Raw genomic sequence first — 227,767 nt, 5'->3', positions numbered from 1 at the left:
GGTCGAGAACCTGCGGCGACGCCTGAGCACTGCCGGGGTCGGCCTCGGCGACCGAGTCGGAGTGCGCGTCCCCTCCGGGACCAATGATCTGTACGTAGCCATCCTCGCCGTACTGGCCGCCGGTGCCGCCTACGTTCCCGTGGACGCCGAAGACCCGGACGAGCGGGCCGAGTTGGTGTTCGGCGAGGCCGGAGTGCGGGCGGTCGTCGGGGCGGGGCACGAGCTGACCGTCGGCGAGAAGAGCGAGATTCCCGCCGCGCGGCCCGGTATCGAGCACGACGCCTGGATCATCTTCACCTCCGGCTCGACCGGCAAGCCCAAGGGCGTCGCCGTCAGTCACCGCAGCGCCGCCGCCTTCGTGGACGCCGAGGCCCGGCTGTTCCTCACCGAGGAGCCGATCGGGCCCGGCGACCGGGTCATGGCCGGGCTGTCCGTCGCCTTCGACGCCTCCTGCGAGGAGATGTGGCTGGCCTGGCGGTACGGGGCCTGTCTGGTGCCCGTGCCGCGTTCCCAGGTGCGCAGCGGCGCCGATCTCGGGCCCTGGCTCGTGGAGCAGGAGATCACCGTGGTGTCCACGGTGCCGACGCTGGCCGCCCTGTGGGAGCCGGAGGCCCTCAACGACGTACGGCTGCTGATCTTCGGCGGCGAGGCCTGTCCGCCCGAGCTGGTCCAGCGGCTGGTGACCGAGGGACGCGAGGTCTGGAACACGTACGGGCCGACCGAGGCCACCGTGGTCGCATGCGCCTCGCTGATGACTGGCGAGGAGCCGATCCGGATCGGGCTGCCGCTGAACGGCTGGGAGCTGGCCGTCGTCGACGAGGCCGGGGAGCCGGTGCCGATGGGCGCCAGCGGACAGCTGGTCATCGGCGGAGTGGGCCTGGCCCGCTACCTCGACCCGGAGAAGGACGCGGAGAAGTACGCCCCGCTGGAGTCGTTGGGCTGGAAGCGTGCGTACCGCAGTGGTGACCTGGTCAAGGCCGAGCCGGAAGGGCTGGTCTTCCTCGGACGGGCCGACGAGCAGATCAAGCTCGGCGGACGGCGGATCGAGCTGGGCGAGGTGGACGCCGCGCTCCAGGCGCTTCCCGGCGTCCAGGGTGCGGCCGCCGCCGTGCGCAGCGCGCGCAGCGGCAACCAGTTGCTCGTCGGCTATGTGGTGACGCAGGACGGCTGGGACCACGCGGCGGCCGTCGAGAAGCTGCGTGCCGAACTGCCCGCCGCCCTGGTCCCGTTGATCGCGCCCGTCGACGAGCTGCCGACGCGTACGTCCGGCAAGGTCGACCGGAACGCGCTGCCGTGGCCGCTCGAAGGCCTCGAGACCGGTGGCCCCACCGAGCAGCTGTACGGCACCGAAGCCTGGCTCGCCGAGCAGTGGAGCGAGGTGCTCGGCATCCCGGTGGGCAGCGCGCGGGACGACTTCTTCGCGATCGGCGGCAGCAGCCTGGCCGCCGCCCAGCTCACCACCAAGCTGCGCACCCGCTACCCCAGCGCCGCCGTGGTCGACCTCTATCAGCACCCCGTGCTGCGCAAGCTGGCCCGGCATCTGGAGAAGTCCGCGCAGGACGACGGGGCCTCCCGCTCCGTACAACCAGTGCCGCTGCGGGCCAAGGTCGTTCAACTGCTCCTGCTCATCCCCCTGTTCACGCTGCTCGGGCTGCGCTGGACCGTGGCGCTGGCCGCGCTCGGCAACGTCCTGCACTGGTTCGGCCCGTATCCCTGGGCTCCTCAGACTTCATGGTGGGCCGTCGCTGCCGGGGCGGCGCTGCTCTTCAGTCCGCCGGGGCGGCTCGCGATCGCCGCGGGCGGTGCCCGGCTGCTGCTGCGCGGAGTGAAGCCCGGCCGGTACCCGCGCGGCGGGAGCGTGCATCTGCGGCTGTGGACGGCGGAGCGGCTCGCCGAGTTCAGCGGTGCGACCTCGCTGACGGGGTCCTGGCTGGAGCGGTACGCGCGGGCGCTCGGCGCCAAGATCGGCCCCGATGTGGATCTGCACTCGCTGCCGCCGGTGACCGGCATGCTCAAGCTCGGCCGCGGTGCCGCCGTCGAGTCCGAGGTGGACCTGTCCGGGCACTGGCTGGACGGCGACCGCCTGGAGATCGGCACCGTCAAGGTGGGCGCCGGTGCGGTGGTGGGCACCCGCGGCATGCTCTTCCCCGGCGCCCGCGTCGGCAAGCGGGCCGAGGTGGCCCCCGGTTCCGCGGTGTCTGGGCACATCCCCACCGGTCAGCGCTGGGCGGGCGCTCCCGCCGTCAAGCTCGGCAAGGCGAAGCGGGACTGGCCCAAGGAGCGCCCGCAGAAGGGGACGTACTGGCGTGTCGTGTACGGCGCGACCGGGTTCGCCCTGAACGCCCTGCCGTTGGTCGCGGGCCTTGCCGCCCTGCTCGTTGCGGGCCTCTTCGTCTCGCCGGACGCCGGGCTCGGCGGCGCCCTGCGGGGCGCCGCACTCGCGCTGGTGCCGGCGACGCTGACCTTCGGTTTCACGTACGCGCTGCTCCTGCTGATCTCCGTACGACTGCTCAGTCTCGGCCTGCGTCCCGGCACGCACCCCACGCACAGCCGCATCGGCTGGAAGGCCTGGACGGTCACACAGCTCATGGACCGCTCCCGCGAGACGCTGTTCCCGCTGTACGCCGGGCTGGTCACGCCGGTGTGGCTGCGGCTGCTCGGGATGAAGATCGGGCGGGGCGCCGAGGTGTCCACCGTCCTCGCGCTGCCCAGCCTCACGACGGTCGGCGAGGGCGCGTTCCTCGCGGACGACACACTGACCGCTCCGTACGAACTCGGGGGCGGCTGGATGCGGATCGGGCGGGCGGAGATCGGCCGCCGTGCCTTCCTCGGCAACTCCGGGATGACCGCGCCGGGCCGCTCCGTGCCGGACGGCGGCCTGGTCGGGGTGCTGTCCGCGACGCCGAAGAAGGCGAAGAAGGGCAGCTCGTATCTGGGGCTGCCGCCGGTGAAGCTGCCGCGGGCGACGAGCGACGGTGATCAGAGCCGTACGTACGACCCGCCCGCGCGACTGCTGTGGGCGCGCGCGCTCGTGGAACTGTGCCGGATCATCCCGGTGTTCTGCTCGGCCGCGCTGGCCGTGCTGACGGTGGCCGCGCTGAGCGTGCTGGGGGTGTGGGCGTGGCTGCTCGGCGGATTGGTGCTGCTCGGCGCGGGCGCGGTCGCCGGCCTGCTGTCCATCGTCGCGAAGTGGCTGCTCGTGGGCCGGCACCGGGCCGGTGAGCACCCGCTGTGGAGCGGCTTCGTGTGGCGCAACGAGCTGGCGGACACCTTCGTCGAGGTGGTGGCCGTGCCGTGGCTGGCCGGTTCCGTGGCCGGTACGCCGCTGATGTCGCTGTGGCTGCGCGGGCTCGGCGCCCGGATCGGCAAGGGCGTCTGGGTGGAGAGCTACTGGCTGCCCGAGACGGACCTGGTCACCCTCGGGGACGGCGCCACCGTGAACCGCGGCTGCGTCCTGCAGACCCACCTCTTCCACGACCGGATCTTGCGGACGGATACTGTGGTCCTCCGTGAGGGCGCCACCCTGGGCCCGGGCGGAATCGTTCTGCCCGGCAGCACCGTCGGGGCGCGCAGCACACTGGGACCCGCATCCCTCGTCATGGCGGCGGAATCCGTTCCCGACGACACCCGTTGGCTGGGCAACCCGATCGAAGCATGGCGTTCCTAGGCGCAGCCCGTACGGCGCCCGGGGCGGGGGCACCGGCACGTCGTACGAGCACAGGGCAGGGAGCGGACACAGCAGTGGTTCAGCGGACAGTGGGAGCGGACCCGTACTTCCCGGCGAACGGGGATGCCCGCTACCGGGTGCACCGGTACGAACTCGCCCTGGACTACCGTCCCGGCCCCAACCGGCTGTCCGGCACCGCCCGGCTCAACGCCATAGCGGGCCGGGGGCCGCTCGCCGAGTTCCTGCTGAACCTCGCCGACTTCAAGGTGGGCCGGGTACGGGTCGACGGCCGGGCGCCGCACTACACACACCGGGGCGGCCGGCTCCGCATCCGCCCGGCGAAGCCGATCCGGGCCGGGGCCGCCTTCACGGTGGAGGTGCACTGGTCGGGCAATCCCAAGCCGGTACGCAGCCCCTGGGGCGGGCTCGGCTGGGAGGAGCTGGAGGACGGGGCGCTGGTGGCCAGCCAGCCGGTCGGGGCGCCGTCCTGGTACCCGTGCAACGACCGGCCCGCCGACAAGGCCTCGTACCAGCTGTCGATCACCACGCCGTCCGCGTACTCGGTCGTGGCGGGCGGCCGGCTGCTGACCCGGACGACGAAGGCCTCGACGACCACCTGGGTCTACGAGCAGTCGGCGCCCACCTCCAGCTACCTGGTCGGGCTGTCCATCGGCAAGTACCAGACGGTGTTGCTCGGCGACCCCGGCCTCGGCGGTGTGCCCCAGGCCGGGCACATCCCCGCGCACCTGCTCACCCCGTTCTCCCGGGACTTCGCACGGCAGCCCGCGATGATGGAGCTGTTCGAGGAGGTCTTCGGCCCCTACCCGTTCGGCGAGTACGCGGTCGTCGTCACCGAGGAGGAGCTGGACGTCCCCGTGGAGGCACAGGGCTTGTCCCTGTTCGGCGCCAACCACGTGGACGGAGCGCGGGGTTCGGAACGCCTCATCGCTCATGAGCTGGCACACCAGTGGTTCGGCAACAGTGTGAGCATCGCCGACTGGCGGCACATCTGGCTGAACGAAGGGTTCGCGAAGTACGCGGAGTGGCTGTGGTCGGAGCGGTCGGGGGGGCGCAGTGCGCAGGCGCTGGCCGCTTTGGCGCACCGGAAGCTGGCGGGGTTGCCGCAGGATCTCCAACTCGCGGACCCGGGGCGCAAGTTGATGTTCGACGATCGGCTCTACGAGCGGGGCGGGCTCGTGCTGCACGCTGTGCGCTGCGCGCTGGGCGACGAGTCCTTCTTCCGGATGCTGCGCGCATGGGCTGCGCTGCATCGGGGTGGCGCGGTGACGACGGAGTCGTTCACGCGGCACGCCGCGCGGTACGCGTCCGATTCGCTAGACGACATGTTCACGGCGTGGCTGCACGAGACGGCACTGCCGCCGCTGCCGTCCGCGTCCGGGGCGGCGATTCCGGCTCGGCCGCCGTACCCGCCGGGTGCCTCCGGCGGTTGAGCGGTTGGGTTCGTTGTCTTGTGCGGGTGCGTTGTGGTTGCTCGCGCAGCCGTGCGGGGTGCCTCCGGCGGTTGGGCGGGTGCGGGTTGAGTGTGGCTGGTCGCGCAGCCCCGCGGGGTGCCTCCGGCGGTTGGGCGACTGCGGCACCGTCGTGGCTGGTCGCGCAGTTCCCCGCGCCCCTTGGGTGGTTGGTGGGTGCGGGGCCGCGGTCCGGTGCGTCAGCCCGTCGCCAACGGGGCATACGACCCCTTGCTGATGCAGGGTGCTGGTGTGCCCAGACCGAAGCTAAGCGACGGGCATAGGACGCACCGGCCCACGTCCCCTCCCGCCGGAGGGAAGCTGCGGGTAGTCGGGTGTCCGGGCTTTCCGCGCGGGCGGGTTCCGAGGCGCGGGCCCCTTCCGGGCCGCGGGCTGGTACCGGGCGTGGGCCCATTCGGGCCGCGGGCTGGTTCGGGGCGCGGGCCCCTTCCGGGTCGCGGGCTGGTACCGGGCGCGGGCCCTTCCGGGCCGCGGGCTGGTTCGGGGCGCGGGCGCCTTCTGGGGCGGGGGGCTTTCGGTTCGCTTGCTCTTCCGGGTGCGGGCAGGTTTTTAGGGGCGCGGGGAACTGCGCGACCAGCCACAACGCACCCGCAGCCGCGACACGACTGTCACCCACCACCCCGGTAGGCACCCACCCGCGCGTGAGCACCCCACCCACCCCGCAAACCCACCCACCCGCCGAAGGCGACGCCCACCCACCCGCCGGAGGCAGGGGGCCTGGGGGCGGAGCCCCCAGTTTCGGGAAGGGGCGGGGCTGGGGAGAAAGGAACCCCTCGCTCAGGGGGCGGTCGCGGCACAATGGGGCCATGTCTCGACGTGGTTCTCGGCAGCGGGCGCGTGGTCGTGCGGCGGATGCCGGTGCGTGCCCCTGCGGCCTCGGCGCGCCGTACGCGGAGTGTTGTGGACGCCTGCACTCCAGCGCGCAGGCGGCCGCGACCGCCGAAGCGCTGATGCGGTCGCGATACTGCGCGTTCGTGCGACACGACGAGGCATACCTGCTACGGACGTGGCATCCGCGAACCCGACCGCCCCGCGTGGAGCTCGAGCCGGGGACCCGCTGGACCGGGCTGGAAATCCTCGGCACCGCCGAGGGGACGGCGTTCCACAGCAAAGGAACCGTCACCTTCCGCGCCTCATACGCCGGAGGCGCACTGCACGAGCGCAGCCGATTCGAGCGCGTCGACGGAGCATGGGTGTACGTCGACGGGGAGTTCATCGAGTAACCGGCAGCGGACATCGAGCTGCGGGCGTATGCGGCTCAGGGCGCCAGTATGTCCAGTTCCTGAAGCGCGCCCACCGCGATTTCCCGGGTCAGTTCCTCCGCACGGGCCCCGTCGCGCTCCCGTACCGCCTCCGCAACCTTGACGTGCAGGGTGACCGCGGCCGGGTCGGGGTCCCAGAACATGACCTGGTGGCGGGTGCGGCCCGCCAGGACCTCCGCGACGACGTCGCCGAGGCGCGCGAACATCTCGTTGCGGGACGCGTTGAGGATGACCCGGTGGAAAGCGACGTCATGGAAGAGGTACTTCTCGAGCTGATGGCCGCGTGAGCTGGCGACCATCCCCAGGGCGCACTCGGTGAGTTCGGCACACTCTTCGGCCGTGGCGTGCTGGGCGGCAAGACCCGCGGCAACCGGTTCGACGGCGGAACGCAGCACCGTGAGCGAGCGCAGCTGGCGCGGCCGGTCGGCGCCCGCGAGACGCCACCGGATGACCTGCGGATCGTAGACGTTCCACTCGGAGGTTGGGAGCACGGTCACGCCCACCCGGCGGCGTGACTCGACCAGGTGCATCGATTCCAGGACCCGTACGGCCTCCCGCATCACCGACCGCGACACATCGAAGCGCTGCGCCAGTTCGTCGGTGCGCAGGACGCTGCCCGGCGGGTACTCACCCGCGGTGATGGCGGGACCGAGGCTCTCCAGTACATGGCCGTGCAGCCCCCGGCCCGGTGTGGTCATGAGGTTCAGCCTACGAGGCGGTTCGTGCGGAGAAAAAGTCAGACCTTTATGGCACCGACTCTTGAATTCGTATGACTAATGAGTTTCAGTGTCGTGCACGGATGCGGCACCCGTCGATGTCGACTGCTCGATGTCGGCCCATCCGGTGACGAAGAAGAAGACAGCGAGAACACGATGAATCAACCGCGGTTCCCCCATGTCGTCGTGGTCATGGGTGTCGCAGGCACCGGCAAGACCACCGTCGGGCCCCGTGTCGCCGACCGGCTCGGCGTGCCGTACGCCGAGGGCGACGAGTTCCACCCCGAGGCCAACATCGCCAAGATGTCGGCCGGTACGCCGCTCACCGACGAGGACCGCCGGCCCTGGCTGGACGCCATCGGCCGGTGGGCGCACGAGCGGGCGGGGCTCGGCGGGGTGGTCAGCTGCTCGGCGCTGAAACGGAGTTACCGCAACCGCTTGCGGGCCTCCGCGCCCGGCGTCGTCTTCGTTCATCTCACGGGTGACCGCAGGCTCATCGAGGACCGGATGGCGCACCGTCAGGGGCACTTCATGCCGACGGCGCTGCTGGACTCCCAGTTCGCCACCCTCCAGCCGCTCGAGGCGGACGAGGCGGGTGTCGCCGTGGACGTCTCCGGCAGCCCGGAGGAGATCGCCGAGCGGGCCGTGACCGCACTGCGCGGCCTCGACCGGTAACTCCTCGCCCAGCAACGCCCCGAGTACCCCCTGAGCAGTAACTCCCCCTCCCCCCAAGCCACTCAAGGAACAACACCGTGACCAGTCTCAGTGTCGAGATGCTGGCAGCGGAGCCCGTCGAGCCGATTACCTCGGCGGGTCACGCACAGCTGGGCATAGCCGTCCTGGCGGGCATCGCCGTCATCGTCCTGCTCATCACGAAGTTCAAGCTGCACGCCTTTCTCGCACTGACCATCGGCACACTGGCGCTGGGCGCCATCGCCGGGGCGCCGCTCGACAAGGCCATCGAGAGCTTCAGTGCCGGCCTCGGCTCGACGGTCGCCGGTGTGGGTGTCCTGATCGCGCTCGGTGCCATCTTGGGCAAGCTGCTCGCGGACTCCGGCGGCGCGGACCAGATCGTCGACACGATCCTCGCGAAGGCCGGTGGGCGGTCGATGCCATGGGCGATGGTGCTGATCGCCTCGGTGATCGGACTGCCGCTGTTCTTCGAGGTCGGCATCGTGCTGCTGATTCCGGTCGTTCTGATGGTGGCGAAGCGCGGCAACTACTCGCTGATGCGGATCGGTATCCCGGCGCTCGCGGGTCTGTCCGTGATGCACGGTCTGATTCCGCCGCACCCCGGCCCGTTGGTCGCGATCGACACCGTGAAGGCGGACCTCGGCGTCACCCTCGCCCTCGGTCTGCTCGTCGCGATACCGACCGTGATCATCGCGGGGCCGATGTTCTCGAAGTACGCGGCCCGCTGGGTGGACGTGCCCGCCCCCGAGAAGATGATCCCGCAGCGCACCTCCGACGAGTTGGAGAAGCGTCCCGGGTTCGGCGTCACCATCGCCACCGTGCTGCTGCCGGTCGTGTTGATGCTCGCCAAGGCGCTGGTGGACATCGTTATCGACGATCCCGAGAACACGGTGCAGCGTGTCTTCGACGTGGTCGGGTCGCCGCTGATCGCGTTGCTCGCGGCGGTGATCGTCGGCATCTTCACGCTTGGGCGGGCGGCTGGGTTCGCCAAGGACCGGATCTCTACGACGGTCGAGAAGTCTCTCGGGCCGATCGCGGGCATTCTGCTCATCGTCGGGGCGGGTGGCGGTTTCAAGCAGACGCTGATCGACTCCGGGGTGGGTCAGATGATTCTGGACATCTCCGAGGACTGGTCGATACCCGCGCTGCTTCTCGCGTGGTTGATCGCGGTGGCGATTCGGCTTGCGACGGGGTCCGCGACCGTTGCCACGATCTCGGCGGCCGGGCTTGTGGCGCCGCTTGCGGCCGATATGTCTACGGCGCATGCGTCTTTGCTGGTGCTGGCTATTGGGGCGGGGTCGTTGTTCTTCAGCCATGTGAACGATGCCGGGTTCTGGCTGGTGAAGGAGTACTTCGGCCTTGATGTCGGCCAGACGATCAAGACGTGGTCAGTGATGGAGACCATCATCTCGGTGGTCGCCGGGGGCGTGGTGCTGCTGCTGTCGCTGGTCCTTTAGCGGCGTCGACTCCTCGGGGGGGCACAGGTTTCTTTCCCCAGCCCCGCCCCTTCCCGAAACTGGGGGCTCCGCCCCCAGGCCCCCTGCCTCCGGCGGGGTGGGTGGGCGCCTTCGGCGGGTGGGTGGGTTCTCGGGGTGGGTGGGGCGCCTCCGGCGGGGGTGCTTGGAGTGTGTGGGGCGCCTATCGGGGTGGGGGGTGACAGCGTGTCGCGGGTGCGGGTGCGTTGTGGCTGGTCGCGCAGTTCCCCGCGCCCCTAAAAACCTGCCCGCACCCGGAAGAGCAAGCGAACCGAAAAGCGCCCGCCCCGGAAGGCGCCCGCGCCCCGAGCAAGCCCGCGGCCCGGAAGGGCCCGCGCCCGGTACCAGCCCGCGCCCCGGAAGGGGCCCGCGCCCCGAACCAGCCCGCGGCCCGAATGGGCCCGCGCCCGGTACCAGCCCGCGGCCCGGAAGGGGCCCGCGCCTCGGAACCCGCCCGCGAGGAAAAGCCCGGACCCCCGACTACCCGCCGCTTCCCGCCGGCGGGAGGGGACGTGGGCCGGTGCGTCCTATGCCCGTCGCTTAGCTTCGGTCTGGGCACAGCTGCGCCCTGTGGAAGCAAGGGGTCGTATGCCCTGTTGGCGACGGGCTGACGCACCGGACCGCGGCCCCGCACCCACCAACCACCCAAGGGGCGCGGGGAACTGCGCGACCAGCCACAACGGCGCCGCAGCCGAAAACGAACCCAACCGCCCAACCGCCGGAGGCACCCCGCACGGCTGCGCGACCAGCCCCAACAGCGCCGCAGCCAAAAACGAACCCCCTACAGACGCCAATGCGAATGCTCCCGCTTAGCCCACTCCCTGCTCACCCACCCCGTCCGCATCCCCCTCCGCGCCTCCGGATCCGCCAGCGCCATGCCGATGTGCCCGGCCAGGACGATGCCGATCGTCAGGGCCAGCCAGTCGTGGACGAACGTCGCACTGGTCCGCCACACCAGTGGCGTGAGATGCGTGAACCACATCATCAGCCCGGTGCCGAGCATCACCAGCGTCGCCCCGGCAATCCACGCCGCATACGTCTTCTGACCGGCGTTGAACTTCCCGGCCGGACGCGACTCGGGCCGGGCGTCGCGGCGCAAAGCCGACCGCAGCCACACCCGGTCATGCGGCCCGAACCGGTTCAGCAGCCGCAGATCCGCGCGGAACGCCCGCGAGACGAGCCCCACCAACACCGGAACCGGCAGCAACAACCCCGACCACTCATGCACCACAACCACCAGCGCACGCCGCCCGACCAGTTCCGCCAGCTGAGGCACGTACAGGCAGGCGGCGGTCACCACACACACCCCCATCAACACAGCCGTCACCCGGTGCACCCACCGCTCACCCCGGCTGAACCGCCGCACCCGCCCAGAGGCGGCAGAGCCCGAGGCGGCGGAGGAGGCGGAACCGACGGCCTCGTCGGACCCCGCCGAACCACCCGCCCGCGCCGGACCAGGCGATGGCGCCGAACCACCCGCCCCCGCCGGACCAGGCGCCCGCCCCGAACCCCCCGCCACCGACGGAGTCTCACGTGGCCTCATCATCACGTCCGTTCGAGCGCCCCACCCACGCGTCCACGTCGTAGCCGCGCTTCTCCCAGTAGCCGGGACGGACGTCCGACGTGAGGGTGATGCCGGAGAGCCACTTCGCGGACTTGTAGAAGTACATGGGAGCTACGTAGAGGCGGACGGGGCCGCCGTGGGAGTGGGACAGGTTCTTGTCCTGCATACGGAGGGCGACGAGAACGTCGTCGCGGCGGGCCTGGGACAGCGTCAGGCTTTCCGAGTACGCACCGTCGAAGCACATGAAGCGCACGGCCCCTGCCGAGGACCGCACTCCTGCCGCGTCCAGCAACTGCGAGAGTCGTACGCCTTCGAAAGGCGTGTCCGGCACCCGCCAGCCCGTGACGCACTGGACGTCGCGGACCATCCGGGTCTGCGGCAGGGCGCGCAGCTCGGCGAGCGTGTACGTGGTGGGGCGGTCGACCAGGCCGTCGATGGTGAGGCGGTAGTCGTCCTCGCCCTTCTTCGGGACGGACGAGGTGACCGAGTAGTAGCGGAAGCCGCCTCCGTTGGGGAGGAGGCCGGTCAGTCCGGTGGGGTCCTTGTCGGCGGCGCCGCCGAGGAAGGACTCGAGGCCTCGCTGGAGCACGGGCGCGGCGGCGACGCCGAGCGCCCCGAGTCCGAGCGTGCCGAGCAGAAGCCGCCGCCCAATGGGGGCGCCGCCGGGCTCCGGTTCCGATGCTGTCGGTTGTTCCGACGGTTGTTCCGAGTTCACGAAACGATTCGAGCACTCCCGGCCCCAGGAAAGCCAGGGGCCAGGAGTGCCCGTCAGTAATCCGTAACCACTAGTTCGTAACCACGAGCGCATGACCCGTAGCCCGTAGCCCGTAGCACCTAATTCGTGCTGGACTCCGCCGCCTTGTCCAGCTGGAACGCCTCGTTGCCGAGCCCGATGCGGGCGTGCGCCTCGGGGTTGCGGGAGCGCAGCAGCAGGCCCTGGAGGAGGCCGAGGACGGCGGCCAGCAGGATGATGCCCGGCAGCACCCAGGTCGCCAGGGAACCGGGGCCCGCGCCCACGAGTACGTCGAAGTCCGTGACGGTGTAGAAGGCGATGACCAGGAGCGAGACGCCCGCGATCGCGGAGGCGGCCAGCCGCCAGGCCTGCGCGCCGGCGGCGCCGCGGCGGACGAAGAACACGATGACCGAGAGCGAGGCCGCCGCCATGAGCAGGATGACGCCGAGCGCTCCGATGTTGCCGAGCCAGGTGAACAGCTGCAGCACGGGAGCGGTCGGGTCACCGGTCGGCTTGTCGTCGGCCACCGCGAAGCCGGCCACGACCAGCACGGCGACGACGGTCTGCAGGAGCGAGCCCGTGCCGGGGGCACCGCTCGTGCCCGACGTGCGGCCGAACGCGGCGGGCAGCAGCCCCTCGCGGCCCATGGCGAAGGCGTACCGCGCGACGACGTTGTGGAAGCTGAGCATCGCCGCGAACATGCCGGTCACGAACAGGACATGGAGTACGTCCGTAAAGGTCCCGCCGAGCCGCGACTCGGTGAGGAAGAACAGCAGCCCGGCACTCTGCTCCTGCGCCGTGCCCACGATCGCCTTGGGTCCGGCGGCGACGGTCAGCGCCCAGGAGCTGATCGCGAAGAAGACGGCGACGAAGCCGACCGCGAGGAACATCACGCGCGGGACCAGGATGTGCGGACGGCTGGTCTCCTCGGCGTACACGGGGGCCTGTTCGAAGCCGAGGAAGGCGGCGACGCAGAAGCACAGCGCGGTGCCGAGGCCCGCCCCGGTGAGCGTGTCCGGGTTGAAGGCGTGCAACGACAGGCCCTCCCCGGCGGGGTCGGCGACGGCCGCGAAGTCGAAGATGACGACGAGCGCCACCTCGATGATCAGCAGGATGCCGAGCACGCGCGCGTTCACGTCGATCTTCAGCCAGCCGAGCAGGCCGACGACGATCGCGGCGATCAACGACGGTATCCACCAGGCGATTTCGAGGTCGAGGTACGTGGCGAACAGTCCGGACACCTCGAAGCCGAAGATGCCGTAGATGCCCACCTGAAGGGCGTTGTACGCGACGAGCGCGACCGCCGCCGCACCCGAACCGGCGGTGCCGCCGAGGCCGCGGGCGACGTACGCGTAGAAGGCTCCGGCGTTGTGGACATGGCGGCTCATCTCCGCGTATCCGACGCTGAAGAGGACGAGCACCACGCCGAGGATGACGAAGAGCAGCGGCTGGCCGACGATGCCCATCACCGCGAATGCCGTGGGCATGACACCCGCTACCACCATGAGCGGGGCGGTGGCCGCGAGCACGGACAGCAGCAGGCCCGCCGTGCCGAGCCGGTCGGCGCGCAGTGCGCGCTCCTGCCCCTTGAAGGTGCTGATGCCGCTGCCTTCGGCTGCCGGTCTGCTCGCGCTCGTAGTGCTCGAGGGATTCGAACTGCCCGTGGTCATCGCGGGGTTGTCCTTTCGAATATCAAGTTCGGACATCACTGTTCTTCATGCCGTGCCGAGCACGCTGTCGCGCGCGGCACGGAAAGCGGTGTACGGATCTCGGCCGGGGTACGACCACGGGGCCGGGGTCGCGTGCGGTCCGATCCGGTGGAACAGGGCGGCGGCCTCGGCGCCCCGGCCCTCGCAGAACTTGGCGTGGGCAAGGAAGTTGAGGTCGACATGGCTGCGCGGATGGTCGTCGCGCTCCCATTCCAGCCACCAGTCGAAGGCGGCCTTCATCACCTGGCGGGCCCGGCGGCCGACCCAGTGCCCCGAGGCCGCGGGGTCGGCGGGTTCCCAGCCGGCGGCGGCCAGCACGCGATAGCGCTCGGCGTGCGCGACGACCGGCAGGATGGCCAACGGCGAGTCGGCGGGCGCCTGTTCGGCGGACCAGCCGGCGAAGTCGTACACCTCGTGCAGCGGGTCCTGGCCCGCTCCCGGCCGGCGCTCGGCGAGCCGGGCGGTCATCAGATGGTGGGCGTGGTGGTGGTCGGGGTGGCGATGGCGTACCTCGTCGAAGATCCGGACCACGTCCTCGTCGCTGCCCAGGGAGCGCTCCAGCATCAGCAGTCCGAGCCAGGGCGTGGGGTCGGCGGGCGCGAGCGCGACCGCGCTGTGGCAGGCCTTGCGCGCCTTGTCCGGCTTCTCCTTGCGGTTCAGGGCGCGTTGCACGGAGGCGACGGCGAGCAGCACGGCGGCGTCGGCGGACTCGGGTTCGGCGAGCAGCCAGTCCCGGGCCCAGGCCTGCGTACTGGACTCCTGCGCCAGCACGGTGACGCGATGCCCGCGGCGGTCCCAGTCGTCGCCGGTCGCCACCAGCAGCGCGCGTACGGCGGTCCAGCGGCCCTGCGCCAACGCGGCGCGGGCTGTGATGAGTTCGGTGTCTCCGAGAGCACTGTCGAAGGCATGGGCCGCGCGCTTGCGGCCGCGGCCGAGGGGTGGGGGTGGGGACACCGCTGGACTTCCTCACACGGCGGTCACATCAGCGACTGATCACGCACAGCCAACCTCCACCCAAGGCTCACGTCAAGCCTTACAAATGGCTTATTTGTGTCTGTACACCACCGGAAGTGGGCAACGAGGGCGGGGAGTTGACCCCCAGCCCTCACCTTTTCCCCTCAACTCACCCCTCAGCTGACCGCCTTCGCCGCCGCGCGGCCCGCCGTCCGGCCCGAGAACAGACAGCCGCCGAGGAACGTGCCCTCCAGGGACCGGTATCCGTGCACTCCCCCGCCGCCGAATCCGGCCGCCTCCCCCGCCGCGTACACGCCGGGCAGCGGATCCCCGCCCTCCGTCAGCACGCGCGAGGAGAGGTCCGTCTCCAGACCGCCGAGGGTCTTGCGGGTGAGGATGTTGAGGCGTACGGCGATCAGCGGGCCGGCCTTGGGATCGAGGATGCGGTGCGGTGAGGCCGTACGGATCAGCTTGTCCCCGAGGAACTTGCGTGCCCCGCGCATCGCCGTGACCTGGAGGTCCTTGGTGAACGGGTTCGCGATCTCCCGGTCGCGCGCGGTGATCTCGCGGCGCAGAACGGCCTCATCGAGGAGCGGCTCCTTCGTCAGCGCGTTCATGCCGCGGACGAGTGCGCTGAGGTCCTTCTCCACGACGAAGTCGACTCCGTTGTCCATGAAGGCCTTCACCGGGCCGGGCACGTCGGCCCGCGCCCGTACGAAGACGTCCTTGACGGACTTCCCGGTCAGATCGGGGTTCTGCTCCGAACCCGAGAGCGCGAACTCCTTGCCGATGATCCGCTGGTTGAGCACGAACCACGTGTAGTCGTAACCGGTCTTCATGATGTGCTCCAGCGTGCCGAGCGTGTCGAAGCCGGGGAACAGCGGCACGGGCAGCCGCTTGCCGCGCGCATTCAGCCACAGCGACGACGGGCCGGGCAGGATGCGGATGCCGTGGTTGTCCCAGATGGGGTTCCAGTTCTGGATGCCCTCGGTGTAGTGCCACATGCGGTCGCGGTTGATGAGGCGCGCGCCCGCGTCCTCCGCGATGGCGAGCATCTTGCCGTCAACGTGCGCGGGCACGCCGGAGATCATCCGCTCCGGCGGACCGCCAAGGCGCTGGGGCCAGTTGGCCCGTACGAGATCGTGGTTGCCGCCGATGCCGCCGGAGGTGACGATCACCGCCTGCGCGCGCAGCTCGAAGGCGCCGGTGACGGTGCGGCTGCTTTCCTGCCCCCGCTCGATGTCCGAGGTTTCCAGGATCTCCCCGGTGACCGTGTCCACCGTGCCCGCGCTGCGGGAGAGGCCGGTGACGCGGTGCCGGAACTTGAGCTGTACGAGCCCGCGCGCGACGCCGGCCCTCACTCTGCGCTCGAAGGGCTCGACGAGCCCCGGCCCGGTTCCCCACGTGATGTGGAAACGCGGTACGGAGTTGCCGTGCCCGTTGGCGTCATAGCCGCCGCGTTCGGCCCAGCCGACCACCGGGAAGAACCGCACGCCCTGGGCGTGCAGCCAGGGCCGTTTCTCGCCGGCCGCAAAGTCGACGTACGCCTCGGCCCACTTTCGTGGCCAGTGGTCCTCTTCGCGGTCGAACGCCGCGGTGCCCATCCAGTCCTGGAGGGCCAGCGCATGGCTGTCCTTGATCCGCATACGGCGCTGCTCGGGCGAGTTCACGAAGAACAGTCCGCCGAACGACCAGTGCGCCTGGCCGCCGATCGACTGCTCCGGTTCCTGGTCGAGAAGGATCACCTTGCGACCGGCGTCGACGAGCTCCGCGGTCGCCGCCAACCCGGCGAGGCCCGCCCCGATCACGATCACATCTGCGTCGTACGCCATGAGCAGGCCCTCCTCGGCTTGTTACTGGTCGGTCAGATCCTTGGCCACGCGACGTGATTGCGTCAACCTGTTGCCTCCGGCGGTTGGGCGGTTCTTTTCCCCAGCCCCGCCCCTTCCCGAAACGGGGGCTGCGCCCCAGGCCCCCCGCCAGGGGGTGGTGGGTGACACTGCGTGTCGCGGCTGCGGGTCGAGCGTGGTTGCTCGCGCAGTTCCCCGCGCCCCTTAGGCGCGTGGTGGGTGCGGGGCCGCGGTCCGGTGCGTCAGCCCGTCGCCAACAGGGCATACGGCCCCGTGCTGACACAGGGCGCAGGTATGCCCAGACCGAAGCTAAGCGACGGGCATAGGACGCACCGGCCCACGTCCCCTCCCGCCGGCGGAACGGTGCCGATTTCGTCGGGGTACGGGCTTTTCGGCTCGCTTGCTCTTCAGGGGTGCGGGCAGTCGCAGGCTTTTTAGGGGCGCGGGGAACTGCGCGACCAGCCACAACGCACCCGCAGCCGCGACACGACTGTCACCCACCACCCCAGTAGGCACCCCACCCACCCCGCCGGAGGCAGCGGGGCCTGGGGGCGCAGCCCCCAGTTTCGGGAAGGGGCGGGGCTGGGGAAAGGAACCGCCACGACGGACCCGCCGTCGCCCATGCACCGAACCCACCCACCCAGTAGCCACCCCCCGCCCATATAGGGTCCTGATGTGATCGAATTTGCGCGGAACGTCCGCCTGTGGTTCGCCCCGGCGCGAATCCGGGAGGACGGCGGCACGCCGGACTACCGGTTCTCTCTCGCGAACGAGCGCACGTTCCTGGCCTGGCTCCGCACAGCCCTCGCCCTCATCGGCGGCGGCTTCGCGGTGGATCAGTTCCTGCCGGACCTCCGCTGGGGCTGGCGCGTAGGCCTGGCCCTCGGCCTCCTCGCCGCAGGCGTCCTGTGCTCGCTCCGCGCAGTGAACCACTGGGTACGCTGCGAGCGAGCGATGCGCAGGGGCGAGGACCTGCCCGTGTCCCGCTTCCCCGCCCTGCTGAGCATCGTGATCGCGATCGTCGCCATCGCGATGGTCGTGATCGTGCTCTTCGGCTGGGAAGGCTGACAGCGACATGACCACACCCGACCAGGGCCCCCAGGCCACCCGAGACCCCGGCCTGCAACCGGAACGTACGCGGCTGGCATGGCGCCGTACGACCCTCGCCGGCACCGTCGTCGCCGTACTGGCCGCCAGAAGCGCCCTGCACAGCGGCCCGACGACCGCAGGGGTCCTCACCTGCGCCCTGTGCGCAGCACTCTGGCTGGGCTTCCTCGCCGTCGCCCACCACCGCATCAGCACCCTGACGACGACCGAGCGGACCGGCCCCGCGGCGCTCAGCCCGAGGCACGCGAGTGCCGCCGCCCTGTGCACCGTGGCCCTGGCCGGGTGCGCGGCGGTGCTGGTCCTGTGACGACCGAGGGCGCGGACCCGCTCGCGTACATTCGTGCAGGCCTAGTAGCGAAGAGCAGACCCCGCGCGATCGAAACCCACGAAATATCGATCACGTTTCGCCGCCGTACTGGACGACATACCGACCGGTCGGCATCATGAGAGAACCCCATACACCGGCGTACGGAGGAACACGATGAGCCAAGACCACCCGCCAGGTCTCGATCTCGACCGACTGCGCGGCCTGCTCGACGCCGAGCGGCCCGGTCTGGTGCACGGCCCGCTGACGGGCCGGCTGATCGAGGGCGGACGGTCGAACCTCACGTACGCCGTGACGGACGGCAGCGCGAAGTGGGTCGTCCGGCGGCCTCCGCTGGGCCATGTGCTGGCCACCGCGCATGACATGAAGCGCGAGCACCGGGTGATCAGCGCGCTGCACCCGACGGCCGTGCCGGTGCCGCGTCCGGTGCTGCTGTGCGAGGACACGGAGGTGCTGGGCGCGCCGTTCTACGTCATGGACTTCGTGGAGGGCACGCCGTACCGGACGGCCGAGCAGCTCGCCTCGCTCGGCCCGGAGCGCACCCGCGACGCGGTGCTGAGCCTCGTCGACACACTCGTCGAACTGCATGCGGTGGAACCCGCCGAGGTGGGGCTGGAGGACTTCGGCCGTCCTGAGGGCTTCCTGGACCGGCAACTGCGGCGCTGGGGAAAGCAGTTGGACGCCTCCCGCAATCGGGAGCTGGCCGGGATAGATGAGCTGCATGCCGCGCTCGGGCGCGAGCTCCCGGATTCGCCTACGGCCACGGTCGTGCACGGCGACTACCGCCTGGACAACGTACTGATCGGGGAAGGCGACCGGATCAACGCCATCCTCGACTGGGAGATGTCGACGCTCGGTGATCCGCTCACGGACCTCGGGCTGCTGGTGATGTACAGCCAACCGCTCGACGCGCCCGACTCTCCGGTGTCCACGACCGCCGAGGCCGCCGGGCATCCGGAGCCGGCCGAACTGATCGAGCGGTACGCCGCGCGCTCGGGGCGCGACGTGTCCGCCGTCTCGTGGTACACGGCGTTTGCCTGGTTCAAGCTCGCCGTGATCCTCGAAGGCATCCACTACCGCTACACGCTCGGCCAGACGGTCGGCGCGGGTTTCGACCGCATCGGCGAGCTGGTGCCCGTGTTCATCGAGCACGGTCTGACCACCCTTCAGGAAGGCTGATCAGCCATGGACTTCGCTTTCGACGCGCGCACCGAGGAGCTGCGGGCCAAGCTCCTCGCCTTCATGGACGAGTACGTCTATCCGGCCGAGACGGTCGCTCATGAGCAGCGGACCAAGCTGGCCTCGCCGTGGGACACCCCCGCTGTCGTAGAGGAGTTGAAGGCCGAGGCGCAGCGGCAGGGGCTGTGGAATCTGTTCCTGCCGGACACCGAGTACGGGGCCGGGCTGACGAATCTCCAGTACGCGCCGCTCGCTGAAATCACCGGCCGTTCCCCGCAGTTGGCGCCGACGGCGACGAACTGCGCGGCGCCCGACACGGGCAACATGGAGGTGCTCGCGCAGTTCGGCGACGAGCAGCAGAAGAAGCAGTGGCTTCAGCCGCTGCTGGCCGGTGAGATCCGTTCGGCGTTCGCCATGACCGAGCCGGACGTGGCCTCCTCCGACGCCACGAACATCACCACGCACATCGAGCGCGACGGCGACGAGTACGTCATCAGCGGCCGCAAGTGGTACATCTCCGGGGCGATGAACCCGGACTGCAAGATCTTCATCGTGATGGGCAAGACGGACCCGGACGGGGACGACATCCGACGTCAGCAGTCCATGGTGCTTGTGCCCCGCGACACCCCGGGCGTCGAAGTCAGCCGGGCGATGCAGGTGTACGGCTACGAGGACCACTCCCACGGCGGGCACGCGGAGGTCGTCTTCGACCGGGTGCGGGTTCCCGTGAGTAATCTGATCGGCGAGGAGGGCGGCGGTTTCGCCATCGCGCAGGCGCGGCTGGGTCCGGGTCGTATCCACCACTGCATGCGGCTGATCGGCATGGCGGAACGGGCCATCGAGCTGATGTGCCGCCGGGCCGTCTCACGCACCGCCTTCGGCAAGCCGCTCGCTCAGCAGGGCGTCGTACAGAACTGGATCGCGGACGCGCGCGTCGCCGTCGAGCAGCTGCGGCTGCTGGTCCTGAAGACGGCCTGGATGATGGACACCGTCGGGAATCGCGGTGCGCACACCGAGATCCAGGCGATCAAGATCGCGACTCCGCGGACGGTCGTCGACATCCTCGACAAGGCCGTGCAGCTGCACGGCGCGGGCGGCGTCAGCCAGGACTTCCCGCTCGCCGAACTCTGGGCGAGCGCCCGCACACTGCAGCTCGCGGACGGTCCGGACGAGGTGCACCAGCGCTCGCTGGCACGCCGCGAGATCAAGCAGTACCTCTAGGGGCGCAGGGCCCGTAGCAGCAGGTCGGCGAGATGGTCGGCGACCTGCTGCGGGCTCAGCGGGCCGTCGGGGCGGTACCACGTCGGCAGGTGGTGCACGGAGCCGAAGTGGTAGTCCACGACCAGGTCGGCGGGCGTCGCCTTGGAGAAGACACCCGATTCCTGGCCCTCTTCGATCAGGGCGCGGAAACGTTCGTGGTAGCTGCGGCGCTCGGCGCGTACCTGCTTGTTCTTCTCGGGGCTGAGGTGGTGCATGGAGCGCCAGAAGATCGCCGCGTCGTCGAGGTTCTCGATCGTGGTGACGACCACGTCGGCAGCGGCCCCCCGCAGCCGCTCCTCGACGGGTGCGTCGGCGCCCGCGAAGGCGTCCAGTCGCTCCTGCTGCAGGCGCAGCACGCGCGCGTACACCTCGTGCAGCAGATCGTCCTTGGAGCCGAAGTAGTGGTACAGCGCGCCTTTGGTGACGCCCGCCGCCTCGACGATCTCCTGCACCGAGGTGCGGTCGTACCCCTGCTCGGCGAAGAGTCTGGTGGCGGCCGCCAGCAGCCGCCTCGGAACGGGCGTACCGTCCCCTTCCATCGTCTTGGGCACCGCCGCCACCTGCCTTTCGAGGGTCACAACCGTTTTCCGTGCTGCCCGCACTGACGTTGTGCGTGAGCAGCTCCCGCCGGAGGATCTTCTCACTGCCCGGTTTCGGCAAGCAGGGCAGGTTCACGACCTGGTACGGGTCTTGTACGTGGACAGTCTCTCTCCTCGCAACGGAGCCGGTGCGCCGGGGTCCGACTTGACCGCGTACAGGTGAGTCGTCACCCCCCGTCGGCCTCCCATTTCTGCTGAATATGGTTCATACTCGTCAGCCACCGGTCCGGGTCCGCGGCCCGCGCCTGGTAGTACCCGGCAACCTCGGGGTGCGGCAGGATCAGGAAACGGTCCTCCTCGATGCCCGCGAAGAGCGCGTCCGCAACCGCTTCCGGCTCGATGGCGGTCGGCTGGAGCACAAGATCGCCCGCGCTGCCCGTGGCGGCCAGCATGTCGGTCCGTACGCCCTGGGGGCAGATCGCGTGCACCTTGAGGCCACGATGCCGGTACGTGAGCGACAGCCACTCGGCGAAGGCGTACGCACCGTGCTTGGTGACGCTGTAGGGCGCGGCGCCGACCATCGTGAGCAGCCCGGCAGCCGAAACCGTCGAGACGAACCGGCCGCTGCCCTGCTCCAGCCACCCGGGGATCAGCTCATGCGCCGCACGCACGTGCGCCATCACGTTCACATCCCAGGCGGCCGCCCAGACCTTCTCATCGGCGGCTTCCGTACCCGCGGACGCGAGCCCGGCGTTGGCGCAGTAGACGTCCACCGTGCCACCGAGCGCATCCCGAGCCTCGGCCACGATCGCGGAGGCGTCACCCGGCACCGCAATGCCGCCGATCTCCTCGGCAACGGCCCGGGCCTTCACGCCGTCCAGGTCATTGACGACAACTCGAGCCCCTTCAGCGGCGAACCGCCGAGCCAACGCGGCCCCGATCCCACCGCCCGCCCCGGTGACGATCACTCCGGCATCCTGAAAGGCTTCCACCCTCGGTCTCCCTCACCATGACGCGACGAGAATCGGCTCCACTGAAGGAAGCCAGACTAACCGGTCGGTATGTACTGGGGAAGGGAACACACGCCCTGTACTGAGCCGTCAGCCGCAACGCACAGGCCCGCGGCCCCGCCTCCAACGAACCCAGGGGCCCGAGGCTGCGACATCAGCGGTCCGTTGCAGGGCGCGACAAGCCCAGACAACCCGCAGCTTCCCCCACAACCTGCGGGAGCAATACCGTCGCCTCATGCGCCTATCCAGACGAGCCCTACTCGCAGCGACAACGGCAGCAGCATCACTCACCCCGGCCTCCCAGGCCCAGGCCGCCCAGCACCAGGCCTCCCATGCCAAGCGCCCCAGGCACTTACGGACAGGTTTCGAGACCCTCGTCGCCAACTCCTACGCCCAGCTCAGCGGCCAGCGAACCGGTATCGTCACGAACCCCACCGGCATCACCCGAGACGCTCGCCACATCGTCGACGTCATGCACGCCGACGAGCGGGTGAACCTGACCGCCGTCTTCGGCCCCGAGCACGGCTTTCGCGGCACCGCGCAGGCAGGTGGCTCGGAAGGCCGGTACGACGACCCGGCGACCGGACTGCCCGTCTACGACACGTACTTGAAGAGCGGCCAGCCGCTGGCCGACATCTTTACGGCCTCCGGTGTCGACACGATCCTCTTCGACATCCAGGACGTGGGCGCCCGCTTCTACACGTACATCTGGACGCTGTACGACTGCATGGAGGCGGCGGCACGCGCGGGCAAGCGCGTTGTCGTGCTCGACCGCCCGAACCCGGTGACGGGCAGGGCGGCCCAAGGGCCCGTGCTGCACAAGGAGTTCGCGACTTTCGTCGGTCGAGAGCCGATCGCGCAGGCGCACGGCATGACGGTCGCGGAGCTGGCGCGGCTGTTCAATGGCGAGTTCCTGACCGAACCGGTGCCGCTCGAGACGGTCCTGATGAGCGGATGGAAGCGCTCGGAGTTCTACGACAGCTCCGGGCTGCCCTGGGTGCCGCCGAGCCCGAACATGCCGACACCCGACACCGCCCTGGTGTACTCCGGGACCTGCCTCTTCGAGGGCACGAACCTCTCGGAGGGACGCGGCACCACCCGCCCCTTCGAACTGCTCGGCGCGGAGGGCATCGACCGGCGATGGGCCCTGGAAGCCAATCAACTCGACCTGCCCGGTGTGCACTTCAGAGAGGCGTACTTTGCTCCCACGTTCTCCAAGTTCCAGGGCAAGACGATCGGCGGCGTACAGATCCACATCCACGACCGGGACGCCTACGACCCCGTACGCACCGGAATCGCACTCCTCGTCACCGCCAAGAAGGTCTGGGACGGCTTCAGTTGGCGGCCCGACAACTGGATCGACAAGCTCACCGGCTCCACGCTCGTGCGCACGATGATCGACGCGGGAGCGGGCGCCGACGAGATCGTGGCGGCCTGGCAGGACGAACTGACGGCGTTCCGGCGCTTGCGCCGGAAGTACTTGCTGTACCGCTGAGCCCCCCAGGGCACCAACGGGCGGCGGCGGGAGCGAGGAAACCCCGCCCCCGCCGCCGGCGAGAACCGCTACGCCCCCGCAGGGACCCGTTCCCGACGCCTACCGATGCGCCGGGAACTCCACGACCTGCTGATACGTGGGCCGGTTCTGCCACTGGATCGGCCGGTGCTTGATGCCACCGACCGCTCGCTGGACGATCGCGTCCGAGCACCACTGGTCACCGGCCGCGCAGCTGTCGTCGCCCGGGTAGACCTCCTTGGCGGGCTTGGCCGCGGCCTGGCCAAGGCTCGTCAGCAGAGTGGTCCGGCACTTGTCGAGGTCGCCATCGCCGCAGTACGTGCGGCCAAGCTTGCCCTGCACCGGCTCACCCAGGACCGTACGGAGGTCCTTGTCGACGTAGCCCCACCAGCCGTACTGGAAGGCCGAGCCCGCGTGCGAGCCGGTCGGGCCGTGGCCGGCGGACGGTGACTCGTCGACCGTGAGCTCCGTGGTCAGCGCGTCATACAGCCCCTGCCCGAGCCCCGGCATGAACTGGGCCTCGACGAGCTGCGACCACCAGGCGTCCATGACCCGGATCGCGTCCGAGTGCGCGTACTTCTTGGAGTTCGCGGACGTCTGGTTGCGCTGAGCACCCGCCTTCAGCCAGGCCTCCAACTGGTCGACCGCCTGGGCCTGAGCCGGATCACTGATCGGCTTGCTGCGCAGAACCTTGAGGAGCTCCGGCAGCACCTGCTCGCCGCGCAGATCGACCACCGCGGCCTCGGCCATCGCCTTGGTCAGGGACGCCCTGGTGACACCCCCCTTGTCGACGAGCTTCTTCACCCGGTCGTCGAGGAGATCACCACGATGGACCGCGCCCATGCTCATGTTGGCGGCGCTGAAGTCCTTGACCTGCTTGTTGTTCCAGGAGATGTAGTAGTCCTGGTTGAGCGACTGCGGATGCTCGGACGGCGGCGCGAGCGCGGCGGTGTTGTGCTCCGGGTTGAAGTCCCGCCACTCGTACGCCTTCTCGGCCTTCACCGGGAAGGACCCGTCGACGTCCTTCGCGCGCACCGGGTGGCTGCCGCTCATGTAGTAGGCGGTGTCACGGGAGTCCGCGTAGAACCAGTTGAAGGCGTACGAGATGTTCTGTGCCGCCTTCTGGAAGGACTTCGCGTCCTTCACGTACGAGGGGTCGTTCATCATCTGGAAACCGATGATGGAGTCGGCCTCGTGACGGTAGGTGGAGCGCAGCGTGGTGTACGCGTAGGGCTTGCCGTCGATCGTCGCGCGGTGCGTGACGATGCCGTAGTTCGTTCTGAAGACCTGCATCCGGTAGGAGCCGGCTGCCGTGGAGTCGGCGACCGACGGCTTCCAGGCGTTGGTCTTCTCCATCTTCTCCATGGGCGTGCAGACGCCGCGGTAGAGGTAGGAGGTCGACTGCTTGGTGGGGGTGCCGCCGCCCGGCTCGCACAGTTCAAGCGCGTACGAGTCGGTGATGTCCTGGTGGGACGAGGTGGCCGACCAGGAGTAGTCCTGGCCGCGACCGAGCTGTACGTACATGCCGACGCCCGCGAAGGAGACGCCGCGTGCGCTGATGCCGGGGCCCTGGAGCTCCTGCATCATCAGCAACTGCGGTGCGAAATAGCCGGTCTGCGGGCCGAAGACGGCGATCGGGTTTCCGCTGGCCGTGTGCTTCCCGGAGACCATCAGGGCGTTGGACATGCCCTTCTTGGTCGCGCCGCCGCTGAAGAGGTCCTCAGGGAGCACTCCGTCGTTGAAGGCTCCCTTCAGGGGCTTCAGTTTGTTCGGCGTCTTCACCGAAGAGGTGGTCGCCTTGGCGTCCGACCGGGCGGCGCCCGTGCGGTCGTAGATCAGCTGCTCCTTCTCGACGGAACCCCGATCGGGCAGGGCGACGCCCTTCGGGTCCTCGGGCTTCTTCCCGTACGGGAAGCTGCTGCCGTCGTGGAGGGTCAGTACGGTCTCGGGGTCGTTGCGTCCTCGGAACGACTCCCAGACCTTGCTGCCTTCCTCGACGCCGTACTTCTGCTGGGCCTCGAGGAGGGAGATCGCGGACTCGACCTCTCCGCCGCCGCCGGTGCCGAAGAGGGCGCCCACGACGGAGGCGAGCGCGATCATGTCGGTCACCTTGAAGGGCTCGATCTCGCCCACGTTGGTGATCGAGTCGATCTTGCCGGTGAGGACGTACTCGCCGGGGAAGTAGCGGCCGTTCTTCGCTGCCACCCGGTAGGCGTTGAGGCCGTCGACATAGGCCTTCGCGTCCTCCATGGCCTGCTTGCCGCGCTCACCGGAGTTGTTGAGCAGCCAGTCGACCTGCTTCTGGAAGTCGGCCTCCGTGTAGGGGGCCTCCGGCCAGAACTGCTGCTCCAGACCCTGGTTGGACTCCGCGCCACCCGCGAACGGCGTCAACTCGCCCCGCCCGATGTGCCGGAAGAGGTCGATGAGCCACATACGGTCCTGCCCGGCCGCGTATCCCGCGCCGAACTCGGTGCCGTAACGCGTGCTGCCCTTGATGTGGGGGATGCCGTACTTCTTGTCGCGCGTGATCGTCACATCGTCACGGGGCTTGGTGACGGAGGCGACCTGGTCGGAGGGAACTCCGAAGGAAGCGTCGGCGTAAAAATTCTTGAGGGTGTCGTTGGTCAGTGACGGGTACCCGGACGACAGCGCGTCGTACGGGCCGAGTTGATCGTCCGCGTGCGGCGGCGCCGTACCGAACAACTGATTGCCGAGGACCTCGGCGAGCGTGGCACTGCCGTTGGCACCCGGCGGCAGGATGTCCGCGCACTGCCCCTTGCAGTAGTCGGTCGCCTCCACCTTCGGCTCCGGGTCGGCGGCTGCCGACTGTTGAAGCGGTGCCAACAGGCCGGCAGTGAGAACGAACACTGATGCGGCCTTCAGGAACCCCGCGATTCTGCGGGGAGTTCTCAGGCCGTGGGGGGTGGTGCGTGGGGTGCGCCGTCGCATTAGTGCTCCTCCCGACGTTGATGAGCTGTTGGAGGTTACCGCCGGTAGCCCAGAAGTTGAAGATGAGCAGGAGTCACCTTTTTGCATCGCAGCGGGGGCGACTGACGCGACATTGGCTGAAAGGAGCGCGGTATGCGGCTGAAATGCCGTTCCTCGCAGGGTTGATGGCGGTCATCGGAAATCGGATGGAGCCGAATCGGCTGCCGATACGTCTATTCGGCAACGTTCGTACGACGACGCCGAAGTGACCGAAGTTCAGGTGCAGGTGTGACGGAGGTGCAGGGCGATGGCCGGTTTCCGGAGTCTGGCGAGACAGGTGCGCGATCCGAGGTGCGATCTGGCACTGCGGCGCTATTCACTGCGCAAGTGCCTTGAAAGGTTTGCCCCTTACGGACATCGGGCCACCTGGGACCATTTGTGCTCCCGGGCCGGGTTCGGTCCCGAGGACCGCTCCCCCGATCCGGCCCGGCTGGTGGCCGCGCTCGACGAACTCGAGGAGGCGCGCTCGGTGTGGCTCGCCTACGAGGACGCGTTCGCCGAGCGCCGCAGGAAGGAGAAGCACGACGGGCTGCGCAGGCCGGGCAGTGTCGACGACTGGCACCGGCTGACATGGGGCGGTTGCGGCGTCGCATGGTGCGACGACCCCCGGGTCCACCCCCATGAACCTCTGGCTGAAGTACTCCGCCGGCTCATCGCGGCCCTGGAGCGCGAGCCCGGCTCGGTCTGCCCGGTGTGCTCGGGCGACCGCCTCATCTGGAAGTACGACCTGGCCCATGAGCCGTCCTCGGGCCCGGTCTGCACGGACTGCGGGATCGTAGTCCCGCGTCCCGTTCTGACGCCTGAGGCTCTGGCGGAGTCCAGGCGGGGGCGGTTGTTGGTTTCGGTGTGAGCACGACGGGGGTGCGCCACCGGGGAACCGCACCCCCGTGCACGTGAGGCCCGTGCAACTCAAGCCGAGATAAGTGGTGCCTACGGCTGCACGACGTCCGTGTGAATGGCGAGCTTGAACTGGGCGTGGAATATCGGCACGGCGATCTTCGTGTCACCGGTTCCGCGCGCCGAGATCTTCAGGCCGAGCGGCGTCCCCGGCTGGACGAACATCTGCCAGACGTAGGTGCGGTACTGGCCGCCGCGGGTCGCCTGGATGTCGGTGGTGGCCGTGGAGTTGTAACCCGTGGTGGCGTTCAGCGGGTCGCGGACGAAGCGCGCCCGGTACTCGTGCGCGCGGGCGTCCGGCTGCCAGAACACCATCGCGGACAGCACGCCCCAGCCGTCGTGGCTGGGCCAGATCAGCGCGGAGCGCGCGTCGGGGAACTTCGATGCGGTGTCTCCGCCGTGCGCCGGGTCGTGCATGTTCCAGGGGTCGTACTGCTCCTCGCCGGTCACGTACGGGAAGCGCACTAAGTGGTAGCCGTCCGGGTCGTATGTGATCCTCTGGGGCCCCGAGTGGGCGGCTTGCCACATCAGGGAACAGATGGCGACGCTCATGGGCGCTCTCCTCTTCGTTCAGTGGGCTTGGAGCCTCGGCCCTACCATGTCCGCCATGGCCCGCCCCCGTAAGCCCCTGCTCAGTACCGACCGCATCGTCGCGGCCGCACGGGCGCTCGTGGACGCCGAGGGGCTGGCCGCCGTCTCCACGCGTCGGCTCGCCGCCGAACTGGGCGTGAGTGGGCCCTCGCTCTACAACCACTTCCGTACGAAGGGCCAGATTCTCGAGGCGGTCGCCGACTCGGTGAGCGCGCAAGTCGATCTGTCGATGTTCGAGGACGGCCGGGACTGGCGGACCGCACTGCACGACTGGGCCGTCTCCTACCGGGAGGCCCTCCGCGACCACCCCAACATCGTGCCCGTCCTCGCGCGCGGCCCCGGCCGCCGCCCGGCCGCGCTCCGCCTGGCGGACGCGGTGTTCGGCGCGATGGTCGAGGCGGGGTGGCCACCCGCGCAGGCCACGTCCATCGGCGCGCTCATGCGGTACTTCATCATGGGCTCCGCCCTCGGCTCCTTCGCCGGCGGCTTCGTGGACGACGAGAGCGCGTACGACCCCGCCGACTATCCCCACCTCGGGCAGGCCCACCTCCTCGCCGAGCAACAGGAGAAGATCGACGAGCGGGCCTTCGAAACGGGGCTCACGGCATTGCTGGACGGGCTGACGCGACAGTACGAGCAGGTACGGCGGACCGCGTAGCGACACTTCGGTGGGCGCCGAAGCGTTCGTGCCCGATGCTGAGAGGCATGACCACGAGGGAACCGCAGGCGCCGGCGCTGGCACGGCTCGCCGGACTGATCGCCGACGAGACACGCGCCGCGTGTCTGCTCGCCCTGCTCGACGGGCGCGCGTGGACCGCGGGAGAGCTGGCGCGGCACGCCGGTGTCGCCCCCTCCACGCTGAGCGAACACCTCGGCAAGCTGGTCGCGGGCGGACTGCTCGCCGAGGAACGGCAGGGCCGGCACCGTTACGTACGACTGGCCGACGCGCGGGTCGCCCAACTCGTGGAGGAACTCACCACGCACCTCGCGCCGGGCACCGAGCGGCCACGCACTCTGCGGGAGTCCGGTGCCGGTTCCGCGATGGCGCGCGGGCGCACCTGTTACGACCACCTCGCCGGGCGTCTCGGCATCGCCGTCACCGACGCCCTGACCGGGCTCCAACTGCTGCGCCAGGATGCGGGGTTCGCGCTCACGGACGCGGGGCTGACTTGGTTCGACGAGCAGGGCATCCCCCTCGTACGCACCCGTCGTCGGCCCCTCGCCCGGGCCTGCCTCGACTGGACCGAACGCCGCCCACACCTCGCCGGCCTCGCGGGCGCCGCCCTGTGCCGGCACGCACTGGACGCGGGCTGGTGCGTACGCATCGGCTCGGCGCGGGCCGTGAAGGTCACGGACAAAGGCGAGCGCGCCTTCGCGGAACTGCTGGGCATCGAGCCCGCGACGCTCCGCTGATCTCCCCTGATTCGCCCCGCGCCCCGGCGTCGAGTTCGAAACTCGTGAGCCCTTTCTCTCTTCCCCACCTAGCCTCTGGAGCGTGATGAAGCCTCCCCTGTCCGCCCGTCGTATGGACCTGCTGGCCGCCGGTGCTGCCGCGGTGACCGTTGTTTTGTGGGCGTCCGCGTTCGTGTCGATCCGTAGTGCGGGAACCGCGTACTCGCCGGGGGCGTTGGCGCTCGGGCGGCTGGTGGCCGGGGCGCTGGTGCTCGGGGTCATCTGTCTCGTGCGCGGGGAGGGGTTGCCGGCGCGGGGCGCGTGGCCGGGGATCGTGGTGTCCGGGCTGCTGTGGTTCGGGCTGTACATGGTGGTGCTCAACTGGGGTGAGCAGAAGGTCGATGCGGGGACCGCCGCCCTGGTGGTGAACGTCGGGCCGCTGGTCATGGCTCTGCTCGCGGGATGGCTGCTCAAGGAAGGGCTGCCGCCTCGGCTGCTGGCGGGGATGGCGGTGTCGTTCGTGGGCGCTGCGGTGGTCGGGCTTTCGATGTCCGGCGAGGGCAGCGCGTCCGTACTCGGTGTGCTGCTCTGTCTGCTCGCGGCCGTGGCGTACGCGGGCGGGGTCGTCGCGCAGAAGCCGGCTCTACGGCATGGTTCGGCGCTCCAGGTGACGACGTACGGCTGTGTGATCGGGGCGGTGGCCTGTCTGCCGTTCGCCGGTCAGTTGGTGTCCGAGGCCGGTGACGCCCCGCTGTCCGCGACGCTCAACATGCTGTATCTGGGCGTCTTCCCGACCGCGCTCGCGTTCACGACCTGGGCGTTCGCGCTGGCCCGTACGACGGCCGGGAAGATGGGCGCGACGACGTACGCGGTGCCCGCCCTGGTGGTGCTGATGTCGTGGCTGGCGCTCGACGAGGTGCCGGGCTGGATCACTCTCGTCGGCGGGCTGGTGTGTCTCGCGGGCGTCGCCGTGTCGCGGTCCCGGCCACGGGCCGCTCGGGTCGCGGCTCCGGGAGCGGTTCCGGAGCCGCGAGCCGAGCGGGCCCCGGACTCAGCCCTCTGAGCTCTCTGACTGGGCCGGGGTCGGGGTCGGGGCCGAAGCCGAACGCGCCCTGTCCGCAAGGACCTTGATGGACACGAGCGCGATCACGGAGAGCCCGATGATGTACGCGGACACCGACATCGAGGTGTCCGTGGCCTCTAGCAGGAGCACCATCACGAAGGGCGCGAGCCCGCCGCCGAACACGGCCGCGATCTGGTAGCCGAGCGAGGCACCCGTGTAACGCATCTCGGGCGTGAACAGTTCGGCGAACAGGGCGGCTTGAGGGCCGTACATGATGCTGAGGAAGCAGCTGGCGACGAAGGTGCCGACGGCCAGCCACAGCAGCGAACCCGTGTCGATCAGCAGGAACATCGGCACGGCCCACAGGGCGATCCCGGCCGCGCCGAACCCGTAGATCCGGATGCGTCCGACGCGGTCGGAGAGCGCGGCCGAGGCGGGGATCAGGACGAGCTGGCTGAGGCTGACGCAGAGCGAGACGGTGAGGACGGCGCCGCGTTCCATGTCGAGTTCGCGGGTGGTGTAATCGAGGACGCCGGTGATGAGGATGTAGAAGGTGGCTGTATTGACCGCGAACGAGCCGCCTGCGAGGAACACCGTGCCGAGGTGGCCGCGCAGGATCGTGCGGAGCGGGGAACTCTTCTCGCCCTTCTCCTTCTCGGACAGGGCCTGTTCGGCCTGGCGGAACTCCGGGGTCTCCTCGACGCGGGTGTGGATGTACCAGGCGAGCCCGAGGACGAGCAGCCCGATCAGGAACGGCACCCGCCAGCCCCAGGACGCGAACGCGCTCTCGCTGGTGAAGGCGCCGGCGAGCAGGAAGACGGAGTTGGCGGTCACCACGCCGATGGGGACGCCGAGTTGGACGACGCTGCCGTAGACGCCGCGCTTGCCCTCGGGGGCGTACTCCGTGGCGAGGAGCATCGCGCCGCCCCACTGGGCGCCGACCGCGATGCCCTGCATGATGCGCAGGACGACGAGGAGGATGGGGGCGGCGATGCCGATCGTCGCGTACGTGGGGAGGAGGCCGATGCCGGTGGTGGCCACGCCCATCAGGGTCAGGGCCAGGACCAGCATGGGCTTGCGGCCTCGTTTGTCGCCGAGGTGGCCCGCGATGACTCCGCCGAGCGGACGGGCGAGGAAGCCCACGGCGAAGGTGGCGAACGAGGCGAGGACTCCTGCGGAGGGGCTGCCCGCGGGGAAGTACAGGTCTCCGAGGACGAGGGCCGCGGCGATACCGAAGACGAAGTAGTCGTACCACTCGACGGCGGAGGCGAGGGCGGCGGCGGTCGCCACCTTGCGGCGGTGTCTGGTGTCGGGGCTGGTGGTCGCGCCGGGGAGCGCGGAAGGTGCGGTGTCCATTTTGTGCACACTCCGGTGGGTGCGGGGACGTTCGGGGGAACGTACTGACCGGACGGTATGTAGGTCAACGGTCGTGCACGTATGGTTTTCACGCAGCTCACGCACGGGTCTCAGGCAGGGGTCTCGGGCACGGGCCTCAGGCAGGGCCGTCTGAGTATCCGGCTGGGATCGGCTGAGTATCCGGGCGGATGTGGCCACGGCCACATCCGCCGATTCTTGTCCGCATGAGTGAGACACCTGTCAAGCAGCAGAACACCGCGGCCTTCTACGGCCAAGCGGTCGCTTCGTTCGCCGTCGCCATGGCCGCGACGGCCGTCGGCATTCTCCGCCTCGACGCCGACGCATGGGTGCGCGGCTTCCTGGCGATCGCCGTTCTCTACCTCGTCACCTCGGCCTTCACGCTGGCCAAGGTGATCCGGGACCGGCAGGAGGCCGGGCAGATCGTCAGCCGGGTCGACCAGGCCCGCCTGGAGAAGCTGCTCGCGGAGCACGACCCCTTCGAGAAGCTGTGACATCCGCCGGTCGCCCGGTCCGTGCGCTGCGCGGGCAGCACGCGGGCTAAGCGCTCGCTCAGGTGGCGAGGTATCGTGGTTCGTCCTGCCAGTGGAGAGTCCGGTCAGTGGAGAACTGACAGCCGAGAAGGGGCGAACAGCGATGAGTACGGCGGAGGAGACGGCCGGCGGCGAGATGCTGCCCTGGGCCGAGGTCACCCCGGACGCGGCACGGCGGCTGCTCGTCGCCGCGGTGGAGGCCTTCGCCGAGCGCGGGTACCACGCGACGACGACCCGGGACATCGCGGGCCGGGCCGGTATGAGCCCGGCCGCGCTCTACATCCACTTCAAGACCAAGGAAGAGCTGCTCCACCGGATCAGCAGGATCGGCCACGAGATGGCCCTCGACGTTCTGCAGACGGCTGCCCGGGGTGAGGGCAGTGCGACGGAGCGGCTCGCGGACGCGGTGAACTCGTTCGTGCGCTGGCACGCCGGGAGGCGCACCACCGCGCGGGTCGTGCAGTACGAACTGGACTCGCTCGGTCCGGCCGCCCGCGCCGAGATCATCGCGTTGCGCCGCCAGGTCGACGCCGAGGTGCGCGGGATCATCGAGGACGGTGTGGCGAGCGGCGAGTTCGATGTGCCCAACGTGCGCGGCACCACGCTCGCCGTGCTCTCGCTGTGCGTCGATGTCGCCCGCTGGTTCAACGTGGACGGCTCCCGGACGCCGGACGAGGTCGGCGCGCTATACGCCGACCTCGTGCTGCGGATGGTGGGGGCGAGCAAGTAGCTCCCACTGCCGGGAGTCTCCGGCCGTCGGCAGCTTCGTACGCCCTGAAGTGTCTGGAGCGCACGCGCTGACGTGTCTAGAAGTAGTAGCGCGACACCGACTCCGCCACGCATACCGGCTTGTCGCCGCCCTCGCGTTCCACGGTCACCGCGGCTGTGACCTGGACTCCGCCGCCGGCCTCCGCGACCTCCTTGAGCACCGCCGTGGCGCGCAGGCGCGAGCCCACCGGTACGGGGGACGGGAAGCGCACCTTGTTGGTGCCGTAGTTGACGCCCATCTTCGCGCCCTCGACGCGCAGGATCTGCGGTACGAGTGAGGGCAGCAGCGACAGCGTGAGATAGCCGTGCGCGATGGTCGTACCGAACGGCCCGGCGGCGGCCTTCTCCGGGTCCACGTGGATCCACTGGTGATCGCCGGTCGCGTCCGCGAACAGGTCGATCCGCTTCTGGTCGATCTCCAGCCAGTCGCTGTGCCCCAACTGCTCGCCCACCGCCGCCTTCAGCTCGTCGGCGGACGTGAAGATCTTCGGCTCTGCCATGTGTCCTGGCCTCCCGCGTGCTCGGTCCTGCATGCCTAAGCGACTGCTTAGCATCGTCGGGTACGGAGCCTCTGTCAACGGACCCGGAGCGCGGGAAACCGGGCCCTGACAACTGGGTAGGCTTCGAGTGATGCCCAAGATTCCAGAGAAGATCCACGAACTCACGGTGGGACAGCTGTCGGCCCGCAGCGGCGCCGCCGTGTCCGCCCTGCACTTCTACGAGTCCAAGGGCCTCATCAGCAGCCGCCGCACCGCGGGCAACCAGCGCCGCTACTCCCGTGACACGCTGCGCCGCGTCGCCTTCGTACGGGCCGCGCAGCGCGTCGGCATCCCGCTGGCCACTATCCGCGACGCCCTCGCCGAGCTCCCCGAGGGGCGCACGCCGACGCGGGAGGACTGGGCTCATCTCTCGGAGGCCTGGCGCTCCGAACTCGACGAGCGCATCAAGCAGTTGAGCCGGCTGCGCGACCATCTCACGGACTGCATCGGCTGCGGCTGCCTGTCCCTGGAGAACTGCGTGCTCTCCAACCCGGACGATGTGTTCGGCGAGAAGCAGAGCGGTTCTCGGCTCATGGTGGAGCGGCGCCCCGCCGGGACCAAGCAGCGCAAGACCGTCGGGCAGCGAGAGCGGGCGTGCGAGCCCGAGGGCAGCTGCTGACACAGCCTCCGAGCAGAGTTCCGCCCCGTCGAGCAGTCGGGCTCAGCGGCTCTCGCGTTGTGGTGGCGGCGAGGACGTACGCTCTGCCCGCTCCCCCGGTTCGTCCTCGTCTTCGTCTGCGTCTGCGTCCTTGTCGGCGATACGGCCCTGTCGCAGCCCCAGTCCCGACGCGATCACCAGCAGTGCGCCGAGCATCACGAAGGGGGCCGCCACGCCCGCGACGCCCGCCACCAGACCCGCCGCGGCCGGTGCCGCGACCTGGCCCAGGCGGTTGCCGGTCAGGCGCAGGGCGAGGGCGGTGGAGCGGGCGTCGGGTGGGGCGGCCTGGACGACCGTGGTCATGGAGAGGGGCTGGCCGACGCCCAGGCAGAAGCCGAGCGCCGCGAGGATCACGGCCAGCGCCCAGACCGGGACCGGCACCGCGATACCCGCGCACAGGCCGGCTGCCAGCAGGCAGGTCGAGGTGAGCAGGGCGCCCCGGCCGAGCAGGCGCAGCATCGGGGTCATCACGAGGCGGCAGGCGATCGTTGCCGCCGCGCGCAGGCTGAGCAGCAGGCCGATGACGGACGGCGGGATGCCGCGGTGCTCGCCGACCACCGGCAGGTACGCGGTGAGGATGTCTGTGGCCGACAGGACGGCGAGGCTGATGAAGATGCCCGCCGGTACGCCCCGGCGGCGCAGGATGCGGTGTACGGGGACCCGTTTCCCTTGGGGCGTACGGGACTTGGCGGGCGTACGGTGCTCGATGCGCCACAGCGAGGTGAACGCGACCGCCGCTCCCGCGCCGGCGACGAGCAGGGCCAGCGCGCTGGTGCCCGCCATGTCGGGGCCGCCGATCAGGGCGCCCGCGGCGATCGGTCCGACCAGTTGGCCGAGGGAGGCCCCGATGGTGAAGTGGCCGAAGTTGCGGTCCTGTTCGTGCGGGGCGGACTGGCGGGCCACGATCGACTGCGCGCCGATCACGAAGCAGAGGTGACCGAGGCCCATCACTCCGCTCCACGCCGCCATCGCCACCAGGGAGTTCGCGACACCGCTGAGGGCGCAGCCGCCCGCGATCAGTACGACGCCGATGGGCAGCAGGGGCGCGCACCGGCCCTGGTCGGTCCTGCGGCCCAGCGGTACGGCGACGAACAGCGGCAGCAGCGCGTACACGCCCGCGATCACACCGACGGCGGCCTCGTCCGCGCCCAGCGCGAGGGCCCGGTAGGAGACGGCGGGCCGCGCCATCGACACCGCCCCCTGCGCGAAGCTGAAGGCGATGACGAGGCGTAGCAGCCAGCCGCGGTTCCCACCGGGCCTCACGGGGTCCTCCAAGGGGTCAGAAGAAGGGGATCAGATGATTCCGAACAGGATCCCCGCACCGAGTACCACGAGGGAAGTCAGCGCAGCCCACTTGACCACGAACTTGGTGTGATCGCCGAACTCCACCTTCGCCATCCCCACGAGGACGTATACGGCGGGCACGAGCGGGCTGGACATGTGCAGCGGCTGGCCGACGAGCGAGGCGCGGGCGATCTCCAGCGGCGACACCCCGTGTGCGGCGCCGGCTTCGGCGAGCACCGGCAGGACGCCGAAGTAGAAGCCGTCGTTCGACATGAAGTACGTGAGCGGCAGGCTCAGGAAGCCGGTGACGATCGCCATGTGCGGGCCCATGCCCTCGGGGATGCCGTCGACGAGCCACTTCGCCATGGAGTCGACCATGCCGGTGCCCTGGAGGACGCCGGTGAAGACGGCGGCGGCAAAGACCATCCCGGAGACGTTGAGGACGTTCTCGGCGTGGGCGCCGAGGCGGGCCTTCTGGTCGGGCATGTGCGGGAAGTTCACGGTCAGCGCGAGCGCGGCACCCAGGATGAACAGGACCGGGATCGGCAGCCACTCCATGATCATCGCGGTGAGGAGGGCGATCGTGAGCAGCGCGTTGAACCAGTACAGCTTGGGGCGCAGCGTCGGCCGGTTGGGGTCCAGACCCTGGAGTCGTACGTCGTCCTCGTCGTCGTCCGCTGCGTCGGAGGCGTCGGTGCCGGAGCCCGCGCCGCCGGTGGTCTTGCCCGTACGGCCCTTGCCGTCACCGGAGCCACCGGCACCGGCACCCACCAGCACCGTCTCGGTCTCCGGCTGCTTCTCGTCCTCCTTCTCCAGGACGACCTTGTCCGACTCCAGGACCTCTTCGAGGCTCAGCACCCCGAGCCGCTTGCGCTCGCGGAGGCCGAGTACGTACGAGAGGAAGATGACGAAGAGCAGGCCGACGGCGAGAGCCGGGATCATCGGGACGAAGATGTCGCCGGCGTCGAGCTTGAGCGCGGTGGCTGCGCGGGCGGTCGGGCCGCCCCAGGGGAGGGTGTTCATGACGCCGTTGGCGGTGGCGGCGACGCCGGTCATGACGACGAGGCTCATCTTGAGGCGCTTGTAGAGCGGGTACATCGCCGAGACCGTGATCATGAAGGTGGTCGAGCCGTCGCCGTCGAGCGAGACGATCGCGGCGAGCAGGGCCGTACCGACGACGATGCGCAGGGGGTCGGCCTTGCAGAACTTCAGGATGCCCCGAACGATCGGGTCGAAGAGCCCGACGTCGATCATGACGCCGAAGTAGACGATGGCGAACATCAGCATCGCGGCGGTGGGCGCGAGTTGGCCCACTCCTTCGATGACGTAGTCGCCGAGATGGGCACCCTTTCCGACGAACACACAGAAGAGTGCCGGGATCAGTACGAGCGCCGCGATCGGCGACATCTTCTTCATCATGATCAGGACCAGGAAGGTCGCGATCATGGCGAAGCCAAGGAAGGTGAGCATGTGGATACCTAACGTTCGCCCTTGAACAGCCACCAGGGCCGGCGGTTGGGGCGACGTTAGGGCGGTGACACAAGCGTTAACAAGACGTTGACGTGCGAGCAATAAGCGCAAAAAGCCTGGTCAGGGCGTTGTCCCTGTTGGCGAGACCTCTACGGATATGCCATTGAGGACCGCGTTGCCCGACAGCGGGTCGAGCAGCGAGCCGTCGAGAAGCTGGTTGACGTTGACTCCGGGGTCGGTGGCGGCGTGGCTCATACGGGTGCCCGGACGGTCGTGACCCCAGCCGTGCGGCAGGCTCACGACCCCGCGCCGGATGCCGTCGGTGACCTCGGCCTCAGCCGTCACCTCTCCCCCGGCGCCCTTGATCCGTACGGCGCCCCCGTCCGCGATCCCGAGGCGTGCCGCGTCGTCGGGGTGGAGGTGCAGGGTGCAGCGGTTGGTGCCGCCGGTCAGGGCGGGGATGTTGTGCATCCAGCTGTTGTTGGAGCGCAGATGACGGCGGCCGACGAGGACGAGGCCCTCGGGGCGTTGACGCAGGGCGTCCCTGAGGCGCGGCAGGTCGTCGGCGATCGGCTGCGGCAGCAGTTCGACGCGTCCGCTGCGGGTCTTGAGGGGTTGCGGAAGGCGCGGCTGGAGCGGTCCGAGGTCGATGCCGTGCGGCGCGTCCAGCAGCTTGTCCAGGGTCAGCCCTTCCCGCCGTACGCCGAATCCGTCGCCGTACGGGCCGAGGCGCAGCATCATGTCGAGGCGTCGCTCGGGGCCGTTGTCGCCGGTGAGCAGGGCGGCGAGTTCGCGGGGGTCGCGGCCGTGCACCGGGGAGTGCGGGTCCTTGACGGCCTTGCCGAGGGTCTGGTCGATGACCATGGCGTCCACGGCGGAGGGGTCGGTGCCGTGCATGCCGGTCGCGGCGAGGATGAGCCGGGCGAGGATCTCGGTCTCGGCCATGCGGCCGGGTTCGAGGGGGACGGCGGCGCGGGTGTAGCGGACCTGGTTGCGTATGGCGAAGTGGTTGAAGGCGAAGTCGTGGTGCGGGCTCTGCGAGGGCGGGGGCGGCGGCAGTACGACATGGGCGTGGCGCGAGGTCTCGTTCAGGTACGGGTCGACGCTGACCATGAAGTCGAGCGAGTCGAGGGCCTTGTCGAGACGGTCGCCGTCGGGTGTGGACAGGACCGGGTTGGCGGCGATGGCGATGACGGCGCGGACGGGCTGGCCCTCGGCGGTCGCGGTGTCGATCTCCTCGGCGAGCGCCGCGATGGGCAGTTCGCCCTTGGCTTCCGGGTGGCGACTGACCCTGCTGTGCCAGCGTCCGAGGGCGAATCCGCGGCCGGGTCCGGCGGGGCGGGGCGTCTTGGCGGTGGCCTCGTGCGGGAAGAGGGCGCCGCCGGGCCGGTCCAGGTTGCCGGTGAGGATGTTCAGCACGTCGACGAGCCAGCTGGCCAAGGTGCCGTGCGGGACGGTGCAGCTGCCGATGCGGCCGTACACGGCGGCGGTGGGCGCGGCGGCCAGCTCGCGGGCGAGCGCCCGGATCGTACCGGCGTCCACGTCGCACGCCTCGGCGACGGCTTCGGGCGTGAAGTCCCGTACGGCATCGCGGAGTTCGTCGAGTCCCTGCACCAGCTCGGTGAGTTCGCCGAGGTCGGTGAGCTTCTCCTCGTAGAGGACGTACGTCATGGCCGCGAGCAGCAGGGCGTCGGTGCCGGGGCGGATGGCGACGTGCCGGTCGGCGAGTTTGGCGGTACGGGTGCGGCGCGGGTCGATCACGGTGAGGGTGCCACCGCGCGCCTTGATCGCCTTGAGCTTGCCGGGGAAGTCGGGTGCCGTGCACAGACTTCCGTTGGATTCCAGGGGGTTGGCGCCGATCAGCAGCAGGTGGTCGGTGCGGTCGAGGTCGGGTACGGGGATCGCGGTCGCGTCACCGAAGAGCAGCCCGCTGGAGACGTGCTTGGGCATCTGGTCGATCGTGGAGGCCGTGAAGAGGCTGCGGGTGCCGAGGGCGCCGAGCAGTACGGGCGGATAGAGGGCGCCGGCCATGGTGTGGACGTTCGGGTTGCCGAGGACGACGCCGACGGCATGCGGTCCGTACGTCTCGACGACCGGCCGCAACCCCGCCGCCACCGCGTCGAACGCCTCCTCCCAGGTGGCCTCGCGCAGCTCACCGTCCTTGCGCACCAGTGGCGTACGCAGCCTGTCGGGGTCCGAGTCCACAGCTCCGAAGGAGGCTCCCTTCGGGCAGATGAACCCCTGGCTGAACACATCGGCGCGGTCGCCGCGGGCGCCGGTCACCCGGGTGCCCTCGATGGTGAGCGTCAGCCCGCAGGTGGCCTCGCACAGGGGGCAGATACGCAGGGCGGTGCGGGAGTCGGTGGTGGTGGACACGGGCCCTCCGGTGGGGTGGCGACGTCGGCACGCGGACTGCCACCGAGCATACCGAGCGGTATGCCCGGTGGGGAGGCCTTCCGAGGGTCGCGCTTGATGGTCACGCTTAGTCGAGCACTCGCGCCAGGTACGACCGCAACAGCTCCCGCGTCTCCTCGATGATCCGCTCGTCGCCCGACGCACTGAGGCGGAAGGCGAGTTGGACGAGGGTGTCGGCGGCCTCGACGGCGACCAGGAAGGTACGGCGGAGGTCGTCGTCGGGGTCGCGGCCGAGATAGGCGGAGAGCATGTCGGTCAGGCGGTCGGCGACGCGGGTGTTGGGTTCGGTGTCCCGGGTACCTACGGGGATCTGGTTGCCGAAGTCGACCAGGGCGAAGCCGGGCGCGGTGCGCTTCATAGCGAGGTACTCGTCGAGCACGGCGTCCATGGCCGTCCGCCAGCCGCCCTCCCCCTCCGCCGCTTCGAGGCGCTGGGTGACACGTTCGGCGTAGCGGTCGAGGTTGCGCTGGGCCAGCGCGTCGGCCATGGCGCGCTTATTGCCGAAGAAGCGGTACACGGAGCCGATGGGGACACCGGCGCGCACGGCGACGGCCCGGGTGCTCAGGGCGTCGTAGCCGACCTCGTCGAGGAGATCGGCGCAGGCGTCGAGGATCCTGGTCAGTCGTTCCGCGCTCCGGCGCTGGACGGGCGCACGGCGCAGCGAGGTCGCTTGAGGCACGGGCAACATCATGCCTTTCCGGCGTGGTTCGGGGAACCGCGCCCCCCTGTACGCCGGTCGCGCTCCCGCTCGCTCACCTGCGGAGTCGGCGCAGGAGAAGTCGCGGTGGTCGGTGGCTCGGGGGTCGTCGTGGGAGACGGCTCGGGATCGGAGACGGTGATGTCCGCGGTTCTCTCGATTGGTTCACCATCGACGGCCCACACGGTGTCGTCGTCGGCATGGAGGCGCACGGTGATCTTGTGCGTGCCGCGGGTGACGGAGCTGCCGGGCAGATGGTGGGCGGGGTCGCGGAGCTCGGCTACGGGGCGCCCGTCCACTCGCAGGAGGGCATAGCCGCGCCCTTGAACGGCCGTCTCCTTCCCGCCGGCCGGTGAGAAGCGGAAGTCCTCGAGGGTCAGGCGGACATTCCAGCCGTCGCGGGCGTCGGGCAGCACTTCTATCCGGACCTCGGGTGCGCGCTTCTTGTCCACCTCACGGTAGTTCCGCCCCTCTTCGTCCGTGTCTTCCAGCACCTTGCCCACCGGTGACGGCCTTGCCCCGTTGCCCTCGCCCGCGCCGCCGCCCGAATCGCAGCCCGTGATTCCGGCGAGCAGGGCACCGAGGAGGGCACAGACGGCGAACGCGGCGAGGAATCCGCGCGTCCACGACATGTCGGTGACACTAAGGCACCGGTCTGACAGGCGAATCCCTCTCAAGTCTGGTTCTTGGGTACTACAGCGGTCTTGGCGCGATCACGCCGATCGCTTCCCGGCCACACCTCTGCAGACCTCGCCGCATGTCTTGCGGACGGAAATCCTGAATCCTACGGTGTTGCATAGGAATAGGAGCGAGGGCGCAAGGGAGCGACCATGAACGGGGATGCGCGGAAGACCGCCGAGGCATTGACGTACCTCTCGGGCTTCGGCAATGAGCACAGTTCGGAGGCGGTGCCGGGCGCGCTGCCGATCGGCCGCAACTCGCCGCAGCGCGCACCGCTCGGGCTGTATGCGGAGCAGCTGAGCGGTTCGGCGTTCACGGAGCCGAGGGCGCAGAACCGCCGCTCGTGGCTGTACCGGATCCGCCCGTCCGCCGCCCACCCGGCCTTCGCCCGCACCGACAACGGCACCCTCCGCACGGCGCCCTTCACCGAGACAGCGCCGGACCCCAACCGGCTGCGCTGGAACCCCCTGCCGGAGCCCGAGCCGGGCACGGATTTCGTACGGGGCCTGTGGACCCTCGGCGGCAACGGCGACGCCACCCAGCGCACCGGTATGGCCGTGCACCTGTACCACGCCAACTCCTCGATGGAGCGGGTGTTCAGCGACGCCGACGGCGAGCTGCTGATCGTGCCGGAGCACGGCGGGCTGCTGCTGCGCACCGAGTTCGGGCTGCTGCACGCGGAGCCCGGGCATGTGGCGCTGATTCCTCGCGGGGTGCGCTTCCGCGTGGAGCTGCTCGACGACGCTGTACGCGGCTACGTCTGCGAGAACTACGGGGCGCCCTTCCAGCTCCCCGAACTCGGGCCGATCGGCGCCAACGGGCTTGCCGCCGCGCGCGACTTCCAGGCTCCGGTCGCCGCGTACGAGGACGTCGAGGGCCCGGTGGAGGTGGTGAACAAGTTCTGCGGGAACCTGTGGACCGCGACGTACGACCACTCTCCGCTGGACGTCGTCGCCTGGCACGGCAGCCATGTGCCGTACGTCTACGACCTGCGCCGTTTCAATGTGCTCGGCACGATCTCGTACGACCACCCGGACCCGTCGATCTTCACGGTGCTGACCTCGCCGACGGACACCCCGGGGCTCGCGGGCGTCGACTTCGTCGTCTTCGCGCCGCGTTGGCTGGTCGGCGAGGACACATTCCGGCCGCCGTACTTCCACCGGAATGTGATGAGCGAGTACATGGGGCTCATCGAGGGCGCGTACGACGCGAAGGCGGAAGGCTTTGTTCCGGGCGGGGGTTCGCTGCACAACATGATGTCGGCGCACGGGCCCGACCGGGAGACCTTCGACCGGGCGAGCGCCGCGGAGCTGCGTCCGCAGAAGGTCGACGATGGGCTGGCCTTCATGTTCGAGACGCGCTGGCCGGTGACGCTCACGGCGCAGGCGGCACGGGCGGAACACCTGCAACGGGCGTACGACGATGTGTGGCGGGGCCTCGAGCGTCACTTCGGCCCGTTGCACTGAACGCCAGTTGACCGGTACGGATACCTTCGTGACCTCATTCGCCCCGGACTCGATCGTCCTGAACCGCAAGCTGCCGCTCTGGTATCAGGTGTCGCAGTCCCTGCGCGCCTCGATACTCGGCCGGTCACCGGAGGACCCACTGCGCCTGCCCACCGAGGAACAGCTGGCAGGGCACTACGGGGTGAGCGTCCTGACCATGCGCCAGGCGCTCAAGGAGCTGGAGGACGAGGGCCTGATCACCCGCCATCGCCGACGCGGCACGTTCATCGAGCCGAGCGCGCAACGGGGGGCGCCTGTGCGGCTGTTGGGCTCGGTGGACGCGATCGTGGCGCAGCAGTCGGGCATGACGACGGAGCTGCTCGATCACGGCGTGGCGCCGGTGTCGGCCGAACTCGCGGAGTACTTCCCGGAGTTGGCCTCGGTGGCGACGTACCACCGGCTGCGGAGTGACGAGAAGACGGGCGAGCCGACGAATCATGCGCGGAACTACGTGCGGCCGGAACTGGCTGAGCGTATCGACGTGGACGATCTCGTCCGCTGGCCGATGACGAAGGTACTGCGGGACGTGGTCGGCATGCGGATCAGCCGCATCACCGACACGGTGGAGGCTCGGCTGGCCGATCCCGAGACGTCACGGCTGCTTGAGGTGCCGTTGCTCAGCCCGATCCTGCGGTACACGGGGGTTGCGTGTGGTGACGACGGTCGGGTGCTGGATGTGGCGGTGATCCATTACCGGGGGGATCGGTTTTCGTTCACGGTGACGCTTGAGGCGTAGGCGCTCCGCTGGTTGGGCGGTTGGGTTCGTTTTCGACTGACGGTTCGTTGTGGCTGGTCGCGCCCCGCGGCGGAGCCGCTAATGTCACAGCCCCGCGCCCCTTGGGTGGTTGGTGGGTGCGGGGCCGCGGTCCGGTGCATCAGCCCGTCGCCAACAGGGCATACGACCCCTTGCTGACACAGGGCGCAACTGTGCCCAGACCGAAGCTAAGCGACGGACATACGACGCACCGGCCCACGCCCCCTCCCACCGGCGGGAGAGTGCCGGTTTCGTCGAGGTGCGGGCTTGTCGGTTCGCTTGCTCGTCAGGGTGCGGGCAGTCGCAGGCTTCTTAGGGGCGCGGGGAACTGCGCGACCAGCCACAACGCACCCGCACCCGCGACACAACATGCCACCCCACCCCAATAGGCCCCACCCACCCGCCGTAGGCGCCCCACCCCCGACGGGGGCCTGGGGGCGCAGCCCCCAGTTTCGGGAAGGGGCGGGGCTGGGGAAGAGAACCGCCACGACGGACCCGCCGTCGCCCATGCACCGAACCCGCCCCCAGCCAGGCGCCCCCGACAAGCAACGGAGTGTCGTCGTACCATGCCCAGCGTGACGCACGACGCCCCGCTGCTCGCGGACCTCATGCCGTGGTCCGTCGCACCGCCGCGGCTGGGCCGGGCGTGGCCGACGGCCCCCGACGCGGCGTCCCTGAAAGCCCGCTGGGACACGTTCGTAAAGGCCGAAGGCCCCCACAGAGAGGCCCTGTTCGGCATCACCCGCGCACGGAACCTGCACTCGGCAGTGGCCCAACTGCCAGGCCAGTCCAGCGGAACGGGCCGGCTGGCCCGCGCATCGGGCCCCTGCGCGGAGCCCGTACGCGTACTGCTGGGCCCCTTCGACGAGCAGTGGCTGATCCCGGACCACAGGTTGATCGACGCGGCCCGCCCAGAGCTATGGCGGGTGGCGGACGACCAGCAGGTGTTCGCCGTCGAGCAGGCGCCCGCGCCGGACGGCCCCCCGCTGCTCGTCGCGCCGGTGCTCCCCGTACTCCCGCCGCAGCCGCGCCAGCCGAAGAACGCCCCCGCAGCCCGCCCCGGCCGCATCCACCCCCTGTACCGCCGCCCCGGCGGCCTCGAACCGAACCTCGCCCCCGGCCTCGTAGACCACCTCGCCAAACGCCTGGGCCACTCCCCCGCCCCGCTCGACGTCCTCGCCTGGACGGTGGCGGTGGCGCGCCCGGGCCCGGACGGTTGCACCGTCCCGCTCACCGCCGCCCCCGAACTCTGGGCGTACGGCACCGAGTTGGGCCACCGCATGCTCTGGCTGATGCGCCGCGACGGCGACCGCCCGAAACTCCCCGGCGGCCGCCGCCCGTACGTCCGCGCCCCGCTCCCCGCCCGCCCCCTCGAACTGCACTACGACCGCGACGAGGAGACCCTCCACCTCGACGAGGGCCGCATCTCCCCCGTACCGCCCGCCGCCTGGGACTTCGAGGTGGGCGGAGTACGAGTCCTGGACCAGTGGTTCACGGCCCGGACCACTCCCCCGGAGCCCGGCACATTGGAGGCGATCCGCCCCACCACGTGGCCCCAGACTTGGACGTCCGAACTGCTGGAACTGATCACGGTGTTGGCGCTGCTGGCGGAACTGCGGCCTCAGCAGGCCGAGTTGGCCATGGACGCACCCGTCACGGCGAGCGAGCTGCGCAAGGCGGGCGTACTCCCAGTGCCGGACGCGGCGCGCAAGCCCGCCTCGGTACTGGACCACCACGAGGAAGGCCCGGAGGGCCAGTTCGCGCTGATCTAAGGGCTCGGTCGGCGATTGCTGATCGGCGCCGGGCCGTGACATGAGTGCGGCCGGCCCAGGGCCGTCGGCCTCGAAGTCAGCCCGTCGGGAGCACGTTCTATCGTCGTCGCATGGTGTTAAAGATCGATGTGCCGATGGACCTCGTCCGCGGCGCCGTTGATGAGGGTTACGGTGCCGTCGCGGACGCGTTCCGGCGAAACTTCGCCGACGGCAAAGAGGTCGGTGCCGCGTGTGCCGTCTACCGGGACGGGGTCAAGGTCGTAGATCTCTGGGGTGGCTACCGCAACGGCCTGACACGAGAGCCGTGGCAGGAGCACACGCTGGTGCCGGTGTTCTCCACCACCAAGGGGATCGCGTCACTGGCGGTCGCAGTCGCCCACGCCCGCGGACTGCTGAGCTACGACGAACGGGTGGCCGCCTACTGGCCCGAGTTCGCCGAGGCCGGCAAAAGTGACGTCATAGTGCGCCAACTGCTGTCGCACCAAGCCGGGTTGCCGGTCATCGACCGGCCGCTGACGCTGGCGGACCTGGCGGATCCGCACGTGTTGTCCGCTGCACTGGCCGAGCAGCGCCCGGCGTGGACACCGGGGACGCGGCACGGCTACCACGGCCAGTCACTGGGCTACTACGAGAGCGAACTGATCCGCCGGGTGGACCCCCGAGGACGCAGCCTGGGCCGTTACTTCGCCGAGGAGATCGCCGCCCCGCTCGACGCGGAGTTCCACATCGGCCTGCCTTCGACGGTGGATCCGGAGCGGATCGCGCACATCCACGGCTTCGCCGGTTACGAGATGCTCCTGCACGTCGGCGAGATGCCGTTGCCGTTCGTGCTGGCGTTCAGCAACCCGCGCAGCCTCTCCGCCCGGGCGTTCAGCAATCCCCGGGAGTTGAGCAAGGTTGAGGCCTTCAACCGCCCGGACGTGCGCGCCCTGGAGATACCCGCCGTCAACGGCATCGGCGAGGTGCGTGCGATCGCCAAGCTGTACGGCGATGCCGCGACCGGAGGCAAGGCCCTCGGCCTGGACCCGGCCACTGTGGAGGCCCTCACCCATGCCGCCCGGCCTCCTGCCGAAGGGCCGCGGGACCAGGTGCTGCGCGTCGACACCCAGTACTCCCTCGGTTACATGAAGCCCTTTCCCCGATTCCGCTTCGGCTCCTCCGCGGGCACGGCGTTCGGCACGATGGGGCTGGGCGGATCGTTCGCCTTCGCCGACCCGGACACCGGTGTCGGATTCGCCTACGCCATGAACCGGTGCGGCTTCCACTTGTGGGACGACCCGCGTGAAGTGGCGCTCCGCGACGCGCTGTTCTCCACCGTCCTGGGCGAGGCACCGCAGCGTCCGGACACACGCCGACGGTAGTCGTGCTAGCGCGCAAACCCGTCCAGCACCCGCCCCAACGCCCGCTCGAACACCGCCTCCATGTCAATGGGCCCGGAGTCCTCCGCAAACGCCGCCGCCAGCCGCGGATACGCCCCGCTCGCCACCTGTCCCCCGAGGTAGCGGCCACGCACCGCGTTCTCCTGGGCCTCCGACCAGGGCAGTGAGCGCGCCCGCTCGGCGGTGGCGAGCTCGTTCGTCACGTACGTCGTCACCACACCGTTGATCATCGCGATCAGCTCGAACTTCGTGCCGTACGTCCCCTCGAAGGGGTCCAGGCAGGCCAGGCAGTGCTCGAGATAGCGCAGGGCGTTCGGGCTGAATCCGTACACCGGGGACATCAGCGCGGGCAGCCAGGTGTGGCGGAGCATGAGCGCGCGGGCCTGCCGGGCGACCCGGAGCATGTCGGCGCGCCAGTCGCCAGACGGCTCCCACAGCTCTTGCTCGGCGGCGACGGCGTCGACCATCAGCTCGTACAGGTCCTCCTTGCGCGGCACGTAGTTGTAGAGCGACATCGTGCCGCAGCCCAGTTCGGCCGCCACATGGCGCATCGAGACGGCGTCCAGCCCCCGCTCGTCCGCGATCCGCACCGCGGCGGCCGCGATGTCGGCGCGGCTGTACGCAGGGCGCGGGCCGCGTCCCGTGCGCTCGGTTCGGGCCCAGATCACCTCGGGTTCGGACCCGCGTGCTGCCATCTGTCGATCACCTCGTGACCATCCTAGTTACGTACAGCGTACGTAGTGCGCTATGGTCGAGCCATGACTTCTACGTACGCTGTACTTAGTGAAGGGCTCGAGAAGCGCTTCGGGGAGGTCCACGCCCTCCGGGGGCTGGACCTCGCGGTCGCCAAGGGCACGGTCTGCGGGTTGCTCGGGCCGAACGGCGCGGGCAAGACCACGGCCGTACGGGTCCTGACCACGCTGCTGCGGCCCGACACGGGGTCCGCGCGGATCGCGGGGCACGACCTCGCACGGGAGCCGGACGCGGTCCGCCGCGCCATCGGCGTGACGGGCCAGTACGCCTCGGTCGACGGCGACCTCACCGGGCGGGAGAACCTGCGGCTCTTCGCGAAGCTGCGCCGCGTCCCGAAGGCGCATGCCCGCGCCGACGACCTCCTCGACCGCTTCGAGCTCACCGAAGCCGCGGACCGGCCCACGTCCACGTACTCCGGCGGTATGCGGCGCCGCCTCGACCTGGCCGCGAGCCTCATCACGCGGCCCGAGGTGCTGTTTCTGGACGAGCCGACGACCGGGCTCGACCCGGCCAGCCGCAACCAGATCTGGCAGGCGGTGCGTGACCTCGCCGCGGACGGTACGACGGTGCTGCTGACCACGCAGTATCTGGAGGAGGCCGATCAACTGGCCGACGACATCGCGCTGGTGGACGAAGGCAGGGTCGCCCACACCGGCTCGCCCGCCGCGCTCAAGGCGCTCATCGGCTCGTACGCGGAAGTCGTCGTGGCGCATGCGGACGCGATGGCCGCGGCGGCGGTCGTACTCGATCAACTCACCGGCGCCGAACCGCACTTCGATCGTGAGCGGCACGCCGTCGGCGCCGTCACCACCGATCCGACGCTCACGCTTCCCCGTTTGGTGCGCGAACTCGACGCCGCATCCGTGCCGCTGCTCGACGCGAGTCTGCGCCCGCCGAGCCTCGACGACGTGTTCCTGCGCCTGACTGACCGCCCGACCGACCGTAAGGACTTGGTGGCATGAGTGCCCTCGCGTACGACACCACGGCCATGCTCGGCCGGCAGCTTCAGCGGGTCCGGCACAATCCCGGGCTGCTGATCCTCACTCAGACGATGCCGATCACGATGCTGTTGTTCTTCGGCTATGTCTTCGGCAGCGCGCTCGCCATGCCGGGCGCCGAGTACCGCTCGTTCCTGGTGCCGGGGCTGCTGGTGGCGACCGCGGCGAACGGGATCATGACGGGGATGTTCGACGCGGCCCGGGACTCGCACCGGGGCGTGATGGACCGCTTCCGTACGCTGCCGATGAGCCGGGCCGCGGTGCCGCTCGGCCAGGCGGCGTCCGATCTGGTGCTGACCGCCGCGGGGATGGTGCCGTTGCTGCTGGTCGGGCTCGCGGTGGGCTGGCGTGTTGAGGGGTCGGTGCTGGAGGCCGTGGCGGCCGTCGCCCTGCTGCTGCTGTTCCGCTTCGCCATGACCTGGATCGGGATCCTGCTCGGGCTCTTGTCCCAGAGCGAGGAGGCGGCGGGGCAGTTGGGTGGGGCGACCTTCATCCTGCCGCTGCTGTCGAATGCGTACATTCCGACGGACAATCTGCCGGGCTGGCTGCGCACGATGGCCGAGTGGAATCCCATCAGCGCGGTGACGACGGCGGTGCGCGACCTGTTCGGCAATGCGCCGGTGCCGGAGGGTGCCGCCTGGCCCGTGGCGCATCCGGTGGCTGGATCGCTGGCCTGGTGCGCGGTACTGATCGCGGTGTTCCTGCCGCTCGCCGTCCGCCGGTACGCGACCGGCGGACGCTGAGCGTCAACTCCTGTGAACGTGTGAAACCTTCGCACCGCGGGTGGGAAGCGGGTGCGAAGGTGTCCGGGTTCGGCTGCCGGTCAGCGACCGGGGGCGCTGGTCAGCGGCCGCCGAACAGGGAACGGCGCAGTCGGCGCAGGGGGGCGAAGAGCGAGACCCGCCGCACTCGTGCGCGCCTGCTGTTGCGCTCCTGCGTGTGGTCACGTGCGGTCAGCTCACGCATCAGCGAGGTCGCCTCGGTCGTCTCTCCCTGTGGGATGGCGGGGCCACCCAGCACCGAGAGATGACGGTCGAGGCGCGAACTCGTCGCGCTGCTCCCGCAGGTGATCGCAGGGACTCGCGCCCTGCCACGCATTGTTATCTGTTCCATGTCACTCCCCACCCATACGAGGGCACCCGGCCCGGGCAGGTTAACCCTATCGCTCCCTCATGACACTCGTGTATCCCGGGCGCAGGATTCACCTTCCCCATAAGGCCGTTGACGATTACTCCGACGATTACTCTCCGAATCCGACTGAATTCAGGGCGAGTTGGACAACTGGTGCAGATGTGGGCTGTGGAGAGCCGCCCTGTGGCTCGACGGTGACAGCGAGTGAGGTCGCGTCGGGATTCAAATCCGTGGCGAGCAAGGGCGTGTCGCCCTCGAACAGGCCCAGGGAGCGCGGTTGGACCTCTGGTCGCATGAGCCACAGTTGGTGAACCCTTCCGTTCGTCGGGTTGCCGAGGCCCGCTGGGGTGACCACGGCGGCGCGCTCCGAGGCGGACGCGACGACATTGATGCTCTGTCCACCTGAGACGCGTCCAGCACTCGCGGCGGCATCAGGAGCCGCGAGAATGTTGGCGATCTCACGTGCCTGGGTCCGCTGCTGGTCGAGCTGGTCCTGCGTGCGGGACGCCTGGACGCCGAACAGCGCGGCCACGACGAGCGCCGCAGCGGCCGTGGTGGCGGCGAGCGGGGACAGCAGACCGTGCAGCCGCGAGGGGCGCGGCCGTACGGCACGCATCCCGGGCAGCGGCTGCTGTCTGGCCCGCTGATGCGGCTGCGGACCCTGGGCGGTCTGCCCCGGAGCGGCCTCCTGGGGTGTCGTCCGTACGGCCATGAGAACCCGGTCGCGCATCGCGGCCGGAGGTGGGGCGGCCGTGTTCCACGCGAGGCGGACCGCGTCCTCGCGCAGCAGGCGCACCTCGGAGGCGCAACTGTCGCAGCGCTTCAAGTGCTTCTCGAAACGCTGCTGTTCGCGAGGATCCAGGGCGTCGAGGGCGTACGGAGCGGCCAGCGAATGTAGTTCGCCGCGCCTGAAGAGGACGGTCATACGGCACCTCCCAGGCATTCGCGCAACCGCGTGAGTCCGTCGCGCATGCGCGTCTTGACCGTGCCGAGCGGTAATGAGAGTCGCTCGGCCACTTCACGGTACGTGTAGCCGTCGTAGTAGGCGAGGGTGACGGACTGGCGTTGCAGGGTGGTGAGCCGGTCCAGGCAGTGGCGTACCCATTCGCGTTCGAGGCCTGCCTCGACCTCCTCGGCGACCTGGTCGAAGGCGGGCCCGTTGGCGCTGCGCTGGGCCTCGCGCATCTCGCGTTCGCCGGCCGCTTGGGCGCTGCGCACCCGGTCGACGGCGCGGCGGTGCGCGAGGGTGAGGACCCAGGACAGCGCACTGCCTCGGCCGGGGTCGTAGCGGGCGGCGGAGCGCCAGAGTTCGAGCAGCACTTCTTGGGCGACCTCCTCCGACTGGGCCGGGTCCCGCACCACGCGGCGCACCAGACCGAAGACCGGTCCGGACACCAGTCCGTACAGATCCTCGAAAGCCTTCTGGTCGCCTTTGGCCACGAGCACCAGAAGTTCGTCCGCCTGCACCCGTAACCCCCTCTCCCGGCCGCGTGTCGGCCTGTGCCGACAGTCAAGCATTCGGCGCCGACGCCCGTTCGGATGGGTCCGCAGATCAACTCGTCGAAAAACTCGAGTGAAACTCAAACCAATCCGCCCGGCCGACGGCGCCGAATGGCGTGTGTCAGGCAAGAAAACACGCGGCAAGAGCGCAAGGCCGAACGGACAGGGCCCGTCCGTCGTCCCTCGCCATCACCGCCGGAACGCAGCTTGTAAGAGGACGGACGGCATGACACCTAACACCCGCAGGATCGTGGGACGCAGGGGCCTCGCGACCCTCGTCTGTGGTGCGCTGGCTACCGGATCGCTAGCAGCCGCAGGCGTGACCGCGCTCGCGCCTCAGGAGGCGAGCGCCTCCAGCCACCGGGAGGCCCCGCTGATCTCGGGGACGCCGCAGTTCGACAACACGGACCTGTACGCGTTCGTGAGCCCGGACGCCCCGGACACGACGACGATCGTCGCGAACGTGATCCCCTTCGAGGAGCCGGCGGGCGGACCGAACTTCTACACGTTCGCCGAGGACGCCCAGTACGACATCCACATCGACAAGGACGGCGACGCGCAGGGCGACCTGCTCTTCCGCTACACGTTCGACACGCACGTCAAGAACGACAAGAGCTTCCTGTACAACACGGGGCCGGTCGAGAGCCTGGACGACCCCGACCTGAACATCACGCAGACCTACGACCTCCAGCTGCTGCAGCTGAAGGACCAGAAGGCCGTGAAGCGGACGTACGTCGCGGACGATGTGCCGGTCGCGCCGTCGAACGTCGGCAAGGCGTCCATGCCGGACTACGCCAAGCTGCGCGACCAGGCGGTCAAGGAGCTCGGGTCGTACGACGCCAAGACCTTCGCGGGTCAGGCGGACGACCCGTTCTTCGCGGACCTGCGGGTCTTCGACCTGCTGTACGGCGGGAACCTGTCGGAGGTCGGCAACGACACTCTCAAGGAATACAACGTCAACTCCATCGCCCTGCAGCTGCCGAACTCGTTCATCCAGGAGTCGGCAAAGCAGCCGGTCGTCGGAATCTGGGCGACGACGAACCGCAAGGGCGCGGACGGGCACTTCAGGCAGGTCTCGCGGCTCGGTAACCCGCTGGTGAACGAGGTCGTCAACCCGATCAAGGACAAGGACACGTTCAACGCGTCCGCGCCGTGGGACGACGGCCAGTTCCTGAAGAACGTAACGGAGCCGGAGCTGCCGAAGCTCATCGAGGCGATCTACAAGATCCCCGCGCCGGACGAGCCCAGGAACGACCTCGTGGACGTCTTCCTGAAGGGCGTACCCGACCTCAACCAGCCGCCGCACGTACGGGCTTCGGAGATGCTGCGGCTCAACACCTCGATCAAGCCGGCGGCCAAGCCGAAGCGGCTCGGTGTGCTGGACGGCGACAACGCGGGCTTCCCGAACGGGCGCCGGCTCACGGACGACGTGATCGACGCCTCGCTTCAGGTCGTCGAGGGTGAACTGCTCGGCGCGAAGAACGACTTGGGCGACGCGGTCAACAAGAACGACAAGGAATTCGAGAAGTCCTTCCCGTTCGTCGCACTGCCGACCGAGGGTTCGCGCGGTCCGCTGGCCAAGGGCACGGACGCCACCAAGGGCGATGTGCGCAACCAGCTCGGTGACGCGCTGACGCCCACGGGTACGAGTGGCAGCAACATCGGTGGCATGGACGACACCACGTTGATCGCCGTGTCGGCGGTTTCTGGTGCGGCCGGGTTCTTGCTGATCGGCACCGGCCTGATGTGGTGGCGCAGCCGGCGCCGGATCCGCGGCTACTACTAAGCATCCGCTGGTTGTGCGGTTTGGAACTGCGGGTCCGTTGTGGCTGGTCGCGCAGTTCCCCGCGCCCCTAAAGGGGCGCTGGTCGCGCCCCCAATCGGGGCGGAGCCGCATATCGACGCAGCCCCGCGCTCCTGAAGGGCGCGGTGCCGCACCCGGACTTCGCAAGTCCCCCCACAAACCGGCGCGGCCCGTAACCACCGTTCCCCCACGGCGCGGGCCGCGCCTTCAACTCCGTACCACCGCACCTTCGGGAGATCGAGGAGAGGGCATGTCCCCGCGCGAGAACGAGGACGGCGCCGTCGAGGCCGAGCAGCAGACGGCTCGTACGGACGCCGCCGCGCCCACCGAGGGCGAGGACACGCCCGAATCCACAGAGCCCACACCGGACGCCGCCGAAGACACGACGGCACCGGGCCGCCCCGAAGCGGCGCCCGAGTCGCGGCGGGCTCGGATGGTGCGGCTGGCCGCTTGCACTGTGGCCCTCGCCGTTGCGATGACCGCGGGGGCCGTGGTGATGGGGTCCCGGGATGACGGTGGGGTGAGGGCCGTGGCCTCCGTGCCCGGGACCGCGCCCGAGCTGCTGGCCGGAGGGAATCTCAACGAAAGCATCTCCGCGCTTCAGGGGCATCTGAAGGGGCAGCCCAAGGACTTCAGCGGGTGGGCCACCCTCGGTGTCGCGTACGTCGAGCAGGCGCGCACCAACGGCGACCCGTCGCGTTATCCGCAGGCACAGCGCGCGCTGGACCGTGCGCTGAAGCTCAAGCCCGACAACGACCCGGCGCTCGCGGGCCGGGCGGCGCTGGCCGCCGCGCGGCACGACTTCCCCGGGGCGCTGCGGTACGCGGAGGACGCGCTGAAGGAGAACCCGTACAACGAGCGGGCGCTGTCCTCGCGGATCGACGCCCTGGTCGAACTCGGCCGCTACGACGAGGCGTCGAAGGCCTCCGACGAGGCCGACGCCCGGCGCCCCGGCATCCCCGTCTTCACCCGGTACGCCTACGTCCGCGAGCTGCGCGGCGACGTACCCACCGCGCGGCGCGTCCTGGAGCAGGCGCTCACCAGTGCCACCGCCCCCGGAGACGTGGCGTACGTGGCGACCTCGCTCGGCCAACTCGCCTGGCGCGAGGGCGAGTACGAGACCGCGCTGACGCACTACACGCGGGCGCTGCGAGCGGACCGCACCTACCTCCCCGCCCTGGAGGGCCGCGCCCGCGCGCAGGCCGCGAACGGCGACCAGGCGGCGGCGATCCGCGGCATGGAGGAGGTCGTGGCCGGCTTTCCGCTGCCCGGTCCGTTGGTCGCGCTGGGCGAGTTGTACGAGGCCCGCGGCGCCGAGGGCGACAAGGCGAAGGCCCGCGACCAGTACGCCCTGGTCGACGCGTGGACCGCGCTGGCTCGCGCGAACGGCGTCAACGCCGACCTCGACACGGCCCTCGCGGCAGCCGACCACGGCGACCGCGAGTCCGCCCTGCGCGCCGCGAAGGCGGAGTGGGACCGCCGAGAGACCGTGCACACCGCGGACGCCCTCGCGTGGGCCCTGCACGTCAACGGCCGCGACGAGGAAGCCCTCCCCTACGCCCGCCGCGCCACGGCCACCGGCTACCGCGACGCCACCTTCCTCTACCACCGCGGCATGATCGAACACGCCAACGGCAACGAGAAGGAAGCCCGCGACAACTTGTCGGCGGCACTCGAACTCAACCCGGGCTTCTCCCCGGTGGGCGCCAAAGCGGCCCGTACGGCCCTGAACGAACTGGGCGGTGCCAAGTGAGCACAGCGTCCACAGGCCTGAAGAGCCCGAAGAACTCCCCGACCCGTCGCCGGTTCGCCGCCTGCGTGGCCGTTCTCATGGGCACCCTCGCTCTGCTGCTCGTCCCCGCGGGGACCGCGGCCGCGCACCCGCTCGGGAACTTCACCGTCAACCGGTACGACGGACTCGTCATCGGTCCCGAGAAGCTGCGGATCGACCATGTGGAGGACCTCGCGGAGATCCCGGCGACCCAGGCCAAGCCTCAGATCAAGGAGGCTGGCAAGGCGAGTTGGGCCCGGGATCGGTGCGCGACGGCGGCCGGGAAGAGCCGGGTGACCGTGGACGGGCGCGAGGTCGCGCTGAAGGCCGGCGAGAGCCGCCTACAGGTGCGGCCAGGGCAGGCCGGGCTCGAGACGCTCCGGGTGGAGTGCCGGTGGACGGCGCCGCTGCCGAAGGGTGAGTTCTCCCTCGGCTTCCGCGCCTCCGTCGACAACGGGCCCGGCTGGCGCGAGGTCACCGCGCGAGGCGACCGGATGACCCTCGCCTCCTCGGACGTCCCCACGAAGTCCGTGTCCCGCGAACTGACCAGCTACCCCGAGGAGTTGCTGCAGTCCCCGGAGGACACGGCGACCGCGTCGTTGACGGTCCGCCCCGGCGGTCCCGCCCTCGCCGAGGAGAACGCCGACGCCCCCGCCTCCTCCATACTTCCGCGCGGCGCCGACCGGTTCACCCGCGCCCTGGACGATCTCGTCGCCCGCCACGACCTGAGTACGGGCTTCGCGGCGCTGGCCCTCGTCATCGCGGTGGTCCTGGGCGCCATGCACGCGCTCGCGCCCGGTCACGGCAAGACGCTGATGGCCGCGACGGCCGCGGCCCGCGGCGGCCGGGCCAGCATGCGCGACGTCCTCCCCCTGGCCGCATCTGTGACGGTCACCCACACCCTGGGCGTGGTCGCGCTGGGCCTGCTGGTCACGGCCGGCTCGGCTGCGGCTCCCTCGGTGGTGACGTGGCTGGGCATCGCGAGCGGCGCCCTGGTGATGACGGCCGGCCTGACGCTCGTACGCAAGGCCTGGCGCGCCCGGGCCCACCGGCACGAGCACGCTCCCGGCCATGACCACAGCCATGGTCACGAAGACGGCCACACCCACGATCACGGGCATGGGCACGGCCACACTCACGACCACGAAGACCACGAACACCCGCACGGCGACACCCATCACCACGGGGACACCCACGAACACGCCGAGCAGCACGAGCGCCCTCTCGTACTCGCCCACACCCACGCGGCGGACGGCGGAACCCGCACCTCCGCGCCCGGCCAAGCCTCGGCGCTCCTGGAAGCCCCCGCCCGCACCGAACCCCACCCGCCCGGCCACCACCACGCACACACCGACCACCACGATCACGCACAGGCGCACGGCCACGGGCACAAGCACGGCCGCGACCACGACCACGACCACAAGCACACCCACGCCGGCCACACCCACACGCACACCCACGGCGGCTTCACCCACACCCACGAGATCGCGCCCACCGTGCGCGGCACGATCCTGCTCGGCTTCGCGGGCGGGCTGGTGCCGAGCCCGTCCGCCGTCGTCGTCCTGGTGGGCGCCGCCGCGCTCGGCAAGGCCTGGTTCGGGTTCCTGCTCGTTCTCGCGTACGGCGTCGGCCTCGCCCTGACGCTGACGGCGGCGGGGGTCGCCGTGGTCAAGCTGGGGAGCGGGGTCAGCCGTCTGCTGGAGAACGGCCCCCGCTGGACCGGCGGTCCGGTGGCCGCACTCGTACGCAGGAACGTCGCCCTCGGATCCGCGTTCGTCGTCGTGGCCCTTGGGGCTGGATTGGTACTCCAGGGGGCGGCAACCGCGCTCGGTTGAGCTACTTTTGTTCAGAATGGTGCGGTTGCGAATGGGGGACGTCCGTGTCGGAAGAGGCACGCAGTGAACGGGTGATCGCGGGGCGTTACCGTCTGTTGTCCCCGCTGGGCGAGGGCGGCATGGGGACCGTCTGGCGCGCCCGTGACGAGGTGCTGCACCGCGAGGTCGCCGTCAAGGAGGTACGCGCCCCGGCCGGGCTGCCCACCCCCGAGGTCGAGCGGATGTACGCGCGCCTGGAGCGCGAGGCCTGGGCCGCGGCCCGCGTCGCGCACCGGAACGTGGTCACGGTGTACGACGTGGCCATGGAGGAGGGCCGCCCCTGGATCGTGATGGAGCTGGTCCGCGGCATCTCTCTCTACGATCTGCTGGACGCCGAGGGCCCGCTGTCGCCGCAGCGCACCGCGCACATCGGCGCCGAGGTGCTGGCCGCGCTGCGTGCCGCGCACGAGGCCGGGGTGCTGCATCGCGACGTGAAGCCCGGCAACGTACTGATGTCGAACGACGACCGCATCATCCTCACCGACTTCGGCATCGCGATGGTCGAGGGCAGCTCCGCGCTCACGATGACCGGCGAGGTGATCGGCTCGCCGGAGTTCCTGGCTCCGGAGCGGGCGCTGGGGCGCACGCCGGGTCCCGAGTCCGACCTGTGGTCGCTGGGCGTGATGCTGTACGCGGCGGTCGAGGGCAACTCGCCGTTCCGCCAGGACACCCCGCTCAGCACCCTGCGCGCCGTCGTCGACGAGGAGCTGCCGCCGCCGCGCCGTGCGGGCCCGCTGACCCCGGTCATCGAGGGCCTGTTGCGCAAGGATCCGGCCGAACGGCTCTCGAGCGAGACCGCCGAGGAAGACCTGCGCCTGATCGCGGCGGGCGGCACGCCTACGGCAGCCGCCGCCTTCGCCCCGACCGTCGCGGCCCTCCCCCAGCCGAACCAGCCCGCACCGCACCCCCAGCCGGCCGCTCACACCGCGCCCCCACCCCCGGCCGCCACGACCACCACCGCGCAGCCCGCCGAGCCCCGCCACCCCCGGCGCGCCACGGTCGTCCTGATCGCGGGCCTGGTCGCCCTCGCGCTCGCCTTCGCGGGACTGACGTACGCCCTGCTCAATGACAACGGCGGAGGCGACGAGAGCAGCAGCACCGGTGGCACCACGGGTGGCACCGGCAACGGCGGCTCCACGACCGGCGGCGAGGACAACGGCGGTACGAGCGGAGGCGGCGACGACGGTACGACCACCAGCGAGACTTCGGGCACGGACGGTGGCACGAACGGCGGCTCGACGGACGGCGGCCAGACGAGCTCCCCGCCTCCCCAGTCCGTCGAGGTGTCGCTGTCGGGCTCCAACACGCAGTACAGCGGGGCCTGTCCGCCGCCGGGGGCCGAGGCGCCCACGTTCACGGCGACGATCACGGTGGGCCGCGCCCCGGCGGAGGTCGACTACCGCTGGGTGACGCAGCACGGGGAGCCCTCGGATCCGGGCTGGAAGACGCTGTCGTTCTCCGGCGGTGACACATCCCAGCAGGTCAACCATGTGGAGACGAATTACAACGACGGCAGCACCTACGAGAACGAGATGAGCGTCGAGGTCCGTAGCCCCGTACAGGCGACGTCCGACTCGGTGGCGTTCTCGGTGACGTGTGAGACGGAGACCCCGACAACGGGCGGGGCCTCCCCTACGCCGTAGGCGTGCCTCACAACCGGTCGGTCAGGCCGCGCTCCTGAGCACGGGCAGATAACCGCCGGACTGGCCGGCCGCGTTCGGGTGGTACGACTCCCCGATGTTCAGCCAGTTGACGCTGTGCAGCCAGGAGCTGCCGGAGCAGATCTCGTGCCCGGTGAAGGTGGGCACGACGTCGCCGAAGGTGAAGCCGTGGTCGGCGGCACGCTTGGCGATGGCGCTGTTCAGATAGTCGGCGGCGTTGTTGATGGCGGACCGTTCGCCTTCGGTCATGCCGGCCACGCAGCTGCCGCTGAGTTTGTAGAAGCGGGGGTAGCCCAGGACGACCACATGGGCCGCCGGAGCCTTCGCGCTGATCGCCGAGTAGACGGAGTCGAGTCTGCCGGGCAGCGTCGAGTCGACGTACGCCTTCGCCGTGTTGATGCGGGCGACGCAGGCGCTCTCGGACTGCAGCACACAGGTCGTCATGACATCGGCGAAACCGGCGTCGTTGCCGCCGATGGTGATGGAGACGAGTCCGGTGCCGGAGCCGAGCGGGCCCAGCTGGTTGGCCACCACATCACCCGTACGAGCGCCCGAGCAGGCCGTGAAGTGGAACGACGAGGGTGAGTTGGCGGCGGCCCACAGGTGCGGGTACGCCTTCGTGCTGCGCTTGCAGTCGCCGCTGGAGCCGATGTAGCTGCCCGCGCCGACTCCGGAGGAGTAGGAGTCGCCGAGGGCCACATAGCCGGTCGCCGCGGACTGTTCCGAAGCCTGCGCCACCGTGGCCCCGGTGAGGGCGAATGCGGCGGCGAGGAGTAATGAGGTCGCGTATGCCGTAAGTCGGGAACGTCGCATGGAACCTCCCTTTAGCAGGATCTCTGCCATAACTTGCGTACCACCGCACACAGTTGACGGGAAGTGTCCATGCCAATGCTTTCCCGGACTTACTGGGAGTCACACCGCACATCACCTGCGTTTCATTTCCTGCACGTGACGTAAACGTGACAAAGCCTCAACTCCCTTGAGCTGCACGGAAGTTCGGATCACGCTGGTGTCTCAACCGGGTAGCGGAACGCAACGCTCCTGGTTGTGCGCGCGATCACGCGCGCACCCCCCACAGACGTGCGCCCCCACCCCGGCGCGCGCCGCCTAGAGGAGGACTCCCTCGTAATGGCACAACTGCGCAGCAAGAAGATCCGGATCGCCGCGACCACGACCGTCGCCACCGCCGCCCTGCTGGCGGCGGTCACCGCGCTGCCCGCCCAGGCCGCCCCGGCCCAGGGTCGGGTGCTCGCGGCGGACTCCCCCACCGCGATCAAGGGGAGCTACATCGTCACGCTGAAGAAGAGCGCGGACTTCAAGGCCGCTTCCGCCCAGGGCAAGGAACTGATCAACGAGTACGGCGGCGCGGTGAAGAAGACCTTCGACACCGCGCTCAACGGCTACACGGCGACCCTCACGGCGACCGAGGCCAAGAGACTCGCGGCCGATCCGTCCGTGGCCTCGGTCGAGCAGAACCAGCGGGTGCAACTCGCCGACACCACGCAGTCCAACGCCCCTTGGGGCTTGGACCGCATCGACCAGTCCGCGCTGCCGCTGTCGACCACGTACACCTACCCGGACTCGGCGGGCAGCGGCGTGACCGTGTACGTCATCGACACCGGCGTACGGATCACACACGGCGAGCTCAGCGGGCGGGCCGCGGACGGTTACGACGCCGTGGACGGCGACACCACCGCACAGGACGGCAATGGTCACGGCACACATGTGGCCACGACCATTGCGGGCTCCACCTACGGCGTCGCCAAGAAGGCGGACATCGTGGGGGTGCGCGTGCTCAACAACTCCGGTTCCGGCACCACCGCGGGTGTCGTCGCCGGCATCGAGTGGGTCACCGAGAACGCCAGCGGCCCGTCGGTCGCCAACATGTCGCTCGGCGGCGGCGCCTCCACCGCGCTGGACACGGCCGTCGCGAACTCCATCGCGAGCGGTGTGACCTACGCGGTCGCGGCCGGCAACTCCAGTGCCAACGCCTCCTCGTACTCCCCCGCACGCGTCGCCTCGGCGATCACCGTCGGCGCCACCGGCAACACGGACGCCAGGGCCAGCTTCTCCAACTTCGGCTCCGTGCTGGACATCTTCGCGCCGGGCGTCTCGATCACCGCGGGCTGGCACACCAGCGACACCGCCACCAACACCATCTCCGGTACGTCCATGGCGACCCCGCACGTCGCGGGCGCCGCGGCGGTCTACCTGGCGAACCACACCTCGGCCTCGCCCTCGTCGGTGGCCTCGGCCCTGGTGGCCGGCGCGACCTCGAACGCGGTCACCAGCCCCGGCAGCGGCTCCCCCAACAAGCTGCTGAAGCTCGTCCCGTAGCCCCAACTCACCCCAGGTCATCGCCAGTTCCCCGGAGGATCCCTTCCTCCGGGGAACTCGTACTTGGCGCTTCCGCATCTTGACGTCCGACTGCCCGCTGAGCGACATTGAAGCCCGGCATCCGGCGCTTCGGGGGGCAAAGACGCCAATGCAGACCATGCGCATCAAGTCATCTTCATCAGGTTCATCTTCATCAGAAGCAGCTGCCGCAGGCAGAGACGGGTCGTCGCGACAGGGTCCGGGGAGGGACCTGTTGCCACTGCTCGCGGGGGCCGCCGCGGCGATCGCGGGGGTCGGTGCGGCGCTGGCGCTCACTGACGCGGACTCACCGCTGCGTGCGCCGTTCACGCTGTTCTTCCTGCTCGCCGCGCCGGGGACCGCAGTTGCGGCCAGTTTGCGCGGACTGGAACCGTTCGGCCGCATCGTGGCGTCTTTGTCCGCAGCGGTAGCGGTCAACATCCTGGTCGCCCAGGCCATGCTGGCGGTGCACCGGTGGTCGGTCGAGGGTGGAATCGCGGTCGTTACCGCGCTCAGCTCCCTCATGCTCCTGCTGGTCCTGGTACGGCGCCTGCGCGGCCGTACGGTGAAGAGACAGGCTTCCTGACGTGGACATCAGCGTGTACCGCCCCGGCGAACTGACGGCCGCCGACCGGGTCGCGTGGTCGGCTTTCCAGTCGAAGGCCCATCTCAACGGCACGCCCGAGCTGGCGAACCCGTTCCTGTCACCGGAGTTCGCGCTCGCGGTGGGGCGTTGCCGGCGCGGCGTGCGAATAGCGGTCGTACGGGAGGGCGGGGAGCCCGCGGCCTTCTTTCCGTTCCAGCGCGGCGCGAGCGGCGTCGGCCGGGCGATCGGTCTCGGTGTCTCGGACTGTCAGGGCGTGGTGCACCGGCCCGGATTCAGCTGGGACGTGCGGGACCTGCTGCGGGCGTGCGGGCTCGTGGTGTGGGAGTTCGATCATCTGGCGGCGGGCCAGACGCCGTTCGAGACGGCGGCCACCGGCAGCTTCCCGTCCCCGGTCATGGACGTCGACCAGGGGTACGAGGCGTATCTGAGCCAACTGCGCGCCCAGTCACCGAAGTTCACCAAGTCGACGCTCGCCAAGGAGCGCAAGCTCGGCCGGGATCACGGCGAGGTGCGCTATGTGCACGACGAGCGCGATCCCAAGGCGCTGCGCACGCTGATGGCGTGGAAGTCGGCGCAGTACCGCAGGACCGGACGCAGCGACCGCTTCGCGCACGAGTGGATCACCCGGCTGGTGTGGCAGCTGTTCCACAGCCGCTCCGAGTCGTTCACCGGGATCCTGTCGGTGCTCTACGTGGACGACAAGCCGATCGCCGCGCACTTCGGGCTGCGTTCCGAGCGCGTACTGGCGTGCTGGTTCCCCGCGTACGATCCGGCATTCTCCAAATACTCCCCCGGACTTGTCCTGCATCTGCGGATGGCCGAGGCGGCAGCCGCCGACGGTATCGCCTATCTGGATCTGGGCCGGGGGCAGAAGGAATACAAAGACTCCCTGAAGACACGCGAAATCTTCGTGTCCGAGGGGTTGGTGACGCGCCGCCATCCGGTGGCGCTCGGGCACCGGGCGCGACGCGCTCCGGTCCGGGCGCTGCGGAATGCGGTGCTGGCGCGGCCGGAGTTGTTCGAGCCGGCCGACAAACTCCTCAAGCGGATGGGAGAGATCCGTTCGAGGAGTCGGGTAACGACCAAACCTAAGAAAATGTGAGGTCTCGTTCCAGGTCTTGCCATAGCGTCACAATCGTCAACAACGTCATATGTCTTCATCCCGCATCGGTCCATCATCAAGCGGCTCTAGGGGAGGGCTCAAGGACCGCGATGGTTTCCGCTGCGGGGCGCGGTAGGGGGGTGCCGTGCCCGGTGGCCGCAGGTGGTTCTTCCACCAAGTGGCTCCGGGGCGCGTGCCGCGCGACCGGCTTATCCAGCCGGCCAGCTTTGCCAGCTCACCCGGCGTGCACGGAGATACATTCCGGCATGCCGTAAGTGAGAACCCCCCTTTCGAACCGGACACATAGCCGGACCGCCCACAGGGGCGGGCGGTCCACCGGACGAGAGGGATCAGACTCATGAGTTCATTTCTGCACCCGGCAGTTTCGGGACAGGAACCGTCCACGGCCGGTCAGTACCGGCCCATATCTTCTCACCTGGCGATCACGCCTCCGGTGAGTGTGGTGATTCCCGCCATGAACGAGGCGGAAAATCTCCCCTACGTTTTCAAGACACTGCCGGCGTGGATCCACGAAGTGGTTCTCGTCGACGGCAATTCCACCGACAACACCGTAGAAGTGGCCCGCGAACTGTGGCCGGACGTCAGGGTGGTGAAGCAGACCGGAAAGGGCAAGGGAGATGCCCTGATCACCGGCTTCGCGGCCTGCACCGGCGACATCATCGTGATGGTCGACGCGGACGGCTCGGCGGACGGCAACGAGATCGTGTCGTATGTGTCCGCGCTGGTCTCGGGGGCGGACTTCGCGAAGGGCTCGCGGTTCGCCAACGGCGGCGGCACGGACGACATGACGCCCATCCGCAAGCTGGGCAACTGGGCGCTGTGCACGGCCGTCAACCGCAAGTTCGGCGCCCGCTACACCGACCTCTGCTACGGCTACAACGCGTTCTGGCGGCACTGCCTCGACAAGATCGACCTCGACTGCACCGGCTTCGAGGTGGAGACCCTGATGAACATCCGGGTGGTCAAGGCCGGGCTGAAGGTGCAGGAGATACCGAGCCACGAGTATCTGCGGATCCACGGCGCGAGCAATCTGCGCGCCGTCCGGGACGGGCTGCGGGTGCTCAAGGTGATCCTGAAGGAGCGCTCCAACCGTCGTTCGCTGCGCCGCCGTTCACATCACGCGGTGGCGCTGGGCAGCACGCGAGGAGAGGTGTCTTGAGCACGATCGACATCTCGGTGGTGATCTGCGTCTACACCGAGGACCGCTGGGAGGACATCCTCGCGGCGGTCTCCTCGGTGCGGGCGCAGTCCCGGCCCGCCCTGGAGACGCTGCTGGTCGTGGACCACAACCAGGCGCTCCTGGACCGGCTTTCGAAGGAGTACAAGGAGACGCCCCGGGTGCGGGTGCTCGCCAACGCGGGCCCTCGCGGCCTGTCCGCGGGCCGCAACACCGGCATCGCGGCCTCCCGCGGTGAGGTCATCGCGTTCCTCGACGACGACGCGGTCGCCGAGCGCGACTGGCTGCATCACTTCGCCGAGGCGTACACGGATCCGCGGGTGATGGCCGTCGGCGGGCGGACGTTTCCGATCTGGGCGTCGGGCCGGCGCCCGGCCTGGTTCCCGGAGGAGTTCGACTGGGTCGTCGGCTGTACGTACAAGGGGCTACCGCCGGGGCGCGTACAGGTGCGGAACGTGCTGGGCGGCAACGCCTCGTTCCGCCGCACCGCCTTCGACGTGGCGGGCGGCTTCGCGACCGGTATCGGCCGCGACGGCGACAAGCGTCCGCTGGGCTGCGAGGAGACGGAGCTCTGCATCCGCCTCACCCGCGCCCAGCCGGACGCGATCCTGCTGATCGACGACCGCGCGGTGATCCACCACCGGGTGCCCGAAGTCCGCGAGCACTTCGCCTACTTCCGCACCCGTACGTACGCGGAAGGCCTCTCGAAAGCCCTGGTCGCCCGGAGCGTCGGCGCCGACAAGGGCCTGGAGTCCGAGCGCCGCTACACCACGCGTGTGCTGCCCGCCGGAGTGGCCCGCGGACTGCGCGACGCCCTCCTCGCCCGCCCCGGCGGCGCGGGCCGGGCAGCTGCCATCGTCACCGGAGTGGTGACGGCGGCGGGCGGGTACGTTCTCGGGAGCGTTCGGGCACGCAGGGGTGGCGCCACTTTCTCGGTGGTCGAGATAGAGGAAGGTCCCGGGCGCGAGGGGGCAGCAGCATGAGCAGTGCACGCTTGGCGATGACGGCGCGGGGCGCGAAGCCGCCCTGCGCCGGGCGCGACCGCGCGGCCGGAGGTGGTTCCGTATGACCACCCCCGTGCCCATCCTCATGTACCACGCCGTCTCCACCTTGCCCAACGAGGCGACTCGCGCCCTGTCCGTCGCACCGGAGGCATTCGCCGAGCAGATGGCGCTGCTGGACGATCGCGGGTTCACGCCGGTCAACACCGCCCAGCTGGCGGACAGTTGGCGCTCCGGGAGCCCGCTGCCGAAGCGTCCGGTCCTCGTCACCTTCGACGACGGTTACGAGGGCGTGCACCGGCATGCGCTGCCCGTGCTCGCCAAGCACGGCTTCGCGGCCACGCTGTTCGTCTCCACGGGCTGGCTGCGCGGCTCGTACGACTCCGGGGGCGCCCTGGACACGATGCTCGACTGGGACCAGGTGCGCGAACTCGCGGACGCGGACGTCGAGATCGGCGGCCACAGCCATACGCATCCCCAGCTTGACCAGCTCACGGACGAGGCGCTGTGGTTCGAGCTGCTGCGCTGCAAGGAGATCATCGCCGACGAACTCGGCACCCGCCCCGCCTCGTTCGCGTACCCCTACGGCTACTCCAGCCGCCGGGTGCGCCGTACAGTGCGCGAGGCGGGCTTCGCCCAGTCCCTCGCCGTCGGCAACCGCCTGGCGAACCGTCGCCAGGGCCCGTACGCCCTGCAACGCGTCACCGTGCGCCGCACGACCCGCATCGAGGAGTTCGAGCGGCTGGTCGAAGGCCAGGCCATCACCCGTACCTTCGCCAAGGACCATGCCCTCACCAAGGGGTACGCCATGGTCCGCAGAGCACGCCAGATCCGCCGGAAGGCCATCAGTTCCCGTGTCTGACACGACCACAGCCCAGCCCGGCACACCCACGACCGAGGCGCCCGAGAAGCAGCCCGGCCGCCGGCTGCGGCTGCCCGGACTGAGCAGGGGTTCCAAGGGATCCGGAGGCAGCCCGCTGTTCCGGAACGCCTATGCCCTGATGCTCAACACCGGGATCTCCGCCGTCCTCGGCCTCGGTTACTGGCTGGCAGCCGCCCGCTATTACACCGAGGACGCGGTCGGCCAGGGCTCCGCCGCGATCGCCGCGATGAAGCTCCTCGCGGGGTTGACGGCGGTGACGCTGACGGGCGCCCTTGCTCGGTTCATTCCGGTGGCGGGGCGTACGAGCGGCCGCCTGATCTTCCGTACGTACGCGGGCAGTTCACTGGTCGTGGCGCTGGCGGCGGGCGTGTTCCTGCTGACGCTGGGCCTGTGGGGGCCGTCGTATCGCTTCCTGCACGACCCCATGCACGCGCTGGTGTTCGTGCTGGCGGTGGTCGCCTGGTCCGTGCTCACCCTCCAGGACGGGGTGCTGACGGGGCTCCGCAGCGCGATATGGGTGCCGGTGGGCAACACGGTGTTCTCGGCGGTCAAGCTGGTGCTGCTGGTGCTGTTCGCCGCCGCGATCCCCACCATGGGCGTGTTCGTGTCCTGGGTCGCGGCCATCGCGGTGTCCGTGCTGCCCCTGGGCTGGCTGGTGTTCCGGCGGCTGGTGCCACGGCATATGAAGGCGACCGAGGAGCACGCCGAGCCGCCGACGATGAAGGAGATCGGCCGCTTCCTCGCGGGCGACTACACCGGCTCGCTGTTCTCGCTGGCCGTGGTCTACCTCGTCCCGGTGATCGTCGCCGCGCAGGTCAGCTCCGCCGACAACGCGTACTTCTACATCGCGATCACCATCGGCGGCACCGTCAACCTGCTGGCCATCAACATGGGCGCCTCGCTCACCGTCGAGGGCTCGCACGACCCGGCGCGACTCGCCGCGCACACCAGGGCCGCGCTGCTCCGGATGGCGCGGATCATGCTGCCGGTGGGCGCGATCCTGTTCTTCGGGGCGCCGTACGTCCTGGGCGTGTTCGGCCAGGGGTACGCGGACGCGGCGACCCCCTTGCTGCGGTGGTTCGCGGTCGGCGGGGTGCTGCGGGTCGTAATGGAGACCTACTTCGCGGTGCTGCGCGCCCAGAGCCGTACCGCAGGACTCGCGTGGCTGCAGGGCCTGTTGTGCGTGCTGGTGCTCGGCCTCACGGTGATCTTGCTTCCGACCATGAGCCTCACCGGCGCGGGCGTCGCGGAGGTCGCCGCCCTCGCGGTGATCGTGGCGATCGCCTCTCCCAGGCTGTACCGGGTCATCAGGACCGCGCCGGCCGAGGTGCCCGAGGATGCGGCGCCCGACGGCGACCTGGCGGACTTGGGCGCCCGCGAGGTCCCCGCGCCGGCCGTGGGCGAGCCGAAGAAGGGCCGCGGCCCGGCCTGGGCGCAACGGCTCGACCAGGACACCCTGGCGCTCGGCGTACACCTCGACTTCGACCACCAGGAGCGCCGGCCGGACGTACGACCGGGGCCGGGGACGCCGCCCACCGGGACGGCCGTGAAGTGGCCCGTCCCACCGGACCAGCGGCCGGAGCACGGGCCCGACGATGAACCGGAGGACCACCGGCCGACCTGGGCGCTCCGGGCGCCGCTGCAACTGCCCGCGCCGCGCTCGGAGTTGGGGCTGCCGGTCGAGGAACGGGAGCCGGGCAGCGAGACCTCCGTGGGACCGGCCGAGACGAAACCGGAAGCCGAGGCAGAGGCCAAGTCCGAAGGTACGTCCGGAGCAGAACCCGAGTCCAAGTCGGAAGCCACGTCTGAAGCAGGGCCCGACTCCAAGTCCGAAGCCGCCTCCGAAGCAAAGCCCGAGGCCGAGTCGGGGGCAGAGCCCAAGGTCGAGCCGGCGGCCACGTCGGGGGCAGGATCGGAGTCCAAGGCGCCGTCCTCCCCCTCCTCCGCGCTCGTACTCCGGGAACGCGGGACCGGTGCGCCGCCCGAACCGCCACCGGACCCCTCCCCCACCCCCGACCCGTCCTTCCCGTCCCCGTGGGAACGCCTGCGCCCCACCCGCGTAGGCGTCGTCCTCGGCTGTCTGCTGATCGCCGCGCTCATCCTGTACTGGGTGCCGGTGTTCGGCCTCGGCGAGCGCGACCTCGACCGGATGGGCGGGCTCGGCCTGATCTCCATCCTGCCCGTGCCCACCCTGGCGGGGGCCGCCCTGCTGGTCACGGTGTTCGCCTCGCTGCTCTGGCGCAACCAGGAGCACCGAGGGCTGCTCCTGGTCACCCTGCTGGCCACCGTGGTGTCGCTGCACGCGCTGCCCGCGGTGATCGAGACGGAGCCGCGGTTCGCGACGGCCTACCAGCACCTCGGGTTCCTGGAGTACATCGACCGGACCGGCTCGGCCGTGCCCGACCTGGACGCGCGCTGGAGCTGGCCGGGCTTCTTCGCGGCGGCCGCGTTCGTCGCGAAGGCCTGCGGGGTCGACGACCTCACCGAGGTCATCCGCTGGTGGCCGACGGCCATGCAACTCCTCTACCTGGCCCCGATGTTCCTGCTCGTACGCCATATGCGGGCGAGCTGGCGCGCCAAGTGGACCGGTGTGTGGATCTTCGTGCTCAGCGGCTGGGTGGGCCAGGACTACTTCTCACCGCAGGGCTTCACATACCTCCTCTACATCGTCTTCGTGGCGATTCTGCTCGTCTGGTTCCGGGCGCCGCGTGTGCTGTGGACCAAGCGGCGGCCGGGCGAGCTGGAGGTCGAGCCGACCGACCGGCGACAACGGGCCGTACTGCTCATGGTGTTGATCGCCCTGTTCGCGGCGACGGTCCCGTCCCACCAGCTCACCCCGTTCGTGATGCTGGGCGTCCTCGCGGTCCTCGTCGTGGTCGGCCGCTCCGAACTGCGCGGACTGCCCGTCCTGTTCGCCGTGATGGTCGCCGTCTGGGTGGGCTTCCTCGCCGAGCCGTACTGGCGGGGACACTTCGACGAGCTGTTCGGCGGGATCGGCGGCGTCGGCGGCAATGTCTCCTCGTCGGTCTCCGGCCGTATCGAGGGCGGCAGTTCGACCCACCAACTCGTGCTGTACGCGCGCGTGGCGCTCGCCGGCTCGGTGATGGCCCTGGCCTGCTGGGGCTGGTGGCGGCGACGCGACCACAAGTACCGCGAACGCTCGCTGCTCGTCCTCACCTTCGTGCCTTTCCTGGGCTTCGGCATGCAGTCGTACGGCGGCGAAATGGCGCTGCGCGTCTTCATGTTCGCCCTGCCCGGCGCGGCCCTGCTCGCCGCACTCGCCCTCTTCCCGCGCACCGGAGTCACCGCGAAGGAACGCGAGCGCGACCAGTTCAGCCTCGCCCCGCTCGCCGCGCTGATGGCGGGCCTCGTCCTGGTCGGCGGCTTCCTGGTGGCCCGCTGGGGCAACGAGCCCTTCGAGCGGGTCCGTCCGGGCGAGATCGCGGCCATGGAGTACGTATACGAGCACGACAAGCCGACCGCGCGGCTTCTGTGGCTGAGCGACGACCCGGTCAACACCGTGACGCCCGCGATGCCCTGGGGCTCGAAGGACATGGAGCGGGTGGAGTACGTACCGACGCTCGCACCGCCCGATCCGGTACTGGTGTCCGGCCTGGTCAAATCACTCAAGGACGCGGGCCCGAACTCGTACCTCATGATCAACCGCAGCCAGGTGATCTCGCTCCAGATGGACGTGGGCTACTCGGCGAGCTGGGACACCCGGCTCATCCGCAACCTCGACGAACGCAAGGAACTGCGGAAGGTCTACGTCAACAAGGACGCGACCATCTACGCGATGCGTGAGCAGGGGGACGGCAGCGTTCCGAAGGCCGATCCCGGCCCGATCGGTCCCCAAGTGACCTGGACACCGTGGTCGGTCGTGGGCGGACTCGCGGCGATCGCCCTGCTCCTGCTGCTGACGACGCGCGAGGTGGTCCGGGTGGCGGTCCGGCCGAGCGTGCGCCAACTGGAGTGGCTGCAGAGCACCTTCTGGTTCTCACTGCCGCTGCTGGCAGTGCTGCTGGCTTCGCTGGTGCAGCGGTTCCTGACGATGGCGTAGACGGTAGCGGGCGGGCGTGAAGTGGCTCAGCGGGTCAGCCACTTCACCTCGTACGCCCCCAGGTCGAGCCGCTCGCCGTCGACCTCGGTACTGATCTTCCGGTCCAGGGTGTTCACGACGAGGACCGCCTTGTCGTCGGCGAGAACCCGTACGTCCGACGCGCTGCCAGCCGCGACAGACACCTGCTCGTACTTCGTGCCCGGCGGGAACTCCTTGTTGAACCGTGAGACGAGGTCGAGCATCGGCAGGGGCTTACCGCCGTCGGCGCTGTCGGTGGGCGTCCACAGGCAGCCTGCGCAGCCGGAGCCCTTCTCCTTCTCGGGGTTCCAGTAGAAGGCGGAGGTGGTGCCGCCGCGGGCCATCGCGATCATTCCGGAGGCCTGGACGGCGCCGCGGCGCGCCTCGGACCAGTCGTCCCGCTCGTCGTCGGCGTCGGACGGCTCGACGTAGTACTCGGCCCACCACAGCGGCAGATCGCCGGTCCGCTCACGCACCCAGCGGCTGACGGCCGTGAACTTCTCGGTGGCGGCAAACTCGTCGGGCAGCAACTCGTCGTCCTTGGTGTAGCTGGAACCGTCCACGACGACGAAGTCCGCGCCCACCTTGTTCTTGTTCCAGTAGTCGAAGGCGTCGAGCACCCGCTGGTCCATGGCGCCCCACGGACCCTTCAGCGTGCGCGAGGCGTCCTCCGTCTGACGCGGGTCGAGGCTGTCCATCACCAGGTACGGCCCGCCGACCTGGATCTCCTCGTTGACAGCCTTGAGCGCCTTGTAGACCTGGTTGTAGAGCTCGGTGTAGCCCTCGTAGTCCCAGCGGGCCTCGGCGTCGTTCCAGAAGCCCTTGAACTCGTTCCAGACGATGAAGTGGCGTACGTCCGGATAGCGCTTGGCGACGGTCGCGGCGAGCGCGGCGTAGTCGTCGAAGTGCTCGGGCCGCGGGGCGGTCTCCAGGGCCTCCTGGCTCCAATTGGTGTTGTCCGTACCGGACTTGCCGCCCTTCATCCAGTCCGGAGCGCAGCACAGGGTGACCACCGGGGTGCCGCCCGACTCCCGGACGAAGTCGATCCGCCGGTCCATGTCCTCGAAGTCGTAACGCCCCTTGACCGGCTCGGGATTGTCCGCACCCCAGCCCATGATGTGCTGGATCTGCGGCAACGGCTGCTCACCCAGGCGCTCCGCCACCCGCCGCGTGGCGGCGCCGCTGCCCTCGTCGGCGCTGAACTGGGTGTGGGTGAAGCCCCATCCGACGTCCGGCCGCGTCTCCCCGGGAGGAGTGGCGGGCGTGCCGTGCACCTTGTCGCCGTCACGGGTCGTGCCGGCGGCGCTCCCGCCGTCCCCGGGCAACGTGTTGATCAAGGTCAGTACCAGGGCCAGAGCCGCCGCGCCCACACCGAGCAGTGCGGTGAGCCGCCACCGCCGTGCCCCCGAATTCCACCCATGACGTCCCATCAAGGACAACAGTAACGGCGGGGGTAGGCGGTTGGGATGGGTTCGAGTGCACAGGCTGGTAACAGGACGGAGGGGATACACGGAGGTCGACGCACACCGGACACTCGGGGTCCTCCACGGAAACCGGGTGCATAGGACGAGCGCGTGACGGATCATGGCGGCATGTCTGCGAACCCACACGACGCATTGCCGATCAGGCTCAACGTCGACGACAGCGACTCCCCGTCGGATGTCGTCGACGCGCTGTTCCTCGGCCGCTTCGCGACGGGCGAGCAGCCGCACGCGCACGCGGCGAACATCGACCGCGTACGGTCCGGGGCGACGCTGATGCCGCCGGGCGCCAAGGTGTTGCGGTCCGCCCGAGACGACGACCGCAGCGCCACGCTCGCCGAGGGCGACGGCTGGACGGTGCTCATCTCGCGCTGGAACCGCGGCGCGGATGTCACGGTCACCGCGACCAGCGAGGAACTGGCCGCCAAGGTGCTCGGCCAGGCCACGGACGGCGCGGAGGACGAACCCGAGCCGCAGCCGGAGAACGTGACGATGGGCTTCTGGTACGTCTCACCGAGGCGCGGCCCGCACCGTACGACCCGGCAGATCTCGGCGGGTACGTGGGAGGAGATCCGCCCGAACTACACGGCACCGGTCGCCGACGCCATGGACCACCTGATGAAGACGACACCGGAGGACATCGCGGGCCGTCTGCTCCTGCTGCACGGCCCGCCCGGTACGGGCAAGACGTCGGCGTTGCGTACCCTGGCCCGCTCCTGGCGCGACTGGTGCCAGGTCGACTGCGTACTCGACCCGGAACGCCTCTTCTCCGACGTCGGCTATCTGATGGACATCGCGATCGGCGAGGACGACGGCACCGCCAAGGGCCGCTGGCGGCTTCTGCTGCTGGAGGACTGCGACGAACTGATCCGCGGCGAGGCCAAGCACACCGCCGGTCAGGCGCTGTCACGCCTGCTCAACCTCACCGACGGCCTGCTCGGCCAGGGCCGCAACGTCCTGGTCGGCGTGACGACGAACGAGGACCTGGAACGCCTCCACCCCGCCGTCGTCCGCCCCGGCCGCTGCCTGGCCCGCATCGAGGTCGGCCCGCTGACCCACCGCGAGTCGGTGAACTGGCTGGGCACAGAGGAGGGCATCGGCCGCGAGGGGGCGACGCTGGCCGAGCTGTACGCCCTGCGCCGGGGCACGTCGCCGACGTCGGTGCCGGGGGCGCGGGAGGGTGCGGACGCGGGGCTGTATCTGTAGGCCGCGAGGCCGTCGCGCCTGGTGCTTTGATGGGGTTATGACCCTGTTCGTAGGTACGTCCGGCTGGCAGTACAAGGACTGGCGGGGAGTCCTGTACCCGGCCGGGCTGCCTACGCGGCTCTGGCTGGAGGAGTACGCGGGACGGTTCGCCACGGTCGAGATCAACAACGCCTTCTACCGGCTGCCGTCGCGGGAGACCTTCGAGTCCTGGCGGGACCGCACGCCGCCGGACTTCGTCATCGCCGTCAAGGCGAGCCGCTTTCTGACCCACATCAAGCGCCTGCGCGACCCCGAGGAACCGGTACAGCGCCTGATGACCCACGCCGCCGGTCTCGGCGACCGCCTGGGCCCGGTCCTCCTCCAGCTCCCACCCACACTGCGCGCCGACGCCGCGCTCCTCGACACGTGCCTGTCGTGCTTCCCGGCCGACACTCGAGTCGCGGTGGAGCCCCGCCACGACTCCTGGTGGACGCCGGAGGTACGCGCCGTCCTGGAGTCCCGGCACGCCGCCCTCGTCTGGGCGGACGTGCTCTCCCGCCCCGTAACCCCGCTGTGGCGCACAGCGGACTGGGGCTACCTGCGCTTCCATGTGGGCCGCGGCCACCACTGGCCCCACTACGGCCGCCAGTCCCTGGCCACGTGGACCCGCCGCATCGCGGCCACGTGGCGCGACGACCAGCCCGTCTACGTCTACTTCAACAACGACCCCCATGCGGCAGCGGTCCAGGACGCGCTGCTCTTCGCCAGAGTGGCGCGGGCGGCGGGCCTGACGGTAACGCGCACACCGCGCCAGCTGAGCGCCCCGTAGGGGCGCCCGCCAAGGGGTGGGGTGACATGTCGTGTCGCGACTGCGGGTGCGTCGCGGTTGAGCGGTTCTTTCCCCAGCCCCGCCCCTTCCCGAAACTGGGGGCTCCGCCCCCAGGCCCCTCTGCCTCCGGCGGGGTGGGTGAGCGCCTTCGGCGGGTGGTGGGTTTGTTGGGTGGGTGGGGTGCCTACCGGGGTGGTGGGTGACACTGCGTGTCGCGGCTGCGGGTGCGTTGGGGCTGGTCGCGCAGTTCCCCGCGCCCCTGAAAAGCCTGCGACTGCCCGCCCCCTCGACGAGCACGCGAACCGAAACCCCCGCCCGGAAGGCGCCTGCGCCCCGTACCCGCCCGCGGCCCGGAAAGCCCGCCCGGGGGGAGCCCGCACCCCCATGGCCCCGCGGCCGCCCGCGGCGGCAAGGGGACGGGGCGGGGGTGTGCGCCCGCAGCGGCCGGCGCGCCACCCCGAGCACCCTCTACCAGCCAACAGCAACGCGCGCCGGTCCGAGGACGGACACCCCCGACGCGGCCCCGCACCCACCACAAACCCAAGGGGCGCGAGGCTGTCACATATGCGGCTCCGCCGCGTGGGCGCGAGCAACCACACTCAGCCCGCAGCCGCCCCACCGCCGGAGGCACCCCGCCGGGGCTGCGCAACCAGCCACAACGCACCCGCAGGCAGCGACTACCCCTGGTCCCCATAAACCGCCCGCACCGCATCCCGCACAGCCTCAATTGCAGCCCCCTCATCCAGCCCCAGCCGCCGGACGCGCTCGGCGTAAGCTCGAGCAGCGGACGCCGCCCCCCGCTCAGCCGCCGAACCCGCGGACGCGACAAACGTTCCGTTACGGCCCCGCGTTTCAATCACCCCGTCCGACTCGAGCGCCCGATAAGCCTTGGCCACCGTGTTCGCCGCGAGCCCCAGCGATTCGGCCAACCCTCGCACGGTCGGCAACCGATACCCCACCGGCAGCACCCCAGCCCGAGCCTGCTCGGAAATCTGAGAGCGGACCTGTTCAAACGGGGGAACCCCCGCACCGTCATCGATGTCGATCTTCAACGTCACAAGCCGATTGTCCCCCAGCCCGCTCTCCCTCCACCCCACAAAAATCAGAGGCAGCCGAACCCCACCCCCACGTAGCGTCAGCAACATGACAGTGATCGTCCGCGACTTCCGGCCGGGGGACCCGGCAGACGCCGAGGGCTTCGCCCGGATCCGGCAGCTGGCCCTCCCCTTCATGCTCTGCACGGCCGAGTCCATCGCCTACGACGTCGCGCACGCCCACCCGGACGCCCACTTCCGGCCCCTCGTCGCCGAGGAGAACGGCGAACTCATCGGCACAGCCCAGGTGGGCATCGCGTACGACAGCCCCCAGCCCGGCCAGGGCTACCTGAACGTGTACGTGCACCCGAACCACGAGCGCCGAGGCGCAGGCTCCCTGCTCGTGCGCACGGCAGAGGAGCACCTGGCCGCCCTCGACGCGACGAAGCTCTTCTCCTTCGTCACGGACACCCCCGCGAACCGCGCTTTCGCGGAGAAGCACGGCTACCGCGCAAGCCGCTCGGCGCACTTCCTGCGCCTCGACCTGGCGCACGCCACACTGCCGCCCCGCCAACCGCTCCCCCCGGACGTCGAACTCCGCACGGGCGCGGACTTCGCCGACGACCCACGCCCCCTCTTCGCCCTGGACGCCGAAACACTGGCGGACGAGCCGAGCGACATCGGCCACGAGTTCACAGACTACGAGGCCTGGCTCCGCGAAACCTGGCATCACCCCCTGCTCAGCCACGAGCTGACCTCGGTCGCCGTCGTCGACGGCCGCCCCGCCGCCTTCAGCGCGGCCCGCACCGACGGCGGCACCCGGTACGGCACCGTGATGACCGGCACCGCCCGCGCCCACAGAGGCCGCGGCCTCGCCAAGCTCGCCAAGAACGACTCCCTGCACCGCGCCCGAGCCGCCGGCTTCACAGAGGCGTTCACGGGCAACGACACCGGCAACGGCCCGATGCTCGCGATCAACAAGTGGTTCGGCTACGAAATCTGCGCCACGGAGGTGCATCATGTCCGCGAACTCGGCTGATTCCACCGGCCAGTTGGACATCGTCCTGGTCAAGGGCGGCCGCACAAAGATCCGGTACCCCGCCGAACTGCTCGCCGACGACGGCACAAGGATCACCGTCCGCGCCTCCTGGGCCGGCGACGTCGCCCGCGACTTCGGCTTCGTGCGGTTCGAGTCCGGCGACATCTTCACCGAGTACTACTGGCGCGACCGCTGGTACGCGGTGAAGGAGGTCCGCGACTCCACAGGCACCCTCAAGGGCTGGTACACCGACATCACCCGCCCGGCCGTCCTCTCCGGCACCGAACTAGTCGTAGAGGACCTCGACCTGGACCTCTGGCGCTCCGCGGACGGCAGAACCGTACTCCGCCTGGACGAGGACGAATTCGCGGCGAGCGGTCTACCCCAGACCGACCCCGACGCCGCGTCCGCCGCCATGTCCGCCCTTGACGAGCTGGAACTCCTCGCCCGCGAGGGCGACTTCGAGGCACTCCTGTCTTGACCGGCGCCAGCGACAACGCAGATCAACGCAGATCTCAGACCTCCCCCACCACCGCATACCGCTCGTCCTCCACCTCCCGCCCCCACAACAACGCCTCCTCCGACAGCCGCTCCACCCGCACATCCCGCATCAGCGGCGTCAGCAGCGCGGTGAGCCGGTCGGCGGATATCCCTACCGGACCCACCGGGCCCACCGTTCTCCACAACCCCTCTATCAACACGAGCCGCCCGCCAGGGCGCAGCAACCCGCGCCAGTTCCGCAAAGCACGCTCGGGATCGGGCAACGCCCACAGCACATGCCGTACGAGCACGACGTCGAACCGCTGCTCGCCGACCGGCGGAGCCGCCGCGTCGCCGACGAGGAAGACCGCGTCGCGGCCGGCCAGCTTGGCGCGGGCGAGGTCGACCATGCGGGGCGAGAGGTCGACGCCGGTGACCCGGTGGCGCTGTTCGGAGGCGAGGAGGGACAGGCTGCCGGTGCCGCAGCCGAGATCCAGTACGTCGGACGGGCCGCGGGGCAGCCAGCCTCGGAGCCGGGCCGCCCAGGCCTCGCGCACGGCGGGGTCGCGTAGCCCGTGGTCGGGCTCGTCGTCGAAGGTGGTGGACTCGGCGTCCCAGTCGACGTCGGTCCATGTCTCGCGCTCACTGTTGGTCGCCATGTGCCCAGAGTGACACCCGGCACTGACAACGCCGGGGCCGAGCGTGACGACCGCCACTGAAACCGCAGGCCAGGGCGTGACCGCCGCCACAGACAGGCGGCCCCCGATGAGTCACGCTCCCGGGAACGGTCTACCCATACAACCGCGATACCCGGTAGACCCAAGGAGGCAGTCATGCGTCGTGTGACCCTGCAGAAGCCCCTCAGGAAGTCGGACTCCCGCCGTGTCCGGGACGAGGCCGACGAGCGCCCCGCCGAGCGCCCAGAAGTCCGTAAAGACATCCAACGCACCTGGTGGCCGGACGGCTGACCCACCCGGCCACCAGGTATCCAAGGCTGAAGCAGCCCTGAGAACCGGCTGAGAACTCTCAGGGCGCCAGCCGCTTGCGGTAGTGGAGCCGGTCGTGCGGCCCTTCCACGCGACCTTCCATGAGCTCGTAGCCGTATCTCGGGTACAGCTTCTGGTTCTCCCACATCATCGCGTTCGTATAGAGCCTGACTTCGTCAAGCCCCAGCGCACGCGCGCGTGCGTCCACGAACGCGAGCAGCCGCCGCCCGATGCCCTGCCCGTGGGCATCGGGGTGGACGGCGATGGTGTCGAGGTACAGATGGTCCTCGTGGGCCTCCAGAACCAGGAGGCCCACGACCGGATCCCCGGTGACGTACACCCGCCCCGCCGCGATGTTCGCCGCGTGGTCCGCCTCCATCGGCACGGGCACCAGCCCGATGCGCTCGATGTAGGGCCGGAACGCCGCGTCGATCACGGCCTTCACGGCGGGCTCGTCACCGGCTTCGGCGAGGCGGATGTCGTCAGTCGTGCCTGCGGTCATAGCTACGTCATACCTGCGGTCGCCGGCCGGTCACACCCCGGACGGAGTCTCGGTCTTGTCGTCAGAGGTCAGTGCTTTCCCCTCGGACGCCTCGGACGCCTCGAGCGACCTGTTGCGGCGGACGGACGAGAGGAAGGATGCCGCGATCAGGAAGACACCCACCAGACCGGTGATGATCTCGCTGATCTGGTGCTGGATGGTGATGAGCAGGATCGTGGCGAGGGCGCCGATGGCGTAGTGGGCGCCGTGCTCCAGGTAAACGTAGTCGTCCAGGGTGCCTTGGCGGACCAGGTAGACCGTCAGTGAGCGGACGTACATGGCGCCGATGCCGAGGCCGAGCGCCATCCAGAAGATGTGGTTGGTGATGGCGAAGGCGCCGATCACGCCGTCGAAGGAGAAGGACGCGTCCAGGACCTCGAGGTACAGGAAGAGGAAGAACGCGGCCTTGCCTGCGAGACCGACCGCCGAAACCGGCTTGCCCTCGGCTCTCGCCTTCTCCTCTTCCTCGTGTTCGTGCTCCTCTTCTTCTTCGAGCTTGTCCTCGAAGTATCCGGACAGGCCGCCCACGACCAGATAGGTGATCAGCCCGGCGACGCCGGAGAGCAGTACCGTGGCCGCCTTGTCCGCATGGCCCGTGCTGACATGCGCGTGGGTGGCGAAGGTCATCGCGGTCACCAGCAGAACGATGAGTGCGACGCAGGCCGACAGCATGTCGATCTTGCCGAGCTTGGCGAGCGGGCGTTCCAGCCAGGCGAGCCACTTGATGTCACGGTCCTCGAAGACGAAGTCGAGGAAGATCATCAGCAGGAACATGCCGCCGAAGGCCGCGATGGCCGGGTGAGCGTCGGTGACCAGGTCCTCGTATCGGCCTGGATCCTCGATGGCGAGCTGCACCGCCTCGATGGGGCCGACCTTGGCGCTGATGGCGACGATCACGACCGGGAAGACCAGCCGCATACCGAACACCGCGACCAGGATGCCGATGGTGAGGAAGATCCGCTGCCAGAAGGCATTCATCTTCTTCAGGATTCCGGCGTTGACGACCGCGTTGTCGAAGGACAGTGAGATCTCGAGGATCGACAGGATCAGTACGATCCCGAAGGCCTCCCAGCCCCACTGCCACGCGGCGAAGGCAAGGCCGCCCGCCGTGACGGCGAACGACCAGCCGAACGTCCTCAGGATCATCTACTGCGCCGCCTTCACCGCGAGGACCGGACACTCGGCGCCCAGCAGGATCTGCTGCGCCTGGGAGCCCATGATCAGCTTGCCGACCGCGCTGCGCCGCCGGAGACCGATCACCACGAGGGACACATCGGCCTGCTCCGCCAGTTCGATGATCTCGTCGGCGGCGTCGCCTGCGCCGAGCAGCTGGCGGATGTCGAACTCGATCCCCAGCGCGGCCAGGTCCTCGCGGACATGGGCCAGATCCGGCGCCTGCGCGAAGCGCGGGTCCACCAGGGCGTCACCCCGCGAGGTGTTCACCACCAACAGCTTCTCGCCGCGCAGGCGGGCCTCGTCGATCCCCGCGCGCAGCGCGGCCTCACCCTCAGGTGAGGGTACGTATCCGACCAGTACGGTCATGTCTGCTCTTCCTCCCGGGCACTCTCAGGGCTCTCAGGGCTCTCAGGCATTTCGCTCACGCAAGGGACGTACGACGAACCTCCGGATCAGCGGCCAGGCGAGCACCAGCAGGATCGCCGCGTAGACCACGTAGGACACCGGTCCGCCCACCAGCCCGGACAGTTCGCCGCCCGACAGTTGCAGGGAGCGCCGTCCCTGCAGCTCGGCTCGCGGGCCGAGGATGACGCCGACGATCACCGGCAGCACCGGCAGGCCGAACCGCCGCATCGCGAACCCGAGGAGCCCCAGCGCCAGCAGCACGAACAAGTCCAGGGGCTGAGCGTTGACGGCGTACGCACCCATCGACGCGAAGAACAGGATTCCCGCGTACAGATAGGGGCGCGGAATCTGCAGCAGCTTCGCCCAGGCGGGCGCGAGCGGCAGGTTCAGCAGGAGCAGGAGCAGATTGCCGATGAACAGGCTGGCGATCAGCACCCAGACGAGGCTCGCCTCACGGTCGAACAGCAGCGGCCCGGGCTGGATGCCGTACCCCTGGAACGCCGCGAGCATGACCGCGGCGGTCGCGTTCGTCGGCAGCCCGAGGGCCAGCATCGGGACCAGGGTGCCCGCCGCGGAGGCGTTGTTCGCCGCCTCCGGACCGGCCACGCCCTCGATCGCGCCCTTGCCGAACTCCTCGGGGTGCTTGGTCAGCCGCTTCTCCGTCGCGTACGACAGGAAGGTCGGGATCTCCGCACCGCCGGCCGGAAGCGCACCGAACGGGAAACCGTACGCCGTGCCCCGCAGCCAGGGCTTCCACGACCGCTTCCAGTCCTTCTTGCCCATCCACGGCCTGCCGACCGGGATGATCTCGGCGGGCCTGCGCCGCAGATGCGCGGCCACCCACAGCGCCTCGCCGACGGCGAAGATACCGACGGCCACGACGACCACGTCGATCCCGTCCGCGAGTTGGGGGATGCCCAGGGTGAGCCGTTGCTGCCCGGACACCGCGTCGATGCCGACCATGCCGATGGTCAGGCCCAGCAGCAGCGAGATCAGGCCCCGGACGCGGGACGAGCCCAGCACCGACGTGACCGCGATGAACGAGAGCAGCATCAGGGCGAAGTAGTCCGGCGCGCCCAGACTGACCGCGAAGTCCACCACGATCGGTGTGACCAGGACCAGCAGCAGGGTGCCGATCGTGCCCGCCACGAAGGAACCGATCGCGGCGGTGGCGAGCGCCTGCGCAGCCCGGCCGGCCTTGGCCATCTTGTTGCCCTCGATGGCCGTCACCACCGAGGACGACTCGCCGGGGGTGTTCAGCAGGATGGAGGTGGTCGAGCCGCCGTACATGCCGCCGTAGAAGATGCCCGCGAACATGATGAACGCCTGCACCGGCTCCATGCCGTAGGTGATCGGCAGCAGCAGGGCCACCGTCATCGCCGGGCCGATGCCCGGCAGTACGCCCACAGCGGTGCCGACGAGGACGCCGATCAGCGCCAGCAGCAGGTTCATCGGATCCATGACGTCCGCGAAGCCCTGCATGAGGTTGTTCAGGTTGTCCATCACAGGATCCCTTGCAGCACACCGGCCGGGAGGTTGACGCCGAGCCCGATCGCGAAGGCGTAGAACGTGGTGAGCGACAGCGTCACCGCGATCAGCAGATTGCGGACGTAGTGCCGGTTCCCGAGGGCGAAGGCGGTGCCCCAGAAGAGCAGCGTGCCGCTGATCACCCAGCCGAGCGGTTCGATCAGCACCGCGTTCACCACAAAAGCGGCGATCAGCATCAGTACGGTGCGCCAGTCGCTGCCCGTGGTCAGGTCGACGTCCTCGCCGGCCTCCGGCTCACCGTGGCCGCCCCGGGCCACGTCGACCGCGTACACCACCGCGACCACCAGGAGCAGCACACCCAGGAGCACCGGCACCGTGCGCGGTCCGACCGGGTCGGTGCTGCTGGTGACGTGCGCTATCCCGAGCCCGTCCACGATGACGGCCGTGCCCAGCAGGGCGAGGAACGCGCACACTCCGTACTGTGCGCGGTCCCCACCCCGGGGCGGACGGGTGTCCTCCGCCGTCCGTTCGTTCAGCTCGGAACTCATGCCAGGCCGAGCTCTGCCAGCAGGTCGGCGACGGCCTTGTCCTGCTCCTTCAGGTAGGTGCCGAACTCGTCGCCGGTGGCGAAGGCGTCCGTCCAGCCGCGCTTGGTCAGCTCGTCCTGCCACTGCTTGGAGTCGTGCATCTTGGTCAGGGCGTCGGTCCAGGTCTTCTTCTGCTCGTCGGTGATCCCCGGAGGGGCGACGATGCCGCGCCAGTTGGTGAAGACCAGGTCGATCCCGGAGTCCTTGAGGGTGGGCGCGTCCTTCACCGCGTCGATCGGCTTCTCGCTGGTCACCGCCAGCACCCGCACCTGTCCGGCCTCGATCTGGTCGAGGAACTCGCCGAATCCGCTGGCGCCGAAGGCGACCTTGTTGCCGAGGATGGCGGGCAGCAGCTCACCGCCGCCGTCGTACCCGACGTAGTTGACCTTCTTCGGCTCGATGCCGACGGTCTTCGCCAGCTGCATCGGCAGCAGATGGTCAGGGCCGCCGGGCGAGGAGCCGCCACCCACGGGCACCTTCTTGGGGTCCTTCTTCCACGCGGTGACCAGGTCGTCGATCGTCTTGTACGGGGAGTCCTTCGACACGACGATCGCGCCGGCCTCCTCGATCAGCCTGGCGAGCGGCGTGGTGTCGGTCAGCCCCGCCTCCGACTTCGAGGTGTACGCGGCACCGACGACCCCCAGCCCCATCTGCATGGCCAGCTTGCCGTTGCCCTTCTCGTTCACCAGGCGCTGCAGGCCCACGGTGCCGCCGGCGCCGGGCAGGTTGTACACCTGGGTACTGGACGCCGCTTTGGAGTCCTGCATCACCTGGGAGACGGTCCGGGCGGTGACGTCGTAGCCACTGCCCGGGGTGTTCGGCACCATGAGGCGCAGGCCGGTTGCGGGCTTGTCGGCGGCGCCCGCACTCCCCGATTCCTCCTTGTCCGCGGTGGCACCGCAGGCACTGGCAGCGAGCATCGACACGGTGGCAAGAGCGCCGAGAAGTGCGGCTCTGCGAGTTCTCATGGCTCATCTCTTTCGCTTGGGCGGGTCCGGCGCCATGATTGTGCGGTTCCTCGGACACCCCGTCTCCCTTGTGTGAGCATTGAAGGTTGAGTTCATAGTGGTCGTGACGTCCCGCCGCCATACGCTCGCCGGTGAGCTGCTGGTATTGCAGCTCGTCGGCGTCGTGGTCGTGCTCGTCGCGGTCGCCGCCGTCTCGCTGGCGCAGTCGAAGGCGACGTTCGACCGGGTCGAGGGCCGCCGGGTGACCGCCCTCGCCGAGGAGTTGGCCGGAAACCCACTCATGCGCAGCCAGCTCGTCCGTCCCGCACCCGCCGAGACCCTCGCACCGCTGCTCCAGACCAAGCTCACCCCGGCGAACGTCACTTCCGTCACGGTCGCCGACGCCCACGGCCGGATCGTCGCGGCCACCAATCCCACGCTGGTGGGGACGCGGCTGCCGGTCGACGGGCCGAGCGTGGCGCAGGCGCGCGGCTGGTCGGGGGAACTGCCGGTGGACGGGGTCCGCGAGCTGGTGGCCCAGGTCCCGGTGCTCGGCGAGAGAAAGCCCGACGTCGGCGTGCATCTCGGCACGGTCATGGTCGGACGGGCGTCACCGACGGTATGGCAGCGGCTCGGCGGCGCCTCGTCGTATCTGCTGACCTACCTCGGCATCGCGAGCGTGCTCGGGGTGGCCGGGTCCTGGCTGCTGGCCCGGCGGATCAAGCGCCAGACCCTCGGCCTCGAACCCCGCGAGATCGCCGGTCTCGCCGAGCACCGCGAGGCGATGCTGTTCGGTATCGCCGAGGGCGTGGTCGCGCTCGACCCGCAGCTACGGATCACCCTGGTCAACGAGGTCGGCCGCAGACTGCTCGAACTTCCCGAGGACTGCGTCGGAATGAGCCTGGGCGATCTCGGGATCGCGGGCAGGCTGTACGACGTACTGGCCGGGACCGGCGGTGAGCACGGAGCCGACCACAGTCAAGCCGGTGAGCACGGCGCCGAACACGCCACCGAGCGGCGCGACGAGGTGGTCGTACGCCGCGGCCGGGTGCTGGTGATGAACCGGATGGACGTCACCAAGGACGGCCGCCGGCTGGGCTCGGTGACTACCCTTCGGGACCGTACGGAGCTGGCCCAGCTCGAACGCGAACTGGGCTCGTTCCGCAGCAGCACCGAACTGCTGCGTGCGCAGGCCCACGAGTTCTCCAACCAGCTGCACACCATCTCCGGACTCATCCAGATCGGCGAGCACGACGAGGTCGTACGTTATGTCCGTGCCCTGCGGAAGCACCGTGAGTCGCTCGATCTGACCCTCACCAGCCGGGTCCGCGACCGGGCCGTCGCCGCACTGCTCATGGCCAAGTCCGCGCTCGCGGCGGAGCGCAAGGTCAGGCTGCGGATCTCGGAGCGCACGGCGCTGGAGAGGCTGGAGCCGATGGACGCCGCGGATGTGGCGACGGTGCTCGGCAATCTCGTCGACAACGCCCTCGACGCGGCCGCGGCCGCGGCCTCGGGCCACGAGGACGACGCCTGGGTGGAGGTCGAGCTGCGCCAGGACGCCTCGAGCGTGGAGATCGTGGTACGCGACTCGGGCCCCGGCGTGGCTCCCGAGCTCGCGCAGGAGGTGTTCTCCCACGGCTTCACCACGAAGGCCGCACAGGGCGGCGACCGGGGTATCGGTCTGGCGCTCACCCGGCTGGTCTGCACGCGCAGAGGTGGCGAGGTGTCGGTGGCCAATACAGAGCCGGGCGCCATGTTCACGGCCCGGATGTCCGTGGGGCAGTTGACCGATCGCGAGACGGAGGGAGTCCGGTGATCGACGTACTGGTTGTCGAGGACGATTTCATGGTGGCGCGGATCCACCGCGGATTCGTCGACGGTGTCGAGGGCTTCCGTGTGGTCGGAACGGTGAACTGCGGGGAGCAGGCGCTCACCGCCGTCGCCGAGTTGCAGCCCGACCTGGTTCTGCTCGATCTCTATCTGCCCGACATGTTCGGTCTGGATGTCATTCCCCGGCTGCGGACGGCGGGCCATGACTGCGATGTGCTGGTGATCAGCGCCGCCCGCGAGGCAGAGGCCGTCCGGGGCGCCGTACGCCAGGGCGTGGTCGACTACCTGCTGAAACCGTTCGACGCCGCCGACCTCAAGGAACGACTGGAACGTTACAGCGCCCGGCGCGGCAATCTGCACGCCGCCGTGGTCACCGGGCAGGCGGACGTGGACCGGGCACTGGGCCGGGTGGCGGCGCCGGCCAAGACGCCCACGCTGCCGAAGGGGATGAGCGTGGAGACCGCGGAACTGGTCGAACGCGCACTACGCACAGCCGAAGGAACCCTGTCCGCGGCCGAGTGCGCGACCCGGGTCGGCATCTCCCGTGTCAGCGCGCGCCGCTACCTCGAGTACCTCACCGTCACAGACCGGGCCGAGGTGTCGCTGCGCTACGGACATACGGGCCGGCCCGAGCGCCGCTACCAATGGCAGGCGTAGGGCCCGTGTCGAAGGTGGCGCCCGCCGGGCGACGCCACCTTCAGCACAAGCCCTAGTTCCAGACGGAAGCGCAGGTGGTCGGCTTGGCGCGCGCCGGATCGAGGGCGTTGGTCACCTCGTGGTGAGCGACGCGGCTGAAGAGGCCGAGGGCCACATGCTCGGAGAGGTCGGCCGCGCACAGGTCCTGCAGCACGACATTGCGTACGTTCGGGCCGTCGAGGAACTGCGAACGGTACGGCGTGACCACCTCGTCGTACTTGGTGGCGATGACCGTGTAGTCGACACCAGGCACCGTGTCGCCGCCCGCGTTGAGCTTGGCCAGGAAGGCGGAGCCGGCCGTCTGCTCGGCGAGGGACGGCGTGGACTTGGACAGCAGGTCGCCCGCGCCGGGGAAGTACGGCAGCAGGTTGGTGAGGCCGTTCAGGGTGGTGCCGTGGTTGCTGGGCCCGAGGCCGACGAGGGCCTTCACCTTGGCGGCTCCGCCGAGGAACTTCAGGTAGTAGCGGGGCATCAGGCCGCCCTGCGAGTGGCCCACGAGGTCGGTCTCGGCGGCACCGGTCGCGGTGAGCACCTTGTCGACGTAGGCCTGGAGTTGTCCTGCCGACTTGTCGATCGGGCCGAGGCCGTGAAAGAGGGGGACGCCGGGGAGTTGGCCGTAGTCGAGCGAGAAAACGCAGTAGCCGCGCTTCTTCAGATACGGCGCGAGGGCCAGCCAGTTGTCGACGGAGTTCCCGAAGGTGCCGTGGACGAGGATGACCGGGCGGGGGTGGGCGGCGGAGGGCTTGCAGGAGTAGTTGTTCCAGCCCGAACTGGGGGCGGCCTTTGCCTGTGCGGTGACGGCGGGGGTGACGAGGACGGCGGCGGTCAGCAGCAGCGCGGCCAGATATCTGGCCACTCGCTTCCAGGGCAGCATCGAGTGATCTCCTTGCGGCTCAAGGGAGTTGCGACGACGTACGCCCTGTGATCCGGATCACGAGGATGCTGTTCACTTGTCAAGTTACGGACGAGTAGTGCAAGTGTGAAGTACGCGTCAGCAAAAACTTCCAGTGATAGCCAACGACGCGACCAGCCCTTAGTAACGACCCGTCACCAAATGGGCTTAATGGGCCCGGAGGAAGCGATACGCCCCAACCACTCCCGCAACCCCCGCACTTCACGCTCCCCCAGCACCTCGACCCACGGCCGCACAGCCTCAGCCGCCGCCTCCTCCGCGGCCCGAGTGCAGGCCCACCCCTGCTCGGTCAGCACAACCAGCCGGGCCCGCGCGTCATCGGGATGGGGCCGCCGCTCGGCGTATCCCTTACGCACGATCTCGTCCACGAGCTGACTCGCGGCCTGCTTGGTCACGCCCAGATGGGCGGCGAGTTCGGTGACCGTCGCGCCATCCGGAGCGAGCCGAGCAAAGGCGAACCCGTGCGCGGGCCGCAGCCCTTCGAAACCGCGGGCCTCGACCCCGTCATGGATGCGCTGCGTGAGTTCGCCGGCGACGGCGAGCAGGGCGGCGGACAGGGCCATGGCCTCGGAGTTCTGCACGCATGCATTGAAACACCCTTGACGGATTGGTCAAGCTGCTTGACCATAAGCCTCACGCAGTAGTCAAGCAGCTTGACCATTTATCGAACCGGAGGCCGCCATGCCCATAGTCCGCTCGTCCGAAGCCGTGACCCACGAGATCCACGGCGTCCGCTTCATCTCGTACGCCACTCCGCGCACCGGAAGCAAAGAACTGTGCGCCTGGCGCGGCGAGATACCCGCCGGGACCCAAGCCCCCGCGCACACCGTCAACCGCGAGGAGATCTTCCACCTGCTCGAAGGCGAACTCCTCATCACCCTCGACGACCGCACCGAACGCATCGCCCCGGGCGACACCGTGATCATCAACCCGGGCACCACCCTCCGCGTCGAGAACCCCACCGACCGAACCGCGGTCTCCTGGGTCACCACCTCGATCGGCCTGGAGGCTGAGCTGGCCGACGGCAGCAGGATCACCCCACCCTGGGCCAACTGACCGCTCTCCAAAGGCACTTACGCTAAAGCCAGCGACCCCGGCATCACCGCCCGTGGCCCGAACTTCGCCCGTGCCTGGTCCGCGACCTCCTCTATGCGGCGGGCCTTTTCGTCCAGGGCGTCGAAGGTGAGCTGGTGGGAGGCCTGGTCGGCGGGGGTCAGGCCTTCGGCGCGTAGGGCGAGGGCGCGGACTCGGGCGCGTTGGAGGCCGAGGGTCTCGTACATGCGGTACGCGACGTCGGTGAGTGCCGGGGAGTGGGCGGTCGGCTCGGGGAGCGTACGGGTGCGGGTGGTCATGGAGCGGTCGGCGTAGCGGACGGTGAGGGTGAGCGTGCGGCACACCTTTTCCAGGGCGCGCAGCCGGGCGCCCAGTTCCTCGGTGGCGGAGAGCAGGGCGCGCCGGTGACGGGAGGGGTCCAACTCGTCGCGAGGGAAGGGCCGTTCGGCGGCCAAAGACCGAGAGGCGGCATTCGGTACGACGCGGCTGCGGTCGATGCCCTGCGCCTTCTCGCGCAGTTCGCGGCCGGTACGGGCACTGGTGAGCCGTTGCAGGGTCGACGGCGGCGCGGCGGCGACCTTGCCGACGGTGTCGAGGCCGTATTCGCACAGGGTGCGGGCTGTGGCGGCGCCGACTCCGGGCAGCGCCGCGACCGGCTGTTCGTCCAGGAACTGCTCGCGGGCGCCGGGCTCTTCGGGCACCACGCGGGTCTCCCCCGGCCTGGTGCCGCGCAGCGCCATGCGGGCGAACATCGGCCCGGGCCCGGCCCCGATCGCGCACTCGACCCCGTACCAGGCGAGCGCCCGCACCCGTATCAGCGAGGCCAGTCCCACCACGTCCCGCCCGAAGTACCGCTCGGCACCCCGCAGGTCCAGCAGCGCTCCGTCGGGCGGCAGCGCCTCGATGACGGGGGTGAACTCCTCGAGCATGCCGAGGAGTTGGGGCAGGGCAGCCTCGTACTCCGGACTCAGCTGAAAACGTACGCAGAGGATGGTCATCCCGCACTCCCCGGACTCTGGTGCCACAACTTCCTTCCGCTCGCGGGCCCTTCGCCCGCCGGGCGCAGATCCGCCCACGGATGCATTTCGTATCCCGTGGGCATATGGATTCGCCGGTCGCCCGCCGAATCTCCCTCGCCCCGGGAGCCATCGGAATCCCCTGCTTCCCCTGCTCCCCCGCCGTCCCCACTGGGCTCGGCCAGTCGCAATGCCACCCCGTCCAGCCCTTCCTGGTACCGCAGTTCCACCAGATCGGCGAGGTTCCAGGCCGCCGAGCCGACCACGCTGAGGCTGCGCGGTCCACGGCGCTGGACCACACCGCGGACGAGCAGGAGCCAGGAGTGGAAGACGGTGTGGGCGCAGGCGTCGTGGGAGTCGTCGAAGAAGGCGAGGTCGACGAGTCCGGTGCCGTCGTCCAGCGTGCTGAAGATGACCCGCTTGCCGGAGCGGATCGGCGGCGTCTGGGTGGCCGCCTTGGCGCCCGCGACCAGGACCGTCTCGCCGTGCCGCGCCTCCCGCAGCCGGCGCGCCGTGACCACGCCCAGCTCCGCCAGGAACTCCCGGTGATCGTCCATCAGATTGCGCGAGGCGTCCATGGAGAGCACCCCCAACTCGGCGCTGAGCTTCTCCGCGTCGTCAAGGTCGGGCAGCCCGGCGGAGGCGGTGTTCCGCCCGCCGGACAAGGGGAGTTGATCCCCGCGCCCGCCGCGCGCGCCCCGGTGCAGCTCGGCCAGGTGCAGTTGCAGATCACGGCGGTTGGCGCCGAACGCGTCCAACGCGCCGACCTGCGCGAGCCGTTGGGAGATCGGCTTGCTCGGCCGGGCCCGCTCCCAGAAGTCGAGCAGCGAGGCGTACGGCTGCCCGTCCGCGATCCGCGCCGCCTCGGCCTCACTGATGCCGTGCACATCGGAGAGAGCCAGTCGTACGCCCCAACGGTCCGGCAAACCCTCCTTACCGCACACCAGTTCGATACGGTGGGCGACCGCCGACCGGTTCACGTCCAACGGCAGGATCGGCACCCCACGCCGCCGCGCGTCCGCGAGCAGCAGCCGCTTCGGATACATCCCGGGATCGTGCGTGAGCAACCCCGCGTAGAACGCCGCCGGGTGATGGGCCTTCAGCCACGCCGACTGGTACGTCGGTACGGCGAAGGCGACCGCGTGCGCCTTGCAGAAGCCGTACGAGCCGAAGGCCTCGAGGATCTCCCAGGCACGGGCGATCGTCTCCGCGTCGTATCCCCGCGCGGCCGCATGCTGCGCGAACCAGGAACGGATCCGCCCCTGCGACTCGGGGTCGGAAAGCCCGCGCCGGATCTGGTCGGCCTCGTCGCGCCCGCAGCCGGTCATGATGTGCACGATGTCGATGATCTGCTCGTGGAAGACCACGACTCCGTACGTCTCCCGCAGCGGTTTCTCCAGGTCCGGGTGCGGATAGCGGGCCGGCGCCCGGCCGTGCCGCGCCGCGATGAACGGCCGCACCATGTCGGCGGCGACCGGCCCGGGGCGGAACAGCGAGATGTCGACCACGAGATCGTGGAAGTTCGCCGGCTGCAGCCTGCCGACCAGATCCCGCTGGCCCGGCGACTCGATCTGGAAGCAGCCCAGCGTCTCGGTGGACCGGATGAGTTCATACGTCGCCGGGTCGCCCTCGGGCACCGCGTCCAGGTCCACGGGCACATCCGTCGCCCGCTTCACCTCCGCCACCGCATGCGCCATCGCGGACTGCATCCGCACGCCCAGCACATCGAGCTTGAGCAGCCCGAGATCCTCGACGTCGTCCTTGTCGAACTGCGCCATCGGGAACCCTTCGCCGCTGGTCGGCATGACCGGCGTACGGGACAGGAGTGAGGCATCGGAGAGCAGGACCCCGCACGGGTGCATGGCGACTCCGCGCGGGAGTGCGTCGAGTGCTTCGACCAGCTCCCACAGCCTGCCGTACTTGTCCTTCTCGCCCGCGAGTTCACGGAGTTCGGGCAGTTCGTCCAGGGCCGCGCGGGCGTCGCGGGCGCGGATGTGCGGGAAGGACTTGGCGATCCGGTCGATGTCGGCGGGGTCCATGGAGAGGGCCGCGCCGACATCGCGGATGGCGTGCCGTACGCGATAGGTCTCGGGCATGGCGACGGTGGCGACGCGCTCGGTGCCGAACCGGTCGATGATCGCGCGGTAGACCTCAAGGCGGCGCGCGGACTCGACGTCGATGTCGATGTCGGGCAGGACCGCCCGGCGCTTGGACAGGAACCGCTCCATCAGCAGCCCGTGTTCGACGGGATCCGCGTGCGCGATACCGAGGAGGTGGTTGACGAGCGATCCGGCACCGGAGCCGCGCGCGGCCACCCGGATGCCCATCTCCCGTACATCGTCGACTACTTGAGCGACCGTCAGGAAGTAGGTGGCGAAGTGATGGTGGGCGATGATGTCCAGCTCCTGGTGCATCCGCTCCCAGTACGCGCGCCGCGAGTCATAGCCGCGCAGCACCATGCCGGCCGCCGCGCGCGAGGCCAGCACGCGCTGTGCGGTGCGGCGGTCGGCGCCGACGAGATGCGGCTCGGGGAAGTGGACGGCGCCGATGCCGAGGTCGTCCTCGGGATCGACGAGGCATTCCTCGGCCGTGGCCCGGGTCTGTTCCAGCAGGTGGTACGCGGCGTCGCGGCGGTAGCCCGCGGCCTCCACGATCCGTTCGGCGAGGCCGTGCATGGCGCCCGCGTCCTTGAGCCAGGCCTCGCCGCTGTCCAGCTTGCGGGGGTCGACGGGTACGAGGCGGCGGGCGGCGTCCAGTACGTCGGCGACGGGGCCCATGCCCGGGTCGGCGTACCGGACGGCGTTGCTGAGCACCGGGCGCACCCGCTGCTCGGCGGCGAAGCCGACGGTGCGGGCGGCCAGGCGCAGCGAGCCGGGGCCGGTGCCCTCGCGTCCGTGGCATACGGCTTCGAGGCGCAGGGCGTCGCCGTAGATCTCCCGCCAGGGCGCGAGGAGCTTCGCGGCCCGGTCGGGGCGGCCGGCGGCGAGCGCGCGGCCCACGTCGGAGGCGGGGCCGAGCAGTACGGTCAGGCCCTCGGCGTGGTTGTCCGCCCAGGGCAGCAGGGGCAGCTCTTCGCCGCCCGCATGCGAGGCCGTGACGATTCTGCACAGCTCGGCCCAGCCGAGGGCGCCTTCCCGGGCGAGGAAGGTCACGCGAGGTGTCGATTCATCGATGAAGGCACCGCCGCGTACGGGAGTCCGTCGCCGCGCCCGCCTCGTACCCCGCTCCGGCGGGGCCACCGCGAGCTCCGTCCCGAACAGCGGACGTACACCGGCGGCGGCGCAGGCCTTGGCGAACCGGACCGTCCCCGCGAGGGTGTCCCGGTCGGTGAGCGCAAGGGCGTCCATACCGCGTTCGGAGGCACGCTCGGCCAGCCGCTCCGGATGGGAGGCCCCGTAACGCAGCGAGAACCCGGAGACGGTGTGCAGATGCGTGAAGTCCGGCACGCGCACCTCCACTCTCCAGGGGCTCCCACGCCAGCCCTCGAACGTTCGTTCCTACTCCCTCGCCCCCACCATAGACCAATTCTCGAACATGTGTGCGACATCGGTCCGGGATCCACTCAGGAGTCGCCTCCGAACGTTCCACTCACCCAGTCACCCGGCCCCACCTGCGTAAACGCAGAAAACGGCACAAGACACACGAAGGCCCCGCCCCCGCGGAAACTGCGCGGAGACGGGACCCTTCGAGCGATGGAGCGAGGTGGAGCGAGCTGGCGGAGCTGTCAGCCGATCTCGGTACCGGTGGCCTCGAGGGCCTCGGTGACCGGCTGGAAGAAGGTCTCGCCGCCGGAGGTGCAGTCACCGCTGCCGCCGGAGGTGAGGCCGATCGCATTGGTGCCCGAGAAGAGCGCACCGCCGCTGTCACCGGGCTCGGCGCAGACGTCGGTCTGGATGAGCCCCTCGACGACGTCGCCGCCGCCGTAGTTCACGGTGGCGTCCAGACCGGTGACCGAGCCGTCGGACACCTGGGTCGTGGAACCGCTGCGAACGACCTCCATGCCGACGGTGGCCTCGGCCGCGGCCGTGATCTCCTGGGCGGTGCCGTCGTAGAGGTTCACCTCGCTCGGGTGCTCCACGTCCGCGGTGTACTTCACCAGACCGTAGTCGTCACCCGGGAAGCTGGAGTCGGCGTTCTCACCGATCACGTTGCCGTCCGCGTCCGACCAGCTGGTGATCGACTCGGTGCAGTGCCCGGCGGTCAGGAAGTGCGGCTCGCCGCCCTTGACCACGTTGAAGCCGAGCGAACAGCGGCTGCCGCCACCGGTGATGGCGTCACCACCGGCGATGAACTTCTTGAACTCACCCTTGGTGGTCTTGAGTTCGGCCTTGGCGCCGAGCTTGTCGACGACCTTGGTCAGCTGGGCCATCTTCTCGCCCTTGACCGTGCGGTCCGCGGTGACGACGATCTTGTTCGTCGTCGGGTCGGTCGCCCACGAGGTGCCGGCGATCGTCGCGTCCTGCTTCAGCGTCGTACGGGCACTCTTGAGCTCGGCGAGGGAGTTCTCGACGATTCTGGCCTTGCCTCCCGCCGACTCGACGGCGTCGGCCGCGGCCTTGTCGAGCACGTTCACGACGAGGTTCTTGGCCTTCGCGTCGTAGTACGTTCCCGCCGCGTCGGCACCGAGGTCCTTGCCGAGCGTGGAGGCGAGCTTTCCGGCCGCCTTGATCGAGAGAGTGTCCGGCTTGGGTGCGGCCGTGGTCTCACTCGCGTTCGCGGACTGGAAGGTGACTCCCGCGGCCACGAGTGCGGCGATTCCCGCACCAGCCACGGCGGCACGCCGCTTGGGTATGCGTCGGTGCTTCAACTTACGTCCTCCTGTGGGGGGTCGGCCGCGACGACTGTGGGGGCCGTCAACGACCGGAAGGCTTGCGGGCATGGACACGACAAACAGCAAAAGCCACGTCCACGCCAAGGACGACGCCCACTATTCCGATCCTTATGGGGAGCACACAAGGTCTAGTTCAGGACGCGCACTCGGTAACGAGCGCGCGCGCCCCGCAGGTTGACGCGCGTTGAGTGCCCGTAATAAACACCACGTCAATTCCCGTAGCAAACACTACGGGCGAGTAACTATGGGCTCTCAGTGAGGTCTACACCTGTCCGGATTTCGACCCTCCGGAGTCCAGATCGAACGGCTCGGGAACTGGCGGGAGTTGGTCCCGCAGTGATTGCTCCTCCACCGACGGCACCGACCGCTCCGGCTCGGACGACGACTTCGAGGACGACTCGGGCGAAGACCCGGCCGATGGCTCCTTGCCCTCGGTCAACTGCTGCTGAGGCTGCGCCAACAGCTTCTGAAGCTGGGCGAACAACTCCGGGGAGGGCATCGAAGGCTGCTCCTGGGAGGGCGGCGCCGGCTGCTGCGCACGCTCCAGGAAGCGCAGCAGCTCCACCGGGAAGGGCAGCACGAGCGTGGAGTTCTTCTCGGCCGCGACCGCCACCACGGTCTGCAGCAGCCGCAGTTGGAGGGCGGAGGGGGTATCGGCCATCTCCTTGGCCGCCTCGGCCAGCTTCTTGGAGGCCTGCAACTCGGCGTCCGCGTTGATGACCCGGGCCCGCCGCTCCCGGTCGGCCTCCGCCTGCCGCGCCATGGACCGCTTCATCGTCTCCGGCAGCGATACGTCCTTGATCTCGACCCGGTCGATGGAGACACCCCACTCCACGGCCGGGCTGTCGATCATCAACTCCAGGCCCTGGTTGAGCTTCTCGCGGTTGGACAGCAGATCGTCCAGCTCGCTCTTGCCGATGATCGAGCGCAGCGACGTCTGCGCCATCTGCGCCACCGCGAACCGGTAGTCCTCGACCCGGATGACCGCGTCGGCGGCGTCCACCACCTTGAAGTAGACGACGGCGTCCACGCGCACCGTGACGTTGTCCCGGGTGATCCCCTCCTGCCCGGGCACCGGCATCGTCACGATCTGCATGTTGACCTTCTGGAGCTTGTCCACGATGGGCACGATCATGGTGAATCCGGGCCCGCGCACTTCGGATCGCAGCTTGCCGAGCCGGAGGACCACGCCCCGCTCGTACTGTTTGACGACTCGGGCCGCCGCCGCCACGTACACCGCTCCGACGGATCCGAGAGTCAGCCCGGCCGTCACCAGCTCCTCGATCATTGCGACCCCCAGGGTCCGTATCGGGCGCGTCAGGTGTGTACTTCATGTACTTCGACGGTAATTCCGGGCCGCACGCGAAGGGGAGATGGAGGACAAAGGTGCCGAACGGCGTGAGGATGCGGGACGGACGCTGGCTGGCGGTCGAGGAGTGGGGCGACCCGGACGGCACGCCGGTGGTGGTGCTGCACGGCACACCGGGCTGCCGGTCCGGGGCAGTGCCTCAGGATCTGGTGGACGCGCGCCCCGGGGTGCGGTTCATCGCGTACGACCGCCCGGCGTACGGGGATTCGGACCGTGGCCCGGGCCGCCGGGTGGCGCACGCGGCGCGGGACGTGGCGGCGCTGGCCGACGCGCTGAAGCTCGGCCGGTTCGCGGTGCTCGGCCGCTCGGGCGGTGCCCCGCACGCGCTGGCCTGCGCGGCGCTGCTGCCGAACCGGGTGCGGCGCACGGCGGCGATGATGAGCCTCGCACCGCCGGACGCCAAGGGACTGCGCTGGTTCGACGGGATGGCCGAGTCCAACGTCGAGGAGTTCACCCAGGCGCTGACCGACCCGCTGGACTTCGCCGAGCGCATCTCCGCGCGGGCCGCCGCGATCCGCAAGGACCCGGCGCAGCTTTTGGTGTCGATCCGCGACGGCCTCACCGACTCCGACCGGCGGATCCTCGCCCAGCCCGCCGTCAGCGAGATGCTTCTGCGCACCTTCCGCGAGGCGCTGCGCGACTCGGCGTACGGCTGGATCGACGACGATCTCGCCCTGCTGAGCAACTGGGGCTTCGACCCCGCGTCGATCACCCGGCCCGTACTGCTGTGGCACGGCGCCCAGGACACCTTCTCCCCCGTGAGCCACTTCGAGTGGCTGGCCGAACGCATCCCGCGCGCCCGCCCCGTACTGGACCCGGAGGCCGGTCACTTCGCGGCCCTGGAGGCCCTTCCGGACGTACTCGACTGGCTGGTGCCGCGAGCGTCCGCCTGAGGGACCCTTGCACGAGGAGTCCTTGTACGAGGAGTACGAGGAGGACGAGCCCCCGCAGCACACATACGTACGTGCATACATGCGGAGGCTCGTCCACTGCTGGCTGCGTACCTGTGTTCTTCGTGCTTTGCTACGTGCCGTGCGCGCCGATCAGTAGACGCTGACCCCGTAGGCGCTCAGGGCCTCGGTGACCGGCTGGTAGAACGTGGTGCCGCCGACGGAGCAGTTGCCGCTGCCGCCCGAGGTCAGGCCGTACGCGGTGCCGTTGCTGCCGTAGAGCGAGCCGCCGGAGTCGCCGGGCTCGGCGCAGACGTTGGTCTGGATCAGACCGGAGACGACGTCGCCGCCGCCGTAGTTGACGGTCGCGTTCAGGGCGGTGACCCGGCCGCTGTGCGTGCCGGTGGTGGAGCCGTCACGGATGACGGTGGTGCCCACGGCGGGCGTGGCCGCGCGGGTGATGTCCACGCCGTTCGCGGTGCCGGGCCTGCTGACGGACCCGGAGTACCGCACGATGCCGTAGTCGTTGCCCGGGAAGCTGGAGCCGGCGGTCGAGCCGATGACCGTGGTGCGCCCGGAGTTGGAGTACCAGGTGCCGGCGCCGTCGGTGCAGTGACCGGCGGTCAGGAAGGACTGCGTACCGCTGCTGTTCCGGACGTTGAAGCCGAGGGAGCAGCGCCAGCTACTCGCATAGATGGCGTCGCCGCCCTGGATGAGCTTGTTGAACTTGCCCGGGGTGTGCTTGATCTGAAGGGCGTCGGCGTTGCTGCCCGCCGCTTCCTTGATCTTCGCGATCTCCGCGTCGGAGACGGTGCTGTCGACGGTGACCATGACCTTGTTGGTCTTGGAGTCCACCGCCCAGGCGGTGCCCGGCACATCGGCCTGGAGTACCGAGGCGCCGGCCTTCTTGAGCTGGGCCGTGCTGAAGGTCTGTGCGTCGCTCGCGTTCGCGTTGGGGACGGTGAATGCGGCCGCGGCCACGAGTCCGGCACCGATGGCGATCAGCCGGGTGCGTCTCGCTATGCCGCTGCGGGGGGTGGTGCGCTTGGTCCTCACTTTTTCGTTCCTCCACATGGGAAGTCGGGGGCCCGCGTGGGGTCGGGGCCCGTGAGGCGACAGCCAGAAGCCACATGTCCGGATTCCGAACACGTTGTGCGCCTGGCAGGCGCTGGACGGAATATTCGACCGCCCGGCCGACCTGCGCAAGGGCGCCTTTCGGCCGTGCAGCGTTCAACTTGCGTATGCCCCGCGGAGGTTGCTGAGGTCAGAGGGTGCGGATTGCGCTCCCCCGCGGCAATCGACATACCCAAGGTATTCCCCGAATCCCACGTCAGACAGTCCCTCGACGGGCCTTGAGTCACCGTCAGACGGCCAGTTACGGCGCCGGATCGACCACCTCGTTCACCCGTACGCTCCGACCGTCACCCATACGCCGTGAAGAATCATATTTCACTCTTAGTCAGCAGCCGTATACGGCAAGGGCCTTGGGAAACGCGGGCTCTCGACTAATTCGTTGTGCACCAGTACCGTCACGAAACCCCCGCGCGGCGTCTATCCCCTTGGCGCGACATCCGCATCATGGACGACCATGGGGAGGCGGAAAGAGACAAGACCGCTGTGAGAGGAGGCGTCCATGGGATCGGTGCGCAAGGCAAGTGCCTGGCTTGGCCTCGTCGACGACAACAACGATGACGAGCGTTACTACGACGACGACAACTACGCCGAAGGTTCCGAGCCCCGGGATGCCTGGGTCACGGACCCGCGAGTGAAGGTGGCGTCGGAGGCGGCCGAGGAGAAGGGCCGCCGGATCGGCACGGTCACCCCGGACAGCTTCCGGGACGCCCGTGGTATCGGCGAGCTCTTCCGGGACGGCGTCCCCGTCATCATGAACCTGACGGCCATGGAGCCGGCCGACGCCAAGCGCGTCGTCGACTTCGCGGCCGGCCTGATCTTCGGCCTGCGCGGCTCGATCGAGCGCGTGTCGAACCGCGTCTTCCTGCTGACCCCCGCCGACACCGAGATCGTCAGCGGGGAGCCGGTGGGCCGCAGGACCGACGGTTTCTTCAACCAGAGCTAGGCAAGGCCGCTCACCGGCCCGCCTTCCGGAGCCCGAGGGCTACCGGAAGGCGTCGAGTCCGGTGAGCGCCTTGCCCAGTACCAGTTGGTGCATCTCCACGGTGCCTTCGTAGGTCAGCACCGACTCCAGGTTCGTGGCGTGCCGCATCACGGGGTATTCGAGCGAGATGCCGTTGGCGCCCAGGATCGTGCGCGCGGTACGGCAGATGTCGATCGCTTCTCGTACGTTGTTGAGCTTGCCGAAACTGACCTGCTCGGGACGCAGCCGTCCCGTGTCCATCCGCCGCCCCAGATGGTGGGCGAGCAGAATCCCCTTGTGCAGTTCGACCGCCATGTCGGCGAGTTTGGCCTGGGTGAGCTGGAAACCGCCGATGGGCCGCCCGAACTGCTCACGCGTCTTGGCGTATTCGACCGCCGCCTCGAAACTCGACCGCGCGGCGCCCATCGCACCCCACACGATCCCATAGCGGGCGTGCGAGAGACAGCTGAGCGGCCCCTTCAGCCCGGTGACCTCGGGCAGCACGGCCTCGGCGGGCAGCCGCACGTCGTCGAGTACGAGCTCACTGGTGACCGAGGCCCGCAGGGACCACTTGTGCTTGATCTCGGGCGCGGAGAAGCCGGGGCTGTCGGTGGGCACGACGAAGCCGCGGATCCCGTCGTCGGTCTGCGCCCAGACCACCGCGACGCCGGCGACCGAACCATTCGTGATCCACATCTTCCGCCCGTTCAGGACCCAGTCGGTCCCGTCACGCTTGGCGTACGTACGCATCGCCCCGGGGTCGGACCCGTGATCGGGCTCGGTCAGCCCGAAGCACCCGATGACCTCACCGGAGGCCATCGACGGCAGCCACCGCTGCTTCTGCTCCTCGGACCCGAACCGGTGGATCGCATACATGGCGAGCGACCCCTGCACGGACACCAGCGACCGAATCCCGGTATCGGCGGCCTCCAACTCCAAACAGGCCAGCCCGTACTGCACAGCACTGGCCCCCGCACACCCGTACCCGCTGAGCGACATACCGAGCGCCCCAATGGCCCCCAACTCCCGCGCCAGCTCCCTGATTTGGGGCAACTCCCCCGTCTCGTACCACTCGGCGATATACGGCATCACCCGATCCGCGGTCCAGTCCCGCACGGTGTCCCGGATCGCCAGATCCTCCGGCTCGAGAAGCTCATCAAGCCCGAGGAGATCGGCGGGGTCGAAGGGGGGCAGCTTCGAGGATGCGGACATGGGGGCCTCCGGCGACGAAAACTAGCACTGTTAACCACAACGCACGGCTGACGTTACGACGCAGTGTCACGCAAGTCGAGGGGGGACTGCTTCCTCCCACGAACCGCGGCCTGTGGACCGCGGTCCACGAACCCGCAGCCGCCAACGGCGCCGCACCCCCACAGGAAACCCGCACAGGTCAGCGGAGTTGAAACGGGCGGTGCGTGGGTGGGAGAAGCCTTGACCGCAACCACGACGCACGAGTCAGACAGACGACTCCGCCCGCAAGTGGGCCGAGGCCTCCCGAGGCCCAGGCACCTCAGCGAAGCCCGCCGCAGGCGAACCGCACTCCATGGCCCGCGGCAACCGCAAAGCCATAGCGGCCCCCAGCAAAAGCAACACTGCACTGACGAGCAACGTCACATGCAACCCATGCACAAACGAGTCCCGCGCAGCATCCCGCAACGCCTCCCCCGGCCCCCCACCCAGCCGCGCAGCGACCTCGTACGCCTCCCCCAACGAATGACTGGCCGCAGCAGAATCCGCCGCAGGCACCCCCCGTACAGAGTGCAACCCCGGCGCGTACGCCGCATTCATCACGCTCCCGAGCAGCGCGACGCCAATACCGGCCCCCAGCTGATACGACGTCTCCCCGATCGCCGCGGCCCCACCCGCCTGCGACGGCGGAGCCTCACTGAGCATCGACTCGTACGCCCCGAACAACGTCACCTCGAGCCCGAACCCGAGCAGCACGAACCCCGTCAGCAGCAGCGGAGCGTTGTCGTGCCGCCCCATCCCCGTGAGCATGATGACGGCGGCGGCGGTGAGACAGAAGCCGAGGCTGACCATGGTCCGCGGCCCGAAGCGGTGCAGCAGCTTCGCCCCGACAAGACCGGCGGCCATCGCGGCGAAGGTGAGCGGCACCAGCCGCAGCCCGGTCTCCAGCGGTGAGAGCTTCAGTACGAGCTGGAGGTACTGCGCGGCGATCAGCTCCAGACCGACCAGCGCGAGCAGGGCGAGCACGATGCACCCGACGGACACACTGAAGGCGGGCCTGGCGAACAGCCGCAGATCGACGAGCGGATGCTTGCGCCGCCGCTGCCGCCGTACGAAGGCGACGAGCAGCCCGGCTCCCACGACCAGCGGCGCGATGGTGTAGGCGCTGAGCGGCATCTCCCCGGCGCCCAGCCGCTTCACGCCGAGCACGACACCGAAGAGCCCGGCCGCGGCCAGCAGCGCGCCGACGACGTCCCAGGGCCCCTTGCCGTCCCCGGTCGACTCGGGCAGCAGCCAGCGCCCGACGGGCAGGCTGACCAGCATCAGCGGGATGTTGATGAGGAAGACCGCACCCCACCAGAAGTGCTCGAGGAGGAACCCGCCGAGAAGCGGGCCTACGGCCGCACCGACAGCGGCGACCGCGCTCCAGACGCCGATCGCGAGGGCCCGTTCCCGCCGGTCGGGAAAGACCTGCCGCAGGATCGAGAGCGTCGCGGGCATGATCATCGCGCCGCCGACGCCGAGCAGGGCGCGCGCCGCGATCAGGACGTGCGCTGTGTCGGCGCAGGCCGCCAGCGCGGAGGCGACGCCGAAGAGGGCGTACCCGAGCAGGAGAATCCGTCTGCGGCCGACCCGGTCGCCCAGCGTGCCGAAGAGGATCAGCAGCGAGGCGCAGACCAGCGGATAGATGTCGACGATCCAGAGCAGCTCGATAGCGCCGGGCTTGAGATCCTCGGTGACGGCGGGCACCGCGACATGCAGCACGGTGGCGTCGACGGCGACCAGCAGCAGGCTGACGCAGAGGACGACGAGGACAACCCATCGGTTTGCACCGGCCCCGGCCTCCCGACGGCAACGCGAAGCCGCCGTGGTCGTCCCGGACATGTACGTACCTCCCAGAAGTTCCCTCGCGTTCGGCGGATCCGCGGGGTGGGGAGTCCCTGCGGTTTGCGGCCGGGAGGAGCGGTATCCCGGTCTCACGCAACAAAGGCGAGTGAGTACGTCAGAGTACGCGAGATCCCGCCAGTGGCCAGTGGCGGGTCTCTCACGTCCCTCACAGATCCTGTGTGGCGTATGCCACGCTCCCCCATGTCCGACCACGCCCCGTGGGGTCATACGGTTCCGGGCGCGGCCCATAATCGAGCCCGTGACCGATCTTGAAACGCCTGTCGCGCCGGCCCGTGCGGGACCTTGGCCACGCCGCGCCGCCCCCGCTCTGCTGGGGTACGCGGCGGTGCGCGCGCTGGGCCTGACGGCGCTCGCGCTGTGGAGCGCCGCTCGCGACAAGAGCGCGCACCAGCTGCTCACGGCGCGCTGGGATTCGCTCTGGTACACGCGGGTCGCGGAATTCGGTTACGGCTACGAGGTGCGCCTCCCGAACGGCGATGTGCACTCCAACCTGGCCTTCTTCCCACTGCTGCCGTGGCTGGAGCGCGCCGTGTCAGCGGTGACCCCGCTGTCGTACGCGGATGCAGGTCTGCTGATCAGCACGCTCGCCTCACTAGCGGCGGCCTGGGGGATCTTCGCGGTCGCGGACCATGTGTACGGGCGCCGGGCGGGCGTCTGTGCCGTACTGCTGTGGGCGGTGCTGCCCGTCGGGATCGTGCAGTCGATGGCGTACAGCGAGTCGCTGTTCACGGCGCTCGCGGCCTGGTCGCTGTACGCGATCCTGACCGGCCGCTGGCTGACGGCAGGCCTGCTCGCCTCCTTCGCCGGGCTTACCCGTCCGGTGGGCGTCGCGGTGGTCGCGGCGGTGTGGGCGGCGGCGATCGCCTCGTACGTACGGGACTCGTCCGTCGTACGAGACGTCTCCGCACGGGATTCGTCCGTACGGGAACGGGGTGTTCCGGCGCCGGACAGCGCGCCGCTCTGGCGGCGCGCCCTGGGCATGCTTTTCGCACCGCTGGGCGCCGCCGGTTACGTCCTGTGGGTCGGGCAGCACACGGGCCAGGGGCCGCTGGGCTATCTCGACGTCCAGGCGGGGTGGGGCAACGGCTTCGACGGCGGCTACGCCTTCGCCCGGTTCGTCGCCGACAAGTTCACGTCGTTTCCCTCCGCCCTCGCCGGGCTCGGGCTGATCGTCGGGGTCGCCCTGGTGATCTGGCTGTATGTGATCTGCGTACGACAGGGTCAGCCGCTGCCGCTGCTGGTGTACGCGGGGATCGTCACCGCGCTGGCCCTGTGCGCGTCGAGCTACTTCGGCTCGAAACCGCGCCTGCTGCTGCCCGCCTTCCCCCTGCTGCTGCCGCCGGCGCTGGCTCTGTCCCGGCTGCGAACGTCCAGGTCGGCGTGGGTGCTGGGGAGCGTGGCGGTGGTGTCGGCGGTGTACGGCGCGTTCTGGCTGAACGGCTCCGGTCCACCCTGACCCCTCCCCGACCCTCGGTGAGCACCGAGGGAATTGCGCGCAAGCTTTCGGTGAACAAATTCAGACGCACCCAAAAACAACTCACTGGGCGACGCAATGGAATTGAACCAGAGACTGGCCGAGGGACGCACAGCGGGGAATCCATAACCCGGTGATAAACCCCCTCCTGAGAGGAATCCCACATCACATCGTCATCACAAAGAGGGAGCCCAGCGGTTGAACAGAGCTCACTCGCTGTAACGTCGAATACGTGCGTACCGAACGAAAGCTGACTCGTCTGGACCGGGTCTTCGCCCGCCTGGACCGTGAGCCGGAACGACCGGCCCATATCGACGTGCCCAGGATGAGCCGGCACAGGGTGGTCCTCTTCGCGGCCACACTCGCCTTCTACGCGGCCATCGTGTGGGCCGTGGTCATCACTTCCTGGCTCGTGACGCTGGACTGGCAGGTCATGTTCTTCCGGCCCTACCAGCAGTGGCCGGAGATCCACGCGTTCCTCGACTACTACGTGGTGCTGGGCCAGCGCGGCCCCACCGCCGTGATGGTCACGGCCTGGCTGGGCTGGCGTTCCTGGCGGATGCACACGCTGCGCCCGCTGCTCGCGCTCGGCGTCTCCCTGCTGCTGCTGAACGTCACGGTCGGCGCCGCCAAGATCGGCATGGGCCGTCTGGGCCCGCACTACGCGACCACGATCGGCTCGAACGAGATGTGGCTCGGCGGCGATATATTCCCTTCGGGCCACACCGCCAACGCCGTCGTGACCTGGGGCATCCTCGCCTATCTGGCCTCGACTCCGCGCGCCCGCCGCTGGCTGTCGGCCGTCTCCGCCGTGACCTCCCTGGGCGTCGGCCTGACCACCGTCTACATCGGTACGCACTGGCTGAGCGATGTGGTTCTGGGCTGGGCCGCGGGTCTGCTGATCCTGCTGGCGCTGCCCTGGTTCGAGCCGCTGATCGCCCGCGCCGAGGCCCGTATCTTCGCGATGCGGGACGACTGGCGCAGCCGCCGCGCCGGTACGGCACCGGTGCCGGCCACCGTCCCGGTGGGCGCCCCCGCGATGCTCTCGCCGGACGAAGCGCCCGTCGAGAGCCCCGTGCCAGCCGCCGCCTCTCCCGCCTCCGCCGACGAGGAGCCCGCGCACGCGCCCCGCGAGCCGGTCAGCGTGCCGCGTACGTCACGGACGTCCCCCGCGGCGCCCGTCTACCTGGCGCCCGGCCCGCACACGAGCCGCGCGGAGCGAACGCCGGTGACGCCCGCCGGCAGCCGCAGACCCCCGCACTCGGAGCGAGTGACACGTGGCAATCCGCACACCAACCAGCCCCGCCCCGTGACGGGCGGCTGAGCAGCAGACAGCACAGACAGAGCAGGCAGCGGGGACGGTACGCACACACCACTCCCCCGCATGGCGAAGGCCCTCGGCTCCCGGAGCCGAGGGCCTTCGTAGTGGGCAAAGGGAAGGTTCAGCCCTTCCAGCAGCGCTTCACGATGCCGTCGCTGACCTCGAAGTTAAGGCGGCCGCTCAGGTATTCCATGGTGATCATCGCGCCCGGCGGCAGCGACCTCACGGTGGACCAGCCGCGCTCACGCGCGCGCTGCTCGGCGCCACTCGCCTCCAGACCGACGTACGTGTCCGGATTGTCCTGGGGCTCTGCGGGAGGTGTGGGAATCGGTGCCATGCCGCCACGTTAGGCGCCGGAATGCGGACGGGGAAGCCCGATAGGCGCCACGATCCGTCACCGGTCCCTCTCCGGTCACACTTCTGTCACAGGACCACGACACTCGATTCGGCCCAACCAAGTCACACGAACGGGCGGTTCCTGACGCGTTTCGTGCACTGCCGAACGTAATTCCTGACTAGCTTGACGGCGATCCGAATAAGCCCGAGGGAACCGGCGAAATGCGGGGTGCCTACCCGGCGCGTACGCCTTTCCGTTCCGAATCCGTGGTGCGTCCCGAAAGGGGACACACCACAGGAAATACATGGTTCAAGCACAGAACCGACGTACGCCCCCTGTCGGAGCGCCGCGCGACGCGAGCATCATGGCGTGAGCTTCGGGAGGCCCAGGGCGCGATGAGCGAGGGGGCAGCGATGGGCACTGAGACCGTGCAGGCACCGGTCCGGGCCGTACCAGTGAAGCCCGGGCGGTTGATCGTCGACTGGCTCACCACCACCGATCACAAGAAGATCGGCCATCTCTACCTGATCACGTCGTTCGCGTTCTTCCTGGTCGGCGGGGTGATGGCGCTGCTGATGCGGGCCGAGCTGGCCCGTCCGGGCACGCAACTGATCGACAACAACGAGTTCAACCAGATGTTCACCCTGCACGGCACGATCATGCTGCTGCTCTTCGCGACGCCCACCTTCGCCGGTTTCGCCAACGAGATCATGCCGCTGCAGATCGGCGCCCCCGACGTGGCCTTCCCGCGGCTGAACATGCTCTCGTACTGGCTGTTCCTCTTCGGCGGGCTGATCGTGCTGGGCTCGCTGCTGGTGCCGGAGGGCCCCGCCAACTTCGGCTGGTTCGCCTATGCCCCGCTCAACAGCCTGGAGCGGTCGCCCGGCATCGGGGCCGACATGTGGATCATGGGGCTGGCGCTGGCCGGTTTCGGCACGATCCTCGGCGCGGTGAACTTCATTACGACCATCATCGGGATGCGCGCCCCCGGCATGACGATGTTCCGGATGCCGATCTTCGTCTGGAACACGCTGTTCACGTCGATCCTCATCCTGATGGCGTTCCCGGTGCTCGCCGCGGCGCTGCTGGTCCTGGAGGCGGACCGGAGGTTCGGCTCGCAGGTCTTCGCCTCGGCCAACGGCGGGGCGCTGCTGTGGCAGCACCTCTTCTGGTTCTTCGGGCACCCGGAGGTCTACATCATCGCGCTGCCGTTCTTCGGCATCGTCACCGAGATCCTGCCGGTGTTCAGCCGGAAGCCGATCTTCGGCTATCTGACGCTGATCGGCGCGACGATGGCGATCACGGGTCTGTCGGTGGTCGTGTGGGCGCACCACATGTTCGCGACGGGGGCGGTGCTGCTGCCGTTCTTCTCCTTCATGTCGTTCCTGATCGCGGTGCCCACGGGCGTGAAGTTCTTCAACTGGACCGGCACCATGCTCAAGGGATCCCTGTCCTTCGAGACGCCGATGCTGTGGTCCACGGGCTTCCTGGTGACCTTCCTGTTCGGCGGGCTGAGCGGGGTCATCCTGGCGTCACCACCGCTGGACTTCCATGTCACGGACACCTACTTCGTGGTGGCGCACTTCCACTACGTGGTGTTCGGCACCGTCGTCTTCGCGACCTTCGCCGGCTTCTACTTCTGGTGGCCGAAGTTCACCGGGAAGCTCCTCGACGAACGGCTCGGCAAGATCCACTTCTGGACGCTCTTCGTCGGCTTCCACGTGACGTTCCTGGTGCAGCACTGGCTCGGCGCGGAGGGCATGCCGCGCCGGTACGCGGACTATCTGGCCGCCGACGGCTTCACGGCGCTCAACACCGTTTCGACGATCGGCTCGTTCCTGCTCGGCCTCTCCACGCTGCCGTTCCTCTACAACGTCTGGAAGACCGCCAAGTACGGCAGGAAGGTGGAGGTCGACGACCCCTGGGGCTTCGGCCGCTCTATGGAGTGGGCGACCTCCTGCCCGCCGCCCCGGCACAACTTCCTCACGCTGCCCAAGGTCCGCTCCGAATCCCCGGCCTTCGACCTCCACCATCCGCAGTTCGCGGCGATCACCCCGCCCCAGACCCGGTCCGGTCAGGAGCGCTTCAACTCACCGAAGTGACGGTCACCGACAGATCGTTGTCCGCCGTGTAGTACGGCCCCGCCATCGCGTCGCCCTGCTCCGTCTTCAGAGTGACCTTCGGGTAGGTGAAGATCGGCTTCTTGTCGGCGACGTCGTCGAGCAGCCGGGCGATCCGTACCCGCGGCCCGTTCTCCCCCGCCGGGCGCAGCCACAAGTCCCAGACGCCCTCCGTCAGGGCGCCATAGTCGACCGTGAAGCGGAACTCGGTCCGGTCGGCCGTGATGTCGGCTCGTAGGGTGGTCTCGGGTGCGTGACGGGCGCGCACTTCGGCGTACGCGTCCGGCGTGAGCGTCGCGCCGTACAGTCGGCCTCGTACGCTCAACTCCCCCTCCTTCACGTACAGTTCGCCCGCCTCGGCGTGCGGGGCGCGCAGCCAGCTGCGGACCGTGAGGTTGCCGTGCTTGGTGGCGTACGGGATGCGGACGGCGATGCGGCCGCCCGTCTCGTCGTCGGGGACGCGGTCGACGAGCGCACGCAGGTCGTTGATGCCGGGCACCAGGCGCTGGGGCTCGCCGTCGGTCAGTCGGGCGTATGCGTCCCAGCGGCCCTCGGGCAGTTCGATGCTGCTGGGCAGGACGGCGCGCAGCCGGCCGTCGCCGGTCGGCGTGAGCGGCAGGCTGACCTCTTCGTCGCCGCTGCGGCTGCGCAGCAGCAGGTACGCGGCGCCGGTCCGGGCGGAGGCGGTGAGGTCGAAGGTCAGCCCGCCCGCGGAGTCGGCGATGCAGTCGGCGCGCGGAGGCATGGCGGCGTCCTCAGCGGTGTGCTGGGGCGCGGGCTGCGGAGCCAGCGTCATCATGCGGTGTGCCCCTTCTTGAGTACCGTGCGTCCGGCATCCCGAACGGCATACGCACCACCGAGCAGCGCCGCGCGGGTGCTGTGCAGTGAGCCGCGCATCCGGCCGCCCGCCGAGCCGCCGCCGCGGGCGACCAGGCCGGAGAACAGCGACTCGTAGCGTTCGGCGATCCGGCTCGGGTCGAAGCGCTCGGAGTCCTTGAGGGCCGCGCTCGCCATCTGGTGACGAAGCGCGTCGTCGTTGATCAGCTCGAGGAGGCCGTCGGCGATGGCCTTGACGCTGCCGACCTTGACGAGGCGTCCGTCGACACCGTTGTCGATGATCTCCCCCGGGCCGTGCGGGCAGTCCGTGGAGACGACGGGCAGACCGCAGCGCATCGCCTCGACGATCGTCATGCCGAAGGACTCCAGGCTGGAGGTGACGGCGGCGATGGAGCCCTTGGTCCACTCGGGTTCGATGGGGTGGGCGGGGCCCATCAGATAGACGTGGTTGTAGAGCCCCAGGTCGTCGATGAGGGCGCGCAACTTGTCCTTCTGCTTGCCGCCGCCGTAGATGCGCAGGCGCCAATCGGGCCGCTCTCCGCGTACCCGGTCGAAGGCCTTGATCAGCAGGTCGTACCGCTTGACCGGAGCGAGCCGCCCGGCCGCCACGACCCACTTGCCGGAGCCGTCCGCGGGCTCGATGCCGGGCGCGGGCACGGAGTTGGGCACGGCCTCGACGCGTACGCCGGGCAGCCGCATCTTCTTGCGGTACGCGCCGGCGTCCGCCTCGGTGGTCGTCGTGAGCGCGTCGAGCCTGGGATAGACGCCGCGCAGCTCCTCGCGCAGGGCGGCCGCGTGGCTGTCGAGCGTGAGGTGTTCCTGGCCGACGCGGATCGGGCCGCGCCGCGTCTCCCGGGCCAGATGCACGTTCAGGCCGGGCCTGGTGCCGACCACGACATCGGCGTCGACCTGGGCGAGGTGCTCGGCGATACGGCGGTCCGTGAGGGCACTGTACTGGTCGTAGCGGCCCTCCGCACGCGGGAAGACCCTGGCAGGACGCTTGATGTCGGGGTCCTCGCCCTCGTATCCCGGGCTCTCCTTGCGAAGGTCGACGAGGTGGCGCAGGCGAACGCGCGGGTCGGGCGCGAAGACCGGCTCGTCGCGGTGGCGGAACACCGAGACGATCTCGACGTCATGCTGCTCGGCGAGCGTGCCGGCGAGGTTGTACGTCGTCCGGATCGTCCCCCCGATCCCGTACGCGTTGTGTATCAGGAAAGAAATGTGCATGCGTCCCCGAATCCCCTGTCTCGTCCGCTACCGGATAGTGAGACCTGAGCCCGTGAGGATTGGTTGGGCCCGATCATCATCTTGTTCCCTAAAAGTTTCCCTTTTGGTAACAGATGTACGGAACCTTGCGTCATCTTCACGCATCCGGGCCAGTGGGAGGCCTGGCAGGGATCGTGCCTCTCAGGGTTCGTAAGACAACTGCGGTACGTCGAAACAGTTGCTGTTCATGTCGCCCTGGCTCACCCACCCCTCCGAGTCCCCCCAACGAGCCACGGACACACAGGTCCTGCGGGTCTCCGGTGGCTCGGGCAGACGCTCGTAGGAGACCGGCAGCAGCAGGCCGTCGGCCGTATACGGCTTCCCCTCGGCCACGAAGCGGTCGACGCACGCGCGCGTGATGCCCGTTTCCGCGCACGACTCGGCCGCGTCGGTGAACCACATCGCCGCCACCCAGCCCTCCAGCTGCCACTGGGAATGGGTCTTGAGGTCCTTCGTGGCATCGCGGAACTCCCGTACGGCCTCATGGTCCGTGTCCTCGAAGTTGCGGCTGGAGCCCGTCGCCCACAGGGCGTTGCGACAGCGCGGCGAGTCCTTGTAGTCCTCGCGGACCGTGGACGACCAGTTCTGCACATTGGTGACCTTGGCGAGCACCTCGGCGCCGACGTCGTCCATGGCCTTGCACAGCTGGGCATTGCCGTACGAGTCGATCGCGTCGAAGACCAGATCGGCGCCCTGCTCCTTCAGATCGGCCGCCACGGCACGGAAGTTGGGCAGCGAGAAGTCGACCTGCTCGGTGACCACCTTGTAGCCCTCGGCCTTCAGGCCCCGGGTGATGAGCCGTGCGTACGCGGCCGACGCTGGCTGGTTGTAGGAGACGACCGCCGCCGTACGGGCGCCCTGCTCGCGCTTGAAGTAGCGGTAGACCTCGGTGCCGCCGTACAGCTTGCCGTCCCAGCCGGGCTTTCCGTTCCTTGGCGCGAGGCTGCCGTAGATGCTGTAAAGGTGCGGATACGTGTCGTACGCCGGGCCGATGGGCTGTCCGCCGATGTCGGGCACGCGCGCGCGTGAGACACGGGAGGCGCCCGCGTAGTCGAGGGACGAGCCGGCGACGAGGGCGACGACCTTGTCCTCGTCGACGAGCTTGTGCACGCACTCGTTGTTGCCGACGCCGCTGCCGCCGTCGTCACACGTACGGACCTCGACGCGGCGGCCGTCGATGCCGCCGCGCGCGTTCAGCCGCTCGAAGTAGGCCTTCGCGCCGTCGCGCGGGCCGGTGAACGCGTCGCCGCCGACCGGACTGGTGGCGCTGGTGATGACGCCGACGCGGACCGGCTCGCCGCCCGCCCGGGTGGGGGCGTTGTCGTCGGGCCGGTTCTCGAAGTCGCTCTCCGGGAGGCGGCTGCCGCAGGCCGTGCCCAGCAGGAGCAGCAGGCCCGCGACGGCGCACTCAGCAGCCCGGAAGCGGCGACGCATTGCCGCTCAGCCCGACCAGGCCGCACAGCGTCTTGACGGAGACCTTCCACACGTCGTCCTGCTCGACTGCCGTCCCCTTGGCGTTGGGCATGACCGTGGCGCCCTTCAGGGTGAGGGTGTACGTCACGTCCGCCTCGGTCGCCGAGGTGAACTCGACCTTGGTGACCTCCGCCTGCACCTGCCCGCCGCGCTCGTCACCGCTGAAGGCCTGCAGGACCGGGGCCATCTGGTCGCCGTTCTCCAGGTAGTCCTGCTTGTCCTTGAGGGGGGTGGCGGGGTCGAAGAACTTCACCCAGTTCTCCTTGATCTCCCGCTCCGCCGCCGCGGCGTCCTCCGGCGCCGTGGGGCTCTCTTCGGCGGGGGTGGGTGCCTGCTCCACCGTGGGCGTCGCCGGCGTCGTGTCGCCGCCGCCGCTGTCGTCCCCGCAGGCCGTGAGGACCGGTCCCGCCGCCAGGACCGCGGCCGCCAGCCACGCCGCCGTACGCCGTCCGGGACCACGCATCCGCTTGCCGCGCCCACTGAGGTCGCTGCCGAGAACCATCTGGCTCACCACCGGGTGTCGGTCCGGGCCGTCAGCGCCCGGTTCTTTCAGGGTCAGCTTCCACAGGGCATAGTGCAAGCCATTGGCTGGCATGGACAGACACGTGACAGACACATGACGTGGGAGCTCCGATGCGGACTGCTCGACTGCGGACTGTGCACCCCGTCCTCTGGGCCGGGTGGGCGGCGCTCGCCGCCGGAGCGGTGCTGTGCGTCATCGGCTGGTACGGGATCTCGGGCGAGCGGTTCGCCGAGCGGCAGCTGCCCTATCTCGCGTCCTGCACGGTGCCCGGCGCCGCGCTGATCATCGCGGGTGCGGTGCTGCTCACCCACGGCAGGAACGCCCTCGCGGCGGCGCGCGTGGAGGAGCTGTACGGGCTCCTGGTGGCCGCCGAGCCCGCCGACGCCGACGAGTCCGGGCAGGCCGCGGCGGCGCCCGTCGCCGTCAGCGGCGAGCTGCTGATGGTGCCGGGCGGCACGCTGTGGCACCGGGCCGACTGCCCCCTGGTCGCCGGGAAGGCGGACGCCCTGCCGGTCGACTCGCGGGTCCTCGCGCGCGGGGAACTGGATCCCTGCCCGATCTGCGAGCCCGCCGCCTCGGACGACCGGTCGTCCGAGGCGGGCGACTGATGGCGTCACTGACGTACGACCTCACGCTCGCCGGGCTCTCCGTCGGCGCCGCCGCCGCGCTCACCGGGATCGGGCTGATCGTCACCCACCGGGCGACCGGCGTGCTCAACTTCGCACACGGCGCGATCGCGATGGTGTGCGCCTATCTGCTGCGCCAGCTCACGATCGAGTGGGACTGGCCGCTTCCGCTCGCCGCCGCGCTCACCCTGCTCGTGGTGGCGCCGGGCATCGGCCTGGTCCTGGAACGCTTCGTCTTCCGTCCGCTGTCCGTCCTGGGCAGCGATCCGGCGCAGACGCTGGTCGCCTCGATCGGCGTGTTCGTGCTGCTGGTCGGCGGGGCCGCGCTGATCTGGGGCCCGGGCGCCCACTCGGACGCGCCGACGCTCGTATCGGCGGATCCCTGGGGGCAGTTGGCGGTGACGCTGGTCCTGGCCGTGGGCGTGGGAGCCATGACCCGCTGGACGCGCTTCGGGCGGGAGCTGCGGGCCGTCGTCGACGACCGTTCGCTCGCCGTGCTCGGCGGCATCGACGCGGACCGGGTGGCCGCGGCGGGCTGGGCCTTCGGCTCGTTCACGGCGGGACTGACGGGGGTGCTGCTGGCGCCGTACGTACGCCTTGATCCGTACGGTCTGCCGCTGCTGGTCATGGAGGTCGTGGCGGTCGCGGTGGCCGCCCGGATGCGCAACCTGCCGGTGGCCGTGGTGGTGGCACTGGGCATCGGGGTCGCCCAGAGCCAGCTCACGCGGCTGCACCCGTCGGGCTGGCGCGAGCCGCTGGTGCAGGCGCTGGGGGCGAACCTCTTCGTCGTCGCCCTGCTGATCGCGGCGCTGGTGCTCCCGGGGATCGGCGCCCGGGACGCACTGCCGCGCACCGCGACCGCGCGGGTGGCGACACCGCCGGGCGCGTGGATAGTGGCCGTGGTCCTCTTCCTGATCCCTCTGGGCTTCGCTGGCCGGGATCTGCATACGTCTGTGCAGGTCCCCGCGCTGGGCGTAGTACTGCTCTCCCTGGTCGTGGTGACGGGCCGCGGCGGCCAGATCTCCCTAGGCCAGGCGGCGTACGCGGGTCTCGGCGCCCTCTTCACGGCACTGCTGGCAGCGGGCCGCTTCCCCGGCCTGCCGGAGCTTCCCGAACTGGCTGCGCTGCTGGTCGCCGTCCTGCTGGTGGCTCCCCTGGGCCTGCTGACCGGCTGGCCCGCCATCAGCCGACACGGTCTGGCCCTCGCCCTCGCGACCTTCGCGGTGGGCGTCGGCGTCAGTCGCTTCGTCTTCGCCCAGCCGTACGCTACGGCGGGCCTGACACTGGGCCGTCCGGCGGGCTTCGAGAACGACCGCACGTACTACGTACTCGAACTCGCCCTCCTGGCATGCGCGTTGCTCGCCGCACACGCACTGCGCCGGGGCCGCACGGGTCGCGCCCTGGCGGCGATGCGCGACCACGAGGCAGGCGCGTCGGCGGCAGGCGTCCGCGTCCCCGCCCTGAAACTGACGGCCTTCGTGGCCGGCGCCGCCCTGGCCGCCCTGGGCGGCGGCATGCTCGGCATGGGCCTACGCGCCTTCGACCCCGCCGCGTACGACCCCGTGCGCGGCCTCCTCTGGTTCGCCGCAATCGTCGTTCTAGGCGCCGACAGCGTCCTGGGCGCACTGGCCGCAGCGGCCCTCCTGGTGGGCTTGGACGCGGGCACCCGAGGCGGCGTGGCAGCAGCCCTGATCGGCCTCCTGGCGGTACTGGTCGGCCGCTTCCCAGGCGGCCCCTACGAGGCACTACGCCTGGCCGCGGAACGCCTCCGGCTACGCCGCGAGGCAACGCTCACGCCGCTGGGGGCGCAGGTACGGAGACGACTCCGGCCGCAGCCGGCCGTGTCGCGCCGGTCGTCGCGGGTGGCAGCGGGGGCTACGGGGGTTTCGGCGGGGGCATCCGGGCCCGCTGGGGCGGGCGGTGCCACGGGGTCGGGCGCCCTGGGCGGTACGGCCCGACGGGGGACGGCATACGGCCCGAGCGAGACACCTGAACCGGGCGGAAAAGCCACCGGCCCCGGCCGCGCGGCGCCTGGCCAAACCGAAGAGCCTGGAGCGCCAGGCCCGGGCGGAGCGCCAGGCCCGGCCGAGGCAGGCGGTCCCACCGACGCGATCAGCCCCGCCGAAGACCGCGGCCCAGAGGACTCAGCCCGCCCAGGCACAACCCACCGCCCGAACGGGACGCCTGAACCGGGCAGCACGCCAATCGGCCCAGACCGCACGGCACCTGACCGAACCGGGCGACCGGGGGCGCCAGCAGCACCCGGCCCCGCCCCTGGGGCGATCAGCCCCACCGAAGCCGATGGCACTGAAGGCTCATCCCGCCCAGGCACGACCCACGGCCCGAGCGAGACACCTGAACCGGGTGGGAAAGCCACCGGTCGTGCCCGTGCGGCGCCTGACCGAACCGGAGAGCCTGGAGCGCCAGGCCCGACCGAGCCACCCGACCCCGCCGAAGCCCGCAGCCCAGAAGACTCATCCCGCCCACGCACAACCCACGGCCCCAGCGAGACACCCGAACCGGGCAGCACGCCCATCGGCCCAGACCGCCCGGCGCCCCGCCCAACCGGGGATCCTGGCGCGCCAGGCCCGGCCAGGGCAGGCGGTCCCGCCGGGACAGGCGGCCCGGGCGCCCCAACCGCCCGCGGCCCCACGTCGCCCCCGCAGCCGCGGCCCAAGTCGGCCGGGCACCGCCTCCGCGCCCGCGGCCTGCGCGTCACCTACGGCGGATTCACCGCCCTCGACGGGGTCGATCTCGAGCTTCAGCCGGGCATGGTCACCGCCGTCGTCGGTCCCAACGGGGCCGGGAAGAGCACCCTGTTCCACTGTCTTGCCGGGACCGTGCGGCCCGACGCGGGGCGGGTCACCTTCGGGGAGCGGGATGTGACTCGGCTGCCCGCCCACGCCCGCACGCGGCTCGGGGTGGCGCGGACCTTTCAGCAGCTCGCCGTCTTCCCGACGTTGACGGTGGCTGAGAACGTGCGGGTCGGGGCCGAGCAGGGGCGTGTCGTGGATCCTGGCGCCGTGGAGCATGTGTCGCGGCTGCTCGGGCTCGACGGGGCCGTACGGGCCTTGCCCGCGGCGGGGCTGCCGACCGGCACCCTGCGGCGTGTCGAACTCGCCCGGGCCCTGGCGGGCGGCCCGCGTGTCCTGCTTCTCGACGAGCCCGCCGCGGGCCTCGACACGGGGGAAGTGGCCGCGCTGGCCCGCGTGTTGCGGGCCCTGGCCGCCGACGGCATGGCCCTGCTCGTCGTCGAGCACGACCTGGACCTCGTGGCCGACCTGGCCCACACCGTGCACGTCATGACGGCGGGCCGCATCGTGACCTCCGGCCCCACCCGCCACGTACTCGACAATCTCGAAGGACTCGACACGGTGGTCGAACGATGAACACCGGCATTTCGCTGCGCCACGCGCGCGTGCGGTACGGCCCGTTGGAGGCCCTGCACGGAGTGACCCTCCTGGCGCCCGCCCCCGGCGTCACCGTCCTGCTCGGCCGCAACGGCTCGGGCCGTACGACCGCGCTGCGCGCCCTCGCCGGCACCGTCCCCCTGTCCCGTGGCGCCGTGGTGTGGGACGGCACCGACGTGACGCGGATGCCCGCCTACGAACGGGCCCGCCGCGGACTGTGCCTGGTCCCGGAGCGGCAGGCCGTCTTCGGCTCGCTCACCGTCCGCGAGAACCTCGAACTCGCGGCCACCGGCGGCCACTTCGCCCCCGCCCTCGACGCCTACCCCGCCCTGCACCCCCTGCTCGACAGAAAGGCCGGCACCCTCTCCGGCGGAGAGCAACGCATGCTCGCCCTCTCCCGCGCCCTCCTCGCACGCGCGCGTGTGGTGCTCGTCGACGAACCCGCGCAGGGCATGTCACCACCGGTCGCGGCCCGCACGTACGAACTGCTCGGCGGCCTCGACGCCTGTGTGATCGTCGCCGAACAGCGACTGCCGCCCAGCCTGGTCGGCAGGGCGGCAGTCGTGTACGAACTCCGGCGTGGCGAGGTCGTGTTCAGCGGCGAGGCGGCGGAGCTGGCAGCGGCGGACCCATCAGCACCGGACCGGGAGTGACCGCCCGGCCCGAGGCAGCCCCCTTCGGGAGGCTCAGCATCATGCCGGGAATCAGCCGGTCCGGATCCTTCCCGACGGTCTGCTTGTTGAGCTGGTAGAGCGCCTGCCAGCCACCCTTGATCTTGTAGCGGTCGGCGAGGGACGAGAGCGTGTCGCCAGGCTTCACCACATGCGCCCGGCCCTTGAGTCCGTACCTCTTGGAGCAGACGGGCCACGCCTCCCATCCCTGGACGCTCAGCACCTCCTGGGCGATGGTGATCTGCTCCTGACGGGTGGCCAGATCCGCGCGCCTCGCATACTTCAGGCCGCCGAACAGCTCCCAGGTGGACTGCTGGAACTGCAGCCCTCCGTAGAAGCCGTTTCCGGTGTTCACATCCCAGCGGCCACTGCTCTCGCACTGGGCGACGCAGCCCCACGGCCACGGGTCCTTCTCACAGGCGTACGCCGCCCGGGCCACGCCCGGAGGACCGGGCGCCGGAGGCGGTGGCGCGGGGGCCGCCTCGGCTGGGGCGAGCAGGGTCAGGGCTACGGCGACGGCAGCCGCGTACCACATGCGCTTGATCAGCATTCGGCCACGCTAAGCAGGCGGCAGAGGCGGTCCGTTGAGCCGCGCCTGAGGCGGGTGGGGCCCCACCCGGTCGGACGACCGGACGGGGCCCAGTGCCCCGAGGGCAGGAACGAGGGCAGGAGGGAGAGGCTCAGATGTTGAGCCGCTGCCCTGGGACGATCACGTTGGGATCGGCGCCGATGGCGGCCTTGTTGGCGGCGTAGACCCGCTCCCAGGTGGTCCCGTGCCGTGCGGCGATGGCGCTCAGCGTGTCGCCGGCGCGGACGGTGTAGTCGCCGCGCGACGCGTCGCGGCCGGTGTGGCTCGTCGAGCGGGCCGGCGCCTTCGACGGCTTCGCGGGCTTGGACGGGGCGGCCTTCGGCGTGCCGGGCGTGGGCGCGGCGGGCGCGCTGCCGGTCGCGCCGGCCCGCGCGGAGCAGGTGGGCCAGGCGCCCCAGCCCTGCGCGCGCTGCACCTTGGTGGCCACAGCTATCTGCTGCGCCTTGGAGGCCTTGTCGGCGGTCGACGCGTAGGCCGTGCCGCCGTACGCGCGCCAGGTGGCCGCGGAGAACTGGAGTCCTCCGTAGTAACCGTTACCGGTGTTGATGTTCCACTTGCTGCCGCTCTCGCACTGAGCGATGCGATCCCACACTCCACCGTCCGCCGCTGCGGCGTTGCCGCCGGCGGCGAGCAGTCCGAGCGGGGCGAGCAATGCCGCCCCGGCGAAGACCGCGGTCGTACGAACCTTGCGAGTGTTGTCGGCACAACCGGACATGTATTTCCCTCTCGCAGGACTCGGGGTCCCCCAAGGCGGGACGGAACTCGCCGCCCTTTGGCCGCGGTCGTTCCGGTCCGCCCCGTCCGCCGACGGTGGTGCTTCGAGCTGGCTGTGGTGCGGCCGGCGGACGTACCCGAGCGGTGCTCGTTGCACACGGCCGAGGAATCTATGGAGCTACGCGGCCCGATATCAACCAAATCCTTGTCATTCCAGGCCAGTTCGCCGTTACCGACAGTATCGGCGAATTCCAGCCACCCACTTCATTCGCCGATATCCGGATTTGTCGACCTCGACTCCTGACGATCTGTGACTCACCTCACCGGATCAACTTCCTTGGATATCCGAGGAGTTGGCATGGAGTAGCAGATTCCGCTGCCGGACTCACGGTGCGCGCAGGATGGTTCGATTCCGTTCGCTCCCGGGCGTGACTCCGGCCACAGATCGCCCGTTGTCTTCTTCATGAACCGGGAACCCTCCCGCTTCATGAGCCGGGAGCCGCCCGGCGACGCACGCACCGCATCCCGAGGAGCCACCCGTGCCGCGCATGCTCGACGTCAGCGACGACGTACGCGCCGAGATCGGCGACGAAGAAGCCGACCGGCTGCTCGCCGGAGAGAACGCCCCGGGCAGTTACGACTGCACGTCCTGCCGCACCCCGGGCGACTCGGAACAGGAGCGCACCAGCACCGTCCTGTTCATCGGCGAGGAGACCGCCGTCCTCGCCTTCGCCCACGCCACCTGCCTGCCTTCGCAGGTCGTCCAGGTCACCGAGGAGCAGCTGCAGGGCGCCGTCCGCTCGATCACCGGACAGGACGCGGGCACCGGGCACGAACGCCCCGCCGAGGCCATGCCGGAGCAGGCCGTCCTCGGTGTCACCAGCGGACTCGTCCTGCTCGGCGGCGAGTTGCACCCCGCGCTCGTGGTCGAGCCGACCGGGCCCATCGCGCGACCCGGCACGACGGGTGGCGGTGACGACTTCCTGCCGCTCCTCATCGAGCAGGGCTTCATGCCGCTGTCCCAGCTGACCGAGGTTCCGCGCGTGCTGCACGGCTGGTCCGTGCTGCTCGCCATGGGCCAGCTGCACGCGGTCCTGCAGCCCGGCACCGGTGGCGGCTCGCCGGTCGCCTGGTGGCAGGCCCACCAGCCGCTCCAGGTCACCGACAGCTGGCGGCAGGCCGCCAACAAGCACCAGCAGGTGCTGCTGTTCGCGGCCCCCGCCGGCTCGATCGGCCGCCAGCCGCGCGAGGACCTGCTGCGCGAGGCCCTCGACAAGGCGGCGGCGAACGGGAAGCTGGTGGCTTGCGCTATGCCGCTTGCTGGAACGTGATCGCTCCGCTGGGTTCGGGGTATTGAGGCCGGTGGGTCAAACTGCGGCTCCGCCGCGATGGGGGTCCCCCCACTCTCGGCTGCGCTCGAGCGGGGGGACCCCCATCGCGGCGGAGCCGCAAATTGATACAGCCCCGCGCCCCTGAGGGGCGCTCCCGTCCCCGGCGTCTCCAGGTGACGCACGTCAGCCCAGGTCGGGCGCATCCGATGAGGCGCGGGGTCGTTGGCACGTACGTGCACACCTACGAAGCCCCCCGTCGCCTGCCGTACACCGCTCCGATCCCGGCCATGCGGCCGGCGCAGGACTCCTCCGGACACTCGGCCACGCCGATCTACGACGCGCTCTACGCGGAGTTCCGCCGGTCCTTCCGTGCCCTGCCGGGCGATCGCAGCGGCGAGGAGGAGCTGGGCTTCACCGCCTTCGGGACCGTGCCGCAGACGAGCGGACGTTCGGCCTCGCGCGGTCGCGGCACCACCACCGGCGTCTGGCAGCCGGTCGCGCGGCAGCACGCCTCGGGGCTGATCCCGGCGCTGCCGCCCTGGCCACGTAAGGAACGCTGACGCGGCTGCTCGTACATCTCGTACATACAGAGCATCTCGTACGTACGGAAAGGGCCCCCTGCATCAGCAGGGGGCCCTTTCCACGCGCTCAACTCGCAGCAGGTGCCCGTTACTTCTTCTTGCCGCGCTTCTCGCGCACCCTCACGGAGATATGGATCGGCGTCCCCTCGAAGCCGAACTCCTCGCGCAGGCGGCGCTCGATGAAGCGCCGGTAGCCGTGCTCGATGAAGCCGGACGCGAAGAGCACGAACCGCGGGGGCTTTGTGCCCGCCTGGGTGCCGAACAGAATGCGTGGCTGCTTGCCGCCCCGGATCGGGTGCGGATGTGAGGCAACCAGCTCACCGAGGAAGGCGTTCAGCCTGCCTGTCGGGACGCGGGTCTCCCAGCCGGCCAGCGCGGTCTCGATGGCCGGGACCAGCTTCTCCATGTGGCGGCCCGTGTGTGCCGAGACGTTGACGCGCGGCGCCCAAGACACCTGGGCGAGCTCGGTCTCGATCTCGCGCTCCAGGTAGTAGCGGCGCTCCTCGTCGAGGGTGTCCCACTTGTTGAAGGCGACGACGATCGCGCGGCCCGCCTCCACGGCCATCGTCACGATGCGCTGGTCCTGGACGGAGATGGACTCAGAGGCGTCGATGAGGATCACCGCGAGTTCCGCCTTCTCCACGGCGGCGGCGGTGCGCAACGAGGCGTAGTAGTCGGCGCCCTGCTGGAGGTGGACGCGCTTGCGGATGCCCGCCGTGTCCACGAACTTCCAGGTGACTCCGCCGAGTTCGATGAGTTCGTCGACCGGGTCACGGGTGGTGCCCGCGACCTCGTTGACGACCACGCGCTCCTCGCCCGCCACCTTGTTGAGCAGAGACGACTTGCCGACATTCGGGCGGCCGATGAGAGCGATACGGCGGGGGCCGCCGACCGCGGTCCCGAAGGTCTGTGCCGGAGCGTCCGGCAGTGCCTCCAGTACGGCGTCCAGCATGTCACCGGTGCCGCGGCCGTGCAGGGCCGAGACGGGGTGCGGCTCGCCGAGGCCGAGGGACCACAGGTACGCCGCGTCCGCCTCGCCGCTGGGGCCGTCGACCTTGTTGGCGCACAGCACCACGGGCTTACCGGCCTTGCGCAGCAGCCGGACGACCGCCTCGTCCGTGTCGGTCGCGCCGACCTTGGCGTCGACGACGAAGACGACCGCGTCGGCCGCGTCGATCGCGTACTCGGCCTGCGCGGCCACGGACGCGTCGATGCCGAGGACGTCCTGCTCCCAGCCGCCGGTGTCGACGACCTTGAAGCGGCGGCCCGCCCACTCGGCCTCGTAGGTGACGCGGTCGCGGGTGACGCCGGGCTTGTCCTCGACGACCGCCTCGCGGCGGCCGATGATGCGGTTCACCAGGGTCGACTTGCCGACATTCGGGCGGCCGATGACGGCGAGGACCGGAAGCGGGCCGTGGCCGGCCGCCTCGATCGCGCCCTCTACGTCCTCGACGTCGAAGCCCTCTTCCGCGGCGAGCTCCATGAACTCCGCGAACTCGGCATCGCCAAGTGCCCCGTGCTCGTGCTCCGAGCCGTCGGGCTGGATGTGGTCGTTCATGAAGTGCGTACCTCGTCGTTCATCGTGGTGATCGGTGGAACCCCCTGATTTCCGGGTGATCCACTACTCAAGTGTCGCCTAGTGCGTGCTGGGACGCCGGGCGTTTTCCAGGCGTCCGGTGAGGCGCCTGGCGTCTTCCAGGTGGGTGGCGAGCTGCTTCTGGATGCGCCCGGTCGCCTCGTCGAGCGCCTTGCGCGTACGCCGCCCGCTGCCGTCGCCGGCTTCGAAAGGATCCCCGAAGACGACGTCGACGCGGCTGCGCAGCGGAGGCAGCCCCTTTATCAACCGTCCGCGCCGCTCCGTACTTCCCAGCACGGCGACCGGAACGACCGGCGCTCCGCTGCGCACGGCGAAGTAGGCGAGCCCGGCACGCAGCGCGGCGAAGTCGCCCTCGCCGCGGCTGCCCTCGGGGAAGATGCCGAGGACTCCGCCGTTCTCCAGGACGCCGAGGGCCTGGGTGATGGCGGTGCGGTCGGCGGTCGAGCGGTCCACCTTCAGCTGGCCGACGGCGTGCATGAAGGGGCCGAGCGGGCCGACGAACGCTTCCTTCTTGACGAGGAAGTGTGACGCCCGGGGCGCGACGCCGATGACCATCGGACCGTCGATGTTGTGGGAGTGGTTGGCGGCGAGGATCACCGGGCCGGTCGCGGGGACCTTCCATGCGCCCAGGACGCGCGGCTTCCACAGCCCGTACATCAGGCCGACGCCAATGCGCCGCCCGACCTCGGCACCGCGTGCCGAAGGTGGCTCGGTCACTTCGCTGCCCGCTTCTCCTCGACGAGGGTGACGACGCACTCGATGACCTGCTGGAGCGTGAGGTCCGAGGTGTCCACCTCGACCGCGTCGTCCGCCTTGGCGAGCGGCGAGGTCTTACGGGTGGAGTCGGCCGCGTCCCGCTTCAGCAGGGCCTCGCGGGTCGTGTGCAGGTCGGCGCCCTTCAGCTCACCGCTGCGGCGGGCGGCGCGGGCCTCCGGGGACGCGGTGAGGAAGATCTTCACGTCGGCGTCGGGCAGCACGGTGGTCCCGATGTCCCGGCCCTCGACGACGATGCCGCCCTCGGCTGACGCGGCGACCGAGCGCTGCAGCTCGGTGATCCTGGCGCGCACCTCGGGCACGGCGCTGACCGCGCTGACCTTGGAGGTGACCTCCTGGGTGCGGATCGGGCCCGAGACATCCGTGCCGTCCACCGTGATGGTGGGCGCCGAGGGGTCCGTACCGGACACGATCTCCGGCTTCGCGGCCACGGCCGCGATCGCGGACGGGTCGCTGACGTCTATGCCGTTGTTCACCATCCACCAGGTGATCGCCCGGTACTGGGCACCGGTGTCGAGGTAGCTCAGACCGAGCTGGGCCGCGACGGCCTTCGAGGTGCTCGACTTGCCCGTGCCGGAAGGGCCGTCAATGGCGACGATCACTGCCGGAGCGGTCCGGGCGGCGCTGGTTTCCACGGGTGCGGGCACCTTCCTGGTACGGGGTGGTGGGCTGGCAGGGGCACGATCGCGCCCCGCACAAGGTTACTGTCTCCCCGAGCCCGGTATTACTGGCCTCCGGCCGACCCGGCCCTACGAGGTTCGGGACGGCTGCGACGGCCTCCGACCGCCGACTCGGCGACACCCGGACACAGGGGCACGCCCCCGGCCGCTACTGCCGGATCGCCCACCCTCGCTCCCGCAACGCAGCCGTCAACACCGGCGCCACCACCGGCTTCACCATCAGCTCCACCAGGCCCGCCTGCTGCCCGGTCGCGTGCTCGATGCGTACGTCCTCGATGTTGACGCCCGCGGCGCCGGCGTCCGCGAAGATGCGGGCCAGTTGGCCCGGCTGGTCGTTGATGAGGACGACGACGCTCTCGTACACCGTGGGGGCGGCGCCGTGTTTGCCGGGGACGCGGACCTGGCCGGCGTTGCCGCGGCGCAGGACGTCCTCGATGCCTGTGGCGCCCTCGCGGCGCTTGGCCTCGTCGGAGGACTGGAGGGCACGCAGGGCCTGCACCGTTTCCTCCAGGTCGGCGGAGACGTCCGCGAGGAGGTCGGCGACCGGGCCCGGGTTCGCGGACAGGATGTCGATCCACATCCGGGGGTCGGAGGCCGCGATCCGCGTGACGTCACGGATGCCCTGGCCACAGAGGCGTACGGCGGCCTCCTCGGCGTTCTCCAGGCGGGCGGCGACCATGCTGGACACCAGGTGGGGCATGTGGGAGACCAGGGCCACCGCGCGGTCGTGGGCGTCGGCGTCCATGACGACCGGTACGGCACGGCAGTGCGACACCAACTCCAGCGCCAGGTTGAGCACTTCGGTGTCGGTGTCGCGGGTGGGCGTCAGCACCCAGGGGCGCCCCTCGAAGAGGTCCCCGGTCGCGGCCAGCGGGCCCGACTTCTCACGGCCCGACATGGGATGCGAACCGATGTACGCGGACAGGTCGAGCCCCAGCGCCTCCAGCTCGCGGCGCGGCCCGCCCTTGACGCTGGCCACGTCCAGGTAGCCGCGCGCGACCCCGCGCCGCATCGCGTCGGCAAGCGTCGCGGCGACGTGCGCGGGCGGTGCCGCGACGATCGCGAGGTCGACGGGGCCCGCGGGCTCCTCGTCCGTGCCCGCGCCGAGCGCGGCGGCCGTACGGGCCTGCTCCGGGTCGTGGTCGGCGAGGTGCACGACGACGCCACGCCCCACCAGGGCCAGCGCCGCCGACGTGCCGATGAGCCCCGTACCGATGACGAGTGCGGTCCTCACTGGGCGATGTCCTTGCGAAGCGCGGCCGCGGCGCCGAGGTAGACATGCGCGATGTCGGAGCGCGGCAGATCGGACTCGATGTGCGCGAGGACGCGTACGACGCGGGGCATGGCGCCCTCGATGTCCAACTCCTGTGCGCAGATCAGCGGTACGTCGACGATGCCGAGCTTGCGCGCGGCGGCTGCCGGAAAGTCGCTGTGCAGGTCGGGCGTCGCCGTGAACCAGATGCTGATGAGGTCCTCGGTGGTCAGCGAGTTCCGCTCCAGGATGGCGGTGAGCAGCTCACTGACCTGCTCGTCCATGTGCCCGGCTTCGTCCCGCTCCAGTTGGACGGCGCCGCGGACCGCTCGTACCGCCACGGTGTCGCTCCTCGCTGATGTACGTATCGGCTCTGTGCCCATCCAGCGTAGTCAGCCCGTGGTGCACGGGTGCGCGGCGCCCGCCTGCCGAGACGAGGGGCGATCCCCTTGTCACGGGCCCGGCTCAAGCCCTTGTCATTGTTACGGAACCGTTCGTTCCCGCCACTCGGAGTGAAACCGTCTGGGTCCGCCTATGGACGCCACCCGTCGCGTCCGCTTGCATGGAACCGCTGTCCGCGACGCCTCGGGGGAGGCACAAATGAAGCGCTCCGGACCACTTTTCACGCTACTCGGGGGACTCCTGCTGGCCCTGGTGATGCTGTCGCTCAACGCGACGACAGGGACGAGCCCCACCGCGTCGGGCGGAGGCGAGCCACCCGCCACGAAGGTCTCGCCCAGCCCGGAGCCCGAGCCGACGAAGACGACCGCGCCACCGAGCCCGTCGCCGAGCGCACCCGGCAACGCCGACTACGCGGGCCGTACGGACGACGACTCCTCCGCGGTCGCCGTCTCGCTGCGCGACGGCAAGGCGATCGCGTACTTCTGCGACGGCCGGGACCAGGAGTCCTGGCTGAAGGGCGACGTCAAGCCCGACGGCAGCATGCGCCTGACCAGCAAGCAGGGCGGCGTGCTGAACGGCGAGCTGAAGGGCGGCCGGATCAGCGGCACGGTGGACATGGGGCAGCAGGAGTACGGGTTCACCGCCGACAAGGCGCTCAAGCCGTCGGGGCTGTACCGGGCCACCGAGTCCGTACGCGGCGCCGAGATCGACGGCGGCTGGATCGTGCTGCCGGACGGTCAGCAGGTCGGCATCGTCAAGCGCGACGGCACGCCGTCGGCCGCGCCCCGTATCGACCCGGAGACCGGCGCCGTGACGATCGACGGACAGCAGCTCACCGCGCGTCCCGTGCAGCCGTAGACCTCCGTTCAGCCCTGGCCTCAGCCCTGACCGCAGGGAGCCGACCATGACCGTCGACCCGAACGCCGCCACCCAGGACTTCCCCTCACCCGAACCGGCCCGCCGTCCACAGGCCTCCCGTTACCTCGTCCCGGCCCTGGTCGCCGGGGCGGTCGCCCTCGCCCTCGGCGCGTACGGCAAGGTGCACGACCCGGCCGGCACGGCCTTCAACCTGGCCGGGTTCAGCAGCACGGGTGCCGTCAAGTCCTGGCTGGCCACCGGGGCAATGGGGTTCGCGGTGGTGCAGTTCGTCTCGGCGCTCATGGTGTACGGGAAGCTGCCGGGCCCGAGCTGGGCAGGGGTGCTGCACCGCTGGTCGGGGCGGGTCGCGTTCCTGGCCGCGGTACCGGTGGCCGTGCACTGTTTATACGCTTTGGGCTACCAAACATATGAACCGCGCGTATTGTGGCATTCGCTGCTGGGCTGCTTCTTCTTCGGTGTCTTCAGCGCCAAGATGCTGCTCCTTCGCTCGGAGCGACTGCCCGGCTGGCTGCTGCCCATCGTGGGCGGAGTCGTCTTCGCCGCGCTCACGGTGGTCTGGCTGACCTCCGCCCTCTGGTTCTTCCGCACCTTCGGAGTGACGACATGACGATCAGCGCGACGCGTCGCACGGTGCTCGCGGCGGGCGCCGCCGGCGCGGCTGCCCTGCTCGCCGGATGCAGCGAGTACGGGAACGAGAACGGCGGGGGCGAGGCGGAGTCGCCTGCCCCGGAGGAGACGTCCGGGGAGTCCCCCGGCGAGGCCCCGGCCGGCGAGGAACTGGCCAAGACTGCCGACATCCCGGTCGGCGGCGGCAAGATCTTCAAGGACGAGCAGGTCGTCGTCACGCAGCCCGAACAAGGCGAGTTCAAGGCGTTCTCGGCCATCTGCACCCATCAGCGCTGCACGGTCGCCAACGTCTCGGACGGCACCATCAACTGCACCTGCCACGGCAGCAAGTTCCGCGTCGCCGACGCCTCGGTGGCGGACGGCCCCGCGACGAGACCGCTCCCCGAGGAGAAGATCACGGTCACCGGAAATTCGATTCGCCTGGCGTGATCCGGCCCCTACGCTCGTCCGCATGAGCCCCGATGACCTGGTACGCGATCACACGATCTACTCCTGCGTCATGGGCTCCCGTGCCTTCGGCCTGGCCACGGATACGAGTGACACCGACGTGAGGGGCGTGTTCCTGGCCCCCACCCCGCTCTTCTGGCGCTTCGAGAAGCCGCCGACGCATGTCGACGGTCCCGCGGAGGAACAGTTCAGCTGGGAGCTGGAGCGCTTCTGCGCGCTGGCTCTGCGTTCCAACCCGAACATCCTGGAGTGCCTGCACTCGCCGCTCGTCACGCACGCGGACGACACGGGGCGTGAACTCATCGCCCTGCGCGAGGCGTTCCTGTCCCGCCAGGCGTACGACAGCTTCGTGCGCTACGCGCTGGGTCAGCGCAAGAAGCTGGAAGCGGACGTTCGCACGCAGGGCGCGCCGCGCTGGAAGCACGCGATGCACTTGCTGCGCCTCCTGACGAGTTGCCGCGATCTGCTGCGCACGGGTGCGCTCGTCGTCGACGTCGGCGACCAGCGGGAACCTCTGCTCGCGGTGAAACGCGGCGAGGTTCCGTGGTCGGTTGTCGAGGTCCGCATGGCGCGGCTGGCGGCTGAAGCGGAGGAGGAGGAGGCCCGCAGTCCGCTTCCGCCCGAGCCGGACCGGGCCAGGGTCGAGGACTTCCTGATCCGCACCCGCCGTGCCTCGGCCGGCCGGCCGCTCCCGGACGAGGAGATCATGCGTCCCAGAGTGCTCCCAGGGCCATGAGGTCACCCCGGTACTCGATCCGGTCCGCCCACTCCGTAGGCCAGGCGTCAGCCCCGGTGTACGCCCCGGCAAACGCCCCCGCCAGGCAGGCGATCGAGTCGGAGTCACCCGAGGTACAGGCCGCTCGCCGCAGGGCCGTGAGCGGTTCGTCGAGGAAGAGGAGGAAGCAGAGCAGACCGGTGGCGAGGGCTTCTTCCGCGATCCAGCCCTCGCCGGTGGCCAGGCACGGGTCCGTCTCCGGCGAGGGTGAGCGTACGGCTTTCTGCAGCCGGTCCAGGATCTCCAGGCACTCGTCCCAGCCCCGCGAGATGAAGTGCGTCGGCGTCGGATCCTGGCTGCGCGTCCACAGGTCGCCGAGCCAGTGCTCGTGGTAGCGGGTGCGGTTCTCGTACGCGTACGAGCGCAGCAGCCCGACGAGCCCGGTCGGCTCAGTGCCCTGCGCGAGGAGCCGCACGGCATGCGCGGTGAGGTCCGACGCGGCCAGCGCCGTGGGGTGGCCGTGGGTGAGCGCGGCCTGCAACTGGGCGGCTCCGGCGCGCTGTTCGTCGCTCAGGCCGGGGATCAGCCCGATGGGCGCGACGCGCATGTTGGCGCCGCATCCCTTGGAGTGGATCTGGCTGGCGTCCTGCCAGGGTCGGTCCGGGCGCTTCAGCTTCTCGCAGGCGACAAGACATGTGCGGCCCGGCGCCCGGTTATTCTCCGGCGACTGGAACCAGTTCACGAACTCCTCGCGCACGGGCCGTTCCATCCTCTTGGGTGCGAGCACCCCCCGGTCCGTGGCCGTCCGTAGCCCCCACCCCAACGCCAGCGTCATCTGTGTGTCGTCCGTGACGATCGCCGGTGTCGGCAGCCCCATCTCCCGCCACGGCCCGAACTTGGCGAGGATCGACGGTACGTCGTTGAACTCGGTCGGAAAGCCGAGCGCGTCCCCGAGGGCCAGCCCGATCAACGCCCCTGTGGCGGCACGCTTCCTAACGGTGGTGGTCATGAGGATGGTCCCTCCCAGGACGGAGCTGGTCGCAGTAGTGGTGGACGCAGCGCGGTGGCGCTGCCTGCCCGGTACACCGCCGCTGGCTTACCCCGCCCCCCAGTCAGCCGCGCCCCACCGGGCACCGGCTCGACGAACCCAGCCGTGGCAAGGACCTTGCGCCGGAAGTTGGGCCGGTCCAGGACCGTCCCCCACACCGTCTCGTAGACCTGCTGGAGTTCCCCGAGCGTGAACTCGGGCGGGCAGAAGGCCGTAGCGAGGCAGGTGTACTCGAGCTTGGCGCCGACCCGTTCGTGGGCGTCGGCGAGGATCCGGTCGTGGTCGAAGGCGAGCGGCCCGAGCCCGTCGTACGGCAGCCACTGGGCGTGGGCCGCGTCCGAGCCGCCGTGTGGCTCCGGAGCGTCGGGCAGCAGCGCGGCGTACGCGACGGAGACGACCCGCATCCGGGGATCGCGGTCCGGTTCGCTGTAGGTCCGCAGCTGCTCCAGGTGCAGTCCGGTGACGTCCGACAGGCCGGTTTCCTCGGCGAGTTCGCGCCGGGCGGCCGTCTCCGCGGACTCGTGGGGCAGGACGAAACCGCCGGGCAGAGCCCAGCGGCCCGCGTACGGCTCCTGCCCGCGCTGGATCAGCAGCACCTGGAGTACGCCCGCCCGGATCGTGAAGACCGCGAGGTCGACGGTGACGGCGAAGGGCTCGAAGGCGTACTTGTCGTAGCCCTCGGGTGCGGTCCCCGCTGTTGGCGCCACGCCGCCCACCCCCTTAATAGTCACTCAGACTATAAAGCGGTGGGCGGGTCGCGGCAACCCCTCAACCCCCGTCTCGATCCCTGTCCGTGGACGTCAACTCCCGTTCTTGGACGGCGAAAGCGCCGCCACCACCGCCCCCGCGGCCGACACCCCCGCCGAAACCCACAGCGCAGGCGCACACCCATCGATGAAGCTCTCCGCCGAGTCGTAGCCCCCGAACTGGACGAACACGGCCGCGGCGACAGCCACTCCGAAGACCCCGCCCAGCTCCCGCAGCGCATTGTTGACGCCCGACGCGACGCCCACCTCGGCGGGTGGCACCGACGCGCTCACGGCGTTCGCGACGGTGGGGAAGACCATGGAGATGCCGACTCCGGCGATGATCAGCGGCACGACCAGGCGGTCGTAGCCGACCCCGGGCCCCACCTGCCAGGCCATCAGCCCGAGCCCCACCGCTTGGAGGACAAGGCCCGTCAGCATGAAGGGCCGGTTCCCGAAGCGGTCCGCGAGCGCGCCCGCGACCGGCGCGACGAGCAGGGGCGTACCGGTCCATACGAGAATCCGGAGGCCCGCCTCCAGCGGGGAGTTGCCCAGGCCGACCTGGAAGAGCTGCGAGATCATGAACAGCGCGCCGAGCAGCGACATGAACATCAGGAAGACCGCGCCGTTGGCGGTGGAGAAGCCGCGCCGCCGGAAGTGCGCGAGCGGCAGCATCGGGTACCGCGCCCCCGACTTCTCCCAGCCGAGGAAGGCCGCCACGAACACGGCCCCGACGGCCAGGGCACCCAGCACCTCGGCACTCCCCCAGCCGGCCTCCGGCGCCCGCACCGGCGCCCAGGCGAGCCCGGTCAGACCCACGGCCGCCAACACCAGCCCGACGATGTCGAGTTGGGGCCGCGGGCCATAGCTCTCGCGCAGCTTCATCGCGGCGAGCGGGAGCATGACGAGCCCCAGGGGCACGTTCAGCCAGAAGATCCACTGCCAGGACAGACCATCCGTGACGGCCCCGCCGAGGACCGGCCCGGCGGCCACCCCGAGTCCGCTGACCCCACCCCACAGGCCGATCGCCACGCCCCGCTTCTCCGCCGGGAACGCCTCGCTGATCAGGGTCAGTGTGAGGGGCAGCAGTACGGCCGCTCCGGCGCCCTGGACGGCGCGTGCGGCAATGAGTTCACCGGCGCCCCCGGCCAGCCCGGCCCACGCGGAGGCCAGTGTGAAGACGGCGAGCCCGGTGACGTACATCCGCCGCCGCCCGAACCGGTCGCCGAGCGCGGCGCCGGTGAGGGTCAGGCAGGCGAAGACGAGGTTGTACGCGTTGATCGTCCACTCAAGCTGGGACAGGCTCGCCCCGAAGTCGGCCTGCAGCGCGGGCAGTGCGGTGGCGACGACCACCACGTCCAGCGCGCACAGGAGCGCCCCCAGCCCCGCAAGTACCACTGTCCAGACGCGCCGCGGGGGTGCGGTGGACGGTGGCGCCTTGCGGGCGGGGGCGAGCAGAGTTTCTGTGATGTCGATGTCAGAGTCGATGTGAGACATGAGGGATAAAAGCCCTTCCGTGAGAGTCACTCACGGAAGGCAGACCAGCCCCGTCCCGAAAAGGAATCGCGCCCGAGAAACGCGACCAGCCGGTCGGAGGCATCGGCCCGGGGCAGCACGCCGACCGGCTCGGCGAAGCGCACTCCCCGGTCCTCGTCCGCCACCACGCACCGCGCGACGGACAGCAGCTCGGCCGCGAGCGCGGACGGTATCGGCCGCGGCCGCCCGCAGGCCTGCGCCACGTCCCAGCCGTGGACGGCGATCTCCACGGCGCCGGTGGCGGCCATCACGCGTACGTCCAGCGGCCGGTCCCCCACGCTCACGGAGCGCTCCTCCCCTGGCAGCGCCACCCAGGCGCCCAGCAGCGCGCAGGCACGCCGCCGGAAGTCGCACGCGGGATCCGTACGGCCCGCCGCCGCTGGGAAGAGACCGATCCGCCCGCCCGTCAGCCCCTCGTGCAGTGCGTCGAGCGCGTCGTCGAGATGACCGAGCAAGTCCCCCAGATCCCACCGCGCGCACGGCGTGGCCCGCCCCAGACCCTCGCGGGGCACCAGGGCGACGCTCCCCAGCGCGTACGCAAGCGAACGCTCCAGCAGCTCCCCGGAGTTCACGAGAGCACCTCGGGCATCCCGAAGTGCCCGGCCAGCCCCGGTTCCAGGAAGACGGTGATCCGCGTGATCTCCCGGTCCTCGACGGTGAGCACCTGCACGGAGTGCGCCAGGTAGGCCCCGTCCGCACCGCGCTTGTACGCCACCACGGCCGGCTGCCCGTTCGCCCGCGTCGGGAGCATCCGCAGACCCCCCTTCTCATGCTCGAGCGCCTCCAGGAACCGCATGACGTCCTTCCTCCCGCTGAACCACTCCAGGTAGGGCGGCATCTCCAGTTCGACGCCTTCCTGGAGCAGCCCGAGCAGCGCCTCCATGTCGGCGTCCTCGAAGGCGGCCACGTACCGGTCGAGCAGTTCGCGATCGCCCGTGCTGTCCGGCTCCGCCAGGAGGTCTTCGTCGGGCGCGACTTCGTCGAGTCGGGCACGCGCGCGTTGGAGGCTGCTTTTCACGGCTGCTGTCGATATGCCGAGCAGGGCAGCCACCTCTTGCGCGCGCCAGGCCAGCACGTCCCTGAGGATGAGTACGATCCGCTGCCGCGGCGGCAGGTTCTGCAGCGCCGCGACGAGCGCGAGCCGCAGGCTGCCGCGCGCCGCGACGACGGCTGCCGGGTCGACGAGCGTGTCGGGCACCGGCTGGAGCCACGGGATGTCCGTCGGAGGGGTCCTCGGCGGCTCCTCTGGCGCGTCTGACGGCCCGCCGAGCCCGGTGGGCAGGGGACGGCGCTCGCGTCCCTCCAGCGCCGTCAGACACGTATTCGTGGCGATCCGGTAGAGCCAGGTCCGCAAGGAGGCGCGGCCCTCGTATCCGTCGTACGACCGCCAGGCCCGCAGATACGTCTCCTGCACCAGGTCCTCGGCGTCGTCGACCGACCCGAGCATCCGGTAGCAGTGCGCCAGCAGCTCGCGCCGGTACATCCCCGTCAGCCGTACGAACTCGTCGCGATCCGTCGTCACATGCATGGCCGCTCCCTTCCCTCACGGGTACAGACCCCAGGAGCGGCGAAAACGCATCGGCCGGCCCCGGACGAATTCCGGAACCGGCCGTCGTGCACCACAGGGGCCTAGAGGTTGACCTCCTGCATCAGCATCCCGACCTCCGTGTTGGACAGGCGGCGCAGCCAGCCCGACTTCTGGTCGCCGAGTGTGATCGGGCCGAAGGCGACGCGCACGAGCTTGTCGACCGGGAAGCCCGCCTCGGCGAGCATGCGCCGCACGATGTGCTTGCGGCCCTCGTGGAGCGTGACCTCTACGAGGTAGTTCTTGCCGGTCTGCTGGACGACGCGGAAGTGGTCCGCGCGCGCGTACCCGTCCTCCAGCTGGATGCCGTCCTTGAGCTGCTTGCCCAGGTCGCGCGGGATCGGGCCCACGATGTGCGCGAGGTAGGTCTTCTTGACGCCGTACTTGGGGTGGGTCAGCCGGTTGGACAGTTCGCCGTGGTTGGTGAGCAGGATGATGCCCTCGGTCTCGGTGTCGAGCCGTCCCACGTGGAAGAGCCGCGTCTCACGGTTGGTGACGTAGTCCCCGAGGCACTGGCGCCCCTCCGGGTCCTCCATCGTCGAGACGACACCGGCGGGCTTGTTCAGCGCGAAGAACTGGTACGCCTGTGTGGCGACCGTCAGCCCGTCGACCTTGATCTCGTCCTTCTCCGGGTCGACGCGCAGCCCCTGCTCGAGCACGATCTCGCCGTTGACCTCGACGCGGGCCTGATCGACCAGCTCCTCGCAGGCGCGCCGCGAACCGTATCCCGCGCGCGCGAGCACCTTCTGCAGCCGCTCGCCCTCCTGCTCGGCGCCCGGGAAGGTCTTCGGGGGCTTGACGTCCTTCTTGCCCGCGTACCGCTCCCGGTTGCGCTCCTCGATCTGCGTCTCGTACTCACGGGGCCGCGCCGGAGCCGTACGACCGCGCCCGCCCGGCTGCCCCTTCTTCGGAGCGCCCTTGGCGCCGCCTCGCGCAGAGGCGCCGCGCCCGGACTTGGGGCCCTCCTTGCTGGCGTCGGGGCCCACGTCGTAGCGGCGCTCCTCGGGGCGGGGCTTGCGGGGGCGGCCCTGCCCCTGCTTCTGGTCCCTGTTGTTGCCGGCGCCGCGGGAGTTACCGCGCCCGCCACCGCTCTTGCCGCTGCCGCTGCTTCGCATCAAATTTCCGTCGTCGTGTCGTCATCGGGGTCCGGTGCATCCGGATCGAACGACGGTACGCCTTCCTGCGTCTCGGCCTCGATCGCCTCCGCCTCGGGGAGGAAGGGCGCGAGCTCCGGAAGCTCGTCCAGGCCGCGCAGGCCCATCCGCTCCAGGAAGTAGTTCGTCGTCCTGTACAGGATCGCACCTGTTTCGGGTTCCGCGCCCGCCTCCTCTATCAGTCCGCGCTGCAGGAGAGTGCGCATCACACCGTCACAGTTCACTCCTCGTACGGCCGAGACGCGGGAACGGCTGACCGGCTGCCGGTACGCCACGACCGCCAGCGTCTCCAGAGCGGCCTGCGTGAGCCGCGCCTGCTGGCCGTCCAGTACGAACCGTTCGACGGCCGCCGCGTACTCGGGCCGCGTGTAGAACCGCCAGCCCCCGGCGACGAGCCGCAGCTCAAAGCCCCGCCCCTGGACGGTGTACTCGTCGGCCAGCGCCCGCAGCGCGTCCGCGATCTGCCGCCGTGGCCGCTCGAGGATCTTCGCGAGGTGCTCCTCGGTCGCGGGTTCGTCCACGACCATGAGTACGGCCTCCAGGGCGGGCCCGAGGTCGAGATCCGCGACGGTACGCAGCCCCGCCGGAACCTCGGTGGTGTTCTCGCTCACGCCTTCTCCTCCTTGGCTTCGTCCTGGACCGGCTCCGGCGGCCTGTCGAACTCGTCGGTCACCCTGGGCTCCTCGTCGCTGTCCCCGCCCGTCCAGCGCACCAGCAGCTCCCCCAGCGCCTCCTCCTGATCGAGCGCGACGGCCTTCTCGCGATACAGCTCCAGCAGGGCCAGGAAACGCGCCACAACGGTCAGCGTGTCGTCCGTGTCCTCCACGAGCACCCGGAACGAGGCCTCCCCCAGCTCCCTCAGCCGCGCCACCACAATCCCCGCCTGCTCCTGCACACTCACCAGCGGGGCGTGGATGTGGTCGACGTACACCTGCGGCTTGGGCTTGGGCTGCATCGCCTTCACAGCGAGCTTCGCGAACCCCTCCGCCCCGATGCTGATGACGACCTCGGGCAACAACTCGGCGTGATGCGGCTCCAGTCCGACGGTGCGGGGATACCGGCGGGCCTCTTCCTCGAGTCGCCGGCTGAAGATCTCGGCGATCTGTTTGTACGCGCGGTACTGCAACAGCCGCGCGAACAACAGATCCCGCGCCTCGAGCAACGCCAGATCCGCTTCGTCCTCCACCTCGGCAGACGGCAACAGCCGAGCAGCCTTCAGATCAAGCAGAGTGGCGGCAACGACCAGAAACTCAGTCGTCTCATCAAGATCCCAGTCGGGCCCCATCGCCCGGATATGAGCCATGAACTCATCGGTGACCTTAGAAAGCGCGACTTCGGTCACATCGAGCTTGTGCTTAGAGATCAACTGAAGCAGCAGATCAAAGGGCCCTTCAAAGTTAGCCAACCGAACTTTGAAGGTCCCGTCGTCCGGCTCGGCATCTACGCGGGGCACGCTAGGCGCCGCAGGCGCCGCGGGTTCAACAGCGGCCGGCTCGCCGTCCGCGTTGTGGGCAGGCGTTCCGCAGGGCGGAACGGGTGGGCACAACGCCCCACGGTCCGCAGCCGAAGTACTGTCCTCAACCAGAGACGGGCTCTCCGCCGCAGGCGGCTCAACCTCCGCCGGAGGCGAGGGCAACTCCTCCGCCTCCGGAGGCGAAGACGCCTCAACCTCAGCCGGAGGCAAAGACGAACCCCCCGGCCCCCGCCCCAGCGCACGCCGACGCCCGGCGGAGCCAGCTGCGGGGACGGAACCGTCGTACGAGGTCATAGCCGTCGCAGGCTACCGCCTACCGCTTACCGCCCACGAAGCCGACGGACAAGAATGCTGGCGTCCCCCCGGGACTCAAGATCCGCGAGCACCACGGCCACAGCCTCCCGCACGATCCGCCCGCGATCCACCGCAAGCCCATGCTCCCCGCGCAGCACCAGCCGGGCGTGCTCAAGATCCATGAGCTCCTCGGCAGACACGTAGACGGTGATCTTCTCGTCGTGCCGCTCCCGCCCACTGGGACGCCGCGCGGCGGCCCGCCCGCGCTTACGCGGCTGAGCGGCGGCGCCAGAACCTTCCTGCGCCGCCCCCTGCCGTCGCCCGGAGCGCTCGCCCCCGGCGGCACGGGTGCGGGACTCCCCGGCATCGGCGGACTCGGAGTCCGCGGCCACATGCTCGGCCCCGTCTCCGTCCCCGCCCTGCGCGGGCACAGCCTGCGGCGCGTCCTCCGTGGTCCCGGAACCGGATCCCGAGCCGGAGGCAGCCGTATCGCCCTCTCCCGCGGGAGCCGGCACCCGGGCGGCCTCACCGTTGGACTGGCCGTTGGCCTGGCGCCTGGGGCTGGAGGACTGAAGCGCCATTCCCCCTGTCGTACGGAACAGTTCGTCGGCCCCCGGCAGACTCACTCGGCGTGACACCGGGCGAGCACCTCCCTGGCGAGCTGGCGATAGGCGGCGGCACCGACGGAGTTGGAGGCGTATGTGGTGATCGGTTCACCGGCGACCGTGGTCTCCGGGAAGCGGACCGTGCGCCCGATGACCGTGTGGTAGACGTGATCGTCGAACGCCTCGACAACGCGCGCGAGCACCTCACGGCTGTGCACCGTGCGCGAGTCGTACATCGTGGCGAGGATCCCGTCGAGCTCCAGCTCCGGGTTGAGCCGCTCCTGGACCTTCTCGATGGTCTCGGTGAGCAGCGCCACACCACGGAGGGCGAAGAACTCGCACTCCAGCGGCACGATCACCTTGTGGGCGGCCGTGAGCGCGTTCACGGTGAGCAGGCCGAGCGAGGGCTGGCAGTCGATCACGATGAAGTCGTAGTCGGCCATCAGCGGCTTGAGCGCCCGCTGCAGTGTGGACTCGCGCGCGACCTCGGAGACGAGCTGAACCTCGGCGGCCGACAGGTCGATGTTGCTGGGCAGCAGGTCCATGTTCGGGACCGCGGTCTTCAGGAGGACCTCGTCGGCCGCCATGCCCCGCTCCATGAGCAGGTTGTAGACGGTGAGGTCGAGTTCCATCGGATTGACGCCGAGGCCGACCGAGAGCGCGCCCTGCGGGTCGAAGTCGACCAGCAGGACTCTCCGTCCGTACTCCGCTAGCGCGGCCCCCAGGTTGATGGTCGACGTCGTCTTGCCGACGCCGCCCTTCTGGTTGCACATCGCGATGATCTTCGCGGGGCCGTGATCGGTGAGCGGGCCCGGGATCGGGAAGTACGGCAGCGGGCGCCCGGTCGGGCCGATGCGTTCACGACGCTGGCGTGCCGCGTCGGGCGCGAGCGTGGCCGCGTACTCCGGATCGGGCTCGTACTCGGCGTCGGGGTCGTAGAAGTGCCCTTCGGGCAGGTCGTCGTAGTCGGCGAAGTGGGTGCGGTTCTCGCCACTTCCGTTGCCGGCCATGGCGTTCACGTGATGGCCATCCATGCTCTGGTGGACTGTCTGAGTCCGGTGTGGACTCTGGTGGGCTGCGAAGGTGCGCACAGCTACGGAGCCGACAGCCTCGAGCCCCGTGGGCCTCGGGCCCTGCGCAGGCATTCCTGGTTGACCACCCCCGGGAGTAAATGTCGACTCATTCACAAGTCGTCTTACCTCCTTGGTGACCAGGAAACTTCTAGATAGGTCAGCGTGGCACCATGCCGACGGTTGGCGACTCTATGGCGTGTCACCGGTCCGCAGCAACACAATCCGCCGGACCCGGCCCGATGTGTCGGCAACGGAACACCCCTCTGTCAAGGGCGTAAGGCCGTCGCACGGCAGGTTTCGCGGGTGTGCGAAACGGTCGAAGGGTTACGTTCGAGGCGAGTTGAGCGAGTCTCGCAAAGGGTCTCGACACACAGCGGCCGGACCTGGTTCCCCAAGGTCCGGCCGGATGTATGCCGTTGACGACTCGTGTTGACGTATCGCCTTTTGCCGGCGGAGAGATGAGTGCTGGCGGATCAGCCGAGCAGGGTCTCCAGCTCCCGGTGCTCCAGTCCGTGCGCCTCGGCGACCTCGCGGTAAATCACCTTGCCGTCATGGGTGTTGAGGCCCTTGGCCAGCGCGGGATCGCGGCGCAGCGCCTCGACCCAGCCGCGGTTCGCGAGCTCCACGATGTACGGGAGCGTGGCGTTGGTGAGTGCGTACGTGGAGGTGTTGGGCACCGCTCCGGGCATGTTGGCGACGCAGTAGAAGACCGAGTTGTGGACCGGGAAGGTCGGCTCGGCGTGGGTCGTCGGTCGCGAGTCCTCGAAGCAACCGCCTTGATCAATCGCGATGTCGACAAGAACACTTCCCGGCTTCATCCGGGAGACGAGCTCGTTGGTGACCAGCTTCGGTGCCTTGGCGCCCGGGATGAGCACGGCGCCGATGACGAGGTCGGCCTCCAGGCAGGCCTTCTCGAGTTCGAAGGCGTTGGAGACGACGGTCTGGATCTTCGTACCGAAGATCTTGTCGGCTTCCTTGAGCTTGTTGATGTCCTTGTCGAGCAGGGTCACGTGGAAGCCCATGCCGATGGCGATCTGCGCGGCGTTCCAGCCGGAGACACCGCCACCGATGACGACGGCCCGGCCGGCCAGCACGCCCGGGACCCCGCCGGGCAGCACCCCGCGGCCGCCGTTCGGGGCCATCAGGTGGTAGGCGCCGACCTGCGGCGCGAGCCGGCCCGCGACCTCCGACATCGGGGCGAGCAGCGGCAGTGCGCGACTGGGCAGCTCGACGGTTTCGTACGCGATGGCCGTGGTGCCGGACTCCAGGAGGGCGTCCGTGCACTCCTTGGACGCGGCCAGGTGCAGGTAGGTGAAGAGGATCTGGTCCTTGCGGAGGCGGTGGTACTCCTCGGCGATCGGCTCCTTGACCTTCAGCAGCAGGTCGGCGGAGGCCCACACCTCGTCCGCGGTGTCGAGGATCCGCGCGCCGGCGGCGACGAACTCGTCGTTCGTGATCGAGGAGCCGACACCGGCATCCCGCTCGATGACGACCTGGTGGCCGTGGCGCACCAGCTCATGCACTCCGGCGGGGGTGATGGCCACCCGGAACTCGTTGTTCTTGACCTCGCGGGGGATGCCGACCTTCACGTCGATCACGGTCCTTGGCTCAGGGGGTTGTGGTTAACGCCTGCCCGGACGATGCCTGACATACCCGGATGCACGGGAGCACACCGGGAGACACCACGCAGGTACGCGGTGGAACCAGTCTAATGAAGGGATTCCCCGTGTCTAGCCTTTCAATGCTTCAATCTTCTGCGGATGTACTACGGATTTCGTAGGCGTTAGCGTCGTGTTCCCTGGTGGACAGGTCCTCCGGGAGCTCGTTTCCCAGCATGCGCTCGGCCGCGCCACGGTGCAGCCGGGCCGCCACGGGGTCGCCGAGCCGGTCCAGCGTGTCGGCGAGCCGGAGCTGCAGAGCGGCCCGCAGTCGTACGTCCTCGGCGCGGCGCGCCCACTCGATCGCCTCCTGGCAGGTGCGCAGCGATTCCTCGGTCCGGCCGGCGTACTCCTGCACCCGTGCCAGTTCGCTCAATGCCCTGGCCACGCCCGCCACATCACCGTTCCTGCGATGCCCGGTGACGGCCGAGCGCCAGCTGCGCAGCGCCTCGTCGTAGCGGCCCGCGTAGGTGTGCACGGTGGCGATACGGCCGTGCAGTCGGGCGGCGTCCACCCGCTCGTCGCGGGCGAGCCGTTGCGCGAGTGCCCGCCCGTACCAGTCGGCGGCCCGGTCGAAGTCCCCCAGCTCCTGATGCGCGCCGCCTACGGATTCCATCGCGCGGCCGGTCGCATACGGGTCATTCGCCTCCCGTCCGGCGTCGAGAGCGGCGCGGTAGCGGGCGAGCGCATCGGTGGTACGGCCGTTCCGGGCGTCCAGATCGGCGAGGTTCAGCAGGGCTGCGGCCTTCTCGCGGGGCAGCTTGCGCCGCTCGGCGACATCGAGGACGAGCTGGTGGATGCCGTACAGCTCGGGCGCCGCCGCCTGCGTACCGAAGTGCGCGACCATCGCCCGCACCAGCGCGGCCATCAGTCGGCGAGCGAGGGTGTCCAGCTCCCCGTCGGCGACCGCGAGCCGCGCGGAGGCCAGCAGTGCGGGCTGCCGGATGCGCAGCCAGTCGGCCGCCGCGCGGGGGTTCTTGAAGCGCAGGGCGCTGGGCATCCCGGCGAGCTTCTCGCGGGCGGGCGAGCTGTCGGTCTCGGTGATCGCGCGGCAGGAGGCCAGCAGTCGTACGGTCCGCTCCAGCATCCGGGCGCGGGCCAGCTGCAGCTCGGCCGGCCGGTCCTCGCTCTCGGTGAGCGAGCGCAGCAGCGGCAGCAGACAGCCGGGCACTTCGTACTGCGGCAGCGGTGACTCGACGCGCCGCAGGAAGCCGAGCCCGGCGAAGTCGTCCAGGGTGGACGCGGCGGCGTCCACCGAGCAGCCGACGAGCGCGGACGCGGTGTGCGGGTCGACAAGGCCCGCGGGGGCGAGCGAGAGCAGGCGCAGCATCTGTGCGCGGGCCGGGGGCAGTTCGGCGTACACGAGGTGGAAGACGCGCTCGAGTGGCGGGCCTTCGTCACCCTCTGTGCGCAGTTGCTTTGCGAGGTCGGCGACGGCCGCCTTGGGCCGGCGGGCCAGCCAGCCGCCGGCGAGTACGAGCGCGGCGGGCTGGGCCGCGCAGATCTCGACGAGTCCTTCGGCGGCGCGCGGATCGACGGTGATGCGCACGGAGCCGGTGTAGCGGCCGAGGAGTTCGACGGCGGACTTGGTGTCCAGGCCGCCGAGGGTGCAGGGGCGGACGTCGGAGATCCCGGTCAGAGGCCCGCCGGAAACGGCGACGACCAGGCATTCCGGGGTGTCGGGGAGCAGTGCGTCGACCTGTTCCGCGTCCGCCGCGTCGTCGAGCAGAAGCAGGGCCCGGCGGGTGGCGAGGGCCTCGCGCAGCGCCTCGACGAGGTCGTCCTCGGGGGCCCCGGGCGGGGCGGTCTGCTCCAGGGCGGCAAGCAGTTCGCGGGCGGTGCGCTCGGTGGGTACGGGTGTGCCGTCGGGTTCGGTGAGGCGGGCTCGTAGCGTGCCATCGGGATAACTGTCCGCGACCAGCCGCACGAGTTCCTCGGCGAGCGCGGTGCGGCCGAAGCCGCGCTTGCCCGCGATGAGCAGCACGCGCGCGCGGGGCGCTTTCCGGCCCGCGATGGTGTCCAGGCCCGCACGCTCGATGTCGGCCCTGAGCTCCTTCAACTCTCTTGTACGGCCGAGGAACTGACCCTCCGTGGGAGCAGCGGTGTCAGCTGGGCGCTGCTTCTTGGCCGACAGCTTCGTACCCTCGGTGTCCACCGCCTGATCCGTCACGGGCCACACTCCCGTCCCACCGCACGCGCAAGCCCGCCGGGACTCCGGACGGGGCATTTGTAGAGCCTAGTTCACGCTCTGCGACGATCCCGTGGGAGCACGGCGGGCACGTCCCCCGATCGGATCAGGCGATCGTCACACCGGCGACAGCACGGTGTACGCGGCGGCCTCGCGAGCAGTCGAGGCTCACACCTCGAAGGGCCGCGCGGGCCACGGCGCCTCGGCCGGGCGCAGCGCGTCGAGACCGTCGCCGTTCTGGGCCGCGACCAGCGAAAGGACGCCCACGACAAGGCAGTTGTTGTGCAGCTCACCGGCGAGCACACCGCGCACGAGCTCCTCGACGGGGACCCGAGAGAGCTCCATGTCGGCCTCTTCGTCCTCGACCTCGAAACGCTGCCCCTCGGCCTCGGACAGATCCCGGGCGAGGAAGATCCGTACGGCCTCGTCGCAGCCGCCCGGCGTCGTGTACACGTCCGTGAGCACCCGCCAGTCCTCGGCCTTGACGTGGGCTTCTTCGTACAGCTCTCGCTGGGCGGCGTGCAGCGGGTTCTCGCCGGGGATGTCGAGCAGGCCGGCCGGGATCTCCCACAGCTTCTGGCGTACGGGGTGCCGGTACTGGCGGATGACCAGGACGCGGCCCTGGTCGTCGAGGGCGAGGACCGCCACCGAACCGGGGTGGACCTGGTAGTCGCGGCGGACGACCGTCCCGTCGGGCATGACCACGTCGTCCGTGCGCACGGAGGTCTTGTTCCCCGTGAACGGAGTTTCGGTCGCCCTGACCTCCCACTCCGCGGCGGTGTCCTTGATGGTCATGTCGACTTGTCCTCCCACGTACACAGAAAAACCGGGGCACGCGCCGCAAAGGACCCGCACCCCGGCAACCGTACAACCTCGTGTTACTTACCCGTCTTGCCCGTCTTGCGCTCCACAGCGGCCTTCACCAGGCCCGCGAACAGCGGATGCGGACGCGTCGGGCGCGAGCGCAGCTCGGGGTGCGCCTGGGTCGCGACCAGGTAAGGGTGGACGTCGCGCGGGTACTCCAGGTACTCCACGAGCTTGCCGTCCGGGGACGTGCCGGAGAACAGCAGACCGGCCTTCTTCTCCAGCTCGGCGCGGTAGGAGTTGTTCACCTCGTAGCGGTGACGGTGACGCTCCTCGACGTACTCCTTGCCGCCGTACACCTCGCGTACGACCGAGCCCTCGGTGAGCTTGGCCGGATACATGCCCAGCCGCATCGTGCCGCCCATGTCGCCCTCGCCGGCGACGATGTCGAGCTGCTCGGCCATGGTGGAGATGACCGGGTGGCCGGTCGCGGCGTCGAACTCCGTGGAGTTGGCGTCCGCGATGTCGGCGAGATTGCGCGCGGCCTCGATCACGATGCACTGCAGGCCGAGGCACAGGCCGAGCAGCGGGATCTTGTTCTCGCGGGCGTACTGGATGGCGCCGACCTTGCCGGAGACGCCGCGGTCGCCGAAGCCGCCGGGGATGCAGATCGCGTCGACGTCGGCGAGCTGCTGGGCGGCACCCGCCGGGGTCTTGCAGTCGTCCGAGGTGACCCACTTGATCTTCACGCGCGCCTTGTTGGCGAACCCGCCCGCGCGCAGCGCCTCGGTGACCGAAAGATATGCGTCGGGCAGATCGATGTACTTGCCGACGAGCGCGAGGTTGATCTCGTGCTGCGGGTTGTGGACCCGGTCGAGCAGGTCGTCCCAGATCGTCCAGTCCACGTCACGGAAGGCGAGGTCGAGCTTGCGTACGACGTAGGCGTCCAGGCCCTCCGTGTGCAGGACCTTCGGGATGTCGTAGATCGACTTGGCGTCGATGGCCGCGACCACGGCCGCCTCGTCGACGTCGCACATCAGCGAGATCTTGCGCTTGATCGCGGTGGGCACATCGCGGTCGGCCCGCAGCACGATCGCATCTGGCTGAATACCGATGTTGCGCAGAGCCGCAACCGAATGCTGCGTCGGCTTCGTCTTCAACTCCCCCGACGGTCCGATGTAGGGAAGGAGCGAGATGTGGACGACGAACACATTGTCGCGGCCCACCTCGTGACGGACCTGACGGACGGTCTCCAGGAACGGCAGCGACTCGATGTCGCCGACCGTGCCGCCGACCTCCGTGATCACCACGTCCACGTCGTCGGTGGCCATGCGCCGGATGCGGTGCTTGATCTCGTTGGTGATGTGCGGGATGACCTGCACGGTGTCGCCGAGGTACTCGCCGCGCCGCTCCTTGGCGATCACCGTGGAGTACACCTGGCCGGTGGTGACGTTGGCGGAGCCGTCCAGGTCCACGTCGAGGAAGCGCTCGTAGTGGCCGATGTCCAGGTCCGTCTCGGCGCCGTCGTTGGTGACGAACACCTCACCGTGCTGGAAAGGGTTCATGGTGCCCGGGTCGACGTTCAGATACGGGTCGAGCTTCTGCATCGTGACCCGCAGGCCCCGCGCCTTGAGCAGTGCGCCCAGGCTGGACGCGGTCAGGCCCTTGCCGAGGGAGGAGGCGACGCCCCCGGTGACGAAGATGTGCTTGGTCGTCGAGGATTTGGAGGGCATGGCCAAGACGGGGCTCCCGTGGTCGCGGTTCGGAGTGCGGGCCGGCTGCCTGACCCGGGCGTTTCGGGAGGTGCCGTCGCTGCGGTTCGGGGGACCCCTCGCGTCGGTTTCTGCTTCGGGGGCGCCCACCGGTCCACGGGCTACCAGGGTATCAGCGCCTGGAGGAGGCCGCTTCCGGCCACGCTCCGCACACGGACCGACACAAGGCACAGTCGTGTGCACTCTTCCCACTCATCCGGCGCAATCGCTTTCCAGGGAGGGGCGCGCGGATCACCATCGTGCGTCGTATCCTGCTCGGACGATCGCTGCCGAGCCGGGCCGAACAACGGCACCACCCCGCCCGTATTCTCCGGACACAGAGCTCGTCAGTTCGTTTCGCACCAACAATCACTGCGACCATTGACGTCATGCAACGACGCTGTATTGACCCATTCCCCTGACCGCAAAGAGCAACCGCCCCTCGGGGGGCGACGTGGCCGTTCGACTGGAGATGCACGTGGCCGGGCGCATCGAGGACTACGCACTTATCGGAGACATGCAGACCGCAGCGCTGGTCTGCCGGGACGGCACGGTGGACTGGCTGTGCCTGCCCCGCTTCGACTCCCATGCCGTCTTCGCCGGACTGCTCGGCACCGAGGAGCACGGCTTCTGGCGTCTTGGCCCGGCCCATTCGGCGGACGCCGAGCCGCCCAGAGCGGCCCGCCGCACCTATCGCGGCGACTCTCTGATCCTCGAATCGGAGTGGGATACGCCACGTGGCACGGTCCGTGTGACCGATTTCATGCCTCCGCGTGACGGCGCGCCCCAGGTGGTGCGGATCGTCGAGGGCGTCTCGGGCCGGGTGCCGATGCGCTCCGCGCTGCGGATGCGTTTCTCGTACGGCCGTGTGGTGCCCTGGGTGCACAAGCACGAGGGGCGGACGGTGGCCGTCGCCGGGCCCGACTCCGTGTGGTTCGACACGACGGCCGAGACCTACGGCAAGTCGCTGACCACGTACGCGGACTTCACGGTGGCGCCGGGTGACCGGATCGCGTTCACCATCTCCTGGCAGCCCTCGCACAAGGAGCCGCCCGCGCTGCCCGAGCCGGAGCAGGCCCTGGAGGCCACCGAGGAGTTCTGGCGCGAGTGGGTCGAGCAGTGCACGTACCACGGGCCCTACCGCGAGGCCGTGGTCCGCTCGCTGATCACCCTGAAGGCGCTGACGTACGCGCCCACCGGCGGCATCGTCGCCGCGCCCACCACCTCGCTCCCGGAGGAGATCGGCGGCGTCCGCAACTGGGACTACCGCTACACCTGGCTCCGGGACGCGGCGATCACCCTCTCCTCGCTGCTGCGCACCGGCTACCGCGAGGAGGCGCGCGCCTGGCGCGAGTGGCTGCTGCGCGCGGTCGCGGGCGACCCGGAGAGCCTGCAGATCATGTACGGCATCGCGGGCGAGCGTGAGCTGGGCGAGGCGGAGCTCGACTGGCTGCCCGGTTACGAGAATTCCGCGCCCGTACGCGTCGGGAACGGCGCTGCGCACCAGCTCCAGCTGGATGTCTACGGCGAGGTGACCGAGGCCCTGCACCTGGCGCACATGACGGGTCTGGCCCGCAACGACTACGCGTCCCTGCTGCAGCTCAAGCTGATCCGCTACCTGGAGAACCACTGGGACGAGCCGGACGAGGGCATCTGGGAGGTCCGCGGTCCGCGCCGGCACTTCGTGCACTCCAAGGTGATGGCCTGGGTCGCCGTCGACCGCACCATCAAGCTCATCGAGTCCGGCGACGCGGACGGTCCGCTGGAGAAGTGGCGCGAGCTGCGCGACGACATCCACCGCGATGTGTGTGAGAAGGGTTACGACAAGGAGCGCAACACCTTCACCCAGTCGTACGGCTCCAAGGAGCTGGACGCCTCGCTGCTGCTGATCCCGCAGATGGGCTTCCTGCCGCCGGACGACAAGCGGGTGATCGGCACCATCGAGGCCATCCAGCGAGAGCTGTCGACCGAGGACGGCTTCATCCTGCGCTACCCCACCGCCGGTGAGGACGCGGGCGTGGACGGCCTGGAGGGCGACGAGGGCGCGTTCCTCGCCTGCTCGTTCTGGATGGCGGACGACCTGGCGATGATCGGCCGCGTGGACGAGGCCCGCAAGCTCTTCGAGAAGCTGCTCGCCCTGCGCAACGACCTCGGCCTGCTGGCCGAGGAGTGGGACCCGCGCCTGAAGCGCCAGGTGGGGAACTTCCCGCAGGCGTTCAGTCACGTGCCCTTGATCGACACGGCACTGCGGCTGACGGCTTCGGGGGCGTACGGCGGCTGATGAGCGGCCGATGAGCGACTGCTGACAAGCCGCCGCCCGGCTACGGCACGGGCGGCGGCTTCGTCAATTCGTCGTAGATGCTGAGGACTTGAGCGACGGTCTCGTCCTCGGTCGGCCAGGAGGCGGCCTGCCGCGTGCCCTTGTCCTTGAGGGCCTCACGCCGTTCCGGATCCTGAAGAAGGCGTACAACGGCGTCGGCGAGGGCTTCCGCGTCCCCGTGCGGTACGAGTTCGGCGGCGTCCCCGACCAGTTCGGGGACCCCTTCCATATCGGCCGCGACAAGCGGCACGCGTGCATGGAGGGCTTCCTGGGCGAGCACGGAGCGCGCTTCCCCGCCGCCGGGCAGCAGGGCGAGATCGGCTGCGGCGAGCAGTTCACCGACGTCGTCACGCCGCCCAACGAGACGTACCGGCAGCCCTTCGTTCTCGATACGCCCCTGCAGTTCGGCGCGCAGCGGCCCCTCGCCGGCGATCACGAGCAGCGGTACGGGATCCAGCCGGCGCCAGGCGCGCGTGGCGTCCAGCAGCGTGTCGTACCCCCGGTGCCGCTCGAGCGAGCCGACCGCCATCAGCAACGGCCGGTCCGTGGCACCCAGTTCGGCCCGCGCCTTGGGACGCAGCCGCTCGAGCTCCTCGTCCGCGACGGCGGGCCGCCGCACCTGAGGCAGCGCGACCGCGGCGAGCCGGGCATCACGCGCCCCATTGCGCCGGGCCCGCTCGACCAGGTCGGACGAGGCCCCGAGGACCACCGAGGCGGCCTTGGCGACCCGTCGCTCCAGCAGCCGCAGCAGATGCCCCCGCGCCCCGTCGGCGTGCGAGCGGCTGTGCCAGGTCACGACGAACGGAACCCGCAGCCCGCTGAGCGCCATGGCCGCCCTCATCCCGGCATGCAGCCCATGGGCGTGGACAAGATCGGCGTCGACGCAAGCCGCCCGCAGGACGGCCACGGAGGCCGGGTCGCTTCGCCGCGGTACGTGCACATGCCGGGCCCCGGCACCGCTGAAGTCGTACGTCTGCTCCGCGGCGGCCGGCGTACACACCGTGACCCGCACTCCCCGCGCCACGAGCCCGGAAGCCAGCGACCGCACATGCGCACTGCTGCCCGCACTGCCGCCGCCGAGCACCTGCACGGTACGCAGCGCCGATCGGCCATGCGACAACTGGCTGCTCACGGGGGTGCTCACGTGGCCGGGGCTCCTGGTTCAGCGACGGGCGGTCACGAAGAAAGTACAGAGGAAGTACTGAGATGACGCACAAGGGACGCGACGTTGGGGTGTACGGCGCGTTCGCCTACACCTAAGGATGCCAGGACATACGGGAGTTCCGGACCACGGTGGGGCGCTGGGGGACAGATCGGCCCGCGGAGCGGCGGCCGCCGTCCTCGTCCTAGCCGTCCCCCCGAGCCGTGGCCAGCAGTTCTTCCGCGTGAGCGCGGGCTGTTTCCGAGTCCTCCTGGCCCGCCAGCATGCGAGACAGTTCGCGGACGCGGTCCTCGCCCTCGAGGGCCTTTACTCCGGAGCGGGTGACCGAGCCGTCGCTGGTCTTCTCGACGAGGAGCTGCCGGTCGGCGAAGGCGGCGACCTGGGGCAGGTGGGTGACGACAACCACCTGAGCGGTCTTGGCGAGGCGGGCGAGCCGACGCCCGATCTCGACCGCGGCCTTGCCGCCGACGCCCGCATCGACCTCGTCGAAGAGGTACGTCGGCACCGGATCCGTACCCGCGAACACGACCTCCACGGCGAGCATCACGCGCGACAGCTCACCGCCGGACGCGCCTTTGGCGATCGGCCGCGGCGGCGCTCCGGGATGCGGCGCGAGAAGCAGCTCGACCTCGTCGACACCGGCAGGCCCGTACGCGACCGGGCGACCGCCCACCTCCACGCCGTCCGGGTCCTCCGTCTGCCGGATCGCGAACGACACGCGCGCGTGCGGCATGGCGAGCGAGGCGAGCTCGGCGGTCACGGCGGCGGCAAACCGCTCGGCGGCCTCCGTGCGCGCGTCCGTCAACGCCTGCGCCAACCCGCCCAGTTCGGCCCGCAACGCGTCCCGCTCGGCCGTCAACTCACCGATCCGGTCGTCGTCGCCGTCCAACTCCAGGAGCCGCGCGGCTCCTTGCTCGGCCCAGGACAGTACGGCAGCCACGTCCTCGCCGTACTTGCGGGTCAGCGCGGTGAGCGCGGCCCGCCGCTCCTCGACCGCCGCGAGCCTCAGCGGATCGGCGTCCAGGTCGTCGGCGTACCCCGCCAACTCCCCCGCCACATCGCCCAGCAGAATCCCGATCTCCCCGATCCGGTCGGCGAGCGCGGCCAACGCGGAGTCATGGGACCGTACGGCCTCCAGTGCCCGGTGCGCGCCCGCGACGAGCGTCGTGGCGTCGATGCCCTCGGGATCCTCGGGATTACCCGCCAGCGCCGCATGCGCCGCCGTGGCCGCGGACGCGAGCGCCTCGGCATGCCCGAGCCGCTCGGCCTCGGCCGCCAGCTCCACGTCCTCGCCCGCCCGCGGCTCGACCGCCGCGATCTCGTCGAGCCCGAAGCGCAACATGTCGGCTTCCTGGGCACGTTCCCGCGCGCGCGTGGTGATCTCGTCCAGCTCGGCCGAGATGGCACGCAGCCGACGGTAGGCACTCGCGTACTTGGCAAGCGGCACGGCGACCGCGTCCCCCGCGTACCGGTCGAGCGCCTGCCGCTGCCGGGACTGCTTGAGCAGCCCCTGTTGGTCGGACTGACCGTGTACGGCGACAAGCTCGTCGGCGAGTTCGGCGAGCACCCCCACGGGCACGGAACGCCCGCCCAGGTGGGCCCGCGAGCGCCCTTCGGCGGACACGGTACGGCTGATCAACAGCGCCCCGTCGTCGAGCTCGGCCCCTGCCTCCTCGGCCCGTACAACAGCCGAGGCACCCTCGGGAACGGTGATCCGCCCCTCCACCACAGCGTTCTTGGCACCGATCCGCACGAGAGCCGCATCCGCTCGCCCGCCCAGCAGCAGCCCAAGGCTGGTGACCACCATCGTCTTGCCCGCCCCGGTCTCACCGGTCACGGCGGTAAAGCCGGGCGACAACTCGACAACGGCGTCATCGATGACTCCGAGCGACCGTATCCGCATCTCCTCCAGCACGGACACGACCATACGAGGTCAGGGGGCTCGTGTGCGACGCCCCCCTGGCTTCGTTACCCGAAGGAGCGTGAAGTCTGGCCCCGTAAGGGGAGGGGGGACTGCGCCCCGTTAGGGGCGCGGGGCTGTGACATTTGCGGCTCCGCCGCGGGGCGCGACAAGCCACAACGCACCCACGCCACGTACCCACCCACCCGCGGTAGCGCTTTAGGGGCGCGGGGAACTGCGCGACAAGCCACGACGCACCCGCAGCCGCAACACAACATGTCACCCCCACCCCGGTAGGCACCCCACCCACCCGCGCCAGGCGCCCCACTCGCCCCGTGATCCCACCCACCCGCCGTAGGCGCCCACCCACCCCGCCGGAGGCGCCCTACCCAGCCGGAGGCAGGGGGGCCTGGGGGCACAGCCCCCAGTTTCGGGAAGGGGCGGGGCTGGGGAACAAATCCCCTAGTGCGGAGCCCCCCGCCAACCCGCCACAGGCAACGCGAACTTGGCAACAAGCCGATCAGTGAATGAAGCGTGATGCAGCCGAGCAAGCCGCACCGGCACAGCCCCCCGCCGCACCTCCACCCGAGCCCCTTCCGGCAACTCAATGGTCCGCCGCCCATCGCACCACAACACCCCATGCGGAGTGTGAGGCTGCACCTCCACAGCCAGCACAGAATCCGGCGAAGTAACCAACGGCTTGGCAAACAGCGCATGCGCACTGATAGGCACCATCAGCAACGCCTCAACCTCCGGCCACACCACAGGCCCCCCGGCAGAGAACGCATAAGCCGTAGACCCGGTAGGGGTAGCGCAGACGATGCCATCACACCCAAACCCGGTAACAGGCCGCCCATCAATCTCCAGCACAACCTCAAGCAACCGCTCAGCGGAAACCTTCTGAACGGCAGCCTCGTTCAACGCCCAGTCGGTATGCACAACATCCCCGTTGCTGTGCACGACGACATCAACGGTCATCCGCTCCTCGACCTCGTAGGCACGAGTCACCACCCGATCGACAACCTTGTCAAGATCATCGCGCTCGGCCTCGGCGAGGAACCCAACCCGCCCCAGATTGACGCCGAGCATCGGCACGCCCGAGGCACGCGCAAACTCCGCCCCGCGCAGCAGCGTCCCGTCACCGCCCAGCACGATCAGCAGCTCACACCCGTCGAGGCACTCGGGAGTTGCCTCCTTGACGAGTTCCACCTCCGACGGCAGCGGCAGATCGGCGGCCTCGGCCGCCAGCACCCGTACACCGAGCCCGGAGCGCAACAGCCCCTGGACGACGAGTTCGGCACTGCGGATGGCCGCGGGCCTCCCGGTGTGGGCCAGCAGGAAAACAGTACGAACTCGGGTATCGGTCAACGCGGCCCCTCCGCCACTGCACGGTCTACGTCGGCCGGATCCAGTTCGGGTGCACCGGCTCGCAGCCACAGAAAGTACTCGACGTTCCCCGAGGGCCCGGGCAGCGGGCTGGCCGTGACGCCCTTCACCCCGAGGCCCAGCCCCCACGCCTGCCGGGCAACCCCGCGCACGGCTTCGGCCCGCAGTTCGGGGCTGCGTACGACACCGCCGCTCCCCAGCCGGTCCTTGCCCACCTCGAACTGCGGCTTGACCATCATCACCAGGTCGGCATCGGGCGCCGCACACCGCACAAGGGCGGGCAGCACCAGTCCGAGCGGGATGAAGGACAAGTCACCGACAATAAGATCCACCGGCTCCCCATCGATCGCCTCCAACGTCAACTCGCGTACGTTCTTACGGTCCTTGACGGTGACCCGTTCATCGCTTTGGAGTGACCATGCCAGCTGGCCGTAGCCGACATCGACGGCGACGACGTGGGCGGCTCCGGCGCGCAGCAGGACGTCGGTGAATCCGCCGGTCGAAGCACCGGCGTCCAGCGCCCGCCGCCCCTCGATCTTCAGGCCGAGCGGCACGAAGACCTTCAGGGCCCCCGCCAGCTTGTGGCCGCCGCGCGAGACGTAGTCGGGGTCACTGTCGTCGCGGGTGACCACGATGGCGGCGGCGGTCTCCACCTGGGTGGCGGGCTTCGTCGCGAGGGTCTTGCCGACGGTGACCCGCCCGGCGGCGATCAGCTGCCCGGCGTGCTCCCGCGACCGCGCGAGCTTCCGCCGAACCAGCTCGGCGTCAAGCCGGCGTCGCACCACTCCTGCCACGTTCGGTTCAGCTCCTGTTGTTCATGCCGTACGAAGAGGGCGACCCCGGAGCCCCCTGGGGCCCCGGCCGAGCATCAAGCGCGGTAAGGGTGTCACGCAGCCCCCGATGCACATCCTCGTACACCTCGATATGCCCATCCGCAGCGAGGTGGTCAACATCGCCCAGCCGCTCAAGCTGCGCGTCCACGTCGGCATTCCCGGTGGGCGTACGCGGAACGTTCAGTGGGGCGGGGACGGCGGGTTCGTATGCGGACCCGCTCTCCGCGCCGTCTACGAGTCCGGCTCCGGATCCGGCCACCGGCCCAGCGTCGACCCCGGCCCCGGGCCCGATCTCCGCACCGGCGTCGAACCGGACATCGGATCCGCCCTCGGGTAGGTCATCGGACCCGGTCTCCCGGCCGGTCCAGGATCCCGCCACCGGTCCGGCGTCAAGCCGGACATCGGTTCCGGCCACCGGCCCAGCGCCAAGCCGGGCCCCAGACCCGGCCTCAGCACCAGGGCCGAGCCGGACCTCGGGTCCGGCCTCGGGTCCGACCTCGGACCCGATCTCAGGGCCAGCCCCGGCCCCGGCTTCGCCTTCGCCCCCCGGTTCGGCAGGAGGCTCCCAGTCGTTCATGCCCCGACGCTACCGCGAAGCGCTGCGGTACCGTCGTCCGCGATGGCCACGATTGAGGAGTGCCGCAGCGCACTCGAGAAACTCTCGGACAACATGGCGGGCGCGGAGGGCGACGTGCGCGCTGCCGCTGCCCTGGACCGCTCGCTGAGCTGCCGTATCACCGACCTCAACGTCACCTTTGTGGGCCGCCTCACGGACGGCCGCATCGAGGTGCTCGACACGGTGCAGGGCCCTCCGCCCGAAAAGGCCCAGATCCGGCTCACCATGACCGGCGACGACCTGGTCGCCATGGTGAACGGCGAGCTGAACTTCGCGAAGGCCTGGGGCTCGGGCCGGGTCAAGCTCGAAGCGGGCCTGCGCGACCTGCTCCGGCTCAGAAAGCTCCTCTGACCCGTCACCCGGTTCATGACCTTCAGGAACCCTTCGCAACGCTGACAGCAGCGGACGTACGAGCCTTACGCGCCGCCGGCACCACCAGCGGCGTACCCGTCTCCGGATCGTCGATGACCTGGCAGCGCAGCCCGAAGACCTCCTCGACCAGCTCGGCCGTGACGATGTCGGACGGCGCGCCCTGCGCAATGATCGAGCCCTCTCGCAGAGCGATCAGATGCGTCGCGTAACGAGCCGCGTGGTTGAGGTCGTGCAGCACGGCGACCAGGGTCCTGCCCTGCTCCTCGTGAAGTTCGGCACATAGGTCGAGTACGTCGATCTGGTGCTGGATGTCGAGAAAGGTGGTCGGCTCGTCGAGCAGCAGCAGCGGGGTCTGCTGGGCGAGCGCCATGGCGATCCAGACGCGCTGGCGCTGGCCGCCGGAGAGTTCGTCGACATAACGATCGGCGAGTTCCGCGACTCCGGTCGAGGCCATCGACTCCCGTACGACCCGCTCGTCCTCCGAGGACCACTGCCGCAGCAGCCCCTGGTGCGGGTAACGCCCGCGGCCGACCAGGTCGCCGACCGTGATCCCGTCGGGCGCGATCGACGACTGAGGCAACAGCCCGAGCGTCCGGGCCACCTTCTTCGCGGGCATCGACTGGATGACCTGCCCATCGAGCAGCACCCGCCCCTGGCTCGGCTTCAGCATCCGGGACAGGGCGCGCAGCAGCGTGGACTTGCCGCAGGCGTTGGGGCCGACGATCACGGTGAAGGAGTTGTCGGGTATCTCGACCGACAACTGCTCAGCGATGACCCGCTGGTCATAGGCGAGGGTGACGCTCTCGGCGGACAGGCGGTTCACAGTGCTCCTTCGGGTGTTCGCGTGCGGCCCGCCATTGGCGCCCGTACTCGTCTTGCTCGTCTTGCTCGTCTTGCCGCCGGTGTCCGGAATGCCGTCGGTGTTCATATCCGGCCCGCCTTGCGCTCGGTGACGAGGAGCCACAGCAGATAGACACCGCCGAGCACTCCGGTCACCACCCCGACGGGCAACTGGTCGGCGCCGAAGGCCCGCTGCGAGGCCCAGTCCGCGACGACCAGCAGCGTGGCGCCCATGCACATCGCGGGCATCAGGTTCGGCCCCGGCGCGCGGGTGAGGCGCCGGGCGAGCTGCGGCGCGGTGAGCGCGACGAAGGCGACCGGGCCCGCGGCGGCGGTGGCGGCCGCGGTGAGCAGCACGGCCGCCAGCATCAGCAGCATCCGCGTCCGCTCGACCCGCACCCCGAGCGCGTACGCGACATCGTCGCCCATCTCCAGCATGTACAGCCCGCGCGCGTTGCCGAGGACGAGGGGCACGAGGACGGCGCACAGCCCGAGCAGCGGCCAGACCTGTTCCCAGTCACGGCCGTTGAGCGAGCCCGTCATCCACACGACCGCACGGGCCGCGTCCACGATGTCGGCCTTGGTGAGCAGATAGCCGTTGACGGCCACAGCCATCGCGGAGACACCGATACCGACCAGAACCAGTCGATAGCCGTGCACACCTCGCTTCCAGGCGAGCACATAGATGGCAAGTCCAGTCACCAGACCGCCGAACAGCGCCCCGAGCGTGACCTCGGCCGCGCTCCCCGAGAACAGCACGATCACGGTGAGCGCACCGGCCGTCGAGCCCTGCGCAAGACCGAGCACATCCGGACTGCCCAGCGGATTACGGGAGATGGCCTGGAAGAGCGCGCCACCGAGCCCGAGCGAGGCCCCCACCAGGAGGCCGACGAGAACCCGCGGCAGCCGCAGCTCGTTGACGATGAACTCCTGCCCGACGTCACCGTTGCCGAACAGCGTCTTCAGCACGTCGCCGGCCGGGATCGGGAAGTCGCCGGTCCCGATGAGGACGACGCTCGCGGTGAGCGCGGCCACCAGCAGCAGGACGACAACGGTCAGCGAGCGGACGTCGATACGGACGGACAGTCCGCCCCGAGTACGGACGGGCCGGGCGCGGAACGGCCGGGCAGAACCGGCCTGTTTGGTCAGGACCTTCACAGCTGCGCCGTCCTCCGCCGTCGTACGAGAAAGATGAAGACAGGGCCGCCCAGGATCGCGGTGACGATGCCGACCTGAAGCTCGGCGGGCCGCGCGACCATCCGGCCGATCACATCGGCGCCGAGCAGCAGCACCGGCGAGAGCACGGTGGCGTACGGCAGGATCCAGCGCATGTCGGGCCCGGTGACGGACCGTACGACGTGCGGGACCATCAGCCCGACGAACACGATCGGCCCGCATGCGGCCGTCGCGGCCCCGCACAGCAGGGTCGCGGCCGCCATGGACAGCGCGCGGGTACGGCCGAGATGCGCGCCGAGCGCACGTGCGGTGTCGTCGCCCATGGCCATGGCGTTCAGCGGCCGCGCGAGGGCCAGCGCCAGAACCATGCCGATCACGAGGAACGGCAGCACCTGCTCGATGGTCCGGTCGTTGGCCGAGGACAGCGAACCGACCGTCCAGAAGCGCATCCTGGCGAGCGCCGCCTGGTCCATGATCATCACGGCCTGCAGATAGCCGTAGAGCGCGGCGCTGAGCGCGGTGCCCGCGAGCGCGAGCCGCACCGGTGTCGCACCCCGGCTGCCGCCGAGGGCGTACACCAGGACCCCGACCACCGCCGCGCCCCCGAAGGCGAACCACACATAGCCGCTCAGCGAGGTGACGCCGAAGTAGGTGATGGCCGTGACGACCGCCGCGGACGCGCCCGCGTTGATGCCGAGCAGTCCGGGATCGGCCAGCGGATTACGGGTGAGCGCCTGGAGGACGGCCCCGGCGAGGCCGAGCCCGGCACCGACGAGCAGCCCGAGGACCGTACGCGACAACCGCTCGCTCACCACGACGTCGCCGTACGTACCCGAGTCGTCGAACAGGCCGTGCCAGACCTGACTCAGGGACAGGTCCTTCGCGCCGATCGCGATACTCGCCAGCGCGATGAGCACCAGCACGGCCACGGACACGAGGAGCCCGGCGGCCCGTATCGCCCGGCGTTTGGGGGGCGCGGGGGCGGTCTCCGCGTTCGGTTCTGGGGGACTGTCGACCAACACGTAGTTAGGCTAGCCTACCCTCCCTAATTGGCTCGATCCGTGTGCCCGCAGGAGCGTCCGGGGCTCGCCGCGCTCAAAGTCCCAGCCGTGCCAGTGCCTTGCCCCCGTCCAGCTCGCAGGCCCCGTCCCCGGCCGCCGTCCAGGCGGCGGCACACAGCGCCCGCAGCCCGTCGAGCGCCTCGCCCTCACCCTCCAACTCCAGCCGCTCGTCTCCGGCCGTGGCGGTCCAACCCCCACATCGGAAACCCTCTCCCGCCTCGACGACCTCGGGCTGCCCGGTCAACAGCCCCCGCAGATCGGCGTCCACGTACGTCGGCCGGTGCTTCGGCGAGGCGGCAAGGAGCTGCGCGCCGTCCGTCACCCCGGTCAGCACCAGCAGGGAATCCACCTCGCCGTTGAACGCCCCCTCGATATCCGTGTCCAGCCGGTCCCCGACCACCAGCGGCCGCACCGCCCCCGTCCGCAGAATCGTCTCCCGGTGCATCGGCGGCAGCGGCTTCCCGGCCACCTGCGGCTCGCCGCCCGTCGCGATGCGTACGACCTCCACGGCCGCCCCATTGCCCGGAGCGATCCCCCGCGCACTGGGAATCGTCAGGTCGGTGTTGGAGGCGAACCACGGCACCCCGCGCGCGATGGCGTAACAGGCCTCCGCGAAACGCCCCCACGGCAGCTCAGGCCCGCCATACCCCTGCACGACCGCCACCGGCTCATCCTCGGCCGACTCGACCGGCACAAGCCCACGCTCCCGCAGCGCGACCCGCAGCCCGTCCCCGCCGATCACCAACACCCGTGACTCCGCGGGCACTTGCTCGCTGATCAGCCGGGCCACGGCCTGCGCCGAGGTGATGACGTCCGACTCCTCGGCCGGTATCCCCAGCTCCGTAAGATGCGCGGCCACCGTGTCGGGCGTCCGCAGCGCGTTGTTCGTGACGTACGCGAGATGCATCCCCCCCGCACGAGCGGTGCCGAGCGACTCGACGGCGTACGCGATCGCCTCCCCGCCCGCGTACACCACCCCGTCCAGGTCGAGCAGCGCCGTGTCGTACGCCTCGCTCAGGGGCCGGTCACTCCCCTCGGGCCGCGTCCTCACGGTCTGGCTCATTTCGCATCGCTCCTCGTTCGATCCCATTGCCCCGATCATCGCGCATGCCACTGACACTCATACGATGCACCAATGAACACTGCAGGTCCCGAGGACGTAACGGCACCCATGGGCCTTGATCTCACCCCGTTCCGGGGCCTGCGCTACGACCCCGACCGGGTCGGCAGCCTGTCCGCCGTGACCTCCCCGCCGTACGACGTGGTCGTACGCCCCGACGGACTGCACCACCTCGAATCATCCGACCCGCACAACATCGTCCGCCTGATCCTCCCCCAGGCCGCCACACCCGCCGCCCGCAACAAGAAGGCCGCGGACACCCTCCAACGCTGGCTCGCCGAGGGCGTCCTGACCGCCGACTCCGAACCTGGCCTGTACGTCTACGAACAGCGCGCCGACGACGGCATGCTCCAGCGCGGCCTCATAGGCGCCCTGCGCCTGTCGGAGCCGTCGGAGGGCGTGGTCCTGCCGCACGAGGACGTCATGCCGCACATCGTCGAGGACCGCGCGGACCTGATGCGCGCCACATCCGCGAACCTCGAACCCCTCCTCCTGACCTACCGCGGCAACGACTCCGCCGACGGCACCGCCGTCATCGAACGCACCGCCCAGAATCCGCCGATCCTGGCCACGACCACGGAGGACGGTTTCAGCCACCGCCTGTGGTCGGTGACCGACCCCGAGGACTTGACCGCGATCCAGAAGGACCTGGCCCGCCACCAGGCCCTCATCGCGGACGGCCACCACCGCTGGGCCACCTACCTGCGGCTGCGCGCGGAACACCCCTCCCCCAGCCCCTGGGACTTCGGCCTGGTGCTCCTCGTCGACACCGCGCGCTACCCGCTCCGCGTCCGCGCGATCCACCGCCTCCTGCACCACCTCCCCGTCGCGGAGGCCCTGTCCGCCCTCGGCGACGCCTTCCGCGTACGCCCCGTCGAAGGCCCCCTCCCCCAAGCCCTGGAGGCCCTCTCCGTAGCGGCCGCCGAGGGAAATGCCTTCCTCCTTGCGGGCGATGGCGCCTTCCACCTGGTCGACCGCCCCTCCCCGGACCTCCTCGCCCGTACGATCCCGGCCGACCGCCCGGAGGCCTGGCGCACCCTCGACGCGACGGTCCTGCACGCCACACTCCTCGACCACATCTGGCGCATTCCGGACGTCCCCGAGCACATCGCGTACATCCACGACACCGCCGCCACGGTCGCCAAGGCCGAACGCGACGGCACCACAGCCGTCCTGATGCACCCGGTCCGCGAGGAGGTCGTACGCGAACTGGCGAGCCTGGGCGTCACGATGCCCCGCAAGTCGACATCGTTCGGTCCGAAGCCGGCCTCGGGCCTGGTGCTGCGCGCACTGGAGCGCTGAAACACGTATGGGCGGGTCCCCGTAGGGATCCCGCCCATATGCGCGTACGCCTCTCGTGCCGGCGTCAGTCGTCCAGGTCGTCTCTGACGTCTGGTGCGTTCTTGTCGTCTGGAGCGTCCTTGTCCGCGGCGTCCTTCACGAGCGGCTCAGGCTCCGCGGCGTCGAAGGACCCTGCGGCTTGCTCCACGGCCTCGTCCTCGGGACCGTCAGCGCTCTCGTCGAGGGCGTCCTCGTCCAAGACATCGACGAACTCGACGCCGTCCATCTCGGCGAGCCGGTCCGAGGCGTCCGTGGTGCCGTCCTTGTCGGACTCGACGGCTTTCGCGAACCACTCGCGCGCCTCGTCCTCACGCCCCGCCTCGAGCAGCGCGTCGGCGTACGCATAGCGCAGCCGCGCCGTCCAGGGCTGAACCGAATTCGAGGCAAGCTCGGGGCTCTGCAGCGTCACGATGGCCGCGTCGATCTGCCCCATGTCGCGCCGTGCTCCGGCCGCCACGAGCCGCATCTCGACCTGCCCCGCTTTGTCGAGCTTCTGCACCTCGGGCGCCCCGGCCATCTCCATGGCCTTCTCGGGCCGCCCCAGACCCCGCTCGCAGTCCGCCATGACGGGCCACAGGTCCACGTTCCCGGTCATCCGTCGCGCGGCCCGGAACTCGGCAAGCGCCTCGCTGTACTTCTGGTTCGCATACGCCGCGAAGCCCGCCGCCTCGCGCACGGCGGCCACACGCGACGCCAGCCGAAGCGCGACCCTGGAGTAGCCGTACGCCCCCTCGGGGTCCTCGTCGATGAGCCTGGCCACCATCACCAGGTTCTTGGCGACATCCTCGGCAAGCCCCTTCGGCAGACTCTGCAGCTCCTGCCGTACGTCCTTGTCGATCTCCTCGCCGGTGACGTCCTCAGGGATCGGCAGCCGCTTGATCGGCTCACGATCCCGCTCCCGCTCCTCACGGAAACGCCCGCCACCACGCCGGTCGTCGCTGCCCCGCCGGTCATCCCGCCCGCGGAAACCACCGGACCGCCCACGCTCGTCCTCACGCCGCGGCCCACGCCCACCACGCTCGTCCCGCCCGCGCTCGTCCCGACCACGGAAGCCACCGCGGCTGTCGTCCCGCCGGAATCCACCGCGGTCCCCGCGCTCACTGTCACGCCGGTCGTCACGTCGCCCGTAACCGCCGCGCTCCCCCGGCCGCTGCTCATCACGCCGGAAGCCACCACGATCGTCGCCTCGCCGGTCATCCCGACGGGGAGCACCACGCTCACCGCCCGGCCGGTCATCGCGCCGCTCGTCGCGACGGAAAGCCGGACGGTCCTCCGACCGCCGGACCCCGCCACGGTCACGATCATCGCCCCGCCGCTCGTCGCGCCGGAAACCTCCACCACGGTTCTCATCCGGACGGAAACCACCGCGCTCGCCACGGTCTTCACCACGCCGATCATCCCGCCGGAAGGCCGACCGGTCGCCGCCACCGCTGTTGTCACGCCGGAACGGCGGACGGTCGCCACCACCACGACTGTCGTCCCGACGGAACCCACCACGGTCGCCACCACCACGACCTTCATCGCGACGGAACCCACCACGGTCACCGCCACTACGACCTTCATCGCGGCGGAATCCACCGCGGTCGCCGTCCCTGCGGTCGTCGCGACGGAACCCTCCGCGCTCATCATCGCGACGGTCGTCCCGACGGTACGGCGGCCGATCGCCGTCACGCCGAGGCCCACCACGGTTGTCATCCCGCCGGAACCCGCCGCGATCGCGGTCGCCGCCACCCCGACTGTCGTCACGACGGTCATCGCGCCGCGGCCCACCGGGACGTTCGTCACGACGGAACGCCGGACGGTCGCCACGATCACGATCGTCACGCCCCCGGAAGCCGCCACCGCCACGGTTGTCGTCGCGGCGGAAGCCACCGCGATCGCCGCGGTCATCACCCCGGCGGTCGTCACGGCGGAAGGCCGGCCGGTCACCGCCACCGCTGCTGTCACGGCGGTACGTCGGCCGGTCGCCCTCACGCCGAGGGCCGCCGCGACCGTCGTCCCCTCGGGAACCACTACGGTCAGCGCCACCACGGCGGTCGTCACGACGGTCGTCGCGCCGGCCGTAGCCACCACGGTCGTTGTCGCGTCGAGGCCCCCCGCGGAAGCCGCCGCCGTCACCACTGTCCCGGCGGCGCTGATCGCGCTCCGGTCGCTCGTCGGGAGAGTTGGTGGACATGGTGACTCCTGTCTTAAGTACTGCAAGTCATTCTCGCGCAGCCGAGTACCCCGCGCGCTTCGGAAAAACAAAAAAGGACCTTTGGTCCCAGCATGTCGCTGGGACCAAAGGTCCTCCAAAGATTGTTCGGCGGTGTCCTACTCTCCCACAGGGTCCCCCCTGCAGTACCATCGGCGCTGTAAGGCTTAGCTTCCGGGTTCGGAATGTAACCGGGCGTTTCCCTCACGCTATGACCACCGAAACCCTAATGGTTTCGAGCGAACAAGCACACTCTTCAGTTAAATGTTCTACTCAAAGCCGACAACGGTTCGTTGTCTCAGAACCAACACAGTGGACGCGAGCAGCTGAGGACAAGCCCTCGGCCTATTAGTACCAGTCACCTCCACCCGTTACCGGGCTTCCAGATCTGGCCTATCAACCCAGTAGTCTCCTGGGAGCCTTAACCCCTCATAGGGGGTGGGAGTCCTCATCTCGAAGCAGGCTTCCCGCTTAGATGCTTTCAGCGGTTATCCCTCCCGAACGTAGCCAACCAGCCATGCCCTTGGCAGAACAACTGGCACACCAGAGGTTCGTCCGTCCCGGTCCTCTCGTACTAGGGACAGCCCTTCTCAAGACTCCTACGCGCACAGCGGATAGGGACCGAACTGTCTCACGACGTTCTAAACCCAGCTCGCGTACCGCTTTAATGGGCGAACAGCCCAACCCTTGGGACCGACTCCAGCCCCAGGATGCGACGAGCCGACATCGAGGTGCCAAACCATCCCGTCGATATGGACTCTTGGGGAAGATCAGCCTGTTATCCCCGGGGTACCTTTTATCCGTTGAGCGACGGCGCTTCCACAAGCCACCGCCGGATCACTAGTCCCGACTTTCGTCCCTGCTCGACCCGTCGGTCTCACAGTCAAGCTCCCTTGTGCACTTACACTCACCACCTGATTGCCAACCAGGCTGAGGGAACCTTTGGGCGCCTCCGTTACTCTTTAGGAGGCAACCGCCCCAGTTAAACTACCCATCAGACACTGTCCCCGATCCGGATCACGGACCCGGGTTAGACATCCAGCACGACCAGACTGGTATTTCAACGACGACTCCCCCACCACTGGCGTGGCAAGTTCACAGTCTCCCAGCTATCCTACACAAGCCGAACCGAACACCAATATCAAACTGTAGTAAAGGTCCCGGGGTCTTTCCGTCCTGCTGCGCGAAACGAGCATCTTTACTCGTAGTGCAATTTCACCGGGCCTATGGTTGAGACAGTCGAGAAGTCGTTACGCCATTCGTGCAGGTCGGAACTTACCCGACAAGGAATTTCGCTACCTTAGGATGGTTATAGTTACCACCGCCGTTTACTGGCGCTTAAGTTCTCAGCTTCGCCACCCCGAAGAGTGACTAACCGGTCCCCTTAACGTTCCAGCACCGGGCAGGCGTCAGTCCGTATACCTCGCCTTACGGCTTCGCACGGACCTGTGTTTTTAGTAAACAGTCGCTTCTCGCTGGTCTCTGCGGCCACCCCCAGCTCACCGTGTAAAACGGATCACCAAGAATGGCCCCCCTTCTCCCGAAGTTACGGGGGCATTTTGCCGAGTTCCTTAACCATAGTTCACCCGAACGCCTCGGTATTCTCTACCTGACCACCTGAGTCGGTTTAGGGTACGGGCCGCCATAAAACTCGCTAGAGGCTTTTCTCGACAGCATAGGATCATCCACTTCACCACAATCGGCTCGGCATCAGGTCTCACCCTGGTGTGCGACGGATTTGCCTATCGCACGGGCTACACCCTTACCCCGGGACAACCACCGCCCGGGCTGGACTACCTTCCTGCGTCACCCCATCACTCACCTACTACCAGATCGGGTCACCGGCTCCACCACTCCCCTCAACTCCGAAGAGATCAGGGCGGCTTCACGGGCTTAGCATCACTGGATTCGATGTTTGACGCTTCACAGCGGGTACCGGAATATCAACCGGTTCTCCATCGACTACGCCTGTCGGCCTCGCCTTAGGTCCCGACTTACCCTGGGCAGATCAGCTTGACCCAGGAACCCTTAGTCAATCGGCGCACACGTTTCCCACGTGTGTATCGCTACTCATGCCTGCATTCTCACTCGTGAACCGTCCACAACTCGCTTCCGCGGCTGCTTCACCCGGCACACGACGCTCCCCTACCCATCACAGCGGGCGTTGGCCCTCATGCTGCAATGACACGACTTCGGCGGTACGCTTGAGCCCCGCTACATTGTCGGCGCGGAATCACTTGACCAGTGAGCTATTACGCACTCTTTCAAGGGTGGCTGCTTCTAAGCCAACCTCCTGGTTGTCTCTGCGACTCCACATCCTTTCCCACTTAGCGTACGCTTAGGGGCCTTAGTCGATGCTCTGGGCTGTTTCCCTCTCGACCATGGAGCTTATCCCCCACAGTCTCACTGCCGCGCTCTCACTTACCGGCATTCGGAGTTTGGCTAAGGTCAGTAACCCGGTAGGGCCCATCGCCTATCCAGTGCTCTACCTCCGGCAAGAAACACACGACGCTGCACCTAAATGCATTTCGGGGAGAACCAGCTATCACGGAGTTTGATTGGCCTTTCACCCCTAACCACAGGTCATCCCCCAGGTTTTCAACCCTGGTGGGTTCGGCCCTCCACACGGTCTTACCCGCGCTTCAGCCTGCCCATGGCTAGATCACTCCGCTTCGGGTCTTGAGCGCGCTACTGAATCGCCCTGTTCGGACTCGCTTTCGCTACGGCTCCCCCACACGGGTTAACCTCGCAACACACCGCAAACTCGCAGGCTCATTCTTCAAAAGGCACGCAGTCACGACACACCAAGCAAGCTTGATGTGCGACGCTCCCACGGCTTGTAGGCACACGGTTTCAGGTACTATTTCACTCCCCTCCCGGGGTACTTTTCACCATTCCCTCACGGTACTATCCGCTATCGGTCACCAGGGAATATTTAGGCTTAGCGGGTGGTCCCGCCAGATTCACACGGGATTTCTCGGGCCCCGTGCTACTTGGGTGTCTCTCAAACGAGCCGTACAGATTTCGACTACGGGGGTCTTACCCTCTACGCCGGACCTTTCGCATGTCCTTCGCCTATCCATACGGTTTCTGACTCGTCTCACGGCCGGCAGACCGTGAAAGAGAGATCCCACAACCCCGTACACGCAACCCCTGCCGGGTCTCACACGTATACGGTTTAGCCTCATCCGGTTTCGCTCGCCACTACTCCCGGAATCACGGTTGTTTTCTCTTCCTGCGGGTACTGAGATGTTTCACTTCCCCGCGTTCCCTCCACACCGCCTATGTGTTCAGCAGTGGGTGACAGCCCATGACGACTGCCGGGTTTCCCCATTCGGAAACCCCCGGATCAAAGTCTGGTTGACGACTCCCCGGGGACTATCGCGGCCTCCCACGTCCTTCATCGGTTCCTGGTACCAAGGCATCCACCGTGCGCCCTTAAAAACTTGGCCACAGATGCTCGCGTCCACTGTGCAGTTCTCAAACAACGACCAACCACCCACCACCCCGAACCATCCGGTTCGAGTTCACTGGGGCCGGCAACCGAAGACAACCGGGCTCATCGCCCGTGCCTTCAGACACCCAACAGCGTGCCCGACACCCTCGCCCCTCCTCATCGCTTTCCACGCCGAAGCAGTACTCGCGACCCAGAGCAGGTCAAGTGTGCCGAATAATCAACGTTCCACCCATGAGCAACCACCGCAGAACATTCGCCTGCGTTGTGGCCCTGGACGCCGACTCCGAAGAGCAGACGCCTAGATGCTCCTTAGAAAGGAGGTGATCCAGCCGCACCTTCCGGTACGGCTACCTTGTTACGACTTCGTCCCAATCGCCAGTCCCACCTTCGACCGCTCCCTCCAGACAAGCTGGTTGGGCCACGGGCTTCGGGTGTTACCGACTTTCGTGACGTGACGGGCGGTGTGTACAAGGCCCGGGAACGTATTCACCGCAGCACTGCTGATCTGCGATTACTAGCAACTCCGACTTCATGGGGTCGAGTTGCAGACCCCAATCCGAACTGAGACCGGCTTTTTGAGATTCGCTCCACCTTGCGGTATCGCAGCTCATTGTACCGGCCATTGTAGCACGTGTGCAGCCCAAGACATAAGGGGCATGATGACTTGACGTCGTCCCCACCTTCCTCCGAGTTGACCCCGGCGGTCTCCCGTGAGTCCCCAACCCTCCGAAGAGGTTGCTGGCAACACGGGACAAGGGTTGCGCTCGTTGCGGGACTTAACCCAACATCTCACGACACGAGCTGACGACAGCCATGCACCACCTGTACACCGACCACAAGGGGGGCACCATCTCTGATGCTTTCCGGCGTATGTCAAGCCTTGGTAAGGTTCTTCGCGTTGCGTCGAATTAAGCCACATGCTCCGCTGCTTGTGCGGGCCCCCGTCAATTCCTTTGAGTTTTAGCCTTGCGGCCGTACTCCCCAGGCGGGGCACTTAATGCGTTAGCTGCGGCACGGACAACGTGGAATGTTGCCCACACCTAGTGCCCACCGTTTACGGCGTGGACTACCAGGGTATCTAATCCTGTTCGCTCCCCACGCTTTCGCTCCTCAGCGTCAGTATCGGCCCAGAGATCCGCCTTCGCCACCGGTGTTCCTCCTGATATCTGCGCATTTCACCGCTACACCAGGAATTCCGATCTCCCCTACCGAACTCTAGCCTGCCCGTATCGACTGCAGACCCGGGGTTAAGCCCCGGGCTTTCACAACCGACGCGACAAGCCGCCTACGAGCTCTTTACGCCCAATAATTCCGGACAACGCTTGCGCCCTACGTATTACCGCGGCTGCTGGCACGTAGTTAGCCGGCGCTTCTTCTGCAGGTACCGTCACTTTCGCTTCTTCCCTGCTGAAAGGGGTTTACAACCCGAAGGCCGTCATCCCCCACGCGGCGTCGCTGCATCAGGCTTGCGCCCATTGTGCAATATTCCCCACTGCTGCCTCCCGTAGGAGTCTGGGCCGTGTCTCAGTCCCAGTGTGGCCGGTCGCCCTCTCAGGCCGGCTACCCGTCGTCGCCTTGGTGAGCCATTACCTCACCAACAAGCTGATAGGCCGCGGGCTCATCCTTCACCGCCGGAGCTTTTAACCTCCACTCAGGAGAGTGGAAGTGTTATCCGGTATTAGACCCCGTTTCCAGGGCTTGTCCCAGAGTGAAGGGCAGATTGCCCACGTGTTACTCACCCGTTCGCCACTAATCCCCACCGAAGTGGTTCATCGTTCGACTTGCATGTGTTAAGCACGCCGCCAGCGTTCGTCCTGAGCCAGGATCAAACTCTCCGTGAATGTATTCCCGTAATCGGGATGACACCACGAGAGCGGAACAGCCAGGCGGAATAAGCCCGGCCGTTCACAGCGTCCTCGCTGTGTTTTCTTCAAAGGAACCTCGTTCCCGACCGAATGGCCGGAGACGGGGTATCAACATATCTGGCGTTGATTTTTGGCACGCTGTTGAGTTCTCAAGGAACGGACGCTTCCTTTGTACTCACCCTCGCGGGCTTTCCTCCGGGCTTCCCTTCGGTGTTTCCAACGTTACCAGATCCTTTCGGATCCGATTCCCCGTCGGAGGGGATTTGCCATTAGCCTCCAAGGTCTCCCTCGCGGCCTTTCGGCATTCACTACGTTAACCGATCCTCCCCGGCAACTCATAATCGAGTCCCGCGAGTTCGAATTACGGCACGCAGGCGTGACGAAATCGCCCTCGCTGAGAGGAGATCGTAGGTAGTGGGTTGGCCGCTTCCGGCTGCTGGCTGAACGCCGTACCCGGTTCAAGCGGCTCGGGCTACATTACGGACCGCCCACGAACGCGTCAAGTTCGGCGACGACGGGGCGTATGGGCCCGGTAAGGGCTCACCGTCGGGTCGTCGGCGATCCAGAAGCGCCAGGGGTGGACGCCTCCGTCGCCGGCCACACCGGTGCGTGGACCGTTACGCACCTGGTCGGCGCGTACGGGTATGCCCGTGAGCAGCGTCAACGGGGAGCCTTCGGGGGCGCAGGCGTCCGTACCGTCCAGGGCTCTGTCGACACCCAGAGCCGTGGCCAGGCGGGCGGGGCCTTTGGCCAGTTCCTTGTCGTATCGGGCCGAAAGTCGACGTTTGCGGGCGAGTTCTACACCCTCGGTGATCTCTCCGGCGCGGAGCAGGACTGCGCTTGCCCTGCCCTCCGGACCGCACACCAGGTTCATGCAGTGCCACATGCCATAGGTGAAGTAGACGTACACATGGCCGGGCGGACCGAACATCACGTCGTTGCGTGCGGTGCGGCCCCGATACGCATGCGAGCCGGGGTCGTTGGGGCCGTCGTAGGCCTCGACCTCCGTGAGGCGGAGCGCGATCGGTCCGTCCGGGGTGGTGCGCACGAGGATGCGTCCCAGGAGGTCGGGGGCGACGTCCAGGACGGGGCGGTCGAAGAACTCCCGGGGCAGGGGCGTACGGTCGGGGGCCGCGATCATGGCGTACGAGCGTAGTGGAAACGTGTGACGGTGAGCGGGGTGGTCAGGGAACTGCCGTCTTGCCAGGGTGGGGCTTGCCAGGGTGAGAGGGTGCGGAACCGGACACGGCCGGATCGCGTGTGTAGGGATCAAGAACCGGACAGAGACAGGCGTTGCCTGAGGAGGAAAAGACATGGGGTTCAAGCGGCTGCTTGCGAGCCTTGGGGCCGGTGGGGCTTCGGTCGAGACAGAACTGACCGAGGTGAATGTCGTTCCCGGTGGCGTCGTTCAGGGTGAGGTGCGGATCCAGGGCGGGTCCGTGAAGCAGGAGATCGAGGGGCTTTCCGTCGGGCTGCAGGCCCGGGTCGAGGTGGAGGGTCACGACGACCAGGAGCACCAGCAGAACATGGAGTTCGCGAAGCTGCGGCTCGGCGGTGCCTTCGAGTTGCAGGCGAACGCGGTGCACGCGGTGCCGTTCGGGCTGGAGATCCCGTGGGAGACGCCGATCACGATCATTGACGGTCAGCCGCTGCGCGGGATGAACATCGGTGTGTCCACGGAGCTCGAGATCGCGCGGGCCGTGGACTCCGGTGACCTGGACCCGATCAGTGTGCATCCGCTGCCGGCGCAGCAGGCGATTCTGGACGCCTTCATTCAGCTGGGCTTCCGGTTCAAGAGTGCGGACATGGAGCGCGGTCACATCCGGGGTACGCGGCAGAAGCTGCCGTTCTACCAGGAGATCGAGTTCTTCCCGCCGCAGCAGTACCGCGGTCTCAACCAGGTCGAGTTGAGCTTCGTCGCGGATCAGCGCGAGATCGACGTCGTCCTGGAGATGGACAAGAAGCCGGGTCTGTTCAGTGAGAGCAGCGACACGTTCCGGTCGTTCAAGGTGGGGCTGAACGACTTCCAGGGGACCGACTGGGCGGCGTACCTCAACCAGTGGCTGTCCGAGGTCGGCTCGAAGCGCAACTGGTTCTAGGGCCTAGGCTCGGGATCAACTGAAGGAACCGATCAGGAGGTGCCGAGGTGACCGAGTCCAAGAGGCCGCCGCTTCCCCATGACTTCCATCCGACCGTGCCGTCGTTCGCGGTGACGAGCGAGGACGTCGAGCCGGGCGCGGTGCTGAAGGACGCTCAGGTCTACGCGGCCGGGAACACCTCGCCGCAGTTGCGCTGGGAGGGCTTCCCGCCGGAGACCAAGAGCTTCGCCGTCACGTGCTTCGACCCCGATGCCCCTACGGGGAGCGGGTTCTGGCACTGGGTCGTGTTCGACATCCCGGCCTCGGTCACCGAGCTGCCGGCGGGTGCGGGCAGCGGCAAGTTCGAGGGTTTGCCGGAGGGCGCCGTGCAGGCGCGTAACGACTACGGGACGAAGGACTTCGGTGGGGCCGCGCCGCCGCCCGGAGATCCGGCGCACCGTTACGTGTTCACCGTGTACGCGGTGGATCAGGAGAAGCTCGGTCCTGACGCGGACGCCACTCCGGCTTTCGTGGGCTTCAACTTGCGTTTCCATACGCTGGCGAGGGCGCAGCTCATCGCCGCGTACGCGGCGCCCGCGGAGAGCTGAGCGTTCACGGAACGTTTGCCCGCCTCTGGTCTTGGAATTGATCAGAGGCGGGCATTTTTTTATTGCGTTGTCCATCTCGGCGTGCCCGGCCAGAGTTGATCCAAGCCCGCCAGGGGGTGGGCCGGTGCACATAGGAGGTGGGCTGGATGCGGGACACGCTGGTGCTGAACGCGAGCTTCGAGCCGCTGTCGACGGTGACGTTGAATCGAGCCGTCGTTCTGGTGCTGCAGGACAAGGCTGTCGTCGAGCAGGCCCACCCCGAACTGCGTATGCGCGGAGCCGTGGTCGACATACCGGCGCCGCGGGTGATCAGGCTGTGCCGCTATGTGAGGGTGCCCTTTCGAAGACAAGCTCCTTGGTCCAGGCGGGGTGTTCTGGTGCGTGACCGGCACAGGTGCGCGTACTGCGGCAGGCGGGCGACGACCGTGGACCACGTGGTGCCGCGGGCGCAGGGTGGTACGGACTCCTGGCTGAACACCGTGGCCTCTTGTGCGGAGGACAACCACCGCAAGGCGAACCGGACTCCGGAGCAGGCGGGTATGCCGCTGCTGCGGGAGCCGTTCGAGCCGACGCCGGCCGACGCGATGCTGCTGGCACTGGGCCGGGACGAGTTCGACGCGCTGCCGGAGTGGCTGGCTCAGCCGGCCGCATAGATCGTACGTGACTGGGGCCCGCCTCCTGTGGGAGGTGGGCCCCTTCAGCTGCGTACGACTTGGTGCGACGTCAGTCGGTGACGGTTGGCTTCTCGAGGCGCTCGGTACCTCCGCCGGAGGAATTGCCGCCCATCGGGCCGAAGTTGCCCATGGCGCCGCTCAAGCCCTTGAGGGCGTCGCCGATTTCGCTGGGGACGATCCAGAGCTTGTTGGCGTCGCCCTCGGCGATCTTGGGGAGCATCTGGAGGTACTGGTAGGCGAGGAGCTTCTGGTCCGCGTCGCCGGCGTGGATGGACTCGAAGACCGTACGGATCGCCTGGGCCTCGCCCTCGGCGCGCAGTGCGGCGGCCCTGGCCTCACCTTCGGCGCGCAGGATGGCGGACTGCTTCTCGCCTTCGGCGGTGAGGATGGCGGACTGGCGGATACCTTCGGCAGTGAGGATCGCGGCGCGCTTGTCGCGGTCGGCGCGCATCTGCTTCTCCATCGAGTCCTGGATGGAGGTGGGCGGTTCGATCGCCTTGAGTTCAACGCGGTTGACGCGGATGCCCCACTTGCCGGTGGCCTCGTCGAGGACGCCGCGCAGGGCCGCGTTGATCTCCTCGCGGGAGGTCAGGGTCCGCTCCAGGTCCATGCCGCCGATGATGTTGCGGAGGGTGGTGACGGTGAGCTGCTCGATCGCCTGGATATAGCTGGCGACTTCGTACGTGGCGGCTCGGGCGTCGGTGACCTGGTAGTAGATGACCGTGTCGATGTTGACGACCAGGTTGTCCTGGGTGATCACCGGTTGCGGCGGGAAGGGGACGACCTGTTCACGGAGGTCGATGCGGTTGCGGATCGAGTCGATGAACGGGACGACGATGTTCAGTCCCGCGTTGAGGGTCCGCGTGTAGCGGCCGAAGCGCTCGACGATGGCGGCGCTGGCCTGTGGGATGACTTGGATGGTTTTGATCAGCGCGATGAAGACCAACACCACCAGAATGATCAGGACGATGATGATCGGTTCCATCGTGGCTCCCCGTACCCTTCTCCGCCTCGGCGTTCCGGAAGATCTTGTGATTGTTGAAGATCTTGCTGGACGAGTGTGTCAGACCACAACTCTCCACGTGCAGCGTTCCGGCCATGCGACTCCGTGCGAGGTCACATGACGATCGCCGTGGCACCTTCGATGTCCACGACATCGACCTCCTGGCCGACTTCGTAGGCCCGTCCGGTGTCGAGAGCACGAGCGGACCAGACTTCTCCGCCGAGCTTGACCCGCCCTCCGGAGCTGTCGACGCGCTCCAGGACGACGGCCTGTTTACCCTTCAACGCGTCTATGCCCGTGGCGAGTTGGGGCATCTGGGAGCGATGTCGGGCCGCGATGGGGCGTACGACGGCGATGAGCGCGACCGAGACCGCGATGAAGACCAGGACCTGGAGGACCACACCGCCCCCGAGTCCCGCGGTCAGGGCGCCCGCCACGGCGCCGACGGCGAGCATTCCGAACTCTGGCATCGCGGTCACGACGAGCGGGATTCCGAGCCCGGCCGCGCCGATCAACCACCACACCCATGCGTCGATGTCGTCCACGTGGTCATGGTAGGACCGCAGGTCGGGTCGCCGACAGGGCGCCGATCAACTTGGCACAGGCGTTCGAGTTCGTTACGACAGAGGCAGGCCCTGTGCGGTCCAGCGGTCGCCGACCTGCTCGACTACGAGCGGGAGGCCGAAGCACAACGACAGGTTGCGGGAAGTGAGTTCGAGCTCCAGCGGGCCCGCGGCGAGCACCTTTCCCTGACGGATCATCAGGACGTGGGTGAAGCCCGGGGCGATCTCCTCGACATGGTGCGTGACCATGATCATGGAGGGGGCGATCGGGTCGCGGGCGAGACGGCCGAGACGGCGTACGAGGTCCTCGCGGCCGCCGAGGTCGAGGCCCGCGGCGGGCTCGTCGAGGAGCAGCAGTTCGGGGTCGGTCATCAGGGCGCGGGCGATCAGGGTGCGCTTGCGTTCGCCCTCGGAGAGCGTGCCGAACTTGCGGTCCACGTATTCGGTCATGCCGAGGCGGTCGAGGAAGGCGCGGGCGCGCTGTTCGTCGATGTCCTCGTAGTCCTCGTGCCAGCCGGCGGTCATGCCGTAGGCGGCGGTCAGTACGGTCTGCAGGACCGTCTGGCGCTTGGGGAGCTTCTCCGCCATGGCGATGCCGGCCATGCCGATACGGGGGCGGAGTTCGAAGACGTCGACCTTGCCGAGGGTGTCGCCGAGGATCGTCGCGGTGCCACTGCTGGGGAAGAGATAGCTGGACGCGATGTTCAGAAGTGTCGTTTTTCCGGCACCATTCGGACCGAGGATGACCCAGCGCTCTCCCTCTTTGACCGACCAGGAGACCTGGTCCACCAGAGCCCGGCCCTCCCGGACCACGGATACGTCCTCCAGCTCCAGAACATCGCTCATGAGCGCGCTGTCTCCCATTGCAGTCTCGGCCGTCGCTTACGTCTGTGGACGCAGCCCCCAGGGAAAACCTACGCCACCGGTCCACCGCACCCTTCCATCGGCCGGTCCTTAGGGTGGGGGCATGCTCTCGGAACCACGTTCAGGACGGCTGGCCGCATGGGGAAATGCCCTGTTGGCCGGGTTTGTTTCGCCGGACGACGCGGTCGTCGCCGTCGTCGGTGACGATGCCGTGCACCGGGTCGAGGGGCTGCCCGGTGAGACGGGGCCCGTCGGGCTCACGCTTGCGTTGGGGCGGTTGCGCGGGCTCGGGGTGACCGGGCTGCGGGTCGCGCTGCCCGCGCCTGGGCATCCGCTCGGGCTGAGCGGGCCGCCGGAGTTCAACGCGCGGGCGTTGGACGCGGAGGAGGCGGTCGTCTGTCATGGCGCCGCGCTGGGGCTGGTGCCCGAGGTGTTCGAGGCGGGGCCTGAAGGCGACGTACATGTGGAGGTCGTCTGGCACTGTCTGGCGGTGCGGGAGGCGCCGCCCGCCGATGTGCCGTCTCTCGGGGAGGCCGAGCGGGAGTTGGCGGAGGCGTTGCGCGACGCCACGAACGTGCTGGCGCGGCTTGATGTGGCCGCTTCGGGGCCGGTTGCGGAGGCGGCGATCGATGCGTATCGGGCTCGCGCCGAGCGGGGTGGTGAGGTGCTGGCTCCTGGGTATCCGCCGCGGGCGGTACGGGTGTTGGAGCTGGCGCAGCGGGTGGGGGTGCTCATTTCGGTGGCGTATGAGAACGGCCACGGTGGGGCGGTGAGTGCCTCGGAGATGGCGGCTCGGGCTGAGGCGTTGCGGCCGGTGGAGCGGACGGCTCGGCGGGCGCAGGTTGCGGCTTATAACGCGTTCGTTGAGGAACGTTTGCGGTAGCGCTCCGCTGGGGGTGCGGTTTGAAGGTGCGGGTTCGTTGGGGCTTGTCGCGCCCACGCGGCGGAGCCGCAAATGGACACGGCCCCGCGCCCCTGACGGGGCGCTGGTCGCGCCCGGAGCCCGACAGGCCGGAGGTCAACGCGGACCGGCCCCCCAGGAGCGCCTGGGAGGCCGGTGGTCGCTGCTGGCCCTGGTGGGTGTCAGCCGTTGAAGCCATCGTTGGCGAAGGCCGGGTTCAGGATGCCTACGACGTTCGCGGTGTTGCCGACCACGTTCGAGTCGACGTCTACCGGGGCCTGGACGAGGTTGCCCGAGGCGATGCCCGGCGAGCCTACGGCCTGGCCGGAGGCGTGCGCGTCGGTGGCGGACGCGAAGCCGGCACCGGCGGCAACCAGGCCACCGGCCATCATCGTGACGGCTGCGGCCTTCTTCAGGTTCTTCACTTTTCTCAAGCCCTCCCTTGTGGTCACTGCGGCAGGCGCCGCAGCACGCACTGGAGAACGCGTCTGATCGCCGGAGGATGCGCCATCTGGGGGACATTCCCACGACGGTATGAATCTCTGCCCGGAACGGAACCCTCCATATTGTCGTCAGGGAATCGTCAAGTAAGCGTGCCGGAGCGGGAATCAGCCGGTCACCCCATGGCGTACGGCCCACAGGGCGGCCTGGGTGCGGTCGGCGAGGTCGAGCTTCATCAGGATGTTCGAGACGTGGGTCTTGACCGTCTTCTCGGAGAGGACGAGGGCGCGGGCTATCTCGCGGTTGGAGCGGCCGTCGGCGATCAGGCCGAGTACCTCCCGCTCCCGCTCGGTGAGTGAACCGCCTCTCCCCTGGCCGAGGTTGGAGTCTTCCTGGGACAGCAGCGCGTCGGCCACCTCGGGTTGCAGAAGGATGTGTCCCGCGTGGACGGAGCGGATGGCTCCGGCCAGGGCGTCGGGGTCCACGTCCTTGTAGACGTATCCGGCGGCGCCCGCGCGCAGGGCCGGGACGACCGTGCGCTGCTCGGTGAAGCTGGTGACGATGAGCACGCGCGCGGGGTTGTCGAGTTCGCGCAGCCTGCGCAGGGCGGCTACGCCGTCCATGCCCGGCATCTTGACGTCCATGAGGACGACGTCGGGCTTCAACTCCTCGGCCCGGGCCACTCCTTCTTCGCCGTCGGACGCCTCTCCCACGACCTCGATGTCGTCCTGTATCTCCAGAAAGGTGCGCAGTCCGCGGCGTACCACTTGGTGGTCGTCGACGAGCAGCACCTTGATTGCGTCAGCCACCGGGGACCTCCATCTCGATCGTGGTGCCTTTTCCGGGCGCCGATTCCACGGTCAGCCGGCCGCCGACTCCGCTCGCCCTGTCGCGCATGGACACCAGGCCCAGGTGGCGTCCCGCGCGTCGTATCGCCTGGGGGTCGAATCCGCTGCCGTCGTCGGTGACGCGCAGGGCTGCTCCCGGGCCGCGCTTGTCGAGGGTGACGTCGACGTGGGCCGCTCCGGAGTGCCGCAGCGCGTTGTGCAGGGCCTCCTGGGCGACTCGCAGGATGGCTTCCTCCTGGGCGGAGGGCAGGGCGCGTACGCCTCGGCCGGTGAAGGTCACGCGTGCGTCGTGGGCGCGGTCGAGGACCTGGATCTGGGTGCGCAGCGTGGCCACCAGGCCGTCCTCGTCGAGGGCCGCGGGGCGCAACTCGATGACGGCGGCGCGCAGTTCGTCGGCGGCCTCCGCGGCGAGGGCGGCCACCTGCTGGAGTTCACCTTTGGCCCGGCCGGGGTTGCGGTCGACGAGGGTGGCCGCGGCCTGGGCGGTGAGGCGTAGGGAGAACAGCTTCTGGCTGACGGCGTCGTGCAGTTCGTGCGCGAGGCGGGAGCGCTCCTCGGCGATGGTGAGCTCGCGGCTGCGCTCGTACAGGCGGGCGTTGGTCAGCGCGATCGCGGCGTGCTGGGCGAGGATCGCCAGGAGTTCCTCGTCCTCCTCGGTAAAGCCGCAGCCCCCTTGCGGCTTGGGGCACTCCTTGTTTGCGAGGAAGAGGATGCCGATGACTTCGTCGCCGTCGCGGATGGGCAGGCCCAGGAAGTCGACGAGCTCCGGGTGGGCGCTCGGCCAGCCCTCGAAGCGGGGGTCCTTGCGCACGTCGGCGAGGCGCTCGGGCCGGGCCTCGTGGAGCATCGAGGCCAGGATGCCGTGCTGGCGCGGCAGCGGGCCGATGGCCTTCCACTGGGCGTCGCTGACGCCGTCCACCACGAACTGGGCGAAGCCGCCGTGGTCGTCGGGAACACCGAGCGCCGCGTACTCGGCGTCGAGCAGCTCGCGGGCCGAGGCGACGATCGTCTTGAGGACGTCGCGCACCTCGAGGTGCCTGCTCATGGCCAGCAGCGCGGAACTCACCGCGGCCAGGCCCGACCTGGGTCCTTGACTCATGACTTCAACGTACCCGCCGGGTGTGACAGTCCGTATCGGACCTGTGGCGGCCCCCGACTAGGGCGGTGGGACTAGGGCGAAGGGCCCCGGATCATTGCGGCTCGCGTCCGAGGCGGCGGGGGCGGTCCCGTTCCTACGTTGAAGGCAGCCGCCGGGAATGGCGGTCATGTGGGATGAGGGGACGGTTGGCATGCCGGTAGCGATCATCACGGGGGCTTCGAAGGGGCTGGGGCGGGCGCTCGCCGAGGCTCTGGCGGAGCGTGGCTGGGATCTGGTGCTCGACGCCAGGACGGCTCAGGTGCTCCAGGAGACGGCCGCGGCGCTCGGCAAGCACGGGACACGGGTGGAGGCGCTGCCCGGGGACGTCACGATCGCGGAGCACCGTACGGCGCTGGTGGCGGCGGCACAGCGGCTCGGCGGTGTCGATCTGCTGGTGAACAATGCGAGCGCGCTCGGCGCCGAACCGCTGGTGCGCCTGGAGGGTCTGCCGCTGGACGGGCTGAGGCGGGCGCTGGAGGTCAACGTGGTGGCGGCGCTCGGCCTCATCCAGGAGGCGCTGCCGCTGCTGCGGGCCTCGTCGGCGGGCACGGTCATCGACATCAGCTCGGACGCGGCGGCCGAGGCGTACGAGACCTGGGGCGGCTACGGGGCGTCGAAGTCGGCCCTCGATCATCTCTCGGCGGTGCTCGCCGAGGAGGAGCCCGGGCTGCGGGTCTGGGCGGTCGATCCGGGCGACATGGACACGGATCTGTACACGGCGGCCGTACCGGGCGACGAGGAGGCGCGGCCGGCGCCGGCGAGCGTCGTCCCGGGGTTTCTGCGGCTGCTCGATGAGCGGCCGGCCAGTGGCCGCTATGCGGCGTCCTCGTTGGTGGGGACGCGATGACGGTCGCCGCTGTACAGGTTCCGGAGGAGTTGCTGGCCCGGGTGCCGGTCGAGCAGCGGGGGCTCGGGCTCGACCGGGATGGGGTGCGGTTGCTTGTCTCGTACGGGGCTCAGGAGGTGTCCCATCACGCCTTCGCGGAGTTGCCGGGGCTGTTGCAGGCCGGGGATCTGCTGATCGTGAACACGTCGTCGACGCTGGCGGCAGCAGTAGACGGCCGGATCGGGCACGCGCGCGTGGTGGTGCATTTCTCCACGCTGGGCGAAGACGGGCGGTGGGCCGTTGAGCTGCGGGATCCTGACGGAAGGGGCACCACGCGCGCGCGTGCGGGAGGGCCTGCGGGAACGGAGGTGCGCCTCCCCGGTGACGTACGACTCGTCCTCGAGGAGCCGCTCACCGCGCGGAGCCCCCGGCTGTGGTGGGCGCGGGTGTCGGAACCGGACGTCCCTGGGTTACTGCGGCGGCACGGGAGGCCGATTCGGTATGCGTACACGGAGCGGGACCAGCCCCTGTCGGTGTACCAGACGGTGTTCGCGCTGCCGTCCGCGGACGGTGTGGGCAGTGCGGAGATGCCGAGTGCCGCGCGGCCCTTCACGCCGCGTCTGGTGGCGGAGCTGGTCAGCCGGGGTGTGCAGTTCGCGCCGATCACGCTGCACACCGGAGTCGCGTCGGCAGAGGCGCACGAGCCGCCGTATCCGGAGCGGTTCGCGGTGCCCGAGGCGTCGGCGCGGCTGATCAACGCGGCGAAGGCAGGAGACGGCAGGGTGATCGCGGTCGGTACGACGGCTGTACGGGCCGTGGAGTCCGCGGTCGGCGACGACAGGGTCGTACGGGCAGCGGAGGGCTGGACCGATCTCGTGGTGACCCCGGAGCGCGGGGTACGCGTGGTCGACGGGCTCCTCACCGGGCTGCACGAACCGGAGGCCTCGCATCTGTTGATGCTGGAGGCAATCGCGGGCCCGGCGGCGATCCGGCGCAGCTACGACGAGGCGCTGCGTGGCCGCTATCTGTGGCACGAGTTCGGCGACATGCATCTCATCCTGCCGTCCGAGAACTCTGACCGGCGCGAGACGTCCGAAAGCCCTCACACAGAGCATTGCGCCAGCAACTGCTGGTGAGACCACCGCACGTCCGATGTGACCCCCCACATAGGACGCACGTCACGTACGAAGGCCGCTAGGAGGAACAAACACCCCATACGAGCGGGGCAGACGTGCCAGTCTGCCCCGTTTTGCCCTTTAGGGGTCCACTATCCAGGTTCGTACGTCACACCTTTGCCACGGGTTTTTGCGGCCGCTAAGAATGGCTCCCGTCGCTCGACGCCGCGGGTTTCCCCCCGCGGCGTTCTGCCGGAACCAGCAATGTCCCCTCCGGCTCAGAGCGACCTCCGCGCCATTCGAGAGGTCCATCAGTCATGCCCAAGTACACCGACGGTTCCGGCCATCGCCCCGCCTTCGCCAAGCTGACCGAGCTCACCCAGCAGACCAGGACGAAGCTGACCCACACCGGGCAGAAGCTGAACACCACGAGGCAGAAGCTGTCCAAGAAACATCAGCTCGGGGTCGCCGGTGTCGCCGGTCTCGGTGCCGCGGCCGTCGCTCTGTCGCTCATACCCGGCGGCGGCTCCGAGGCGAGCACCACCGAGTCCGTCTCCGCCTCCTCCGTCGCCTTCAGCTCCCGGCAGGTCGAGGACGTGAAGGGCGGCGTCGAGAAGCAGCTGAACGACGCCCTCACGCAGGCCAAGGCCGCCGCCGAGAAGAAGCAGGCCGACGCCGCGGCCGCCGCGAAGAAGGCCGCCGACGCCAAGGCGAAGGCCGCCGCGGAAGCCGCCAAGCAGAAGGCCGAGCAGGCACGCAAGGCGAAGGAGGCCGCGAGCCGGGCCGCCCAGCGCGCCAAGGCCAAGCCGGTCGCCAAGGCCTACCCGAACAACCTCGACGGCTGGATCCGCGAGTCGCTCGACGTCATGAAGAAGAACGGCATCCCGGGCTCGTACGACGGCATCAAGCGCAACATCCTGCGTGAGTCCTCGGGCAACCCGAACGCCATCAACAACTGGGACATCAACGCCATCAACGGCGTCCCGTCCAAGGGCCTGCTGCAGGTGATCCCGCCGACCTTCCAGGCCTACCACGTGCCCGGCACGTCCTGGAACATCTACGACCCGGTCGCCAACATCACCGCGGCCTGCAACTACGCGGCCGACCGCTACGGCACGATGGACAACGTCAACGGCGCGTACTGAGCCCTGTACTGAGTCCCGCGCGGACCTCTGGTCTCAGTACAGACGGCGAGGCGCGGCATCCCCTACGGGGTGCCGCGCCTCGTTCGTGCGCTAGTTACCGCACCGGAGCGCTTACTTGCGCATGACCTCGGGCTCGTGGCGGCGCAGGAAGCGGGCCACGAAGAAGCCGCAGATGACGCCGAGGGCGATCAGTGCGGCCATGTCCATGCCCCAGGCCGCGGCCGTGTGCTCCCACAGCGGGTCCGTGCTGCCCGGGTCGTCCGTGTTCGGGCTGATCCGGTTGAAGTCCAGCGTGGCGCCGGCGGCGGCGACCGCCCAGCGCGAAGGCATCAGATACGAGAACTCGTTGACGCCGAGCGCGCCGTGCAGGATGAACAGGCAGCCGGTGAACACGACCTGGACGATCGCGAACATCACCAGCAGCGGCATCGTCTTCTCGGAGGTCTTCACCAGCGAGGAGATGACCAGGCCGAACATCATCGAGGTGAAGCCGAGCCCCATGATCGGGATGGAGAGTTCGAGCATGACGGCGGTCTTGCCGGTGCCGAAGATCAGGGCCTCGTCGGGGATCGTCCGGCTGGAGAAGCCGATCGCGCCGACCATGGCGCCCTGCAGCACCGTGATCACGCCGAGGACGATCACCTTGGACATCAGATACGCGGAGCGCGAGAGGCCGGTCGCCCGCTCCCGCTCGTAGATGACCCGTTCCTTGATCAGCTCGCGAACCGAGTTGGCGGCGCCCGCGAAGCACGCGCCGACCGCGAGGATCAGCAGGACCGTGGTGGCCGTGCCGTTCGGGATGATTCTGCCGGTCTTCGGGTTCTCGTTGACCAGCAGCGTCTTGTCCGGGTCGATGAGCAGGCTCACCGCGCCGAGCACCGCCGGCAGGATCACCGTCAGCGCCAGGAAACCCTTGTCGGACGAGATCACCGACACATAGCGGCGGATCAGCGTGAACAACTGCGAACCCCAGCCCTGGGGCTTCGGTGGACGCATCGACTGGGCGGGCGGCATCTGCGTCGACTGCGCGGCGACGGCGTCGATGTCCGCGGCGTACATCTGGTAGTGCTGCGAGCCCTTCCAGCGGCCCGCCCAGTCGTAGTCGCGGTAGTTCTCGAAGGCGGAGAAGACATCGGCCCAGGTGTCGTAGCCGAAGAAGTTCAGAGCCTCCTCGGGCGGACCGAAATAGGCCACCGAACCGCCGGGCGCCATGACCAGAAGCTTGTCGCAGATCGCCAGTTCGGCCACGGAGTGCGTGACCACCAGGACCGTACGGCCGTCGTCGGCAAGGCCGCGCAGCAACTGCATGACATCGCGGTCCATACCCGGGTCGAGGCCGGAGGTCGGCTCGTCCAGGAAGATCAGCGAGGGCTTGGTCAGCAGCTCCAACGCCACCGACACACGCTTGCGCTGGCCACCGGAGAGGGAGGTGACCTTCTTCTCCTTGTGGATGTCCAGCTTGAGTTCGCGCAGCACCTCGTCGATACGGGCGTCGCGCTCCGCGCCCGTGGTGTCCGCGGGGAAGCGCAGCTTGGCCGCGTACTTGAGGGCCTTCTTGACGGTCAGCTCCTTGTGCAGGATGTCGTCCTGCGGGACCAGACCGATGCGCTGGCGCAACTCGGCGAACTGCTTGTAGAGGTTCCGGTTGTCGTAGAGGACGTCGCCCTCGTTGGCGGGGCGGTAGCCCGTGAGCGCCTTCAGGAGCGTCGACTTGCCGGATCCGGACGGGCCGATGACCGCGATGAGCGACTTCTCCGGTACGCCGAAGGAGACGTCCTTGAGGATCTGCTTGCCGCCGTCGACCGTCACCGTCAGGTGGCGGGCCGAGAAGGAGACCTCACCGGTGTCGACGAACTCCTCGAGGCGATCGCCGACCAGGCGGAACGTCGAGTGGCCGACACCGACGATGTCGTTCGGGCCGAGCAGCGCGGAGCCGCCCTTGGCGATCGGCATACCGTTGACGTACGTGCCGTTGTGCGAGCCGAGGTCGCGGATCTCGTAGCGACCGTCGGGCGACGAGTGGAACTCGGCGTGATGACGGGAGACTTGCAGGTCGGAGACGACCAGCTCGTTCTCCAGCGCACGGCCGATACGCATCACACGGCCGAGGGCCAGCTGGTGGAACGTGGTCGGGCTGCGGTCGCCGTAGACCGGCGGCGCCCCCGCGCCACCACCGGGAACCTTCTGCGCGTACGGCTCCGAAGGCCCCTGTTGCGGGACCTGCGGCGGCTTCTGCCAGCCCTGCTGCGGGGACTGCTGCCCCGGCGGCGCCTGCTGGGCCGCCCAGCCGGCCGCCCCCGCACCCTGCGCGGCGTACGGCTGCTGCTGGTGCTCCGCCTGCGGTGCGGCCGAGGCCGCGCCGGCGGCCGAGACTTTCACGAGCGGGCCGTCGTTCGCGTTGCCGAGGTTCACGGTCGAGCCGGGGCCGATCTCCATGTGGTGGATCCGGTGGCCCTGCACAAAGGTGCCGTTGGTGCTGCCGTGGTCCTCTATGACCCAACTGCGGCCGTTGAAGCTGATCGTGGCGTGACGCCAGGACACCCTGGCGTCGTCGAGCACGATGTCCCCCTGCGGATCGCGTCCGAGGGCGTAAGGCCTGGACGCATCGAGCGTCCAGGTCCGTCCATTCAATTCCAGTACGAGTTCCGGCACTCCATGCCCCACGTGAGTTGTCCCCCGAGTTACCCCCATCACAGGGAGTCTAGGGATGTCGAACATCGGGGGGAACTATTTCAGGACGACCCCTCTGACCGAAAGTCGGGCCTTGTGATGACCGCGTACGGGCGGCTTGTCCGTTTCCGTTGACTGTGTTCAAACCGACCCGGAGAGTGGTAATCCCACGCGAGGGGGACATCCACGGTGGAGACATCGCGGTGCGCAGTCGGGGGGCTGACGATGAGCTACGAGACCGCCAGGGACGGCAGGCGACTGCCGGTGGGCGATGTGCTGTTGTCCGCGATCGCCGCTGTGAGCTGGGCGTTGATCGGGATGGCGGGCGTGGCCGCGCTGGGGCTGCATCTGCTGGAGGCGGACGCCTCGGGCTCGCTCGGGACGATGACCGCGGCTGTGGTGGCGCTCGGGGCGGGTGGTTCGGTGACGCCGTCCGGCGATGTCTCGGCCTTCGGGCTCGAGGGCGCCGAGGCGGAGACCGCCCTACAGATCACGCCACTCGGAGTGAGCCTTGTGGGTGCGCTTCTGCTGGCCTGGTTTTTCCTACGCTCCTTGCGCGCGGCGGGAGTTGTCATCTCACCCGGTGAACTCGCGGCGCGCGCGGGCGCGGTCGTGGTGCTCTTCGTGGCGATGCTGGGCGGACTCGCCTGGGCGGGTCACGACGTGATCACGATTGACGGCGGTTCGCTCGGGCTCGACCAGCTGCCGGGCGGCGGACTGCCGGACGACATCGAGGTGCCCGGGCTCGGTGACATCGGCGGGCTGCTGCCCGACCGCCTCGGGGACCTCGCGAACGCGAACGCGGAGGTCGGCTTCACCGTCGACACCGTGCCGACCCTGCTCGGCGGTACGGGATGGGTGCTCGGCGTGCTGCTGATCGCACTGCTGGCCTCGCGTCGTACGCCATTGCCGCGCGGCTGGGAGGCCGTGCACCGGCTGGTACGGCCGGCCGCGTCCGCGCTGGTCACGGTGTTGCTGGTGGCGGTCCTCGCGGGGCTCGCGGCAGCGGCGTACGCGGCGATCAGCGACCCCCATCCGAAACGGATCGCAGGCGCCGCGCTGCTCGGGGCGCCCAACGGGGTGTGGCTGGGCGTCCCGATCGGGCTCTTCGTGCCGTGGGACGGCTCGGCCTCGGGCGGGCTCGTGCAGTTCCTGCCCGCCCCACTGGACGAGCTGCTGAGCCTGTCCTCCGACCAGCCCGTCACACTCGCGCGGCTGGCCGAACTGGACGGCCGCGTCTGGCTGTTGGGCGTCGCGACCGCGCTGATGATGCTGTACGCGGGCGTGCTGACGGCGGTCCGTACGCCGTTCGTACGTGAGCGGGAGGGCGCCCTCGGTTTCGCGGGGCGCTGTGCGCTGCGGCTGGCGATCGTGACGGCGCTCGCGCTGCCGCTGCTGGCCTGGCTGACGGAGGTGTCCGTGGATGCCTCGCTGTCCGTTCTCGGTGTGGACGCGTTCGACGCCGGCATCGAGCTGCACGGGCAGTTGGGCATGGCGCTGCTGCTCGGCGCTTTGTGGGGCGCGGGTGCGGGGGCGGCGGGGGCGCTGCTCGCCTGCGCCAGCGGGGCCGCGGGGCGGCGGGCGGCCCCGCTGGCGCGGGGGGATGCGGAGGGGGCGACGGGGTCGGGCTGGCAGACCAAGCCGGTCGAGCCGGTCGCACCGTCGTACGCGGAGAGCCCCGAGCAGCGGTACGCAGAGAGCCCTGAACAGCCGGGGCCCTACAGCCCCGCCCCCTCGTATCGCTCGCCTAACCCCGATACCAACCCCTATCTGAACCTCCCGGACGAACTGCGGGAGCCCGAGGACGGACGGCGGCATCCCGGATCCCGGACTCCCGGGACCCGAGCGCCTGGGGCCCGGTCTCCCGCTGCTCCGCCGCCTGGCGCACGGCCTCCCACTGCTCCACCGCCTGGCGCACGGCCGTCCGGTGCACAGTCTCCTGGCCCACGGCCTCCCGCTGCCCCGCCTCCTGGCTCACGGCCGCCGGGAGCGCAGCCTCCCGGCTCATGGCCTCCCGCGGCCCCGCCGCCTGGCGCACGACCTTCCGGAGCACAGCCTCCCGGCGCACAGCCCCCAGAGACCGGGCGCCCTCCCGATGTGTACGGCGCCCCTACGGTCGCGGGCCCCTACACCCCACCGCCCGCCCCGAAGCCGAGTTCCAAACGCGGGCCGTCCCAGGACGGGCCGCCTCCGCCGCCGGAGGAACCGCCGCCTCCGCCCAGGCGGCCTCGCGGACGGCCGTGAGGGGAAGGCTTCGGCATGCCTTGGCCGGAGGCGTCTCGTGGGCGTCATGGCTCGGGAAAGACGAGGTCACCGAGATGACGCCCAGTGTTTCCCGTCCGCTGGGCGGACCGTAGAAGCAGTGGGCGGGGAGTGCCGGATACTGTGGGAAAACCATGAGCGCTTCGCAGACCACCGACGCCCCCACTCTCCTCGTCAAGATCTTCGGCAAGGACCGCCCAGGCATCACGGCCGGGCTCTTCGACACCCTCGCCGGTTACTCGGTCGACGTGGTCGACATCGAGCAGGTCGTGACCCGAGGCCGGATCGTGCTGTGCGCGCTCGTGAGCCAGCCGCCGGCCGGCGTCGAAGGCGAGCTGCGGGCCACGGTGCACAGCTGGGCGGATGCCCTGAAGCTCCAGGCCGAGATCATCTCCGGCCACGGCGACAACCGGCCGCGCGGCCACGGACGGTCGCTCGTCACCGTGCTCGGGCACCCGCTCACCGCGCAGTCGACGGCCGCGATCGCCGCCCGGATCACGTCGACGGGCGGCAACATCGACCGTATCTTCCGGCTCGCCAAGTACCCCGTGACGGCGGTCGAGTTCGCTGTGTCCGGTACGGAGCCCGAGGAGCTGCGGACCGCCCTGGTGACCGAGGCCGCGGCCCTCGGTGTCGATGTCGCGGTCGTCGCGGCCGGGCTGCACCGGCGGGCCCAGCGCCTCGTCGTCATGGACGTCGACTCGACGCTGATCCAGGACGAGGTGATCGAGCTCTTCGCCGCCCACGCCGGCTGCGAGGACAAGGTCGCCGAGGTGACGGCGGCGGCGATGCGGGGCGAGCTGGATTTCGAGCAGTCACTGCACGCGCGCGTGGCGCTTCTCGCGGGGCTCGACGCCTCCGTGGTGGACAAGGTGCGCAGCGAGGTGCGGATGACGCCGGGGGCGCGCACGTTGATCCGTACGCTGAAACGGCTCGGCTACCAAGTTGGCGTCGTCTCGGGCGGGTTCACGCAGGTGACGGACGACCTCAAGGAGCGGCTCGGGCTCGACTTCGCCCAGGCCAACACGCTGGAGATCGTCGACGGGAAGCTGACGGGCAAGGTCACCGGCGAGATCGTGGACCGGGCGGGCAAGGCGCGACTGCTGCGACGGTTCGCCGCCGAGGCGGGGGTGCCGCTGGCCCAGACCGTGGCGATCGGTGACGGGGCAAACGATCTTGACATGCTGAACGCGGCGGGTCTTGGCGTTGCGTTCAACGCCAAGCCGGTTGTGCGCGAGGCCGCGCACACCGCCGTGAACTTTCCGTTCCTCGACACCGTGCTGTATCTGCTGGGCGTGACCCGTGAAGAGGTCGAGGCTGCGGACATGCATGTGGATTGAGAGCCGGGCGCTCCGCTAAGAGTGCGGTTCGGAGAGCTCGGTTGGTTCTGTGGTTTGGCGGCTGCGGGTGCATGGTGGCTGGTCGCGCAGTTCCCCGCGCCCCTAAAGGAAGGCCTCCGGCCTCCTTTAGAGCGCGGTGCAGCACCGGACACAGACGGGCCCGGCACCCTCGCGGTGCCGGGCCCGTCCACGTAGGTGCGAGCTACTCAGTCGGCGCCCAGTAGTCGAGCAGCGTGCCCAGGCCCGGCTCCAGAGCCTTCCAGGAGCCGGAGAAGCTGAGCACCGCGAACGCTGCTGTGGGGAAATCGCGGCTGCTCATCCGCTCGCGGGCGTCGCCCTCGGAGTGGCCGGCCAGGATGTCGGCCAGGGCCTGTACTCCGGGGTTGTGGCCGATCAGGAGTACGTTCCGCATGTCGTCCGGGGTTTCGTTGAGCACGGCGATCAGCTCGCCTGGCGAGGCCTCGTACAGCCGCTCCTCGTAGACCGTTTTCGGCCGCTGGGGGAACTCCTGAACGGCGAGTTTCCAGGTCTCGCGGGTGCGGGTCGCGGTGGAGCAGAGGGCCAGATCGAAGGGGATGCCGGTGTCGGCCAGCTTGCGTCCGGCGACGGCGGCGTCCTTGCGGCCCCGCTCAGCGAGCGGCCGCTCATGGTCGGACACCTGTGGCCAGTCGGCTTTCGCATGCCGGAAGAGGACAATCTTGCGGGGTTCTGCGACGCTCATGGAACCCAGCTTCGCATGAAACACGCCATGGGGCGCAGGGAGTTGGCACGCTGCCCCGACATGGCGGATCCTCCAGCTCAGGAGCTCTGCTGCAGCACCGTCTGCTGGATGCGCTCGATGAGCTCGCCGACCGCGGGGTCGCCGCTCGCCGCGTGGGCGTCCGCGGGGTTGAGTATCAGCAACAGCAGCGCGACGAAGGCGAGCGTGGGCAGGGCGAGGGCCCACCAGGGCAGCCGAACCTCGACGCCGCCCCTGGTCGCCGAAGTGGACCGGGTGTCCGTACGGGCCGACATACCGCCTCCGTGGGTCTTCGACTGGTCCGTGGATCCGCGTCCTCGCGGCCACACTTCGAAGCTACGGAATGAAGAGCCCTCAACCCATCCGGTGATCCACCCACTTGACCCTGACACTCGCCCCCTAGGGGATGGTGGTGCTAGCCCCACCATCCGGCGGCAGATGCGCGCACCGGGGCACTCGCGCCCCCAGAGTCACCGATTCACGGCGAAGCGATCGACGCGATGACGCCGATGATCACGAAGATGGCGAAGAAGGCGCCGAAGACGAGCAGCATCTTCTTCTGGCCGTTCCTGGGGTTCGGGTCGAGCACGGGCATACGGCCAGTCTCGCACCCTTCGTCCACCCGCTCACCAGAGGGGTCGCTCGCCCCGAACCAGTGCAGTCGCTCGCCGGAGCGGACCGGTCACCGCCTGGCCCGGCGCGCGGTCTCCTCCTCGACGGTACGGTCGCGGCCGGCCAGGAAGCCCACCACGATCTGCGGGATCATCAGGGCCGTCATGAGCGCGAGCGGCAGCCCCCAGCCGCCGCTGTGCTGGTAGAGCACGCCCACCAGGAGCGGTCCCGGGATCGAGATCAGGTAACCGGTGCTCTGGGCGAAGGCCGAGAGCTTCGCGACCCCGGCGCTGGACCGGGTCCGCATGCCGATCAGTGTGAGGGCAAGCGGGAAGGCGCAGTTGGCGATGCCGAGCAGCAGCGCCCAGACCCAGGCGCCGCCTGCCGGGGCGAAGTAAAGGCCCGCGTATCCGGTGAGGCCGCACAGGCCGAGGGCGATCGCGATCGGCCCCTGGTGGGGCAGGCGCGTGGCCACCTTGGGGATGACGAACGACAATGGCACGCCCATCACCATCGTGACGGCGAGGAGCAGTCCGGCCGTGCCCGCCGGGACGCCCGCGTCACGGAAGATCTGCGGCATCCACCCCATCGTGATGTAGGCGGCGGTGGCCTGGAGTCCGAAGAAGACGGCGAGCGCCCAGGCGGTACGACTCCGGGTGATCCGCACGGCATCCGGCTCCCGGCGTGCCTCGGAAGCCGAAGCCGCACCAGAAGCCGAGGCCCTGCCAGGTGCCGAAGCCGCGCCGGAAGCCGAGGGCGCCCTCCTCGGTGCCGACGCCGCACCAGCTGCCGCAGCCGTGCCAGAAGCCGAGCCCGCACCGGACACCGGGGCCGCACCCCGGTCACGTACAAGAAGAACCCAAGGCACCACGGCCAGGGCCGCGACGCCCGCCCACACGGCGAGCCCCCACTGCCAACTGCCGCCCAGGGCCCCGGTCATAGGCACCGTCACGGCGGCCGGGGCGGCGGTGCCGAGGGCCATGGCCATGGAGTACAGGCCGGTCATGGAGCCGACGCGGTCCGGGAACCAGCGCTTGACGATCACCGGCATCAGGATGTTGCTGACCGCGATGCCCATGAGTGCGAGGGCGCTGGCCGCGAGGAAGCCCGCCGTGTTCCCGGTGAAGGGCCGGATCGCCAGGCCCGCGGCGATGGCCACCATGCCGGCGCACACCACGGTGCCGGGTCCGAAGCGGCGGGCGAGGCGCGGGGCCATGACGCCGAAGACGGCGAAGCAGAGCGTCGGTACGGACGTGAGCAGTCCGGCGACGCTGCCGCTCATACCGAGTCCGGTGCGCACCTCTTCGAGGAGGGCACCGAGGCTGGTGATCGCGGGCCGCAGGTTGAAGGCCGTAAGGACGAGGCCGACGATCACCAGACGCGTCCCCCACGCGCGCGGGGCGGGCTTCGGGGATCCGCCGGCGGTTCCGGAGGAACTGCGTAGAGCCATGGGCTGGGATGTGGACGTCGTCGTCCGGGTTTCCGTACGGGTTTCCTCGCCTGCCATGCGGCCCATCATAGAATCATGGGATGATTGGTTGTCCACCTGGAGTCAGCTGCGTTCTGCGCGAAGGAATGCCATGCCCCTGAGCCACCCCCGACGGTCGGCGTTGTCCGAGCAGGTCATCGCCGCGCTGCGCGGCCAGATCGCCTCGGGCGAATGGCCCGTGGGCTCCCGCATCCCCACCGAGCCGGAGCTGGTCGAGCAGCTGGGCGTGGCCCGCAACACGGTGCGCGAGGCCGTGCGCGCGCTCGCGCACAACGGCCTGCTCGACATCCGCCAGGGCTCGGGCACCTACGTCGTGGCGACCAGCGAGCTGGCGGGCGTGATGCACCGCCGCTTCGCGGACGCCGATCCCCGGCACATCGCCGAGCTGCGCTCCGCCCTTGAGTCGAGCGCCGCGAAGCTGGCCGCCGAGCGCCGTACCGAACGCGACCTGAAGCAGCTGCACGCGCTCCTGGTGCGAAGGGAGGAGGCGTGGGAGTCGGGCGACATAGAGGCCTTCGTCGTCGCCGACACGTCGTTCCACATGGCGGTGGTGGCCGCGTCCCACAACGACGTCATGACGGCGATGTACGCGGACCTCGGCGAGGTCGTACGCGACTGGCTGCGCGAGGACGTGGGCGAGGAGCTGACGCCCGAGACGTACATGGAACACACGCGCCTGCTGGACGCGATCCGCGCGGGCGACGCGCAAACCGCCTTCACGGAGGCCGCGAGTTATCCGTTCCTGTGCCGCCCGAGGGGCTCGGTCGCCTCCGGAGACTGACGCGTCACTTCAGGCGCCTCACCTGGCGCATCGCCTCTGGCGCCTCACTTCTGGTGCGTGACCCACGCCGAGCGGACCTCCTTCCAGCACCGGCCGGTCAGCCGCACGGTCTGCGTGGGCCCCACCGCGACCGGGGTCCCGTCACTGTCGATGTCCCACCAGCGGTCGCACTCGATGTGCAGGGCGAGCCGGTCGACCTCCGGGTACGGGTTATGGCAGTACGCGGTCACATACGAGCCCTCGACCCTGATGCGGCACTCGGCCCCGAAGGGCCTGTCGACGGGCACGCGCGCGTGGGGGGCCGTTTTCGGGAGGTGCGGGGTGTCGCCGTAGGCCGGAGTGAGCGGGAGGACGAGTGCGGCCAGCAGCAGAGCGAAGCGCGGGAAAAGGCGCACAAGGGAGACCTCCTCCGGGCCGGGGAGGGACGTACATGATGAACGCCTAGTCCAGAGTGCGCAGTTGCCGCCCTTGACCGCCCGGCCGGGTAGGCCGAACGAGTGATGGGTGAGGGCCCGCGCCCCGCCGGTTGTCCGGCAGTTCGCGGGCCCTCACCCATCACTCAAGCCACAGCGGGCAGCGTCACGCACCGATCGCGTGCAGACCGCCGTCCACGTGGATGATCTCGCCGGTGGTCTTCGGGAACCAGTCGCTCAGCAGGGCGACCACACCGCGGCCGGCCGGCTCGGGGTCCTTGACGTCCCACTCCAGGGGCGAACGGCTGTCCCACACAGAGGCCAGCTCGCTGAATCCCGGAATGGACTTGGCGGCCATGGAGCCGATGGGGCCCGCCGAGATGAGGTTGCAGCGGACGTTCTGCTTGCCGAGGTCGCGCGCCATGTAGCGGCTGGTGGCCTCCAGGGCGGCCTTTGCGGGGCCCATCCAGTCGTACTGCGGCCAGGCGTACTGGGCGTCGAAGGTGAGGCCGACGACCGAGCCGCCGTTCTGCATCAGCGGCAGGCAGGACATGGTCAGCGACTTCAGGGAGTACGCCGAGACGTGCATGGCGGTGGCGACGGACTCGAAGGGCGTGTTGAGGAAGTTGCCGCCGAGGGCGTCCTGCGGGGCGAAGCCGATGGAGTGCACGACCCCGTCGAGGCCGCCCAGTTCCTCGCCGACGATGTCGGCCAGGCGCCCCAGGTGCTCGTCATTGGTGACGTCGAGCTCGATGACCTTGGTGGGCTTGGGGAGCTTCTTGGCGATGCGCTCGGTCAGCGTGGGCCGCGGGAACGCGGTCAGGATGATCTCGGCGCCCTGCTCCTGGGCCAGCTTGGCGGTGTGGAAGGCGATGGAGGACTCCATCAGCACACCGGTGATCAGGACGCGCTTGCCCTCGAGGATTCCGCTCATGGTTCAGTGACCCATTCCCAGTCCGCCGTCTACGGGGATGACGGCTCCAGTGATGTACGAGGCGTCGTCCGAGGCGAGGAACCGCACCGCAGCGGCGACCTCCTCGGGCTGCGCGTACCGGCCGAGCGGCACCTGCTTCACGATGCCCTCGCGCTGCTCGTCGCTGAGCACCTTGGTCATGTCGGTGTCGACGAAGCCGGGCGCGACGACGTTGAAGGTGATGTTGCGCGAGCCCAGTTCGCGGGCGAGGGAGCGCGCGAATCCCACCAGGCCGGCCTTGGAGGCGGCGTAGTTGGCCTGGCCCGGGCCGCCGTACAGCCCGACGACCGACGAGATCAGTACGACGCGGCCCTTCCTGGCGCGCAGCATGCCGCGGTTGGCGCGCTTCACGACGCGGAAGGTGCCGGTGAGATTGGTGTCCAGGACGGACGTGAAGTCCTCCTCGGACATCCGCATCAGCAGCTGGTCCTTGGTGACGCCGGCGTTGGCGATCAGCACCTCGACCGGACCGTGCTCGGCCTCGATCTCCTTGTAGGCCTGCTCCACCTGCTCGGTGTCGGTGATGTCGCACTTGACGGCGAGGAACCCCTCCGGTGGCTCCCCCGAGCGGTACGTGATCGCGACCTTGTCGCCCGCGTCGGCGAAAGCGCGGGCGATGGCGAGGCCGATGCCCCGGTTTCCTCCGGTGACGAGAACCGAGCGGCTCAACGGATCACCCTTTCGATAGCCGGTCTGGTACCTCGAAAACCTATCGTTGCCGCTCCCTCTACGGAGAATCGAGCACCGACAGTGGCGTACGGGACTCACTGTCGGGTCCCTACAGAAACGTGTGGCCGCGGGACTCTCGGCGCGACATGATCGGAGCTGACAGGGCGACGACAGCAGGGAGACCCCCGTGCCTCATTCCATCGACGAAGCCTTTACGGCACTACCGCTCAGGTCCTTGGCCGACGCCGCGCTCGCCCGCGCCCGGGCGCTCGGCGCCGAGCATGCCGACTTCCGGTTCGAGCGGGTGCGCAGCGCGGCCTGGCGGCTCAGGGACGGCAAGCCGTCCGGGTCGTCGGACACGACGGATCTGGGGTTCGCGGTGCGGGTGGTGCACGGCGGGACCTGGGGGTTCGCTTCCGGTGTCGACATGACGATGGACGCCGCCGCGAAGGTCGCCTCGCAGGCCGTGGCGATGGCGAAGCTGTCAGCTCAGGTGATCAAGGCGGCGGGTTCCGACGAGCGTGTGGAGCTGGCCGATGAGCCCGTGCACGCCGAGAAGACCTGGGTCTCCTCGTACGAGATCGACCCCTTCTCCGTGCCGGACGACGAGAAGGTGGGGCTGCTCACGGACTGGAGTGCGCGGCTGCTCGGGGCCGCCGGGGTCAGTCATGTGGATGCCTCGCTGCTGACGGTGCACGAGAACAAGTTCTATGCCGATACGGCGGGGACCGTCACCACGCAGCAGCGCGTGCGGCTGCATCCGCAGCTCACCGCCGTCGCGGTCGACGAGTCGAGCGGTGAGTTCGACTCCATGCGGACGATCGCGCCGCCGGTGGGGCGCGGCTGGGAGTACCTGACGGGCACCGGCTGGGACTGGGACTCCGAGCTGGAGCGGATCCCGGAGCTGCTCGCCGAGAAGATGCGGGCGCCGACCGTCGAGGCGGGGGTGTACGACCTGGTCGTCGACCCGTCCAACCTGTGGCTGACGATCCACGAGTCCATCGGGCACGCCACCGAACTGGACCGCGCGCTCGGCTACGAGGCCGCGTACGCCGGGACGTCCTTCGCCACCTTCGACCAGCTGGGCAAGCTGCGGTACGGCTCCGAGCTGATGAACGTCACGGGCGACCGGACCGCCGAGCACGGGCTCGCGACGATCGGGTACGACGACGAGGGCGTCGCGGGGCAGTCCTGGGACCTGGTCAAGGACGGGACGCTGGTCGGCTATCAACTCGACCGCAGAATCGCGAAGTTGACCGGCTTTGAACGGTCCAACGGCTGCGCGTACGCCGACTCCCCCGGCCATGTGCCGGTGCAGCGCATGGCGAATGTGTCGCTCCAGCCGGATCCCGGCGGGCTCTCCACCGAGGACCTGATCAGCGGCGTCGACCGCGGGATCTATGTCGTCGGCGACCGCTCCTGGTCCATCGACATGCAGCGCTACAACTTCCAGTTCACGGGGCAGCGCTTCTTCAAGATCGAGAACGGGCGGCTCGCGGGCCAGCTGCGGGATGTCGCGTACCAGGCGACGACGACCGACTTCTGGGGCTCGATGGCCGCGGTCGGCGGCCCGCAGACGTACGTCCTGGGCGGCGCCTTCAACTGCGGCAAGGCCCAGCCAGGCCAGGTCGCCGCGGTCTCGCACGGCTGCCCGTCGGCCCTCTTCAAGGGCGTCAACATTCTGAACACCACCCAGGAGGCCGGTCGATGAGCGCGCGTACGAACAAGCCGCACGAGGTCGTCGAGCGCGCCCTCGAGCTGTCGCAGGCCGATGGCTGTGTCGTGATCGCCGATGAGTACTCGACGGCCAATCTGCGCTGGGCGGGCAACGCGCTGACCACGAACGGGGTCACGCGCGGGCGCACACTGACCGTCATCGCGACCGTCGACGGCAAGGAGGGCACCGCCTCCGGGGTCGTCTCACGCTCGGCCGTGACGGCGGACGAGCTGGAGCCGCTGGTACGGGCCGCCGAGGCGGCGGCGCGGGGCGCGGGTCCGGCCGAGGACGCTCAGCCGCTGGTGACGGGGGTCGCGGAGTCCCCCGAGTTCACGGAGGCGCCGGCCGAGACCTCGTCGGGCGTCTTCGCGGACTTCGCCCCGGCGCTCGGCGAATCGTTCGCCCGCGCGCGTGAGGGCGGACGCGAGCTGTACGGCTTCGCCAACCACGAGTTCGTCTCCAGCTACCTCGGTACGTCGACGGGGCTGCGTCTGCGGCACGACCAGCCCAACGGCACGCTGGAATTGAACGCCAAGTCGCCGGACCGTACGCGCTCCGCGTGGGCGGGCCGGTCGACGCGGGACTTCAAGGACGTGGACCCGGCGGCGCTCGACGCGGAGCTGGCCACGCGGCTGAAGTGGGCGGAGCGGCGCGTCGAGCTGCCGGCCGGGCGGTACGAGACGCTGCTGCCGCCGACCGCCGTCGCGGATCTGCTGATCTACCAGATGTGGTCGTCGTCGGCCCGGGACGCGGCCGAGGGCCGGACGGTGTTCAGCAAGCCCGGCGGCGGTACGCGTATCGGCGAGAAGCTCACCGAGCTGCCCCTGACGCTGCGCAGCGACCCGAACGAGCCGGGCCTGGAGTGCGCGCCCTTCGAGCTCGCGCACTCCTCCGGGGGCGACTCCTCGGTGTTCGACAACGGGCTGCCCCTCCAGGCCACCGAGTGGATCCGAGCGGGCGAGCTGGCGCATCTGATCAGCTCCCGGCACAGCGCGGGCCTGACCGGACTGCCGGTGGCACCCGGCATCGGCAACCTGATCCTCGACGGCGGTCAGGAGAAGTCCCTCGAGGAGATGGTGGCCGCGACGGAGCGGGGCCTGCTGCTGACCTGCCTCTGGTACATCCGCGAGGTCGACCCGGCCACCCTGCTGCTGACCGGGCTGACCCGGGACGGCGTCTACCTGGTCGAGAACGGCGAGGTCACGGGCGAGGTGAACAACTTCAGGTTCAACGAGTCGCCGGTGGATCTGCTGGGGCGGGCAGCCGAGGCGGGGCGTACGGAGAAGACGCTGCCGAGGGAGTGGAGCGACTGGTTCACCCGGGCCGCGATGCCGCCCCTGCGCATCCCGGACTTCAACATGAGCTCCGTCAGTCAGGGCGTATGACGGGGCCCATGGCTCAGGTGACAGGGCCCATGGCTCCGGGCGCATAACGGCGTGGGCTCTGTCAGTGCGGGCGTATAACCTCGTAGCTGGCTGTCATTCGACCGCCCGAAGATCATCCAAGGAGATACGAGAACCGTGACGGACATCGTCGACGAGCTGAAGTGGCGCGGGCTGATCGCCCTGTCCACTGACGAGGACGCTTTGCGCAAGGCGCTCGCGGACGGTCCCGTCACGTTCTATTGCGGCTTCGACCCGACGGCGGCCAGTCTGCACGTCGGCCACCTGGTGCAGGTCCTCACCATGCGCCGCCTCCAGCTGGCGGGCCTGCGCCCGCTGGCCCTGGTGGGCGGGGCGACCGGCCAGATCGGCGACCCGCGCCCGACGGCGGAGCGCACGCTGAACGATCCGGAGACGGTCGCGAACTGGGTCAACCGGCTGCGCGGGCAGATCGAGCCGTTCCTGTCCTTCGAGGGTGAGAACGCCGCGGTGATGGTGAACAACCTGGACTGGACGGCCGGGATGTCGGCCATCGAGTTCCTGCGGGACATCGGCAAGCACTTCCGCGTCAACAAGATGCTCACCAAGGACTCGGTCGCCCGGCGCCTGGAGTCCGAGGAGGGCATCAGCTACACGGAGTTCAGCTACCAGCTGCTCCAGGGCATGGACTTCCTGGAGCTCTACCGCAGGTACGGCTGCACGCTCCAGCAGGGCGGCAGCGACCAGTGGGGCAACCTCACGGCGGGCCTGGACCTGATCCACCGCCTGGAGCCGCATGCCGAGGTCCACGCGATCGCGACACCGCTGATGACCAAGGCGGACGGCACCAAGTTCGGCAAGACCGAGGGCGGTGCCATCTGGCTGGACCCCGAGATGACGACGCCGTACGCGTTCTACCAGTTCTGGCTGAACGCGGACGACCGGGACATCTCCGGGTACATGCGCATCCTGTCCTTCAAGTCCCGCGAGGAACTGGAGGAGCTGGAGAAGGTCACCGAGGAGCGTCCGCAGGCCCGTACCGCCCAGCGGGCGCTGGCCGAGGAGCTGACGACGCTGGTGCACGGCGCCGAGCAGACGGCCGCCGTGATCGCCGCGTCGCGCGCCCTCTTCGGTCAGGGTGAGCTGGGTGAGCTGGACGAGGCGACGCTGAGTGCGGCGCTCTCCGAGGTGCCGCACATCCAGGTCGCCGAGCTGGGCCCGGTGGTGGACCTCTTCGCCGAGGTCGGCCTGGTGGCCAGCAAGTCGGCCGCACGGCGGACCGTCAAGGAGGGCGGGGCGTACGTGAACAACGCCAAGGTCGCCGGCGAGGACGCCGTCCCCGCCAAGGAGGACCTGCTGCACGGGCGGTGGCTCGTGCTGCGGCGCGGCAAGAAGAACCTCGCGGCGGTGGAGGTCACGGGCGGCTGAGCAGCCCGGCTGAGCACGATGCATGGGTGAAGGGGGTGGCCACCGGCCGCCCCCTTCGTCGTACGGTCTTCGTCTTCGTCGTACGGTCCCGTCGTCCCGTCACGCTCGTTGCTTGCGCTCCTTGCCGCTCCGTACGGCCGTGTACAGCATGTCGCCGAACAGGACGATGACGACGGCGGCGGCGAGTTGGAGGCCGTGGCGGCCCCAGTCGATGCCGCGGGTCTCGTCGATGCCGATGCCGCGGGCGATCGAGTTGCCCACGATGGCGCCGATCATCCCGAAGATCGTGGTCAGCCAGAGCGGGCTGTGCTGCTTGCCCGGAATGACGGCCTTGGCCAGCAGACCCAGCACAAAGCCGACGATGATCGCCCACAACCAGCCCATGGCTGCCTCCTGTACGGCTCTACGCGAGCATTTCGCCCAGCTTCGGCCCGGCCCTCGTACGACGCATGCCGGGCGCCGCCATACGCGGTACGGCGCACCGGCTCCCGCCCGGACGGGACGGGGCCCGGTCTCGTACGCGGCGCATGCGCGGCGTAACGTGGAGGCCGTACGGGCCGGTGCGTGTCCGATACAGGCGGGTGGTGGAACGTGATGCGGAAGCACAGCGAAGCCGAGGTCTTCCGGATCACCGGGGCCAGGCAGGGGCTCGCCGACGACGTACGCGCCAGGCAGCGCCGCTACATCATCTCGATGTCCGTCCGGACGCTCGCCGTGATCCTCGCGGCCACCCTCTGGAACGTCGAACGGCACGTCGCCATCGTCGCGTTGGTGCTCGGCGCCGTCCTTCCGTACATCGCCGTGGTGGTCGCCAACGCGGGCCGTGAGAACGCGCCGTCGCTGCCGTCGACGTTCGTCACGATGCCCACCCGGCCGATGCTCACGGAGTCCCGCCCGGACGACGCCGCGGAATCCGCCCCGGAAGATGTCGCGGCCGACTCCCCGGCCGGCGCCCAGGGTGAGCCGCACGAGCGGACCTGACGACCGCCGATCGTGGCGGCCGTACGTCATCACCGCACCAAGCTCAAGAAAAGCTCAGATCAATCATGCTGTTCCGGTGCCGGGCGACGGGTTACCCGTGACATACTTCGTACGCGCTCCGCATCCCCCGTCGGAGCGACAGACCGACGCCGGGCAGCTCCCCCCGTGGCTGCTCGGCGTCGCCTTTTGTCCCGGGGTTTCTCCCGGCTCTGCTACTGGTTCTTCTCCATCGGCACCGCCGTCACGCTGTAGCCGCGCCGGTCGAGTACGCGGCCCACGTTCTTCTCCGTACGCAGCACCACGGCCCGGTCGTCGACCCGGAACCGTAGATGTGCCATCTCCTGCTCCAGGTGTGCTTCGAGACGGTGCACGTCGTGGACGCCGCGCAGCCATACGTCGAGGATCAGGTTGTGCGGGCCCGCCGTGATGGCGCAGAGTCGCAGCTCCGGCAGCGTACGCAGTGAGGTCGAGGCCGCTTCCAGGTGTTCGGCCGGTACGGACGCGAAGTAGACGGCGGATACGGGCCAGCCGGTCAGCGGGCGCGCGAGGTTGCAGCGCAGGACGAGCTGGCCGGAGGAGAGCAGCTGGTTCAGGCGCCGGCGTGCGGTGGCGACGCTCGTGCCGGTGCGCTCGGCGAGCTGCTTGAGGGGCATCCGGCCGTCCTCGCCGAGGGCCACGACGATGCGCCGGTCGAGAGGGCGCAACGGCTCGGTGGGGGACGGCTGTCGCTCGGGCGGGCGGAGCAGGGCGCGCTGGTCGGCGGAGAGGCTGCGCAGTCGCCAGCGGCTGCCCTCGAAGGGAGCGGCGGTGACGACGTGGGAGCGCGTCGAGCGGACGCCGGGGCAGAGTGCGATGCGCTCACCGATGTAGTCGACGAGGCCGTCGAGGTCGTATGCCCACACGATGGCGAGGATGTCGCGGGCCCCGGAGGTCTGTTTCACGCTCATCGCCTGGAGGTCGTACGCGAGGAGCTGGGCGACCCGGGAGGCCTGTGCCGCCTCGGTGACGATCTCGACCTGGGCCAGGACCCGGCCGTCGGCCGTCGGGACCAGATAGCCGTCCACCCAGGCGGCGCCGCTGTCCGTGAGCCGCTTCCAGCGGCGGGCGACGGTGACCGCGTCCACGCCGAGCGCCTCGCCGACCAGAGCCCAGGGCGCGCGGGGCTGGATCTGCAGAGCGTTGACGATGGCGACATCCAGCTCGCCCAATTCCTGCATCTCAGGTGCCTCACTGACTGAATCCTGCGAATTGACAGCGGAGTTGTGCGGTTGCCGGAGACTACCCGCTCCAAGAGCCGAGCATGAGGAGCAGTACTCGTGGCCTCCCCCTTGAAGATCGTCAACGCCCGCATCGTGGACGGGACCGGACGCGCGCCGGTGAGCGACGGAGTGGTCGTAGCGGACGAGCAGGGCGATCTCGTCTACGCGGGCCCCACACAGGGCGCTCCCGGTACCGACGAGGGCATCCGTGTCGTGGATGTGGCGGGCCGGACGGTGCTGCCCGGCTTTATCGACTGCCATGTGCACTTCGGCATGGAGAGTGGCCGGGAGCTGAGCACTCGGTTCGCCGCCGATCCGACCGTGGAGACCTTCCGTACCGCCGAGCGGCTGCGCCGGACGCTGCATGCCGGGGTGACCACCGCGCGCGACCTGGGTGGGCTGCCCGCCGGGTTCCGTACCTCGGTGGCAGAGGGCCTGATCGAGGGCCCCCGGCTGCACACCGCCGTCCGCATCATCGGGCACACCGGCGGGCACGCCGACTTCACCACTCCCTCGGGCATCGACGTGAGCGGTGGTGTGGGCGAGATCGCGGACACCGCTGACGAGGTGCGCAAGGCGGTACGGCGGCTGCTGCGGGACGGCGCCGATGTCATCAAGCTGTGCGCGACCGGCGGGATGGGCAGCCCGCACGACCAGCCGGAGGACGAGGGGCTGACCGAGGACGAGATCCGCACGGTCGTCGACGAGGTCCGCCGGCACGGCGGGCGCCCCGTGGCCGCGCACGCGCAGGGCACGGCCGGCATCCTCAACGCGATCCGCGGGGGCGTCACCAGCATCGAGCACGGGTACGGCCTCGACGCCGAAGCGCGTGAACTGGCCGGAGAACGGGACGTGTTCGTCGTACCGACGCTGTCGACGGTCTTCGACGGCATCGACAAGTCGACCATGGCGCCCTACCACTACGCGAAGAAGATGCGCTGGTCCGGGATCACCAAGGAGAACATCTCCGCCGCGATCGCGGACGGGCTGCGCATCGCGATGGGGACGGATGCCGCCATCTGTCCGCACGGCCAGAACCTCCGCGAGCTGACGCACCTCGTCTCGCTCGGGATGTCCCCGATGGACGCGATCAGGGCCGGTACCCGCGTGGCCGCCGAACTGCTCGGTCTGGACGAGCGGTTGGGGACGTTGGAGCCCGGCAAGGCCGCCGACATCGTCGTGTGCGACGGCGATCCGGTGGCCGACATCTCCCTGCTGGCCGAGCCGACGCACATTCGGTGCGTGATCCAGCAGGGCGTCGTACGCAAGAACACGCTCACCGACTGAACCCTCCGAAAGGCGACCGTCATGCAGGACACCCTCGATCCGCCGGCCCCGGCGCCCGGTAACAGCAGACTCGACCGGCTCATGGGCGGGTTGGAGCGCCTCGGCAACCGACTCCCGCATCCCTTCTACCTGTTCGCCGTCCTCTTCGTGGTCCTCGCGGTGACGTCCACCGTGCTGGCGTGGACGGACGCCGGGGTGACGGTCCCGGGCTCGGACGAACGCCTCGCGATCAACGGGCTGTTGACCGGGGAGGGCATCAGCTGGCTCCTGGAGAACGCGCTCACCAACTTCACGGGCTTTCCGCCGCTGGGCACGGTCCTGCTGATGATGATGGCCGTCGGTGTCGCCGAGCGGACGGGCCTGTTGGAGACGGCGGTCAAGGCGACCATCGCCCGGGCTCCGGCGCGGCTGCTGCCGTATGTGGTGGCGTTCGTGGCCTGCCAGGGCCATGTGATGAGCGATATCGCGATCCTAGTGATTCCGCCGCTGGCGGCGCTCGCGTTCAAGGCGGCCGGGCGCAACCCGGTGGCCGGGCTCATCGGGGCCTTCGCCTGTGTCTGCGCGGGCTATTCGGCGGGCTTCACGGTGGGTGCCCTGGACGCGCTGTACGCGGGCATCACCGAGAAGGTCGCCGCCGCGCTGCCGATGGGGCAGGAAGCGCCCACGCATCTGCTGGTCAACTACTTCTTCACCGCCTCGGCCAGTGTGGTGCTCGCGCTCATCGGCGGTTTCCTGACCGCGCGCGTGCTGGAGCCACGGCTGCCGGCGCCCACCGGGGACGGCTCCTCTGGCGATGGCTCCTCGGACGACGAAGAGGCTCTGACGACCGAGATCAGCAAGGAGCAGCGGCGCGGGCTGCTGCTGTCCGCCGCGGCGGTCGGTGTGTACGCGGCCGTGGTCCTCGTCGCCTGGCTGCTGCCGGGCAGCCCGCTGCGCGGCGAGGGCGGGGCGCTCATCCCGTCGCCGGTGCTCAGCGGCATCGTTCCGCTGTTGTTCGGCGCGTTCGTGATCGCGGGTGTGGTGTACGGCGTCGTGGCGCGCACGGTGACGCACAAGAACGACGTACCGAAGATGATGGGCGAGTCGATCACCTCGATGTCCGGCTACATCGTGCTGATCCTTGTCATCGCGCAGTTCATCGCGGTCTTCAACTGGTCGAACGTCGGCACCCTGCTGGCGGTGAAATGCGCGGCGCTGCTGGAGTCGGCGGGGCTCACCGGCTTCCTCGCACTGGTGCTGTTCGTGCTGGTGGTGACCTTGCTGAACATGCTGATCTCGTCCGGTTCCGCTCTGTGGTCGCTGATGGCGCCCGTCTTCGTGCCGACGTTCATGCTGATCGGCATGTCCCCGGCGCTGACCCTGGCGGCGTTCCGGATCGCCGACTCGGCGACGCAGATGATCACGCCGCTGAATCCCTATCTGTTCCTGTCCCTCGCGCTGATGCGGAGGTACGAGCCGGGGGCGCAGCTGGGCACGCTGATGTCGCGGCTCGCGATCTTTGTGGTGCCGTTCCTGGTGGCGTGGCTGGCCGTGCTCGGGATCTTCTACGCGTTCGATCTGCCGCTGGGACCGGGCGCGGGCATCGAGATGCCGTAGGGGATGGTGAGGCCGTCAAGGGTTAGGGTCGGGGGCGTGATCCTGAACGTTCCCGGCTCCGAACCGGCCTCGCCCATCTGCTCCGCCAAGGGTTGCCGGGCCGACGCGGTGTGGGTGCTCGCCTGGAACAACCCGAAGCTGCACACCCCGGACCGCCGCAAGACATGGCTGGCGTGCGAGGAGCACCGCGAGCACTTGTCCAAGTTCCTTGGCGTACGCGGCTTCTTGAAGGACGTCGTGCGCCTGGAGGACTGGGAGTCCCCGGAACCCCTGGAACGTCAGGAGCCACCGCAGTCCCCGGAGGCTTAGCCCCGGAGTCCCCGGAGGCCTAGCCCTGAAGTCCCCGGAGGCCGCGGAGGCTCAGAGGAAGTCCTAGCCGCCGATCGCCGACATCGGGCGCTGCGGCTGTACGAACGACGGGTCGTCCAGGCCGGCGCCCGCCTTCTTGCCCCACATCGCCAGCTTCCATATGCGGGCGATCTCCTCGTCCGGCGCGTCCGAGCGCAGGGCGGCCCGCAGGTCGGTCTCCTCCTGGGCGAAGAGGCAGGTGCGGACCTGGCCGTCCGCCGTGAGCCTCGTACGGTCGCAGGCCGAGCAGAACGGGCGGGTGACGGAGGCGATCACGCCGACGACATGCGGGCCACCGTCGACGAGCCAGCGTTCGGCCGGGGCCGAGCCCCGCTTCTGGGAGCCCTCCTCGGTGAGCTCGAAGCGGGTGCGCAGCGAGGTGAGGATGTCGCCCGCGGTGACCATGCCCTCGCGCTTCCAGCCGTGCTGGGCGTCCAGGGGCATCTGCTCGATGAAGCGCAGTTCGTAGTCGTGCTCCACGGCCCAGGCCAGCAGGTCCGGGGCCTCGTCGTCGTTCAGCCCCGGCATCAGGACGGTGTTGACCTTGACGGGGTTCAGGCCCGCCTCGCGGGCGGCTTCGAGGCCCTCGATGACGTCCTTGTGGCGGTCGCGGCGGGTGAGGGTCTTGAAGACGTCGGGGCGCAGCGTGTCCAGGGAGACGTTCACCCGGTCCAGGCCCGCCGCCTTCAGGGCAGGCGCGGTGCGCTTGAGGCCGATGCCGTTGGTGGTGAGGGACATCTGAGGGCGCGGCTCGAGGGCAGCGACGCGCTCCACGATGCCGACCAGGCCGGGGCGCAGCAGGGGCTCGCCGCCGGTGAAGCGGACCTCGGTGATGCCCAACTGCCGTACGGCTATGTCGATGAGGCGGACGATCTCGTCGTCCGTGAGCAGGTCGGGCTTGGCGAGCCACTGCAGGCCCTCTTCGGGCATGCAGTACGTGCACCGCAGATTGCAGCGGTCCGTCAGCGACACACGCAGATCAGTGGCCACACGGCCATAGGTGTCGATGAGCACGTGGGGCCCCCTCCACTCGTACGAACAAGCACTCAAAACCAGGACGCAGAACAAGCACTCATGTGAATCAGTTACCAGCGAGCCTACGTGACAGCACCGACAACGACGGCAAGGGATCGGCAAGCGGATCACACAAGGCGCGGATCACACAGGACACCGAGACATGGCGCGGCCGCGCCGTAGAACGTCCAGGGGACTACGGCGCGGCCGCGGATGGCAGGGAGCCTCAGTGGGCCCCGGTACCGGTGAGGGAGCGCACCTCCAGCTCGGCGTACTTGCCGGTGTCCGGCTCCTCCTTGGACAGGATGGTGCCGAGCCAGCCCATCAGGAAGCCGAACGGGATGGAGATGATGCCCGGGTTCTTCAGCGGGAACCAGGCGAAGTCGACGTCGGGGAACATCGCCGTGGGGTCGCCGGAGACGACGGGCGAGAACAGCACCAGGCCGACGGCCACGATCAGACCGCCGTAGATCGACCACAGGGCGCCCTGGGTGGTGAACCGCTTCCAGAACAGGCTGTAGAGGATCGTCGGCAGGTTGGCGGAGGCGGCGACCGCGAAGGCGAGGGCGACGAGGCCGGCGACGTTCAGGTCGCGGGCGAGGGAACCCAGGAGGATGGAGACGGCGCCGATGCCGATGGTCGCCAGACGGGCCGCCCTGACCTCCTCCTTCTCGGTGGCCTTGCCCTTCTTGATGACGTTCGCGTAGATGTCGTGGGCGAACGAGGAGGACGAGGCGAGCGTGAGGCCGGCGACCACGGCGAGGATCGTCGCGAAGGCCACCGCGGAGATCGTGGCGAGCAGGATCGCGCCCCAGGCCGAGTCGACGCCGCCCAGGTGCAGGGCGAGCAGGGGCGCCGCCGTGTTGCCGGACTTGTTGGACGCGATGATCTCTTCCTGCGAGATGAGCGCCGCAGCTCCGAAGCCGAGCGCGATGGTCATCAGGTAGAAGCCGCCGATGATGCCGATCGCCCAGTTCACGGACTTCCGGGCGGCCTTGGCGTTGGGCACCGTGTAGAAGCGGATCAGGATGTGCGGCAGGCCGGCGGTGCCGAGCACCAGGGCGATGCCGAGCGAGATGAAGTCCAGCTTGGTGGTGCCGGTCGCGCCGTACTGCAGGCCGGGCTCCAGGAACGCGGCACCCTTGCCGCTGTTCTCGGCGGCCGTGCCGAGCAGGTCGGAGATGTTGAAGTTGAACTTCAGCAGCACCAGGAAGGTGATCAGGATCGTGCCGCTGATGAGCAGCACGGCCTTGACCATCTGGACCCAGGTGGTGCCCTTCATCCCGCCGATGGAGACGTACACGATCATCAGGATGCCGACGAGGGCGACGATGAGGATCTTGCCGGCGTCGGAGGTGATGCCGAGCAGCAGCGAGACGAGGACGCCGGCGCCCGCCATCTGCGCCAGCAGGTAGAAGATCGACACGACGATCGTGGAGGTGCCTGCCGCGGTACGCACCGGGCGCTGGCGCATGCGGTACGCCAGCACGTCACCCATCGTGTAGCGGCCGGAGTTACGCAGCGGCTCGGCGACCAGGAGCAGGGCCACCAGCCAGGCGACCAGGAAGCCGATGGAGTACAGGAAGCCGTCGTATCCGAAGAGGGCGATCGCGCCGGCGATGCCCAGGAAGGACGCGGCGGACATGTAGTCGCCGGAGACGGCGAGTCCGTTCTGGAAGGCGCTGAACTGCCGTCCGCCCGCGTAGAAGTCGGCGGCGTCCTTGGTCTGCCGGCCCGCCCATACGGTGATGAAGAGGGTGGCGATGACGAAGGCGGCGAACAGGGAGATGATCAGCGGCCGGTGCTCGCTGGCCTCGTTCGCCGCGAGCTGCACTTCGCTCGCGGCGAAGTGGACCTGAGTGATCGCGGGGCTCATTCGCCGCCCTCCATCCGGGTCTTGATCGCGTGGGCCTTGGGGTCGAGCTTGGCGGAGGAGTGCCGCTCGTACCACCAGGCGATGAGGAACGTGGTGAGGAACTGGGCGAGACCGAAGACGAAGGCGACGTTGATGTTGCCGAAGAGCTTGGTGCCCATGAAGCCGCCGGCGTAGTTCGACAGCAGGACGTACAGCAGGTACCAGCTGATGAAGCCGATGGTCAGCGGGAAGGCGAAGGAGCGGTGGGAGCGGCGTAGTTCACCGAACTCAGCGCTCTCCTGCACCTCGACGAACTCCTCGGTGGTGGGGAGGTGAGGCTGGGATTTCGAGGGGGGCGGTGCGTCGGTAGCCACGGAGTCTCCTCGCGTTTGCGGTTGCGGCGTCCGAATCGGAAGCGGGCGGATGGGGATAATGGGTTGAACTGGCTCTGGACATGGCTGAGTTGTGACCTCACGGAACGTGTGGATCACGTGGGCCGAGTGGCGATGCTAGGGCCTCTCGGGCGTGATCCAACAGGGGCTCGCTGTTCCTCTGACCCCTGCACAAGGTCACGGAGCGACACGAAGGCCGGTTCAACACCCGGCCGTACTTTCGGAAGTCATTTCCTGTAAGTCGTTGCTGGCCAGGGATCACGGGAGATAGCTTCGCCCGTGCACCACTCAAGTCATGTACCTGCCCGGGCACCACCTGTGTTCGGGCCGGTTCCTTTTCCGGATGATGTGGAGACCCCATGGCTCATCTGCGCTCCAGACGCCGTCTTGCGCTAGCCGTGCCGCTCGTGCTGTCCCTCACCGCCTCGCTCGGCTTCCTGCCGGGTGTCGCCTCGGCCGCCCCGGCCGACGCCCCCGCCGCTGCCGCGGCGGAGGCCCCGAACCTCTCGTACGTGGTCAACACCAAGAAGACGGACCACGGCACGATCGAGTCGGTGAAGAAGGCGATAGCCAAGGCCGACGGCAAGGTTGTCGCGACGTACAAGAAGATCGGCGTCATCGTCGTCCACTCGGCGAACCCGGAGTTCGGCAAGCAGATTCGGGCCGTACGCGGGGTGCAGTCCGCGGGCGCTACGCGCACCTCGCCGCTGACGCCGGCGGGGACGACGGACGAGGGCGCGGCGCAGCTTCTGTCGGCTGCCGAGGCCGCCAAGGTCGAGGCCAGGGGCGCGGCCGCCGACGAGCCCCTCGAGGCGGACCAGTGGGATCTGCGCGCGATAGGCGCCGACAAGGCCGCGAAGATCAACCCGGGCAGCAAGAAGGTCACGGTCGCCGTGATCGACACGGGAGTTGACGACACCCACCCGGACCTCGCACCGAACTTCTCCGCCTCCCAGTCGGCCAACTGCGACGGCGGCGTGGCGGACACCAGCGAGGGCGCCTGGCGTCCGTACACCGCGGACGACTACCACGGCACGCATGTGGCCGGCGAGATCGCCGCGGCCCGCAACGACGTCGGCGTGGCCGGTGTCGCGCCCGGCGTGAAGGTCTCCAGCATCAACGTCACCGACCGGAAGAACGGCCTCTTCTACCCGGAGAGCGTCGTCTGCGCCTTCGTGTTCGCCGCCGACCACGGCGTGGAGATCACCAACAACAGCTACTACGTGGACCCGTGGCTCTACAACTGCATGGACGACCCGGACCAGCGGGCCATCGTCGACGCGGTGAACCGGGCGCAGCAGTACGCCACCAAGAAGGGCACCCTGCACCTCGCCTCCGCGGGCAACTCCAACCACGACCTCGACTCGGACGCGATCGTCGACGACTCCAGCCCCGACGACTCGACCCCGGTCACCCGCACCATCGACCCGCACGAGTGCTTCGACGTGCCGACCCAGCTGCCGGGCATCGTCACGGTCAGCGCGACCGGCGTCAAGAACACCAAGTCGTACTACTCCACGTACGGCAAGGGCGTCATCGACATCGCGGCGCCGGGCGGAGACCGCTTCCAGATCCCGGACACCCCGTCGAAGAACGGCCGGATCCTGTCCACGATGCCGAACAACGCGTACGGCTACCTGCAGGGCACGTCGATGGCGGCGCCGCACGCCTCCGGTGTCGCCGCGCTGCTCAAGTCCAAGTACCCGTGGGCGACTCCGGGCCAGCTCCAGGCGCTGATGAAGGCGCAGGCGGACAGCCAGGCCTGCCCGACGGACTACGACGGCAACGAGGACGGTGTCGTGGACGCCACCTGCGAGGGCGGCAAGCGCGTGAACGGCTTCTACGGCTGGGGCATCGTCAACGCGTTGCGGGCGGTCAAGTAACGCGGTAGGCAGGCCTACTTGTAGGCCTGCCTACACGTCACCGAACGAACTGGAGACTCCATGACAGCGCCTCATACGCGCTCTCGTCGCGTCATAGCGATCCCGCTCGGGATGGCCATGGCGACAGCTCTCGCCTTCCTGCCGAACGCCGGCGCCGCTGCGGCCCCGGCGGCTTCCGATGGCTCTGCGGCCGGGGCCGACGCGCCCCAGTCCCCGGCCCTCGCGGCGAAGGCGACCTCGCTCAGCTATGTCGTCAACGTCCGCCCCGGTCACGGCACTTCCTCCCACGTGAAGAAGGCCATCGCCAAGGCCGGCGGCACCGTCGTGACGTCGTACGACAAGATCGGCGTGATCGTCGCCCACTCGGCGAACGCCGACTTCGCGAAGACCATCCGCAAGGTGCGCGGTGTGGAGTCGGCGGGCTCGACGCGTACGGCGCCGCTGCCCGCGCAGTCCACGACCGATCTCGGCACCCCGAAGGTGCTCACCGCGGAGCAGGTCGCGGACGCCGAAGCGGCGCCCGGGCAGGACCCGTTGGAGCCGATGCAGTGGGACCTGCCCGCCATCAAGGCGGACAAGGCGCACGAGAAGTCGCTGGGCAGCCGGGACGTCACGGTCGCCGTGATCGACACCGGCGTGGACGACACGCACCCGGACATCGCGCCGAACTTCGACCGCAAGGCGTCGGTCAACTGTGTGTCGGGCAAGCCGGACACGGCCGACGGGGCGTGGCGGCCGAGCGCTTCCGAGAGCCCGCACGGCACGCATGTCGCGGGTGAGATCGCGGCCGCCAAGAACGGCGTCGGCGTCACGGGCGTCGCGCCGGGCGTGAAGGTCTCCGGCATCAAGGTGTCCAACCCGGACGGCTTCTTCTACACGGAGGCCGTCGTCTGCGGCTTCATGTGGGCGGCGGAGCACGGCGTCGAGGTGACCAACAACAGCTATTACACCGACCCGTGGTACTTCAACTGCAAGAACGACCCGGACCAGAAGGCCCTGGTGGAAGCCGTCTCCCGGGCCTCGCGGTACGCGGAGCGGAAGGGCGCGGTCAACCTCGCCGCGGCGGGCAACGAGAACTACGACCTCGCCGCCGACGAGATCACCGACCCGGTCTCGCCGAACGACTCCACCCCGTCGGACCGCGTGATCGACCCGTCCGAGTGCCTTGACATCCCGACCCAGTTGCCGGGCATCGTCACGGTCGCGTCGACGGGAGCGAAGGGCATCAAGTCGTCCTTCTCCAACCATGGCCTGGGAGTCATCGACATCGCGGCCCCCGGCGGCGACTCGACGGCCTACCAGACCCCGGCCCCGCCCGCCACCAGCGGCCTCATCCTGGGCCCGGTACCCGGCGGCAAGTGGGGCTACATGGCCGGTACATCGATGGCCTCCCCGCACGCCGCGGGCGTGGCCGCACTCATCAAGTCGACGCACCCGTACGCCCCGCCGGCCCTGGTGAAGGCCCTCCTGTACACGGAGGCCGACGCCGTACCGTGCACCGACCCGTACGACATCGACGGCGACGGCAAGATCGACGCGGTCTGCGAGGGCGGCAAGAACCGCAACGGCTTCTACGGCGCGGGGATGGTGGACGCGCTGGACGCGGTGACGAAGTAGCACGCTTGTAGGGGTGCGACGAAGTAGCACGCTTGTAGAGGTGCTCCGGGCCGGGCGGGCGATCCGTCCGGCCCGGCCGTCTTTGTACGGCAGGATCTCCTCATGACCGGTATCGAGTACCTCTGGTCCGCGCTGGGCGGCGATCCCGCCCTTCTCTCGCGGGTCTCCACCGTCGTACGGGACGGAGCGCTCGACGCGCGCTTGCCGGTACGGGAGTTGGCGCGAAGCTGTGTGGGTGCGTGTGCGCTCGCGGCCGCCGAGCTCGGCGCGCGCCGTACCGGGCGAGAAGTCCCCGCGGTGCGGGTCGATGACGGAGCCGTCGCCACCGCGTTCGTGAGTGAGCGGCATCTGCTCGTGAACGGGCGGGCGCCGGTCACCTTCGCGCCGTTGTCGCGGTTCTGGCGCACGGCGGATGGATGGGTGCGTGCGCACGCGAACTACCCGCATCATCGGGCGCGGTTGCTCGGGGCTCTGGGGCTGTCCGCGGACGCGTCCGTCGAGACCGTGAGCGCCTGCCTCGCGGAGCGGTCGGCCGCGGAGGTGGAGGGCACGGTGTACGCGGCCGGGGGGCTCGCCGTGGCGCTGCGTACGGCCCAGGAGTGGGCCGCGCACGAGCAGGGCGCGGCCGTGTCCGGGCGCGGACTGCTGGAGCGGGGCCGGACGGCTCCCTCGGGGGTACGCGTCCTCGCACCCCTCGACGGTGATCCGCTGTTGCCCGCGGCAGGGCTGCGCGTGCTCGACCTCACGCGCGTCATCGCCGGGCCCGTCGCCACCCGCACCCTCGCGCTCCTCGGCGCGGACGTCCTGCGGATCGACCCGCCGCGGCTGCCCGAACTCGCCGACCAGCACGCGGACACGGGCTTCGGCAAGCGGTCCGCCACGCTCGATCTCACGGCCGGGCGGCGCGACTTCGAGGAACTGCTCGCCTCGGCGGACGTCGTCGTCACCGGCTACCGTCCCGGAGCCCTGGACCGCTTCGGGCTCACGCCGGAGGCGCTGGCCGAGCGCAGGCCCGGGATCGTGGTGGCGCAACTGTCCGCGTGGGGCGCGTACGGGCCGTGGGGCGGGCGGCGCGGCTTCGACAGCCTGGTGCAGGTGGCGACGGGCATCGCGGCGCTGGAGGGTTCCGAGGAGAAGCCCGGCGCCCTGCCCGCCCAGGCCCTCGACCACGGCACCGGGTATCTGCTGGCCGCCGCGGTACTGCGCGCGGTCACGGACCAGTCGGACGAGGGCGGCACGCGGTTCGTGCGGCTGGCGCTGGCGCAGACGGCGTCGTGGCTGGTGAACGGGATCGTACGAGGCGAGAGGCCGGCGGACGCTTCGTACGAAAGCCCGGCGCCCTGGCTCAGCGAGACGGACAGCGGGCTTGGCCGACTGCGGTACGCCCTGTCGCCGGTGTCCTTCGACGGTGGGCCCGGGGACTGGTCGCGGCCGCCGGGGCCGTGGGGCACGGATGCCGCGCGGTGGACGTGAGCGGCGCGGTTCCGCGGGCCCGGGCTGAGTCGCGCGGGCGGTCGGCGGCGTATCCAGAGGCGGAAAGTTGTTCCGTCAGTTGTTCTCCAGGGCTTGCCCGGATCTGAACGACTGGTGAAGATCCTGAGGTGAGTTCGATAAGACCGAGTGCCGGCTCTGGCGGTGAGGTGGGCGCCGCCCGGGGGAGCATGGCCGGGGGGCGGCGGGCCGTCGCCCTTCTCGTCCTGGTGGCCCTTGCCGCGTTGATCCCGCTGCTCGGGCCGCCCCTCGCCCTGCGGGGCACGGGTGAGGCCGCCCTGCCCGCCGACGGGGGAATCGCCCTGCTGCGTACGGTTCTTTTCGCGGCCGTGTGTGTCTCGGCGGGCGAACTGTTCGCCGCCCGGCTGGCCCGCCGGGTGCCGGGGGCGCCCCTGGACGACAAGCCCCGCAGCTGGGCGCCGGTCGCGGCGGGCGCCGGCTTCGTGGCCGCGCTGTGCCTTGCCTCGGTGGTGGCCAACGGCAACCTGGTGCCGCGCCGGCTCTCCGACATGGACATCGGCGGCCTCTACGAGACCCGTGACGGGATGCTCGCGCTCCTGGAGGTCAACGCGTTCGTGGTGGCGGGCCTGTGCGCCCTGTCGCGCCGGCCGGCGAACCAGGTGTGGCCGCTGGCCGCGGTGGCTGTCGCGGAGGCGCTGCGGGCCCATCCCACGACGGAGTACAGCCCGCTGCTCGGCTCGGGCCTGACGCTCGTTCATGTGACGTGCGCGGCCCTGTGGGTCGGCGGCCTGCTGCACGTTCTGCGCCTGCTGCGGCGCTGGCGCGACCCGGAGGCGGGCGCCGCGCTTCTCGGGCTCTACGCGCGCGTGGCGGCCGTTCTGTTCGCCGCGATCACCGTGACGGGCGTGGGCAGCACCCTGCGCCGGATGCCGGCCGGCACGGTCCTGGACCAGCTGACGACGACGGCGTACGGCCGCGTCCTGCTCGCCAAGCTGCTCCTCGTGGCCGCCGTCGCCGCCCTCGCCCTGTGCGCACGCCGGCGCCTGCGCAGGGCCGCCGACCCGCTCACCGCCTACTCCCCCGCCCGTGCGGAAGTCGTCGCCCTGGGGGCGGTGGTCACGGTGTCCGCCGTGCTTACGGCGCTGCCGGTGCCGATTCGCTGGTGACAGGCGTCCGCCGCCCGCCTACTGCGCTCATCACCCCACGAACCAGCAGGAGTTGCGCGGCGATATAGGTGCCCATGATCCAGAACTCGGGCCGCGGGAGCTGCGGCCATTCGGCGACTCCGGTCGCGATGAGCGTGTCCGAGAGCATGAAGAGGGCGCCTCCGAGGGCGGCGGTGAGGCCGAGCCGGGTGGCTCGGTACGCCATGGCCGTGAGCAGCACGCTGTAGGCGGCGACTGAGAGACGGAGTTCGGGTGGCAGGTCCGGCCACAGGAGCGCCACGGTCGTGACGAGGGCGACGCCGTAACCGGCCGCCGGCCAGGCGGCACGCGCGCGTGGAGCCCCATTTTCCGCTTCGCGCCCTAGGGAGGCGTGTTTCTTGAAGAGCACCAGGTAGCAGACGTGCCCGGCCGCGAAGGAACCCATCCCGGCGAGGAACGCCGCGTCGACGTCGAACAGCAGGAGCACGTCGCCTCCCCAGCCGAACAGGAGCGCGGCGACAAGGAGTCGAGGCCCGCCACGAAGGCCCACATGGGCGGCGAGCAGCGGCATCAGGAGCGGCTTGGCGAGGGCGTGCCCGAGGCCGGAACCGGCCACCAGGCAGACAAGGTCGACGACGGTGACGACACCGAAGGCGGCGAGCGGCACGCGCGCGTGCCGTTCGGCGCGGCGGCCTGGGCTCACGCGACGTTCCCGGTGACCGTCCCCGTGGCCGTCTCCGAGACCGCGTCACCGACCTCCTCGTTACCGCCAGGAGCCGCCGGCTGCCAGCCCGGCCCCCGGAACACCCGCCCCGCCCGCTCACGCCAACTGCCCGCCGCCCGCAGGTCCCTGGCGATGGCGGCGTACTCGTGCGTGGCGACGCGCAGGGGGTTGTAGGTGTCGATGTTCTTCGTCAGCCCGTACACCGGCCGCTCGGTCTCCGGGACGAACGAGCCGAAAAGCCGGTCCCAGACGATGAGGATCCCGCCGAAGTTGCGGTCCAGATAGCCCCCTTGGGAGGCGTGGTGGACTCGGTGGTGGGAGGGCGTGTTGAAGACGAACTCGAAGGCGCGGTGCAGCTTTCCGATGCGCTCGGTGTGGATCCAGAACTGGTACACGAGGTTCGCGGACGAGCAGAACGCGAGCGCCGCCGGGTGCACACCCAGGGCGACGAGAGGCACGTAGAACGGCCAGACGGTCCAGGTCGTCCACGGCTGCCTGAGTGCGGTGGTGAGGTTGAACTTCTGGCTGGAGTGGTGCACCACATGGCAGGCCCACAGGATGCGGATGACGTGATGTCCGCGATGCGACCAGTAGTAGAAGAAGTCCTGGGCGAGCAGCATCAGCGGGACGGTCCACCACAGGACGGGCACGCGCAGGGGCGTGAGTTCATAGACGGCCGTGTAGATGGCGACGATCGGAATCTTCCACAGCAGGTCGAAGCCCAGACTGCCCAGCCCCATGGAGACGCTCGTCACGGCGTCCTTCGCCTCGTACCCCGCGGCCTCCTCATCCGGATGGATCCGGACACTCACCATTTCGACAACGGTGAGCAGCACAAAGGCGGGTATCGACCACAGCACGACATCGGGCAGGTTCGGCATGTGTGCACCGTAGAGCGGCCGTTGACCTGCGGCCAGACGTTGTTACCCACAAGTATTACCTGGGGTACGCGCTTGCTTCTTGGCCGACTCCACCAAGAGGCGCAGCCGGCGGGGGCGCTGACGGAGGTTCGGGGGCGCGTGGCGCGGACTCCGGCGAACGGGCTGTCAGTCGTGACCTTTATCCTCGGTGACCATGCTCGAAGACCGTACGACCGCAGCCTCCGCAGCCTCGTGGCCGGCCGCGTATCCGCAGGGATACGCGGTGGTCGACGTGGAGACCACCGGACTGGCCCGCGACGACCGCATAGTGTCGGCCGCGGTCTACCGGCTGGACGCACGCGGCGAGGTCGAGGACCACTGGTACACGACGGTCAATCCGGAGCGGGATCCCGGGCCGGTGTGGATACACGGTCTGACGAGCGAGGCGCTCGAAGGGGCGCCTCTTTTCCCGGAGATCGCCGAGGAGTTCGCGGCCCGGCTCGACGGCCGTGTGCTCGTCGCGCACAACGCCGTCTTCGACTGGTCGATGATCGCGCGGGAGTACGCGCGCGCGGAGCGCGAGGCGCCGGTCCGTCAGCGGCTGTGCACGATCGCGCTCTCCAAGGAGCTGCGCCTGCCCCTGGCCAACCACAAGCTGGAGTCGCTCGCCGCGCACTTCGGCGTCGTACAGGAGCGGGCGCACCACGCCCTGGACGACGCGCGCGTGCTCGCCGAGGCGTTCCGGCCGAGCCTGCACGCCGCCGCGCGCGACGGCGTACGACTGCCGCTGCTTGAGTGCCGGCCGCTCACCGAGTGGGCGGACGGGCCCTCGCCGCGCATCGGCCCTCAGTCGGGCGGCGGGGGCTACGGCGGTTACGGGCCCGGGAGTTGGCGCCCCTCCCGCAAGCGGCCCGCGTGCCCGTACCCCAACCCGGGCTGGTACGAACCGGGCAGACCGCTCAAGCAAGGCATGCGGATCGCGTTCTCCGGGGACACCTCGGTCGACCGCGAGCTCCTGGAGGACCGTGCCGTCGACGCCGGACTCCATGTCTCGACGAGCCTGTCCCGCCGCACCAGCCTCCTCGTCACGAACGACCCGGACTCCGGTACGTCGAAAGTGGTCAAGGCCCGCCAGTACGGCACGCCGGTCGTCGACGAGGCGGCCTTCGGGCAGCTCCTTCTGGATGTGGAGCCGGCCGAGGGGGCGTGAGGGATGGGGCGCTCTCGGACCACGGCACGAGATTCCCGCGTACGGCAAGAGGTCCGGGCGTACGACGAGAGATCCGGGCGTACGGGTGATTGGCGGGCGACTCGCCCCGTGGCCGCTCGCCCGTGCCGTGTCGGCGGCCCACCCTGTGGCGCATGGCACGTTGCGAGGTCTGCGGAAACGACTACGGGATGTCCTTCGAGGTGCACGCGCAGGGCGCGGTCCATGTCTTCGACTGTTTCGCCTGCGCCATCCACCGTATGGCACCCATCTGCGAACACTGTCGCGTCCAGATCATCGGCCAGGGCGTCGAGGTCGGAGGCCAGTGGTTCTGCGGGGCGCACTGCGCCCGCTCGGAGGGGAAGGTGGGGATCATCGACAAAGTGTGAGCTCGCCCAGTGCGCTCCTCCGGCGCACGATCGACGTCCGGTGCGCCGGAGGAGCGCGACGGTGGCGAGGGCGCGAGCGCGCGGAGGCCCGACGAAGGAGGGCTGAGCACGGTCGCGCCCTCGCCACCGGCTGTAGCGCTCCGCAGGCGCACAATCGATACAGCCCTCGGCGGACCCTCCGTCGAGGGCCGATTCTTGCGGGGGTAACGTCAATGGGGTGTACCGCTTCCTGTTGTCCCGGCAGTGGGTGATCCTCACGCTGGTCGCCCTGCTCCTCATCCCCACGATGATCAGGCTGGGCTTCTGGCAGATGCACCGCTACGAGGAGCGCACGGCCCGGAACGAGCTGGTCGCCGAGGCGCTGGACGCCAAGCCGGTGCCCGTGGAGCAGCTCACCTCCCCCGGACACACGGTCACCACCGACGAGCGGTACCGCAGCGTGACGGCGAAGGGCCGCTTCGACACCGAAGACGAGGTCGTCGTCCGCCGCCGCACCAACTCCGACGACGAGGTCGGCTACCACGTCCTGACGCCCTTCGTCCTCGAGGACGGCAAGGTCCTGCTGGTCAACCGGGGCTGGATCCCCGGGGCCCCGACCCAGACGGCGTTCCCCAAGATCCCCGCACCGCCCCGCGGCGAGATCACCGTCACCGGTCGGCTCATGCCCGACGAGACGACCGAGGCGAGCGGTATCAAGAACCTCGAGGGCCTGCCGGACCGGCAGATCATGCTGATCAACAGTGAGCAGGAGGCCCGCCGCCTCGGCGAGCAGGTCGTCGGCGGCTACATCGTGCTGACGGCACCCGCGCCGAAGGGCAACTCCCCTGAACTGATCGGCAAGCCCGGCGACGAGGACGCCGCACTGAACTACGCGTACGCGATCCAGTGGTGGCTCTTCGCGCTGGGCGTCCCCGTGGGCTGGGTGATCCTGGTCCGCCGTGAGCGCCGGGACCGGGCGGAGGCGGCGGCGAAGACGGACGCGCCTGAGGCGGCGGAGCCGGCCTCCGTATAGGCGGACCGCCCGTCAGCGACACCAGCCGCCCCATAGGGCGGACCGCGCGGAAGCGACACCAGCCGCCCTATAGGCAGACCGCCAGAAGCGACACGGCCGCCGTATAGCCGGACCGCACGAGGTGACACCGGCCACTGTGCGGCCGTGACCGCCAGAAACGAGACCGGCCACCGCGCGGCCGCAGCCGCCCGAGGCGAGACCGCCGACCGTACGGCCCTGACCGCACGAGGTAACACCGGCACCGCGCGGCCGTGGTCGCCGGAGGCGAGACCCGCGGCCGTAACCTCCAGAGACGAGACCGGCCGCCGTGCGGCCGTAACCTCCAGAGACGAGACCGGCCGCCGTGCGGCCGTAGCCGCCAGAGGCGAGACCCGTCGGCCGTACAGCCCGGACCGCCGACACGCCTCCCGCCTGATTGGTCACCGGCCGTGACGGGAACCCGTCCCCCGTGCACTCATCGAACGAGCCCAAGCCACCCGTCCCCGCCATCGAGGACTACGCGCTGATCGGCGACCATCAGACCGCCGCCCTGATCGGGCGGGACGGTTCGATCGACTGGCTGTGCCTGCCCCGGTTCGACTCGGCGGCCTGCTTCGCGAAGCTGCTGGGGGACGAGGAGAACGGTCACTGGAGGCTCGCGCCGAAGGGGGCGGGGGCCTGCACGCGACGCGCGTACCGGCCGGACTCGCTCGTGCTCGACAGCGAATGGGAGACCCCGGAGGGGACGGTGCGCGTCACCGACCTGATGCCGCAGCGCGACCGCTCCCCCGACGTCGTACGCGTCGTCGAGGGGCTCGAGGGCCGCGTGACCATGCACAGCGCCCTTCGCCTGCGGTTCGACTACGGCTCGATCGTGCCGTGGATGCGCAAGTCGGACGGACATCGGGTGGCCGTCGCGGGCCCGGACTCGGTGTGGCTGCGCAGCGAACCCAAGGTGCGCACCTGGGGCAGGGACTACAGCACGCACTCGGAGTTCACGGTCGCCGAGGGCGAGAAGGTCGCCTTCGTGATGACCTGGCACCCCTCGCACGAGCCACGCCCCCCGCTCATCGACCCGCACGAGGCACTGGCCTCCAGCGTCGACGACTGGCGGGCGTGGGCGTCCCGCTGCCGTTACCAGGGACCACACCGGGACGCGGTCGTCCGCTCCCTGATCACGCTCAAGGCCCTCACCTACGCGCCGACCGGCGGCATCGTCGCGGCGCCCACCACCTCGCTCCCGGAGGAGATCGGCGGCGTACGCAACTGGGACTACCGCTACTGCTGGCTGCGCGACTCCACGCTCACCCTGGGAGCGCTGCTGGCCTGCGGCTACCAGGAGGAGGCCGAGGCCTGGCGCGACTGGCTGCTGCGCGCGGCGGCGGGCGACCCGGCGGACCTGCAGATCATGTACGGGCTCGCGGGCGAGCGGCGGATTCCCGAGTACGAGGTGCCGTGGCTGCCCGGATTCCAGGGCTCGTTTCCGGTCCGGATCGGCAATGACGCCGTACGCCAGTTGCAGCTGGACGTGTACGGCGAGGTCATCGACTCTCTGGCGCTGGCGCTGCGCGCGGGACTGCCGACCAAGCCGCACATGTGGAGTCTGCGGCTGGCCCTGATGGAGTTCCTGCGGTCGAACTGGCGCAAGCCCGACGAGGGCCTGTGGGAGGTACGCGGTCCGCGCCGCCACTTCGTGCACTCGAAGATCATGGCGTGGGTGGCCGCCGACCGCACCGTCCGCGCCCTGGAGGAGAACCCCGGCCTGAGCGGCGACCCGGACCACTGGCGCGCGATGCGCGACGAGGTGCACCACGAGGTGTGCGAGCGCGGCTACGACCCGGAGCGGAACACCTTCACGCAGTTCTACGGCTCCCGGGAACTGGACGCCTCGCTGCTGCTCATCCCCCGTACCGGCTTTCTGCCGCCGGACGATCCGCGGGTGACCGGCACGATCGACGCGATACGCGACGAGCTCGCGCACGACGGTTTTCTGCGCCGGTACTCCTCGGACCAGACGGTGGTCGACGGGCTGCCGGGCCATGAGGGCGCGTTCCTGGTCTGCTCGTTCTGGCTCGCGGACGCGCTGCATCTGACGGGGCGTACGAAGGAGGCGCGCGAGCTGTTCGAGCGCCTGCTCGCGCTCTGCAACGACGTGGGGCTGTTGTCCGAGGAGTACGACCCCGTCGCGTGCCGTCAGCTCGGCAACTTCCCGCAGGCGTTCAGCCATATCGGCCTGGTGGGCACCGCCCTCACGCTGTTCGGCGAGGAGGGGGCAGGATAGGGGCATGGATCTTGGACTGAAGGACCGTGTCTACGTCGTCACCGGGGCCACTCGCGGCCTGGGCAATGCCTCCGCGCGGGAACTCCTCGCGGAAGGCGCGAAAGTGATCATCACGGGCCGGGACGAGAAGACGGTGGCCGAGGCCGTCGCGGCTCTCGGCCCGAACGCCCATGGAGTCGCCGTCGACAACGCCGACCCTGCGGCCGCGACGAGCCTGACAGCGGCCGCACGGGAGCGTTTCGGTGGCTTCGACGGCATCCTGATCAGCGTCGGCGGCCCGGCGCCCGGCTTCGCCGCCGACAACACGGACGAGCAGTGGCAGTCGGCGTTCGAGTCGGTCTTCCTGGGCGCGGTCCGGCTGGCCCGCGCGGCCGCCGCGGAGCTGGCCGAGGGCGGGGTCATCGCCTTCGTGCTCTCCACTTCGGTGTACGAGCCGATCGCGGGCCTGACCATCTCCAACGGCCTGCGCCCTGGGCTCGCGGGCTTCGCCAAGTCACTCTCGGACGAAGTCGGCCCGCGCGGCATCCGCGTCGTGGGCGTGCTTCCCGGCCGTATCGCCACGGACCGCCTGCGCCAGCTCGACGGCCTGTCACCCGACCCGGAGGCCACCCGCGCGGCCAACGAGTCCCGCATCCCGCTGCGCCGCTACGGCACCCCGGAGGAGTTCGGGCGCACGGCCGCGTTCCTGCTGTCACCGGCCGCGTCGTACGTGACGGGGGTCATGGTTCCTGTTGACGGCGGGGCTCGCCGCGGGTTCTAACGGGTCCCAACGGTTCTAACTGACCCGTTCCGCCCGGTGTTTGACCCCGCGGAGGCGTACCTCGGCGGGCAGCGCGGCCAGACCGGCGGAGTCCCTGGCGTGGGCGAGGGCCTGGGTCGTCAGGCCGTGCAGCGCGTCACCGGGGTCGACATGTGGTTCGAGGAGCAGCTGGACCCGTGCTTGAGGCGTGCTCCGCTTGCCGGTCAGCGCCGTCTGTGCGCGCTGCACGCCGTCGAGTGCGCCCGCCTCGCCGGTCAGTACGCCCTCCAGGGCGCGGCCGCGCAACAGGGCCCCCTCGCCGTCGCCGGTGTCGACGAGCACCTCGGCCAGCCGACGCCGTCGTAGTACCGCTGTCAGCCACCACAGGGCGAGCAGCAGGGCGACGGCGAGTACGGCGATGACGGTGGGCCACCACCAGCCCTCGTCCCGCCAGCGGGTCCGGCCCGTGTCGCTCAGCAGCACGTCCCGCTGCCCGTCGTGGACCCACCACGAGGGCGGTTCGAGGCCGAGACCGACGGCGAGCACGGAGCCGCCGCCCACGATCAGGAGCAGGCCGGCGAGCCCGACGAGAACACGGTTGACGATCCTGAGCACCGGCCGTCACCCCTTCCGGTTCTTGTTCGCCCGCGCCACATGCACCGAAAGGGCGGGCCGCCGGGCCAGCCCGAGCCCTTTGATGCCCTCGGCGAGCACGGCGTCCAAGTCGGCGCGTACATCGTCGAGTTCACGGAAGTGCGACACCGCCCGCGCGGTGACCTTCCTCCGCCTCACCCGGACCCGTACCGAGCGCACCCCGGAGACCTCCATGGCCCGGTCACGCAGCGCCATGGCGGCCGCACCCCGGTGCAGACCGGCCCGTACGTCGGTGTGGGGGCGGCGCATCGTCAGTACGTCCCGCATCCCGGGCGTCACGGCGAGCACGAGCAGCCAGACGCCGAGAGCCGCCGCGACCCCGGCGCCGACGAGCACCCAGATGTCGTCGAGGGGCCGCTCGGCGAGCTCCCGGGCGAGGTTTCTGCGCCAGGCCATGGCGGGCCGGTCGAAGCGCACGGAGACGATGTCGTACAGCAGAAGGCCCGCGCCGGCCAGGACCAGCAGCGCGATGATGCCCGCGGGGATACGGCGTACGGACCAGAAGCGGCCGTTCCCGTCGTCCGTGTCGTCAGTGGTGGGCAGCGGGTCGTAGTCCGCCGCGGACGCGGACTGGCCGAGTTCGCTCTCGGCGGCCTTCTCGATGACGGGCAGCTGACGGGTGCTCTCGGAGCCCTGGGACTCGCTCATTGGGTCCTCCCCTGTGCCGCGCCGCGTGCCTGCGCGGAGTGCAGGCGCTCCACCTGGACGGCGACCTCGGGCACCTCCATACCCGCCAGCATCCTTACCCGCTGGGTGACTTGGCGACGCACAGCGGCGCACTGGGCGCCGATGTCGGAGGGGTAGTCGAGTTCGAGGCCGACCCGGACGCGGGCGGTGTCGATGGGGGTCCCCCCGCTCGAGCGAAGCCGAGAGTGGGGGCGGACGACGACCGTGGCGTGCGGCGGTCCGGCCTCCGGGGGCAGCACGCCCAGGGCCTCGCGCGCCGCCTGCGCGGCGATCTTCGCGACGACCTGGTCGGCGATGCGGAGCGCACCGCGCTCGGCCGGTGCGACGGTGCCGCCGGGGCTGCCCGGCCGGAGGGGTGCCCCCGCCGCGGCGAGCTCACCGCTCACGTGCGTCACCGCCGCCGGTCGCCGCGGGTACGGAAGAAGTCACCGACTTCCAGGTCGCCCTCAAGGAAGCGGCCGACTACGAAGCCGACGGCGCCGAGGGCTGCCACGAGGAGGAAGGCACCGAACCCGCCGAAGTATCCGGCGAAGCCCAGCGCCATTCCGGCGATCATGCCGATCGCGGCCATGCTCATGCTGCGCTCCTCTGCGCATCAAGGGGGGCGGGTACTGCTGGCGAGTACTACTCGAGTACTACTGAAGCCGGGTCTCCGTTTCCCCTTCTTCTTCCTCTTCCGGCAGTTTGACATCGCTGACCGCGATATTGACCTCGACGACTTCAAGGCCCGTCATCCGCTCGACGGCCGAGATGACGTTCTCGCGCACGGCGCCGGCGACCTCGGTGATCGAAACGCCGTAGTCGACGACGATCTCCAGGTCGAGCGCCGTCTGCACCTCGCCGACCTCGGCCTTCACGCCCCGGGTCACCGACTTCGCACCGCCCGGGACCCGGTCCCGCACCGCTCCGAAGGTGCGCGAGAGCCCGCTGCCCATCGCATGCACCCCGAGCACATCGCGGGCCGCGAGCCCGGCGATCTTCTCCACCACACCGTCCGCGATGGTCGTACGTCCCCGGGAAGCCGGGTCGCCTCCACCGCGCTTGGTCACACTGGGCCTGCTGCGGGGCTGTACCTCCGGCGCCCCTTTCTCGGCCTCGGGGTTCTCCGTCCGGTTCCGCTGCGTCACATCCGTCATCGCCCTGCGTCCCTTCCGGCTGGTACTCCTTCCTTCACACTAAGTGTGGTTGCACGGCAGCGCACCAGTCGCTGCGGCAGGCTGGAGCAATGATGGCGGACCAGTGGACCCGGGCAGTGCGACGTCAGCTCGGCTTCGGCAGACTTCTCCCGCTGGGTGGCCCGCGAGACGGCGCCTGGATCACGGAGCGGGCGGCCGAGTCCGTACTGCGCCGCGCCGCACGCCATGTGCCGGGCGCACACCTCGGCACGCTACGGCTCGCACTCGCCGACCCGAACGAGACGCACGAACCGGCGGTACCGCCTCCGCCGAGCGCCCTCCCGCCGGGTCCACTGCGGATCAACGCCGACTTCACAGCGACCCTCGCGACCGGCGAACCCCTCCCCGCCGTCGCGTCCCGCCTCCGGGCGACCCTCGCCGAGGCAGCCACGGAGCGACTCGGGCTGACGGTCACGGAGGTGGATCTACGGGTGACGGGGTTGCTGGAGGAGAGGGAGGCGGGCGCTACGGAGGACGACGAGACGGACGTACGCCCTGATGAGCCCAAACGTCCCACGGAGCCGGAGGCGGACGACGAGTCCCGAGTGGCTGCGGCAGCGCTGGCTGTGCCGGGGGTGTCCCGCCTGACGGGCACACTCGCCGGCCTGGGCCGCGCGGTGCACATCGAGGAGCGGCCAGGCGAGACGACGCTTCCCCGCCGTCACGTCCGCATCGAGCTGGAGGCCCGCGCCAGCCACCGCACACTGGACGTAGCCCGTGAGGTCCGAGAGGCGGCAAGTGCAGCCCTGCCGGACCACCCGTCGGTGGCAGTGCTGATCACAGGGGTGACGGACTGAGCGGTGGGCCCAGTCAGACGCGCCCTGTCAGGGGCGCGGGGCTGTATCAATTTGCGGCTCCGCCGCGCAGACGCGATCAACCACAACGCACCCGCAGCTCAGAACCGGCCCTCCAGTGGAGCGTCAGTCGCCAACCCCCGCAAGGTCCCGCAACCGCCGCCCCTGCGCCGCCCGCTCCGCGACCCGCTGGTCCTCATACGTGCGGTCAACGGCACCCTGAAGCAACGCCTTCGTCTCGACCAGCGCATCCCGCGGCGCAGCCAACAACGCCGCCCCCAAGTCCCGTACCGCGTCATCCAACTGCCCCACCGGCACAGCCAGATTCGCCAGCCCGGTGCTCACGGCCTCCTCGGCCGTCACAAACCGCCCGGTCGCGCAGATCTCCAGCGCACGGGCGTACCCGACGAGCCCCACCAGCGGATGCGTCCCCGTGAGGTCGGGCACGAGCCCGAGGCTGGTCTCGCGCATGGCGAACTGCACATCGTCCGCGACCACACGCAGATCGCAGGCCAGCGCGAGCTGGAAGCCCGCCCCGATGGCATGCCCCTGCACGGCGGCGATGGACACGATGTCGCTACGCCGCCACCAGGTGAAACCTTCCTGGTAGCCGGCGATCGTCGCATCGAGCTCGGCATCGGAACCGCGTGCGAGATCGATGAACGACGGCTCGCCCTCGAACCCCTCGGGCGTGAACGCCTGCCGGTCGAGCCCGGCGGAGAAGGATTTGCCCTCCGCGCGCAGCACGACAACGCGAACGGTGCCCGGCAGCAGCCGCCCCGCTTCGGCCAGCGCCCGCCACAGAGCGGGGCTCTGCGCATTGCGCTTGGCCGGATTGGTCAGCGTCACCGTGGCGATCGCCTCGTCGACGGTGAGCCGTACGCCGTCCTTGTCGAGTACCGGGTCGAGCGAAGCCATGGGGCGCCTCCGATGCGTGCGGTCAGAGCGGGTGCCGTACGTACGCACCCTCAAGTGACTGCACAGTAACCACCCAGCCGATCACCCGACCGACCGGGTGGCCACCATCGGAGAACGAGGAGCCGCCCGGCTTCAGGCCGAGGCGGCCTTCTTACCGCGGGTCGCTCCGCCACGCCCTCGGAGCGTGACACCCGACTCGCTGAGCATCCGGTGGACGAAGCCATACGAGCGGCCGGTCTCCTCGGCCAGTGCCCGGATGCTCGCACCGGAGTCATACTTCTTCTTCAGGTCTGCCGCGAGCTTGTCGCGCGCGGCGCCGGTTACCCGGCTGCCCTTCTTCAGAGTCTCGGCCACCCGTGCCTCCTCATGGGAAGTGCGCTCTGGACTTCTCATGATCACCCCTCAAGAGCTTCCTGGCCACCCATTCGGCAAGGTCCGTAGGACAAGCTTTGAGTCGCGGAAGCTCATCCTCACGAGCGGAATCCGATATTCCGGGCGGCGGTGTCCGTACGGCCGAACGGGTTCACACGCGAAGGTCCAGGTCAGCGGAGCGGGGTGACCTGGACCTTGCGGGCCGAGGGCCCGGTCGCGGAATCCGTGTAGGACACACCTCGGTACGAGGAGATCTCACACAGATGATGGATCACGGATGAGCCGAATGATCCATACGCAGTTGATCAGTCATTCGATCAAGCCCTGCTGACCCGGGCACCGCCTCCGGTAGGAGGCCTCCCGGGCCGAACGGGACTCAGGCGAGGGCGACGAGGTCCGCGTAGTCCGCGCCCCACAGGTCCTCGACGCCGTCGGGCAGCAGGATGATCCGCTCCGGCTGGAGGGCGTCGACCGCGCCCTCGTCGTGGGTGACCAGGACGACGGCTCCCTTGTAGGTACGCAGGGCGCCGAGGATCTCCTCGCGGCTGGCCGGGTCGAGGTTGTTGGTCGGTTCGTCGAGGAGGAGGACGTTCGCGGACGACACCACGAGGGTGGCGAGCGCGAGGCGGGTCTTCTCGCCGCCGGAGAGGACCCGGGCCGGCTTGTCGACGTCGTCGCCGGAGAACAGGAAGGAGCCGAGCGTCTTGCGTACCTCGACGAGGTCGAGGTCGGGGTTCGCGGAGCGCATGTTCTCCAGCACCGTGCGGTCCGGGTCGAGGGTCTCGTGCTCCTGCGCGTAGTAACCGAGCTTGAGCCCGTGGCCCTCGATGACCTGGCCGGTGTCGGGCTTCTCCACACCGCCGAGAAGCCTCAACAGGGTGGTCTTTCCAGCGCCGTTGAGGCCGAGGATGACGACGCGCGAGCCCTTGTCGATGGCCAGGTCGACGTCGGTGAAGATCTCCAGGGAGCCGTACGACTTCGACAGGCCTTCGGCCATGAGCGGGGTCTTGCCGCAGGGCGCGGGCTCGGGGAAGCGGAGCTTTGCGACCTTGTCGGACTTGCGCTCGGCCTCCAGACCGGCCAGCAGCTTGTCGGCACGGCGGGCCATGTTCTGCGCGGCGACGGTCTTGGTGGCCTTGGCGCGCATCTTGTCGGCCTGCGAGTGGAGGGCGGAGGCCTTCTTCTCGGCGTTCTGCCGCTCGCGCTTACGGCGCTTCTCGTCGGCCTCGCGCTGCTGCTGGTAGAGCTTCCAGCCCATGTTGTAGACGTCGATCTGGGAACGGTTGGCGTCCAGGTAGAACACCTTGTTGACGACCGTGTCGACGAGATCGACGTCGTGGGAGATCACGATGAAGCCGCCGCGGTAGTTCTTCAGGTAGTCGCGCAGCCAGACGATCGAGTCGGCGTCGAGGTGGTTCGTCGGCTCGTCGAGGAGCAGGGTGTCGGCGTCCGAGAAGAGGATGCGGGCCAGCTCGATACGACGGCGCTGACCGCCGGAAAGCGTATGCAGGGGCTGGCCGAGCACCCGGTCCGGCAGGTTGAGCGCGGCGGCGATGGTGGCGGCCTCGGCCTCGGCGGAGTATCCGCCCTTGGTGAGGAACTCCGTCTCCTGGCGCTCGTACTGCTTGAGCGCCTTCTCACGGGTGGCGCCCTGGCCGTTCGCGATGCGCTGTTCGTTGTCGCGCATCTTACGGATCAGGGTGTCCAGGCCGCGCGCGGAGAGGATGCGGTCGCGGGCGAGCATGTCGAGGTCGCCGGTACGCGGGTCCTGCGGGAGGTAGCCGACCTCGCCGGAGCGGGTGACGGTGCCCGCGGCGGGCGTGCCCTCACCTGCGAGGACCTTGGTGAGCGTGGTCTTGCCCGCACCGTTGCGGCCGACCAGGCCGATGCGGTCGCCCTTGGCGATACGGAAGGTGGCGGACTCGATGAGGATGCGGGCACCGGCACGCAGCTCGATACCGGAGGCGGAAATCACGGACAGACTCCAGGGCAGGGTCGATGACGGGGTGGGCGATTGAGGGGTGCCGCGCGTAGCGCGCCGTTGGAAGGGCGGTGGCGGGCGACGGGCGGGAGTTCACGCCGTCTAATGCGCGAGGAGAATGGCCATGGGGCCAGTCTAACGGGGGTCTGCAAGCAGTTTTTCTGTGCGCGCATGTTCTACGTCACCTTTGCGGCCCGGGAGTTCATCGCCCTCGAGATTTCCGCTCGGAGGGGCGTTGTCAGTGCCTGGTGCAAGACTGAGAAGCAGGCCACATTCAGCAGGTCACATCAGGTATCCGGTCACATTCCGGCGATGAGGCGAGAGGGAGTGATCGCCATGGCGAGCACGGCAGGCGGACGCCCGAGCATCTTTCCGACGCTGCTGTACGGGGACGCGAAGGCCGCGATCAGGCAGCTCACGGAGGCCTTCGGCTTCACGGAGGCGTCGGTGTACGAGGGCGAGGACGGCACGGTCCTGCACGCGGAGCTGGTGCAGGGCAACGGCGCGGTGATGCTCGGCTCCAGGGGCCGCGGCGGCCGCTTCGACGAGGCGATGAAGGGTGCGACGCACACCGGGGTGTATGTCGTCGTGGACGACATCGACGCACACCACCAACGGGCCGTGGACCACGGGGCGGAGATCCTCATGCCCCCGACGGACCAGGACTACGGATCGCGGGACTACATGGCCCGTGACCTGGAGGGCAATATCTGGAGCTTCGGCACGTACTCCCCAGAGATACAGGCCTGACGCCCCCATAGAGGCCCGACGCCCCGCCCGCCCACTCGGCCGAGGCTCTCAGTTGCCGCCGGTGTGCACCTGGAAGGCGGCGCGGCGTACGGCCCTGGCCAGGGCCGGGTCGGGGTGGGCGGCCGCGAGGGCGACCAGGACCTGCACGGTGCGGGGGTGGCCGACGGCGCGGACCTCGTCGAGGAGCGCGGGCACGGTGGGCTGCACCGCGGACTCCAAGTGCCTTACGAGAAGCGGGGCTTCGCCGTGGTCGGCGACGGCCGCGGCGGTGTCCACCCATAGCCAGGTGGCTTCTTCGCGGGTGAGGATCTCGTGGGCGTCCTCGGGGTCGTGACCCTCGTGCTCGGCGATCCACAGCAGGGCGTACGGGCGCAGGTGGACCTCGTCGACGACGGCGCGTACGTCCGGCTCGGCGGGGGCGCCGACGACGCGCAGCGCTTCGAAGGCGAGCCCGCGCAGCAGGGCGTCCTCACCGCGGGCGGCGTCGAGGAGTTCGGTGACGGCGCTGCCGACGGGGCGGGCGGCGAGCCAGGCGCGGTATTCGTCACGGGCCGCGTTCGGACGGAGCTGGGCGCAGCCGCGGAGCATGTCCTCGGCCGGCTGCTCGATGTTCCCGGCGGGGCTCTGCGCGGCGACGCAGATCTGCTCCAGCTTGACCCACACGGCCCAGCTGCCGAGCGGGGTGAGCGTGGCCTGGCCGTCGGCGCAGGTGAGGGCGCCGACGGAGGCGAGCGCGTGCAGGGCCCAGTCGAGGAGGGGGGCGAGAGGGGTGTGCTGTGCCGGTTCCTCCACCGGCTCGGGCTGCGGCCCGTACGGGATCTCGCAGCGCTCGGTGCGCAGTTCCGTGACGCGCTGATCGAGGAGGTCGAGGAGCTGGGTGACGGGGACGGGGCCGGCGGAGAGCTGAAGGAAGGAGAGCACTTGGGGCATCGCGGAGACGACCTCGGCGACGGCCGCGTGCTCCTGGTCCTCGGGTTCCGGGCAGGCGAGCGACCAGGCGTCGAAGAGGGCGACCCAGCCGCGCAGTACGGCACTGTCGTCGCGGTTCCAGGCGCGCAGCCGCCAGCCGGGTCGGGCGCTGTCGCCGTGCACCTCGATGAGGCCCGCGAGCCGTGCGGTGTCCCAGTCCGCGCGGACCTGAGCCGGAGTCAGGGCCAGGTCGTCGGCGGCGCGCCGGGCACTTGCCTCGGAGAGCGTGCCGGCGCCGTCGGCGGGTGTGCCGTCGCGGTCCCGGCCGGGGCTCAGCGCGGCGTCGGCCCAGCGGGCGACACGGGCCGCGCCGGCGAGCTGGGCGCGCGCCATATGGGCCAGTTCCGCGGGCGCCGGGGTGCCCTCGGGCGGGCGTGGTGCGGGTCGGCGCGTACGCCGCTGGTTCATCGCTCGGGGAGCGGCGGCCAGGGGTCGTGAGCGGACGAGTCGGAGCCTGGAGTCGCGCGGGATACGGGACGTCACGGGGGCAGTCTTCCGGTTGACGGTCCGAAAACCCAAACGGAATGGCGGGGAGGGCCGTACGGGCGGCCGGCGCGCACGGCTCCACGGGCGTTCGCAGGACCCGGACAACCACGTGATCAGGGGTCAACCGGAAGCCGGGAAGGAGCACGAGAGAACAGGAACGAACAGGCAAGGAGGGAGTGAGGCCAGGAGAGGCCAGGACTACATCAGCGGCGTGAGGAAGCGGCGCAGGGCCTCTTCGTAACCGGCCGGGTCGGCGTTCCACATGGCGCCGTGCGGGGCGTTCCGGACGGTGTGCAGGCTGACCAGGTCGGGGCGGCGGTCGGCGAGGCGGCGGGAGTGCGTCCAGGGGGCGACCGCGTCGTCCGGGCCGTGCAGGACGAGGACCGGCACCTTGAGCAGGTCGGGGTCGGCGGCGCCCTGGATCTGGTCACCGTGCAGGCCCGTGCGGCCCTGGGCGGCGCGGACGGCCAGCGGCAGCAGGGCGCCGGGCGTGCGGCGGGCCGCGGCGAGGGCGCGCAGCGTGGACTCCCAGCTGAGGACGGGCGAGTCCAGCACGAGCCCGGTGATCCGGTCGCGCAGTGCGGAGTGCGCGGCGGCGCGTACGGCCATGGTGGCGCCGGTGGACCAGCCGTACAGGACGACCTGTTCGGCGCCGGAGCGCACGGCGTAACGGATGGCCGCGTCGAGGTCGGGCCACTCGGTCTCGCCGAGGTGCCCCAGGCCGTCCGGTGGGCGGGGTGCGCCGGGGTCACCGCGGTAGGCGAGGTCGAGGACGGGGAAGCGGAGGCGGTGCAGCAACTCCATGACGTTCATGGGGTGTTCACGGGTGGTGCCAAGACCGTGCACGGTGATCACCCAGGGCTCGCGGGCGCCGGGCACGAACCAGGCGGGCAGGGCGCCGAGTTCGCCGGGGATCTCGACGTCGGTGTGGTCGAGGCCGAGCGCGGTGCTCGGGTCGCCGATGTGCACGTTCGGGGTGAACCACACCTTGTCGCCGGGTTCCAGCGTGCCGTGGGTGACGCGTTCCAGTCGGCGTACGACCGTGTCGGCGGGGTGCGGGGCGGCCTCGACGACCGAACCGACGACGGCGTGGCTCGCGTTGCCGCTCAGGCCGTACATGCCCGGCCGCTGGGAGGCCAGGGCGCGGGTGAGCGTGATGCGCCCGGCCGCCGTGGCGTGCACGGTGAGCCGGGGCTCGGTGGGCAGCGGCCGGCCCGGCGACGTCTTCAGGGCGGCGTCGCTCGCGAAGCGGCCGGCCGCGACGGTGGCGGCTCCGGCGGCCAGGGCGGCGGTGACGGCCGCGGCCGTCACTTTCACAGTGCGCACGGGTCCAGTCTCCAGACCCAGCCCGCAGTCGGCCAGCCGAAGGGACCCGTGAAAAGTGCGCCCAGGGATCGGTTACGGCTGGCCGTACCCCTTCAACCGCTCCCCCACTTCCGCCACCTGCTCCTCGCTCAGCAGCGACGGCGAGTGACCCGGAAGCGACGACGCCGTCAGCCACAGGCGGCACATCCACTCCAACTGGGCCGTGCGATCGTAGGCCTGGTGGAGGGTGGTGCCGTAGGTGAGGGTGCCGTGGTTCTGGAGTAGACAGGCTGTGCGGTTCCGCAGCGCCTCGAGCATGTTCTCGGCCAACTTTTCCGTGCCGTAGGTCGCGTAGGGGGCGACGCGGACGGGTCCGCCGAGCGCGGCGGCCATGTAGTGGATGAGCGGCAGCTCGGAAACGAGCGTGGAAACGGCCGTGGCGTGCACGGCGTGCGTGTGGACGATGGCGCGGGCGTCGGTGGCGCGATAGACGGCCAGATGCATGGGCAGTTCGCTGGTCGGAACGAGTGAACCGAGCACCTGCCGCCCGTCCAGACCGACCCCGCAGACGTGCTCGGGCCCGAGTTCGTCGTACGGGACTCCGCTCGGCGTGACCAGGACGGTGTCCCCGACGCGGACGGACACATTGCCCGACGTACCGACGACCAGACCCTCGGACACCGTCCGGCGGGCCGTCGCCACCAGCTCGCGCCAGGCCCGTTCCGTGGCGTCCCGCACGCCATGCCCGTCCGTGTCCAGCCCGTCCCCTGCGTCCCACCGCTGTTCAGCCATGCCGCGATCCTGCCAGCCAGGTACAAGGTCCCGGCGCGGGCGAGGGCACTTTAGGGCGGAACACCCACCTCCGAAAGGGCGCAGAAACGAACAGAACGCCCACTCGGAGCAATTGGCCGACGAGCGACGGGAGTTCGCGGACCCTCCCATACCCTCAGGGAGATTTGTCGTGCACGCAGCCATTCCGGGGGGAAAGATGGCCCGTGATCGCAAACCGTCCCGAAGTCGCCGACTGCCCCACAGCCGCCGCGCCCGCTTCGCCGTACTCTCCGTGGCGACGCTGACCCTCGGCACCACCGCACTCATAGAGCTGCCGGTCTCTGCGGCAGCAAAGCCCAAAGGACACGACGTCTCCTCGCACCAGAAGAACGTCAACTGGGCGAAGGCGAAGAGCAAGGGCGCCAAGTTCGTCTACGTGAAGGCGACCGAGTCCCACACCTACCGCAACCCGTATTACGGCCAGCAGTACCACGGCGCGCGCAACGCGGGCCTGGTCCGCGGGGCGTACCACTTCGCCCTGCCGCACAAGTCGTCCGGCAAGACCCAGGCGGCGTACTTCGTGCGCAACGGAGGCGGCTGGCGTGCGGACGGCTGGACGCTGCCGCCCGCGCTCGACATCGAATACAACCCGTACGGCAAGAAGAAGTGCTACGGCCTGAGCAAGTCCAAGATGGTCGGCTGGATCAAGTCGTTCAGCAACGAGGTGAAGCGGCAGACCGGTCGCCGCCCGGTGATCTACACCACCACGCACTGGTGGAAGAACTGCACCGGCAACAGCGCCGCGTTCGCCTCGAACCACGCACTCTGGCTGGCCCGCTACAGCTCGTCGGCGGGGACGCTGCCCGCGGGCTGGCGGACGTGGACGTTCTGGCAGTACGACAACGGCGGGACGCTGCCGGGTGACCAGAATCTCTTCAACGGTTCCATGAGCCGGCTCAAGCAGTTCGCGAGGGGCTAGAAGCAGAAGGGCAAGAAGCGGAAGGGCTAGAGCAAAAGGACGAGAAGCAAGGGAAGACTGGGAAGCAAGGGCAGGCGGAGCCCCATCCTCCGCCTCAGTTCGACTGAAACGCCGCCGCCCTGGTCGACTACAACACTGCCCCTCCGGGTACCCGGAGGGGCAGTGGCTCGTTTCGATACACCTCGTGGTCCTACTGAGTTCATCTTCCGTTCATCCAGGTTGCCTACGGTCCACGAACCGCTGACGTCCAATAGAAGACCGGGTAAATGGAGAACTTCTCGCTGATCCTCGCGATAGTGGTGGTCACCGCCCTCGCGTTCGATTTCACGAACGGTTTCCACGACACCGCCAACGCGATGGCCACCACCATCTCGACCGGCGCGATGAAGCCCAAAGCCGCGGTGGCCATGTCCGCCGTACTCAATCTGGTCGGCGCGTTCCTCTCGATCGAGGTCGCCAACACCATCTCCAAGGGCCTCGTCGACGAGACCGGCATCCAACCCGAAGTGATCTTCGCCGCACTCGTCGGCGCCATCCTCTGGAACCTGCTGACGTGGCTCGTAGGCCTGCCGTCCAGTTCCTCGCACGCCCTCATGGGCGGCCTGATCGGCGCCACCATCGCCTCGGCCGGCGCCGGCGCGGTGCACGGCGACGTCCTCGTCACCAAGGTGCTGATCCCCGCGATCGCCGCCCCGCTGGTCGCGGGCCTCGCCGCGATGCTCGCCACCCGGCTGACGTACCGTCTCGGCCGGAACGCGAACGGCGAAGCCGCCAAGAAGGGCTACCGCACAGGCCAGATCGCCTCCGCCGGGCTCGTCTCGCTGGCGCACGGCACGAACGACGCGCAGAAGACCATGGGCATCATCACCCTCGCCCTGGTCACCGGCGGCGCCATCGCCCCCGACTCCGACCCGCCGGTCTGGGTCATCCTCTCCGCCGGTCTCGCGATCGCGCTCGGCACCTACCTCGGTGGCTGGCGCATCATCCGCACGATGGGCAAGGGCCTGACCGACCTCCAGCCGCAGCAGGGCTTCGCCGCCCAGACCAGCGCGGCCACGGTCATCCTGGCCTCCTCGCACCTCGGCTTCTCCCTGTCCACCACGCACTCGGTCTCCGGCTCGGTGATGGGCGCGGGCCTCGGCCGCAAGGGCGGAGTGGTCCGCTGGTCCACCGCCACCCGGATGTTCGTCGCCTGGGGCCTGACGCTGCCGGCCGCGGCCCTGGTCGCCGCGCTCGCGGAGTACGTGACCTCCTTCGGCACCTGGGGCACCGCGTTCGTCGCCGTCTTCCTGATCGCGTCCAGCGCCGCGATCTGGGTGGTCTCCCGCCGCGAGGTGATCGACCACACGAACGTCAACGACACCGACGACCCGAACGTCGATGACACCAACGACACAGAAGGAACCGCCGACGTGATGAGCACGGCCATCGCCGCCGTCACCCCGCCCCCGCCGGGCCACGTCGAAGAGCCGGACACCGAGCCCGCCACCCGCACCGCCACGGTCTGAGGAATCCACCGCATGCACATCGACTGGGCAGCCCTCGGCTCCGTCTTCGGAGTCAGCCTCATCGTCACCGTCGCCCTCGTGGGCGCGTTCACCCTCGGCATCGCCGGCCTCTCCCGACGCGAATCGGCCTCCGCACAGGGCAACTCCGCGCTCCTGGCGACGACCGGCGCGTACGCCTGCTTCACGGCGTGCGCGGCGGCGGTCGCGTACGGCATCTACCTGATCGTGGCCTGACGCCCAACACCCCACCCGCCCACGTCCGTCGGCCCACACGTCTGTGTGGGCCTTCGCACACTCTCCCGTCGCAGGTCAGCGGCAAGTTGACGGCTGTTCGTGGGCGTGGTGGACTGCCCGAGCCAAGTACGGCGGCAGAAGAGGAAGCCGGTGTGAGTCCGGCGCGGTCCCGCCACTGTCACCGGGGAGGCAACTCCCCGGGAGCCAGGAACTCTCGCCGTCGGTCTCGTCGAACCAGGGCGCGGACACCCTGAGTGAGGACATATCGCCATGCGCGGCTGCCTGTTGCGGATCAGTTTGCCGAGTACGAGGGTTTCGCCGAGTACGAGGGTTTCGCCGAGTACGAGGGTTTCGAGGACCCCGAGGGTTCTGCCTGACGTAGCGACAGGCTGACCCCATGCGTGCCGATCGCGTTTTCGCGTACGGCGCCGCCGCCGGCCTCCTCGGTGACCACCTCCTCGGCGATCCGCGCCGTGGACATCCGGTCGCCGCGTTCGGCCGGACCGCGGGCGCCGTGGAACGGGTGTTGTGGCGGGACCACCGCGGGTGGGGCGCGCTGCACACCGCCGTATGCGCCGGCGGTGCCGTATCGCTCGCGGCCCTCGCCGCCACCTCCGTACGTACGTCCCGTACCGCCTCGATCGCGCTGACCGCCGCCGCCACCTGGGCCGTGGTCGGCGGGACTTCGCTGGGCCGCGAGGCCCGGGCCATCGGCCAGGCACTGACCGCCGGGGACATCGAGACGGCCCGGCAGCGGCTGCCGCACCTGTGCGGACGGGACCCGCAGGCGCTGGACGCCGACGGGATCGCCCGGGCTGTCGTCGAGTCCGTCGCCGAGAACACCTCGGACGCGGTGGTCGGCGCGCTGGTGTGGGGGTCCGTGGCGGGTGTGCCGGGGCTCGTCGGCTTCCGGGCCGTCAACACGCTGGATGCCATGGTCGGGCACAAGTCGGCCAAGTACCGGCGTTTCGGCTGGGCTTCGGCACGGCTCGACGACGTGGCGGGCTGGCCCGGCGCCCGGCTGACCGCCGCACTCACAACCGTCGCGGGCAGCGATCCACGCGGGGCCGTACGCGCCTGGCGCACCGACGCCGCCCAGCACCCGAGCCCCAACGCCGGGCCTGTCGAGGCCTCGTTCGCTGGGGCGTTGGGCGTACGCCTCGGCGGAACGCTGTCGTACGGCGGGCGAGTTGAGCACCGGCCGGTGCTCAACGGCGAGGGGCGGGCCGTCCAGGTCGACGACATCGAGCGGGCCGTACGGCTCTCGCGGCGTGTGGGCTGGCTCGCGCTCGGTGCGACGGTCGCCGGGCGGATCGTCATGAGACGGCTCCTCACCGGTCAGCTCATCGCAAAGGGGCGTACGTCATGAGCGGCGGTGGGCTGCTGGTCGCCGGGACGACTTCCGACGCCGGCAAGAGCGTCGTGACGGCCGGGATCTGCCGGTGGCTGGTGCGCCAGGGCGTCAAGGTCGCGCCCTTCAAGGCGCAGAACATGTCGCTCAATTCGTTCGTCACGCGCGAAGGCGCCGAGATCGGTCGCGCGCAGGCCATGCAGGCACAGGCCGCACGCGTCGAGCCGACGGCGCTCATGAACCCCGTACTGCTGAAGCCCGGCAGCGACCGCAGCAGTCAGGTCGTGCTGATGGGCAAACCGGTGGGCGAGTTGAGTGCCCGCGGCTACCACGGCGGGCGTCAGGAGCAGCTCCTCGGGACCGTGCTGGAGTGTCTGGCCGAGTTGCGGGGCACGTATGACGCGGTGATCTGTGAAGGGGCGGGCAGTCCCGCCGAGATCAATCTGCGGCGGACCGACATCGTGAACATGGGGATCGCCAGGAACGCCCGGCTCCCTGTGCTGGTGGTCGGTGACATCGACCGTGGCGGGGTCTTCGCGTCGTTCTTCGGGACGGTCGCTCTGCTGTCTCAGGAGGATCAGGAACTCGTCGCCGGGTTCCTGGTCAACAAGTTCCGCGGCGATGTCTCGCTGCTGGAGCCGGGGTTGGACATGTTGCATGGCCTCACCGGGCGCTCGACGTACGGCGTGCTTCCCTTCCAGCACGGCCTCGGTATCGACGAGGAGGACGGGATGGCGGTGTCGCTGCGAGGCGCCGTCCGCGAATCCGCGGTCGCTCCGCCCATCGGGGAGGACGTCCTACGGGTCGCCGTCTGCGCGATCCCTCTCATGTCCAACTTCACCGATGTGGACGCGCTGGCCACCGAACCGGGCATCGTGGTGCGGTTCGTGGACCGCCCCGAGGAGTTGGCCGACGCGGATCTGGTGGTGATTCCGGGGACCCGCGGGACAGTGCGCGCCCTGGAGTGGTTGCGCGAACGGGGACTTGCCGACGCGCTGAAGCGGCGGGCCGTCGAAGGACGCCCCGTCCTCGGCATCTGCGGCGGCTTCCAGATCCTCGGCGAGCACATCGAGGACGAGGTGGAGTCGCGCGCGGGCCAGGTCGACGGGCTCGGACTGCTCCCCGTACGGGTGCGGTTCGCGCGCGAGAAGACCCTCACGCGGCCCGTCGGCGAGGCGCTCGGCGCGTACGTCGAGGGGTACGAGATCCACCACGGGGTCGCCGAAGTCGAGGGCGGCGAACCCTTCTTGGACGGCTGCCGGGTCGGCGAGGTCTGGGGCACGCACTGGCATGGCTCGCTGGAGTCGGACGGTTTCCGGCGGGCCTTCCTTCGCGAGGTGGCGGCCGCCGCGGGCCGCCGTTTCGTACCGGCCGCCGACACGTCGTTCGCCGCGCTGCGCGAGGAGCAGCTGGACCGGCTCGGCGATCTGATCGAGAACCACGCGGACACGGACGCGCTAT

At 69.7% G+C, this 227,767-nt stretch carries 203 protein-coding genes, 3 rRNA genes, 1 pseudogene and 1 riboswitch (2 of these 208 running past the window's edge); of the genes and pseudogenes, 94 read left to right on the top strand and 113 right to left on the bottom strand.

What is annotated here, in order from left to right:
- From ACQEVY_RS37780 to ACQEVY_RS37770, 3 genes are all read left to right on the top strand, one after another.
- Window positions 1-3,667 carry the 3' portion of a Pls/PosA family non-ribosomal peptide synthetase gene (locus tag ACQEVY_RS37780; RefSeq protein WP_432954153.1) on the top strand. It extends 209 nt beyond the left edge of the window, so the window shows 3,667 of its 3,876 coding nt (coding positions 210-3,876); its start codon lies off the left edge, out of view; the stop codon is at window positions 3,665-3,667.
- Window positions 3,668-3,756: 89 nt separating this feature from the next.
- Window positions 3,757-5,118 carry a M1 family metallopeptidase gene (locus tag ACQEVY_RS37775; protein WP_432955615.1) on the top strand — a complete coding sequence of 454 codons (1,362 nt, stop codon included), beginning with the start codon at window positions 3,757-3,759 and terminating at the stop codon, window positions 5,116-5,118.
- An 845-nt stretch (window positions 5,119-5,963) separates the two neighbouring features.
- Entirely contained in the window at window positions 5,964-6,380 is a 417-nt protein-coding gene (locus tag ACQEVY_RS37770; protein WP_432954151.1) for a YchJ family protein, read from the top strand.
- Between the two features lie 35 nt (window positions 6,381-6,415).
- Here the strand turns inward: ACQEVY_RS37770 and ACQEVY_RS37765 are convergent, their stop codons facing one another.
- Entirely contained in the window at window positions 6,416-7,117 is a 702-nt protein-coding gene (locus ACQEVY_RS37765; RefSeq protein ID WP_432954149.1) for a FadR/GntR family transcriptional regulator, read from the bottom strand.
- A gap of 174 nt (window positions 7,118-7,291) precedes the next feature.
- Here ACQEVY_RS37765 and ACQEVY_RS37760 point away from each other — a divergent pair, with 174 nt between their 5' ends.
- Both ACQEVY_RS37760 and ACQEVY_RS37755 read left to right on the top strand, forming a co-directional pair.
- Window positions 7,292-7,810 carry a gluconokinase gene (locus ACQEVY_RS37760; protein ID WP_432954147.1) on the top strand — a complete coding sequence of 173 codons (519 nt, stop codon included), beginning with the start codon at window positions 7,292-7,294 and terminating at the stop codon, window positions 7,808-7,810.
- Window positions 7,811-7,887: 77 nt separating this feature from the next.
- On the top strand, window positions 7,888-9,285 hold the full coding sequence (locus ACQEVY_RS37755) for a GntP family permease (protein WP_432954145.1): 1,398 nt from the start codon (window positions 7,888-7,890) through the stop codon (window positions 9,283-9,285).
- Between the two features lie 799 nt (window positions 9,286-10,084).
- On the opposite strand, the gene ACQEVY_RS37750 is transcribed toward ACQEVY_RS37755, so the two are convergent.
- From ACQEVY_RS37750 to ACQEVY_RS37730, 5 genes are all read right to left on the bottom strand, one after another.
- Window positions 10,085-10,615, bottom strand: a complete 531-nt coding sequence (locus ACQEVY_RS37750; protein ID WP_432955613.1) for a cytochrome b/b6 domain-containing protein — start codon at window positions 10,613-10,615, stop codon at window positions 10,085-10,087.
- 217 nt (window positions 10,616-10,832) lie between these two features.
- Window positions 10,833-11,582: a molybdopterin-dependent oxidoreductase gene (locus ACQEVY_RS37745; protein WP_432954144.1), complete on the bottom strand. Its 750-nt coding sequence runs from the start codon at window positions 11,580-11,582 to the stop codon at window positions 10,833-10,835.
- Between the two features lie 119 nt (window positions 11,583-11,701).
- Window positions 11,702-13,270: an APC family permease gene (locus ACQEVY_RS37740; protein WP_432954142.1), complete on the bottom strand. Its 1,569-nt coding sequence runs from the start codon at window positions 13,268-13,270 to the stop codon at window positions 11,702-11,704.
- Between the two features lie 45 nt (window positions 13,271-13,315).
- Window positions 13,316-14,263 carry a hypothetical protein gene (locus tag ACQEVY_RS37735; RefSeq protein WP_432954140.1) on the bottom strand — a complete coding sequence of 316 codons (948 nt, stop codon included), beginning with the start codon at window positions 14,261-14,263 and terminating at the stop codon, window positions 13,316-13,318.
- 176 nt (window positions 14,264-14,439) lie between these two features.
- A complete protein-coding gene (locus ACQEVY_RS37730; protein ID WP_432954139.1) occupies window positions 14,440-16,095 on the bottom strand; it encodes an FAD-binding dehydrogenase in 1,656 nt (551 codons plus the stop codon).
- Window positions 16,096-16,788: 693 nt separating this feature from the next.
- On the opposite strand from ACQEVY_RS37730, the gene ACQEVY_RS37725 reads away from it, so the two are divergent.
- From ACQEVY_RS37725 to ACQEVY_RS37710, 4 genes are all read left to right on the top strand, one after another.
- Window positions 16,789-17,181, top strand: coding sequence for a YidH family protein (locus ACQEVY_RS37725; protein ID WP_328772731.1), 393 nt, complete (start codon window positions 16,789-16,791; stop codon window positions 17,179-17,181).
- A gap of 7 nt (window positions 17,182-17,188) precedes the next feature.
- A complete protein-coding gene (locus ACQEVY_RS37720) occupies window positions 17,189-17,527 on the top strand; it encodes a DUF202 domain-containing protein (RefSeq protein WP_432954136.1) in 339 nt (112 codons plus the stop codon).
- A gap of 174 nt (window positions 17,528-17,701) precedes the next feature.
- On the top strand, window positions 17,702-18,724 hold the full coding sequence (locus ACQEVY_RS37715) for a phosphotransferase family protein (RefSeq protein WP_432954134.1): 1,023 nt from the start codon (window positions 17,702-17,704) through the stop codon (window positions 18,722-18,724).
- A 6-nt stretch (window positions 18,725-18,730) separates the two neighbouring features.
- On the top strand, window positions 18,731-19,945 hold the full coding sequence (locus tag ACQEVY_RS37710) for an acyl-CoA dehydrogenase family protein (RefSeq protein WP_432954133.1): 1,215 nt from the start codon (window positions 18,731-18,733) through the stop codon (window positions 19,943-19,945).
- Here the strand turns inward: ACQEVY_RS37710 and ACQEVY_RS37705 are convergent.
- Together ACQEVY_RS37705 and ACQEVY_RS37700 are read right to left on the bottom strand one after the other, a co-directional pair.
- Window positions 19,942-20,535 (bottom strand): TetR/AcrR family transcriptional regulator, encoded by a 594-nt coding sequence (locus tag ACQEVY_RS37705; RefSeq protein WP_432955612.1) that lies wholly within the window; start codon window positions 20,533-20,535, stop codon window positions 19,942-19,944. The genes ACQEVY_RS37710 and ACQEVY_RS37705 overlap by 4 nt on opposite strands.
- A 215-nt stretch (window positions 20,536-20,750) precedes the next feature.
- Complete coding sequence (locus ACQEVY_RS37700; RefSeq protein ID WP_432954131.1) at window positions 20,751-21,515, bottom strand: SDR family oxidoreductase; 765 nt, start codon at window positions 21,513-21,515, stop codon at window positions 20,751-20,753.
- A gap of 253 nt (window positions 21,516-21,768) precedes the next feature.
- Here ACQEVY_RS37700 and ACQEVY_RS37695 point away from each other — a divergent pair, with 253 nt between their 5' ends.
- The gene (locus ACQEVY_RS37695; protein ID WP_432954130.1) at window positions 21,769-23,028 is read left to right on the top strand and encodes an exo-beta-N-acetylmuramidase NamZ family protein; all 1,260 of its coding nucleotides are present in this window, start codon (window positions 21,769-21,771) and stop codon (window positions 23,026-23,028) included.
- A gap of 99 nt (window positions 23,029-23,127) precedes the next feature.
- Here the strand turns inward: ACQEVY_RS37695 and ACQEVY_RS37690 are convergent, their stop codons facing one another.
- On the bottom strand, window positions 23,128-25,995 hold the full coding sequence (locus tag ACQEVY_RS37690) for a penicillin acylase family protein (RefSeq protein WP_432954128.1): 2,868 nt from the start codon (window positions 25,993-25,995) through the stop codon (window positions 23,128-23,130).
- A gap of 286 nt (window positions 25,996-26,281) precedes the next feature.
- Between ACQEVY_RS37690 and ACQEVY_RS37685 the strand changes: the two genes are divergently transcribed.
- Window positions 26,282-26,884, top strand: coding sequence for a hypothetical protein (locus ACQEVY_RS37685; protein ID WP_328772724.1), 603 nt, complete (start codon window positions 26,282-26,284; stop codon window positions 26,882-26,884).
- A gap of 80 nt (window positions 26,885-26,964) precedes the next feature.
- Here ACQEVY_RS37685 and ACQEVY_RS37680 read toward each other — a convergent pair whose 3' ends face one another.
- Window positions 26,965-27,483, bottom strand: a complete 519-nt coding sequence (locus ACQEVY_RS37680) for a hypothetical protein (RefSeq protein ID WP_432954127.1) — start codon at window positions 27,481-27,483, stop codon at window positions 26,965-26,967.
- 55 nt (window positions 27,484-27,538) lie between these two features.
- Between ACQEVY_RS37680 and ACQEVY_RS37675 the strand changes: the two genes are divergently transcribed.
- The 3 genes from ACQEVY_RS37675 to ACQEVY_RS37665 all read left to right on the top strand — a co-directional run bounded on the left by ACQEVY_RS37675 (window position 27,539) and on the right by ACQEVY_RS37665 (window position 29,977).
- Window positions 27,539-28,180 (top strand): TetR/AcrR family transcriptional regulator, encoded by a 642-nt coding sequence (locus ACQEVY_RS37675; RefSeq protein ID WP_432954126.1) that lies wholly within the window; start codon window positions 27,539-27,541, stop codon window positions 28,178-28,180.
- Window positions 28,181-28,215: 35 nt separating this feature from the next.
- The gene (locus tag ACQEVY_RS37670; protein WP_432954125.1) at window positions 28,216-28,935 is read left to right on the top strand and encodes an ArsR/SmtB family transcription factor; all 720 of its coding nucleotides are present in this window, start codon (window positions 28,216-28,218) and stop codon (window positions 28,933-28,935) included.
- A gap of 85 nt (window positions 28,936-29,020) precedes the next feature.
- A complete protein-coding gene (locus ACQEVY_RS37665) occupies window positions 29,021-29,977 on the top strand; it encodes a DMT family transporter (RefSeq protein ID WP_432955610.1) in 957 nt (318 codons plus the stop codon).
- On the opposite strand, the gene ACQEVY_RS37660 is transcribed toward ACQEVY_RS37665, so the two are convergent.
- On the bottom strand, window positions 29,966-31,333 hold the full coding sequence (locus ACQEVY_RS37660; protein WP_432954124.1) for an MFS transporter: 1,368 nt from the start codon (window positions 31,331-31,333) through the stop codon (window positions 29,966-29,968). The genes ACQEVY_RS37665 and ACQEVY_RS37660 overlap by 12 nt on opposite strands.
- Window positions 31,334-31,557: 224 nt before the next feature.
- Here ACQEVY_RS37660 and ACQEVY_RS37655 point away from each other — a divergent pair, with 224 nt between their 5' ends.
- Both ACQEVY_RS37655 and ACQEVY_RS37650 read left to right on the top strand, forming a co-directional pair.
- Complete coding sequence (locus ACQEVY_RS37655) at window positions 31,558-31,845, top strand: YiaA/YiaB family inner membrane protein (RefSeq protein WP_328772719.1); 288 nt, start codon at window positions 31,558-31,560, stop codon at window positions 31,843-31,845.
- A gap of 142 nt (window positions 31,846-31,987) precedes the next feature.
- Window positions 31,988-32,614 (top strand): TetR/AcrR family transcriptional regulator, encoded by a 627-nt coding sequence (locus tag ACQEVY_RS37650; RefSeq protein ID WP_432954123.1) that lies wholly within the window; start codon window positions 31,988-31,990, stop codon window positions 32,612-32,614.
- Between the two features lie 76 nt (window positions 32,615-32,690).
- Here ACQEVY_RS37650 and ACQEVY_RS37645 read toward each other — a convergent pair whose 3' ends face one another.
- A complete protein-coding gene (locus ACQEVY_RS37645) occupies window positions 32,691-33,152 on the bottom strand; it encodes a MaoC family dehydratase (protein ID WP_432954121.1) in 462 nt (153 codons plus the stop codon).
- A gap of 130 nt (window positions 33,153-33,282) precedes the next feature.
- Here ACQEVY_RS37645 and soxR point away from each other — a divergent pair, with 130 nt between their 5' ends.
- On the top strand, window positions 33,283-33,810 hold the full coding sequence (soxR, locus tag ACQEVY_RS37640) for a redox-sensitive transcriptional activator SoxR (protein ID WP_432954119.1): 528 nt from the start codon (window positions 33,283-33,285) through the stop codon (window positions 33,808-33,810).
- Window positions 33,811-33,852: 42 nt separating this feature from the next.
- On the opposite strand, the gene ACQEVY_RS37635 is transcribed toward soxR, so the two are convergent.
- From ACQEVY_RS37635 to ACQEVY_RS37615, 5 genes are all read right to left on the bottom strand, one after another.
- Complete coding sequence (locus tag ACQEVY_RS37635) at window positions 33,853-35,112, bottom strand: MFS transporter (protein WP_432954117.1); 1,260 nt, start codon at window positions 35,110-35,112, stop codon at window positions 33,853-33,855.
- 30 nt (window positions 35,113-35,142) lie between these two features.
- Entirely contained in the window at window positions 35,143-36,609 is a 1,467-nt protein-coding gene (locus ACQEVY_RS37630) for a CitMHS family transporter (RefSeq protein ID WP_432955609.1), read from the bottom strand.
- A gap of 114 nt (window positions 36,610-36,723) precedes the next feature.
- The gene (locus ACQEVY_RS37625; RefSeq protein WP_432954116.1) at window positions 36,724-38,979 is read right to left on the bottom strand and encodes a molybdopterin oxidoreductase family protein; all 2,256 of its coding nucleotides are present in this window, start codon (window positions 38,977-38,979) and stop codon (window positions 36,724-36,726) included.
- A 106-nt stretch (window positions 38,980-39,085) separates the two neighbouring features.
- A complete protein-coding gene (locus ACQEVY_RS37620) occupies window positions 39,086-39,706 on the bottom strand; it encodes a TetR family transcriptional regulator (RefSeq protein WP_432955607.1) in 621 nt (206 codons plus the stop codon).
- Window positions 39,706-40,347 (bottom strand): nuclear transport factor 2 family protein, encoded by a 642-nt coding sequence (locus tag ACQEVY_RS37615; RefSeq protein WP_432954115.1) that lies wholly within the window; start codon window positions 40,345-40,347, stop codon window positions 39,706-39,708. The genes ACQEVY_RS37620 and ACQEVY_RS37615 overlap by 1 nt, the downstream gene beginning before the upstream one ends.
- Before the next feature lie 198 nt (window positions 40,348-40,545).
- Between ACQEVY_RS37615 and hmgA the strand changes: the two genes are divergently transcribed.
- From hmgA to ACQEVY_RS37595, 4 genes are all read left to right on the top strand, one after another.
- Window positions 40,546-41,862 (top strand): homogentisate 1,2-dioxygenase, encoded by a 1,317-nt coding sequence (gene hmgA, locus ACQEVY_RS37610; protein ID WP_432954113.1) that lies wholly within the window; start codon window positions 40,546-40,548, stop codon window positions 41,860-41,862.
- A gap of 28 nt (window positions 41,863-41,890) precedes the next feature.
- Entirely contained in the window at window positions 41,891-42,637 is a 747-nt protein-coding gene (locus tag ACQEVY_RS37605) for a GntR family transcriptional regulator (RefSeq protein ID WP_432954112.1), read from the top strand.
- Between the two features lie 584 nt (window positions 42,638-43,221).
- On the top strand, window positions 43,222-44,427 hold the full coding sequence (locus tag ACQEVY_RS37600) for a type ISP restriction/modification enzyme (protein ID WP_432954110.1): 1,206 nt from the start codon (window positions 43,222-43,224) through the stop codon (window positions 44,425-44,427).
- 110 nt (window positions 44,428-44,537) lie between these two features.
- Window positions 44,538-45,788 (top strand): serine hydrolase domain-containing protein, encoded by a 1,251-nt coding sequence (locus ACQEVY_RS37595; RefSeq protein ID WP_432954108.1) that lies wholly within the window; start codon window positions 44,538-44,540, stop codon window positions 45,786-45,788.
- Window positions 45,789-45,793: 5 nt separating this feature from the next.
- Here ACQEVY_RS37595 and ACQEVY_RS37590 read toward each other — a convergent pair whose 3' ends face one another.
- Complete coding sequence (locus ACQEVY_RS37590) at window positions 45,794-46,501, bottom strand: TetR/AcrR family transcriptional regulator (protein WP_432954106.1); 708 nt, start codon at window positions 46,499-46,501, stop codon at window positions 45,794-45,796.
- 63 nt (window positions 46,502-46,564) lie between these two features.
- Between ACQEVY_RS37590 and ACQEVY_RS37585 the strand changes: the two genes are divergently transcribed.
- Together ACQEVY_RS37585 and ACQEVY_RS37580 are read left to right on the top strand one after the other, a co-directional pair.
- Window positions 46,565-47,521, top strand: coding sequence for an ATP-binding cassette domain-containing protein (locus ACQEVY_RS37585; RefSeq protein ID WP_432954104.1), 957 nt, complete (start codon window positions 46,565-46,567; stop codon window positions 47,519-47,521).
- On the top strand, window positions 47,518-48,300 hold the full coding sequence (locus ACQEVY_RS37580; RefSeq protein ID WP_432954103.1) for an ABC transporter permease: 783 nt from the start codon (window positions 47,518-47,520) through the stop codon (window positions 48,298-48,300). The genes ACQEVY_RS37585 and ACQEVY_RS37580 overlap by 4 nt, the downstream gene beginning before the upstream one ends.
- A gap of 100 nt (window positions 48,301-48,400) precedes the next feature.
- Here ACQEVY_RS37580 and ACQEVY_RS37575 read toward each other — a convergent pair whose 3' ends face one another.
- From ACQEVY_RS37575 to ACQEVY_RS37565, 3 genes are all read right to left on the bottom strand, one after another.
- On the bottom strand, window positions 48,401-48,670 hold the full coding sequence (locus tag ACQEVY_RS37575; protein WP_432954101.1) for a hypothetical protein: 270 nt from the start codon (window positions 48,668-48,670) through the stop codon (window positions 48,401-48,403).
- 127 nt (window positions 48,671-48,797) lie between these two features.
- Window positions 48,798-49,613, bottom strand: coding sequence for an anti-sigma factor (locus ACQEVY_RS37570; protein ID WP_432954099.1), 816 nt, complete (start codon window positions 49,611-49,613; stop codon window positions 48,798-48,800).
- Window positions 49,610-50,155 carry a sigma-70 family RNA polymerase sigma factor gene (locus ACQEVY_RS37565; protein WP_432954098.1) on the bottom strand — a complete coding sequence of 182 codons (546 nt, stop codon included), beginning with the start codon at window positions 50,153-50,155 and terminating at the stop codon, window positions 49,610-49,612. The genes ACQEVY_RS37570 and ACQEVY_RS37565 overlap by 4 nt, the downstream gene beginning before the upstream one ends.
- A gap of 259 nt (window positions 50,156-50,414) precedes the next feature.
- Between ACQEVY_RS37565 and ACQEVY_RS37560 the strand changes: the two genes are divergently transcribed.
- The 4 genes from ACQEVY_RS37560 (at window position 50,415) to ACQEVY_RS37545 (ending at window position 57,280) form a co-directional block, all read left to right on the top strand.
- Window positions 50,415-51,974 carry a DUF4331 domain-containing protein gene (locus tag ACQEVY_RS37560; protein ID WP_432954096.1) on the top strand — a complete coding sequence of 520 codons (1,560 nt, stop codon included), beginning with the start codon at window positions 50,415-50,417 and terminating at the stop codon, window positions 51,972-51,974.
- A gap of 268 nt (window positions 51,975-52,242) precedes the next feature.
- Window positions 52,243-53,745 (top strand): tetratricopeptide repeat protein, encoded by a 1,503-nt coding sequence (locus tag ACQEVY_RS37555; protein WP_432954094.1) that lies wholly within the window; start codon window positions 52,243-52,245, stop codon window positions 53,743-53,745.
- Between the two features lie 77 nt (window positions 53,746-53,822).
- Window positions 53,823-55,598 carry an urease accessory protein UreH domain-containing protein gene (locus ACQEVY_RS37550; RefSeq protein WP_432955606.1) on the top strand — a complete coding sequence of 592 codons (1,776 nt, stop codon included), beginning with the start codon at window positions 53,823-53,825 and terminating at the stop codon, window positions 55,596-55,598.
- Window positions 55,599-55,642: 44 nt separating this feature from the next.
- Entirely contained in the window at window positions 55,643-57,280 is a 1,638-nt protein-coding gene (locus tag ACQEVY_RS37545; RefSeq protein WP_432954092.1) for a serine/threonine-protein kinase, read from the top strand.
- A gap of 21 nt (window positions 57,281-57,301) precedes the next feature.
- Here ACQEVY_RS37545 and ACQEVY_RS37540 read toward each other — a convergent pair whose 3' ends face one another.
- The gene (locus tag ACQEVY_RS37540; protein ID WP_432954090.1) at window positions 57,302-58,111 is read right to left on the bottom strand and encodes an SGNH/GDSL hydrolase family protein; all 810 of its coding nucleotides are present in this window, start codon (window positions 58,109-58,111) and stop codon (window positions 57,302-57,304) included.
- A 315-nt stretch (window positions 58,112-58,426) separates the two neighbouring features.
- Here ACQEVY_RS37540 and ACQEVY_RS37535 point away from each other — a divergent pair, with 315 nt between their 5' ends.
- The 7 genes from ACQEVY_RS37535 (at window position 58,427) to ACQEVY_RS37505 (ending at window position 68,504) form a co-directional block, all read left to right on the top strand.
- Complete coding sequence (locus tag ACQEVY_RS37535) at window positions 58,427-59,635, top strand: S8 family peptidase (protein WP_432954088.1); 1,209 nt, start codon at window positions 58,427-58,429, stop codon at window positions 59,633-59,635.
- Between the two features lie 253 nt (window positions 59,636-59,888).
- A complete protein-coding gene (locus ACQEVY_RS37530) occupies window positions 59,889-60,239 on the top strand; it encodes a hypothetical protein (RefSeq protein WP_432954086.1) in 351 nt (116 codons plus the stop codon).
- 1 nt (window position 60,240) lies between these two features.
- Window positions 60,241-61,362, top strand: coding sequence for a GNAT family N-acetyltransferase (locus ACQEVY_RS37525; protein ID WP_432954084.1), 1,122 nt, complete (start codon window positions 60,241-60,243; stop codon window positions 61,360-61,362).
- Window positions 61,363-61,720: 358 nt separating this feature from the next.
- A complete protein-coding gene (locus ACQEVY_RS37520; protein ID WP_432954082.1) occupies window positions 61,721-62,542 on the top strand; it encodes a glycosyltransferase family 2 protein in 822 nt (273 codons plus the stop codon).
- Window positions 62,539-63,543, top strand: a complete 1,005-nt coding sequence (locus ACQEVY_RS37515; RefSeq protein WP_432954080.1) for a glycosyltransferase family 2 protein — start codon at window positions 62,539-62,541, stop codon at window positions 63,541-63,543. Before ACQEVY_RS37520 ends, ACQEVY_RS37515 begins: the two co-directional genes overlap by 4 nt.
- An 82-nt stretch (window positions 63,544-63,625) precedes the next feature.
- Window positions 63,626-64,423 carry a polysaccharide deacetylase family protein gene (locus ACQEVY_RS37510; protein WP_432954078.1) on the top strand — a complete coding sequence of 266 codons (798 nt, stop codon included), beginning with the start codon at window positions 63,626-63,628 and terminating at the stop codon, window positions 64,421-64,423.
- Window positions 64,416-68,504: a lipopolysaccharide biosynthesis protein gene (locus ACQEVY_RS37505; RefSeq protein WP_432954077.1), complete on the top strand. Its 4,089-nt coding sequence runs from the start codon at window positions 64,416-64,418 to the stop codon at window positions 68,502-68,504. Before ACQEVY_RS37510 ends, ACQEVY_RS37505 begins: the two co-directional genes overlap by 8 nt.
- Before the next feature lie 26 nt (window positions 68,505-68,530).
- Here the strand turns inward: ACQEVY_RS37505 and ACQEVY_RS37500 are convergent, their stop codons facing one another.
- Window positions 68,531-69,952 carry a GH39 family glycosyl hydrolase gene (locus ACQEVY_RS37500; RefSeq protein WP_432954075.1) on the bottom strand — a complete coding sequence of 474 codons (1,422 nt, stop codon included), beginning with the start codon at window positions 69,950-69,952 and terminating at the stop codon, window positions 68,531-68,533.
- A 162-nt stretch (window positions 69,953-70,114) separates the two neighbouring features.
- On the opposite strand from ACQEVY_RS37500, the gene ACQEVY_RS37495 reads away from it, so the two are divergent.
- Window positions 70,115-71,209 (top strand): DUF5925 domain-containing protein, encoded by a 1,095-nt coding sequence (locus tag ACQEVY_RS37495; RefSeq protein ID WP_328772690.1) that lies wholly within the window; start codon window positions 70,115-70,117, stop codon window positions 71,207-71,209.
- 37 nt (window positions 71,210-71,246) lie between these two features.
- Window positions 71,247-72,017, top strand: coding sequence for a DUF72 domain-containing protein (locus ACQEVY_RS37490; protein WP_432954072.1), 771 nt, complete (start codon window positions 71,247-71,249; stop codon window positions 72,015-72,017).
- A 677-nt stretch (window positions 72,018-72,694) separates the two neighbouring features.
- On the opposite strand, the gene ACQEVY_RS37485 is transcribed toward ACQEVY_RS37490, so the two are convergent.
- A complete protein-coding gene (locus ACQEVY_RS37485) occupies window positions 72,695-73,075 on the bottom strand; it encodes a GntR family transcriptional regulator (RefSeq protein ID WP_432954070.1) in 381 nt (126 codons plus the stop codon).
- 85 nt (window positions 73,076-73,160) lie between these two features.
- Between ACQEVY_RS37485 and ACQEVY_RS37480 the strand changes: the two genes are divergently transcribed.
- Both ACQEVY_RS37480 and ACQEVY_RS37475 read left to right on the top strand, forming a co-directional pair.
- Entirely contained in the window at window positions 73,161-74,090 is a 930-nt protein-coding gene (locus ACQEVY_RS37480; protein WP_432954068.1) for an N-acetyltransferase family protein, read from the top strand.
- Window positions 74,071-74,571, top strand: coding sequence for a DUF402 domain-containing protein (locus ACQEVY_RS37475; RefSeq protein ID WP_432954066.1), 501 nt, complete (start codon window positions 74,071-74,073; stop codon window positions 74,569-74,571). The genes ACQEVY_RS37480 and ACQEVY_RS37475 overlap by 20 nt, the downstream gene beginning before the upstream one ends.
- Window positions 74,572-74,605: 34 nt before the next feature.
- On the opposite strand, the gene ACQEVY_RS37470 is transcribed toward ACQEVY_RS37475, so the two are convergent.
- On the bottom strand, window positions 74,606-75,229 hold the full coding sequence (locus ACQEVY_RS37470) for a class I SAM-dependent methyltransferase (RefSeq protein ID WP_432954064.1): 624 nt from the start codon (window positions 75,227-75,229) through the stop codon (window positions 74,606-74,608).
- Window positions 75,230-75,403: 174 nt separating this feature from the next.
- On the opposite strand from ACQEVY_RS37470, the gene ACQEVY_RS37465 reads away from it, so the two are divergent.
- Window positions 75,404-75,538, top strand: a complete 135-nt coding sequence (locus tag ACQEVY_RS37465; protein ID WP_432954062.1) for a hypothetical protein — start codon at window positions 75,404-75,406, stop codon at window positions 75,536-75,538.
- Window positions 75,539-75,596: 58 nt separating this feature from the next.
- On the opposite strand, the gene ACQEVY_RS37460 is transcribed toward ACQEVY_RS37465, so the two are convergent.
- The 6 genes from ACQEVY_RS37460 to ACQEVY_RS37435 are packed head-to-tail and all read right to left on the bottom strand — an operon-like array spanning window position 75,597 to window position 80,721.
- Window positions 75,597-76,058 carry a GNAT family N-acetyltransferase gene (locus tag ACQEVY_RS37460; RefSeq protein WP_432954060.1) on the bottom strand — a complete coding sequence of 154 codons (462 nt, stop codon included), beginning with the start codon at window positions 76,056-76,058 and terminating at the stop codon, window positions 75,597-75,599.
- A 30-nt stretch (window positions 76,059-76,088) separates the two neighbouring features.
- Window positions 76,089-77,243: a DUF475 domain-containing protein gene (locus ACQEVY_RS37455; RefSeq protein WP_432954059.1), complete on the bottom strand. Its 1,155-nt coding sequence runs from the start codon at window positions 77,241-77,243 to the stop codon at window positions 76,089-76,091.
- On the bottom strand, window positions 77,244-77,639 hold the full coding sequence (locus tag ACQEVY_RS37450) for a universal stress protein (protein WP_328772682.1): 396 nt from the start codon (window positions 77,637-77,639) through the stop codon (window positions 77,244-77,246).
- Between the two features lie 42 nt (window positions 77,640-77,681).
- Complete coding sequence (locus tag ACQEVY_RS37445; RefSeq protein WP_432954057.1) at window positions 77,682-79,181, bottom strand: tripartite tricarboxylate transporter permease; 1,500 nt, start codon at window positions 79,179-79,181, stop codon at window positions 77,682-77,684.
- Window positions 79,181-79,714: a tripartite tricarboxylate transporter TctB family protein gene (locus ACQEVY_RS37440; protein ID WP_432954055.1), complete on the bottom strand. Its 534-nt coding sequence runs from the start codon at window positions 79,712-79,714 to the stop codon at window positions 79,181-79,183. The genes ACQEVY_RS37445 and ACQEVY_RS37440 overlap by 1 nt, the downstream gene beginning before the upstream one ends.
- Window positions 79,711-80,721 carry a Bug family tripartite tricarboxylate transporter substrate binding protein gene (locus ACQEVY_RS37435; protein WP_432954053.1) on the bottom strand — a complete coding sequence of 337 codons (1,011 nt, stop codon included), beginning with the start codon at window positions 80,719-80,721 and terminating at the stop codon, window positions 79,711-79,713. The genes ACQEVY_RS37440 and ACQEVY_RS37435 overlap by 4 nt, the downstream gene beginning before the upstream one ends.
- 97 nt (window positions 80,722-80,818) lie before the next feature.
- On the opposite strand from ACQEVY_RS37435, the gene ACQEVY_RS37430 reads away from it, so the two are divergent.
- Both ACQEVY_RS37430 and ACQEVY_RS37425 read left to right on the top strand, forming a co-directional pair.
- Window positions 80,819-82,516: an ATP-binding protein gene (locus tag ACQEVY_RS37430; protein WP_432954052.1), complete on the top strand. Its 1,698-nt coding sequence runs from the start codon at window positions 80,819-80,821 to the stop codon at window positions 82,514-82,516.
- Complete coding sequence (locus tag ACQEVY_RS37425; RefSeq protein WP_432954050.1) at window positions 82,513-83,187, top strand: response regulator; 675 nt, start codon at window positions 82,513-82,515, stop codon at window positions 83,185-83,187. Before ACQEVY_RS37430 ends, ACQEVY_RS37425 begins: the two co-directional genes overlap by 4 nt.
- A gap of 52 nt (window positions 83,188-83,239) precedes the next feature.
- Here the strand turns inward: ACQEVY_RS37425 and ACQEVY_RS37420 are convergent, their stop codons facing one another.
- Together ACQEVY_RS37420 and ACQEVY_RS37415 are read right to left on the bottom strand one after the other, a co-directional pair.
- A complete protein-coding gene (locus ACQEVY_RS37420) occupies window positions 83,240-84,100 on the bottom strand; it encodes an esterase/lipase family protein (protein ID WP_432954048.1) in 861 nt (286 codons plus the stop codon).
- Window positions 84,101-84,273: 173 nt separating this feature from the next.
- Window positions 84,274-84,720, bottom strand: a complete 447-nt coding sequence (locus ACQEVY_RS37415; RefSeq protein WP_432954047.1) for a MarR family winged helix-turn-helix transcriptional regulator — start codon at window positions 84,718-84,720, stop codon at window positions 84,274-84,276.
- 100 nt (window positions 84,721-84,820) lie between these two features.
- On the opposite strand from ACQEVY_RS37415, the gene ACQEVY_RS37410 reads away from it, so the two are divergent.
- Window positions 84,821-85,195 (top strand): cupin domain-containing protein, encoded by a 375-nt coding sequence (locus ACQEVY_RS37410; protein WP_432954046.1) that lies wholly within the window; start codon window positions 84,821-84,823, stop codon window positions 85,193-85,195.
- A gap of 17 nt (window positions 85,196-85,212) precedes the next feature.
- Here the strand turns inward: ACQEVY_RS37410 and ACQEVY_RS37405 are convergent, their stop codons facing one another.
- From ACQEVY_RS37405 to ACQEVY_RS37390, 4 genes are all read right to left on the bottom strand, one after another.
- Window positions 85,213-86,190: a DNA polymerase Y family protein gene (locus ACQEVY_RS37405; protein ID WP_432954044.1), complete on the bottom strand. Its 978-nt coding sequence runs from the start codon at window positions 86,188-86,190 to the stop codon at window positions 85,213-85,215.
- A complete protein-coding gene (locus tag ACQEVY_RS37400; RefSeq protein WP_432954043.1) occupies window positions 86,187-89,654 on the bottom strand; it encodes a DNA polymerase III subunit alpha in 3,468 nt (1,155 codons plus the stop codon). Before ACQEVY_RS37400 ends, ACQEVY_RS37405 begins: the two co-directional genes overlap by 4 nt.
- A 278-nt stretch (window positions 89,655-89,932) precedes the next feature.
- Window positions 89,933-91,015 (bottom strand): S1 family peptidase, encoded by a 1,083-nt coding sequence (locus ACQEVY_RS37395; RefSeq protein WP_328772671.1) that lies wholly within the window; start codon window positions 91,013-91,015, stop codon window positions 89,933-89,935.
- A 286-nt stretch (window positions 91,016-91,301) separates the two neighbouring features.
- Entirely contained in the window at window positions 91,302-92,327 is a 1,026-nt protein-coding gene (locus tag ACQEVY_RS37390) for a slipin family protein (RefSeq protein WP_432954041.1), read from the bottom strand.
- A gap of 98 nt (window positions 92,328-92,425) precedes the next feature.
- Between ACQEVY_RS37390 and ACQEVY_RS37385 the strand changes: the two genes are divergently transcribed.
- Window positions 92,426-93,301, top strand: coding sequence for an alpha/beta fold hydrolase (locus tag ACQEVY_RS37385; RefSeq protein WP_432954039.1), 876 nt, complete (start codon window positions 92,426-92,428; stop codon window positions 93,299-93,301).
- Window positions 93,302-93,451: 150 nt separating this feature from the next.
- Here the strand turns inward: ACQEVY_RS37385 and ACQEVY_RS37380 are convergent, their stop codons facing one another.
- Window positions 93,452-94,354, bottom strand: a complete 903-nt coding sequence (locus ACQEVY_RS37380; RefSeq protein WP_432954037.1) for a S1 family peptidase — start codon at window positions 94,352-94,354, stop codon at window positions 93,452-93,454.
- A 577-nt stretch (window positions 94,355-94,931) separates the two neighbouring features.
- On the opposite strand from ACQEVY_RS37380, the gene ACQEVY_RS37375 reads away from it, so the two are divergent.
- Complete coding sequence (locus ACQEVY_RS37375; protein WP_432954035.1) at window positions 94,932-95,375, top strand: cell division protein SepF; 444 nt, start codon at window positions 94,932-94,934, stop codon at window positions 95,373-95,375.
- A gap of 39 nt (window positions 95,376-95,414) precedes the next feature.
- On the opposite strand, the gene ACQEVY_RS37370 is transcribed toward ACQEVY_RS37375, so the two are convergent.
- Complete coding sequence (locus tag ACQEVY_RS37370; protein ID WP_432954033.1) at window positions 95,415-96,605, bottom strand: acyl-CoA dehydrogenase family protein; 1,191 nt, start codon at window positions 96,603-96,605, stop codon at window positions 95,415-95,417.
- 243 nt (window positions 96,606-96,848) lie between these two features.
- Window positions 96,849-98,465, bottom strand: a complete 1,617-nt coding sequence (locus ACQEVY_RS37365; RefSeq protein WP_432954031.1) for an MFS transporter — start codon at window positions 98,463-98,465, stop codon at window positions 96,849-96,851.
- Between the two features lie 262 nt (window positions 98,466-98,727).
- On the opposite strand from ACQEVY_RS37365, the gene ACQEVY_RS37360 reads away from it, so the two are divergent.
- Window positions 98,728-99,945: a glycosyltransferase family 39 protein gene (locus ACQEVY_RS37360; protein WP_432954029.1), complete on the top strand. Its 1,218-nt coding sequence runs from the start codon at window positions 98,728-98,730 to the stop codon at window positions 99,943-99,945.
- 250 nt (window positions 99,946-100,195) lie between these two features.
- Window positions 100,196-101,287, top strand: coding sequence for a phosphatase PAP2 family protein (locus ACQEVY_RS37355; protein ID WP_432954027.1), 1,092 nt, complete (start codon window positions 100,196-100,198; stop codon window positions 101,285-101,287).
- 118 nt (window positions 101,288-101,405) lie between these two features.
- Here the strand turns inward: ACQEVY_RS37355 and ACQEVY_RS37350 are convergent, their stop codons facing one another.
- A complete protein-coding gene (locus tag ACQEVY_RS37350) occupies window positions 101,406-101,621 on the bottom strand; it encodes an I78 family peptidase inhibitor (RefSeq protein ID WP_328772662.1) in 216 nt (71 codons plus the stop codon).
- Window positions 101,622-102,034: 413 nt separating this feature from the next.
- Here ACQEVY_RS37350 and ctaD point away from each other — a divergent pair, with 413 nt between their 5' ends.
- On the top strand, window positions 102,035-103,723 hold the full coding sequence (gene ctaD, locus ACQEVY_RS37345) for an aa3-type cytochrome oxidase subunit I (RefSeq protein ID WP_432954025.1): 1,689 nt from the start codon (window positions 102,035-102,037) through the stop codon (window positions 103,721-103,723).
- On the opposite strand, the gene ACQEVY_RS37340 is transcribed toward ctaD, so the two are convergent.
- From ACQEVY_RS37340 to ACQEVY_RS37325, 4 genes are all read right to left on the bottom strand, one after another.
- Complete coding sequence (locus tag ACQEVY_RS37340; protein ID WP_432954024.1) at window positions 103,707-104,540, bottom strand: hypothetical protein; 834 nt, start codon at window positions 104,538-104,540, stop codon at window positions 103,707-103,709. The two genes, ctaD and ACQEVY_RS37340, sit on opposite strands and share 17 nt — an antisense overlap.
- Window positions 104,537-105,805 carry a glycosyltransferase family 4 protein gene (locus ACQEVY_RS37335; RefSeq protein WP_432954022.1) on the bottom strand — a complete coding sequence of 423 codons (1,269 nt, stop codon included), beginning with the start codon at window positions 105,803-105,805 and terminating at the stop codon, window positions 104,537-104,539. Before ACQEVY_RS37335 ends, ACQEVY_RS37340 begins: the two co-directional genes overlap by 4 nt.
- Window positions 105,806-105,985: 180 nt before the next feature.
- Complete coding sequence (locus ACQEVY_RS37330; RefSeq protein WP_432954021.1) at window positions 105,986-107,278, bottom strand: ABC transporter substrate-binding protein; 1,293 nt, start codon at window positions 107,276-107,278, stop codon at window positions 105,986-105,988.
- A complete protein-coding gene (locus ACQEVY_RS37325) occupies window positions 107,253-107,819 on the bottom strand; it encodes a hypothetical protein (RefSeq protein ID WP_432955604.1) in 567 nt (188 codons plus the stop codon). The genes ACQEVY_RS37330 and ACQEVY_RS37325 overlap by 26 nt, the downstream gene beginning before the upstream one ends.
- Before the next feature lie 131 nt (window positions 107,820-107,950).
- Here ACQEVY_RS37325 and ACQEVY_RS37320 point away from each other — a divergent pair, with 131 nt between their 5' ends.
- From ACQEVY_RS37320 to ACQEVY_RS37310, 3 genes are read left to right on the top strand one after another with little or no spacing between them, the layout of a single operon-like run.
- Window positions 107,951-108,448 carry a hypothetical protein gene (locus ACQEVY_RS37320; protein WP_432954019.1) on the top strand — a complete coding sequence of 166 codons (498 nt, stop codon included), beginning with the start codon at window positions 107,951-107,953 and terminating at the stop codon, window positions 108,446-108,448.
- The gene (locus tag ACQEVY_RS37315) at window positions 108,448-111,855 is read left to right on the top strand and encodes an ABC transporter permease subunit (RefSeq protein ID WP_432954018.1); all 3,408 of its coding nucleotides are present in this window, start codon (window positions 108,448-108,450) and stop codon (window positions 111,853-111,855) included. Before ACQEVY_RS37320 ends, ACQEVY_RS37315 begins: the two co-directional genes overlap by 1 nt.
- A complete protein-coding gene (locus tag ACQEVY_RS37310; protein ID WP_432954017.1) occupies window positions 111,852-112,529 on the top strand; it encodes an ATP-binding cassette domain-containing protein in 678 nt (225 codons plus the stop codon). The genes ACQEVY_RS37315 and ACQEVY_RS37310 overlap by 4 nt, the downstream gene beginning before the upstream one ends.
- On the opposite strand, the gene ACQEVY_RS37305 is transcribed toward ACQEVY_RS37310, so the two are convergent.
- Window positions 112,471-113,097 carry a transglycosylase family protein gene (locus ACQEVY_RS37305; protein ID WP_432954015.1) on the bottom strand — a complete coding sequence of 209 codons (627 nt, stop codon included), beginning with the start codon at window positions 113,095-113,097 and terminating at the stop codon, window positions 112,471-112,473. The genes ACQEVY_RS37310 and ACQEVY_RS37305 overlap by 59 nt on opposite strands.
- A gap of 130 nt (window positions 113,098-113,227) precedes the next feature.
- Window positions 113,228-113,851, bottom strand: coding sequence for a transglycosylase family protein (locus ACQEVY_RS37300; protein ID WP_432954013.1), 624 nt, complete (start codon window positions 113,849-113,851; stop codon window positions 113,228-113,230).
- 538 nt (window positions 113,852-114,389) lie between these two features.
- Between ACQEVY_RS37300 and ACQEVY_RS37295 the strand changes: the two genes are divergently transcribed.
- Window positions 114,390-115,181 (top strand): hypothetical protein, encoded by a 792-nt coding sequence (locus tag ACQEVY_RS37295; RefSeq protein WP_432954012.1) that lies wholly within the window; start codon window positions 114,390-114,392, stop codon window positions 115,179-115,181.
- 287 nt (window positions 115,182-115,468) lie between these two features.
- The gene (locus ACQEVY_RS37290) at window positions 115,469-115,741 is read left to right on the top strand and encodes a hypothetical protein (RefSeq protein ID WP_432954010.1); all 273 of its coding nucleotides are present in this window, start codon (window positions 115,469-115,471) and stop codon (window positions 115,739-115,741) included.
- A 109-nt stretch (window positions 115,742-115,850) separates the two neighbouring features.
- Here the strand turns inward: ACQEVY_RS37290 and der are convergent, their stop codons facing one another.
- From der to aroH, 5 genes are all read right to left on the bottom strand, one after another.
- Entirely contained in the window at window positions 115,851-117,320 is a 1,470-nt protein-coding gene (gene der, locus ACQEVY_RS37285) for a ribosome biogenesis GTPase Der (RefSeq protein ID WP_432954008.1), read from the bottom strand.
- 78 nt (window positions 117,321-117,398) lie between these two features.
- Window positions 117,399-118,115 carry a lysophospholipid acyltransferase family protein gene (locus ACQEVY_RS37280; protein ID WP_432954007.1) on the bottom strand — a complete coding sequence of 239 codons (717 nt, stop codon included), beginning with the start codon at window positions 118,113-118,115 and terminating at the stop codon, window positions 117,399-117,401.
- The gene (gene cmk / locus ACQEVY_RS37275) at window positions 118,073-118,768 is read right to left on the bottom strand and encodes a (d)CMP kinase (RefSeq protein WP_432954005.1); all 696 of its coding nucleotides are present in this window, start codon (window positions 118,766-118,768) and stop codon (window positions 118,073-118,075) included. Before cmk ends, ACQEVY_RS37280 begins: the two co-directional genes overlap by 43 nt.
- Before the next feature lie 193 nt (window positions 118,769-118,961).
- Complete coding sequence (locus ACQEVY_RS37270; RefSeq protein WP_432954003.1) at window positions 118,962-120,047, bottom strand: prephenate dehydrogenase; 1,086 nt, start codon at window positions 120,045-120,047, stop codon at window positions 118,962-118,964.
- A complete protein-coding gene (aroH, locus tag ACQEVY_RS37265) occupies window positions 120,044-120,406 on the bottom strand; it encodes a chorismate mutase (RefSeq protein ID WP_033324028.1) in 363 nt (120 codons plus the stop codon). The genes ACQEVY_RS37270 and aroH overlap by 4 nt, the downstream gene beginning before the upstream one ends.
- A gap of 259 nt (window positions 120,407-120,665) precedes the next feature.
- On the opposite strand from aroH, the gene ACQEVY_RS37260 reads away from it, so the two are divergent.
- The 4 genes from ACQEVY_RS37260 to ACQEVY_RS37245 are packed head-to-tail and all read left to right on the top strand — an operon-like array spanning window position 120,666 to window position 123,156.
- Window positions 120,666-121,325, top strand: a complete 660-nt coding sequence (locus ACQEVY_RS37260; RefSeq protein WP_432954001.1) for a hypothetical protein — start codon at window positions 120,666-120,668, stop codon at window positions 121,323-121,325.
- A 46-nt stretch (window positions 121,326-121,371) separates the two neighbouring features.
- Complete coding sequence (locus ACQEVY_RS37255) at window positions 121,372-121,953, top strand: DUF6529 family protein (protein ID WP_432953999.1); 582 nt, start codon at window positions 121,372-121,374, stop codon at window positions 121,951-121,953.
- The gene (locus ACQEVY_RS37250) at window positions 121,950-122,402 is read left to right on the top strand and encodes a Rieske (2Fe-2S) protein (protein WP_432953998.1); all 453 of its coding nucleotides are present in this window, start codon (window positions 121,950-121,952) and stop codon (window positions 122,400-122,402) included. Before ACQEVY_RS37255 ends, ACQEVY_RS37250 begins: the two co-directional genes overlap by 4 nt.
- Window positions 122,403-122,424: 22 nt before the next feature.
- Window positions 122,425-123,156 carry a nucleotidyltransferase domain-containing protein gene (locus ACQEVY_RS37245; protein ID WP_432953997.1) on the top strand — a complete coding sequence of 244 codons (732 nt, stop codon included), beginning with the start codon at window positions 122,425-122,427 and terminating at the stop codon, window positions 123,154-123,156.
- Here the strand turns inward: ACQEVY_RS37245 and ACQEVY_RS37240 are convergent.
- From ACQEVY_RS37240 to ACQEVY_RS37175, 14 genes are all read right to left on the bottom strand, one after another.
- The gene (locus ACQEVY_RS37240) at window positions 123,125-124,144 is read right to left on the bottom strand and encodes an ADP-ribosylglycohydrolase family protein (RefSeq protein ID WP_432953996.1); all 1,020 of its coding nucleotides are present in this window, start codon (window positions 124,142-124,144) and stop codon (window positions 123,125-123,127) included. The genes ACQEVY_RS37245 and ACQEVY_RS37240 overlap by 32 nt on opposite strands.
- Window positions 124,141-124,890, bottom strand: a complete 750-nt coding sequence (locus ACQEVY_RS37235; RefSeq protein ID WP_432953994.1) for an NUDIX hydrolase — start codon at window positions 124,888-124,890, stop codon at window positions 124,141-124,143. Before ACQEVY_RS37235 ends, ACQEVY_RS37240 begins: the two co-directional genes overlap by 4 nt.
- A 93-nt stretch (window positions 124,891-124,983) precedes the next feature.
- Window positions 124,984-126,426 carry a DHA2 family efflux MFS transporter permease subunit gene (locus ACQEVY_RS37230; RefSeq protein ID WP_432953993.1) on the bottom strand — a complete coding sequence of 481 codons (1,443 nt, stop codon included), beginning with the start codon at window positions 126,424-126,426 and terminating at the stop codon, window positions 124,984-124,986.
- 26 nt (window positions 126,427-126,452) lie between these two features.
- Window positions 126,453-127,037 carry a TIGR03086 family metal-binding protein gene (locus ACQEVY_RS37225; protein WP_432953991.1) on the bottom strand — a complete coding sequence of 195 codons (585 nt, stop codon included), beginning with the start codon at window positions 127,035-127,037 and terminating at the stop codon, window positions 126,453-126,455.
- On the bottom strand, window positions 127,034-127,993 hold the full coding sequence (locus ACQEVY_RS37220; RefSeq protein WP_432953990.1) for a sigma-70 family RNA polymerase sigma factor: 960 nt from the start codon (window positions 127,991-127,993) through the stop codon (window positions 127,034-127,036). Before ACQEVY_RS37220 ends, ACQEVY_RS37225 begins: the two co-directional genes overlap by 4 nt.
- Before the next feature lie 101 nt (window positions 127,994-128,094).
- Window positions 128,095-129,165 carry a pseudouridine synthase gene (locus ACQEVY_RS37215; RefSeq protein ID WP_432953988.1) on the bottom strand — a complete coding sequence of 357 codons (1,071 nt, stop codon included), beginning with the start codon at window positions 129,163-129,165 and terminating at the stop codon, window positions 128,095-128,097.
- The gene (gene scpB / locus ACQEVY_RS37210; protein ID WP_165340188.1) at window positions 129,165-129,815 is read right to left on the bottom strand and encodes an SMC-Scp complex subunit ScpB; all 651 of its coding nucleotides are present in this window, start codon (window positions 129,813-129,815) and stop codon (window positions 129,165-129,167) included. The genes ACQEVY_RS37215 and scpB overlap by 1 nt, the downstream gene beginning before the upstream one ends.
- Complete coding sequence (locus ACQEVY_RS37205; protein ID WP_432953986.1) at window positions 129,812-130,972, bottom strand: segregation and condensation protein A; 1,161 nt, start codon at window positions 130,970-130,972, stop codon at window positions 129,812-129,814. The genes scpB and ACQEVY_RS37205 overlap by 4 nt, the downstream gene beginning before the upstream one ends.
- 26 nt (window positions 130,973-130,998) lie before the next feature.
- The gene (locus ACQEVY_RS37200; RefSeq protein ID WP_432953984.1) at window positions 130,999-131,610 is read right to left on the bottom strand and encodes a hypothetical protein; all 612 of its coding nucleotides are present in this window, start codon (window positions 131,608-131,610) and stop codon (window positions 130,999-131,001) included.
- Window positions 131,595-132,722, bottom strand: coding sequence for a ParA family protein (locus tag ACQEVY_RS37195; RefSeq protein WP_432953982.1), 1,128 nt, complete (start codon window positions 132,720-132,722; stop codon window positions 131,595-131,597). Before ACQEVY_RS37195 ends, ACQEVY_RS37200 begins: the two co-directional genes overlap by 16 nt.
- 401 nt (window positions 132,723-133,123) lie before the next feature.
- Window positions 133,124-134,248: an alanine dehydrogenase gene (gene ald, locus ACQEVY_RS37190; RefSeq protein ID WP_432953980.1), complete on the bottom strand. Its 1,125-nt coding sequence runs from the start codon at window positions 134,246-134,248 to the stop codon at window positions 133,124-133,126.
- A gap of 148 nt (window positions 134,249-134,396) precedes the next feature.
- Window positions 134,397-136,478: a tetratricopeptide repeat protein gene (locus ACQEVY_RS37185; RefSeq protein ID WP_432953979.1), complete on the bottom strand. Its 2,082-nt coding sequence runs from the start codon at window positions 136,476-136,478 to the stop codon at window positions 134,397-134,399.
- A gap of 186 nt (window positions 136,479-136,664) precedes the next feature.
- Window positions 136,665-137,291: an NUDIX domain-containing protein gene (locus tag ACQEVY_RS37180; RefSeq protein WP_432953977.1), complete on the bottom strand. Its 627-nt coding sequence runs from the start codon at window positions 137,289-137,291 to the stop codon at window positions 136,665-136,667.
- A gap of 83 nt (window positions 137,292-137,374) precedes the next feature.
- A complete protein-coding gene (locus tag ACQEVY_RS37175; RefSeq protein ID WP_432953976.1) occupies window positions 137,375-139,033 on the bottom strand; it encodes a CTP synthase in 1,659 nt (552 codons plus the stop codon).
- A 490-nt stretch (window positions 139,034-139,523) separates the two neighbouring features.
- Here ACQEVY_RS37175 and ACQEVY_RS37170 point away from each other — a divergent pair, with 490 nt between their 5' ends.
- On the top strand, window positions 139,524-141,332 hold the full coding sequence (locus ACQEVY_RS37170) for a glycoside hydrolase family 15 protein (protein ID WP_432955603.1): 1,809 nt from the start codon (window positions 139,524-139,526) through the stop codon (window positions 141,330-141,332).
- Between the two features lie 40 nt (window positions 141,333-141,372).
- On the opposite strand, the gene ACQEVY_RS37165 is transcribed toward ACQEVY_RS37170, so the two are convergent.
- From ACQEVY_RS37165 to ACQEVY_RS37145, 5 genes are all read right to left on the bottom strand, one after another.
- The gene (locus ACQEVY_RS37165; RefSeq protein ID WP_432953975.1) at window positions 141,373-142,515 is read right to left on the bottom strand and encodes a glycosyltransferase family 4 protein; all 1,143 of its coding nucleotides are present in this window, start codon (window positions 142,513-142,515) and stop codon (window positions 141,373-141,375) included.
- Window positions 142,516-142,717: 202 nt separating this feature from the next.
- Entirely contained in the window at window positions 142,718-144,460 is a 1,743-nt protein-coding gene (gene recN, locus ACQEVY_RS37160) for a DNA repair protein RecN (RefSeq protein WP_432953973.1), read from the bottom strand.
- 435 nt (window positions 144,461-144,895) lie between these two features.
- Window positions 144,896-145,801 (bottom strand): NAD kinase, encoded by a 906-nt coding sequence (locus tag ACQEVY_RS37155; RefSeq protein WP_432953971.1) that lies wholly within the window; start codon window positions 145,799-145,801, stop codon window positions 144,896-144,898.
- A complete protein-coding gene (locus tag ACQEVY_RS37150; RefSeq protein ID WP_432953970.1) occupies window positions 145,798-146,613 on the bottom strand; it encodes a TlyA family RNA methyltransferase in 816 nt (271 codons plus the stop codon). The genes ACQEVY_RS37155 and ACQEVY_RS37150 overlap by 4 nt, the downstream gene beginning before the upstream one ends.
- Window positions 146,614-146,620: 7 nt before the next feature.
- Window positions 146,621-146,911, bottom strand: coding sequence for a hypothetical protein (locus tag ACQEVY_RS37145; protein ID WP_432955602.1), 291 nt, complete (start codon window positions 146,909-146,911; stop codon window positions 146,621-146,623).
- Between the two features lie 360 nt (window positions 146,912-147,271).
- On the opposite strand from ACQEVY_RS37145, the gene ACQEVY_RS37140 reads away from it, so the two are divergent.
- Window positions 147,272-147,619 (top strand): SCP2 sterol-binding domain-containing protein, encoded by a 348-nt coding sequence (locus tag ACQEVY_RS37140; protein WP_432953969.1) that lies wholly within the window; start codon window positions 147,272-147,274, stop codon window positions 147,617-147,619.
- Between the two features lie 22 nt (window positions 147,620-147,641).
- Here ACQEVY_RS37140 and ACQEVY_RS37135 read toward each other — a convergent pair whose 3' ends face one another.
- The 4 genes from ACQEVY_RS37135 to ACQEVY_RS37120 form a co-directional block, all read right to left on the bottom strand.
- Window positions 147,642-148,568, bottom strand: a complete 927-nt coding sequence (locus tag ACQEVY_RS37135) for an ABC transporter ATP-binding protein (protein ID WP_432953967.1) — start codon at window positions 148,566-148,568, stop codon at window positions 147,642-147,644.
- On the bottom strand, window positions 148,565-149,638 hold the full coding sequence (locus tag ACQEVY_RS37130; RefSeq protein WP_432953965.1) for a FecCD family ABC transporter permease: 1,074 nt from the start codon (window positions 149,636-149,638) through the stop codon (window positions 148,565-148,567). The genes ACQEVY_RS37135 and ACQEVY_RS37130 overlap by 4 nt, the downstream gene beginning before the upstream one ends.
- Entirely contained in the window at window positions 149,635-150,678 is a 1,044-nt protein-coding gene (locus ACQEVY_RS37125) for a FecCD family ABC transporter permease (RefSeq protein WP_432953963.1), read from the bottom strand. The genes ACQEVY_RS37130 and ACQEVY_RS37125 overlap by 4 nt, the downstream gene beginning before the upstream one ends.
- A 73-nt stretch (window positions 150,679-150,751) precedes the next feature.
- Entirely contained in the window at window positions 150,752-151,780 is a 1,029-nt protein-coding gene (locus ACQEVY_RS37120) for an HAD hydrolase-like protein (protein WP_432953961.1), read from the bottom strand.
- A 72-nt stretch (window positions 151,781-151,852) separates the two neighbouring features.
- Here ACQEVY_RS37120 and ACQEVY_RS37115 point away from each other — a divergent pair, with 72 nt between their 5' ends.
- Window positions 151,853-153,139, top strand: a complete 1,287-nt coding sequence (locus tag ACQEVY_RS37115) for a DUF1015 domain-containing protein (RefSeq protein ID WP_432953960.1) — start codon at window positions 151,853-151,855, stop codon at window positions 153,137-153,139.
- Window positions 153,140-153,203: 64 nt separating this feature from the next.
- Here the strand turns inward: ACQEVY_RS37115 and ACQEVY_RS37110 are convergent, their stop codons facing one another.
- The 6 genes from ACQEVY_RS37110 to ACQEVY_RS37085 all read right to left on the bottom strand — a co-directional run bounded on the left by ACQEVY_RS37110 (window position 153,204) and on the right by ACQEVY_RS37085 (window position 161,835).
- Complete coding sequence (locus ACQEVY_RS37110) at window positions 153,204-154,049, bottom strand: tetratricopeptide repeat protein (RefSeq protein WP_432955600.1); 846 nt, start codon at window positions 154,047-154,049, stop codon at window positions 153,204-153,206.
- Window positions 153,941-155,425 carry a hypothetical protein gene (locus ACQEVY_RS37105; RefSeq protein ID WP_432955675.1) on the bottom strand — a complete coding sequence of 495 codons (1,485 nt, stop codon included), beginning with the start codon at window positions 155,423-155,425 and terminating at the stop codon, window positions 153,941-153,943. The genes ACQEVY_RS37110 and ACQEVY_RS37105 overlap by 109 nt, the downstream gene beginning before the upstream one ends.
- A gap of 53 nt (window positions 155,426-155,478) precedes the next feature.
- A 5S ribosomal RNA gene (gene rrf / locus ACQEVY_RS37100) occupies window positions 155,479-155,595 on the bottom strand.
- A 105-nt stretch (window positions 155,596-155,700) separates the two neighbouring features.
- A 23S ribosomal RNA gene (locus tag ACQEVY_RS37095) occupies window positions 155,701-158,824 on the bottom strand.
- Between the two features lie 318 nt (window positions 158,825-159,142).
- A 16S ribosomal RNA gene (locus tag ACQEVY_RS37090) occupies window positions 159,143-160,670 on the bottom strand.
- Together the 16S, 23S and 5S rRNA genes form the textbook arrangement of a ribosomal RNA operon.
- Before the next feature lie 523 nt (window positions 160,671-161,193).
- Complete coding sequence (locus ACQEVY_RS37085; RefSeq protein WP_432953958.1) at window positions 161,194-161,835, bottom strand: DNA-3-methyladenine glycosylase; 642 nt, start codon at window positions 161,833-161,835, stop codon at window positions 161,194-161,196.
- Between the two features lie 172 nt (window positions 161,836-162,007).
- Here ACQEVY_RS37085 and ACQEVY_RS37080 point away from each other — a divergent pair, with 172 nt between their 5' ends.
- From ACQEVY_RS37080 to ACQEVY_RS37070, 3 genes are all read left to right on the top strand, one after another.
- Window positions 162,008-162,793 (top strand): sporulation protein, encoded by a 786-nt coding sequence (locus ACQEVY_RS37080; RefSeq protein WP_432953957.1) that lies wholly within the window; start codon window positions 162,008-162,010, stop codon window positions 162,791-162,793.
- A gap of 47 nt (window positions 162,794-162,840) precedes the next feature.
- The gene (locus ACQEVY_RS37075) at window positions 162,841-163,380 is read left to right on the top strand and encodes a YbhB/YbcL family Raf kinase inhibitor-like protein (RefSeq protein ID WP_432953955.1); all 540 of its coding nucleotides are present in this window, start codon (window positions 162,841-162,843) and stop codon (window positions 163,378-163,380) included.
- A gap of 146 nt (window positions 163,381-163,526) precedes the next feature.
- Window positions 163,527-164,033 carry an HNH endonuclease gene (locus ACQEVY_RS37070; RefSeq protein ID WP_033317755.1) on the top strand — a complete coding sequence of 169 codons (507 nt, stop codon included), beginning with the start codon at window positions 163,527-163,529 and terminating at the stop codon, window positions 164,031-164,033.
- A 70-nt stretch (window positions 164,034-164,103) separates the two neighbouring features.
- Here ACQEVY_RS37070 and ACQEVY_RS37065 read toward each other — a convergent pair whose 3' ends face one another.
- From ACQEVY_RS37065 to ACQEVY_RS37055, 3 genes and pseudogenes are all read right to left on the bottom strand, one after another.
- On the bottom strand, window positions 164,104-165,039 hold the full coding sequence (locus ACQEVY_RS37065; RefSeq protein WP_189324539.1) for an SPFH domain-containing protein: 936 nt from the start codon (window positions 165,037-165,039) through the stop codon (window positions 164,104-164,106).
- A 131-nt stretch (window positions 165,040-165,170) separates the two neighbouring features.
- Window positions 165,171-165,602 carry an NfeD family protein gene (locus tag ACQEVY_RS37060; protein WP_432953953.1) on the bottom strand — a complete coding sequence of 144 codons (432 nt, stop codon included), beginning with the start codon at window positions 165,600-165,602 and terminating at the stop codon, window positions 165,171-165,173.
- Window positions 165,603-165,941: 339 nt separating this feature from the next.
- Window positions 165,942-166,466: pseudogene (locus ACQEVY_RS37055) on the bottom strand (ABC transporter ATP-binding protein); the annotation flags it as partial.
- 121 nt (window positions 166,467-166,587) lie between these two features.
- Between ACQEVY_RS37055 and ACQEVY_RS37050 the strand changes: the two are divergent.
- Complete coding sequence (locus tag ACQEVY_RS37050) at window positions 166,588-167,367, top strand: hypothetical protein (protein WP_432953951.1); 780 nt, start codon at window positions 166,588-166,590, stop codon at window positions 167,365-167,367.
- 200 nt (window positions 167,368-167,567) lie between these two features.
- Here the strand turns inward: ACQEVY_RS37050 and ACQEVY_RS37045 are convergent, their stop codons facing one another.
- The 3 genes from ACQEVY_RS37045 to ACQEVY_RS37035 form a co-directional block, all read right to left on the bottom strand.
- Complete coding sequence (locus ACQEVY_RS37045; RefSeq protein WP_432953949.1) at window positions 167,568-167,810, bottom strand: chaplin; 243 nt, start codon at window positions 167,808-167,810, stop codon at window positions 167,568-167,570.
- Window positions 167,811-167,993: 183 nt separating this feature from the next.
- The gene (locus tag ACQEVY_RS37040) at window positions 167,994-168,635 is read right to left on the bottom strand and encodes a response regulator (protein WP_432953947.1); all 642 of its coding nucleotides are present in this window, start codon (window positions 168,633-168,635) and stop codon (window positions 167,994-167,996) included.
- Complete coding sequence (locus ACQEVY_RS37035) at window positions 168,628-169,773, bottom strand: GAF domain-containing sensor histidine kinase (protein WP_432953945.1); 1,146 nt, start codon at window positions 169,771-169,773, stop codon at window positions 168,628-168,630. Before ACQEVY_RS37035 ends, ACQEVY_RS37040 begins: the two co-directional genes overlap by 8 nt.
- A 190-nt stretch (window positions 169,774-169,963) precedes the next feature.
- On the opposite strand from ACQEVY_RS37035, the gene ACQEVY_RS37030 reads away from it, so the two are divergent.
- From ACQEVY_RS37030 to ACQEVY_RS37020, 3 genes are all read left to right on the top strand, one after another.
- Window positions 169,964-170,659 carry an SDR family NAD(P)-dependent oxidoreductase gene (locus tag ACQEVY_RS37030; protein WP_432953944.1) on the top strand — a complete coding sequence of 232 codons (696 nt, stop codon included), beginning with the start codon at window positions 169,964-169,966 and terminating at the stop codon, window positions 170,657-170,659.
- Window positions 170,656-171,774, top strand: coding sequence for an S-adenosylmethionine:tRNA ribosyltransferase-isomerase (locus tag ACQEVY_RS37025; RefSeq protein WP_432953942.1), 1,119 nt, complete (start codon window positions 170,656-170,658; stop codon window positions 171,772-171,774). The genes ACQEVY_RS37030 and ACQEVY_RS37025 overlap by 4 nt, the downstream gene beginning before the upstream one ends.
- A gap of 296 nt (window positions 171,775-172,070) precedes the next feature.
- Window positions 172,071-172,898, top strand: a complete 828-nt coding sequence (locus ACQEVY_RS37020) for a transglycosylase SLT domain-containing protein (protein ID WP_432953941.1) — start codon at window positions 172,071-172,073, stop codon at window positions 172,896-172,898.
- A 111-nt stretch (window positions 172,899-173,009) separates the two neighbouring features.
- Here ACQEVY_RS37020 and ACQEVY_RS37015 read toward each other — a convergent pair whose 3' ends face one another.
- Window positions 173,010-175,550, bottom strand: coding sequence for an FHA domain-containing protein (locus tag ACQEVY_RS37015; protein ID WP_432955598.1), 2,541 nt, complete (start codon window positions 175,548-175,550; stop codon window positions 173,010-173,012).
- A gap of 243 nt (window positions 175,551-175,793) precedes the next feature.
- Between ACQEVY_RS37015 and ACQEVY_RS37010 the strand changes: the two genes are divergently transcribed.
- Window positions 175,794-177,812 (top strand): streptophobe family protein, encoded by a 2,019-nt coding sequence (locus ACQEVY_RS37010; RefSeq protein WP_432953940.1) that lies wholly within the window; start codon window positions 175,794-175,796, stop codon window positions 177,810-177,812.
- Between the two features lie 152 nt (window positions 177,813-177,964).
- Window positions 177,965-179,170: a phosphoserine phosphatase SerB gene (gene serB, locus ACQEVY_RS37005; RefSeq protein WP_432953938.1), complete on the top strand. Its 1,206-nt coding sequence runs from the start codon at window positions 177,965-177,967 to the stop codon at window positions 179,168-179,170.
- 202 nt (window positions 179,171-179,372) lie between these two features.
- On the opposite strand, the gene ACQEVY_RS37000 is transcribed toward serB, so the two are convergent.
- From ACQEVY_RS37000 to ACQEVY_RS36985, 4 genes are all read right to left on the bottom strand, one after another.
- Window positions 179,373-179,891, bottom strand: a complete 519-nt coding sequence (locus ACQEVY_RS37000) for a SixA phosphatase family protein (RefSeq protein ID WP_432953936.1) — start codon at window positions 179,889-179,891, stop codon at window positions 179,373-179,375.
- 77 nt (window positions 179,892-179,968) lie between these two features.
- A complete protein-coding gene (locus ACQEVY_RS36995; protein ID WP_432953935.1) occupies window positions 179,969-180,184 on the bottom strand; it encodes a hypothetical protein in 216 nt (71 codons plus the stop codon).
- 203 nt (window positions 180,185-180,387) lie between these two features.
- Complete coding sequence (locus ACQEVY_RS36990) at window positions 180,388-180,504, bottom strand: SGM_5486 family transporter-associated protein (protein WP_328772606.1); 117 nt, start codon at window positions 180,502-180,504, stop codon at window positions 180,388-180,390.
- Window positions 180,505-180,591: 87 nt separating this feature from the next.
- Window positions 180,592-182,028 (bottom strand): CynX/NimT family MFS transporter, encoded by a 1,437-nt coding sequence (locus tag ACQEVY_RS36985; protein WP_432953933.1) that lies wholly within the window; start codon window positions 182,026-182,028, stop codon window positions 180,592-180,594.
- A 73-nt stretch (window positions 182,029-182,101) separates the two neighbouring features.
- On the opposite strand from ACQEVY_RS36985, the gene ACQEVY_RS36980 reads away from it, so the two are divergent.
- Window positions 182,102-182,791: a FadR/GntR family transcriptional regulator gene (locus ACQEVY_RS36980; protein WP_432953931.1), complete on the top strand. Its 690-nt coding sequence runs from the start codon at window positions 182,102-182,104 to the stop codon at window positions 182,789-182,791.
- A 44-nt stretch (window positions 182,792-182,835) separates the two neighbouring features.
- Here ACQEVY_RS36980 and ACQEVY_RS36975 read toward each other — a convergent pair whose 3' ends face one another.
- From ACQEVY_RS36975 to fabG, 3 genes are all read right to left on the bottom strand, one after another.
- Entirely contained in the window at window positions 182,836-183,186 is a 351-nt protein-coding gene (locus ACQEVY_RS36975; RefSeq protein ID WP_432953930.1) for a hypothetical protein, read from the bottom strand.
- A gap of 184 nt (window positions 183,187-183,370) precedes the next feature.
- The gene (gene fabI / locus ACQEVY_RS36970) at window positions 183,371-184,138 is read right to left on the bottom strand and encodes an enoyl-ACP reductase FabI (RefSeq protein WP_328772602.1); all 768 of its coding nucleotides are present in this window, start codon (window positions 184,136-184,138) and stop codon (window positions 183,371-183,373) included.
- 3 nt (window positions 184,139-184,141) lie between these two features.
- Window positions 184,142-184,846 (bottom strand): 3-oxoacyl-[acyl-carrier-protein] reductase, encoded by a 705-nt coding sequence (gene fabG / locus ACQEVY_RS36965; protein ID WP_328772601.1) that lies wholly within the window; start codon window positions 184,844-184,846, stop codon window positions 184,142-184,144.
- 187 nt (window positions 184,847-185,033) lie between these two features.
- Here fabG and ACQEVY_RS36960 point away from each other — a divergent pair, with 187 nt between their 5' ends.
- The 3 genes from ACQEVY_RS36960 to tyrS all read left to right on the top strand — a co-directional run bounded on the left by ACQEVY_RS36960 (window position 185,034) and on the right by tyrS (window position 189,352).
- Window positions 185,034-186,557, top strand: coding sequence for a TldD/PmbA family protein (locus ACQEVY_RS36960; protein WP_432953927.1), 1,524 nt, complete (start codon window positions 185,034-185,036; stop codon window positions 186,555-186,557).
- Window positions 186,554-187,948, top strand: a complete 1,395-nt coding sequence (locus ACQEVY_RS36955) for a metallopeptidase TldD-related protein (RefSeq protein WP_432953926.1) — start codon at window positions 186,554-186,556, stop codon at window positions 187,946-187,948. Before ACQEVY_RS36960 ends, ACQEVY_RS36955 begins: the two co-directional genes overlap by 4 nt.
- Window positions 187,949-188,083: 135 nt before the next feature.
- The gene (tyrS, locus tag ACQEVY_RS36950) at window positions 188,084-189,352 is read left to right on the top strand and encodes a tyrosine--tRNA ligase (RefSeq protein ID WP_432953924.1); all 1,269 of its coding nucleotides are present in this window, start codon (window positions 188,084-188,086) and stop codon (window positions 189,350-189,352) included.
- A gap of 99 nt (window positions 189,353-189,451) precedes the next feature.
- Here the strand turns inward: tyrS and ACQEVY_RS36945 are convergent, their stop codons facing one another.
- Window positions 189,452-189,736, bottom strand: a complete 285-nt coding sequence (locus ACQEVY_RS36945) for a GlsB/YeaQ/YmgE family stress response membrane protein (RefSeq protein ID WP_432953923.1) — start codon at window positions 189,734-189,736, stop codon at window positions 189,452-189,454.
- Window positions 189,737-189,946: 210 nt separating this feature from the next.
- Here ACQEVY_RS36945 and ACQEVY_RS36940 point away from each other — a divergent pair, with 210 nt between their 5' ends.
- Window positions 189,947-190,333: a DUF3099 domain-containing protein gene (locus tag ACQEVY_RS36940; protein ID WP_432953921.1), complete on the top strand. Its 387-nt coding sequence runs from the start codon at window positions 189,947-189,949 to the stop codon at window positions 190,331-190,333.
- 212 nt (window positions 190,334-190,545) lie between these two features.
- Here ACQEVY_RS36940 and ACQEVY_RS36935 read toward each other — a convergent pair whose 3' ends face one another.
- The gene (locus ACQEVY_RS36935) at window positions 190,546-191,550 is read right to left on the bottom strand and encodes an Lrp/AsnC family transcriptional regulator (protein ID WP_432953920.1); all 1,005 of its coding nucleotides are present in this window, start codon (window positions 191,548-191,550) and stop codon (window positions 190,546-190,548) included.
- A 99-nt stretch (window positions 191,551-191,649) separates the two neighbouring features.
- On the opposite strand from ACQEVY_RS36935, the gene ACQEVY_RS36930 reads away from it, so the two are divergent.
- From ACQEVY_RS36930 to ACQEVY_RS36920, 3 genes are read left to right on the top strand one after another with little or no spacing between them, the layout of a single operon-like run.
- Entirely contained in the window at window positions 191,650-192,879 is a 1,230-nt protein-coding gene (locus ACQEVY_RS36930) for an amidohydrolase family protein (protein ID WP_432953918.1), read from the top strand.
- Between the two features lie 21 nt (window positions 192,880-192,900).
- Window positions 192,901-194,475, top strand: coding sequence for an AbgT family transporter (locus ACQEVY_RS36925; RefSeq protein WP_432953916.1), 1,575 nt, complete (start codon window positions 192,901-192,903; stop codon window positions 194,473-194,475).
- A 3-nt stretch (window positions 194,476-194,478) separates the two neighbouring features.
- Window positions 194,479-194,784: a hypothetical protein gene (locus ACQEVY_RS36920; protein WP_432953914.1), complete on the top strand. Its 306-nt coding sequence runs from the start codon at window positions 194,479-194,481 to the stop codon at window positions 194,782-194,784.
- A 63-nt stretch (window positions 194,785-194,847) separates the two neighbouring features.
- Here the strand turns inward: ACQEVY_RS36920 and moaA are convergent, their stop codons facing one another.
- The 3 genes from moaA to ACQEVY_RS36905 form a co-directional block, all read right to left on the bottom strand.
- A complete protein-coding gene (moaA, locus tag ACQEVY_RS36915; RefSeq protein ID WP_432953912.1) occupies window positions 194,848-195,837 on the bottom strand; it encodes a GTP 3',8-cyclase MoaA in 990 nt (329 codons plus the stop codon).
- 226 nt (window positions 195,838-196,063) lie between these two features.
- The gene (locus ACQEVY_RS36910) at window positions 196,064-197,713 is read right to left on the bottom strand and encodes a solute symporter family protein (RefSeq protein WP_432953911.1); all 1,650 of its coding nucleotides are present in this window, start codon (window positions 197,711-197,713) and stop codon (window positions 196,064-196,066) included.
- A complete protein-coding gene (locus tag ACQEVY_RS36905) occupies window positions 197,710-198,066 on the bottom strand; it encodes a DUF485 domain-containing protein (RefSeq protein WP_432953909.1) in 357 nt (118 codons plus the stop codon). The genes ACQEVY_RS36910 and ACQEVY_RS36905 overlap by 4 nt, the downstream gene beginning before the upstream one ends.
- 377 nt (window positions 198,067-198,443) lie before the next feature.
- Between ACQEVY_RS36905 and ACQEVY_RS36900 the strand changes: the two genes are divergently transcribed.
- The 4 genes from ACQEVY_RS36900 (at window position 198,444) to ACQEVY_RS36885 (ending at window position 204,202) form a co-directional block, all read left to right on the top strand.
- Window positions 198,444-199,967 carry a S8 family peptidase gene (locus tag ACQEVY_RS36900; protein ID WP_432953908.1) on the top strand — a complete coding sequence of 508 codons (1,524 nt, stop codon included), beginning with the start codon at window positions 198,444-198,446 and terminating at the stop codon, window positions 199,965-199,967.
- 60 nt (window positions 199,968-200,027) lie between these two features.
- A complete protein-coding gene (locus ACQEVY_RS36895; protein ID WP_432953906.1) occupies window positions 200,028-201,584 on the top strand; it encodes a S8 family peptidase in 1,557 nt (518 codons plus the stop codon).
- A gap of 102 nt (window positions 201,585-201,686) precedes the next feature.
- Window positions 201,687-203,057, top strand: coding sequence for a CoA transferase (locus ACQEVY_RS36890; protein ID WP_432953904.1), 1,371 nt, complete (start codon window positions 201,687-201,689; stop codon window positions 203,055-203,057).
- A gap of 128 nt (window positions 203,058-203,185) precedes the next feature.
- Window positions 203,186-204,202, top strand: coding sequence for a CopD family protein (locus tag ACQEVY_RS36885; protein ID WP_432953902.1), 1,017 nt, complete (start codon window positions 203,186-203,188; stop codon window positions 204,200-204,202).
- Here ACQEVY_RS36885 and ACQEVY_RS36880 read toward each other — a convergent pair.
- Both ACQEVY_RS36880 and ACQEVY_RS36875 read right to left on the bottom strand, forming a co-directional pair.
- Complete coding sequence (locus ACQEVY_RS36880) at window positions 204,171-204,884, bottom strand: lysoplasmalogenase (RefSeq protein ID WP_432953900.1); 714 nt, start codon at window positions 204,882-204,884, stop codon at window positions 204,171-204,173. The two genes, ACQEVY_RS36885 and ACQEVY_RS36880, sit on opposite strands and share 32 nt — an antisense overlap.
- The gene (locus ACQEVY_RS36875; protein ID WP_432953898.1) at window positions 204,881-205,786 is read right to left on the bottom strand and encodes a sterol desaturase family protein; all 906 of its coding nucleotides are present in this window, start codon (window positions 205,784-205,786) and stop codon (window positions 204,881-204,883) included. The genes ACQEVY_RS36880 and ACQEVY_RS36875 overlap by 4 nt, the downstream gene beginning before the upstream one ends.
- 193 nt (window positions 205,787-205,979) lie before the next feature.
- Here ACQEVY_RS36875 and ACQEVY_RS36870 point away from each other — a divergent pair, with 193 nt between their 5' ends.
- From ACQEVY_RS36870 to ACQEVY_RS36845, 6 genes are all read left to right on the top strand, one after another.
- Window positions 205,980-206,975: a DEDDh family exonuclease gene (locus ACQEVY_RS36870; RefSeq protein WP_432953896.1), complete on the top strand. Its 996-nt coding sequence runs from the start codon at window positions 205,980-205,982 to the stop codon at window positions 206,973-206,975.
- Window positions 206,976-207,127: 152 nt separating this feature from the next.
- The gene (locus ACQEVY_RS36865; RefSeq protein ID WP_328772585.1) at window positions 207,128-207,361 is read left to right on the top strand and encodes a hypothetical protein; all 234 of its coding nucleotides are present in this window, start codon (window positions 207,128-207,130) and stop codon (window positions 207,359-207,361) included.
- 217 nt (window positions 207,362-207,578) lie between these two features.
- Window positions 207,579-208,373, top strand: coding sequence for an SURF1 family cytochrome oxidase biogenesis protein (locus tag ACQEVY_RS36860; protein WP_432953894.1), 795 nt, complete (start codon window positions 207,579-207,581; stop codon window positions 208,371-208,373).
- A gap of 144 nt (window positions 208,374-208,517) precedes the next feature.
- Window positions 208,518-208,805 (top strand): hypothetical protein, encoded by a 288-nt coding sequence (locus ACQEVY_RS36855; RefSeq protein ID WP_432953893.1) that lies wholly within the window; start codon window positions 208,518-208,520, stop codon window positions 208,803-208,805.
- Between the two features lie 16 nt (window positions 208,806-208,821).
- Window positions 208,822-210,633, top strand: coding sequence for a glycoside hydrolase family 15 protein (locus tag ACQEVY_RS36850; RefSeq protein WP_432953891.1), 1,812 nt, complete (start codon window positions 208,822-208,824; stop codon window positions 210,631-210,633).
- 4 nt (window positions 210,634-210,637) lie between these two features.
- Window positions 210,638-211,393 (top strand): SDR family oxidoreductase, encoded by a 756-nt coding sequence (locus ACQEVY_RS36845; protein ID WP_432953890.1) that lies wholly within the window; start codon window positions 210,638-210,640, stop codon window positions 211,391-211,393.
- A 15-nt stretch (window positions 211,394-211,408) separates the two neighbouring features.
- Here the strand turns inward: ACQEVY_RS36845 and amaP are convergent, their stop codons facing one another.
- From amaP to ACQEVY_RS36820, 5 genes are read right to left on the bottom strand one after another with little or no spacing between them, the layout of a single operon-like run.
- Complete coding sequence (amaP, locus tag ACQEVY_RS36840) at window positions 211,409-211,987, bottom strand: alkaline shock response membrane anchor protein AmaP (RefSeq protein WP_432953888.1); 579 nt, start codon at window positions 211,985-211,987, stop codon at window positions 211,409-211,411.
- A 6-nt stretch (window positions 211,988-211,993) separates the two neighbouring features.
- Window positions 211,994-212,674, bottom strand: coding sequence for a DUF6286 domain-containing protein (locus ACQEVY_RS36835; RefSeq protein ID WP_432953887.1), 681 nt, complete (start codon window positions 212,672-212,674; stop codon window positions 211,994-211,996).
- Window positions 212,671-213,108 carry an Asp23/Gls24 family envelope stress response protein gene (locus ACQEVY_RS36830; protein ID WP_432953885.1) on the bottom strand — a complete coding sequence of 146 codons (438 nt, stop codon included), beginning with the start codon at window positions 213,106-213,108 and terminating at the stop codon, window positions 212,671-212,673. The genes ACQEVY_RS36835 and ACQEVY_RS36830 overlap by 4 nt, the downstream gene beginning before the upstream one ends.
- Window positions 213,105-213,290: a hypothetical protein gene (locus tag ACQEVY_RS36825; RefSeq protein ID WP_432953883.1), complete on the bottom strand. Its 186-nt coding sequence runs from the start codon at window positions 213,288-213,290 to the stop codon at window positions 213,105-213,107. The genes ACQEVY_RS36830 and ACQEVY_RS36825 overlap by 4 nt, the downstream gene beginning before the upstream one ends.
- Window positions 213,291-213,348: 58 nt before the next feature.
- Window positions 213,349-213,849, bottom strand: coding sequence for an Asp23/Gls24 family envelope stress response protein (locus ACQEVY_RS36820; RefSeq protein WP_432953882.1), 501 nt, complete (start codon window positions 213,847-213,849; stop codon window positions 213,349-213,351).
- An 89-nt stretch (window positions 213,850-213,938) separates the two neighbouring features.
- On the opposite strand from ACQEVY_RS36820, the gene ACQEVY_RS36815 reads away from it, so the two are divergent.
- On the top strand, window positions 213,939-214,685 hold the full coding sequence (locus tag ACQEVY_RS36815; protein WP_432953881.1) for a nucleopolyhedrovirus P10 family protein: 747 nt from the start codon (window positions 213,939-213,941) through the stop codon (window positions 214,683-214,685).
- Window positions 214,686-214,808: 123 nt separating this feature from the next.
- On the opposite strand, the gene ACQEVY_RS36810 is transcribed toward ACQEVY_RS36815, so the two are convergent.
- From ACQEVY_RS36810 to ACQEVY_RS36800, 3 genes are all read right to left on the bottom strand, one after another.
- Window positions 214,809-215,600: an enoyl-CoA hydratase/isomerase family protein gene (locus ACQEVY_RS36810; RefSeq protein ID WP_432953880.1), complete on the bottom strand. Its 792-nt coding sequence runs from the start codon at window positions 215,598-215,600 to the stop codon at window positions 214,809-214,811.
- Window positions 215,601-215,732: 132 nt separating this feature from the next.
- Window positions 215,733-215,954: a helix-turn-helix domain-containing protein gene (locus ACQEVY_RS36805; protein ID WP_006123601.1), complete on the bottom strand. Its 222-nt coding sequence runs from the start codon at window positions 215,952-215,954 to the stop codon at window positions 215,733-215,735.
- A 394-nt stretch (window positions 215,955-216,348) separates the two neighbouring features.
- The gene (locus ACQEVY_RS36800; RefSeq protein WP_432953878.1) at window positions 216,349-217,947 is read right to left on the bottom strand and encodes an ABC-F family ATP-binding cassette domain-containing protein; all 1,599 of its coding nucleotides are present in this window, start codon (window positions 217,945-217,947) and stop codon (window positions 216,349-216,351) included.
- Between the two features lie 342 nt (window positions 217,948-218,289).
- On the opposite strand from ACQEVY_RS36800, the gene ACQEVY_RS36795 reads away from it, so the two are divergent.
- Window positions 218,290-218,703 carry a VOC family protein gene (locus ACQEVY_RS36795; protein ID WP_328772576.1) on the top strand — a complete coding sequence of 138 codons (414 nt, stop codon included), beginning with the start codon at window positions 218,290-218,292 and terminating at the stop codon, window positions 218,701-218,703.
- 48 nt (window positions 218,704-218,751) lie between these two features.
- On the opposite strand, the gene ACQEVY_RS36790 is transcribed toward ACQEVY_RS36795, so the two are convergent.
- From ACQEVY_RS36790 to ACQEVY_RS36780, 3 genes are all read right to left on the bottom strand, one after another.
- Window positions 218,752-220,155, bottom strand: a complete 1,404-nt coding sequence (locus tag ACQEVY_RS36790; protein ID WP_432953877.1) for a hypothetical protein — start codon at window positions 220,153-220,155, stop codon at window positions 218,752-218,754.
- A gap of 201 nt (window positions 220,156-220,356) precedes the next feature.
- The gene (locus ACQEVY_RS36785) at window positions 220,357-221,484 is read right to left on the bottom strand and encodes an alpha/beta hydrolase family protein (protein WP_432953875.1); all 1,128 of its coding nucleotides are present in this window, start codon (window positions 221,482-221,484) and stop codon (window positions 220,357-220,359) included.
- A gap of 72 nt (window positions 221,485-221,556) precedes the next feature.
- Window positions 221,557-222,255, bottom strand: a complete 699-nt coding sequence (locus tag ACQEVY_RS36780; RefSeq protein WP_432953874.1) for a class II aldolase/adducin family protein — start codon at window positions 222,253-222,255, stop codon at window positions 221,557-221,559.
- A 196-nt stretch (window positions 222,256-222,451) separates the two neighbouring features.
- Here ACQEVY_RS36780 and ACQEVY_RS36775 point away from each other — a divergent pair, with 196 nt between their 5' ends.
- The 6 genes from ACQEVY_RS36775 to ACQEVY_RS36750 all read left to right on the top strand — a co-directional run.
- Window positions 222,452-223,213: a lysozyme gene (locus tag ACQEVY_RS36775; protein ID WP_432955596.1), complete on the top strand. Its 762-nt coding sequence runs from the start codon at window positions 222,452-222,454 to the stop codon at window positions 223,211-223,213.
- A 266-nt stretch (window positions 223,214-223,479) separates the two neighbouring features.
- Window positions 223,480-224,721, top strand: coding sequence for an anion permease (locus ACQEVY_RS36770; protein ID WP_432953873.1), 1,242 nt, complete (start codon window positions 223,480-223,482; stop codon window positions 224,719-224,721).
- A 12-nt stretch (window positions 224,722-224,733) separates the two neighbouring features.
- Window positions 224,734-224,955, top strand: coding sequence for a hypothetical protein (locus ACQEVY_RS36765; protein ID WP_432953872.1), 222 nt, complete (start codon window positions 224,734-224,736; stop codon window positions 224,953-224,955).
- Window positions 224,956-225,047: 92 nt separating this feature from the next.
- A riboswitch (cobalamin riboswitch) is annotated at window positions 225,048-225,191 on the top strand.
- Between the two features lie 18 nt (window positions 225,192-225,209).
- Window positions 225,210-225,332 carry a hypothetical protein gene (locus ACQEVY_RS36760; RefSeq protein WP_432953871.1) on the top strand — a complete coding sequence of 41 codons (123 nt, stop codon included), beginning with the start codon at window positions 225,210-225,212 and terminating at the stop codon, window positions 225,330-225,332.
- A gap of 20 nt (window positions 225,333-225,352) precedes the next feature.
- Window positions 225,353-226,324 carry a cobalamin biosynthesis protein gene (locus ACQEVY_RS36755; RefSeq protein WP_432953870.1) on the top strand — a complete coding sequence of 324 codons (972 nt, stop codon included), beginning with the start codon at window positions 225,353-225,355 and terminating at the stop codon, window positions 226,322-226,324.
- A protein-coding gene (locus ACQEVY_RS36750) for a cobyric acid synthase (RefSeq protein ID WP_432953869.1) crosses the window boundary here: on the top strand, window positions 226,321-227,767 show its 5' portion. The gene runs 65 nt beyond the window's last position; the window shows 1,447 of its 1,512 coding nt (coding positions 1-1,447); its start codon is at window positions 226,321-226,323; its stop codon lies beyond the right edge, outside the window. The genes ACQEVY_RS36755 and ACQEVY_RS36750 overlap by 4 nt, the downstream gene beginning before the upstream one ends.

Origin of the sequence: Streptomyces sp. CA-288835, assembly GCF_050936385.1 — a bacterium.
GTDB lineage: Bacteria > Actinomycetota > Actinomycetes > Streptomycetales > Streptomycetaceae > Streptomyces.
This window is presented reverse-complemented; position numbering and strand designations above follow the sequence as displayed.

What these genes read in the sequence shown, in the direction of transcription:
- ACQEVY_RS37770 (WP_432954151.1), top strand. Translation starts at nt 5,964, where the DNA reads ATGTCTCGACGTGGTTCTCGGCAGCGGGCGCGTGGTCGTGCGGCGGAT.
- ACQEVY_RS37765 (WP_432954149.1), bottom strand. Translation starts at nt 7,117, where the DNA reads ATGACCACACCGGGCCGGGGGCTGCACGGCCATGTACTGGAGAGCCTC.
- ACQEVY_RS37760 (WP_432954147.1), top strand. Translation starts at nt 7,292, where the DNA reads ATGAATCAACCGCGGTTCCCCCATGTCGTCGTGGTCATGGGTGTCGCA.
- ACQEVY_RS37750 (WP_432955613.1), bottom strand. Translation starts at nt 10,615, where the DNA reads ATGGGGGTGTGTGTGGTGACCGCCGCCTGCCTGTACGTGCCTCAGCTG.
- ACQEVY_RS37740 (WP_432954142.1), bottom strand. Translation starts at nt 13,270, where the DNA reads ATGACCACGGGCAGTTCGAATCCCTCGAGCACTACGAGCGCGAGCAGA.
- ACQEVY_RS37730 (WP_432954139.1), bottom strand. Translation starts at nt 16,095, where the DNA reads ATGGCGTACGACGCAGATGTGATCGTGATCGGGGCGGGCCTCGCCGGG.
- ACQEVY_RS37720 (WP_432954136.1), top strand. Translation starts at nt 17,189, where the DNA reads ATGACCACACCCGACCAGGGCCCCCAGGCCACCCGAGACCCCGGCCTG.
- ACQEVY_RS37715 (WP_432954134.1), top strand. Translation starts at nt 17,702, where the DNA reads ATGAGCCAAGACCACCCGCCAGGTCTCGATCTCGACCGACTGCGCGGC.
- ACQEVY_RS37710 (WP_432954133.1), top strand. Translation starts at nt 18,731, where the DNA reads ATGGACTTCGCTTTCGACGCGCGCACCGAGGAGCTGCGGGCCAAGCTC.
- ACQEVY_RS37695 (WP_432954130.1), top strand. Translation starts at nt 21,769, where the DNA reads ATGCGCCTATCCAGACGAGCCCTACTCGCAGCGACAACGGCAGCAGCA.
- ACQEVY_RS37690 (WP_432954128.1), bottom strand. Translation starts at nt 25,995, where the DNA reads ATGCGACGGCGCACCCCACGCACCACCCCCCACGGCCTGAGAACTCCC.
- ACQEVY_RS37685 (WP_328772724.1), top strand. Translation starts at nt 26,282, where the DNA reads ATGGCCGGTTTCCGGAGTCTGGCGAGACAGGTGCGCGATCCGAGGTGC.
- ACQEVY_RS37680 (WP_432954127.1), bottom strand. Translation starts at nt 27,483, where the DNA reads ATGAGCGTCGCCATCTGTTCCCTGATGTGGCAAGCCGCCCACTCGGGG.
- ACQEVY_RS37675 (WP_432954126.1), top strand. Translation starts at nt 27,539, where the DNA reads ATGGCCCGCCCCCGTAAGCCCCTGCTCAGTACCGACCGCATCGTCGCG.
- ACQEVY_RS37670 (WP_432954125.1), top strand. Translation starts at nt 28,216, where the DNA reads ATGCTGAGAGGCATGACCACGAGGGAACCGCAGGCGCCGGCGCTGGCA.
- ACQEVY_RS37665 (WP_432955610.1), top strand. Translation starts at nt 29,021, where the DNA reads ATGAAGCCTCCCCTGTCCGCCCGTCGTATGGACCTGCTGGCCGCCGGT.
- ACQEVY_RS37660 (WP_432954124.1), bottom strand. Translation starts at nt 31,333, where the DNA reads ATGGACACCGCACCTTCCGCGCTCCCCGGCGCGACCACCAGCCCCGAC.
- ACQEVY_RS37655 (WP_328772719.1), top strand. Translation starts at nt 31,558, where the DNA reads ATGAGTGAGACACCTGTCAAGCAGCAGAACACCGCGGCCTTCTACGGC.
- ACQEVY_RS37650 (WP_432954123.1), top strand. Translation starts at nt 31,988, where the DNA reads ATGAGTACGGCGGAGGAGACGGCCGGCGGCGAGATGCTGCCCTGGGCC.
- ACQEVY_RS37645 (WP_432954121.1), bottom strand. Translation starts at nt 33,152, where the DNA reads ATGGCAGAGCCGAAGATCTTCACGTCCGCCGACGAGCTGAAGGCGGCG.
- soxR (WP_432954119.1), top strand. Translation starts at nt 33,283, where the DNA reads ATGCCCAAGATTCCAGAGAAGATCCACGAACTCACGGTGGGACAGCTG.
- ACQEVY_RS37620 (WP_432955607.1), bottom strand. Translation starts at nt 39,706, where the DNA reads ATGTTGCCCGTGCCTCAAGCGACCTCGCTGCGCCGTGCGCCCGTCCAG.
- ACQEVY_RS37615 (WP_432954115.1), bottom strand. Translation starts at nt 40,347, where the DNA reads ATGTCGTGGACGCGCGGATTCCTCGCCGCGTTCGCCGTCTGTGCCCTC.
- hmgA (WP_432954113.1), top strand. Translation starts at nt 40,546, where the DNA reads ATGAACGGGGATGCGCGGAAGACCGCCGAGGCATTGACGTACCTCTCG.
- ACQEVY_RS37600 (WP_432954110.1), top strand. Translation starts at nt 43,222, where the DNA reads ATGCCCAGCGTGACGCACGACGCCCCGCTGCTCGCGGACCTCATGCCG.
- ACQEVY_RS37595 (WP_432954108.1), top strand. Translation starts at nt 44,538, where the DNA reads ATGGTGTTAAAGATCGATGTGCCGATGGACCTCGTCCGCGGCGCCGTT.
- ACQEVY_RS37590 (WP_432954106.1), bottom strand. Translation starts at nt 46,501, where the DNA reads ATGGCAGCACGCGGGTCCGAACCCGAGGTGATCTGGGCCCGAACCGAG.
- ACQEVY_RS37585 (WP_432954104.1), top strand. Translation starts at nt 46,565, where the DNA reads ATGACTTCTACGTACGCTGTACTTAGTGAAGGGCTCGAGAAGCGCTTC.
- ACQEVY_RS37580 (WP_432954103.1), top strand. Translation starts at nt 47,518, where the DNA reads ATGAGTGCCCTCGCGTACGACACCACGGCCATGCTCGGCCGGCAGCTT.
- ACQEVY_RS37575 (WP_432954101.1), bottom strand. Translation starts at nt 48,670, where the DNA reads ATGGAACAGATAACAATGCGTGGCAGGGCGCGAGTCCCTGCGATCACC.
- ACQEVY_RS37570 (WP_432954099.1), bottom strand. Translation starts at nt 49,613, where the DNA reads ATGACCGTCCTCTTCAGGCGCGGCGAACTACATTCGCTGGCCGCTCCG.
- ACQEVY_RS37560 (WP_432954096.1), top strand. Translation starts at nt 50,415, where the DNA reads ATGACACCTAACACCCGCAGGATCGTGGGACGCAGGGGCCTCGCGACC.
- ACQEVY_RS37555 (WP_432954094.1), top strand. Translation starts at nt 52,243, where the DNA reads ATGTCCCCGCGCGAGAACGAGGACGGCGCCGTCGAGGCCGAGCAGCAG.
- ACQEVY_RS37550 (WP_432955606.1), top strand. Translation starts at nt 53,823, where the DNA reads ATGGGCACCCTCGCTCTGCTGCTCGTCCCCGCGGGGACCGCGGCCGCG.
- ACQEVY_RS37540 (WP_432954090.1), bottom strand. Translation starts at nt 58,111, where the DNA reads ATGCGACGTTCCCGACTTACGGCATACGCGACCTCATTACTCCTCGCC.
- ACQEVY_RS37535 (WP_432954088.1), top strand. Translation starts at nt 58,427, where the DNA reads ATGGCACAACTGCGCAGCAAGAAGATCCGGATCGCCGCGACCACGACC.
- ACQEVY_RS37520 (WP_432954082.1), top strand. Translation starts at nt 61,721, where the DNA reads ATGAGTTCATTTCTGCACCCGGCAGTTTCGGGACAGGAACCGTCCACG.
- ACQEVY_RS37510 (WP_432954078.1), top strand. Translation starts at nt 63,626, where the DNA reads ATGACCACCCCCGTGCCCATCCTCATGTACCACGCCGTCTCCACCTTG.
- ACQEVY_RS37500 (WP_432954075.1), bottom strand. Translation starts at nt 69,952, where the DNA reads ATGGGACGTCATGGGTGGAATTCGGGGGCACGGCGGTGGCGGCTCACC.
- ACQEVY_RS37495 (WP_328772690.1), top strand. Translation starts at nt 70,115, where the DNA reads ATGTCTGCGAACCCACACGACGCATTGCCGATCAGGCTCAACGTCGAC.
- ACQEVY_RS37490 (WP_432954072.1), top strand. Translation starts at nt 71,247, where the DNA reads ATGACCCTGTTCGTAGGTACGTCCGGCTGGCAGTACAAGGACTGGCGG.
- ACQEVY_RS37480 (WP_432954068.1), top strand. Translation starts at nt 73,161, where the DNA reads ATGACAGTGATCGTCCGCGACTTCCGGCCGGGGGACCCGGCAGACGCC.
- ACQEVY_RS37475 (WP_432954066.1), top strand. Translation starts at nt 74,071, where the DNA reads ATGTCCGCGAACTCGGCTGATTCCACCGGCCAGTTGGACATCGTCCTG.
- ACQEVY_RS37470 (WP_432954064.1), bottom strand. Translation starts at nt 75,229, where the DNA reads ATGGCGACCAACAGTGAGCGCGAGACATGGACCGACGTCGACTGGGAC.
- ACQEVY_RS37465 (WP_432954062.1), top strand. Translation starts at nt 75,404, where the DNA reads ATGCGTCGTGTGACCCTGCAGAAGCCCCTCAGGAAGTCGGACTCCCGC.
- ACQEVY_RS37460 (WP_432954060.1), bottom strand. Translation starts at nt 76,058, where the DNA reads ATGACCGCAGGCACGACTGACGACATCCGCCTCGCCGAAGCCGGTGAC.
- ACQEVY_RS37455 (WP_432954059.1), bottom strand. Translation starts at nt 77,243, where the DNA reads ATGATCCTGAGGACGTTCGGCTGGTCGTTCGCCGTCACGGCGGGCGGC.
- ACQEVY_RS37450 (WP_328772682.1), bottom strand. Translation starts at nt 77,639, where the DNA reads ATGACCGTACTGGTCGGATACGTACCCTCACCTGAGGGTGAGGCCGCG.
- ACQEVY_RS37445 (WP_432954057.1), bottom strand. Translation starts at nt 79,181, where the DNA reads ATGGACAACCTGAACAACCTCATGCAGGGCTTCGCGGACGTCATGGAT.
- ACQEVY_RS37440 (WP_432954055.1), bottom strand. Translation starts at nt 79,714, where the DNA reads ATGAGTTCCGAGCTGAACGAACGGACGGCGGAGGACACCCGTCCGCCC.
- ACQEVY_RS37435 (WP_432954053.1), bottom strand. Translation starts at nt 80,721, where the DNA reads ATGAGAACTCGCAGAGCCGCACTTCTCGGCGCTCTTGCCACCGTGTCG.
- ACQEVY_RS37420 (WP_432954048.1), bottom strand. Translation starts at nt 84,100, where the DNA reads ATGCTGCCCTGGAAGCGAGTGGCCAGATATCTGGCCGCGCTGCTGCTG.
- ACQEVY_RS37410 (WP_432954046.1), top strand. Translation starts at nt 84,821, where the DNA reads ATGCCCATAGTCCGCTCGTCCGAAGCCGTGACCCACGAGATCCACGGC.
- ACQEVY_RS37405 (WP_432954044.1), bottom strand. Translation starts at nt 86,190, where the DNA reads ATGACCATCCTCTGCGTACGTTTTCAGCTGAGTCCGGAGTACGAGGCT.
- ACQEVY_RS37390 (WP_432954041.1), bottom strand. Translation starts at nt 92,327, where the DNA reads ATGATCGAGGAGCTGGTGACGGCCGGGCTGACTCTCGGATCCGTCGGA.
- ACQEVY_RS37375 (WP_432954035.1), top strand. Translation starts at nt 94,932, where the DNA reads ATGGGATCGGTGCGCAAGGCAAGTGCCTGGCTTGGCCTCGTCGACGAC.
- ACQEVY_RS37370 (WP_432954033.1), bottom strand. Translation starts at nt 96,605, where the DNA reads ATGTCCGCATCCTCGAAGCTGCCCCCCTTCGACCCCGCCGATCTCCTC.
- ACQEVY_RS37365 (WP_432954031.1), bottom strand. Translation starts at nt 98,465, where the DNA reads ATGTCCGGGACGACCACGGCGGCTTCGCGTTGCCGTCGGGAGGCCGGG.
- ACQEVY_RS37350 (WP_328772662.1), bottom strand. Translation starts at nt 101,621, where the DNA reads ATGGCACCGATTCCCACACCTCCCGCAGAGCCCCAGGACAATCCGGAC.
- ctaD (WP_432954025.1), top strand. Translation starts at nt 102,035, where the DNA reads ATGGGCACTGAGACCGTGCAGGCACCGGTCCGGGCCGTACCAGTGAAG.
- ACQEVY_RS37340 (WP_432954024.1), bottom strand. Translation starts at nt 104,540, where the DNA reads ATGATGACGCTGGCTCCGCAGCCCGCGCCCCAGCACACCGCTGAGGAC.
- ACQEVY_RS37335 (WP_432954022.1), bottom strand. Translation starts at nt 105,805, where the DNA reads ATGCACATTTCTTTCCTGATACACAACGCGTACGGGATCGGGGGGACG.
- ACQEVY_RS37330 (WP_432954021.1), bottom strand. Translation starts at nt 107,278, where the DNA reads ATGCGTCGCCGCTTCCGGGCTGCTGAGTGCGCCGTCGCGGGCCTGCTG.
- ACQEVY_RS37325 (WP_432955604.1), bottom strand. Translation starts at nt 107,819, where the DNA reads ATGGTTCTCGGCAGCGACCTCAGTGGGCGCGGCAAGCGGATGCGTGGT.
- ACQEVY_RS37320 (WP_432954019.1), top strand. Translation starts at nt 107,951, where the DNA reads ATGCGGACTGCTCGACTGCGGACTGTGCACCCCGTCCTCTGGGCCGGG.
- ACQEVY_RS37315 (WP_432954018.1), top strand. Translation starts at nt 108,448, where the DNA reads ATGGCGTCACTGACGTACGACCTCACGCTCGCCGGGCTCTCCGTCGGC.
- ACQEVY_RS37310 (WP_432954017.1), top strand. Translation starts at nt 111,852, where the DNA reads ATGAACACCGGCATTTCGCTGCGCCACGCGCGCGTGCGGTACGGCCCG.
- ACQEVY_RS37305 (WP_432954015.1), bottom strand. Translation starts at nt 113,097, where the DNA reads ATGCTGATCAAGCGCATGTGGTACGCGGCTGCCGTCGCCGTAGCCCTG.
- ACQEVY_RS37300 (WP_432954013.1), bottom strand. Translation starts at nt 113,851, where the DNA reads ATGTCCGGTTGTGCCGACAACACTCGCAAGGTTCGTACGACCGCGGTC.
- ACQEVY_RS37290 (WP_432954010.1), top strand. Translation starts at nt 115,469, where the DNA reads ATGCGGCCGGCGCAGGACTCCTCCGGACACTCGGCCACGCCGATCTAC.
- der (WP_432954008.1), bottom strand. Translation starts at nt 117,320, where the DNA reads ATGAACGACCACATCCAGCCCGACGGCTCGGAGCACGAGCACGGGGCA.
- ACQEVY_RS37260 (WP_432954001.1), top strand. Translation starts at nt 120,666, where the DNA reads ATGAAGCGCTCCGGACCACTTTTCACGCTACTCGGGGGACTCCTGCTG.
- ACQEVY_RS37255 (WP_432953999.1), top strand. Translation starts at nt 121,372, where the DNA reads ATGACCGTCGACCCGAACGCCGCCACCCAGGACTTCCCCTCACCCGAA.
- ACQEVY_RS37250 (WP_432953998.1), top strand. Translation starts at nt 121,950, where the DNA reads ATGACGATCAGCGCGACGCGTCGCACGGTGCTCGCGGCGGGCGCCGCC.
- ACQEVY_RS37245 (WP_432953997.1), top strand. Translation starts at nt 122,425, where the DNA reads ATGAGCCCCGATGACCTGGTACGCGATCACACGATCTACTCCTGCGTC.
- ACQEVY_RS37240 (WP_432953996.1), bottom strand. Translation starts at nt 124,144, where the DNA reads ATGACCACCACCGTTAGGAAGCGTGCCGCCACAGGGGCGTTGATCGGG.
- ACQEVY_RS37230 (WP_432953993.1), bottom strand. Translation starts at nt 126,426, where the DNA reads ATGTCTCACATCGACTCTGACATCGACATCACAGAAACTCTGCTCGCC.
- ACQEVY_RS37220 (WP_432953990.1), bottom strand. Translation starts at nt 127,993, where the DNA reads ATGCATGTGACGACGGATCGCGACGAGTTCGTACGGCTGACGGGGATG.
- ACQEVY_RS37215 (WP_432953988.1), bottom strand. Translation starts at nt 129,165, where the DNA reads ATGCGAAGCAGCGGCAGCGGCAAGAGCGGTGGCGGGCGCGGTAACTCC.
- ACQEVY_RS37205 (WP_432953986.1), bottom strand. Translation starts at nt 130,972, where the DNA reads ATGACCTCGTACGACGGTTCCGTCCCCGCAGCTGGCTCCGCCGGGCGT.
- ACQEVY_RS37195 (WP_432953982.1), bottom strand. Translation starts at nt 132,722, where the DNA reads ATGCCTGCGCAGGGCCCGAGGCCCACGGGGCTCGAGGCTGTCGGCTCC.
- ACQEVY_RS37180 (WP_432953977.1), bottom strand. Translation starts at nt 137,291, where the DNA reads ATGACCATCAAGGACACCGCCGCGGAGTGGGAGGTCAGGGCGACCGAA.
- ACQEVY_RS37175 (WP_432953976.1), bottom strand. Translation starts at nt 139,033, where the DNA reads ATGCCCTCCAAATCCTCGACGACCAAGCACATCTTCGTCACCGGGGGC.
- ACQEVY_RS37170 (WP_432955603.1), top strand. Translation starts at nt 139,524, where the DNA reads ATGCACGTGGCCGGGCGCATCGAGGACTACGCACTTATCGGAGACATG.
- recN (WP_432953973.1), bottom strand. Translation starts at nt 144,460, where the DNA reads ATGGTCGTGTCCGTGCTGGAGGAGATGCGGATACGGTCGCTCGGAGTC.
- ACQEVY_RS37140 (WP_432953969.1), top strand. Translation starts at nt 147,272, where the DNA reads ATGGCCACGATTGAGGAGTGCCGCAGCGCACTCGAGAAACTCTCGGAC.
- ACQEVY_RS37135 (WP_432953967.1), bottom strand. Translation starts at nt 148,568, where the DNA reads ATGAACACCGACGGCATTCCGGACACCGGCGGCAAGACGAGCAAGACG.
- ACQEVY_RS37120 (WP_432953961.1), bottom strand. Translation starts at nt 151,780, where the DNA reads ATGAGCCAGACCGTGAGGACGCGGCCCGAGGGGAGTGACCGGCCCCTG.
- ACQEVY_RS37115 (WP_432953960.1), top strand. Translation starts at nt 151,853, where the DNA reads ATGAACACTGCAGGTCCCGAGGACGTAACGGCACCCATGGGCCTTGAT.
- ACQEVY_RS37085 (WP_432953958.1), bottom strand. Translation starts at nt 161,835, where the DNA reads ATGATCGCGGCCCCCGACCGTACGCCCCTGCCCCGGGAGTTCTTCGAC.
- ACQEVY_RS37080 (WP_432953957.1), top strand. Translation starts at nt 162,008, where the DNA reads ATGGGGTTCAAGCGGCTGCTTGCGAGCCTTGGGGCCGGTGGGGCTTCG.
- ACQEVY_RS37070 (WP_033317755.1), top strand. Translation starts at nt 163,527, where the DNA reads ATGCGGGACACGCTGGTGCTGAACGCGAGCTTCGAGCCGCTGTCGACG.
- ACQEVY_RS37065 (WP_189324539.1), bottom strand. Translation starts at nt 165,039, where the DNA reads ATGGAACCGATCATCATCGTCCTGATCATTCTGGTGGTGTTGGTCTTC.
- ACQEVY_RS37050 (WP_432953951.1), top strand. Translation starts at nt 166,588, where the DNA reads ATGCTCTCGGAACCACGTTCAGGACGGCTGGCCGCATGGGGAAATGCC.
- ACQEVY_RS37035 (WP_432953945.1), bottom strand. Translation starts at nt 169,773, where the DNA reads ATGAGTCAAGGACCCAGGTCGGGCCTGGCCGCGGTGAGTTCCGCGCTG.
- ACQEVY_RS37030 (WP_432953944.1), top strand. Translation starts at nt 169,964, where the DNA reads ATGCCGGTAGCGATCATCACGGGGGCTTCGAAGGGGCTGGGGCGGGCG.
- ACQEVY_RS37025 (WP_432953942.1), top strand. Translation starts at nt 170,656, where the DNA reads ATGACGGTCGCCGCTGTACAGGTTCCGGAGGAGTTGCTGGCCCGGGTG.
- ACQEVY_RS37020 (WP_432953941.1), top strand. Translation starts at nt 172,071, where the DNA reads ATGCCCAAGTACACCGACGGTTCCGGCCATCGCCCCGCCTTCGCCAAG.
- ACQEVY_RS37010 (WP_432953940.1), top strand. Translation starts at nt 175,794, where the DNA reads ATGAGCTACGAGACCGCCAGGGACGGCAGGCGACTGCCGGTGGGCGAT.
- serB (WP_432953938.1), top strand. Translation starts at nt 177,965, where the DNA reads ATGAGCGCTTCGCAGACCACCGACGCCCCCACTCTCCTCGTCAAGATC.
- ACQEVY_RS37000 (WP_432953936.1), bottom strand. Translation starts at nt 179,891, where the DNA reads ATGAGCGTCGCAGAACCCCGCAAGATTGTCCTCTTCCGGCATGCGAAA.
- ACQEVY_RS36995 (WP_432953935.1), bottom strand. Translation starts at nt 180,184, where the DNA reads ATGTCGGCCCGTACGGACACCCGGTCCACTTCGGCGACCAGGGGCGGC.
- ACQEVY_RS36990 (WP_328772606.1), bottom strand. Translation starts at nt 180,504, where the DNA reads ATGCCCGTGCTCGACCCGAACCCCAGGAACGGCCAGAAGAAGATGCTG.
- ACQEVY_RS36985 (WP_432953933.1), bottom strand. Translation starts at nt 182,028, where the DNA reads ATGGCAGGCGAGGAAACCCGTACGGAAACCCGGACGACGACGTCCACA.
- ACQEVY_RS36980 (WP_432953931.1), top strand. Translation starts at nt 182,102, where the DNA reads ATGCCCCTGAGCCACCCCCGACGGTCGGCGTTGTCCGAGCAGGTCATC.
- fabI (WP_328772602.1), bottom strand. Translation starts at nt 184,138, where the DNA reads ATGAGCGGAATCCTCGAGGGCAAGCGCGTCCTGATCACCGGTGTGCTG.
- ACQEVY_RS36955 (WP_432953926.1), top strand. Translation starts at nt 186,554, where the DNA reads ATGAGCGCGCGTACGAACAAGCCGCACGAGGTCGTCGAGCGCGCCCTC.
- ACQEVY_RS36945 (WP_432953923.1), bottom strand. Translation starts at nt 189,736, where the DNA reads ATGGGCTGGTTGTGGGCGATCATCGTCGGCTTTGTGCTGGGTCTGCTG.
- ACQEVY_RS36940 (WP_432953921.1), top strand. Translation starts at nt 189,947, where the DNA reads ATGCGGAAGCACAGCGAAGCCGAGGTCTTCCGGATCACCGGGGCCAGG.
- ACQEVY_RS36935 (WP_432953920.1), bottom strand. Translation starts at nt 191,550, where the DNA reads ATGCAGGAATTGGGCGAGCTGGATGTCGCCATCGTCAACGCTCTGCAG.
- ACQEVY_RS36925 (WP_432953916.1), top strand. Translation starts at nt 192,901, where the DNA reads ATGCAGGACACCCTCGATCCGCCGGCCCCGGCGCCCGGTAACAGCAGA.
- ACQEVY_RS36920 (WP_432953914.1), top strand. Translation starts at nt 194,479, where the DNA reads ATGGTGAGGCCGTCAAGGGTTAGGGTCGGGGGCGTGATCCTGAACGTT.
- ACQEVY_RS36910 (WP_432953911.1), bottom strand. Translation starts at nt 197,713, where the DNA reads ATGAGCCCCGCGATCACTCAGGTCCACTTCGCCGCGAGCGAAGTGCAG.
- ACQEVY_RS36900 (WP_432953908.1), top strand. Translation starts at nt 198,444, where the DNA reads ATGGCTCATCTGCGCTCCAGACGCCGTCTTGCGCTAGCCGTGCCGCTC.
- ACQEVY_RS36895 (WP_432953906.1), top strand. Translation starts at nt 200,028, where the DNA reads ATGACAGCGCCTCATACGCGCTCTCGTCGCGTCATAGCGATCCCGCTC.
- ACQEVY_RS36890 (WP_432953904.1), top strand. Translation starts at nt 201,687, where the DNA reads ATGACCGGTATCGAGTACCTCTGGTCCGCGCTGGGCGGCGATCCCGCC.
- ACQEVY_RS36875 (WP_432953898.1), bottom strand. Translation starts at nt 205,786, where the DNA reads ATGCCGAACCTGCCCGATGTCGTGCTGTGGTCGATACCCGCCTTTGTG.
- ACQEVY_RS36870 (WP_432953896.1), top strand. Translation starts at nt 205,980, where the DNA reads ATGCTCGAAGACCGTACGACCGCAGCCTCCGCAGCCTCGTGGCCGGCC.
- ACQEVY_RS36865 (WP_328772585.1), top strand. Translation starts at nt 207,128, where the DNA reads ATGGCACGTTGCGAGGTCTGCGGAAACGACTACGGGATGTCCTTCGAG.
- ACQEVY_RS36845 (WP_432953890.1), top strand. Translation starts at nt 210,638, where the DNA reads ATGGATCTTGGACTGAAGGACCGTGTCTACGTCGTCACCGGGGCCACT.
- ACQEVY_RS36835 (WP_432953887.1), bottom strand. Translation starts at nt 212,674, where the DNA reads ATGAGCGAGTCCCAGGGCTCCGAGAGCACCCGTCAGCTGCCCGTCATC.
- ACQEVY_RS36825 (WP_432953883.1), bottom strand. Translation starts at nt 213,290, where the DNA reads ATGAGCATGGCCGCGATCGGCATGATCGCCGGAATGGCGCTGGGCTTC.
- ACQEVY_RS36820 (WP_432953882.1), bottom strand. Translation starts at nt 213,849, where the DNA reads ATGACGGATGTGACGCAGCGGAACCGGACGGAGAACCCCGAGGCCGAG.
- ACQEVY_RS36815 (WP_432953881.1), top strand. Translation starts at nt 213,939, where the DNA reads ATGATGGCGGACCAGTGGACCCGGGCAGTGCGACGTCAGCTCGGCTTC.
- ACQEVY_RS36810 (WP_432953880.1), bottom strand. Translation starts at nt 215,600, where the DNA reads ATGGCTTCGCTCGACCCGGTACTCGACAAGGACGGCGTACGGCTCACC.
- ACQEVY_RS36795 (WP_328772576.1), top strand. Translation starts at nt 218,290, where the DNA reads ATGGCGAGCACGGCAGGCGGACGCCCGAGCATCTTTCCGACGCTGCTG.
- ACQEVY_RS36780 (WP_432953874.1), bottom strand. Translation starts at nt 222,255, where the DNA reads ATGGCTGAACAGCGGTGGGACGCAGGGGACGGGCTGGACACGGACGGG.
- ACQEVY_RS36775 (WP_432955596.1), top strand. Translation starts at nt 222,452, where the DNA reads ATGGCCCGTGATCGCAAACCGTCCCGAAGTCGCCGACTGCCCCACAGC.
- ACQEVY_RS36770 (WP_432953873.1), top strand. Translation starts at nt 223,480, where the DNA reads ATGGAGAACTTCTCGCTGATCCTCGCGATAGTGGTGGTCACCGCCCTC.
- ACQEVY_RS36765 (WP_432953872.1), top strand. Translation starts at nt 224,734, where the DNA reads ATGCACATCGACTGGGCAGCCCTCGGCTCCGTCTTCGGAGTCAGCCTC.
- ACQEVY_RS36755 (WP_432953870.1), top strand. Translation starts at nt 225,353, where the DNA reads ATGCGTGCCGATCGCGTTTTCGCGTACGGCGCCGCCGCCGGCCTCCTC.